Annotated in this window: 201 protein-coding genes, 3 tRNA genes, 3 rRNA genes and 1 riboswitch (2 of these 208 only partly in view); of the genes, 132 read left to right on the plus strand and 75 right to left on the minus strand. The window is 65.4% G+C overall.

What is annotated here, in order from left to right:
• Nucleotides 1–232, plus strand: partial view of a Rieske (2Fe-2S) protein gene (locus tag ISP25_RS15410; RefSeq protein ID WP_404615128.1) — the 3' portion only. Its footprint begins 125 nt before the window's first position; the window shows 232 of its 357 coding nt (coding positions 126–357); its start codon lies beyond the left edge, outside the window; it ends in the stop codon at nucleotides 230–232.
• Between the two features lie 33 nt (nucleotides 233–265).
• On the opposite strand, the gene ISP25_RS15415 is transcribed toward ISP25_RS15410, so the two are convergent.
• The 5 genes from ISP25_RS15415 to ISP25_RS15435 all read right to left on the minus strand — a co-directional run bounded on the left by ISP25_RS15415 (nucleotide 266) and on the right by ISP25_RS15435 (nucleotide 6387).
• Nucleotides 266–2107: an SLC13 family permease gene (locus ISP25_RS15415; protein WP_192158019.1), complete on the minus strand. Its 1842-nt coding sequence runs from the start codon at nucleotides 2105–2107 to the stop codon at nucleotides 266–268.
• 270 nt (nucleotides 2108–2377) lie between these two features.
• The gene (trmB, locus tag ISP25_RS15420; RefSeq protein WP_404615131.1) at nucleotides 2378–3112 is read right to left on the minus strand and encodes a tRNA (guanosine(46)-N7)-methyltransferase TrmB; all 735 of its coding nucleotides are present in this window, start codon (nucleotides 3110–3112) and stop codon (nucleotides 2378–2380) included.
• A 4-nt stretch (nucleotides 3113–3116) separates the two neighbouring features.
• Nucleotides 3117–3917 carry a thiazole synthase gene (locus ISP25_RS15425; protein ID WP_192158023.1) on the minus strand — a complete coding sequence of 267 codons (801 nt, stop codon included), beginning with the start codon at nucleotides 3915–3917 and terminating at the stop codon, nucleotides 3117–3119.
• 50 nt (nucleotides 3918–3967) lie between these two features.
• Nucleotides 3968–4168: a sulfur carrier protein ThiS gene (gene thiS, locus ISP25_RS15430; protein ID WP_404615133.1), complete on the minus strand. Its 201-nt coding sequence runs from the start codon at nucleotides 4166–4168 to the stop codon at nucleotides 3968–3970.
• A gap of 65 nt (nucleotides 4169–4233) precedes the next feature.
• Nucleotides 4234–6387, minus strand: a complete 2154-nt coding sequence (locus ISP25_RS15435; protein ID WP_404615135.1) for a DUF6600 domain-containing protein — start codon at nucleotides 6385–6387, stop codon at nucleotides 4234–4236.
• A gap of 168 nt (nucleotides 6388–6555) precedes the next feature.
• On the opposite strand from ISP25_RS15435, the gene ISP25_RS15440 reads away from it, so the two are divergent.
• The 5 genes from ISP25_RS15440 (at nucleotide 6556) to ISP25_RS15460 (ending at nucleotide 10524) form a co-directional block, all read left to right on the plus strand.
• Nucleotides 6556–6629 (plus strand) — tRNA-Gly (locus tag ISP25_RS15440).
• Nucleotides 6630–6693: 64 nt separating this feature from the next.
• On the plus strand, nucleotides 6694–7161 hold the full coding sequence (locus ISP25_RS15445; protein ID WP_192158029.1) for an ATP-dependent zinc protease family protein: 468 nt from the start codon (nucleotides 6694–6696) through the stop codon (nucleotides 7159–7161).
• On the plus strand, nucleotides 7158–8081 hold the full coding sequence (gene rimK, locus ISP25_RS15450) for a 30S ribosomal protein S6--L-glutamate ligase (protein WP_192158031.1): 924 nt from the start codon (nucleotides 7158–7160) through the stop codon (nucleotides 8079–8081). Before ISP25_RS15445 ends, rimK begins: the two co-directional genes overlap by 4 nt.
• A gap of 473 nt (nucleotides 8082–8554) precedes the next feature.
• Entirely contained in the window at nucleotides 8555–9241 is a 687-nt protein-coding gene (locus ISP25_RS15455) for a response regulator transcription factor (protein ID WP_192104744.1), read from the plus strand.
• On the plus strand, nucleotides 9241–10524 hold the full coding sequence (locus ISP25_RS15460) for a sensor histidine kinase (RefSeq protein WP_192158035.1): 1284 nt from the start codon (nucleotides 9241–9243) through the stop codon (nucleotides 10522–10524). Before ISP25_RS15455 ends, ISP25_RS15460 begins: the two co-directional genes overlap by 1 nt.
• Nucleotides 10525–10612: 88 nt before the next feature.
• Here ISP25_RS15460 and ISP25_RS15465 read toward each other — a convergent pair whose 3' ends face one another.
• The 3 genes from ISP25_RS15465 to ISP25_RS15475 are packed head-to-tail and all read right to left on the minus strand — an operon-like array spanning nucleotide 10613 to nucleotide 12477.
• Nucleotides 10613–11047, minus strand: a complete 435-nt coding sequence (locus tag ISP25_RS15465; RefSeq protein ID WP_404615138.1) for a hypothetical protein — start codon at nucleotides 11045–11047, stop codon at nucleotides 10613–10615.
• Nucleotides 11048–11095: 48 nt separating this feature from the next.
• Nucleotides 11096–12040 carry a serine/threonine protein kinase gene (locus tag ISP25_RS15470; protein WP_404615139.1) on the minus strand — a complete coding sequence of 315 codons (945 nt, stop codon included), beginning with the start codon at nucleotides 12038–12040 and terminating at the stop codon, nucleotides 11096–11098.
• Nucleotides 12037–12477 (minus strand): hotdog fold thioesterase, encoded by a 441-nt coding sequence (locus ISP25_RS15475; protein WP_192158041.1) that lies wholly within the window; start codon nucleotides 12475–12477, stop codon nucleotides 12037–12039. Before ISP25_RS15475 ends, ISP25_RS15470 begins: the two co-directional genes overlap by 4 nt.
• Before the next feature lie 63 nt (nucleotides 12478–12540).
• On the opposite strand from ISP25_RS15475, the gene ISP25_RS15480 reads away from it, so the two are divergent.
• The gene (locus ISP25_RS15480; protein WP_192158043.1) at nucleotides 12541–13590 is read left to right on the plus strand and encodes a 2Fe-2S iron-sulfur cluster-binding protein; all 1050 of its coding nucleotides are present in this window, start codon (nucleotides 12541–12543) and stop codon (nucleotides 13588–13590) included.
• An 82-nt stretch (nucleotides 13591–13672) separates the two neighbouring features.
• On the opposite strand, the gene ISP25_RS15485 is transcribed toward ISP25_RS15480, so the two are convergent.
• The 3 genes from ISP25_RS15485 to ISP25_RS15495 form a co-directional block, all read right to left on the minus strand.
• Nucleotides 13673–14119, minus strand: a complete 447-nt coding sequence (locus tag ISP25_RS15485; RefSeq protein ID WP_192158045.1) for a rhodanese-like domain-containing protein — start codon at nucleotides 14117–14119, stop codon at nucleotides 13673–13675.
• Between the two features lie 86 nt (nucleotides 14120–14205).
• A complete protein-coding gene (locus ISP25_RS15490) occupies nucleotides 14206–14619 on the minus strand; it encodes a hypothetical protein (protein WP_192158047.1) in 414 nt (137 codons plus the stop codon).
• Nucleotides 14620–14669: 50 nt separating this feature from the next.
• The gene (locus ISP25_RS15495) at nucleotides 14670–15125 is read right to left on the minus strand and encodes a YiiD C-terminal domain-containing protein (protein WP_404615142.1); all 456 of its coding nucleotides are present in this window, start codon (nucleotides 15123–15125) and stop codon (nucleotides 14670–14672) included.
• Nucleotides 15126–15700: 575 nt separating this feature from the next.
• Here ISP25_RS15495 and ISP25_RS15500 point away from each other — a divergent pair.
• The gene (locus ISP25_RS15500; RefSeq protein ID WP_225578411.1) at nucleotides 15701–16375 is read left to right on the plus strand and encodes an AraC family transcriptional regulator; all 675 of its coding nucleotides are present in this window, start codon (nucleotides 15701–15703) and stop codon (nucleotides 16373–16375) included.
• Nucleotides 16376–16422: 47 nt separating this feature from the next.
• On the opposite strand, the gene ISP25_RS15505 is transcribed toward ISP25_RS15500, so the two are convergent.
• From ISP25_RS15505 to ISP25_RS15515, 3 genes are all read right to left on the minus strand, one after another.
• On the minus strand, nucleotides 16423–16554 hold the full coding sequence (locus ISP25_RS15505; protein ID WP_404615144.1) for a hypothetical protein: 132 nt from the start codon (nucleotides 16552–16554) through the stop codon (nucleotides 16423–16425).
• A 137-nt stretch (nucleotides 16555–16691) separates the two neighbouring features.
• On the minus strand, nucleotides 16692–19865 hold the full coding sequence (locus ISP25_RS15510; RefSeq protein WP_404615146.1) for a TonB-dependent receptor plug domain-containing protein: 3174 nt from the start codon (nucleotides 19863–19865) through the stop codon (nucleotides 16692–16694).
• Between the two features lie 662 nt (nucleotides 19866–20527).
• Complete coding sequence (locus ISP25_RS15515; RefSeq protein ID WP_404615148.1) at nucleotides 20528–22246, minus strand: S53 family peptidase; 1719 nt, start codon at nucleotides 22244–22246, stop codon at nucleotides 20528–20530.
• Nucleotides 22247–22510: 264 nt separating this feature from the next.
• Between ISP25_RS15515 and ISP25_RS15520 the strand changes: the two genes are divergently transcribed.
• Together ISP25_RS15520 and ISP25_RS15525 are read left to right on the plus strand one after the other, a co-directional pair.
• Nucleotides 22511–23563 carry a proline racemase family protein gene (locus ISP25_RS15520; protein WP_404615150.1) on the plus strand — a complete coding sequence of 351 codons (1053 nt, stop codon included), beginning with the start codon at nucleotides 22511–22513 and terminating at the stop codon, nucleotides 23561–23563.
• The gene (locus ISP25_RS15525; RefSeq protein ID WP_404615152.1) at nucleotides 23560–24594 is read left to right on the plus strand and encodes an Ldh family oxidoreductase; all 1035 of its coding nucleotides are present in this window, start codon (nucleotides 23560–23562) and stop codon (nucleotides 24592–24594) included. The genes ISP25_RS15520 and ISP25_RS15525 overlap by 4 nt, the downstream gene beginning before the upstream one ends.
• 100 nt (nucleotides 24595–24694) lie before the next feature.
• Here the strand turns inward: ISP25_RS15525 and ISP25_RS15530 are convergent, their stop codons facing one another.
• Nucleotides 24695–25882: a glycoside hydrolase family 27 protein gene (locus ISP25_RS15530; RefSeq protein ID WP_404615154.1), complete on the minus strand. Its 1188-nt coding sequence runs from the start codon at nucleotides 25880–25882 to the stop codon at nucleotides 24695–24697.
• 58 nt (nucleotides 25883–25940) lie between these two features.
• Nucleotides 25941–27143, minus strand: a complete 1203-nt coding sequence (locus tag ISP25_RS15535) for an alpha-galactosidase (protein ID WP_404615156.1) — start codon at nucleotides 27141–27143, stop codon at nucleotides 25941–25943.
• 256 nt (nucleotides 27144–27399) lie between these two features.
• On the opposite strand from ISP25_RS15535, the gene ISP25_RS15540 reads away from it, so the two are divergent.
• The 4 genes from ISP25_RS15540 (at nucleotide 27400) to ISP25_RS15555 (ending at nucleotide 31702) form a co-directional block, all read left to right on the plus strand.
• A complete protein-coding gene (locus tag ISP25_RS15540) occupies nucleotides 27400–28155 on the plus strand; it encodes a uroporphyrinogen-III synthase (RefSeq protein WP_404615158.1) in 756 nt (251 codons plus the stop codon).
• 53 nt (nucleotides 28156–28208) lie between these two features.
• Nucleotides 28209–29321, plus strand: a complete 1113-nt coding sequence (locus ISP25_RS15545; RefSeq protein ID WP_404615160.1) for a uroporphyrinogen-III C-methyltransferase — start codon at nucleotides 28209–28211, stop codon at nucleotides 29319–29321.
• Nucleotides 29318–30571: a heme biosynthesis HemY N-terminal domain-containing protein gene (locus tag ISP25_RS15550; protein WP_404615162.1), complete on the plus strand. Its 1254-nt coding sequence runs from the start codon at nucleotides 29318–29320 to the stop codon at nucleotides 30569–30571. The genes ISP25_RS15545 and ISP25_RS15550 overlap by 4 nt, the downstream gene beginning before the upstream one ends.
• Nucleotides 30572–30805: 234 nt before the next feature.
• The gene (locus tag ISP25_RS15555) at nucleotides 30806–31702 is read left to right on the plus strand and encodes a crotonase/enoyl-CoA hydratase family protein (protein ID WP_192158062.1); all 897 of its coding nucleotides are present in this window, start codon (nucleotides 30806–30808) and stop codon (nucleotides 31700–31702) included.
• Here the strand turns inward: ISP25_RS15555 and ISP25_RS15560 are convergent, their stop codons facing one another.
• The 6 genes from ISP25_RS15560 to polA all read right to left on the minus strand — a co-directional run bounded on the left by ISP25_RS15560 (nucleotide 31703) and on the right by polA (nucleotide 41582).
• Nucleotides 31703–33886, minus strand: coding sequence for an ATP-binding protein (locus ISP25_RS15560; protein WP_404616325.1), 2184 nt, complete (start codon nucleotides 33884–33886; stop codon nucleotides 31703–31705). It lies immediately after the preceding gene.
• Between the two features lie 4 nt (nucleotides 33887–33890).
• Nucleotides 33891–34949 (minus strand): HD domain-containing phosphohydrolase, encoded by a 1059-nt coding sequence (locus ISP25_RS15565; RefSeq protein WP_404615164.1) that lies wholly within the window; start codon nucleotides 34947–34949, stop codon nucleotides 33891–33893.
• A 345-nt stretch (nucleotides 34950–35294) separates the two neighbouring features.
• Nucleotides 35295–35732: a GNAT family N-acetyltransferase gene (locus tag ISP25_RS15570; RefSeq protein ID WP_404615166.1), complete on the minus strand. Its 438-nt coding sequence runs from the start codon at nucleotides 35730–35732 to the stop codon at nucleotides 35295–35297.
• A gap of 72 nt (nucleotides 35733–35804) precedes the next feature.
• The gene (locus tag ISP25_RS15575) at nucleotides 35805–38099 is read right to left on the minus strand and encodes a DNA helicase II (RefSeq protein WP_404615168.1); all 2295 of its coding nucleotides are present in this window, start codon (nucleotides 38097–38099) and stop codon (nucleotides 35805–35807) included.
• 26 nt (nucleotides 38100–38125) lie between these two features.
• Nucleotides 38126–38344, minus strand: coding sequence for a hypothetical protein (locus tag ISP25_RS15580; RefSeq protein WP_192158071.1), 219 nt, complete (start codon nucleotides 38342–38344; stop codon nucleotides 38126–38128).
• A gap of 451 nt (nucleotides 38345–38795) precedes the next feature.
• Complete coding sequence (polA, locus tag ISP25_RS15585; RefSeq protein WP_404615170.1) at nucleotides 38796–41582, minus strand: DNA polymerase I; 2787 nt, start codon at nucleotides 41580–41582, stop codon at nucleotides 38796–38798.
• A gap of 93 nt (nucleotides 41583–41675) precedes the next feature.
• Between polA and ISP25_RS15590 the strand changes: the two genes are divergently transcribed.
• Nucleotides 41676–42221 (plus strand): DUF2782 domain-containing protein, encoded by a 546-nt coding sequence (locus tag ISP25_RS15590; RefSeq protein WP_404615172.1) that lies wholly within the window; start codon nucleotides 41676–41678, stop codon nucleotides 42219–42221.
• 212 nt (nucleotides 42222–42433) lie between these two features.
• Here the strand turns inward: ISP25_RS15590 and purH are convergent, their stop codons facing one another.
• The 12 genes from purH to cutA all read right to left on the minus strand — a co-directional run bounded on the left by purH (nucleotide 42434) and on the right by cutA (nucleotide 53740).
• Nucleotides 42434–44044 carry a bifunctional phosphoribosylaminoimidazolecarboxamide formyltransferase/IMP cyclohydrolase gene (purH, locus tag ISP25_RS15595; RefSeq protein ID WP_404615174.1) on the minus strand — a complete coding sequence of 537 codons (1611 nt, stop codon included), beginning with the start codon at nucleotides 44042–44044 and terminating at the stop codon, nucleotides 42434–42436.
• 81 nt (nucleotides 44045–44125) lie between these two features.
• Nucleotides 44126–44413, minus strand: coding sequence for a helix-turn-helix domain-containing protein (locus ISP25_RS15600; protein WP_192158076.1), 288 nt, complete (start codon nucleotides 44411–44413; stop codon nucleotides 44126–44128).
• A gap of 158 nt (nucleotides 44414–44571) precedes the next feature.
• Nucleotides 44572–45426 carry a zinc-ribbon and DUF3426 domain-containing protein gene (locus ISP25_RS15605; protein WP_192158079.1) on the minus strand — a complete coding sequence of 285 codons (855 nt, stop codon included), beginning with the start codon at nucleotides 45424–45426 and terminating at the stop codon, nucleotides 44572–44574.
• Between the two features lie 344 nt (nucleotides 45427–45770).
• On the minus strand, nucleotides 45771–46670 hold the full coding sequence (prmA, locus tag ISP25_RS15610) for a 50S ribosomal protein L11 methyltransferase (protein ID WP_404615176.1): 900 nt from the start codon (nucleotides 46668–46670) through the stop codon (nucleotides 45771–45773).
• Complete coding sequence (locus tag ISP25_RS15615; protein WP_404615178.1) at nucleotides 46671–47105, minus strand: hypothetical protein; 435 nt, start codon at nucleotides 47103–47105, stop codon at nucleotides 46671–46673.
• 20 nt (nucleotides 47106–47125) lie between these two features.
• Nucleotides 47126–48490: an acetyl-CoA carboxylase biotin carboxylase subunit gene (gene accC, locus ISP25_RS15620; RefSeq protein ID WP_404616326.1), complete on the minus strand. Its 1365-nt coding sequence runs from the start codon at nucleotides 48488–48490 to the stop codon at nucleotides 47126–47128.
• Nucleotides 48491–48511: 21 nt separating this feature from the next.
• Nucleotides 48512–48967, minus strand: coding sequence for an acetyl-CoA carboxylase biotin carboxyl carrier protein (gene accB / locus ISP25_RS15625; RefSeq protein WP_404615180.1), 456 nt, complete (start codon nucleotides 48965–48967; stop codon nucleotides 48512–48514).
• Between the two features lie 58 nt (nucleotides 48968–49025).
• Nucleotides 49026–49469, minus strand: a complete 444-nt coding sequence (gene aroQ, locus ISP25_RS15630; protein ID WP_404615182.1) for a type II 3-dehydroquinate dehydratase — start codon at nucleotides 49467–49469, stop codon at nucleotides 49026–49028.
• Nucleotides 49470–49672: 203 nt separating this feature from the next.
• Nucleotides 49673–50200: a TlpA family protein disulfide reductase gene (locus ISP25_RS15635; protein ID WP_404615184.1), complete on the minus strand. Its 528-nt coding sequence runs from the start codon at nucleotides 50198–50200 to the stop codon at nucleotides 49673–49675.
• Nucleotides 50197–52380: a protein-disulfide reductase DsbD family protein gene (locus ISP25_RS15640; RefSeq protein WP_404615186.1), complete on the minus strand. Its 2184-nt coding sequence runs from the start codon at nucleotides 52378–52380 to the stop codon at nucleotides 50197–50199. The genes ISP25_RS15635 and ISP25_RS15640 overlap by 4 nt, the downstream gene beginning before the upstream one ends.
• A 70-nt stretch (nucleotides 52381–52450) precedes the next feature.
• Nucleotides 52451–53347 (minus strand): DMT family transporter, encoded by an 897-nt coding sequence (locus ISP25_RS15645; RefSeq protein WP_404615188.1) that lies wholly within the window; start codon nucleotides 53345–53347, stop codon nucleotides 52451–52453.
• A gap of 63 nt (nucleotides 53348–53410) precedes the next feature.
• Entirely contained in the window at nucleotides 53411–53740 is a 330-nt protein-coding gene (gene cutA, locus ISP25_RS15650) for a divalent-cation tolerance protein CutA (RefSeq protein ID WP_404615190.1), read from the minus strand.
• Between the two features lie 237 nt (nucleotides 53741–53977).
• Here cutA and groES point away from each other — a divergent pair, with 237 nt between their 5' ends.
• Nucleotides 53978–54271, plus strand: coding sequence for a co-chaperone GroES (groES, locus tag ISP25_RS15655; protein WP_049623107.1), 294 nt, complete (start codon nucleotides 53978–53980; stop codon nucleotides 54269–54271).
• 102 nt (nucleotides 54272–54373) lie between these two features.
• A complete protein-coding gene (groL, locus tag ISP25_RS15660; RefSeq protein ID WP_192158097.1) occupies nucleotides 54374–56017 on the plus strand; it encodes a chaperonin GroEL in 1644 nt (547 codons plus the stop codon).
• Nucleotides 56018–56210: 193 nt separating this feature from the next.
• Here groL and ISP25_RS15665 read toward each other — a convergent pair whose 3' ends face one another.
• Complete coding sequence (locus ISP25_RS15665; protein WP_404615192.1) at nucleotides 56211–58118, minus strand: LTA synthase family protein; 1908 nt, start codon at nucleotides 58116–58118, stop codon at nucleotides 56211–56213.
• 198 nt (nucleotides 58119–58316) lie between these two features.
• Between ISP25_RS15665 and glnE the strand changes: the two genes are divergently transcribed.
• Together glnE and ISP25_RS15675 are read left to right on the plus strand one after the other, a co-directional pair.
• On the plus strand, nucleotides 58317–61169 hold the full coding sequence (gene glnE / locus ISP25_RS15670) for a bifunctional [glutamate--ammonia ligase]-adenylyl-L-tyrosine phosphorylase/[glutamate--ammonia-ligase] adenylyltransferase (RefSeq protein ID WP_404615194.1): 2853 nt from the start codon (nucleotides 58317–58319) through the stop codon (nucleotides 61167–61169).
• Between the two features lie 109 nt (nucleotides 61170–61278).
• Nucleotides 61279–64269, plus strand: coding sequence for a diguanylate cyclase (locus ISP25_RS15675; RefSeq protein ID WP_404615196.1), 2991 nt, complete (start codon nucleotides 61279–61281; stop codon nucleotides 64267–64269).
• A 5-nt stretch (nucleotides 64270–64274) separates the two neighbouring features.
• On the opposite strand, the gene ISP25_RS15680 is transcribed toward ISP25_RS15675, so the two are convergent.
• On the minus strand, nucleotides 64275–65258 hold the full coding sequence (locus ISP25_RS15680; RefSeq protein ID WP_404615198.1) for a mitochondrial fission ELM1 family protein: 984 nt from the start codon (nucleotides 65256–65258) through the stop codon (nucleotides 64275–64277).
• A 152-nt stretch (nucleotides 65259–65410) separates the two neighbouring features.
• Here ISP25_RS15680 and ISP25_RS15685 point away from each other — a divergent pair, with 152 nt between their 5' ends.
• The 5 genes from ISP25_RS15685 to ISP25_RS15705 all read left to right on the plus strand — a co-directional run bounded on the left by ISP25_RS15685 (nucleotide 65411) and on the right by ISP25_RS15705 (nucleotide 69738).
• Complete coding sequence (locus ISP25_RS15685; RefSeq protein WP_192158108.1) at nucleotides 65411–65992, plus strand: YceI family protein; 582 nt, start codon at nucleotides 65411–65413, stop codon at nucleotides 65990–65992.
• A gap of 185 nt (nucleotides 65993–66177) precedes the next feature.
• Nucleotides 66178–66384, plus strand: a complete 207-nt coding sequence (locus tag ISP25_RS15690) for a zinc-finger domain-containing protein (RefSeq protein ID WP_192158110.1) — start codon at nucleotides 66178–66180, stop codon at nucleotides 66382–66384.
• Nucleotides 66385–66478: 94 nt separating this feature from the next.
• Complete coding sequence (locus ISP25_RS15695; protein WP_404616327.1) at nucleotides 66479–67606, plus strand: glycosyltransferase; 1128 nt, start codon at nucleotides 66479–66481, stop codon at nucleotides 67604–67606.
• 49 nt (nucleotides 67607–67655) lie between these two features.
• On the plus strand, nucleotides 67656–68981 hold the full coding sequence (locus ISP25_RS15700) for an O-antigen ligase family protein (RefSeq protein ID WP_404615200.1): 1326 nt from the start codon (nucleotides 67656–67658) through the stop codon (nucleotides 68979–68981).
• Complete coding sequence (locus ISP25_RS15705; protein WP_404615202.1) at nucleotides 68971–69738, plus strand: glycosyltransferase family 2 protein; 768 nt, start codon at nucleotides 68971–68973, stop codon at nucleotides 69736–69738. The genes ISP25_RS15700 and ISP25_RS15705 overlap by 11 nt, the downstream gene beginning before the upstream one ends.
• Before the next feature lie 24 nt (nucleotides 69739–69762).
• On the opposite strand, the gene ISP25_RS15710 is transcribed toward ISP25_RS15705, so the two are convergent.
• The 3 genes from ISP25_RS15710 to lpxL are packed head-to-tail and all read right to left on the minus strand — an operon-like array spanning nucleotide 69763 to nucleotide 72534.
• Nucleotides 69763–70845, minus strand: coding sequence for a glycosyltransferase family 4 protein (locus ISP25_RS15710; RefSeq protein WP_404615204.1), 1083 nt, complete (start codon nucleotides 70843–70845; stop codon nucleotides 69763–69765).
• Nucleotides 70842–71561, minus strand: a complete 720-nt coding sequence (locus tag ISP25_RS15715) for a polysaccharide deacetylase family protein (protein ID WP_404616328.1) — start codon at nucleotides 71559–71561, stop codon at nucleotides 70842–70844. The genes ISP25_RS15710 and ISP25_RS15715 overlap by 4 nt, the downstream gene beginning before the upstream one ends.
• Nucleotides 71562–71598: 37 nt before the next feature.
• The gene (lpxL, locus tag ISP25_RS15720) at nucleotides 71599–72534 is read right to left on the minus strand and encodes an LpxL/LpxP family Kdo(2)-lipid IV(A) lauroyl/palmitoleoyl acyltransferase (RefSeq protein WP_404615206.1); all 936 of its coding nucleotides are present in this window, start codon (nucleotides 72532–72534) and stop codon (nucleotides 71599–71601) included.
• A 56-nt stretch (nucleotides 72535–72590) separates the two neighbouring features.
• On the opposite strand from lpxL, the gene waaA reads away from it, so the two are divergent.
• Nucleotides 72591–73865: a lipid IV(A) 3-deoxy-D-manno-octulosonic acid transferase gene (gene waaA, locus ISP25_RS15725; RefSeq protein WP_404615208.1), complete on the plus strand. Its 1275-nt coding sequence runs from the start codon at nucleotides 72591–72593 to the stop codon at nucleotides 73863–73865.
• Nucleotides 73866–73919: 54 nt separating this feature from the next.
• Here the strand turns inward: waaA and ISP25_RS15730 are convergent, their stop codons facing one another.
• Together ISP25_RS15730 and ISP25_RS15735 are read right to left on the minus strand one after the other, a co-directional pair.
• Nucleotides 73920–75269, minus strand: a complete 1350-nt coding sequence (locus tag ISP25_RS15730) for a TolC family outer membrane protein (RefSeq protein WP_192158122.1) — start codon at nucleotides 75267–75269, stop codon at nucleotides 73920–73922.
• Between the two features lie 35 nt (nucleotides 75270–75304).
• The gene (locus ISP25_RS15735) at nucleotides 75305–75949 is read right to left on the minus strand and encodes a protein-L-isoaspartate O-methyltransferase family protein (RefSeq protein WP_404615210.1); all 645 of its coding nucleotides are present in this window, start codon (nucleotides 75947–75949) and stop codon (nucleotides 75305–75307) included.
• A gap of 241 nt (nucleotides 75950–76190) precedes the next feature.
• Here ISP25_RS15735 and ISP25_RS15740 point away from each other — a divergent pair, with 241 nt between their 5' ends.
• From ISP25_RS15740 to ISP25_RS15750, 3 genes are all read left to right on the plus strand, one after another.
• Nucleotides 76191–76841, plus strand: a complete 651-nt coding sequence (locus tag ISP25_RS15740) for a TetR/AcrR family transcriptional regulator (RefSeq protein WP_192158127.1) — start codon at nucleotides 76191–76193, stop codon at nucleotides 76839–76841.
• Nucleotides 76842–76898: 57 nt separating this feature from the next.
• Nucleotides 76899–76995, plus strand: a riboswitch (TPP riboswitch).
• A 161-nt stretch (nucleotides 76996–77156) separates the two neighbouring features.
• The gene (thiC, locus tag ISP25_RS15745) at nucleotides 77157–79034 is read left to right on the plus strand and encodes a phosphomethylpyrimidine synthase ThiC (protein ID WP_404615212.1); all 1878 of its coding nucleotides are present in this window, start codon (nucleotides 77157–77159) and stop codon (nucleotides 79032–79034) included.
• A 113-nt stretch (nucleotides 79035–79147) separates the two neighbouring features.
• The gene (locus ISP25_RS15750) at nucleotides 79148–79765 is read left to right on the plus strand and encodes a ferritin-like domain-containing protein (RefSeq protein WP_404615214.1); all 618 of its coding nucleotides are present in this window, start codon (nucleotides 79148–79150) and stop codon (nucleotides 79763–79765) included.
• Nucleotides 79766–79787: 22 nt separating this feature from the next.
• On the opposite strand, the gene ISP25_RS15755 is transcribed toward ISP25_RS15750, so the two are convergent.
• The 3 genes from ISP25_RS15755 to ISP25_RS15765 are packed head-to-tail and all read right to left on the minus strand — an operon-like array spanning nucleotide 79788 to nucleotide 83083.
• Entirely contained in the window at nucleotides 79788–80804 is a 1017-nt protein-coding gene (locus ISP25_RS15755) for a zinc-binding alcohol dehydrogenase family protein (protein WP_404615216.1), read from the minus strand.
• Entirely contained in the window at nucleotides 80801–81865 is a 1065-nt protein-coding gene (locus ISP25_RS15760) for an aldo/keto reductase (protein WP_404615218.1), read from the minus strand. The genes ISP25_RS15755 and ISP25_RS15760 overlap by 4 nt, the downstream gene beginning before the upstream one ends.
• A 27-nt stretch (nucleotides 81866–81892) precedes the next feature.
• On the minus strand, nucleotides 81893–83083 hold the full coding sequence (locus tag ISP25_RS15765; protein WP_404615220.1) for an MFS transporter: 1191 nt from the start codon (nucleotides 83081–83083) through the stop codon (nucleotides 81893–81895).
• Between the two features lie 101 nt (nucleotides 83084–83184).
• Between ISP25_RS15765 and ISP25_RS15770 the strand changes: the two genes are divergently transcribed.
• A complete protein-coding gene (locus ISP25_RS15770) occupies nucleotides 83185–84123 on the plus strand; it encodes a LysR family transcriptional regulator (RefSeq protein ID WP_404615222.1) in 939 nt (312 codons plus the stop codon).
• Nucleotides 84124–84183: 60 nt separating this feature from the next.
• On the opposite strand, the gene ppa is transcribed toward ISP25_RS15770, so the two are convergent.
• The 6 genes from ppa to ISP25_RS15800 form a co-directional block, all read right to left on the minus strand.
• Nucleotides 84184–84720: an inorganic diphosphatase gene (gene ppa, locus ISP25_RS15775; RefSeq protein WP_404615224.1), complete on the minus strand. Its 537-nt coding sequence runs from the start codon at nucleotides 84718–84720 to the stop codon at nucleotides 84184–84186.
• Between the two features lie 472 nt (nucleotides 84721–85192).
• On the minus strand, nucleotides 85193–86752 hold the full coding sequence (gene pdxR / locus ISP25_RS15780) for a MocR-like pyridoxine biosynthesis transcription factor PdxR (RefSeq protein ID WP_404615226.1): 1560 nt from the start codon (nucleotides 86750–86752) through the stop codon (nucleotides 85193–85195).
• Nucleotides 86752–88326: a tetratricopeptide repeat-containing sulfotransferase family protein gene (locus tag ISP25_RS15785; RefSeq protein WP_404615228.1), complete on the minus strand. Its 1575-nt coding sequence runs from the start codon at nucleotides 88324–88326 to the stop codon at nucleotides 86752–86754. Before ISP25_RS15785 ends, pdxR begins: the two co-directional genes overlap by 1 nt.
• An 88-nt stretch (nucleotides 88327–88414) precedes the next feature.
• On the minus strand, nucleotides 88415–89359 hold the full coding sequence (locus ISP25_RS15790) for a redoxin family protein (RefSeq protein WP_404615230.1): 945 nt from the start codon (nucleotides 89357–89359) through the stop codon (nucleotides 88415–88417).
• A gap of 133 nt (nucleotides 89360–89492) precedes the next feature.
• A complete protein-coding gene (locus tag ISP25_RS15795; protein ID WP_404615232.1) occupies nucleotides 89493–92600 on the minus strand; it encodes a TonB-dependent receptor plug domain-containing protein in 3108 nt (1035 codons plus the stop codon).
• 136 nt (nucleotides 92601–92736) lie between these two features.
• Nucleotides 92737–93351: a helix-turn-helix domain-containing protein gene (locus tag ISP25_RS15800; RefSeq protein WP_404615234.1), complete on the minus strand. Its 615-nt coding sequence runs from the start codon at nucleotides 93349–93351 to the stop codon at nucleotides 92737–92739.
• Nucleotides 93352–93954: 603 nt separating this feature from the next.
• On the opposite strand from ISP25_RS15800, the gene ISP25_RS15805 reads away from it, so the two are divergent.
• Entirely contained in the window at nucleotides 93955–94476 is a 522-nt protein-coding gene (locus ISP25_RS15805) for a hypothetical protein (RefSeq protein WP_404615236.1), read from the plus strand.
• A 77-nt stretch (nucleotides 94477–94553) separates the two neighbouring features.
• Here the strand turns inward: ISP25_RS15805 and ISP25_RS15810 are convergent, their stop codons facing one another.
• Nucleotides 94554–95384, minus strand: coding sequence for a 2OG-Fe(II) oxygenase (locus ISP25_RS15810; protein ID WP_404615238.1), 831 nt, complete (start codon nucleotides 95382–95384; stop codon nucleotides 94554–94556).
• 137 nt (nucleotides 95385–95521) lie between these two features.
• Between ISP25_RS15810 and ISP25_RS15815 the strand changes: the two genes are divergently transcribed.
• Nucleotides 95522–96310 carry an energy transducer TonB gene (locus ISP25_RS15815; RefSeq protein WP_404615240.1) on the plus strand — a complete coding sequence of 263 codons (789 nt, stop codon included), beginning with the start codon at nucleotides 95522–95524 and terminating at the stop codon, nucleotides 96308–96310.
• An 83-nt stretch (nucleotides 96311–96393) separates the two neighbouring features.
• Here the strand turns inward: ISP25_RS15815 and ISP25_RS15820 are convergent, their stop codons facing one another.
• The gene (locus ISP25_RS15820; protein WP_404615242.1) at nucleotides 96394–98520 is read right to left on the minus strand and encodes a prolyl oligopeptidase family serine peptidase; all 2127 of its coding nucleotides are present in this window, start codon (nucleotides 98518–98520) and stop codon (nucleotides 96394–96396) included.
• A gap of 252 nt (nucleotides 98521–98772) precedes the next feature.
• Nucleotides 98773–100803: a sodium-translocating pyrophosphatase gene (locus ISP25_RS15825; protein ID WP_192158159.1), complete on the minus strand. Its 2031-nt coding sequence runs from the start codon at nucleotides 100801–100803 to the stop codon at nucleotides 98773–98775.
• A 318-nt stretch (nucleotides 100804–101121) separates the two neighbouring features.
• On the opposite strand from ISP25_RS15825, the gene ISP25_RS15830 reads away from it, so the two are divergent.
• Nucleotides 101122–101940, plus strand: a complete 819-nt coding sequence (locus tag ISP25_RS15830; protein WP_404615244.1) for an isocitrate lyase/PEP mutase family protein — start codon at nucleotides 101122–101124, stop codon at nucleotides 101938–101940.
• 54 nt (nucleotides 101941–101994) lie between these two features.
• Here ISP25_RS15830 and ISP25_RS15835 read toward each other — a convergent pair whose 3' ends face one another.
• Nucleotides 101995–103683, minus strand: coding sequence for a hypothetical protein (locus ISP25_RS15835; protein WP_404615246.1), 1689 nt, complete (start codon nucleotides 103681–103683; stop codon nucleotides 101995–101997).
• Nucleotides 103684–103757: 74 nt separating this feature from the next.
• Nucleotides 103758–105026, minus strand: coding sequence for a 6-phosphofructokinase (locus ISP25_RS15840; RefSeq protein WP_404615248.1), 1269 nt, complete (start codon nucleotides 105024–105026; stop codon nucleotides 103758–103760).
• A gap of 142 nt (nucleotides 105027–105168) precedes the next feature.
• Here ISP25_RS15840 and ISP25_RS15845 point away from each other — a divergent pair, with 142 nt between their 5' ends.
• Genes ISP25_RS15845 through mpl form a run of 3 tightly spaced genes read left to right on the plus strand, consistent with a single transcriptional unit; the run spans nucleotide 105169 to nucleotide 107828 of the window.
• On the plus strand, nucleotides 105169–105768 hold the full coding sequence (locus tag ISP25_RS15845) for an adenylate kinase (RefSeq protein WP_404615250.1): 600 nt from the start codon (nucleotides 105169–105171) through the stop codon (nucleotides 105766–105768).
• 5 nt (nucleotides 105769–105773) lie between these two features.
• A complete protein-coding gene (locus ISP25_RS15850; RefSeq protein WP_404615252.1) occupies nucleotides 105774–106457 on the plus strand; it encodes a hypothetical protein in 684 nt (227 codons plus the stop codon).
• Nucleotides 106458–106466: 9 nt separating this feature from the next.
• Nucleotides 106467–107828 (plus strand): UDP-N-acetylmuramate:L-alanyl-gamma-D-glutamyl-meso-diaminopimelate ligase, encoded by a 1362-nt coding sequence (gene mpl, locus ISP25_RS15855; RefSeq protein ID WP_404615254.1) that lies wholly within the window; start codon nucleotides 106467–106469, stop codon nucleotides 107826–107828.
• Here mpl and ISP25_RS15860 read toward each other — a convergent pair whose 3' ends face one another.
• Nucleotides 107829–109244, minus strand: coding sequence for a hypothetical protein (locus ISP25_RS15860; RefSeq protein WP_404615256.1), 1416 nt, complete (start codon nucleotides 109242–109244; stop codon nucleotides 107829–107831). It abuts the gene before it with no gap.
• The gene (locus tag ISP25_RS15865) at nucleotides 109241–110155 is read right to left on the minus strand and encodes an ABC transporter ATP-binding protein (protein WP_192158175.1); all 915 of its coding nucleotides are present in this window, start codon (nucleotides 110153–110155) and stop codon (nucleotides 109241–109243) included. The genes ISP25_RS15860 and ISP25_RS15865 overlap by 4 nt, the downstream gene beginning before the upstream one ends.
• Nucleotides 110156–110274: 119 nt before the next feature.
• On the opposite strand from ISP25_RS15865, the gene ISP25_RS15870 reads away from it, so the two are divergent.
• From ISP25_RS15870 to ISP25_RS15890, 5 genes are all read left to right on the plus strand, one after another.
• The gene (locus ISP25_RS15870; protein ID WP_404615260.1) at nucleotides 110275–111093 is read left to right on the plus strand and encodes an SDR family oxidoreductase; all 819 of its coding nucleotides are present in this window, start codon (nucleotides 110275–110277) and stop codon (nucleotides 111091–111093) included.
• 15 nt (nucleotides 111094–111108) lie between these two features.
• Nucleotides 111109–111711, plus strand: coding sequence for an LON peptidase substrate-binding domain-containing protein (locus ISP25_RS15875; RefSeq protein WP_404615262.1), 603 nt, complete (start codon nucleotides 111109–111111; stop codon nucleotides 111709–111711).
• A 251-nt stretch (nucleotides 111712–111962) separates the two neighbouring features.
• Nucleotides 111963–113273, plus strand: a complete 1311-nt coding sequence (locus ISP25_RS15880) for a sigma-54 dependent transcriptional regulator (RefSeq protein ID WP_404615264.1) — start codon at nucleotides 111963–111965, stop codon at nucleotides 113271–113273.
• A 198-nt stretch (nucleotides 113274–113471) separates the two neighbouring features.
• Nucleotides 113472–114704, plus strand: a complete 1233-nt coding sequence (locus tag ISP25_RS15885; protein WP_404615265.1) for an acetylornithine/succinylornithine family transaminase — start codon at nucleotides 113472–113474, stop codon at nucleotides 114702–114704.
• A 480-nt stretch (nucleotides 114705–115184) separates the two neighbouring features.
• On the plus strand, nucleotides 115185–115604 hold the full coding sequence (locus ISP25_RS15890) for a VOC family protein (RefSeq protein ID WP_404615267.1): 420 nt from the start codon (nucleotides 115185–115187) through the stop codon (nucleotides 115602–115604).
• 37 nt (nucleotides 115605–115641) lie between these two features.
• On the opposite strand, the gene hemL is transcribed toward ISP25_RS15890, so the two are convergent.
• Both hemL and thiE read right to left on the minus strand, forming a co-directional pair.
• Complete coding sequence (hemL, locus tag ISP25_RS15895) at nucleotides 115642–116925, minus strand: glutamate-1-semialdehyde 2,1-aminomutase (RefSeq protein ID WP_404615269.1); 1284 nt, start codon at nucleotides 116923–116925, stop codon at nucleotides 115642–115644.
• Between the two features lie 14 nt (nucleotides 116926–116939).
• A complete protein-coding gene (gene thiE / locus ISP25_RS15900; RefSeq protein ID WP_404615271.1) occupies nucleotides 116940–117566 on the minus strand; it encodes a thiamine phosphate synthase in 627 nt (208 codons plus the stop codon).
• 70 nt (nucleotides 117567–117636) lie between these two features.
• Between thiE and ISP25_RS15905 the strand changes: the two genes are divergently transcribed.
• Nucleotides 117637–117834 (plus strand): rubredoxin, encoded by a 198-nt coding sequence (locus ISP25_RS15905; RefSeq protein WP_404615273.1) that lies wholly within the window; start codon nucleotides 117637–117639, stop codon nucleotides 117832–117834.
• A gap of 214 nt (nucleotides 117835–118048) precedes the next feature.
• Here the strand turns inward: ISP25_RS15905 and ISP25_RS15910 are convergent, their stop codons facing one another.
• Nucleotides 118049–118504: a DUF192 domain-containing protein gene (locus ISP25_RS15910; RefSeq protein WP_192158194.1), complete on the minus strand. Its 456-nt coding sequence runs from the start codon at nucleotides 118502–118504 to the stop codon at nucleotides 118049–118051.
• A gap of 437 nt (nucleotides 118505–118941) precedes the next feature.
• On the opposite strand from ISP25_RS15910, the gene ISP25_RS15915 reads away from it, so the two are divergent.
• From ISP25_RS15915 to ISP25_RS15940, 6 genes are all read left to right on the plus strand, one after another.
• Nucleotides 118942–120482: ribosomal RNA gene (locus tag ISP25_RS15915) — 16S ribosomal RNA — on the plus strand.
• Nucleotides 120483–120565: 83 nt separating this feature from the next.
• A tRNA-Ile gene (locus ISP25_RS15920) sits at nucleotides 120566–120642 on the plus strand.
• A 5-nt stretch (nucleotides 120643–120647) separates the two neighbouring features.
• Nucleotides 120648–120723, plus strand: a tRNA-Ala gene (locus ISP25_RS15925).
• A gap of 185 nt (nucleotides 120724–120908) precedes the next feature.
• Nucleotides 120909–123787: ribosomal RNA gene (locus ISP25_RS15930) — 23S ribosomal RNA — on the plus strand.
• Between the two features lie 110 nt (nucleotides 123788–123897).
• A 5S ribosomal RNA gene (rrf, locus tag ISP25_RS15935) occupies nucleotides 123898–124010 on the plus strand.
• Together the 16S, 23S and 5S rRNA genes with 2 tRNA genes alongside form the textbook arrangement of a ribosomal RNA operon.
• A gap of 191 nt (nucleotides 124011–124201) precedes the next feature.
• Nucleotides 124202–125277, plus strand: a protein-coding gene (locus ISP25_RS15940) for an IS3 family transposase (protein WP_404616329.1) whose coding sequence is annotated in 2 segments (ribosomal slippage) — nucleotides 124202–124460 and nucleotides 124460–125277 — 1077 coding nt in all. Because the reading frame shifts where the segments join, the coding sequence is not laid out codon by codon here.
• A 290-nt stretch (nucleotides 125278–125567) separates the two neighbouring features.
• On the opposite strand, the gene ISP25_RS15945 is transcribed toward ISP25_RS15940, so the two are convergent.
• The 5 genes from ISP25_RS15945 to ISP25_RS15965 form a co-directional block, all read right to left on the minus strand.
• Complete coding sequence (locus ISP25_RS15945) at nucleotides 125568–126845, minus strand: EAL and HDOD domain-containing protein (protein ID WP_404615275.1); 1278 nt, start codon at nucleotides 126843–126845, stop codon at nucleotides 125568–125570.
• Nucleotides 126846–126941: 96 nt separating this feature from the next.
• Nucleotides 126942–127385: a flagella synthesis protein FlgN gene (locus tag ISP25_RS15950; RefSeq protein ID WP_192159525.1), complete on the minus strand. Its 444-nt coding sequence runs from the start codon at nucleotides 127383–127385 to the stop codon at nucleotides 126942–126944.
• Nucleotides 127382–127702, minus strand: a complete 321-nt coding sequence (flgM, locus tag ISP25_RS15955) for a flagellar biosynthesis anti-sigma factor FlgM (RefSeq protein ID WP_192159529.1) — start codon at nucleotides 127700–127702, stop codon at nucleotides 127382–127384. The genes ISP25_RS15950 and flgM overlap by 4 nt, the downstream gene beginning before the upstream one ends.
• A 101-nt stretch (nucleotides 127703–127803) precedes the next feature.
• Nucleotides 127804–128511 carry a flagellar basal body P-ring formation chaperone FlgA gene (gene flgA / locus ISP25_RS15960; RefSeq protein ID WP_404615277.1) on the minus strand — a complete coding sequence of 236 codons (708 nt, stop codon included), beginning with the start codon at nucleotides 128509–128511 and terminating at the stop codon, nucleotides 127804–127806.
• Complete coding sequence (locus ISP25_RS15965; RefSeq protein WP_404615279.1) at nucleotides 128508–129812, minus strand: methyl-accepting chemotaxis protein; 1305 nt, start codon at nucleotides 129810–129812, stop codon at nucleotides 128508–128510. Before ISP25_RS15965 ends, flgA begins: the two co-directional genes overlap by 4 nt.
• A 184-nt stretch (nucleotides 129813–129996) precedes the next feature.
• On the opposite strand from ISP25_RS15965, the gene ISP25_RS15970 reads away from it, so the two are divergent.
• The 21 genes from ISP25_RS15970 (at nucleotide 129997) to ISP25_RS16070 (ending at nucleotide 149516) form a co-directional block, all read left to right on the plus strand.
• Nucleotides 129997–130929: a chemotaxis protein gene (locus ISP25_RS15970; protein WP_404615281.1), complete on the plus strand. Its 933-nt coding sequence runs from the start codon at nucleotides 129997–129999 to the stop codon at nucleotides 130927–130929.
• A gap of 168 nt (nucleotides 130930–131097) precedes the next feature.
• Entirely contained in the window at nucleotides 131098–131511 is a 414-nt protein-coding gene (gene flgB / locus ISP25_RS15975) for a flagellar basal body rod protein FlgB (protein WP_404615283.1), read from the plus strand.
• On the plus strand, nucleotides 131511–131960 hold the full coding sequence (flgC, locus tag ISP25_RS15980; RefSeq protein ID WP_404615285.1) for a flagellar basal body rod protein FlgC: 450 nt from the start codon (nucleotides 131511–131513) through the stop codon (nucleotides 131958–131960). Before flgB ends, flgC begins: the two co-directional genes overlap by 1 nt.
• A gap of 10 nt (nucleotides 131961–131970) precedes the next feature.
• The gene (locus ISP25_RS15985) at nucleotides 131971–132705 is read left to right on the plus strand and encodes a flagellar hook assembly protein FlgD (RefSeq protein ID WP_404615287.1); all 735 of its coding nucleotides are present in this window, start codon (nucleotides 131971–131973) and stop codon (nucleotides 132703–132705) included.
• Nucleotides 132706–132742: 37 nt separating this feature from the next.
• Nucleotides 132743–133963: a flagellar hook protein FlgE gene (gene flgE / locus ISP25_RS15990; protein ID WP_404615289.1), complete on the plus strand. Its 1221-nt coding sequence runs from the start codon at nucleotides 132743–132745 to the stop codon at nucleotides 133961–133963.
• A 20-nt stretch (nucleotides 133964–133983) separates the two neighbouring features.
• The gene (gene flgF, locus ISP25_RS15995) at nucleotides 133984–134724 is read left to right on the plus strand and encodes a flagellar basal-body rod protein FlgF (RefSeq protein WP_404615291.1); all 741 of its coding nucleotides are present in this window, start codon (nucleotides 133984–133986) and stop codon (nucleotides 134722–134724) included.
• A gap of 28 nt (nucleotides 134725–134752) precedes the next feature.
• Complete coding sequence (gene flgG, locus ISP25_RS16000) at nucleotides 134753–135538, plus strand: flagellar basal-body rod protein FlgG (RefSeq protein ID WP_192159547.1); 786 nt, start codon at nucleotides 134753–134755, stop codon at nucleotides 135536–135538.
• Nucleotides 135539–135558: 20 nt separating this feature from the next.
• On the plus strand, nucleotides 135559–136227 hold the full coding sequence (gene flgH, locus ISP25_RS16005) for a flagellar basal body L-ring protein FlgH (protein WP_404615293.1): 669 nt from the start codon (nucleotides 135559–135561) through the stop codon (nucleotides 136225–136227).
• Nucleotides 136228–136265: 38 nt separating this feature from the next.
• Nucleotides 136266–137387: a flagellar basal body P-ring protein FlgI gene (locus ISP25_RS16010; RefSeq protein WP_404616330.1), complete on the plus strand. Its 1122-nt coding sequence runs from the start codon at nucleotides 136266–136268 to the stop codon at nucleotides 137385–137387.
• Between the two features lie 12 nt (nucleotides 137388–137399).
• Entirely contained in the window at nucleotides 137400–138395 is a 996-nt protein-coding gene (gene flgJ, locus ISP25_RS16015) for a flagellar assembly peptidoglycan hydrolase FlgJ (protein WP_404615295.1), read from the plus strand.
• A 22-nt stretch (nucleotides 138396–138417) separates the two neighbouring features.
• A complete protein-coding gene (gene flgK, locus ISP25_RS16020; RefSeq protein WP_192159555.1) occupies nucleotides 138418–140310 on the plus strand; it encodes a flagellar hook-associated protein FlgK in 1893 nt (630 codons plus the stop codon).
• A gap of 13 nt (nucleotides 140311–140323) precedes the next feature.
• Nucleotides 140324–141535, plus strand: coding sequence for a flagellar hook-associated protein FlgL (flgL, locus tag ISP25_RS16025; protein WP_404615297.1), 1212 nt, complete (start codon nucleotides 140324–140326; stop codon nucleotides 141533–141535).
• Between the two features lie 274 nt (nucleotides 141536–141809).
• Complete coding sequence (locus tag ISP25_RS16030) at nucleotides 141810–142475, plus strand: class I SAM-dependent methyltransferase (RefSeq protein WP_404615298.1); 666 nt, start codon at nucleotides 141810–141812, stop codon at nucleotides 142473–142475.
• A 397-nt stretch (nucleotides 142476–142872) separates the two neighbouring features.
• Nucleotides 142873–144066, plus strand: coding sequence for a DegT/DnrJ/EryC1/StrS family aminotransferase (locus tag ISP25_RS16035; RefSeq protein ID WP_404615300.1), 1194 nt, complete (start codon nucleotides 142873–142875; stop codon nucleotides 144064–144066).
• A complete protein-coding gene (locus tag ISP25_RS16040) occupies nucleotides 144063–145595 on the plus strand; it encodes an amino acid adenylation domain-containing protein (RefSeq protein WP_404615302.1) in 1533 nt (510 codons plus the stop codon). Before ISP25_RS16035 ends, ISP25_RS16040 begins: the two co-directional genes overlap by 4 nt.
• Nucleotides 145596–145600: 5 nt before the next feature.
• Nucleotides 145601–146419: a GNAT family N-acetyltransferase gene (locus ISP25_RS16045; RefSeq protein ID WP_404615304.1), complete on the plus strand. Its 819-nt coding sequence runs from the start codon at nucleotides 145601–145603 to the stop codon at nucleotides 146417–146419.
• Nucleotides 146416–146646 (plus strand): acyl carrier protein, encoded by a 231-nt coding sequence (locus tag ISP25_RS16050; RefSeq protein ID WP_192159561.1) that lies wholly within the window; start codon nucleotides 146416–146418, stop codon nucleotides 146644–146646. The genes ISP25_RS16045 and ISP25_RS16050 overlap by 4 nt, the downstream gene beginning before the upstream one ends.
• On the plus strand, nucleotides 146643–147719 hold the full coding sequence (locus ISP25_RS16055) for a ketoacyl-ACP synthase III (RefSeq protein WP_404615306.1): 1077 nt from the start codon (nucleotides 146643–146645) through the stop codon (nucleotides 147717–147719). The genes ISP25_RS16050 and ISP25_RS16055 overlap by 4 nt, the downstream gene beginning before the upstream one ends.
• Complete coding sequence (locus ISP25_RS16060) at nucleotides 147719–147943, plus strand: acyl carrier protein (protein WP_192159565.1); 225 nt, start codon at nucleotides 147719–147721, stop codon at nucleotides 147941–147943. The genes ISP25_RS16055 and ISP25_RS16060 overlap by 1 nt, the downstream gene beginning before the upstream one ends.
• A 4-nt stretch (nucleotides 147944–147947) precedes the next feature.
• Nucleotides 147948–148718 (plus strand): SDR family NAD(P)-dependent oxidoreductase, encoded by a 771-nt coding sequence (locus tag ISP25_RS16065; protein ID WP_404615308.1) that lies wholly within the window; start codon nucleotides 147948–147950, stop codon nucleotides 148716–148718.
• Nucleotides 148719–148763: 45 nt separating this feature from the next.
• Entirely contained in the window at nucleotides 148764–149516 is a 753-nt protein-coding gene (locus ISP25_RS16070; RefSeq protein WP_404615310.1) for an SDR family NAD(P)-dependent oxidoreductase, read from the plus strand.
• Nucleotides 149517–149523: 7 nt separating this feature from the next.
• Here the strand turns inward: ISP25_RS16070 and ISP25_RS16075 are convergent, their stop codons facing one another.
• Together ISP25_RS16075 and ISP25_RS16080 are read right to left on the minus strand one after the other, a co-directional pair.
• Nucleotides 149524–150159 carry a NeuD/PglB/VioB family sugar acetyltransferase gene (locus tag ISP25_RS16075; RefSeq protein WP_404615312.1) on the minus strand — a complete coding sequence of 212 codons (636 nt, stop codon included), beginning with the start codon at nucleotides 150157–150159 and terminating at the stop codon, nucleotides 149524–149526.
• A 139-nt stretch (nucleotides 150160–150298) separates the two neighbouring features.
• Nucleotides 150299–153856, minus strand: a complete 3558-nt coding sequence (locus ISP25_RS16080; protein WP_404615314.1) for a glycosyltransferase — start codon at nucleotides 153854–153856, stop codon at nucleotides 150299–150301.
• A gap of 408 nt (nucleotides 153857–154264) precedes the next feature.
• On the opposite strand from ISP25_RS16080, the gene ISP25_RS16085 reads away from it, so the two are divergent.
• The 33 genes from ISP25_RS16085 to ISP25_RS16245 all read left to right on the plus strand — a co-directional run bounded on the left by ISP25_RS16085 (nucleotide 154265) and on the right by ISP25_RS16245 (nucleotide 185843).
• Nucleotides 154265–155512, plus strand: coding sequence for a flagellin N-terminal helical domain-containing protein (locus tag ISP25_RS16085; protein WP_404615316.1), 1248 nt, complete (start codon nucleotides 154265–154267; stop codon nucleotides 155510–155512).
• A 193-nt stretch (nucleotides 155513–155705) separates the two neighbouring features.
• Nucleotides 155706–157211 carry a flagellar filament capping protein FliD gene (gene fliD / locus ISP25_RS16090; protein WP_192159581.1) on the plus strand — a complete coding sequence of 502 codons (1506 nt, stop codon included), beginning with the start codon at nucleotides 155706–155708 and terminating at the stop codon, nucleotides 157209–157211.
• A gap of 28 nt (nucleotides 157212–157239) precedes the next feature.
• The gene (gene fliS, locus ISP25_RS16095; protein ID WP_404616331.1) at nucleotides 157240–157647 is read left to right on the plus strand and encodes a flagellar export chaperone FliS; all 408 of its coding nucleotides are present in this window, start codon (nucleotides 157240–157242) and stop codon (nucleotides 157645–157647) included.
• Nucleotides 157644–157940, plus strand: coding sequence for a flagellar protein FliT (locus tag ISP25_RS16100; RefSeq protein WP_404615318.1), 297 nt, complete (start codon nucleotides 157644–157646; stop codon nucleotides 157938–157940). Before fliS ends, ISP25_RS16100 begins: the two co-directional genes overlap by 4 nt.
• A 96-nt stretch (nucleotides 157941–158036) precedes the next feature.
• Complete coding sequence (locus ISP25_RS16105; protein ID WP_404615320.1) at nucleotides 158037–158597, plus strand: PilZ domain-containing protein; 561 nt, start codon at nucleotides 158037–158039, stop codon at nucleotides 158595–158597.
• Nucleotides 158598–158949: 352 nt separating this feature from the next.
• Entirely contained in the window at nucleotides 158950–160374 is a 1425-nt protein-coding gene (locus ISP25_RS16110) for a sigma-54 dependent transcriptional regulator (protein ID WP_404615322.1), read from the plus strand.
• Between the two features lie 110 nt (nucleotides 160375–160484).
• Nucleotides 160485–160811, plus strand: coding sequence for a flagellar hook-basal body complex protein FliE (gene fliE, locus ISP25_RS16115; RefSeq protein WP_404615324.1), 327 nt, complete (start codon nucleotides 160485–160487; stop codon nucleotides 160809–160811).
• 38 nt (nucleotides 160812–160849) lie between these two features.
• A complete protein-coding gene (gene fliF / locus ISP25_RS16120; RefSeq protein ID WP_404615326.1) occupies nucleotides 160850–162589 on the plus strand; it encodes a flagellar basal-body MS-ring/collar protein FliF in 1740 nt (579 codons plus the stop codon).
• Nucleotides 162579–163598, plus strand: coding sequence for a flagellar motor switch protein FliG (fliG, locus tag ISP25_RS16125; protein WP_192159591.1), 1020 nt, complete (start codon nucleotides 162579–162581; stop codon nucleotides 163596–163598). Before fliF ends, fliG begins: the two co-directional genes overlap by 11 nt.
• Nucleotides 163598–164230: a flagellar assembly protein FliH gene (locus ISP25_RS16130; protein ID WP_404615328.1), complete on the plus strand. Its 633-nt coding sequence runs from the start codon at nucleotides 163598–163600 to the stop codon at nucleotides 164228–164230. Before fliG ends, ISP25_RS16130 begins: the two co-directional genes overlap by 1 nt.
• Complete coding sequence (gene fliI / locus ISP25_RS16135) at nucleotides 164227–165594, plus strand: flagellar protein export ATPase FliI (RefSeq protein WP_404615330.1); 1368 nt, start codon at nucleotides 164227–164229, stop codon at nucleotides 165592–165594. Before ISP25_RS16130 ends, fliI begins: the two co-directional genes overlap by 4 nt.
• Nucleotides 165591–166016, plus strand: a complete 426-nt coding sequence (gene fliJ / locus ISP25_RS16140) for a flagellar export protein FliJ (protein ID WP_404615332.1) — start codon at nucleotides 165591–165593, stop codon at nucleotides 166014–166016. Before fliI ends, fliJ begins: the two co-directional genes overlap by 4 nt.
• A 51-nt stretch (nucleotides 166017–166067) precedes the next feature.
• Nucleotides 166068–167372 (plus strand): flagellar hook-length control protein FliK, encoded by a 1305-nt coding sequence (locus ISP25_RS16145; RefSeq protein ID WP_404615334.1) that lies wholly within the window; start codon nucleotides 166068–166070, stop codon nucleotides 167370–167372.
• Nucleotides 167373–167676: 304 nt separating this feature from the next.
• Nucleotides 167677–168150: a flagellar basal body-associated FliL family protein gene (locus ISP25_RS16150; RefSeq protein WP_404615336.1), complete on the plus strand. Its 474-nt coding sequence runs from the start codon at nucleotides 167677–167679 to the stop codon at nucleotides 168148–168150.
• A gap of 10 nt (nucleotides 168151–168160) precedes the next feature.
• Nucleotides 168161–169177 carry a flagellar motor switch protein FliM gene (gene fliM / locus ISP25_RS16155; protein ID WP_192159603.1) on the plus strand — a complete coding sequence of 339 codons (1017 nt, stop codon included), beginning with the start codon at nucleotides 168161–168163 and terminating at the stop codon, nucleotides 169175–169177.
• Nucleotides 169174–169521 (plus strand): flagellar motor switch protein FliN, encoded by a 348-nt coding sequence (fliN, locus tag ISP25_RS16160; protein ID WP_192159605.1) that lies wholly within the window; start codon nucleotides 169174–169176, stop codon nucleotides 169519–169521. The genes fliM and fliN overlap by 4 nt, the downstream gene beginning before the upstream one ends.
• Before the next feature lie 7 nt (nucleotides 169522–169528).
• The gene (gene fliO / locus ISP25_RS16165) at nucleotides 169529–169930 is read left to right on the plus strand and encodes a flagellar biosynthetic protein FliO (protein WP_404615338.1); all 402 of its coding nucleotides are present in this window, start codon (nucleotides 169529–169531) and stop codon (nucleotides 169928–169930) included.
• On the plus strand, nucleotides 169927–170763 hold the full coding sequence (gene fliP / locus ISP25_RS16170) for a flagellar type III secretion system pore protein FliP (RefSeq protein WP_404615340.1): 837 nt from the start codon (nucleotides 169927–169929) through the stop codon (nucleotides 170761–170763). Before fliO ends, fliP begins: the two co-directional genes overlap by 4 nt.
• 25 nt (nucleotides 170764–170788) lie before the next feature.
• Nucleotides 170789–171058 carry a flagellar biosynthesis protein FliQ gene (fliQ, locus tag ISP25_RS16175; RefSeq protein ID WP_192159607.1) on the plus strand — a complete coding sequence of 90 codons (270 nt, stop codon included), beginning with the start codon at nucleotides 170789–170791 and terminating at the stop codon, nucleotides 171056–171058.
• On the plus strand, nucleotides 171055–171825 hold the full coding sequence (fliR, locus tag ISP25_RS16180; protein ID WP_404615342.1) for a flagellar biosynthetic protein FliR: 771 nt from the start codon (nucleotides 171055–171057) through the stop codon (nucleotides 171823–171825). Before fliQ ends, fliR begins: the two co-directional genes overlap by 4 nt.
• A gap of 14 nt (nucleotides 171826–171839) precedes the next feature.
• Nucleotides 171840–172973 carry a flagellar biosynthesis protein FlhB gene (gene flhB / locus ISP25_RS16185; protein ID WP_404615344.1) on the plus strand — a complete coding sequence of 378 codons (1134 nt, stop codon included), beginning with the start codon at nucleotides 171840–171842 and terminating at the stop codon, nucleotides 172971–172973.
• 18 nt (nucleotides 172974–172991) lie between these two features.
• The gene (flhA, locus tag ISP25_RS16190; protein ID WP_404615346.1) at nucleotides 172992–175082 is read left to right on the plus strand and encodes a flagellar biosynthesis protein FlhA; all 2091 of its coding nucleotides are present in this window, start codon (nucleotides 172992–172994) and stop codon (nucleotides 175080–175082) included.
• A 128-nt stretch (nucleotides 175083–175210) separates the two neighbouring features.
• Complete coding sequence (gene flhF / locus ISP25_RS16195; RefSeq protein WP_404615348.1) at nucleotides 175211–176617, plus strand: flagellar biosynthesis protein FlhF; 1407 nt, start codon at nucleotides 175211–175213, stop codon at nucleotides 176615–176617.
• A gap of 20 nt (nucleotides 176618–176637) precedes the next feature.
• Nucleotides 176638–177579 (plus strand): MinD/ParA family ATP-binding protein, encoded by a 942-nt coding sequence (locus ISP25_RS16200; protein WP_192159618.1) that lies wholly within the window; start codon nucleotides 176638–176640, stop codon nucleotides 177577–177579.
• On the plus strand, nucleotides 177576–178304 hold the full coding sequence (locus tag ISP25_RS16205; RefSeq protein ID WP_192159620.1) for an RNA polymerase sigma factor FliA: 729 nt from the start codon (nucleotides 177576–177578) through the stop codon (nucleotides 178302–178304). Before ISP25_RS16200 ends, ISP25_RS16205 begins: the two co-directional genes overlap by 4 nt.
• A gap of 52 nt (nucleotides 178305–178356) precedes the next feature.
• Entirely contained in the window at nucleotides 178357–178764 is a 408-nt protein-coding gene (cheY, locus tag ISP25_RS16210) for a chemotaxis response regulator CheY (protein WP_192159623.1), read from the plus strand.
• Entirely contained in the window at nucleotides 178761–179402 is a 642-nt protein-coding gene (locus ISP25_RS16215) for a protein phosphatase CheZ (RefSeq protein WP_192159625.1), read from the plus strand. Before cheY ends, ISP25_RS16215 begins: the two co-directional genes overlap by 4 nt.
• Before the next feature lie 12 nt (nucleotides 179403–179414).
• Nucleotides 179415–181319 (plus strand): chemotaxis protein CheA, encoded by a 1905-nt coding sequence (locus ISP25_RS16220; protein WP_404615351.1) that lies wholly within the window; start codon nucleotides 179415–179417, stop codon nucleotides 181317–181319.
• A gap of 5 nt (nucleotides 181320–181324) precedes the next feature.
• On the plus strand, nucleotides 181325–182065 hold the full coding sequence (locus ISP25_RS16225; RefSeq protein ID WP_192159630.1) for a flagellar motor protein: 741 nt from the start codon (nucleotides 181325–181327) through the stop codon (nucleotides 182063–182065).
• A complete protein-coding gene (motD, locus tag ISP25_RS16230) occupies nucleotides 182062–183144 on the plus strand; it encodes a flagellar motor protein MotD (RefSeq protein ID WP_404615353.1) in 1083 nt (360 codons plus the stop codon). Before ISP25_RS16225 ends, motD begins: the two co-directional genes overlap by 4 nt.
• Nucleotides 183145–183172: 28 nt before the next feature.
• A complete protein-coding gene (locus ISP25_RS16235) occupies nucleotides 183173–183652 on the plus strand; it encodes a chemotaxis protein CheW (RefSeq protein WP_192159634.1) in 480 nt (159 codons plus the stop codon).
• Complete coding sequence (locus ISP25_RS16240; RefSeq protein ID WP_192159637.1) at nucleotides 183642–183992, plus strand: DUF2802 domain-containing protein; 351 nt, start codon at nucleotides 183642–183644, stop codon at nucleotides 183990–183992. The genes ISP25_RS16235 and ISP25_RS16240 overlap by 11 nt, the downstream gene beginning before the upstream one ends.
• Nucleotides 183993–184292: 300 nt before the next feature.
• Entirely contained in the window at nucleotides 184293–185843 is a 1551-nt protein-coding gene (locus tag ISP25_RS16245) for a methyl-accepting chemotaxis protein (RefSeq protein ID WP_404615356.1), read from the plus strand.
• A gap of 302 nt (nucleotides 185844–186145) precedes the next feature.
• Here the strand turns inward: ISP25_RS16245 and ISP25_RS16250 are convergent, their stop codons facing one another.
• Nucleotides 186146–186418 carry a flagellar biosynthesis protein gene (locus ISP25_RS16250; protein WP_404615357.1) on the minus strand — a complete coding sequence of 91 codons (273 nt, stop codon included), beginning with the start codon at nucleotides 186416–186418 and terminating at the stop codon, nucleotides 186146–186148.
• Nucleotides 186415–187644, minus strand: a complete 1230-nt coding sequence (gene fliK, locus ISP25_RS16255; protein WP_404615359.1) for a flagellar hook-length control protein FliK — start codon at nucleotides 187642–187644, stop codon at nucleotides 186415–186417. The genes ISP25_RS16250 and fliK overlap by 4 nt, the downstream gene beginning before the upstream one ends.
• Nucleotides 187645–188004: 360 nt before the next feature.
• Between fliK and ISP25_RS16260 the strand changes: the two genes are divergently transcribed.
• From ISP25_RS16260 to glpK, 14 genes are all read left to right on the plus strand, one after another.
• Entirely contained in the window at nucleotides 188005–188334 is a 330-nt protein-coding gene (locus tag ISP25_RS16260; protein WP_404615361.1) for an STAS domain-containing protein, read from the plus strand.
• A gap of 12 nt (nucleotides 188335–188346) precedes the next feature.
• On the plus strand, nucleotides 188347–188709 hold the full coding sequence (locus ISP25_RS16265) for a response regulator (RefSeq protein WP_192159649.1): 363 nt from the start codon (nucleotides 188347–188349) through the stop codon (nucleotides 188707–188709).
• Between the two features lie 10 nt (nucleotides 188710–188719).
• Nucleotides 188720–190735 carry a chemotaxis protein CheA gene (locus ISP25_RS16270; protein WP_404615363.1) on the plus strand — a complete coding sequence of 672 codons (2016 nt, stop codon included), beginning with the start codon at nucleotides 188720–188722 and terminating at the stop codon, nucleotides 190733–190735.
• Nucleotides 190736–190769: 34 nt separating this feature from the next.
• Nucleotides 190770–192500: a methyl-accepting chemotaxis protein gene (locus ISP25_RS16275; RefSeq protein WP_404615365.1), complete on the plus strand. Its 1731-nt coding sequence runs from the start codon at nucleotides 190770–190772 to the stop codon at nucleotides 192498–192500.
• 67 nt (nucleotides 192501–192567) lie between these two features.
• Nucleotides 192568–194298: a methyl-accepting chemotaxis protein gene (locus ISP25_RS16280; RefSeq protein ID WP_404615367.1), complete on the plus strand. Its 1731-nt coding sequence runs from the start codon at nucleotides 192568–192570 to the stop codon at nucleotides 194296–194298.
• Nucleotides 194299–194398: 100 nt separating this feature from the next.
• Nucleotides 194399–194905, plus strand: coding sequence for a chemotaxis protein CheW (locus ISP25_RS16285; RefSeq protein WP_192159653.1), 507 nt, complete (start codon nucleotides 194399–194401; stop codon nucleotides 194903–194905).
• A 13-nt stretch (nucleotides 194906–194918) separates the two neighbouring features.
• Nucleotides 194919–196664, plus strand: coding sequence for a methyl-accepting chemotaxis protein (locus ISP25_RS16290; RefSeq protein WP_404615369.1), 1746 nt, complete (start codon nucleotides 194919–194921; stop codon nucleotides 196662–196664).
• A 2-nt stretch (nucleotides 196665–196666) separates the two neighbouring features.
• Nucleotides 196667–197551, plus strand: coding sequence for a CheR family methyltransferase (locus ISP25_RS16295; RefSeq protein WP_404615371.1), 885 nt, complete (start codon nucleotides 196667–196669; stop codon nucleotides 197549–197551).
• Nucleotides 197551–198213, plus strand: a complete 663-nt coding sequence (gene cheD / locus ISP25_RS16300; RefSeq protein ID WP_192159660.1) for a chemoreceptor glutamine deamidase CheD — start codon at nucleotides 197551–197553, stop codon at nucleotides 198211–198213. Before ISP25_RS16295 ends, cheD begins: the two co-directional genes overlap by 1 nt.
• A gap of 44 nt (nucleotides 198214–198257) precedes the next feature.
• A complete protein-coding gene (locus ISP25_RS16305) occupies nucleotides 198258–199349 on the plus strand; it encodes a protein-glutamate methylesterase/protein-glutamine glutaminase (RefSeq protein WP_404615374.1) in 1092 nt (363 codons plus the stop codon).
• A gap of 15 nt (nucleotides 199350–199364) precedes the next feature.
• Entirely contained in the window at nucleotides 199365–200561 is a 1197-nt protein-coding gene (locus ISP25_RS16310; protein WP_404615376.1) for a methyl-accepting chemotaxis protein, read from the plus strand.
• Nucleotides 200562–200571: 10 nt separating this feature from the next.
• Nucleotides 200572–200871, plus strand: coding sequence for an STAS domain-containing protein (locus tag ISP25_RS16315; protein WP_192159666.1), 300 nt, complete (start codon nucleotides 200572–200574; stop codon nucleotides 200869–200871).
• Between the two features lie 118 nt (nucleotides 200872–200989).
• Complete coding sequence (locus ISP25_RS16320) at nucleotides 200990–201340, plus strand: hypothetical protein (protein ID WP_192159668.1); 351 nt, start codon at nucleotides 200990–200992, stop codon at nucleotides 201338–201340.
• Nucleotides 201341–201930: 590 nt separating this feature from the next.
• Entirely contained in the window at nucleotides 201931–203442 is a 1512-nt protein-coding gene (gene glpK / locus ISP25_RS16325; protein ID WP_404615378.1) for a glycerol kinase GlpK, read from the plus strand.
• Between the two features lie 37 nt (nucleotides 203443–203479).
• Here glpK and ISP25_RS16330 read toward each other — a convergent pair whose 3' ends face one another.
• Nucleotides 203480–204415, minus strand: a complete 936-nt coding sequence (locus ISP25_RS16330; RefSeq protein WP_192159677.1) for a carbohydrate kinase family protein — start codon at nucleotides 204413–204415, stop codon at nucleotides 203480–203482.
• 261 nt (nucleotides 204416–204676) lie between these two features.
• Here ISP25_RS16330 and ISP25_RS16335 point away from each other — a divergent pair, with 261 nt between their 5' ends.
• The 13 genes from ISP25_RS16335 to ISP25_RS16395 all read left to right on the plus strand — a co-directional run bounded on the left by ISP25_RS16335 (nucleotide 204677) and on the right by ISP25_RS16395 (nucleotide 219200).
• A complete protein-coding gene (locus ISP25_RS16335; RefSeq protein WP_192103429.1) occupies nucleotides 204677–205723 on the plus strand; it encodes a rod shape-determining protein in 1047 nt (348 codons plus the stop codon).
• Nucleotides 205724–205735: 12 nt separating this feature from the next.
• Nucleotides 205736–206773 carry a rod shape-determining protein MreC gene (gene mreC / locus ISP25_RS16340; RefSeq protein ID WP_192159679.1) on the plus strand — a complete coding sequence of 346 codons (1038 nt, stop codon included), beginning with the start codon at nucleotides 205736–205738 and terminating at the stop codon, nucleotides 206771–206773.
• Entirely contained in the window at nucleotides 206770–207255 is a 486-nt protein-coding gene (mreD, locus tag ISP25_RS16345) for a rod shape-determining protein MreD (RefSeq protein WP_404615381.1), read from the plus strand. The genes mreC and mreD overlap by 4 nt, the downstream gene beginning before the upstream one ends.
• A 7-nt stretch (nucleotides 207256–207262) precedes the next feature.
• On the plus strand, nucleotides 207263–209296 hold the full coding sequence (mrdA, locus tag ISP25_RS16350; RefSeq protein WP_404615383.1) for a penicillin-binding protein 2: 2034 nt from the start codon (nucleotides 207263–207265) through the stop codon (nucleotides 209294–209296).
• Entirely contained in the window at nucleotides 209293–210420 is a 1128-nt protein-coding gene (rodA, locus tag ISP25_RS16355) for a rod shape-determining protein RodA (RefSeq protein ID WP_192159685.1), read from the plus strand. Before mrdA ends, rodA begins: the two co-directional genes overlap by 4 nt.
• 118 nt (nucleotides 210421–210538) lie before the next feature.
• Nucleotides 210539–211558, plus strand: a complete 1020-nt coding sequence (gene mltB / locus ISP25_RS16360; RefSeq protein ID WP_404615385.1) for a lytic murein transglycosylase B — start codon at nucleotides 210539–210541, stop codon at nucleotides 211556–211558.
• Nucleotides 211555–212475 (plus strand): septal ring lytic transglycosylase RlpA family protein, encoded by a 921-nt coding sequence (locus ISP25_RS16365; protein ID WP_404615387.1) that lies wholly within the window; start codon nucleotides 211555–211557, stop codon nucleotides 212473–212475. Before mltB ends, ISP25_RS16365 begins: the two co-directional genes overlap by 4 nt.
• A gap of 61 nt (nucleotides 212476–212536) precedes the next feature.
• Nucleotides 212537–213820 (plus strand): D-alanyl-D-alanine carboxypeptidase family protein, encoded by a 1284-nt coding sequence (locus tag ISP25_RS16370; RefSeq protein ID WP_192159691.1) that lies wholly within the window; start codon nucleotides 212537–212539, stop codon nucleotides 213818–213820.
• Complete coding sequence (locus tag ISP25_RS16375) at nucleotides 213820–214110, plus strand: YbeD family protein (protein ID WP_404615389.1); 291 nt, start codon at nucleotides 213820–213822, stop codon at nucleotides 214108–214110. Before ISP25_RS16370 ends, ISP25_RS16375 begins: the two co-directional genes overlap by 1 nt.
• Nucleotides 214111–214196: 86 nt before the next feature.
• A complete protein-coding gene (gene lipB, locus ISP25_RS16380; protein WP_192159695.1) occupies nucleotides 214197–214865 on the plus strand; it encodes a lipoyl(octanoyl) transferase LipB in 669 nt (222 codons plus the stop codon).
• Entirely contained in the window at nucleotides 214862–215869 is a 1008-nt protein-coding gene (lipA, locus tag ISP25_RS16385; RefSeq protein WP_192159697.1) for a lipoyl synthase, read from the plus strand. The genes lipB and lipA overlap by 4 nt, the downstream gene beginning before the upstream one ends.
• A 321-nt stretch (nucleotides 215870–216190) precedes the next feature.
• The gene (locus ISP25_RS16390; protein WP_404615392.1) at nucleotides 216191–218470 is read left to right on the plus strand and encodes a carboxy terminal-processing peptidase; all 2280 of its coding nucleotides are present in this window, start codon (nucleotides 216191–216193) and stop codon (nucleotides 218468–218470) included.
• Between the two features lie 121 nt (nucleotides 218471–218591).
• Nucleotides 218592–219200, plus strand: coding sequence for a DUF4126 domain-containing protein (locus ISP25_RS16395; protein ID WP_404615394.1), 609 nt, complete (start codon nucleotides 218592–218594; stop codon nucleotides 219198–219200).
• A 118-nt stretch (nucleotides 219201–219318) separates the two neighbouring features.
• Here ISP25_RS16395 and ISP25_RS16400 read toward each other — a convergent pair whose 3' ends face one another.
• From ISP25_RS16400 to ISP25_RS16420, 5 genes are all read right to left on the minus strand, one after another.
• On the minus strand, nucleotides 219319–221049 hold the full coding sequence (locus ISP25_RS16400; protein WP_404615395.1) for a M1 family metallopeptidase: 1731 nt from the start codon (nucleotides 221047–221049) through the stop codon (nucleotides 219319–219321).
• Nucleotides 221050–221237: 188 nt separating this feature from the next.
• A complete protein-coding gene (locus ISP25_RS16405; RefSeq protein ID WP_404615397.1) occupies nucleotides 221238–222623 on the minus strand; it encodes a leucyl aminopeptidase family protein in 1386 nt (461 codons plus the stop codon).
• A gap of 61 nt (nucleotides 222624–222684) precedes the next feature.
• Nucleotides 222685–223383, minus strand: a complete 699-nt coding sequence (locus tag ISP25_RS16410) for an HAD family hydrolase (protein ID WP_404615399.1) — start codon at nucleotides 223381–223383, stop codon at nucleotides 222685–222687.
• 4 nt (nucleotides 223384–223387) lie between these two features.
• Nucleotides 223388–224647 carry a LysM peptidoglycan-binding domain-containing protein gene (locus tag ISP25_RS16415; protein WP_404615401.1) on the minus strand — a complete coding sequence of 420 codons (1260 nt, stop codon included), beginning with the start codon at nucleotides 224645–224647 and terminating at the stop codon, nucleotides 223388–223390.
• A 215-nt stretch (nucleotides 224648–224862) separates the two neighbouring features.
• Nucleotides 224863–226152, minus strand: coding sequence for a DegQ family serine endoprotease (locus ISP25_RS16420; protein ID WP_404616332.1), 1290 nt, complete (start codon nucleotides 226150–226152; stop codon nucleotides 224863–224865).
• Nucleotides 226153–226580: 428 nt separating this feature from the next.
• Here ISP25_RS16420 and ISP25_RS16425 point away from each other — a divergent pair, with 428 nt between their 5' ends.
• The 4 genes from ISP25_RS16425 to ISP25_RS16440 all read left to right on the plus strand — a co-directional run.
• Nucleotides 226581–228743: an adenosylcobalamin-dependent ribonucleoside-diphosphate reductase gene (locus ISP25_RS16425; protein WP_404615403.1), complete on the plus strand. Its 2163-nt coding sequence runs from the start codon at nucleotides 226581–226583 to the stop codon at nucleotides 228741–228743.
• Nucleotides 228744–228838: 95 nt separating this feature from the next.
• Nucleotides 228839–229375: a hypothetical protein gene (locus ISP25_RS16430; protein ID WP_404616355.1), complete on the plus strand. Its 537-nt coding sequence runs from the start codon at nucleotides 228839–228841 to the stop codon at nucleotides 229373–229375.
• A gap of 162 nt (nucleotides 229376–229537) precedes the next feature.
• The gene (locus ISP25_RS16435; protein ID WP_192159716.1) at nucleotides 229538–230284 is read left to right on the plus strand and encodes a TSCPD domain-containing protein; all 747 of its coding nucleotides are present in this window, start codon (nucleotides 229538–229540) and stop codon (nucleotides 230282–230284) included.
• Between the two features lie 115 nt (nucleotides 230285–230399).
• Nucleotides 230400–230686, plus strand: partial view of a P-loop ATPase, Sll1717 family gene (locus ISP25_RS16440; RefSeq protein ID WP_404615405.1) — the start only. 1210 nt of this gene lie beyond the right edge of the window; only the first 287 of its 1497 coding nucleotides appear in the window; its start codon is at nucleotides 230400–230402; its stop codon lies beyond the right edge, outside the window.

Genomic DNA, 230686 nt, shown 5'->3' on the forward strand with positions numbered 1-230686 from the left:
CGAGTTGCGCGCCTGGCTCAACATCTGCCCGCATGCGGGTCGTCGGCTGGACTACGCACCGGGCATGTTCCTGCTCAAGGACGAACTGTTGATCTGCGCCGTCCACGGCGCGAGCTTCGATCGCAACGATGGCGCCTGCGTGGCCGGCCCGTGCCGCGGCGAGCACTTGCACGCGCTGGGGGTGGAACTGCGCGACGGCGAGGTATGGCTTGTCCTTCGCGACCGCCCTTGATTGCAGAAGCGCGCAGGCTTTTAGCTGCCCTTCTCAGCTGAAAAGCAGGTTGATCGAGACCAGGGTGACAATCAGCATCGCCAGCGTCAGCGGCGCGCCCACGCGCAGGAAATCCTTGCCGCGGTAGCCGCCGGGGCCGGTGACCATCATCAGCGCGGGATGGCCGGAGCTGAGCAGGAACGTGTTGGACGAGGACACCGCCACGATCAGCGCGTAGGCCGACGGATTGCCGCCGGTGGCAACCGCCACCGAGATCGCGATGGGCACCATCATCACCGTGGCGCCCACGTTGGACATCACCTGCGAGAACAGCAGCGTCAGCACGGCGAGGGTGAGCTGCAGCACCCACGGCGAGGCGTGGCCGAGGTAGTGCAGCACGTACTGCGCCAGCCACGCGGCGGTGCCGGTGGCGTCCATCGACCAGCCCAGCGGGATCAGGCAGGCGGTGACGAAGATGGTCTTCCAGTTGATCGCCTTGTAGGCCTCGTCCATGTTCAGCACGCCCGACAGCAGCATGCCCACCGCGCCGCACATCATCGCCACCGAGAGATCGAGGTTGGTGAACAGCGCGAGGCACTTGGCCAGCACGAAGAAGCCCACCGCCTGCCAGACCTTGCCGGGACGCTGCTCATCCTTGGGGATGTCGGTGACCACCACGAGGTCGCGGTCTTCCGCCGCCAGCGAAAGGTCGCGCCAGGTGCTGTGCACCACCACGGTATCGCCCGCGCGCAACGTCACCGCGCGCACGTCGTCGCGCAGCACCTGGTCGCCGCGGTTCACGGCCAGCACCGAGATGCCGAAGCGCTTGCGCAGGCGCAGGTTGCCGACGGTCTGCTTGATGAAGCGCGACACCGGCGGAATCACCACTTCGGAAATGCCCGCGCGCGTCGGGTTGAACAACTCGCTCAACTGGCGCATGCGCGTGGAAAGCTTGCACAGCTGGTTGTTGGCGAAGCGGTTGAGTTGCTCGCGCGGGCCCAGCACGCCGAGTACCGAGCCTACCCAGATCACCAGGTCGGCTGGCGGCGCCATGCGCGACTCGTTGCCGCTCTTGATGGCGAGGATCAACGGCGCGTCGTGCAACTGCTCGGCCTCACCGATGCTCATGCCTACCAGCGGGCTTTCGGCGGTGACGGTAAGTTCGGAGGTCTCGCCGGCGATGCCGTAGGTGTCGGCAAAGTAGCTCTCGGTGCGACCGGGCGTCACCTTCAGCCGTTCGTCCTCATGGCCGGGCAGCAGCTTGCGCCCGAAGAAGTAGAAATAGCCGATGCCTACCAGGGCCAGCGCCAGGCCGGCCGGGGTCACGCTGAACAGGCCGAACTTAGGGATGGTGTGCGCGCCGGGCAGCAGGTTCGCGTTCGCGCTGGCGATCAGGTCGTTCAGCACGATCAACGGGGAGTTTGCGATCAGTGTGGTGTTAGTGGCGGTGAGGATGCAGAACGCCATCGGCAACAGCAGCCGCGACAACGGCACGCCGGTGCGCGCGGAAAGGCGGCTGGATACCGGGATCATCAGCGCGGCCAGCGCCTGGCTGGGGATCACCGCGCTGAACAGGCTGGCCATGATGTTGATGACGAGACCCAGGCGAGACTCCATGCCCTTGGCCAGTTTCATCACCATGTGCGCGGTAAGGTTGAGCACGCCGGCGCGGTCCAGTCCCTCGCCCATGATCATGATCGCGATGATCGCGATCACCGCGTTGCCGGCGAAGCCGTTGAACACCCGTTCGGAAGGGATCACGCCGGTCAGGCCGATCACCACCACCACCAGCAAGGCCACCATGTCGGCGCGGATCCACTCCAGCACCAGCATCAGCATGGTGAAGCCCACCAGCCCGAGCACCAGGATCATTTCGGGGGTGAGCGCGAGTGGCATCAGCGCGCTCCCCGCCGGGGCGTCGAGTCGTGGAGTGGCAGTGGCGAATTCACGCTGCGAAGCTCGTCCCTGGCTGGGTCGGACAAGTATAAGTGGCGAGGCGCAAGGGCTGGTGAATCGTCGCTTTTCCCTTTCCCCGGAGGGCAGGGTGAAGGGCCGTTTTGCGACGATGCTTGCTGTGAGATGGACCGCGCAGCGTAACCCTTCGCGCCCCTTCTTCCCACAGGGGGTAGCGGGGCTGACGAAACCCCGCCGGAGGCTGCATTGCTTTTATTTGATGGGAGTTTGGCGGTAGAGCAGATCCCACACCCCGTGCCCCAGCTTCAGCCCGCGCCGCTCGAAGTGGGTCTCGATGCGCCATGCCGGCTTCTCGGCGTACTGGCCAGGTGCAATGGTGTTGCGCCAGTCGGGCGCGGCCTCCATCACTTCAAGCATGTGCTCGGCGTAGGGCTGCCAGTCGGTGGCGAGGTGCAGGAGGCCGCCGGGTGCCATGCGCGAGGCGAGCAGGGCGACGAACGGAGGCTGGATGATGCGGCGCTTGTTGTGGCGCTTCTTGTGCCAGGGGTCGGGGAACCAGATGCGTGCCTCAGCCAAGGTGCCGGGGGCGATCTCGTTTTCCAGCACTTCCACCGCGTCGTGCTTGTAGAGCCGCACGTTGCGCGCATCGCGCGCGGCCAGGGCGTTCATCAGCCGGCCCACGCCGGGGCCGTGCACCTCGATGCCGAGATAGTCGCGCGCGGAATCGTGCTCGCTGGCCCATGCCAGCGCCTCGCCGTTGCCGAAGCCGATTTCCATCACCAGCGGCGCGTTGCGTTCGAAGCGGGCGGCATAGTCCTGCGCGCCGCCGCTGTAGTCGATGCCGAAGCGCGCCCAGTGTTCGTCGAAGGCACGTTGCTGTGCCGGCGTCATGCGGCCCTCGCGCAGCACGAAGCTGCGGATGCGGCGCATCACATGCGGATGCCCGTCGTGGTCGGGTTCGCCGTCGCGGTCGTGCGTGTCGCTCATGGAATCAACCGATGGTGCCGTCGATCGGGCTGGATGCCGACGCGTAGCGCTTGCGCGGAATGCGGCCGGCCTTGAACGCGGCGCGGCCGGCCTGGATCGCCAGCTTCATCGCGTGCGCCATCAGCACCGGATCCTTCGCGCCGGCGATGGCGGTATTCATCAGCACGCCGTCGCAGCCCAGTTCCATCGCCACCGCGGCATCGGACGCGGTGCCTACGCCGGCATCGACGATGATCGGCACCTTGGCGCTCTCCACGATCTCCAGCAGGTTGTAGCGGTTCTGGATGCCCAGGCCCGAGCCGATCGGCGCGGCCAGCGGCATCACCGCGACGCAGCCGATTTCCTCCAGCTTCTTCGCCAGGATCGGGTCGTCGCTGGTGTACACCATCACGTCGAAGCCGTCGGCGACGAGGATCTCGGCAGCCTTCAGCGTCTCGACCACGTCAGGGAACAAGGTCTTCTGGTCGCCCAGCACTTCCAGCTTTACCAGTTTGTGGCCGTCCAGCAGCTCGCGCGCCAGCTTGCAGGTGCGCACCGCGTCCACCGCGTTGTAGCAGCCGGCGGTATTCGGCAGCAGGGTGAATTCGTTGGGCGGCAGCACATCGAGCAGGCTGGGCGTGTTGGCGTCCTGGCCGATGTTCACGCGGCGGATCGCCACGGTGACGATTTCCGCGCCGGCTGCCTGGGAAGCCGCGCGGGTCTCGTCGAAATCCTTGTACTTGCCGGTGCCGGTGAGCAGGCGCGAGGCGTAAGTGGTGCCGGCGATGACCAGCGGATCGGTGACGTCGAGGGTCTTGAGATTCATGAATGGCCTTCAGCGGCATGGGCCGCGGGGTGGCGAATGGCAGCGCGCGATCAACCGCCGCCGATGGCGTGGACGATCTCGACCTGGTCGCCTTCGGCGAGTGCGTGGCTGGCGTGCTGGCTGCGCGGGATGATTTCGCGGTTCAGCTCCACCGCCACGCGTCGGCCACCGTAACCGGCGACCTCCAGCAACTGGGCAATGGTGATGGAAGGCGCGCAATCGCGCGGCTGGCCGTTGAGCGTGATCTGCATGCGGCCATTGTAGCGGCTGGCGACGCATCGCTCTCCCCCTGAATTCAGGGGGAGAGCCTTGAAGCTCAGTGTTGCTGGTCGGACTTGCTCGGTGGCGGTGCCTTGCCCGACGACTCGGCGTGTTTCTGCGGTTGCGACTGCGGCTGTGCGGCAGGGCGTGGTGCTTCGCGCTGCTGCGGGTAAGGCCGGGCGAAATCGCTCGGTGGCTGGTAGGACGGGCGCGGCTGCTCGTAGCGTTGCGGAGCCTGGTCCTGCGGCTGGTAGGTTGGCTGGCGCGGCTGCACGCTGGCCGGCGCGTTGTTGTTTTGGGGCGGTGCATAGTTTTGTGGCGCACGTTCGAAGCGTGGCGGTTGCGGCAACGTATTGTCGCGATAGGCGGGCTGTGGGCGTGCCTGCTCCGGGCCGGAGATGTAGCTCACACCGGGTCGCGGCTGCGTTTCCGCAGCTGGCGCACGGCGGATCGGTTCGACCGTGGGCAGGTTGCGTCCGTCCGCGTTCGCATCGGGGCGTGCGAAGCGGGCCGAGGGCAAGGCATCCGCCTGCGGCGGAGCAGGTTGCACGTGGCGCACGTTCGGCAATCCGGCAGAAGGATTCGGACCGGGTATCGGGCGTCCCTGCATGGATGCGGCGCGGTTCGTGCCGGTTTGCGTGTCCAGCACGCGCACATTGTTGAATGGCGCAGCCGGACGACTGTTCGTCGGAGCGAAGTTCGCGTGGACCGACGGCAACGCGGCCGGCGGCGGCGTGCGTGCCACCACGCTGCGGCGGAAGTCGGTGGTGAGAAGCGGGCGCATCCGCGGGCTGATCGGTTGCGCCACGCCGCGCGGCGTGGGGCGCAGCGCAGTCACGCCGGCGGTCATCACCGGCGCAGCGGCGAGCCGGCGCGGATCGACGCGCAGCATGTCGCGCTGCACGCGCTGGCCACCGGCGAAGGCCGAGCCGGGCATCGCGGTAAAGCCGCGCGGGGCACTGCGGTTCGCATAGTTGATGCCTTGCGGTGCGCGGCCTTCGCGATAGAAGTTGTACTGGTTGTTGATGTTGTTGATCACCGTGCTGCGGTACGTTGCGTTGTGCACGTAGATGTTGGCGGTATTGATGCGCTGGTAGTACGCACGGTCGCAGCGGTACCAGGGGTTGTAGACCTCGCCCGGGCCCAGCGGGAACCAGCCCACCGGCGCGCCGCCGCCGAGGCCGACGGACACGCTCCAGCCACCGCCGCCCACGAAGGCCACCAGCGCTGGCGCGTACACCGGGCGGGTCGCCCGCGGTCCGGGAATCCAGCCCCATGCGCCACGGATATAAGCCCAGCGCCCGTAGTGGTACGGCGCAAAGCCCCATGGCGAGTCGTCCACCCAGGTCCAGCCCCAGGGCGCGATGTAGGCCCAGTGGCCCCCGCGGTAAGGTGCCCAGCCTGCGGGTACCTGGTTGGGGTACCAGACTGCGCCGTAATCGGGCGAGTCCTGCCAGTTGCCGTACTGGTCGAGATCCTGGTAGCCCACCACGTCGGCGGAAACGTAGCGCGTGGCGTCGGATTGCGCATAGCGCTGGTCGCGTTGGCTGCACCAGGCGTCGAAGGCGTCGCCGCCGCCGTAGTCGGTGATCGAAAACGCCGCCAGCGTCGCGTCGTCGAACTGGTAGCTGCGTCCGGCGAACACGTCGCGTTGTGCGCTGTTCTCGCCGTATACCGTGGCCTGGCCCTCGAATACGACGACGCGCGTGCCGTTGCCGTCGTTGTCCACGTCGATGCGATAGGTGCCGGGCTGGTTCACCACCAGCGCCAGGGTGGGCGTGTCGATCTCGTAGCTCTGCCCTTGATCGAGGTTGCGCACGCTGAGGTTCAACGTGCCCTGCGTGAGCTCCACCTGCGCGAGGTTGTCGTTGAGGTTGAGCATGCCGAAGTCGGTGCCGCTGCCCATGCGCAGGCTGGCACCGCCCAGTTCCAGCTCCGCGCGCGCGCCGTCTCCGGTGGAGAGGCGATCGCCGGTGGCCAGTGGCCGGTTGAGGTCGGCCGCTGCCCAGTCCTGGCTGCCGGCCGGCAGAAAGCCGAGATCGCCGCCGACGTAGGACAGGCGAGCCACGCGATCCGGCGGTGCACCGTTGTCGCCGCCGTTGTCGGTGGATTGCGCCTGGGCCAGCGTGGCTGCGGCGCACAGGAGCAATGCGGCCAGCGACCGCCAGCCGAGGCGCCCAGGGGCACACAAGAAAGCAAGCACACGCATCGAAGTCTCCGGGTTCCATCCGCATTGCGCGGGACGGCACAATTATGCGCACGGCATGGAGCGCGCGTTGTTGGGTTTCCGTGCCGGAGCGCTCATGGTTCAGCCGGCGGATACCCGGGAGCGGCGATTCCCACCGCGCCGCATCCCGGTTACCATCCGCGGGCCGACGCGGGTGTAGCTCAATGGTAGAGCTGTAGCTTCCCAAGCTACTGACGAGGGTTCGATTCCCTTCACCCGCTCCATTGCTCCCCCCAGCAATAATCCTGCTGCTTCCCATCGCCACCCCCAGCGAGCGCGATTGCATCGATGACCGATCCGGCCAATCCGAGTCCGATCGTGCTGGGCTGGCGCGAACGGTTGGCGCTGCCGCGACTCGGCATCGCCCAGCTCAAAGTCAAGCTTGATACCGGTGCACGCAGCAGCGCGCTGCACGTGGAGTCGCTGGAGACTTTCCTGCGCGAAGGCATCATGTGGTTGCGCTTCACCGTGCGCGCCGGCCGGTACCCTTCGGACACCGTGTGTTGCGAGGCGCCGGCGCTGGATCGGCGCATGGTCACCGATACCGGCGGCCGCCGCACCGAGCGCTGGTTCATACGCAGCGAAATCCTGTTGGCCGGGCGGCGCTTCGAAGCTGAGATAAACCTGACCGACCGGCGACACATGCTCTTCCCCATGCTGCTCGGCCGCAGCGCCCTGCACGGGCGTTTCGTGGTCGATCCCGCGCGTGCCTACACCCAACCCAGGCTGCTGCCAGCGGCCACGGATCGTTCATGAAGATCGCCATCCTCTCGCGCAACGCGCGGCTGTACTCGACCCAGCGACTGGTGGACGCGGCGCGCACGCGCGGCCACGTAGTGCGCGTGCTCGATCCCCTGCGTTGCTACGTGCGTATCGCGCCAGGCGACGTGGCGATCCGTTACAAGGGCAAGCCGGTGCGCGACCTGGACGCGACGATTCCGCGCATCGGCACGCAGAGCACGTTCTACGGCACTGCGGTGCTACGCCAACTGGAAATGATGGGTGTGTACACGCCGAATTCTTCCGATGCGGTGCTGCGCGCGCGCGACAAGCTGCGTTGCCTGCAGATCCTCGCTGCACAGGGCATCGCCATGCCGGTCACCGTGTTTGGCGACAATCCCGACGACACCGGGGATCTGCTCGCGATGCTGGGCGAGCCGCCGCACGTCATCAAGCTCAACGAAGGCACCCAGGGCACCGGTGTGGTGCTGGCCGAGAAGCGCAGCGCCTCGCAGAGCGTGATCGAGGCTTTTCGCGGCCTGTATGCGAATTTCCTGGTGCAGGAGTTCATCGCCGAAGCGAAGGGCCGCGACCTGCGCTGCTTCGTGGTCGGCGGCAAGGTGGTGGCGGCGATGCAGCGCGAAGCCAGCGCCGGCGACTTCCGTGCCAACCTGCATCGCGGCGGCAGTGCGAAGCCGGTGAGGTTGAGTGCGGCGGAGCAACGTATCTCCGTGCTGGCCGCCGATGCGCTTGGGCTGGGCGTCGCCGGCGTCGACCTGTTGCGCTCCGAGCGCGGCCCGCTGGTGCTTGAAGTGAATGCCTCGCCGGGGCTGGAAGGGATCGAGGCGGCCACTGGGGTGGACGTGGCCGGCGCAATCATCGGATTGCTCGAGGCACAGGTGCAGGCAGGTGAAACGAAACGTGGCGTGCGTCGCGCCAAGAAAAACGCGACGTGAACGACTATGCGTGCGTTAACCGGGTCCTAACCCCGGGGCTTCTATAACCATTCTGCTGACGCTGCCAGAGACGACCCATGCGGTTCTCAACGGTGGATGGCGGTGACGGGACGAGCCCAATCCGGATGTGGCGGCATTCGCCACATCCGTTTTTTTTGGTTTGTTTGTGCGTTCGTCCTTGAACGCGAAGATCAAACGGGCGTGTTTGTTTCAGCGTTCGTCCATGAACGCGAAGGTCAAACGGGCGGCCATCCATGGCCGCACTCTTCAATAGACGCCGCTTCGGTTCGGGGTTTGCGGTGGGGGCGCGAAGATCCGGCGCGAAGATCGAGCGGACGCCTTTTCCGTGGCCGCTCTTCTCCGAGAAAAGTCATGACATTCAGGCCGCGGCAGGTTTGCGGCGGGTTTCACGCGGCGCGAATGTTAAGCTTGCCACTCGGGCCGGCAACGCCGGCGGCATTGCGGAGCGACGCATGCGCGTACTGGTGATTGAAGACAACAGCGATATCGCGACCAACATCGGCGATTATCTGGAAGACCGTGGCCATGTGGTGGATTTCGCCGGCGACGGCGTCACCGGCCTGCACCTGGCGGTGGTGCACGATTTCGACGTGATCGTGCTCGACCTCACCCTGCCTGGCCTCGATGGCCTGGAAGTGGCGAAGAAGCTGCGCCACGAGGCGCACAAGCAGACGCCGATCCTGATGCTCACCGCGCGCGACGCGCTGGAGCAGAAGCTCACCGGCTTCGAATCGGGTGCCGACGACTACATGACCAAGCCGTTCGCGCTGCAGGAACTCTCCGCGCGCCTGGAGGTGCTGGCGCGTCGCGGCAAGGGCCCGCAGAGCCGGGTGCTCAAGGTGGCCGACCTCACTTTCAACCTCGACACGCTCACCGTGAGCCGTGCGGGCAAGGCCATCCAGCTCAACCCGATCGGCCTCAAGCTGCTGCAGGCGCTGATGGAAGCCAGCCCTTCGGTGGTGACACGACAGGATCTGGAGCAGAAAGTGTGGGGCGAGGAGCTGCCTGATTCCGATTCCCTGCGCGTGCACATCCATGGCCTGCGCGCGGCTATCGACAAGCCCTTCGACAAGCCGCTGATCCACACGCGGCATGGCATCGGCTATCGCATGGTCGAGCCCGACGCTGTTCAAGCTTGATGCAATCCCGGCGCAAACTCCGTTTCCGCCTGATCCTTTCCTTCGCGCTGTTCGGCTTCGGCCTCAGCGCGTTGTTCGCTGTGGCTTCGCTGTACGTGCGCGCCAAAGTGGAGGACCAGCTGGTCAACACCAGCATGCAGAACGACGTGGATCAGGCGGTGGACAACGCTATCTATCATCCCGACCAGGAGTTCCATTCCGAACTGATCGAGGGATGGGTGAAGAGCGACCGCACGCTCTACAAGATGCCCTTGGCATGGCAGAGCCTTGGCAGCGGCGTTCACGACATCTATGAAACCGATGCCAAGGGCCGGGAGCGGCACTACAAATTGGCGGTGCGGCGCAAAGACGGAATCATCGGTTTCACCCGTTACGACATCAGCCGCGAGGATCTGGGAAAGCGCCAGCTGATTACCGCTTTGATCGCAGTGGTAGTGCTGTTCAGTCTGCTTTCTCTGGCCATTGGTCTATGGTTGTCGCGCAAGGTGCTGAAGCCGGTGACTCAGCTCGCGCAGCGCATCCGTGACTTCCGCAAGGCCGGCAAGGCCGAACCGTTGGCGCAGCATTTCGCCGACGACGAAGTAGGTGAACTGGCACGGGCATTGGATGACTACTCGTCACGTCTCACCGCGATGGTGGAGCGCGACCGCGAGTTCAACTCCGACGTAAGCCATGAACTGCGCACGCCGCTGGCGGTGATTTCCAGTACCACCGAACTGCTGCAGGGGTCGCCCGACCTTACGCCAAAATTGGCCGAGCGTCTGAAGCGCATAGAGCGCGCCTCGCGCCAGGCCACCGAACTGATCGAGGCGTTGCTGCTGCTGTCGCGCGCCGAGCGACGCGGCCCAACTCGCGGAGAAACCACCGAGGTGGCCAAGGTCGCTGCCGACGTGATTGAGAGCCAACGCCCGCAGCTGCGCGGCAAGCCAATCGAGATCGAGCTGACGGCGCGCGAGTCGCTCAGCGTCAACGCGCCGGCCTCGGTGCTGTCGGTGGCGCTCACCAACCTGATCGGCAACGCGATCAAGTATACGCTCGAAGGCACGGTGCGCGTGGAAGTGGGCGCGGGCCGCATCGAGGTGATCGACACCGGCCCAGGCATCAAGCCCGAGGACGCCGAGAAGCTTTTCCAGCGCGGCGTACGCGGCGAAGGCGCGGGTGGCAGCGGTGCGGGCCTTGGCCTCGCTATCGTGCGCAGGCTGTGCGAGCTCTACGGCTGGCAGGTGTCCATGCGTCCGCGCACCGACGGCAACGGCGCCATTGCCAGCATCGTGTTCGGCTGACGTCACTGTAGGAGCGCACCCCGTGCGCAAATGCTTTGGCTTCGATTAAACGTCAAAGCATTCGCGCACAGGGTGTGCTCCTACAAGCTCAACGCAACTTCAACGCCAGCCACGACAGCAGTGCAAGCAGATTGATGCCCAGGTGCGCGGCGGCGGGCCCGCCGACGGCGAGCACGAAGCCCTGGCTGGCGAAGTGCGAAGTCAGCCCCAGGTGCGGCGGCAAGTGCAGCGTGGCAAACACGTTGACGTAGCCGCCGCAATGCAGTGCATAGGTGAATACCGGCGTGGCGATCAACGGCAGTTGCAGCAGCTGCGCCCAGCTTGAATAGCGCACGCCGCGTTCGTCGTTTTCCAGCAGCAACACGCCCGCCACCAGCACGAAGGCATACAGCGCCAGCCCGATCAGCGCGACCACGCTGTCGCTTGCGCGGAAAGGCAGCAGGCGGTACAGCATCAGGATCATGCCGTAGTAGCCGCCGGCCACTTCGAGGATGCCGATCAGGCGGAGCAGGATGGTGCGCACGCGAAAGTCCCGTTGGTAAAGCCGCAAGCTTAGGTCATGGGGGCTCGTTCAATCGAGAGCGTCGGCCAATTCGTGCAGGTCGGCGATGTGTTCGTCCCACCAGCGTGCCTCGGCCGCGAACGGGAAGGCCGCCGGGAAGGCGGGATCGTGCCAGCGCTGGGCGATCCACCCCGCGTAGTGCAGCTGGCGCATCGCGCGCAGGGCGGGTACCAGCGCCAGTTCCGCATGGTCGAAGTCGCGCAGTTGGGCATAGCCGTCCAGCAGCGCCTGCATTGCCGCGTCGTCGTTGGCGAGCATCCACAGGTCCTGCACCGCGGGTCCCGTGCGAGCATCGTCGAGGTCGACGAAGTGCGGGCCGGCATCCGTCCACAGGATGTTGCCGGGATGGCAGTCGCCGTGCAGACGCAAGGTGCGGACAGGGCCGACGGTATCGAGGCGCGCGGCGACGGCTTGGTCCAGCCGTTGCGCCGCATTGCGGTAGCCGTCTTGCAGATGGGCCGGAAGCAGCGACGAAGCCAGCACGGCCTGGATTGGCTGCGCGATCATCGTGCGGCGATCCAGCGTGTCGCGATGCGCGAATGGACGCCGTGCACCCACCGCATGCAGGCGCGCGAGCAGGCGACCCAGCCATTCCAGCTGTTCGCGCGATTCCAGCGCCGGTGCGCGGCCGCCATGGCGCGGCGCCAGTGTGTAGCGGAAGCCGCCATGCAGCAGCAGGCTGCGGCCGCCGAACGACAGCGGCGCCACCATCGGCACCTCGTCCCCGGCCAGCTCCTGCGCGAACGCGTGCTCCTCGAGGATGGCCGCGTCGCTCCAGCGGCCGGGGCGATAGAACTTCGCGATCACCGGTGAAGCATCCTCGATGCCAATCTGCCACACCCGGTTCTCGTAGCTGTTGAGCGCGAGCAGGCGGCCGTCCGGCCACAACCCGCAGGCACTCGCGGCGTCGAGCACCAGGTCGGGAGTGAGGCTGGCGTAGGGAGCGGCGTTCAACGTGGCGCCACGGCTTCGGCCGGCACCACTGCCATGGTGATGCGGGAGATGCATACCAGCTTCTGCCGCACGTCTTCGATGCGGATTTCCCATACCTGGGTGCTGCGGCCGAGGTGTAATGCTTTCGCCGTGCCAGTGACGATGCCTTCGCGCACGCCGCGCACGTGGTTGGCATTGATCTCCAGCCCCACCGCGCGGAATTGCACCGGGTCGAGCGTGAGCATGGCGGCAGTGCTGCCCAGGGTTTCGGCCAGCGCCACCGAGGCGCCGCCGTGCAGCAGGCCGTAAGGCTGATGGGTACGGGCATCCACCGGCATGGTGCCCCGCAACCAGTCCTCGCCAATCTCGGTGATGCGTATGCCCAGCGCCTGCATCAGCGTGTTGGCGCTCCATGCGTTGATGCGCGAGAGGTCGGTTGCCTGCTGCCAGATGGCCATGGTCTATCCTCGTGAAACAGGCACGCATTGTCGGCCGGGGAGCATCGCGGCGACAATGTGCGCGTGTTCACCGTCACCCTGAAAAGCACCGGCCGCCGATTCGACGTTGCCGCGGGCGAAACCGTGCTGGAGGCCGCGCAGCGCGCCGGCATCGCGTTGCCGTATTCGTGCCGCGCGGGCGTTTGCGGCAGCTGCAAGGCCACCCTGCTGACCGGCCGCTGCGAGTACCCGCGCAACCCGCCCCTGGCGCTGGATGCGGACGAACGCGCTCATCGAGCGGTGCTGCTGTGCCAGGCGGTGCCGGCCAGCGACCTGCTGCTGGAGGCGCGCGAGGTGGCCTCGGTGGAGGACATCGCATGCCGGCGGCTCACCGTGCACGTGGCCAGCAAGCGACTGCTGGCGCCCGATGTCACTGGCCTCTACCTGCAACCCGCCGACGGCCAACAGCGCCTGCAATGGCTGCCTGGACAGTACCTCGACGTAGTGCTGGAGGGCGGTCGGCGCCGGTCGTTTTCCATCGCCAACGGGCCGCAGGCGGACGGCAGTATCGAATTGCACGTGCGCCATGTTGCCGGCGGTGGCTTCACTTCGCAGGTGGCCGGTGCGTTGGCCGTGGGCGACACGCTGTGCATCGAGGCGCCATTGGGCACCTTCGTGGCGCGCGAGGATTCGGAGCGGCCGATGATCTTCGTTGCCGGCGGCACCGGCATCGCGCCGGTGAAAGCCATTGTTGAGCACTTCATCGAACTCGGCACGCGCCGCGCGATGGACGTGTACTGGGGCGTACGCCATGCGGCGGATCTGTACCTGCTGCCGCAGATCGAGCAATGGCGGCGACAGGCCAAGCAGTTGCGCTTCCACGCGGTGCTGTCGGAAGAGGGGCTGGCTTCCGGCCTGCGCGTGGGGCTGGCGCACGAGGCGGTGCTGGCCGACCATGCCGACCTCTCGGCGCACGATGTCTACATGAGCGGGCCGCCCGCGATGATCGACGTGGCACGCCATCGCTTCGTGGCGGCGGGCTTGCCGGAAGAACGGCTTTACTACGACTCGTTCGAGTACGCGCCGGATGTGCTGGCGCAGATCATCGCCGCGCGGGCAGGTTTTCATCCGTAGGAGCGCACCTTGTGCGCGAAAGCCTTTGCCCTGATCGGGCATCAAAGCCATCGCGCACAGGGTGCGCTCCTGCGGCATTCCGTTATTTGTTGCCCTTGGCCACCGGCAGTTGCGCCTGCTGCCAGGACAGCACGCCGCCGCCCAGGGTATAGACCTTCTGGAAGCCGGCCTTGGCCAGCCGCTGCGCGGCCTTGGCCGCATTGCCGTTGCCGTCCTTGTCCATCACCACCACCGGCAGTTCCTTGGCCTTGGCCAGATCCTTGTTCTCGGGGTCGAACTGGCTCATCAGGACATGGCGTGCACCGGGCACGTGCATCTTCTCGAAGTCGGCGATGGCCGAGAGATCGATCAGCAACGGGTTGTCGCGGTTGATGATGAGGGTGAGCCCGGCCGGCGTCAGCACCTTGATCTTGCTGAACAGTTCGCCGAGTTGCACCACGATCAGGGCGACCAGCAGGATCGCGAACAGCGCAGCCAGCGCTGCATGGTTGCCGATGAACTGGGGCAGCTTGTGCAGGAAATCTTGCATGTGGGTTCCACGGGCGCGGCGATCGCGCCGTTGCGTTCAAACCGGCGATTATAGGCGATCCGGGTGCCGGCCCCGCGCTGGCCGGCTCAGTTCGGATCCAGGTCGGGCGGTCCGCTTTCCAGCCACCAGTGCTTGGCCTTTTCGTCGTAGCGCCAGAGCTGATGCACGATGATGCTGCGCTCGGCCTGGGTGTGATTGTTGATGAAGCTGATGCGTACCGTCTGCTTCACCTCATGGTCGTTCAGCGCCACCGGGCCGGAGCCGTCGTCGTAGTCGCTCACACGCACCTGCTGGTAGCGCGCAAGGTCGAAGTCGGTGGGCGGGTGCGCCTTGAGCACTTCGGGGTCGACGTATTGCAGGCCGCTCTGCAGGCCATCCCAGCGCACCGCGCCGCTGTAGGCATTGAGCGTGGTCACCAGGCTGTCGTTGCGGACGTCCTTCATGCAACCGGTGAGGAGTGCAGCAGCGGCGACGGCAAGTGGAGGCAGGATGTGGCGCATGGACGTTCTCCCCGGTAACCCGTGCATTCTGCGGTGGCGGGCGCGCCGCTTCAATCGCGGCGTTTGGCGACGAAGCGCGCGGACAGCGTGGCGGCCGGCTTGCCGTCCGTGCCGGGTACGCTGCAGTCCACCTCGATGCGCGCCTTGCCGCGTGCCTGCAACGTATCGAAGAAACTGGCCCAGTCCGCGTCCGCAGTGAGTCGCGCCTCGGCATGGAAATCCGCCCATACCGGCTGCAGGTAGCGCACGGTGGACTCGCCCACGAAGACGTCGCAATGCTGGTCGCGCGCGAGCAGGGCGAGTTCCACCAGGCCCCAGCCGGTCAGCGTCATCAGACTCACCAGGCTGCCACCGAAGGCGCAGCCCTTGTCGTTGACGTTCGGCGCCAGCGGTGCACGCAAGGCCAGCCGATCTTCATCGTGCGCCAGCAGTTCGAGGTCCATCGCCCGCGCCAGCGGGATCTTGTCGCGGATGAAGCGGATCAGGTCGTGGGCTGTGTCGGTCATGCAGTCGATTGTAGTGTGGCACGCGCGGCATCCATGTCGTTGCAACGTGCCGTCGCAGTCCACGATGCGCCCCCGTCGCCGGCGAGGAGCGCGCATCACGAGCCCCGAAACCGGCAACGGCACGGCACTCGGCAGGAGGCGAGCACGCTGCCGTGGAAGGCGCGGATGTCGAGGCGTTCGCGCGGCACGCCGGCGTCGATGACCGGCAACGCCGATCCCGAGTCCGGCCAGCGTGGCGTGTTCGCGCAGGTGTTCGCAGGCCTGCCTGTGGCCCCGTCTGTCATGGCGCAGGCCGGCGTCCATCGCCAATCGGCCGGCGCGCCACATTGGAGGTCGGGGCAGTCAAAATGGCCCACGGCATTTCGTGCAAGCCCATCCCCACGCCGGGGCGTTCCGGATACAGCGACCAGCCTTCGCTGTATGCCGAGTTCTGCGCGGTGACCGCTAGGTCGCTCTACCGTTACAAGGTGCGGAATTCGGCATAATGGCCGTTGCCAATGCAGGCTTTTGCTAGCGTGCGTTCCCACTTCCATTCGCCGGAATTTGCCGTGGACGTGAAGCTTTCGGCCGAAGACATGCAGATGCTGTTCGACGCGTTGCCCGACGTCGTGTTTTTCGTGAAGGATCGTTCCGGCCGCTACACGCATGCCAACCTCACCCTGGTGCGTCGATTGCGGTTGAAACGGCGCGAGGAGGTGATCGGCCGCAGCGTCGCCGAGCTGTTCCCCAGCACGTTGGGCAGTTCCTACGCTGCGCAGGACAGGCGCGTGCTGGCTGGCGAGAGCATCGCCAACCAGCTCGAGGTACATTTGCTGCCCAACCGCGCGCCCGGCTGGTGCATCACCTGTAAATACCCGCAGCGGCAGCGTGGAGAGGTGTGCGGCGTGCTCGGCATTTCGCGCGACCTGCGCCATCCCGACGGACGCCATCCGACCTATCCGCGACTCGTGCGTGCGATGGAATACCTGCAAGCGCACTACGCCGAAGGCGTACGCGTGGGCGAACTGGCGGCGCTGGCCGAAGTGTCGGTGGCGCAGTTGGAGCGCCATTTCCGCAACGTGTTCCAGCTCACGCCGCAGCAGGCATTGACCAAGCTGCGCATCGACGCCGGAATGCGCCTGCTGCGTGGCGCGGGCAGCGTGGCCGACATCGGCCTGGCCTGCGGCTTCACCGACCAGAGCGCGTTCGCGCGCCAGTTCAAGGCCACCGTGGGCATGACGCCGCGCGAGTTCCGCAATCTGCACGGTTGAGTCTTGAGGAGTGCGGGCGCGGATGGCCGGCCTCCCGATCGTCGCGATTACCTGTCGCAAAGCCTGCAGCAAAGCGGCTTTTCATGAAGCGTGCGGCCATGGTCGCCATTTGTCTGATCTTCGCGACAGGCCGCCACAAAAACCGCGACGAAGCGGATTTTTCTGAAGAGCGCGGCCATGGATGGTCGCCTGCTTGATCTTGTGTTCATGGAGGAACACACAAAAAAAGCCACCCGTAACGGGTGGCAGATGGGGAAAGGGGTGCCGTGCGGCGGAAGTTCCGTTTCCGCCTGCATCCGGGTTGCGTCGGTTTCGATCAGTAGTCGTAGGTCACGCCCAACTGCACGTAGCGCGGCGCTTCCGTGCTGTACGGCATGAGGTAGTACGGGTAGGGATATCCGGAGGAGTTTTCGGCCATGTACTCCTGCTGCTGGACGGACTTCTGCTCGTTGAACACGTTATGCACCTGCAACTGGAAATCCAGCTTGTGGTCGGCGAAGGCCGGACGGTAGTCCACCTGCAGGTTCAACTGATGCGTCCACGGCGTGTTGCCAACGGAGCCGGGCGGCGAGGGCAGGCCGTTGCACATGTGGTAGCTGGCGCCGTAGCCGCCGGGATCGGAAGCCGTGGTGCCCCAGCCGGAGACCGGGCCGAAGGGGCCGAAGCAGGACAGCGGTGTGCCGGAAGCGACGCGGTAGGTGCCGCCGACGCTCCATTCCGGCGTGATCTGGTATGAGCCGTAGATGCGCAACTGGTGACGCTGGCTGTTGGCTTGCGGCCCGTTGGAGTACGCCATGATCTCCGGGAAATCCCACTGCACGGTGGCCGACTGCGAGCTGCCGCCCTGGCCGCCGGGCGAGAACACCGGACCTTCGTAGTCGCCGTAGCTTTTCGAGAAGGTGTAGTCGATCTTGCCCCACCACTTGCCGTCGAACGGATGCTCCAGATACGTGTCCAGCGAGTAGTAGCGACGCTTGAGCTGCGGCATCAGGAAGTCCGCCCACGGCACCTTCACCTGGCTGTAGCCGCCGCTGCCGTTCGGCACGGTCACGATATTGGTGACGCCCGGGTTGATCAGGGTGCTGCTCTTGAAATCGTTCGGATTGGTGGTTATCGCAACGCCCTGCTGGGCGGCCAACTGCGTCAGGATGGCGAAATCCTCATTCGGGAGAGAGCCACCTTCACTGCCGCTGTCCCAATCATCGATGGCGCGGCCCATTCGGTTGAGCGTGCCGCTCACGCCATATACCCAGCTCTGGTCGAGCATCTTGAATTGCTGCTGCGTGCCCAGCACGAACTGGTCCACGTATTCCGCCTTGAGGTTCTGCGACGCCGCCATCTTGGGGTTGGACGACGTGCCGTTCTCGCCGTTGACGTAATAGATCCCGTTCGGGAAGTTGCCCATGATGGGTTGCGTGCCCTGCGGCAAACCGTTCGCGTCGATGCCGGTGTACGTGTAGTACTGCTCCGTGTACAGCGGTGCGCTGGCTTGGCGCAGCGCCACGGAGGTGGGCATGGCGAGGTAGTAGCGGCCGGCGTTGCCGAACACCTTCATGCTGGAATCACCGAACACGTCCCAACTGAAGCCCAGGCGCGGCGCCCACTGCGGCTTGGTCAGGCGCAGGTAGGGCACGTTGTTCGGCGTGTAGTTGGTGAATTGGTCGTTGCGCAGGCCAAGATTCAGCAGCAGGTTTGGCGTGACCTGCCAGTTGTCCTGCAGGTACTGCGCATGCTGCTTCACGGACACGGTGGCGTTGGTGGCGTACACATATTTGTACACGGAACAGGCGGCGGCTTGACCACCGATGGTGCATGGACTGCCCACGCCCGCAGAGTAGCCGTTGGCCGTTGCGACAGCCTGACCCGGCGACGTTACGTTGTAGATCCAGGCATAGCCGGGGCCGCCAATGATCGATCCGTCGTTCTTGTCGGTATCGTCGTCGTTGTCGATGCCGAACAGGATGTCGTGGTTGCCCAGCCTCCAGTCGAGGTCGATGCGCAGATTGCGCACTTCAGAGGAATGGTCGGGATTGTTTATCGAGCCCAGGCCGTAAGGGTTGTAGATGTTGCTGGCGTAAGCCGGGTTTTCGTTCTGGGTACTCCAGGTCGCCGGCAGGGTTTGGCCATATGCCGCCGCCGCCGAAGCCACCGGCTGGTTGTAGTAATACTCGCCATCCATCTTGCCGTAGGTGGCGTTCAGCGTCAGGTCGTCGGTGATGTACGAGGTGTACTTCAGGATGCCGATGGTGAAGGTGGTCTTGTCACGCTGGCCCAAGTTTTGGAGCGTGGTGCCTTGGGTGTGCGTTGCGTAGTCGTAGAGGTAGCTTTCGTTCGGGTCGTTGCCAACCTGATTGCGAATACCCGTGAGCGACAAGATGTTGCTGGAGTTGATGTTCCAGTCCAGCTTGGCGTAGAACTTCGGGTCGCTGTCCTTCCAGTAATACATGTAATTCGTGCTGCCCGGACCGCCATAGGCGTCGACGCTGTGCCCCTGCGACTTGTTGACCTCAGCCGACACGAACATGAACAGCGTGTCCTTGATCAGCGGGCCGCCGATGTAGGCGTCATAGACCGTGTTCCAACTGCTGTTGTCTTGGCGGTATTCGTAGATCTGTCCCGGCATCTGCCAGGCCAGCAGGTTGTCCGGGTTGGCGTAGTAGTAGTTGTCGGTGCTGCTCTTGGCGAACGCCGGCTGCCATAGCGCCTGGGCGCCGAAGTGCCAGTCATTGGTGCCGCTTTTGCCCACCTGGCTGATCACCCCGCCGGCCGAGCGGCCATACATGGCGCCGTAGCCGCTGGTCAGGGTCTGCTGCTGGTCGATGGAGCCGTAGGGCAGCGTGATGCCGCCGGTGTTGCTGAGCGGATCGGAGGTGTTGAAGCCGTTGATGTAGTACGCGTTCTCCACGATGGACGAGCCGTTGAACGAGATCACCGGTTCGCCCGTGGGGCCGTCGCCCAGCTTTGCGGCGCCGGAGATGGTGCCCGGCGCCAGCAGGGCGATGGAGCCCGAGTTGCGCGCGACCGGCAACTGGGTCAGCTGCTGCGCCGTGATGGTGAGGTTCTGCGTGGTGGAGGTCACGTCGATCGCGGGTAGCGCGTTCGCCGTCACCGTGACCGTGCTCAACGACTTCGCATTCGCATCGCCGCGCTGCAGGAAGTCCGCTTCGGACGCGCCGCCGGCGGCCGGGTTGACGTGGTCGTGCGACTGCACCACGGCGCCGTTCTGGATGAGGCTGACCGTGTAATCGCCGATCGGCACGGTGATCGAGTAGTGGCCGGTGCTGTCCATCGGCACGGCGCGGTTGAAGCCCGAGCCGCCGGTGACCTGCACGGTGGCGCCGGACGCGGGCGCGCTGCCGAAGATGGTGCCGGTGGTGGCCTGCGCCAGTGCCTGGCCGGTCACGCCGATACCGGCGACGATGGCCACAGCCAATGCCGTGCGGCGCAATGCCGAAGCGCGCACGCCCACATCGAATTTCATGACATTCATGAGATTTGAGAACTCCCCGGTGAAAGACTGGTTTCTTCCGAATGCACGAAACATGGCATCCCCATGCCAGCGCAACGTTGGTTGCGGCATTCGGGAGAAAAGGATTATTTGTAGACAGGACGAACTGGATTTTCAGTCGCTGCGACGACTGCAATCGTTTCGGCCAAATCGGGCCGAAAACCTGCGAATTCCGTTTCGCATGTCAGGAACGGTAGATCACGATTCGTGGATTTGTCTCGGCGCGATGCTGCATGTTGAATGCGGGAAATGGCATAAAGTATTTAATAAGACATTTTCCTGTCGAAGTCGGCATAAACGTGCCGCCTGATTGACGGCAACGGCTCGGCGGGACATCCGTCGCCCGCCCTTGGCACAGGCCCGCAGGGCCGAAATCGAAGGACGATTGCGATGAGCGTTCCGACTCCCTCGCTACTCGAAACCGGCGCCATCCATGGCGCTTCCCCGCGTGCGCTTGCCGTCGCAAGCGGCGCTCGGCGCGAGCGGAAGCTTCCGCTTCGTTGCGCCCGGGGCGAAGGGTGTGTGCACCGTGTTTGCGGGTCGGATCTATCTATCGTTGCGGCATCGGGTCGTTGCCTGATGCAAAGCCGCCTCCGTGGCGCCGGCACGCGCCGGCGTCACGAAGGCGACAGACGACCCCGGACTTACCGCTGATACCGCATGGCGTTCGCCACCGAAGCGGCATTCCACGAACCCCAACCGGATGCCTGGTTGTACTGGCCCGGCACCACCGAGTACGCCCCGTTGCTGCCTCCCGTAAGGAAGTTGTAGCAGTCGAGGCAGTCGCCCTTGGTCTTTTTCACTTGCGCCGTGCCGATGTCGTAGAAGGTCTGCGGCCAGAAATACGGCGGGATGCCGCTCTGCAGGATCCTGGCATAGGTGCCGGCCAGCAGCGGCGCGGCAAGGCTGGTGCCGCCATAAACGGCCCATTGCTGCTGGAACGTGCCGCTGCTGTCGACATAGCCGGTCACCACCCACAGGCCGGTGTTGGGATCGCCATCCATCACGAAGTCCGGCGTGCCGCGCATGCTGCCGACGACGTTCGCCACGACATCCTGGTACCAGGGGCGCTGCTCGGTCGCGGCCGGGCCGCTTTCGCTGTCGACCCACAAGGTTTCGTGGTCGTAGGTGCTGTACGAGTCGGCCGTGTTGATGAGGGTGGAAGCGCCCACCGAAACGACATAGGGCGAACTGGCCGGGAAGCCGGTGGAACTCGCGTTGTCGGAACAGTTCGGATAGCCGCCGTCGTCCTGGGTGACGGCGAACACGGTGAGTCCCTTGGCTATCGCCGCGTACAGTTCCTGGTCCCAGCTGTTGCGCAGATCCTGCGGGATATCCGAATCGCACGAGGCCGCAAACGACAGCGAGATGGTGGTGTGGTTGTCGTTGACGGCAGCCGTCACTGCCGTCAGCTCGTCGCTCAGGTCGGTCGAAGGCGCCGAGTAGAACGCGATCTGCTGCAGGCCGCCGCTCATGGCCGTGACGGCATCGATGTCGAGTACCGCTTCGGTTTGCGCCTCGTAATCGCCCGCGGTGTATCCGGTGGGATAGGTGATGGCGAGCGGAATCGGCGTGATGCCGTAGCCATTGGCCCAGGTCTGGTACAGCGCAGGGGTTTCACCCTGGTCGCCCACGCCGATGATCGCCACTGACTGGTTCAACGCGGGAGCCAATCCGCCAGCGTTGTAGAGCTGCGGAAAATCCGTCGGCGCATGCACGCATTCGCGGCAAGCCACGGTGGTGTCGCCAGACGCCGCTTGCGTGCCCGGCGCCTTCTTGCCCTTCGCCGAAACCTTGGCCGTGAGCTTCGGCCCGTTCTTTCCTACCGTGGCCGCTTTCGCGGCCGACAGGCCGCGCTCGCTGTATGAGCGCAAGCCGAGCACCGCGCCGACCACTCCACTCAACGAAGCCGGAATTTGTACCGCATCGACATTGGCTATGCCCGAACCGTTGGCATTGGTCACCTTGTACAGCCGCGTGCCAAACGCCGACTGCACGCCGGATGCCGTGCCTTCGGCCGTGACGATCACATTGTCTTTCGACACGTGGATATTTCCGAAACCGTTTGCGCGGAGGAAGTTGACGACGCGCGCGGCATCGTCGCCGTGCGGCAGGTAGCGGGCCGCCAGGTCGCTGTCCGTCAGCGGCGCGTGCGCATGCGTGCGCACGAGGTCGGCCATCTGCCTGAGTTCGTCCGTGTCGTGCATCTTGAGCACGACGTTGACGCGAACCGGCTCGAACGCCCCCATCATGCTCGCCTTGTCGGTGGATTGAAGCTTGACGCCCTCCGCAAGGGCCACGTTCGTGCCACTTGTTGCGGTGCCGCTTGCCGGCGGACTGCCGGTGGCAAGCGCGATTCCCATTGCACTGGTACACGCCAACCCGCACACGGCAACCCTCATTGCCGTGGACAATGTCGTTTTCCGAATCATTTGCTCTCTCCCCGCATTGGTCATGGGCCAGACCATCGGACGATGGCTGGATATGTCGAGCCGAACATCAGCCAGAGCCCCTCATGCACTGACGGGTTGCAGTATTGAAACCATCGATGGCGGCGTCTTGATCGGATTCGTCCGGGAAGCGTGCGGAATTCGCACGGTAACGGCGCAAGGCGGCCGCACGGTGCCATGCTTGGCATCACCGTATTTGCCGGCACGATCACGCAAATGAGCGACTACGCCCGCCAGCTCCACACCGTCGACCTGCATACCGGCGGCGAGCCGCTGCGCGTGGTGCTTTCCGGATTGCCGCCATTGCCCGCGGGCACGATGCTGCAGAAGCGTGCCTGGTTGCGCGAACACCACGACGACCTGCGCCGCTTCCTGATGTTGGAGCCACGCGGCCACGCGGACATGTACGGCGCCTACCTGTTCCCGCCGGTCTCGCCCGGCGCCGATTTCGGCGTGATCTTCCTGCACAACGAGGGTTACAGCGACATGTGCGGGCACGGCATCATCGCGCTCGGCAGGTTGCTGGTGGAACTGGGCATGGTCGAGCGGCAGTCGCCGCGCACGCGCATCGCCTTCGACGCACCCGCGGGTTTCATCGAGGCCTGGGTGGAATGGGACGGTCGGCACGCCGGACGCACGACGTTCCGCAATGTGCCCGGTTTCATCTACCGTCGCGACGTCGCGGTGCGGACGCGCGACTTCGGCGCGATCACCGGCGACATCGTGTTCGGCGGTGCCTTCTACTACTACCTCACCGCGCCGGACGGGTTGTCCATCGCGCCCGAAAACGTGCGTACGCTGATCGAACTCGGCGCGCAGGCGAAAGCGGCCGTGGTTGCGCAGATACCGATCCGGCATCCGCTGGAGCCGGACTTGGACCAGCTTTACGGCAGCATCATCGACGGGCCGCCGAATGCGGCCTCCGTCGGTGCGGACCAAAGCAACGTCTGCATCTTCGCCGATCGCGAGGTGGATCGTTCGCCCACCGGCACCGGCAGTTCGGGTCGTGCCGCGCAGTTGTTCCTGCGTGGGCGACTCGGATTGAACCAGGCCTATGTCAATGCCAGCATCGTTGGCAGCCGCTTCGAGGTGCGCGTGGTCGAAGCCGTCAAGATCGGCCCGTTCGACGGCGCCATCACCGAAGTGACCGGCGAAGCGCACATCATGGGGTTCAACCATTGGGTGCTGGAACGCGAGGATCCGTTTCCGCAAGGGTTTTTCCTGCGATGAACACCGCATCCTCCGACACCCTGCGCGTGCCGCTCGACGAACTGGGCGAGCAGATCCGTGCCGCCTTGCGTAGCCTCGGCCTGGGCGAAGCGCACGTGCAGGCGATGGCACGCGTGATCGTCGCCGGACAGCGCGACGCCTGCCAGTCGCATGGCATCTATCGCGTGCTGACCTGCGCGCAGACCGTGCACGCAGGCAAGGTCGACTTGCAGGCCGAACCCGTCGTCGAATCCGACGGCAGCGCCGTGGTGCGTGTGGATGCGCGTCGTGCGTTCTCGCCGCTGGCCTTCGAGCGCAGCCTGCCGGTGCTGGCCGAGGCGGCGCACAGACACGGTGTCGCCGCGCTGGCGATACGCCACTGCTTCCATTTTTCCGCCTTGTGGCCGGAAATCGAGGCCGTCGTCGCGCATGGCCTGGCCGCACTCGCGCTTACGCCCAGCCACGCATGGGTCGCGCCCGCCGGCGGTCACCGACCGGTGTTCGGCACCAATCCCGTCGCCTTCGGCTGGCCGCGCCCCGGCCCGTATCCGCTGGTGTTCGACTTCGCCACCAGCGCGATCGCGCGCGGCGACCTAGAGCTGCACCGCCGCACCGGCACGCCGCTGCCGTCAGGGTGTGGCGTGGACGCCGACGGCCATCCATCGATCGATCCCGTCGCGATCGCCGGCGGTGCGATGCACACCTTCGGCGGCCACAAGGGTTCGGCGCTGGCGATGATGGTGGAACTCATGGGCGGCGCGCTGATCGGCGACTGGACCAGCCGCGAATCGCTGGACTTCGACCAGGGCGCCGGCGCCGCACCCTGCCACGGCGAACTGATCCTTGCCTTCGATCCTGCGCGTCTCGGCGGAGCGGACGCCGCCGATGGTGCGCGGCGCGCCGAGGAAATGTTCGGTGCGATCACCGTACAAGGCGCGCGCCTGCCTTCGCAACGCCGTTTCGAAGCGCGCGAACGCAGCCTGCGCGAAGGCGCAACGGTTCCATCGGGGCTTTACCGCGAGATCCTGGCCATGGCAGCGGCCGACGCGTAGCACGACGCGGTCAAAACGGCTCGAACAAAGAGAGTGCGTAGCGGGGCCCTTCGACCCCGCTACGCCGCACTGGATGTCCCGACGTTTCGGGAGCGGGCGCTCACTCCATCCGCAGCATCGCCACGCCATGCGACGGCACGTTGGCCGTGAAGCTGCCGCGTGCGGCCGGCAGATCCTTGTGCGTCCAGAGGTCGCGCACCTTCATGCGCAACGAGGCCGGCAGGTTCAAGTCCGCCCAGTCCACGGTGATCGCGTGGGCGGTGGCGCTGCGGTTGAGCAACAGCACCGCGCGTCCGCCGCCCTTGAGCGGGCGCGCCCAGACCTCGTAGTCGCCCTGCTTGGCGACGCGGCTGGCTTCGATGCCCAGCGGGTCCTGGTCCACCGCGATCACCTCGCGGTTGGTGAGGATGGCCTTGGTCTCCGCGCTCATGTCGGCGAGGTCGTTGCCGGCCATCAGCGGAGCGGCCAGCATGGCCCACAAGCTGAAGTGGGACTGGTACTCCACGTTGCTCATGCCGCCGTTGCCCACTTCCAGCATGTCCGGGTCGTTCCAGTGGCCGGGACCGGCGAAGCCGTCCAATCCCACCTGCAGGTCGAGGATGGCCAGCACGCTGTGCTGGTAGCCGTCCTGGCCCGACCAGTGGTCGTAGATGTCGTCGGTAGTGCGCCAGAGGTTGCCGACGTTCTTCGCCCACAGCCACGGCTTGTTGACGCCCCACTCGCAGATGCTGAACACGATGGGGCGGCCGGTGGCGCGCAGGGCGTCGCTCATCGTCGTGTACGTGGACGGTGCATCCTGCGTATAGGTGGAGCACCAGTCGTATTTCAGGTAATCGACGCCCCACGAGGCATAGGTGCGCGCGTCCTGGTACTCGTGCCCCCAACTGCCTGGGCGCTTGCCGCAGGTGAGTTGGCCGGCGTCGGAGTAGATGCCGAACTTCAGGCCCTTGGCGTGAATGTAGTCGCCCAGCGCCTTCATGCCGGAGGGGAAACGCAGCGGATCGGGCCGGATGTTGCCCTTGGCGTCGCGCTCGCCCTGCCAGCAATCGTCGATGACGATATAGACGTAGCCGGCGTCGCGCATGCCGGAGCTGACCATCGCATCCGCCGCCTGCCGGATCAGCTTCTCGTTGATCTTGCAACCGAACCTGTTCCAGGTGTTCCAGCCCATCGGCGGCGTCAGTGCCAGTTCGTTCGGCGTGCGCGGTGGCGCGGACTCGGCATGCAGCATCGCTGCGACCAGACCGCAAGCCAGCACCATCGTCAACAGCATCCGCAATCGCTTCACCGTCCGTTCCTCGTGCAAAGAATCGTGTGAGCCGCGCACCGGCGGTGCGCGACCCGCGTCAGTTGTCGATACGAACCATCACCACGCCGTGCGAGGGAACCTCGGCGGCGAAGCTGCCGCTTGCGCGCGGCAGGTCCTTGTGTTGCCACAGGTCGCGCACGCGCATGGCCACGCCCCTGGGATAGCCGAGCATGCCCCAGTCCGCGGCGATACGGCTCGCCTGCGCGCCACGGTTGAACAGCACCACCGCTCGGCCGCCACCCTTGAGCGGCTTGGACCAAACTTCGCGGTCGCCATCCTTGAATACGCGCTGCCCCTGCACACCCAGCGCATCCTGATCCACTGCAATCACTTCGCGGTTGGTGAGGATGACCTTGGTCTCCGCGCTCATGTGGGCGAGGTCGTTGCCGGCCATCAGCGGTGCGGCCATCTCTGCCCACAGGCTGAACTGCGATTTGTATTCCTCGTTGCTCATGCCGCCGTTGCCGATTTCCAGCATGTCGGGATCGTTCCAGTGGCCTGGACCCGCGTAGTGCGCCAGCTCGGCCTGCATGTCCACGATGTTGGTCATGCCGTTCTGGCGGCCTGCACGGCTTTCCCAACCGTCATAGATATCGCCGGTAGTGCGCCAGAGGTTGCCGACGTTCTGCGCCCACAACCAATCCTTGTTGCTGCCCCAGTCACACTGGCTGAACACAATGGGGCGGCCGGTGGCGCGCAGTGCATCGCTCATCAGAGTGTAGGAGGACTCGCCGTCCTGCGTCCCCGTGTTGCACCAGTCGTACTTGAGGTAATCCACGCCCCAGGAAGCGTAGGTGCGCGCGTCCTGGTATTCGTGGCCGCGGCTGCCGGGACGGCCGGCGCAGGTTTTCGACCCCGCGTCGGAATAGATGCCGAACTTCAATCCCTTCGAGTGTATGTAGTCGGCCAGTGCCTTGATGCCGGAGGGGAAGCGCCCGGCGTCGGCGGTGATGTTGCCTTCGGCGTCGCGCGGGCCGTGCCAGCAGTCGTCGATCACCACGTACTGGTAGCCGGCGTCCTTCATGCCCGAACTTGCCATCGCATCGGCGGCGGCGCGGATGGTCCGCTCGTCGATGTTGCATCCGAAGTGGTTCCACGAGTTCCAGCCCATCGGTGGCGTGAGCGCCAGCCCGTTCGGTTGCCGTGGCGGTTGGGGTGGCTGTCCCCCAGCGTATGCAGGCGATCCGACGCACACGAACCACGACAGCAGCATGAAACCCGACATTACCAACCAGCGCATCGACTTCTCCCCGGTGTGCGAAACGTGCAATGGAATGCATTCGGCCGACTTCGTGTCACGCGAAGTCGCACACAGCATAATGTCCGACAATAGAACAATTGTCGGATGATTTGGCCGGTCATTCAACATTGCTATGCAGCACGGGTGCCGCTTCCGCGGCACTGGTGGAAGATGGATTGCCAAGCGACGCGAAGCCCCTGGCTATACTCGCGAGCTGTTGCCCGCGCGCGATGCGGGCTGGACCGCCGGGCACCGCATGGGTCGCAATCCGCACATTCCGTCGTTGCATGGCCGCATCGTGGTCATCACCCGTCCGGCCGGCACCGCTGCCGCGATGGCGCGGCGTGTGCGCGCCTGCGGCGGTGTGCCGTTGCTTTTGCCTGGTCTGTCCCTGCGTGCTGTCGACGATCCGCGGTTGCCCGCAGCCATGCGTGCCGCGTTGAAGGACGAGCTGCTGGTGTTCACCAGTCCGGCGGCAGTGCGTTTCGCCGCCGCGCTGCTCCCCTTGCGCAGCAAGGCCATGGTGCTCGCGGTGGGGCAGGGCACGGTGCAGGCGTTGCGCAGGCGTGGCGTGCGGGCGCAGGCGCCTGCACGGCAAGATAGTGAAGGCGTGCTCGATTTGCCGGTGATGCAAAACCTGTCAGGCAAGCGCGTGGTCCTGGTAGGTGCCCCTGGCGGTCGCCGCCTGTTGCACGGGCAACTGGCCGCACGTGGCGCGCAATGCCACGAAGTGCAGGTGTATCGACGCGTACCCCCGCGACTGGACAGGCGGCATGTCGATGCGGTGCTGGCGTTGCCGCGTTCGGCGCGCGTGCTGCTCTCCAGCACCGAGGCGCTGCACAATCTGATGGGCCGGTTGCCCGCGTCGGCCATGGTGCGCTTGCGGAAGGCCATGGCCGTGGTCAGCAGCGAGCGCCTGGCACAAGCGGCGCAGGGCGAGGGTTTCACGCGCATCGTGCTGGCCAGGTCTGCGCTGGCTGCCGATCTGCTTGAGGCCGCCGCATCGCGTTGACGGCTTCACGAGCTTGCAACGAACGCTTGAGGCCTGCCTGTTAGCATGCCGGCATGAACGAACAAGACACCAAGCCATCTCCATCGCCGGTCGCTGCGCCGCGCGCCGACAGACCGCTTCCCATACGCGACGCTGCGCCGCGTGGCGGCAGCATCGCGCTGGCCTTGCTGTTGGCGTTGCTCGCCCTGCTGGCCGTCGGCTACGTGGGCTGGCGCCAGTGGCAACAGCGGGTCGGCATCAATGCCACCGTTGCCAATTCGAAGAACCTGCTCGACCGGGTGGATGCGCTGGAAAAAAGGCTGGATGGTCTGAAGGGTGGCAGCGCCAGCCTCATCCAGCGACTGGATGCGTCCGACCAGCTCGACCGCGGGTTGCAAGCCGCGCAGCAGGCGCAAGGCGATCGCCTGCGCCAGTTGGAGGAGGCCGTGGGCAAGCTTTCCGAGAACACGCTCAGCGCACATGACACCGCCTTGCTGGACGAAACCGAATCGCTGCTGCGCATGGCCAAGGAGCGCTATGACCTGTTCCATGATGCGCAAGGTGCGGCTGCGGCCTATGCACTGGCCGCGCAAACGCTGGCCGCGGTGAACGACGGCGCATTCGCGGACCTGCGGCAGAACGTCGAGGCCGAACACCTCGCCCTGCTCGCCAGCCAGCCGGCTGGCCAGGATGAGGCGCTGGGCAAGCTCACCAGCTTGCGGGATGCCGTACCTGCGTTGCCGCTGAAGCCGCTGGATGCGCCGGCGGGCCCTTCGTCGTCCGGCGCGTGGTCGCGCATAACGCGTGCGCTCGCAAGCGTGGTCAGCGTGCAGCGCGACAACGGCGCGCCGTTGGCGGTGGCCGATGCGCGCTTTGCGCGCGAGCTGGTGGCGTTGGATCTCGCGCAGGCGCAGGCGGCGCTGCTCGCACATGATCCCAAGGCCTACGTCGGTGCACTGCAGCGCGCCGACGCCGGCCTCGCTGGCCAGTTCGACGGCAACGCGGACGCCGTGCAGCAGGCTCGCGCCAGCTTGAAGCAATTGGCCCTGGTCGTGCCCAACGACGCACCGGTGCAGCTTGGTGCCGCTTTGTCGGAACTGCGCAACCTGCGCGCGGTGCACGCGCTGTCGAACAGCCCCGCGCCCGCGGCGTCGGTACCTGCGCAACCCAAAGGGGTGGCGCGATGAGCTTGTGGCGCTGGATCCTGCTGTTGGTCATCGTCGCGGCGCTGGCCGCGTTCGGCTGGCATTGGGTGGCAGTCGATCCCGGCTACGTGCTGGTGCGCATCCGCGGCTGGAGGGTGGAGACCTCGCTGCTCGCCGCCGTGGTCATCCTGCTCGTGGCGTGGGCCGCCCTCGTTGCGGCATGGCGGTTGCTGCGCTGGCCGTTCGGCGCGTTGTCGCGGCGGCACCGCAGGCTCAGCCGCAAGCGTCTGGGCGAGGGCCTGATCGCGCTGATGGAGGGCCGTCATGGCGACGCCGAGCGCGATTTGAACCGCGCGTCGCGGCTGGGCACGTTGCGCGGCGTGGCCTTGCTCGCCTCCGCCGAAGCCGCCTCGCGCCGAGGCGAGCATGGCCGCGGGCTGGAAATCCTGGCCGAAGCCTCGCAGGCTGCGCCACAGGCCGCACGGATATTGCGCGCACGCATGCTGCGCCGAGACGGCAAGGCGGCCGAAGCCGTGGCCCTGCTGGCGCCCGATGCCGACAAGGCCGCATTGCCACCCGGCGGCTGGCGCGAACTGGCACTCTCCGCGCTGGCCGTGGGCGACACGCGGCGTGCCTTGGCTGCATTGGATCCTTTGCAGAAAAGCGGTGCGCTGGGCATGCGCGGGTACACCACGCTGGAAGCCAGGGTACTGACCGCCGCCATCAATGCCGCCCCTGATGGCGCCGCTCTCAACACCTTATGGTCGCAGTTGCCCAAGACCCAGCGCCGTGCCAACGCCGCCGTCGATGCCTACGCACGTCGCGCCGCCGGCTTTGGCCTTGTACTGCCGGCGATGGACGAACTTGAATCGGCGCTGCGCCGCGAATGGTCGCCGGAACTCGTGGAAGCCTATGGCGTGCTCGCCGGCGGCGACCTGGCTGCGCGCCTCGGTCGCGCCGAAAGCTGGTTGTCGGACCATCCCAACGACGCCACCCTGCTGCTCGCTGCCGGCCGTATCTGCGTGCGCTCCGGGCTCTGGGGCAAGGCTCGCCAATACCTCGAGCGCTCGCTGGCGTTGGAGCCGGGCAGCGGCGCATGGGAGGCACTGGGCGACACGCATGCAGGCCAGGGCGACGCCGCGCAGGCGCAACGCTGTTACCGCAATGCGCTGGCCATGGCGCGTGGCGAAACGGTGCAGGTCACGCATTCCGCCACGGCCGGCGTGATCGACACCAGCGCCATCGCGATCGAGGAACGCGACGAGCATGGGGTGCCGAGGTTGCGCCGATAGGCCTTCCGGGTCCTTTCCGGCGAGGAGCACGTGCCGGGCGGAGGATGCTCGTCACTGTGATTGCGTGACCTGATTTGCAGCTTTCCCCTGGTCCGGAGCATGCGGCTCCAGGGGGCGGACTTTTCCTTGCACTTCCGACCGTTTAGGTGCATAGAGGCCTCCGGGCCTCCCTCGATGTACCTTCCGTTCCCCGCCGGTCACGGCCCGGGCTGGCATCAACCGTCTGGAGTGACCATGGCTACCGCGATTCTCGAGAAGCTTGCTTCTGTCCCCCGTTACCCCACCCTGCGCACCACCGAGAGTGCAGATGCGTCCGTGCACTGGTGTCACATGCACGCCGATCTGGCCGCCTCGCCCGGCCGCGCCTGCTTCAAGCCGGCGCTGGTCGCCGACATCCTTCAATACCAGAACGTGCTCGGCGACAGGCTGCGCCGGGAACGCATGTATGGCGAATCAGGACTGCGGCACGTGGTGCTTGCTTCCGACTGCGATGCGTTCAACCTTGGCGGCGACCTCGAATACTTCTGCGAGGCGATCCGTCATCAGAACCGTCCTGCGCTGCTGACTTACGCCCGGCAATGCGTGCGTGGCGTGCATGCTTTCCATGCCGGGCTGGATGCCGACGTGCACAGCATCGCGCTGGTGCAGGGCGATGCATTGGGTGGTGGCTTCGAAGCCGCGTTGAGCTGCCACACCATCGTCGCGGAAGAGGGCGTGGGCATGGGATTGCCGGAGGTGCTGTTCGACCTGTTCCCGGGAATGGGGGCCTACTCCTTCCTGTGCAAACGCATTCCGCCCCAGCAGGCCGAGCGATTGATGCTTGGCGGCGACATCCTGTCCAGCGAAGAGCTCTACAAGATGGGGCTGGTGGACGTGCTGGCTCCCCGTGGGCAAGGCGCGCAGGCGGTCGAGGAAGTCATCCGTGGCAACCGCCGCATCCCGCATGCGCGGATGGCCATGCATCGGGTCCGGGCGCTGGCACAACCGGTGACGCTGGAGGAGATGATGGCGATCACAGAGATCTGGGTGGACACCGCGCTGCAGCTGGGCGAGAAGTCGCTGCGAACCATGGAAAGGCTGGTGCGCGCGCAGTACCGCCGGCACGGCGAACAGGCCGTGGTGCAGGCCTGATCATGGCGACAACGGGCTGTCCTCGCGCGCGGGTGTCCAGCTCCCGCGCGTCTGCAGCGCCTGCTCGCCGTCATGCAGGCGCTGCGTCAGGCTCTCGCAATGGCGCTGCCAGTCGCGCTCCAGTTCGAAGGCGGTCATGCGCATCAGGCCGCCACTCAACCCGGCGCACTGCACCAGGCCGAGATTGCCGGAGATTCCCTTTATGGCGTGGGCCTGGTCGCGGAACCGCTCCCAGTCGCCCTCCGCTCCGGCCTGGCGCATCCTCGCCAGCGCCAGGCGTGCGTCGACAACGCACTGATTGATGAAGTCGGCCTCGAATGTCTTTCCCATCCCAAGCGCGGCGAACTCATCCAGCACCGACATGTCCAGCACCTGCTCGGCGGAGGCGTGTACGCTCGGGCGGGCGCTTTCCACCTCCTCGCCGCTTCCACCGGTCAGGATCGTCGCGATGGCATCGAGCAGCCTTACGGCGGCAAAGGGTTTGGTGATGAAGGCGCGCGCGCCGGCATCGCGGCACACCCGCGCAGACTCGGGAGTGGCATCGGCGCTGATGATCACCACCGGCGTGCGGGTACGCGTGCCCGCCTCCATCACACGCAGCTGACGCAATAGGTCGATGCCGCTCAGTGACGGCATGTGCAGGTCCAGCAACGCCAGGTCGAAGCCTCCGCCCGCCAGCGCATCCAACGCGGCTTCGCCGTCCCCCACTGTCATCACCCGATGCCCGGCCTTCTGCAGTACGCCCTGCAGGAGCAGGCGGTTGGCGGCGTGGTCGTCGGCGACCAGGACGCGTGCCGACTTGATCCGCGCGCGATGGCGCGAGAACGGATCGGCAAACGCAATGATGTTGTGCGCCGTCGATGATGGGGGCGATATGCGCGCGTCCGCGGCTTTCGGTTTGGCGCCGGCGGATGCGGGCGCGGGTTCCACGGCGGAACCGAACGGCAGTTCGACCCAGAAGCGGCTGCCGACGTTTTCGCTGCTTTCGAACCCGATCGATCCCCCCATGGCTTCGGTCAGGCCCTTGGCGATCGTGGTTCCCAGGCCGGTGCCCTGGTGCTTTCGCGCAAGGCTGCTGTCGACCTGCTCGAATGCCTCGAACAGTTTTGCGCGTGCCGATGCGGGAATGCCGATACCTGTATCCGAAACCGTGAAGCGCAGGCGCACCTCTGTACCGACCCAGGCCGATTTCGCCACCGTCATGCGAACTTCGCCCGACGCGGTGAATTTGATCGCATTGCTCAGCAGGTTCACCAGTACCTGCTGCAGGTGATGGGGGTCGCCGCGCAGTTGCTCCGGCACCTCCGGCAATACCGTGACCGTGTATTCCAGCCGTTTCGAGCGGGCCTCGGGGCGCAGCATCAGGTTGATCTGCTCCAGCAAGGCATTCAGGTTGAAGGTTTCCTGCTTCAGCCGCAGCTTGCCGGCCTCGATCGCCGAGATGTCCAGCACATCCTCCACCAGAGCCAGCAGCGAGCGGCTGGCAGCCTGGATGGTTTCAAGATAGCCGCGCTGCTCCGTATCCAGCCTGGTGCTCGCCAGCAGCTCCGACATGCCCGACAGCCCGTTCAATGGCGTGCGGAACTCGTGGCTCATATTGGCGAGGAACCGGCTCTTGGCCAGGTTGGCGCGGCGGGCTTCTTCGATCGCGGCGGTCAGCGCCTTGAGCAGGGAGGCGAAGTACAGCGGTACCGCGATCAGGCCAAGCAGCAATCCCCAGGACAGGTAGCGGTTCTGCAGCCAATAGGGAGTGACCGTCATCATCGCCGCGAACGACAGCGCGGCCAACGCCGTGGAGGCGTACAGGTAGCGCGGTCCGTAGCGCATGCCGTTGCCGATCGAAACCCACAGGTAGGCCGCGTACAGCGGGGAGGCCGACTCCCCCTGCAGGAGCATGACCCCGCCAATCGCCGCGTAGTCGGCCAGCATGCCCAGCCAGCGCCGTACCCACGACGGTTGCGGAGCAACGAGAATGGCGGCCAGCAGGCCGATCGACAGCGCCAACTCCCCGAGCAGGATCAGCCAGGTCGAGAACAATGCCGGGCTGTCGTCGCCCCAGTCGACCTTCCAGCCGAGATAGGTGGAGAACAACATGGTGATCGCGATGCGCACGAATACTTGCGCATGCTCACTGTCCGCGCGCCCGTGCAATCGCCGGCGTACCCAGGCCAGTGCCGGGCGCACGCGGTCAACGCCAGTCGCGATTGAGCGGAACACGGGAGAAACGTTCGCAAATGCCGCGCAGTCGCGGCAGGTTGTCCATGAGCGAGCGCACACAGGCCGGATCCAGCATGGCGCCGCTTTGCGCGCCAATGAATTCGAGCGCTCGCTCGATATCCCAGGCTTCCTTGTAGGGGCGCGGCGACAGCAATGCATCCAGCACGTCGGCTACGGTCGCCACCCGCGCCTCGATCGGGATCGCCTCGCCAGCGAGCCCGTCGGGGTAGCCGTTTCCGTTCCAATGCTCATGGTGGCGCAGCGCGATCTGCGCCCCCGCCTGGATGAAGCGGTTCTGGCTGTCCTGCAGCAGCTGGTAGCCGATGCGCGGGTGCTGTTGCATGTGCAGGCGCTCCTCCGCGTTCAACGGGCCGGGCTTCATCAGGATCGCATCGGGAATGGCGATCTTGCCGATGTCGTGCAATGGCGCAGCCAGCTCGATCGTGCGTACCTGCTCCTCCGGAAGCCCCAGGCCTTCCGCAATCAGTCCGGCTATATGCGACATGCGCTCGAGGTAGGCGCTGGTGCCGGCATCGCGGAGCTCGATGGCCCGTGCGAGCCGTGACAGCGTTTCGCGCTCGCGTTCCTCCACTTCGTGCATGCTGGCCAGGAGTCGCTGCTCCAGCGACAGCGAGCGTTGCTTGATCGACTCCGACTGTTGGCGCAACTGCAGCAGGTTGCGGCAACGCGCGCGCAGCTCGCGGGGATGGACCGGTTTGACCAGGAAGTCGATCACGCCGGCGTCCAGCGCCGCCTGCCGCACCGGTTCGTCGCCCACCACCGTGACAAGCACGATGGGCACGTCCCGATTCCGCAGCGGCTTGCGAAAGGCCATGGCCAACTCCAGCCCGTCCATGTCCGGCATGCGGTAGTCCAGCAGCAGCAGGTCGGGCCGGTTGCCCTCGCACCAATCCAAAGCCGCCTGGGGCACGCCGAAATCATGCACGACGAGTTGCGGGCCGATGCCCTGCACGATATGCCGTAGCATGGTTCGTGCCGAAGGTTGGTCGTCGACGATCACGACATCCATGCAGTCCCCCTTTCAGCCAGAGCGCATGAAGGCGCGATTGTCCGCATCCTCCCCGCAATCCGGCGCCTTGGCAAGGGGCAGTCCAGGGGTCTGGACTGCCAAAAAAATGGTGGAAGACGGCGGGAAGGGAGCCCGCTTTCCCATGTCCGCGGCGAACCCATACAGCCAACGTATCGGGTCAAGGCTGGCGTGACCGACGCCTGCGTCGTTGCGACCTGGGAATGCGACAAGCGAGTGGCGCCAAGGTTGCAGGGACAAGAAGCGAACGCTGCGTGGATTTGACCGGGTAATTGCATCCGTTCGATGCGCGCCGCGTTGCTGGTCGGGTTCGCTGGGCATCGATAATCACGTTGCCGGTTGCAGATCCTTGGTGAGAAAGATGCGGCTGGTGCCCGGCGGATCGCAGGGGATCGTCCCGAACTCGCGCCAGCCATGTTTCTTGTAGAACTCCGGAGCCTGGAAGCTGATCGTGTAGAGCACAGCGGCCCGACAACCGCGCCGCCCGCCTTCCGCTTCGGCCATCTGCAGCATCCGGCTGCCGATGCCCGATCCGCGCAGGGCTTCCGGCAGAAAGAACACGTCGAGGAACAGCAGGCCAAGAGAAGTGCGACCAGTGATTCCGCCCAAGGTTTTGCCTGTCAGGGGATCTCTCGCCAGCACGGCAAGGGGACGCCGGTCGACGATGCCGCTGGCATCGATGTTGAACCGGTCCAGGCTGTCGGAGACCACGGCAAGATCCGCGGCTTCGGGTGCGTCCGTGACGATGATATCGGGTGGGTTCATGGGGTTTGACGGCCTGCTGTCTGGGTCAAGTGCTTGGCGAGGAAGGAGAGGTCTGTCCGATGCCGCACGTGTCTACAGGGGCGTGAGGTTGGCATAGGCCGCCACCAGCCATTTGCTGCCCGCGTCTTCGAAGTTCACCTGCAGCCGCGTGTGCGCGCCGCTGCCCTCGGCGCTGACCACCACGCCTTCGCCGAAGCTGGGATGGTTGACGCGCTGTCCGAGCTTCACCGGCAGGTCTTCCTGCAAGGAAGGAGGATCGACATGGCGGCTGGCTCCGGCGTACAGCGGCCGGCTCACCTGCACGCGTGGGCGCACCTCGTCGATCAGTTCGGCCGGCATCTCGGCGAGGAAGCGCGAGGGGCGCGCCAGCATTTCGGTGCCGTGCATGCGGCGCGATTCGGCGTAGCTGACGACGAGGCGTTCGCGGGCGCGGGTGATGCCCACGTAGGCAAGGCGGCGTTCTTCCTCCAGCCGGCCTTCGTCTTCGGTGGAGCGCTGGCTGGGGAACAGGCCTTCTTCCAGTCCCACCAGGAACACCAGCGGGAATTCCAGGCCCTTGGCGGAGTGCAGGGTCATCAGCTGCACGCAGTCGTCCCACGCTTCGCCCTGGCCTTCGCCGGCTTCCAGCGCGGCGTGCGAAAGGAAGGCGGACAGCTCGTCGAGGCCGGCGTCGATGTCTTCCTGCGTGCGCTCGAAGCGGCTGGCGACGTTGACCAGTTCGTCGAGGTTTTCGATGCGCGCCTCGCCGTTGCCGCGGCTGTCCTTCTCGTAGTGGTCGCGCAGGCCGGTATGGCTGAGCACGTGGTCGATCTGCTCGGCGAGGGGCAGCGTCGAAGCCCTCTCTCCTCCGGAGAGAGGGTTGGCCGAGGCGGCGGTCGAAGCGGAACTTTCCGGCGAATCCCGCCCTTCTGCTCGCTCCTCAAAGCCGGTGCCCCGCAGGGGAGAGGGCGAAAACGTGCGGGCCATCCCTTCGATCAGCGCAAGGAAAGTCTTCACCGCATTCTTCGCACGCCCGGCCAGTTCGCCGCCAGCGAGTTCGGCGAGTGCCGCTTCCCACATCGACGTGGTGTCGTGGCGTGCGCGACGGCGCAGCACGTCCAGCGTGCGGTCGCCGATGCCGCGCGGGGGCGTGTTCACCGCGCGCTCGAACGAGGCGTCGTCGTGGCGATTGGCGGTGAGGCGCAGGTAGGCCAATGCGTCCTTGATTTCGGCCCGCTCGAAGAAGCGCTGGCCGCCGTAGACGCGGTAGGGGATGTTGCGCTGGGTGAGCTGTTCCTCGAAGTTCCGCGATTGCGCGTTGGAACGGTAGAGGATGGCGCAGTCGCGCGCGTTGCCGTGCTCGGCGACGTATTCGCGGATGCGCTCGATGACGAAGCGCGCCTCGTCCTGCTCGTTGTACGCGGCGTAAAGCGCGATGCGTTCGCCCTCGCCGCCGTCCGTCCACAATTCCTTGCCGAGACGGCCGCCATTGCGCGCGATCACGCTGTTGGCGGCCTTGAGGATAGTGGCGGTGGAGCGGTAGTTCTGTTCCAGCTTGATCGTGCGCGCACCGGGAAAGTCACGCAGGAACTGCTGCATGTTCTCCACTTTCGCGCCGCGCCAGCCATAGATGCTCTGGTCGTCGTCGCCCACGGCGAACACCTTGCTGCTGTTGCCGGCGAGCACTCTGATCCAGGCGTATTGCAGCGCGTTGGTGTCCTGGAATTCGTCGATCAGCAGATGCCGCCAGCGGTTCTGGTAATGCTCCAGTACGGCGGGGTTCTTCAGCCACAGTTCGTGCGCACGCAGCAGCAGTTCGGCGAAATCGACCAGGCCGGCGCGGCGGCAGGCGTCTTCGTAGGCCTGATAGATGCGTACCAGGGTGGCGGTGACGGGATGGTCGCGATGTTCGATGGCGTCGGGGCGCTTGCCCTCGTCCTTCCAGCCGTTGATCGTCCATGTGGCCTGCCGCGGCGGGAATCGCGCCTCGTCCAGTCCCAGGCCGGCCACCACGCGCTTCACCAGCCGCTGCTGGTCGTCGGCGTCAAGGATCTGGAAGCCTTCCGGCAGGCCGGCCTCGCGCCAATGCCGTCGCAGCAGGCGATGGGCGATGCCGTGAAAGGTACCTACGGTAAGGCCCTGCGTACCGCCGGGGATCAGGCTTTCCAGCCGCGCGCGCATCTCGCCCGCAGCCTTGTTGGTGAAGGTGACCGCAAGGATCGCCCACGGCGGCACGCGCTCCACCTGGGTGAGCCAGCCAATGCGGCGTGTGAGCACACTGGTCTTGCCGGAGCCGGCGCCAGCGAGTACGAGGTAGTGGCCAGGCGGTGCGCAGACGGCTTCGCGCTGCGCGTCGTTGAGCGAATCGATCAGGTGCGAGACATCCATCGCGCCAATTGTAACGGGTGCCGCGGTCAGCTCTTGCGGAGAATGCCGCCCAGAACCAGCAACGCGCCGACCACGATGCCGGCAATGCCCAGCCATTGCGGGAAAGCTTTGTCGTGCGTGGCGGTGAGCTTGGCCGAGCCGAGCTGGAACAGCGTGTCGGTGGTCTGGTAACTGCCGTGGCCGAATACCACCCACGCGCCAGCAATGAGCAAGGCGAGGCCGATGATGATCAGTGCGAAGCGCATGGCTTTTTCCGGCGATGGAACAGTCTTGAGTATGCCGGGTCGATCCGCGCAGTTGAAGTGAAAGGGCTGGACAGGGCGCAGCGGGTGGAGTGGTCTGCTTGGAGAGTGCGGCCATGGAGGCCGTCGTTTGATCTTGGCGATCATGGGCGAACGCACAATGGTGAGCAGTGCGGCCACGGAGAGTCGCTCCTGGATCTTTGCGTTCGTGGACGAACGTACGACTAAACGCGCATAAAAATGGCCCCGAAGGTCAGGGGTACCTTCGGGGCCGGGGAGGCGGAGGCCCAGGGGAGAGGCTCCGCGTCCGGGTGGCTGTCCAGGGAGGTGACCAGCCGTGGGTGCCGTTGCGTACACCCGATAACTAAGAACGCGCGGCGGCGGAAAAGTTCTACGGCCTGCGCAAAGAAAAGTCAGGCTTCGTTCATTTCACGGGAAAGCAACAAATGGACGTCTAATGCGCCTCGTCCCAGTTTGCGCCAACCCCTACCTCCACCAGCAAGGGCACGGCCAGTTGTGCAGCACCCTGCATGTGCTCGCGCACCGCTTCGCGCACCAAGTCCACCGCATCGTCGCGCACTTCGAACACCAGTTCGTCGTGTACCTGCATCAGCATGTGGGCGTCGTCGCGACCGTTGAGCCATGCCGCCACGGCGATCATCGCGCGCTTGATGATGTCGGCGGCGCTGCCCTGCATCGGGGCATTCACCGCGGCGCGCTCGGCACCGGCGCGGTGGGCCTGGTTGCGTGACTGCAAGTTCTCCAGGTACAGGCGACGGCCGAAGATCGTCTCCACGTAACCGTCGCGGTGCGCCTGCGCCCGGGTGGCCTCCATGAAGGCGTGCACACCGGGGTAGCGCGCGAAGTAGCGCGCCATATAGTCGTTGGCTTCGCCGCGGTCGATGCCGAGCTGGCGGGCGAGGCCGAACGCGCTCATGCCGTACATCAGGCCGAAGTTGATCGCCTTGGCCGCGCGGCGCTGTTCCTTGCTCACTTCCTCCATGGCGACGCCGAACACTTCGGCAGCGGTGGCACGATGCACGTCGCCGCCTTCGTGGAAGGCCTTGAGCAGGCCTTCGTCGCCGGAGAGGTGCGCCATGATGCGCAGCTCGATCTGCGAGTAATCCGCCGCCATCACCTTCCATCCCGGCGGCGCAATGAAGGCCTGGCGGATGCGACGCCCCTCCTCGGTGCGTACCGGAATGTTCTGCAGGTTCGGATCGGTGGAGGAAATGCGACCGGTGGCCACCGCGCCCTGGTGGTAGCTGGTGTGCACGCGGCCGGTGCGCGGGTTCACCGTGCCGGCCAGCTTGTCGGTGTAGGTGGAGCGCAGCTTGGCCAGGCCGCGGTAGTCGAGGATCAGGCGCGGCAGCGCGTGTTCGTCGGCGATGGCTTCCAGCGCCTCTTCGTTCGTCGAAGGCTGGCCGGTAGGTGTCTTGAGTTTCGCCGGAAGGCCCAGCTGGTCGAACAAGATCGCCTGCAACTGCTTGGGCGAGTCGAGGTTGAACTCGCGGCCTGCTTCGGCATAGGCCTGCTGCTGCAGCTCGTGCATGCGTTTGCCGAGCTGCTGGCTCTGCTTACGCAGTTCGTCCACGTCGATCAGCACGCCGCGCTGCTCCATGCCTGCCAGCACGGGCACCAGCGGTATCTCGATCTCTTCATACACCTTGCACAGAGTGGGCACGCGTTCGAGCTGCGGCCACAGCGCGTGGTGCAGGCGCAGGGTGATGTCCGCGTCCTCGGCGGCGTAGCGACAGGCGGTGTCCAGATCCACCTGCGAGAACGAAATCTGCTTCGCGCCCTTGCCGGCCACTTCCTCGTACTTCACGGTGTCGTAGCCGAGGTACTTCTTCGCCAGCGAATCCATGTCGTGACGTGTGGCTGTGGCGTTCCACACGTAGGACTCCAGCATGGTGTCGTGGCGCACGCCCTGCACCACGATGCCGTAGTGCGACAGGATGTTGATGTCGTATTTCGCGTGCTGGCCAAGTTTGGGCCGGCTCGCATCCTCGAACACGGGCTTCAGCGCGGCGAGCACCGCGTCGCGCGGCAACTGCGCGGGGGCGCCGGGATAGTCGTGCGCCAGTGGAATGTAGCAAGCATGGCCCGGCTCCACCGCCAGCGACAGGCCCACGACATCGGCCAGCATCGGATCAAGCGCCGTGGTTTCGGTATCGAAGGCGATCAGCGGCGCATCACGCAGCTTGTCCAGCCAGACGTCGAGTTGTGCCTGGGTAGTGACGAGTTCGTACTCGCCCTCCACGGCAAGATTCGCGGGCGGAAGATGGGAGCCTGGGACCGAGCCGCTCTCTCCGTGGGAGACGGGCGGAGGTGGCGGGGAGGGAGTGTCGTGCGTTCCGGCCGAACCCGCGCTCCCGGCACCTTTCCCGGCGAGAGAGGACAGATCGAGCTCCTTCAGCGCCGCCTTGAAATCGTAGCGCGTATACAGCTGGCGCAGCGCGTCCGTGTCGGCATCGCGCATCGCGAGGTCCGCGGGGCGTTGTTCCAGCACCACGTCGGTCTTGATCGTCACCAGCGCACGCGACAACGGCAGTTGCGGCAGGGCCTCGCGCAGGCTCTCGCCGATCTTGCCGCCGACCTTGGCCGCGTTCGCGACCACGCCATCCAGCGAGCCGTATTCGGCCAGCCATTTGGCGGCGGTCTTGGGGCCGCATTTGGGCACGCCAGGCACGTTGTCCACGCTGTCGCCGACCAGGGTGAGGTAGTCGACGATGCGCTCGGGCGGTACGCCGAATTTTTCCTCGACGCCGGCGCGATCCATCGTGGTGTTGGTCATGGTGTTGACCAGGGTGACGCCGGGGCCGACCAGTTGCGCCATGTCCTTGTCGCCGGTGGATATCTCCACCTCGATACCGGCCTGTTGCGCCTGCACGGCGAGCGTGCCGATCACGTCGTCGGCCTCCACGCCGGGCACGCGCAGGATCGGGAAACCCAGCGCACCCACGATGGCCAGCATCGGTTCGATCTGCGCGCGCAGATCGGCTGGCATCGGTGGGCGGTTCGCCTTGTAGTGCTCGTACATCGCGTCGCGGAAAGTCGGGCCAGAGGCGTCGCTGACGAAGGCGACGTAGTCGGGCCTGGCCTTCAGCGTGGAGCGCAGCATGTTGACCACGCCGAACAATGCCCCGGTGGGCTCGCCTTGAGCATTGGTCAGCGGCGGCAGCGCGTGGAAAGCGCGGTAGAGGTAGGAGGATCCGTCGATCAGGATGAGCTTGGGCATGCGCGCATTCTTGCATGCGACGCGTGCGGGTGCGGTTCACGGGAGGGTGGCTGTCGCGCTGCTATGCTTCGCGCCTCTTTCGAGGTCGCCGCCATGAAAACTGTCGTCTGCATGCTTGCCATCTCCGCTTTTGCCGCGTCGCCGGTCTGGGCGCAATCCAGCAGCCAGTCGCCGCAGTTCGCGCCGCCGCCGCCGCCGCCGGGCATGAACGATCCGGGCGTGCAGGCCGCGGCCCCAGCCCGGCCGGCGTCATCCAGCACCAGCGGCAGTACACCGGCGACGGTCACAGCCACGCAGGTGCCCAGCAAGCCGATTCCGCTGCCAGTGATGCCGGGCGACAACGGTGCACCTAAGACGGTAAAGCGTAATGCGCCAGCGGACGATGTCAGCGTGCATACCGAGGGCGATGCGGTATATCAGGAGTATCGTCGTGGCGGCCGCGTCTATATGGTGGTGGTCACGCAGAAGAACGGCTTGTCCTACACATACATGGTCGACAACAACGGCACGATGAGCGCCACCGACGGCGCGCCGCCGGTGAGGCCGGTGATGTACAAGATCCTGGAATGGGGCAAGAGCAAGCCAGCCGAGTCCGAGGACGATTCGCAGGACAGCGGTTCGCAAGACGGCGCACATTGATGCGTCATTCGAGGAGCGGAGCGAAATCGGCTCCGCATCCCGACCCTCTTCCTGCAGGAAGAGGGTAAAGCGACGCCAGAGTGCCGGCGTGGCCTGCGTCATCTTGGTGGCGAGGTTGGCGGATTGGCTCCGGTCACTTTCAGTGCCGGGATTGCCTGATTGACTTCCGTCACTTTTAGCGACGAGGTTGCTTGACTCAACTTCCGTCACTTTTAGTGACGGAAGTGCCTCATCCCGGTGAATACCATTGCCATGCCGTGTTCGTCGGCGGCGGCGATCACTTCGGCGTCGCGCATCGACCCACCGGGCTGGATCACCGCGCTGATGCCGGCCGCGGCCGCCGCGTCGATGCCGTCCCGGAACGGGAAGAAGGCGTCGCTCGCCATCACCGAACCGCGCACTTCCAGCTTCTCGTCGGCGGCCTTGATGCCGGCAATCTTCGCGCTGTATACGCGGCTCATCTGGCCAGCACCGATGCCGATGGTCTGGCGGTGCCTGGCATAGACGATGGCGTTGGACTTCACGAACTTCGCCACCTTCCAGGCGAAGATCAGGTCGTCGATCTGCTGCGGCGTGGGGGCTACCTTGGTCACGACTTTCAGTCCCTCCGCCTTGACCATGCCGGTGTCGGCGGTCTGGATCAGCAGGCCCGAACCCACCCGTTTGACGTTGTTGCCGGGATGCGCGGCCACCAGGTCGGTACCGGCCGGCACCGGGATCTCCAGCACGCGCACGTTGCCCTTCTTGGCGAATGCCTTGAGTGCGTCGCCGGTATATGCCGGCGCCAGCACCACTTCCACGAACTGCCGCGACACGATGGCCTGCGCGGTGGCGCCATCCACTTCGCGATTGAACGCGATGATTCCGCCAAAGGCCGAGGTGGGATCGGTCTGGTAGGCGAGGTCGTAGGCCTTGCCGATGCCGTCCAGGCTCACCGCCACACCGCATGGGTTGGCGTGCTTGACGATGACACAAGCTGGCTTGGTGAAGCTGCGCGCGCATTCCCAGGCGGCGTCGGCATCGGCGATGTTGTTGAACGAGAGCTCCTTGCCCTGCAGTTGCCTGAAAGTGGCCAGCGTGCCCGCCGCGGGATACAGGTCGCGATAGAACGCGGCGTCCTGGTGCGGGTTCTCGCCATAGCGAAGGTCCATCAGCTTGACGAAGCGGCTGTTGCTTTGCGCCGGGAAGGGCTCGTGGCCGGCGATCGCTTCGTGCGCATCGTCGAGCTTGAGGCCGGAGAGGTAGTCGCTGATCGCACCGTCATAATTGGCCACGTTGTTGAACGCGGCGACCGACAGCATGAAGCGCGTGGCACGCGAAAGGCCACCATGCTGTTCGATTTCGGCGAGCGCCGTCTCGTACTGGCCGGGCGAGGTGAGTACGCCCACGTCGTTCCAGTTCTTCGCCGCCGAACGCAGCATCGCCGGGCCGCCGATGTCGATGTTCTCGATAGCGTCCTCCAGCGTGCAGCCGGGCTTGGCGACGGTGGCCTCGAACGGATAGAGGTTGAGCACCAGCAGGTCGATGGGCTGGATGCCGAGGTCGGCCATGACCGCGTCGTCGATGCCGCGGCGGCCGAGCAGGCCGCCGTGCACCTTGGGATGCAGGGTCTTTACGCGGCCGTCCATGATCTCCGGGAAGCCGGTGAGATCGCTGACGTCCTTCACCGCAATACCGGCATCGCGCAGCGCCTTCGCACTGCCGCCGGTGGAGAGCAGCTCCACGCCCTTCGCGGCGAGGCGGCGCCCCAGCTCGATCAGGCCGGTCTTGTCGGAAACGCTGAGCAGGGCGCGGCGGACGGGGACGACAGCGGGGGCAGGCATGGCGGCTTCCAGACGGGAAAGCCGCGAATTATAGCCCAGTCGAGGAGGCGGCCGGGATTTGGACGGCCAAATGCACGCTGATTACAGCAGCCCGTGCGCGGCCAGTTTCTTGCGCAGCGTGGCGCGGTTGATGCCCAGCGCCACGGCGGCGCGGCTCTGGTTGCCGTCATGGAACGCCAGGACTTCGCGCAGCAGCGGGCCTTCCACCTCGTGGATCACCAGTGCGTGCAGCCCCTCGCCGCAGTCCGCATCGCCGAGGTCGGCGAGATAGCGGCGCACGGTGCGGCTGACGCATTCGCCAAGCGCACTCTGCGAGGCGACCGGACGGGTGGCCTCGGCGGTTGGCAATCTCACGGCGTTCACTGACATTTCCCTCTGTACGTCTCGCGCGGCTGCGTGGGCCGCTGTTCTGATGGCCTTGCACGACCGCGTGGGCGATCGCCCCGTGCATGCCATCGGCAGTGCGCGGGGCGGAGAAGTCTACCCGTCCGGAACGCGGATTTTAAGTGCCGTGTCTGTGCGGTGCGCTATTCGAAATCAAACTGGTAGGCAACCGCTGCGTCGCCGGGATCCTGCACTTCCAATACCAGTGCCGTGGTGGCGCCGGGCGCGAGCCCCTGGCGCAGTACGACCGGGTCATCGAGATAGTCAGTGGGCAGCAAACGGCGCATCGACAGCCGATGGCCCTGCGCATCTGACAGGGTGACCACCACCACCGGCCAAGGTTGGGCGAACGCAGCGTCGTTGCGCAGACTGAGGCTGATCATCAGCGCCTGCGCGGCATTGGGATGCGTTTCGACGTTGCTGGCGAGCAGGTGCAACTGCTTTGGCGCAGCCACGAGCGGCAGGCGGCAGCCGAGCATGTCGCAGGCGCCACGCAGCCAGCTGCCGATGAGCGGGGAGCGAACCAGGTCATTGCGATCGATCCATGCCACTTCCCCCGCGAGCGCAATGGTGAGCGCCGTGCAGACCAGCACCCATGGCCAACGCCGTTGGTGGTCGGCGGTGCGCGGCCCGCGGTGTTTCCTTGCGGCTCGTGACGGTTTGCGTTTGCGCGCCTCCTTCGCGAAACGCGGCGCGAATACCAGCTGCGAGAAGTCTTCCGAGTTCGCGGCGGCAGGAGATGTTGCCTCCGCTACCACGGCAGGTTCCGGCGCAGGGCGCTGCGGGCGATACACCACCAGCTCGATGCGCGGCGGCGCCAGCGCCTGCTCGTTCACCGGCATTTCCTGAAAGGGTTCCGGTGGCAATTGCTCGCTGAGCGTGGCGAGACTGTCGAAACCCGCACCACAGTGTCCGCACAGTACGTAGCCGTGCGCCTGCACCAGCGCCTGCGCGCCGAGCGAGAACACGGACAGGCATTCGGGGCATTGTGCGTACATGTGGTGCGTCGCGCTGAACGAGCCGCAAGCTTAGCAGGGGATGCACGAGAGCCTGTTCACCCTCTCCGCATGTCCCGCGCCGGGAACTGTCTGCGTGCAGGTCAAGGAAGGAACGAGGGCACGCGGGGAGAGTTCATGGAGGGACTCGGCCTTGAGGGGCGGACGCCCGTCCACGACCGGGTGATGACGCAGACATGCGGTCGAACAGGGGCGGCCCGTCGGGTTGCCTTGCCACGGCTGTCGTGAGGCAGCGTGCGGCTTCGCCCGATAGCCAGGCGCCACACGCTATCTCCTGACGGCCACGGCAAGGCTGCACGGGCTGCGTGGAGGCAGTGAACAGGCTTTTAGCCGCGACGATGCCCGCTGATGCGCACCCAGCCTTCGTGCACGTCCACCCGCAACGCATCGAACCATTCGGCGTAGCGTGCCAGCAGTTCGTCCTGTTGCCCGTCGAGGATGCCGGAGATCGCGAACGGTGCGCCGGGCTTTGCCGCCGCCGCGAACGCGGGCGCGAGTTCGCCCAGCGGACCGGCGAGGATGTTCGCCACGAACACATCGGCTGCAGCCCTGGGTTCGTCGCCCGGCAGATAGACGTCCAGATGCTTCGCCACGCCGTTGCGCCCGGCGTTGTCGCGCGAGGCAAGTAGTGCCTGCGGGTCATTGTCCACGCCCATCGCGTGGACGGCGCCCAGCTTGAGCGCGGCGATGGCGAGGATGCCCGAGCCGCAGCCGTAGTCGATCACGGACTTGCCGGCGAGATCGAGCCCGTCCAGCCATTCCAGGCACAGCGCGGTAGTGGGATGCGTACCACTGCCGAAGGCGAGGCCAGGGTCGAGGCGCACCACCACGCGTTCGTCATCGGTCGGCGGCTCGATGTTCCATGGATAAATCCATAGGCGCCGGCCGAAGGACATCGGCTGGTACTGGTCCATCCACACGCGCTCCCAGTCCTGGTCTTCCACCACGCGGAAGTCCAGCTGGTCGGGCTCAAGCCAGGGCAGCAATTCGCCCAGCGCGGCGGCGAGGCCGCGTTTGTCCGAGTGTTCGTCGAACAGTGCGTTCAAGGTGATCGTGGGCCACAGCGGCAATTCGCCCACGCCCGGCTCGAAGATCGCCTGCTCGTCCGGCGTCTCCGCATCGGCATCGCGCAGCGTGATGGACAGCGCGCCGAGGTCCTTCAGCGCCTCCTCCACGCGAGGTTGCTGTTCGAGACGTGCGGTGAGGGAGAGTTCGAGGAAGGGCATTTACGACGCGTCGCTGGATGGTTGGCGATTCATGTGTGCCATGAAGGATGAATCTTCGAGATAGATGTGGTCGGTGATGTGGAACACCTCCTTGATCAAGGGGTGCGCCAATGCTTCATCACGATCGAGCATGCGACCAAGAATGTTCGTTTCGTGCCATGGCGATTCATCCGCATTGCAGACACGGACGCCATCCGCGCGAAGCTCAAGGGCAAACGCCGTGCGTTGCGAGGGCGTGCTGCCTTCTTCCCAATCCCCGAGGCTTACTGCGGCGACGGCAGGCGTTTCCGGGAGGCCTTCGGTGAATCTGACGTAGTAAACGGCATGGGCATCACCATCATTGGACACGAACCTGATCAGATGCACCGTGCGATTGCCGCAGCATTCGCACGGTGCGCCCAGGGAAGGCTCTTCAAATTCAATGCTGAGGGCCATGTCGCCGTTGTCTGATGGTGTTAGTGCGCGGGCGATTTGTCCTTCTGCTCCGCCATCCGCTTCTCGAGGTAGTGGATGTTCTGGCCGCCATGCTGGAAACCCACGTCGGCCATGATGCGCTGCTGCAGCGGGATGTTGCATTTCACGCCCTCGATCACCGTCTCGGCCAATGCCAGGCGCATGCGGGCGATGGCGGTGGCGCGGTCGGGGCCGTAGACGATCAGCTTGCCGATCATCGAGTCGTAGTTCGGCGGGATCGTGTAGCCGTCATACAAATGGGTATCCACGCGCACGCCGGGGCCACCCGGTGCCTCGAAGCGCTTCACCGTGCCGGGGCAGGGCAGGAAGCTGTCCGGGTCTTCGGCGTTGATGCGGCACTCGATGGCGTGGCCGTTGATCTTGATGTCTTCCTGGCGGATCGACAGCTTCTCGCCGCCGGCGATCAGCAACTGTTCGCGCACGAGGTCCACGCCGGTGATGAACTCGGTTACCGGGTGCTCGACCTGGATGCGCGTGTTCATCTCGATGAAGTAGAAGCGGCCGTTCTCGAACAGGAATTCGAAGGTGCCGGCGCCGCGATAGCCGATGCGCAGGCAGGCTTCCACGCAGACCTTGCCGATCTGGGCGCGCAGTTCCGGGGTGATGCCGGGTGCGGGCGCTTCTTCCACTACCTTCTGGTGGCGGCGCTGCATCGAGCAGTCGCGCTCGCCGAGGTGGATGGCGTTGCCCTGGCCGTCAGCCAGCACCTGGATCTCCACGTGGCGCGGGTTCTCCAGGAATTTCTCCATGTAGACCATGTCGTTGCCGAAGGCCGCCTTGGCCTCCTGCTTGGTCATCACGATGGAGTTGCCCAGGTGCGCCTCGGTGCGCACCACGCGCATGCCGCGGCCGCCGCCGCCGCCCGCGGCCTTGATGATGACCGGGTAGCCGATTTCGCGGGCGATGCGCAGGTTTTCATCGATGTCGTCGCCCAGCGGACCGCCCGAGCCGGGCACGCAGGGCACGCCCGCGGCCTTCATCGCCTTGATCGCCTCCACCTTGTCGCCCATCAGGCGGATCACGTCCGCGGTGGGGCCGATGAAGATGAAGCCGGATTTCTCTACCTGTTCGGCGAAGTCGGCGCGCTCGGACAGGAAGCCGTAACCCGGGTGGATGGCCTGGGCGTCGGAGATTTCCGCCGCGGCGATGATGCGCGGGATGTTGAGGTAGCTCTCCGCCGACGGCGCCGGGCCGATGCAGATGGCTTCGTCGGCGAGGCCGACGTGCTTGAGGTTGCGGTCTGCGGTGGAGTGCACCGCCACGGTCTTGATGCCGAGACTGTGGCAGGCGCGCAGCACGCGCAGGGCGATTTCGCCGCGATTGGCGATGATGACTTTTTCGAGCATGGGCATGTTGGCTCAGCCGGCTCAGGCAATCACGAACATCGGCTGGTCGAATTCGACCGACTGGCTGTTCTCGACCAGGATCGCCTGGATCGTGCCGGATACGTCGGCTTCGATCTGGTTGAACATCTTCATCGCCTCGATGATGCCCAGTGTCTCGCCGGCCTTTACCTGCTGGCCGACCTTTGCCAGCGCCGGGGCGCCAGGCGTGGCGGAGGCATAGAAAGTGCCGACCATCGGCGCCTTCACTACGTGGCCGGCCGGCAGACCGCTGGCGGCAGGTGCGGCTTCGGCGGCGGCGACTGGCGCGGCAGCCGCCGGAGCGGCGGCTACCGCGATCGGTGCCGGGGCGGCCAAGGCTACGCCGCCCTTGGGCACGCGCGACAGGCGCACGACCTCTTCGCCTTCCTTGATTTCCAGTTCCGCGAGGTTGGATTCCTCGAGCAGGTCGATCAGCTTTTTGATCTTGCGCAGATCCATGGGATGGCCTTCATGTCATGGGCCGCCCTTGGGCGGCCGGAAAGGAAAAGGGGCAGTTTCAGCGTGGCGCCAGCCGGGCGACGACAGCGTCCAGTGCCAGGCGGTAGCTGTCGGCGCCAAAGCCGCAGATCACGCCGATCGCGATGTCCGCCAGGTACGAGTGGTGCCGGAACCGTTCGCGGGCGTGCACGTTGGACAGGTGCACCTCGATGAATGGGATCGCTACCGCTGCGAACGCATCGCGCAGCGCGATGCTGGTGTGGGTGAATGCGCCGGCGTTGCACAGGATCATCGCCACCCGCTCGTCGCGTGCCTGGTGCACACGGCCGATCAGTTCGTGCTCGGCGTTGGACTGGAACCATGCCAGTTCATGACCGGCGGCCTGCGCCTGCGCGGCCAGCCGGCCGTTGATGTCGGCCAGCGTGTCGCTGCCGTAGATGGTCGGCTCGCGTGCGCCCAGCAGGTTGAGATTGGGTCCGTGCAGGACCAGGATCTTGGCCACGCCATGCCTTCGACGACGTCCGGACGACCCGGAACGGGGCGCAGTGTGCGCGCAGTTGTTGATGTTGTCCAGTTCGGCGCAGATCGGCGATGTTCAATGGAGAAGCGCGTCACTCACCGTGCGTTCGCGTATGCGTGGGAGTGGCTCTTGCGGTCATGCCTGATCGCGAAGGTCAACTGGGTGGCCGTCCATGACCATACTTTTCACATCAGCCATTGATCGAGCGTAGCGGCATCCAGCGGACCGCGATGCATGGCGATCACGCGTCCATTGGCGTCGATCAGTACGCTATATGGGAGCATCTCGTCGTTATCGCCCCATGACAGCGATGTGCTTGGCGATGCCATCCGGCCGAGCAGGACAGGGTAACGCACCGGATGATCGGCCAGAAAGGCACGAACATGCGCGGGATCATCCATGGCGATTCCCAGCACGATGCTACCGTTTTCGCCGAACTTGGCCTGGACGCGATCCAGCGCCGGCAGTTCATCCAGACAGGGCCCGCACCAGCTTGCCCAGAAATTCAGCAGCACGCGGCGGCCGCGGTAATCTGCCAGGGCATGGGGGCGGCCCTGCAGATCCGGTAGTTCAAGCCGGGGTGCTGGCTCGCTGGCCTGCGCCACTGTCACTCCGGCCGGCACATGCGCCAAGCGGCTCTCGTGTTGCAACCAGCCGCCAAGTGCTGCGGCCAGCACCGCCGCGACCAGGATGACGAGGTTGTCGCGGCTCAATGCGCCGCCTCATCCAGTGCCCGCTGCACCAGCGCGGTGGTCAGCACCGTGGGCAGTTGGCGACCCTCGCCGCCGCCCTTCGGGAACACCACGTACAGCGGCACGCCCGGCGAGTGGTAGTGCTGCAGGAAGGCGGTGATCGCCGGGTCCTCGTTGGTCCAGTCGCCCTTCATGTAGACCGCACCGTCACGCTTGAGCGCGTCATGGAATGCAGTGCCATCCAGCACGGTGTGCTCGTTGGCCTTGCAGGTGATGCACCAGTCGGCGGTCATGTCCACGAACACGGGCGTGTTGGCGGCGCGTAGTTCGGCGAGCTTCGCCGAGCTGTACGGCACGGTGCCCTGCTGTGCCGTCGCGGCATTCGTCATGGGTGGCAACTGCGCCAACAGATACAGCGGCGCGGCGGTCAGCACTACCAGCAGTGCGGTCAGCAAGTGATGCAACAGGCCGCGCCCGCGGCTGCGCTCGAACCACCACAGCGCCAGCGCCAGCAGCACCAGGGTCACCAGCAGCAGCCCCACGGCGTCGGCGCCGCGCTGGTTGGCCAGCACCCAAGACAGCCACGCCGCCGTGAGATACATCGGGAAAGCCAGCACCTGCTTCAGCGTTTCCATCCAGCGGCCGGGTTTCGGTAGCCAGCGCGCCAGTGCGGGGATGTAGGCAATGGCGAGGAAGGGCAGGGCCAGGCCCACGCCCAGCATGAGGAAGACCAGCAACGCGTGCGCGGCTGGCGCGGCGAAGGCATAAGCCAACGCGCCACCCATGAAGGGGGCAGTGCAGGGGCTGGCCACCACCACGGCGAGCACGCCGGTGAAGAAGTCGCCGGCCACGCCGCCGCGATTGGCCAACGTGCTGCCCGTGTTGCCGAGCGAAGCGCCGAACTGCACCACGCCGGACATCGACAAGCCCAGCGCGAAGATCACGCAGGCCAGCACCGCCACCAGCAGCGGCTGCTGCAACTGCGTGCCCCAGCCCAGTGCATGGCCAGCCGAGCGCAACACGAGGATGCCGCCGCCCAGCGCAAGGAAGCTCGCCAGTACGCCGACGGTGTAGGCCAGCGCATGACGGCGGCGCAGTGCGGGAGTTTCGCCGCCTTCCAGCAAACTCACCGCCTTGAGCGAGAGCACCGGCAGCACGCAGGGCATCAGGTTGAGGACGAGGCCGCCGCCCAGCGCCAGCAACAGCGCGACGAGCAAACTGCTCTGCAACGGACCAGAGGGTGTGCTTGTGCCGGATGTAGTAACGCCTTCGGCCGCCGCACCGCTGGCGAGGTCGAGGGTGGCGTCGCGCGTCATCAGCGGATAGCAGACGCCGCCGTCCTTGCAGCCGAGGAAGCTTGCTTCCAGCGTCACTTGCTTGTGGCCAGCGGTATCGCCTTCGATGGCTACCGGCAACGCAAGGTCGCCGAAGTACACCGTCACCGTGCCAAGCTGCGCGTCCTGATGCTGCACGCCGCCCGCGGGCCACGCGGGTGTGGCCAACGTCAGGCCATTGGCGTCCTTGAGCTTGAGCGAGATGTGGTTTTGGTAGACGTAGTAATCCTTCGGCATCGTCCAGTGCAGCAGCAGGTGGTGTGCGTCCTGCGCCAGTGCGGAGAACTTGAAGGCTTGCTCTTGCGGCAGCGGATCGGACGAGGTGTCGTTCCCGTTTTCTCCGATCTGCTGCAATGCGTTGCCCAGCGAGGTGCCCGCGGCAGGCGTCGGGGCGGTAGCAGGTAATGGCAGGTCAAGCTGCTCGGTATGCGGGGGATAGCAGATCTTCGGCTCCACCTCGTGGCAACCCTGGTACTGCACGCTGAGCACGAGATGGGTGGTGCCTGGTGCCACCGTGTAGGGAATGCTGGCGTCGACGGCGTGGTGGTAGGTCTCGACCGGGCCGAGATAGGGGTCGACGTGCTTTTCGCCAGGCGGCAGCTGCGCTTCGCCCAGCGTGATGCCCGGGCCGGCGGTGAACTTCATGCGGCCGCGATAGAGGTAGTAGTCCTGCGCGATGACCCAGTGCAGCTTGAGCGTGCCGGGCGTGCTGGCATCGGTGCTGAGCTTGTAGGCCTCGGTCACCGGCAGGATGTTGTCGTCCTGCGTCTGCGCAAACACGGCAGGCGCCAGCATGCACCCCAGGCCAAGCAGCAGGAGGGCCAGAATCGGCAGTCGGGCGGCCATGCGGCCGATGATGAAGCGCATCGTGATTCCAGATGTGCAGCGGGGAAAGCCATTATGGATCATGCAGACCGGGCTTCCGCGCGCTGCGGCTTCATGTCTCCACGGTGGCCAGCGCAGGAGCCTTGCGGCGCGCGCGGACCAGTCCGGTGGTGAGCGCCGTGCCCAGCAGCACCACCGCGCAACCGCCAAGCATGCGGGCACTCACCGGTTCGCCGAGCAGGAGCGCGCCCCAGAGCACGCCAAACGCCGGTATCAGATAAGGAATGACCATGATCCGTACCGCGCCGACCCGCGCCAGCACCCAGAAGAACAGCACATAGGCCAGCGCGGTGCACAGCACGGCCAGCCCGGCTGCCGCGAGCCAGGCCTGCGGCGGCGGAGCCTGCACGGGCCAGAACAGCACCGTTGGCGGGAGCAGCAGGAGTGCGGCGACCATATGGCTGCCGACTGTCACCACCAGCGGCGTCACTTTGGCCAGGCGCAGGTGCGTGTAGTGCACCACGTAGCCGTACAGCGCGGTGGCCGCCACGCCCGCGAGCAGCGCCGCGCCAGCGCCCGGCCCCAGCGCGAGGCTGCCCTCGGCCAGCCAGACCACGCCGGCAAAGCCGACCACCAGGCCGGCGCTGCGCCAGGCGTCCAGCCGTTGGCCCAGCCACAGCCAACCGACCAGGGCGGCGAACATGGGCGTCATGCCGTCGATGATCGAAGCCGTCCCCGCGGGCAGGCTGCGGGTGGCGAAGGTAAACAGCGCGAAGGGCAGTGCCGAATTCGTCAAGCCGACGACGGCGATTGGCCACCAGTGCGCGCGCCATTCCGCCCGGCGCTGGCGCGAGGCCAGCAGGGGCAGGAAGCACAGCGCCGCGCCGATGGCGCGCAGGCCCGCAAGCGGCAGTGCGCCAAAGGCGCTGGCACCCATCCGCATGAACAGGAATGAGCCGCCCCACAGGGCGCCCAGCGACAGCAATACGGCGTAGTCGGTCTTCTTCATCTGGGTTGGGTCGGGATGGCTGGGAGATGGCCGAAGTCTGCCGGGTGCAGCTGACAAGGGCTGTCAGCAGTCTTCGGTCGCGCCACGCACCCAGTCCAGATAGGCCGCGTGGCCACGGTCGACCGGCAGCGCGATCAGTTCGGGCAGCTCGTAGGGATGCAGTTCCAGCAGCCGCGCTTTGAGCGCGTCAAAGCGTGCGACGGTGGTCTTGACGAGCAGCAGCTCCTCGCCGTCGGTGTTCACTTCTCCCTGCCAGCGGTAGGTGGAAAGCACCCCCGGCACGCGGTTGACGCAGGCGGCCAGCCGTTCCCCCACCAGTGCCTCCGCCAGCTTTTGCGCGCTTACAGCGTCGGGGCAGGTGCACAGGCAGAGCAGGATTTCGGGGGCGGTCATGGCGGCGGGCGACGGATCGGACAATGCACGGTAGCAGAGGCCTCTTGAAACCCGTGCCTGTCCGCCCCATTCGCTGTTTCAAGGCTTGAACCTGCCGACCCGGGCCCGCCACCACTTGCGGGTGAGGGGCTTGAATCGCCAGAATTGGCACTCATCTTCGTCGAGTGCTAACAGCAGGCCGCGAGCCAGCCTGTCAGTCCTCAACTCTTTTCATCACCAAAAGCTTGGGAGCCACCCATGAGCAAACTGCGTCCGCTGCACGACCGCGTCATCGTCAAGCGCCTGGAAGAGGAGCGCGTCTCCGCCGGCGGCATCGTCATCCCCGACAGCGCCACCGAGAAGCCCACTCGCGGCAAGGTGATCGCCGCCGGTACGGGCCGCATCCTGGAAGACGGCAACGTCCGCCCGATGAGCCTGAAAGAAGGCGACGTGGTGCTGTTCGGCAAATACGCCGGCCAGGAAATCAAGATCGACGGCGAAGAGCTGGTCTTCCTGAAGGAAGACGACATCGTGGCGGTGATCGAGGGCTGAGCGCGCCCATCGCGCTCGCCCGTTGTCTAGAGCTTGCTTCGGCAACGCTTTCGAAACGACAGACCCTTTCCTTTATTTCAAAATTTTTGAGGCAAAAATTTTATGGCCGCTAAAGAAGTCCGCTTCGGCGAAGACGCCCGCTCGCGCATCCTGAAGGGCGTGAACACGCTCGCCAACGCCGTCAAGGTCACCCTGGGCCCGAAGGGCCGCAACGTCGTGCTCCAGAAGAGCTTCGGCGCCCCCACCGTCACCAAGGACGGCGTGTCCGTGGCGAAGGAAATCGAGCTGGCCGATCCCTACGAGAACATGGGCGCGCAGATCGTCAAGGAAGCCGCTTCCAAGACCTCCGACAATGCCGGTGACGGCACCACCACCGCCACCGTGCTGGCGCAGGCCTTCATCCGCGAAGGCATGAAGGCCGTGGCCGCGGGCATCAACCCGATGGACCTGAAGCGCGGCATCGACAAGGCCGTGACCGCCGCGGTCGGCGAGCTGAAGAACCTCAGCAAGCCCACCGCCGACGACAAGGCGATCGCCCAGGTCGGCACCATTTCCGCCAACTCCGACTCCGCCATCGGCGACATCATCGCCACCGCGATGAAGAAGGTCGGCAAGGAAGGCGTGATCACCGTCGAGGAAGGCTCGGGCCTGGACAACGAGCTGGACGTGGTCGAGGGCATGCAGTTCGACCGCGGCTACCTGTCGCCGTACTTCATCAACAACCAGCAGAGCCAGCAGGTCGAGCTGGACGACCCCTTCATCCTGTTGCACGACAAGAAAGTCTCCAACGTGCGCGAGCTGCTGCCGATCCTCGAAGGCGTGGCCAAGGCCGGCAAGCCGCTGCTGATCGTGGCGGAAGAAGTGGAAGGCGAGGCGCTGGCTACCCTGGTGGTCAACACCATCCGCGGCATCGTCAAGGTCGCCGCCGTCAAGGCGCCGGGCTTCGGTGACCGCCGCAAGGCGATGCTGGAAGACATGGCCATCCTGACCAACGGCCAAGTCATCTCCGAAGAAGTGGGCCTGCAGCTCGAGAAGGCGACCATCGCCGACCTCGGCCGCGCCAAGAAGGTCGTGGTCACCAAGGAAAACACCACGATCATCGACGGCGCCGGCGAAGCCGCGAAGATCCAGGCCCGCATCGGCCAGATCAAGGCGCAGATCGAAGAGACCTCGTCGGACTACGACCGCGAGAAGCTGCAGGAGCGCGTGGCCAAGCTGGCCGGCGGCGTGGCCGTCATCAAGGTCGGCGCGGCGACGGAAGTCGAGATGAAGGAAAAGAAGGCACGCGTTGAAGACGCCCTGCACGCCACCCGTGCGGCGGTGGAAGAAGGCGTGGTGCCGGGCGGCGGCGTGGCGCTGATCCGTGCGCTCAAGGCCGTCGAGAACCTGAAGGGCGACAACGAAGACCAGAACCTCGGCATCGCCATCACCCGTCGTGCGCTGGAAGCCCCGCTGCGCGAGATCGTCTTCAACGCCGGCGGCGAGTCCAGCGTGATCGTCAACCAGGTCAAGGAAGGCAAGGGCAACTACGGCTACAACGCCGCCACCGGCGAGTTCGGCGACATGATCGAATTCGGCATCCTGGACCCGACCAAGGTGACCCGCTCGGCCCTGCAGTACGCCTCCTCCGTGGCTGGCCTCGCCATCACCACCGAAGCGATGGTGGCCGAGCTGCCGAAGAAGGAAGAGCACAACCACGGCGGCGCCCCCGGTGGCATGGGCGGCATGGGCGGCATGGATTTCTGATGCCCTCGTCCGCGCCATCGTCCCCGATGGCGCGGATCAGACAGCGGCCGTCCTGGCTGCACTGCTCAGGAAGGGCAGCGCGATACGAAAAACCCGCCTTCCCGGCGGGTTTTTCTTTGGATTGACTCGATGGCCGGCGCGGGATGGCGACTGCGGCGTAGTTGCGCCGGGCAGGCCTCACGCAGACCGAATCTCAATGCGCAGTCTGCGCTCCGCTGCCAGTCGCCGGCACGGTCGCCACCGGGGTCGGGCTGGTCGCGGCGGCTGGCGTCGGCGCAGGCGATGCTCCCAATGCCTTTGCCAGCAATGGCTGCAGCTTGCGGCTCATCCGCAACTGCTCGACGCTGGCCATGGACTGATCCAATTGCCGGGTCGCGTCGTCTTCGTCGGGTTGCGGGGCGCCGGGAGCGCGGGTGAGTGCGGCGAGTTGCGGGCCGAGTTGCTGGGTAAGTGCGTAGTAGGCGTCATCGTGGATGCCGGCGGCGGTGAGCAACAGGCCGGGCATCAGCCAGGCGGCCGTGTCCTCGTGCACGGGCGGAGCCGTGGTGCTGCGCGGATCGACCAGCAGCCATGTGCCAGGTTGCGCGAGCATGTCGCCGCCGTCGACGAAGCCATCCGTGCGATAGACGTCGGTGAGCGCGGGCAAGTGGTCGCCGTAGAACAGCAGCAAGGCGGGGCGCTGGCGATTGGCGAGCGCCGCCGCGAGACGTCCCAGTTCCTGGTCGGCGTGCTGCATGTGGTAGATGTAGTTCTGCAGCGCGATCTTGTCCTTGCCCTCGATGCCAGCGGGCACCGCGATGGCGTCGCGCTCGGCGATGTTTTTCGGATCCACGTCGTAAGGGCCGTGCGCCTCGATGCTGATGGCGAAGATGAATTGCGGCGGCCCGTTGTCCTTGAGCTGGCTCAGGATCTCGTCGGTCATCGCGCTGTCGGCCATGTACTTGCCGTCGTTCGGCGCGTCGTGCGGAAAGTCGGCCTGCGACACGAAGCGTTGGAAGCCCAATGCCTTGAACGCGGTATTGCGGTTCCAGAAGGTTGGATCGTTGCCGTGCACCGCTACCGTTTCGTAGCCGTGCTCGTCGAGCACATGGACGAGGCTCGGCACCTGCTTGCGGCCCATCTGCAGGTAGGGAAACTGCAGGTTGTCGAAGTAACGCAACGACAGCCCGGTGAGCATCTCGAATTCGGTACGGATGGTGCCGCCGCCGAAGGTGGGCACGTGCAGCGCGCCACTGGTGCCGTGCGCCGCGAGCTGGCGAAGGTTGGGCGTGAGGTCGCTGTGCGCGTAGCCGTTGGTGGTGCTGGGATCGAAGAACGATTCGCTCTGGATCACCACGATGTCGGGCAGCACGGCGGCATTTGGCATGCCGATGCGTTGGCGCAGCGCATGGACGGACTGGCTGATCAGTTGCTCGGCCACCACGCTGTTGGGTTTGGGTTTGTGCAGATTGTACTGCAGGTCGAACATCACCAGTTCGCTGAACAGGCCGGCATGGTCGCGGGTCGATGCGGCCGACCATGGCTCCATCCAGAGCACATGCCCGTTGTAGACCTTCGCCCAGCCGATCCAGCCGGCGAGCAGGCTGCCGAGCAAAAGCGCCAGTGCCCCACCCGCCGCGAGGCGCTTGCCACCGGTACGGCGCTCGAACAATGGCGGTTCCAACCGCCATGCTGCCACCAGCACCAGCACGGCCACGACCATCACCAGGTACGGCCATGGGCTGTGCGGCAGGTAGCCGGCGAGAAGATGCGCGCCACCCTTGCGCAACTGGCCCACCATGCGGAAATCCGCCGGCAGCAGCGGGGTGCCGAGATTCGCCATCTTCAGCCTGTTGATGCCGTAGACCAGCACCTCCAGCAGGTAGGCCAGCCCAAACGACAACAGCAGACGACGCGTCGTCACCAGCAACAGGCCGACAACCAGCAGACCGGGCCACGCATTCGCGAACAAGAAGCGCGGCTGATCCAGGATGCGCAGCGGCAAGACGCCCTGCCCGCCGTCGAGCAGGCCGGTGAGCAGCACGAACAGCAGCGCCATCGCCAGCACCACGGCGATGCGCAGAATCATGCGGCGAAGGACGGGGGCGGCGGATGAGGTCATGGCTGAATCGCGGACTCGGTTGTCATGGAGCGGGTGGTTTGTGAGAGCGAGCGATTTTCGCAGCCAGGGGCAGGACCGCAACAAAAAGGTAATGGGGACGACATGAATCGATTGTTGCCCGGGAACGTCTTTGCGCAACGTGCCGAGGCGGCAGACCGTGTACCGGCACGCTCGCCTTCGCTGCGGCACAATTCAGGGATGCCTCACGAATCTCCCGCCCTGCGCGCCCTGGTCGACGACCGTTATGCTGAACTGGTGGCGCGCTGTCGCGCTGCCGGCGTGCCGTTGCATGACGATGCGGGCGTGGCCGAGCGCATCCGCCGCACGCTGGCGGCCAGCGATTTCGCGTTCGAGGCATGGCGCGCCCAGCCCGCACTACTGTCGCCTGCGGGGCTGGAACGCCTGCGTTCGAATGCCGATGCCGCGACGCGCATCGATGCCCTGAAGTTGCCGGAGGACGAGACACCGACGCTGGCCGCGCTGCGCCGCTTCCGCCACGCCGAGGCGCTGCGACTGGTGTTCCGCGACGTCAACGGCCTGGATGAGCTGCCGGATACCCTCTCCGCCACCAGCGTGCTGTACGAGGTGCTGCTGGACGTCGCGCTGGGCTGGAGCGAACGCGCTCTGGCCGAACGCTACGGCCACGCGCGCAGCAGGCAGGGCGAGCGGCAGCGGCTGGTGGTGGTGGGCTTCGGCAAGCTGGGAGGCGCCGAGCTCAACTTTTCCTCCGATATCGACCTTGTGCTGGCCTATCCGCATGGCGGCGAGAGCGACGGCGCCCGTGTGCTCGACAACGGTGAGTACTTCGTGCGGCTGGGACGGCAATTGGTGCGCCTGCTCAACGAGCCGACCGTGGACGGCATCTGCGCGCGCGTCGACCTGCGCCTGCGGCCGTTCGGCAACGCGGGGCGGCTGGCGTTGTCGTTCGCGGCGATGGAGCAGTACTACCAGCGCGAGGGCCGCGACTGGGAGCGCTACGCTTGGATCAAGGCGCGCCCGGTAGCCGGCGATCGCGCCGCAGGCAAGCAATTGCAGGAGCTGCTGCGGCCTTTCATTTACCGCAAGTACCTCGATTACACCGCCTTCGCCGGCCTGCGCGAGATGAAGGCGTTGATTGATGCGGAAGTGGCGCGCAAGGAGCTTTCCGACAACCTGAAGCTTGGTTCCGGCGGGATTCGCGAGATCGAATTCATCGTGCAGCTCGTGCAGTTGATCCGCGGCGGGCGCGAGCCCAGCCTGCGCGTGCGCGGCTTGCTGTCTGCGCTGGCCGCATGCGAGGCTCGCGGCCACATCCCCGCCGTGCGTGCGAAGTCGCTGCGCGCTGCCTATGTGTTCCTGCGCCGGCTGGAGAACCGCGTGCAGATGCTGCGCGACGCGCAGACCCATGACGTTCCCGATGACGCGTTGAGCCGAGAGCGCATCGCCTTCGGACTGGGTTGGCCCGCGTGGGATCCGCTGGCGGAAGAGTTGGCGAAACATCGCGAGATCGTCGCCAACGAGTTTGCCGCCGTGCTGATGCCGCAGGGCGGCCGCGGTGCGCGCATACCCGAGGCTGACGCCGCATTGTGGCAGGCAGCCTGCGCCGGAACGCTGGAGGCCGGCATGCTCGAAGCCAGTGGTTTCACACCTGGCGCGGAGGTGGCCGATGCGCTCGCCAAGCTGCCGCAGGGCGGCGCGGTGCGTGCCATGTCGGCGCGTTCGCGCGAACGGCTGGATCACCTGATGCCGCAGCTGATCGCCGCCGCGCGCAACAGCGCGGCACCCGTGCCTTGCCTGTTGCGCCTGTGCCGGCTTACGCAGGCGGTGGCACGGCGGTCGTCCTATCTGGCCCTGCTCGAAGAGCAGCCTGCCGCGCGCAAGCGGCTGGTCGCCCTGTTTGCCGACAGCGCTCTGCTTGCCGAGCAGGCCATCGCGCAGCCGTTGCTGCTTGACGATGTGCTCGATCCGCGCATCGACCAGTTGCCGTTCAAGCGCGCCGACATCGCCGCCGAGATCGCACGCGTGCTGGCGACGCTCGAAGAGCGCGAGGCGGAAGCGGAGCTGGAGCGCATCAACGAGTTCCAGTCCTCCACCGCATTTCGCCTTGGCCTTGCCTTCAACGACGGCCGGGCCGACGCGGCGGCCACGGCGCGTCGCCTCGCGGCGCTGGCCGAGTCGGTAGTGGGCGCGGTCACCGCGTTGGCCGAGCGTGAGCTGGTTGCCCAGCATGGACGCCTGCCCGGGGAGGGCTCCGGTTTTGCGGTGCTGGGCTATGGCAGCCTTGGCGGCGAGGAACTGGGCTTCGCCTCCGACCTCGACCTGGTGTTCGTGTACGACGGCAAGCGTGCGCAGGCGACCAGCGACGGCGCACGGCCCATCGAAGGCGCGCGCTGGTACCAGCGGCTCGCCCAGCGCGTGATGAACTGGCTTACGGTGCCTACCCGCGCGGGCCGCCTGTACGAAGTGGACACGCGGCTGCGTCCCGACGGGTCCAAGGGCCTGCTGGTCGGCAGCCTCGACGCCTTCATCGCCTACCAGCAGAGTCGGGCGTGGACATGGGAGCACCAGGCTCTGTTGCGTGCCCGCCCGGTGGCCGGCGATGCCGCGCTGGGCGCGGCCTTGGCTGCGGTGCGCCGCAACATTCTCGGCGTGCCCCGCGAACCGGCCCGCGTGCTGGCCGAGGTGAGCGAGATGCGTCGTCGCTGGCGCGCCGAGCGCGACCGCTCCGACGCGATGAACCTCGACCTCAAGCAGGGGCGCGGTGCGTTGCTCGACATCGAGTTCGTGCTGCAGGGACTGGTGCTGGCACATGCGTCCGACAAACCTGCTTTGCTCGGCGCCACTTCCAGCACGGCCTTGATCGAGGCGTGCCGAGCCGCGGGCTTGCTGGATGCCAACCAGGCTGCGATCCTCGCCGTGGCGCATGCCGAACTGCTGCGTCGTGCATTGGCCTGCACGCTCGATCTGCGCCCGCGCATCGCGCCGCGCGATACGGAGCTGGAGCAGTTGCGTGCCAGCGTTGAGGCGGTCGCCGATGCGCAGGGTTTCGCATTCTCCGGGGCTGCCGGCTAGGTTTGCCGGCCGCTGGAGGCGCTTGTCTGGGGCCGCGCCAGCAGGGCAATATCGCAGCCGGGTCGACAATGTCATCCAAGGGGATGGTTTTGCCGGCCGAAGGGGTTGCATGGCACGGGTGTCGCACGTGGTGCTGTTGGCGGTGCTGGGCTGCATATCCGGTATGCGGCCGGCAGCGGCATTGAGCCCGCATCTGCCGATCCACGCCATGACCACCGACCACTGGAACGTCGAGCAGGGCCTGCCGCAGATCACCGTGACGGGCATCGCCGAGGACCGGGCCGGCTTCCTGTGGGTCAACACCCAGGCCACCGTGGCGCGTTTCGACGGCAAGCAGTTCGTCGCGTTCGACCGTGCCGCCACCGGCATTGATACCAGCATGCTCACCGCGATCTGGGCCGACCCGCAGGGGCAGGTCTGGTTTGGCGGCGCGCGTGGTCTATTGCGCGAACAGCAGGGGCATTTCACCGCGCTGGGCGGAGATGCCGTCAACGCGATCATCGATGCAGGCGATGGCACGCCGCTGCTGGCTACCTCGAACGGCCTGGCCCACCTGCGCGCTGGGCGTATCGTCGCGGTGCCGGGTTACCGCGGGCCGGCTTTCAGCCTGCTGCGCGATGGTGCGACTTTGTGGGTGGGCGGGCTGGGGCGCGTGTGCCGCGTCGTCGCCAAGCCCGATTCGCCCGGTGCAACCTGCATCGCCCTGGACGCGGGCCATGCCCAGATGGAGGTCATGCAGTTGGCTTCCAACCGGGGCCATCTGTGGCTGGGTACGCGCACCGGTTTGCTGCGCTTGGATGGCGACCGCATCGTCGCCGCGGGACTGGGCAACGAGCTCGACACCACGTCGATCGAAAGCCTGCTCGCTGATCGCGACGGCAACCTGTGGATCGGCACGGTGCCGGGACTGTATCGACTGTTGCCTGACGGCGTGCTCGAGGAGGCGGCCGACGATGACATCGCACCCAAGCCCTGGGTGCATGCGTTGCACGAGGACCGCGACGGCAACCTGTGGCTGGGTACGCACACCAACGGTCTGTACCGCATCTGGAACGGCTGGACGCATCGCGTGTCGTCACGCGACGGGCTGGCCGATCCGCTGGTGTGGAGCGTGGCCCGCGCGCCGGACGGAAGGATCGTGCTGGGCACCAATTCCGATGTCGAGATCTATGACGGCCATGGCGTGCACCCTTGGATTGCCGGCAACCGGTTGCCCAACCCTTCCGCCTATGAGCTTTACTACGACCGCCACGGCCGGCTGTGGGTGGGCACTCGCGGCGGCATCGCGGTTTTCGATGGGGCGCGCGACATTACCCCGCCGGCCTTGTCCGCGTTGGCCAGCCTGCAGATTGACGATGTGCGTGAAGTCGCCGACGACGACGTGTGGATCGGCACGACCGGCGGGCTGTATCGCTGGCATGCGGGCCGTCTCGACCGCCTCGATGCCGGATCGTCCGCGCCGGCATCGATCATCCGCTCGATCCTGCCGCTGACGCCCGATCATCTGTACTTCGGCACCGAGGATGGCGTCCGCGAATGGCGCGATGGAAAACTGGTGCAACCTGCGTGGGCCGAGCCGCTGCGCGGACACTTCGTGTCGCGCGTGGCCCTGTTGGGGCCGGGGTTGCTCGGTGTCGCCACTACCGACGCAGGCGTCGGCGTCGTGGCCAACGGTTCGTTGCGCATGACTACCCAGAAGGACGGTTTGCCTGGCGACAACGCATGGTCGCTCGACGTGCTGGGGGGAAACCTCTACGCCGGCACGATCAACGGCGTGTGGCGGTTGCCGATGGCGCAACTGCCGATGCCCGGTTCGCCCGGGGGCAACGTGGTACCGCAGCAGCTCGCCGGTGAGCAACGCCTCACGCGGCTGCGTGGTTCGCATTGCTGCAATGGCGGTGGCGGCGCACGCAGCCTGGTGATTGGCGCCACCGTCTGGTACAGCACCACGGACGGCATGCTCGGCATCGACACGCGTGCCCTGATCGAGCCGCCGAAGCCGCCGGACGCGAGAATCGAATCCGTCGAGCGTGGCGGCCACTTGCTTCCCGCCGGCGCGCTCGATCTGACTGACGGTTCGCGCGACCTGGTCATCCATTACACCGCGCCATATCTGCATGTGGGCGAGCTGCATTTCCGCTATCGGCTGGACGGCTACGACACCGACTGGCAGGAAGTGGGTGCGCGCCGCGCAGCGTTCTATACGCATCTGCCGCCGGGGAAATACCGTTTCCGGGTTGCCGTATCGCTTCCCGGTGCGTCGGGCTTCGGTCGCGAGGCGGACATAGCGATACGGATCGAGCCGCGCTGGCACGAGCGCATCCTGGTGCGTGTCGCCGCGGTACTCCTCGCCGTGTTGGTGATTGCCCTGCTGGTGGTATGGAACCAGCGTGCGCAGCGCCGGCGCAGTGCCCAACTGGAGATGGAGGTCGAACGCCGCACCGCCCAGCTCGCGCGTGCGGTGGAGCGTTTGCGCGTGGCCAACCTGGCGCTGGCCGAAGAGAGCCACACCGACGCGCTGACCAAGCTGCACAATCGGCGCTACCTGCTGCGCCTGCTGCCCGGGCTGCTGGCGAACCACCGTCGCATCGGTGTGCTGCAGATCGATATCGACTACTTCAAGCAGGTCAACGACAACTATGGCCATGCAGCGGGCGACGCCGTGCTGCGTGCGCTGGGCAGCTTGCTGTTGAAGTCGCGGCGCATCGACGACATTGCGGTGCGTTGGGGAGGCGAGGAGTTCCTGCTGCTGCTGCCCGGTGCCGAAGTGGTCGATGCGCAGGAGGTCGCGGGGCGCCTGTGTCGCGAAATCGCCGAACAGGATTTCGCCGATGGCCGCGGTGGCAGGATCCGGTTGACCGGCTCCGTCGGCTTCAGCCAATACCCCCTGGCCGCGCACCCGGACAGCGGCAATTTCGACGCCGTGCTCGAGCTGGCGGACCTTGCGCTGTATCGCGCCAAGCAGGACGGTCGCAACACCTGCGTGGGATTGGTCGCCACCAGTCCACTACTGCCGGAAATCCTGGCTCATCCCATGGCGCCGCAGATCGGCGCACTGGTCGCCGCGGGGCGTTTGCGCTGGGTGCGTGCGGAGCGCTGAACGGGCTATCGGATCGGATTGTCGCGATCGCCCAGCATGCGCGCATGCAGTTCCGCTGCGATGGCGGCAGTCTCGCGCAATGGCAATTGGCGCGAGGGGGCATCCTCATCGAGATCGTGCAGCAGGCCGCGTCCGCGCAGGGCGTAGTGGAATCGCGCCAGCTTGTCCGGCAACGCGGCGACGACGTGGGTGTGCACGGCGCAGCCCACGGCGCAGGACTCGCTGAGCATGTTGACGGAATCGGGCGTGACCACCAGTCGGTCGGCCCAGCCCAGCACGCCTGGATAGGGGTTGCGACCATCGTCTGGCCCGGCCCACACCAGTCCAGGCACGTCGGCCAGCGCCTGGCGGAAGACAGCCAGTGCCTCCGGCGGCGTGCGCCGGGAAGCGAGCGCCAGCAGGCTGCCGCCTTCACGCCGGTGGCGGGCGAGCAGTTGCGCGGCGAGTTCACTCGCGTAGTCCGTACCAAACGCGAACTGCTTGCGCGTGCCGCCCAGCAGCACGCCCACACGGGGCTGCGGCATTTCCTCGAAGGCGGGGCAGGCGTCGCGGCCATCGGCCAGCCACGCATCGTTCACGGGATTCAGTGAGCCGAGCGGCACCAGCACGTTGGGGCCATTCAATTGATCGTGGGACGGTGCGATCACCGTGTCCCAGTGGACGGGGTCGATGCGCGGATCGAGGATCTGCACGGTATGGCATTGCCCGTGCGCGAGTCGCCGCAGCATGCGGGTGAACAGTGCCGTGGCACGCCCGCAGCCGATGGCCAGTCGCGGCCATGGTGGCGCGAACTGCGCGCGCTGGCCGGCCGGCAAGGCCAGCGTGCCCCCCAGCGTGAAGCGCGGCGACAGCCACGACCACGGTGCGCGCGGTTCCAGCACCAGGTGCCGCACCGGCATGCCCATCAACTCGGCCAGCGCCAACGCCTGCCGCTGGTTGCCGGCAGCGGCGTCGGTGATTGCCCAGCACTCGTTTCTCAACAACGACATGCGGCGATTGTTTCCCGTGCGTACACGCTGCGTTGCGCCTGTCTGCGTTTATCGGCAGGCAGCTTGCCCATAAACTGGTGCAGCATAACGGCGAACGGCTGGCTTCCGGCCGACGCCTTCTTTCCCTACTGCTACTGCCGCGGAGAACTCACATGCGCATGTTTCGTTATCTCTTGATCGCGGGCCTGCTTGGCGCCGCGGTTGCTGCCCAGGCCAGCCCGGTCAGCTACAAGATGGATCCTGGCCACACCATGGTGCTGTTCAGCTGGAATCACTTCGGTTACTCCAACCCCACCGCCAACCTCGGCTTGGGCGAGGGCACGCTGGTGTTCGACCAGCAGGATCCGTCGAAGTCCTCGGTGGACGTGACCTTGCCGCTGAGCGGCCTCGACACCCATGTGCCGGCGCTGGACAAGCATCTGAAGGAGGCCGATTTCTTCGATGCCGCCAAGTATCCGGTGGTGACCTTCAAGAGCACCGGCGTGGTGCCGGTGGATGGCACTCACTTCAAGGTGACCGGCAACCTGACCGTACATGGCGTCACCAAGCCGGTAACGCTGGATGCGACGCTGAACAAGATTGGCCCGCATCCGATGATGAAGGTGCAGGCCATCGGTTTCGACGCCACCGCCACGCTGAAGCGCTCGGATTTCGGCATGGGTGCCTATGTGCCTATGGTGAGCGACGAGATCCAGGTGCATATCACCACCGAGGCCGAGGTGCCGAAGCAGTAATTCGCCCAGCGGAAAGACAGGCCCGCGTCGGTGACGGCGCGGGCTTTTTTTTGCTACCGCCATCCATGACGGTCCCATATGGCCACCGTCAGCGCGATCCCGGAAATGCTTCCGGCAAATTTTGCTGCCGGTGCAAGGTGGCCTGTTACCATGCGTGGCATCACAATCCTGCCCGGAACCTCCCCATGCCAGCCTCCGCCGCGGCCGTCGCCCCGATTCCGTCGAATGCCGAAAATCGTTACGAAGTGACGCGCAACGACCTCCCGTTGTCCTGCCCGATGCCGGGCATGGCGCTGTGGAATTCGCATCCCAAGGTGTATTTGCCTGTCGTCGACGACGGTGGCGAGTCGGTTTGTCCTTACTGTGGCGCGCGTTACGTCCTGCGCGATTGAGTAAGGCCGTTGTTCAGGCTTGCGGCGGCATTTTTCTTGCTTGGATAGCAAGATGAAGCTCATGCACCAGGATGCAGGCCCGCAGGCAGGAACCATGTCCGGCAGCGTCGGCACTACACCGCGACTGACCGTCGTCCAGCTGATCCCGACGCTGCAGTCGGGTGGCGCGGAGCGTTCCGCGCTGGAAGTCGCCCGCGCGCTGGTGCAGGCGGGGCACCGTTCGGTCGTGGTTTCGGCCGGCGGCCGGCTGGTGGAGCAGCTGGTAGCCGAAGGCAGCGAGCACATCATGCTGGACATCGGCCGCAAGTCGCTGGCCACCCTTTGGCGGATTGGTGCATTGCGCAAGCATTTGCAGGAACTCCAGCCCGACATCGTGCACGCGCGTTCGCGCCTGCCGGCGTGGCTGGGGTGGTGGGCGCTGAAGGGACTCAAGCAGCGGCCGCACTTCGTCACCACCGTGCACGGGCTCAACTCGCCGGGACGCTACAGCGCGATTCTGCTCCGCGGCGAACGCGTGATCGTGGTTTCGCAGACCCTGCGTGACTACGTGCTTGGCCATTACGGTTGGCTGGAGCCAGGCCGCGTGCGAGTGATTCCGCGCGGCATCGACCCGGACGCCTTCCCGTATGGCCACCGCCCGGATGAATCGTGGAAGCGCGCGTTCTTCTCCGAACACCCCGGACTGGCTGGTGCGCCGCTGCTCACCCTGCCGGGGCGCGGCACGCGGCTCAAGGGGCATCACGACGCCATCGAACTGCTGGCCGACCTCAAGCGCCGCGGCATCGACGCGCGCTTGCTGCTGCTGGGTGTGATCGAGGCAGGCCGCGAGGCCTATGTGGAGGAATTGCGCGCGCTGATCCGCTCACGCGGCCTGGAGTCGCAGGTGGCGTTGACGCCGCCGCGCAACGACGTGCGCGACATCTACGCGATCTCCAGCCTGATCCTGCAGTTGTCGAACAAGCCCGAATCGTTCGGACGCACTGTGATCGAGGCGCTGTCGCTGTGCCGCCCGGTATTGGGTTATGCGCACGGCGGCGTAGGTGAACTGCTGGCCGAGCTGTACCCAGCCGGCCGCGTGCCGCCCGGTGATCGCGAACGGCTGGTGGAGCGCGCCGCCGAATTGCTGCGCGTGGCACCGCCAATCCCGATGCTGCAGTCTTATCGCCTGGCCGACATGCAGCAGGCCACGCTGGCGTTGTACGAAGAAGTGGTCGCCGGCTGACTCGCGCGTCTCACTTACAATGCGGGTTCGTCGTTGCCACGGCACCCGCATGAGTCTCTCGCCCGACTCCCTGAAATCCGCACTGCGTTCGCCGCTGCTGCCATTCTGGCTGGTAGTTGCCTTGTTGCCGTTCGGTCGCAGCAGCGAGTTCGGCACCTTTCTCTGCGCGGTGGGCACGGCCGTGATGCTGGTGCGTGCGCCGCAGGCCTTGCGCGGGCAGGCCGGTGCGCGGCTGCTGCTGTGGTTGCTGGCGGCCTACATCGGTGCAGCGCTGGTCTCGTCTTTCGGTTCGCTGGCGCCAGGCAAGAGCTGGGGCACGGTGGCCGCCTTGCTGCGCTACCTGCCACTGGGCCTGTTCGCCTGTGGCGTGATCCGCGACGAACGCCGCCTGTACGCCTTGTACGTGGCAGTGGCTTGCGTGCTGGCATGGTGGACACTCGATGCCTGGACGCAGGCGCTCACGGGGTGGAGCCTGGGCGGCCACGCCGAAGCCGAACGCATCTCAGGCATCTTCGGCGCACGCAACCTCAAGCTCGGCCCGACCCTGGCAGTGCTGTCGCCGTTCGCGCTATGGGCAGCACGGCGGCGCTGGGGGTTCGCGGGGTTGGCGATTGCCTTTCTCGTAATGCTGGGACCGATCCTGCTGGCCGGTTCGCGCGCGGCATGGCTGTGCTACGGATTGGTGGCGCTGGCCTTTGCCTGGCGCGAGGCGCGTTCGTGGCGGCGCTTCATGCTGTATTGCGCGTTGGGCGCAGTGGCGCTGGCAGCGGTTGGCGGTGTCGCGTGGCGCACCTCGGCACGCTTCGATGCGCGCATGGAGCGCACGCTGGACGCCTTGCACGGCACGCGGCTTGGATTGGACCAGGCGCTCACCGGCCGGCTGGAAATCTGGCGCGACAGCCTCAGGATGATCGCCGCGCATCCGGTCAACGGAGTGGGCGTGCGCGCCTTCCGTTATGCCTATCCGGAGTTCGCGCCGGCGGACGACCACTTCGTGGTGGTGGAGTCCTGCGGCGAAGGCGAAGGCGCCTGCCATGCACACCAGATCGTGCTGGAGATCCTCACCGAAACTGGCGGCATCGGCCTCGTGCTATGGCTGGCTGGCGTGGTCCTGGCGTTGCGCGTTTGGCGACGCGTGGGTGCGGCGGCGCGCGAACGCGCGTTCCCGGTCACCTTGGCGCTGGCCGTGATGCTGTTTCCGTTGAACACCCATCTGGCCTTTTACTCGGCATGGTGGGGCCTGCTGTTCGCCTGGCTGCTGGGGCTGTGGTGTTCAGCATTGTTTGCCGGCATCCCTGCCGGCAAAGCCAAAACCGGCGTCCCTGCCGGACTCCTCAAAGAAGCGCTTCCTTCGGAGTATCGCGATGCAGCGTGAGCCGCTGTCGGTGGTGGTGATCACCTTGAACAATGCGGCCACGCTGGATGCATGCCTGTCCGGCGTGGATTGGGCCGACGAGATCGTGGTGCTGGACTCAGGTTCCACCGACGACACGGTGGCGATCGCGCAACGCCACGGCGCGCGCGTGGCTACGCATCCGTTCGATGAATTCGGCCCGCAGAAGCAGCGCGCCATCGGCATGGCCAGCCACGACTGGATCCTCAATCTCGATGCGGACGAAGTGCTGTCGCCTGCCAGCCGTGCGGTGATCGAGCGTGCGCTGACGCAGCCGAGATACGCGGGCTTCCGCCTGCCGCGCCGCGAACGCATGTTCTGGACAGTGCAGCACCCGTGGAGCTGGCGCAACGCGCATCTGCGCCTGTACGACCGCCGCCGTGGCCGCATGAACGACGTGGAAGTGCATTCGGCGATGGAAGTGGAGGGACCGGTGAAGACGCTGTGGCGCGCCGACTTCATCAACGACAGCGATCCCGACATTGCTGCCCGCATCGATCGCATCAACCGCTACAGCAGTGCGCTGGTGGCGCACAAGCTGCGCCGCCGCCAGCGTTTCACCGGGCTGCGCATGGTGATCTATCCACCGGTGTTCTTCCTGCGCCAGTACCTGTTCAAGCGCTACTTCCTCAGCGGCTGGGCGGGCTTCATCGCCAGCGTGGTAGGCGCGAACTACGTGTTCCTGAAATACGCCAAGTTGCACGAGGCACGCCGGCGGATGCTTCGCGATCAGGGATGATCGCCAGGAACAATGACGGCAGGTTCAGCCGGGTCCCGCAACCAGCTGGCGCACGAACTCCGCAGCGATCACCGGCGTGCTGAAACGCTGCAGTACGAATTCGCGCGATGCGGCGGCCATGGTGCGGCGTTTCGCGTCGTTGCACAGCTCGAGGATGCCGTCGCGCCAGGCCGCGGTATCGCCGGGTGGCAGCAGCAGGCCGGTGACGCCGGGTTGCAGGGTCTCCGGGATCCCGCTGGCGTCGCTGCACAGCACCGGCACGTCGCAGGCCTGCGCTTCCACCGAGGTGCGGCCGAAGGCTTCTGGCGCGATCGAGGGAAAAGCCAGCAGCGACAGCGCGTTGTAGTACGGCGCCACGTCGGCAACCCAGCCGAGCTGGTGGTGGCGCTCCGGGAACGGCGAAGCCGCGATGCTGTCGCGCAACCGCTGGGTATCGATGCCGTCGCCCAGCCACAGGCAGTGCAGGCGAGGCTCCTGCATCATCGCCGCGTTGGCGGCGTCGAGCAGGGTGAAGATGCCCTTGCCCGCGTGCAGGCGGCCAAAGCAACCCAGTACAACGGCGCTCTCGTCCAGTCCCAGTTTCTTCAGCAGTTCGGCACGCTGCGCCGCATCCGGCCGGCACTGCTCCATGTCCACCGGGTTGTACAGAACTTGCACGCGCCCGGCTGGCATGCCGTGCTCGACGTAGTCGCGCCGTGCGTATTGCGACACCGCGAAGAACCGTTGCGCGCAGCGGGCCACCAATCGGGCCGAGACCCGGTTCATTGGCTTCAGGCGATGGCGGAACAGCGCCACGGGAATGCCGAGCAGACGGCCGGTCAGGATCAGCGGCCAGTATTCCTTGCCGAAGTCGCCGACCAGCCAGTCTGGCTTCAACTGGCGCGCCGCGGCGATGGTGGCACGGTAGCCGCGCAGGTCGAAGATGTTGCGGAAGCGACCCGGGTGCAGATGCACCGGCGTGCCTGACAGCGCCTGTGCCATCGGCGCGCCTGGATGCACCACCGCCTCGACGGTGTGGCCGGCCTTGGCCAACGCCTGGGTCAGGGTGACGAAGTGGGCCTCGGCACCGCCGTTCTCGCGGCTGGTGCCGGCAAACAGGAACTTCATCCGTGACGGTCCTCGTAGCCGGTGAACGTCCGCCATGCGAACTGCGGCAGGATATGGCTGCGCGCCACCGCCACGCGTGGCAATCGCCACAGGTCGTTGCCTGGCTGCGCGCGACCACGGTGGATCGTGGTCGCGGCTGCATAGCCGGCTGCACGCGTGGCGTCGACCACGCGGTCGTCGTAGTCGCCATAGGGGTAACAGAATTGCGTCACCGGTGCGCCGATCAGGTCTTCAAGATCGGCCTTGTTGCCGGCGATCTCCTCATGCAACTGTGCGTTGCTGCACTGGCGGAGGCGCGGATGCGTACGCGTATGAGCGCCTACTTCCATGCCGCCAGCGTGCCAGGCGCGCAATTGTGTTGCGTCCATCATCGGCTTGCGCACGCCGAGTTTGGCGTCGTCCCAATCGTTGTAGCGGCCGAGCGCGCCGCTTACCGCGTAGCAGGTCGCGCTGAAGCCATGGCGTTGCAGTACCGGCAGCGCGTTTTCCAGATTGTCGGCATAACCGTCGTCCAGCGTGATCACTGCGACGCGGCCCTGCCGCTCGCCGCGCAGGTATGGCATCGCCGCGCCCATCGAGAGCCCCGCGTAGCCGAATCGCTCCAGCAATGCCATCTGGCGCGCGAACGAGCGCGGGTGCACGTACAGGCTGCGCCAGCGCCGCAACTCGCGCGGTGGTGCGGCGATGTTGTGGTACATCAGGATGGGGATGGGCATGGCAGTCATGGTGCGTGCGTCGCCTTTGCGCGAGCTTTCAGTACACCGGCGGCATGCCGGGCGGGCGGGTCTTGAAGCGCTTGTGCACCCACAGGTATTGCTCGGGAGCCTCGCGCACCATCTGCTCGATGCAAGCGTTGACGCGGGCGGTGTCGGCTTCAGCATCCGTGCCGGGAAAGTCGTCCAGCGGCGCGGCGAGGCGCAGCACGTAGCCGCTGCCGTCGGGCAGCCGCCGATGGAAGAACGGGATCACGGCGGCGCCCGACAGGCGAGCAAGATGATGCGTGGCGGTGATGGTGGCCGCAGGCACGCCGAAGAACGGCACGAACGCGTTGTCCTTGCTGCGCATGTCCTGGTCGGGCGCGTACCACAGCGTGCCGCCGTTGCGCAGGTATTTCACGGTGCCGCGGATGTCGTCCTTGTCGAACATCGCGTCGGCATAGCCGAGGCGCGCGCGCAAAACCACCCATTCGAACACCGCCGAGTCCATCTTGCGGTACATGCCGGAGATGCGGGTGCGCTGCGAGACCAGCCGCGCGCACAATTCGAGATGCGAGAAGTGCCCGCCCACCAGCAGCACGCCGCGCCCTTGGGCGCGGGCGGCTTCGAGGTGCTCGATGCCTTCTATCGTCACCGGTATGCGTTCGATGGCGCGATCCGAACCCAGCCATCCCGACGCGAATTCCATCAGCATCAGGCCGAGGTCGCGCAGGTGGGCATCGACCAGCGTGGCCTGCGCCACGGCATCGAGTTCAGGGAAGCACAGTGCGATGTTGGTCGTCGCCACCGGTCGGCGCGCGTTGGGCACGATCTCGATCAGCTTGCCCAGGGCGCGCCCCAGCGCCATCCGCGCGCGATAGGGCAGCAACGCCACCAGTTTGATGACGCCAATGCCCAGCCAAGCCGGCCAATGGCGTGGTGCGAGCAGGGAACGGTGGAAGTCGGGGCGTGGGGTGCCGGGCATCCGCGGCATTGTAATGGACTGCTCCCTGCGCCCCGTATACTCGGCCACCATCTTTGGAGCCGGCCTTGCGCTTTCTCTACACCCTTGCGATGTACCTGGTGACGCCGCTGATCGTGCTGCGGCTTGCGTTGCGCGGCTTCCGCTCGCGGCCGTACTACTGGCGCTGGGCGGAGCGTTTCGGCTTCTTCAAGGCCCCGCTGAACCTGCGCGACAGCCTGTGGGTGCATGCGGTGTCGGTGGGCGAAGTGAACGCGGCCGAGCCGCTGATCAAGGCATTGAAGCGCGACTATCCCGATGCGCCGCTGGTGGTGACCACGGTGACGCCTACCGGTACTGCGCGCGTGCGGCAGTTGTTCGGCGGCAGCGTGTTCCACGTCTACCTGCCTTACGACTTGCCGTATGCGGTGAATCGTTTCCTCGCCGGCGTGCGACCGCGGCTGGCGCTGATCGTGGAAACCGAGATATGGCCGAACCTGTACTTTGCCTGCCGCCGCCGCGGCATCCCGCTGATGATCGTCAACGCGCGACTGTCGGAGCGCTCGCTGCGCGGCTATCGGCCGCGGCCGCTGCGGGGCATGGTGCGCGCGGCGCTGGGTTGCGTGGACATGGTCGCCGCGCAATCGCGCACCGACGCGGCGCGTTACCGCCTGATCGGCGCGCCGGCCGAGCGCGTCATGGTTTGCGGCAACCTGAAGTACGACATGCCGGTGCCGCAGGATGCACCGGTGGCCGGCGCGCGCCTGCGCGAACATTGGGGCGCAAGCCGGCCGGTCTGGATCGCCGCCAGCACGCATGAGGGCGAGGAGCAGGCGGTGCTGGAAGCGCACCTTGCGGTGCTCAAGGGCCTGCCCGATGCGTTGCTGCTGATTGCGCCGCGCCATCCCGAGCGCTTTCGCCCGCTGGAGAACGCTGTGCGCAGCCTCGGGTTCGCCGCCGGCAGCTACAGCGTCGATGGCATGCCGGCGCCTTCGCACCAGGTATTCGTGATCGATGCGATGGGGCAGCTGATGCCGTTCTATGCAGCTGCAGGCCTGGCCTTCGTGGGCGGCAGCCTGGTGCCGATCGGTGGCCATAACGTGCTGGAACCGGCGTCGTTGGGCACGCCGGTACTGGTGGGACCGCAGACCTTCAATTTCGAGGAAATAACCACAAGCCTGATCGAAGAAGGCGGCGCGCTGCGCGTGCCGGATCGCGAGTCGTTGGGCGAGGCGGTGCAACGCCTGTTGCTCGACGACGAGCGCCGTCACGGCATGGGCCGTGCGGCCAGGGAGGTGTTCGAGCGCGAGCATGGCGCCGTAGGCCGTCTGATGGAACTGATAGCTGCAAAGCTGCGGAACTGAGCCCCAAGAAAAAGGCCGGCAGCGCCGGCCTTTTCGTAGCGGTCTGCAGACGGGTTACTGCAACAGCGAATTGGTGTTCTGCAGATCGTCGAGGCTGGCGGTGCCGGCGCTCTGCTTCAGCAGCAGGCGATCCAGCACCAGCTGGTGGCGCGACTGCGAGTAGGTGCTTTCCGCCTGCGTCAGGGTCTGGATCGCCAGCAGCACGTTGACCATGGTCTGCGTGCCCACGTTGAAGCCCGCACGGGTAGCGTCCAACGCTTTCTGCGCGGAATCGACCGCCGCCTTGCCCGACTGCACCTGGCTGACGCCAGCCAGCACCGAGCGGTAGTAGTTCAGCGTGCTTGCCTTCACCTGGCGGCGCTCGATCTCCATCGAATCCTGCGCGGCGTCGCGGTTGTAGACGGACTGGCGCACCTGCGACTGGGTGAGTCCGCCGGAGAAGATCGGCACGTTGAGAGTGAGGCCGATCGTGGTCTGCGACGGGGTATTGGAGTGGATCGCCGCGTCCTCGTACCAGCTCGCGCTCTTGCCGTAGCTGACGCTGGCCGTGATCGTCGGCAGGTGGCCCGCGCGTGCCGAGGTGACGTTCGCGTCGGCGGCCCGCACGTTCTGCTGCTGCGCCAGCAGGCTCGGGTTGTTGATCAACGCCTGCTTCACCCAGGCATCGGGATCGGCCGGGTCGGGTGCGTTCATCGGCAGGTCGTCGCGCAGCTTCTTCAGGTTGCCGGTGGGCTGGCCAGTGATCTGGCTGAGCGCCTCGCGGTCGTTGTCCAACGTGTTCTGCGCGGCGATGGTCGTCGCCTTGGCGCCTTCGTAGTAGCTCTTGGCCTGGTATTCGTCGGTGATCGCCGACAAGCCTGCCTTGTAGCGCGCGACGGCCTGGTCGTATTGCTGCTTGTACGCGTCCTCGTTGGCCTTGGCGAAGGTGAGCTGGTCTTCGTCGGTAAGCACGGTGAAATAGGCCGTGGCGACACGCACGTAGAGGTTCTGCAGCGCGGCTTCGTAGGTCTCGTCCTGCGCGTTCGCCGAGGCGTGCGCTGCCTTCAGGTTGGCGTACTTGCTGAAGTCGAACACGGTCTGGCTGAGGTCGAGGCCCAGGCTGCGCGTGCGGCTGTGGCCGAACGCGCTGGTGCTGATGAACTGGTTCGGATTGTTCGGATCCTGCACTTCGCCGCCGCTGCCGCCGGTGGTCTGGTTCAACGAGAGCGAACCGCTGATCTGAGGCAGCAGCAGCGCGCGTGCCTGATCCACGCCTTCGCCGGTGGCGAGGCGGGTGGCGTCGGCCTGGGCCAGCGTCGGGTCGTTGGCACGTGCCTGGCGATAGGCGTCGAGCAGGTCTTCGCCATGGCTGGGCAGCGAGACGGTGGCCAAGGCCAGAGCCAGGGTGAGCAGCTTCAAACGCATGATTGCCTCGTGGGGATCAGAGGGGAAGTTGGGCTTCAGAGCACGAAACGCGGCGCAGGCGCGGCGTTGACGAGGTAGGGCAGGTCGGTCTCGAGCAGGCTTTCCTCGCCTTCGCGGGTGATCAGCACGACTTGCTGCACGGGCGACTCGCCGCGGATCGCCAGCAGACGGCCGCCAGGCTTCAGCCAGCCCATCCAGCGCGACGGCACTTCGGCCACGGCGCCAGTGGCGACCACCACGTCGAACTGGCCTTCCGGCTGCCAACCGTTCACGGCTTCGCCGGTATGCAGCTTGGCGTTCGTCACGCCGGTGGCCTGCAGGCGCTGGCTGGCCGTGGCGGTGAAGTCGGCGTGGATGTCCACGCTGACGACTTCGGCGGCGAGGTTGGCGAGGCAGGCGGTGAGGAAGCCCGAGCCGGTGCCGATCTCCAGCACGCGGTCGGCTTCCTGCAGATCCAGCGCCTGCAGCACACGGCCTTCCAGCACCGGCTTCATCATCGTCTCGCCATGGCCCAGCGGCAGGCACAGGTCGGCGAAGGCGAGCTGGCGGTGCTCGGTGGCGACGAATTCCTCGCGCCGCACGCGGCCGAGCGTGTCGAGTACGCGACCGTTCAGCACCTCCCAGGGACGTACCTGGTTCTCCACCATGTTCGTCCGTGCCTGCTCGAAGTTCATCGCCATGTCTGCCGGGTTCCGTAGGAGTCGAAAAAAGACCTGAAAGGATAAGGGCTTGGCCTCGCCTCGACAACGGCTAGACTGCGGCCCGCACGTCGCATCACGAAGTGCCGGAAGTCACCGCGATGTGCTGACGCAAGTCATGCCTTGGACAGTGTCCGCGGACACTTTGGCTGCCATATGGCTGGAAATAAGTGAACCAAGGCGTATAATAAAGTCCTCGCATGACTTTGGGAAGGCGTTGGACATGAGCAGCATTTCGCCGGTCAGATCACAGGGGCCAGGGCGCCCGAAGGATCTGGAAAAGCGTGCGTCGATCCTCGCGGCGGCGAAGGCGCTGTTCATCCGCAACGCCTTCGCCGGCACCAGCATGGACGCGATCGCGGCCGAGGCAGGTGTCTCCAAGCTCACCGTCTATAGCCATTTCGGCGACAAGGACAATCTGTTCCGCGAGGTGATCCGCGCGCGCGTCGAGGACCTGCTGCCGGAAAACACCTATGACTACGACTCGCATGCCAGCGTGGAGCAAAACCTGCTGCGCGTGGCGCTGATCCATGCGCGGCTCGATTGCGACGTCGAGGCAGTGGGTACCTTCCGCGCCATCCTTGGCGATTGTCGGCAGGGCAACCCGCGTTTCGGCCGCTTGTTGTGGGAGGAGGGCCCGCTGCGCACGCAGGGCCTGATGGAACGCCTTTTGCAGCAGATCGTTGATGCTGGCCACCTCGCCATCGACGATGTGTCGCGCGCTAGCGTGCAGTTTCTCGCCCTCATCAAGGGCGACTTGTTCATGCGCCGCATGTTCGGTTGCGTGGATTGCAGCGAGAGCTACGCCGCCGAAATCGAAGCGACCGCACGCGCTGGCGTGGTCACCTTTCTGCGCGCCTACGCGACGCGCTGAACCAAGCGTCGAGTGCGCCGCACTCGCGGCATGTCCCGCTTCGTGCTTGAATAGCCGCTTGAGAAGCGGGGGTGCCGGCGCAACGGTCGGCTGAGAGAGTCCCTTCGAACCTGATCCGGTTAGCACCGGTGGAGGGAGCTTCGACGCACGATGCAGCGTTTCGTCGTGTGCTTGGCGCCGCCGCTTTGATTACTTCATGCGAGTGCATTCGCAAGGGCCCGTGCATTCTGCACGGTCGTATGCGAATCCCTCGCGTAGAACCGCACATCCTCGTGCGGATTTTCAAAGAAGCCTGTCCAAGCCGGAGCCAACCCGATGAATGCCTTGCCGTCCGACCTCGCGCGCGCCGCGCAGGAACTCTCCGCTGCCGTGACGCGACCGATCCCCGGGTCGCGCAAGATCCACGCGCAAGGCGGTCGTGCCGACCTGCGCGTGCCGCTGCGCGAGATCGCGCAGGCCGATACGCCGGCGATGTTCGGCGTGGAGAAGAATCCGGCCATTACCGTCTACGACACGTCCGGTCCGTACACCGATCCGGATTACGCGGTGGATCTGGCCGCCGGCCTGCCGGCGCTGCGCACGGCGTGGATCGCCGAACGCGGTGACACCGAGGCATTGGACGGTCGCAGTTCCGAGTTCGGCCGTCGCCACGCGAATGCGCCGGAGCTGGCCGCGATCCGCTTCCCGCAGCTGCCAACGCCGCGCCGCGCGAAGTCGGGCGCCAACGTCACCCAGATGCATTACGCGCGCCAGGGCATCGTGACGCCGGAAATGGAATACATCGCGATCCGCGAGAACCAGCGCATCGACGCGCTGGGCGACAGCGCGTTGCGCGTGCAGCATCCGGGGCAGTCCTTCGGCGCGGCGATCCCGCGCATCATCACGCCCGAATTCGTGCGCGACGAAGTGGCGCGCGGCCGCGCCATCATCCCTGCCAACATCAACCACCCGGAAAGCGAGCCGATGATCATCGGCCGCAACTTCCTCACCAAGATCAACGCGAACATCGGCAATTCCGCCGTGACCTCGTCGATTGCGGAAGAAGTCGAGAAGATGGTGTGGTCGATCCGCTGGGGCGGCGACACAGTGATGGATCTCTCCACCGGCAAACACATCCACGAGACGCGCGAATGGATCCTGCGCAACTCGCCGGTGCCGATCGGCACCGTGCCGATCTACCAGGCGCTGGAGAAGGTCGGCGGCGTGGCCGAGGAGCTGACCTGGGAGCTGTTCCGCGACACCCTGGTCGAGCAGGCCGAGCAGGGCGTGGACTACTTCACCATCCACGCCGGCGTGCTGCTGCGCTTCGTGCCACTCACTGCCAAGCGCGTCACCGGCATCGTCTCGCGTGGCGGCTCGATCATGGCGAAGTGGTGCCTCGCGCATCACAAGGAAAACTTCCTCTACACGCACTTCGAAGACATCTGCGAGATCATGAAGGCGTACGACGTGTCCTTCAGCCTCGGCGACGGCCTGCGTCCCGGCTGCGTGGCCGATGCCAACGACGCGGCGCAGTTCGGGGAGCTGGACACGCTGGGCGAGCTGACGCAGATCGCGTGGAAGCACGACGTGCAGACCATGATCGAAGGCCCCGGCCACGTGCCGATGCAGCTGATCAAGGAGAACATGGATCGCCAGCTGGAGAAGTGCGGCGAGGCGCCGTTCTACACGCTGGGGCCGCTCACCACCGACATCGCGCCCGGCTACGACCACATCACCAGCGCGATCGGCGCGGCGATGATCGGCTGGTTCGGCACCGCCATGCTCTGCTACGTCACGCCGAAGGAGCACCTGGGCCTGCCGAACAAGCAGGACGTGCGGGACGGCATCATCGCCTACAAGATCGCCGCGCACGCGGCCGATCTCGCGAAGGGACATCCGGGGGCGCAGGTGCGCGACAACGCGCTCTCCAAGGCGCGCTTCGAGTTCCGCTGGGAAGACCAGTTCAACCTCGGCCTCGATCCGGAAAAGGCCAAGGAGTTCCACGACGAGACCCTGCCCAAGGATGCGCACAAGAGCGCGCACTTCTGCTCGATGTGCGGCCCCAAGTTCTGCTCGATGAAGATCACCCAGGACGTCCGCGACTACGCTGCCGAACACGGTACCGGCGAAACCGAGGCATTGTCCGAGGGCATGGCCGAGAAGGCTGCCGAGTTCCGCGCGCAGGGTGCCGAGGTCTATCACAAGGCCTGAGGCATTCCATTGCAGTGATGTCGAAAAGCCAGGTGAATCCTTCACCTGGCTTTTTCATGCGCCTGCCTAGGCTGGTCGACCACGTCCGTTGCAAACAGTCGCAGGAGCCAGTCATGCCCAAAGCCAAGCCCTTCGTCAGCGACATCGAGGCCATCCGCAAGCGCGCGCGCCAGGACATCGACAGGGGTGCGATGACGAAGGGCTACAGGGCTGATCGTGACACCGTGGTGAAGCTGCTCAACCACGCGCTGGCCACCGAGATCGTCTGCGTGTTGCGCTACAAGTACCACTATTACATGGCTTCGGGCATCCACTCACAGTCAATCAAGCAGGAGTTCCTGCAGCATGCGAACGAGGAGCAGGGTCACGCCGACCTGATCGCCGAGCGAATTACCCAGCTCGACGGCAAGCCGAATTTCTCGCCTGAGGGCTTGGCTACTCGCAGCCATGCCGACTATGTGGAAGGCGAGGACATCGTGGACATGATCAAGGAGGATCTGGTGGCCGAGCGCATCGCCATCGACAGCTACCGCGAGATGATCGACTACGTGGGCAAAGACGACTCCACCACCCGACGTGTGCTGGAAGGCATTCTGGCGATGGAGGAGGAGCACGCCGAGGACATGAATACCCTGCTGGAGCAACTGGGCAAGAAAGGCGAGCCTGCCAAGGCTGCCCCCATGCATGGCGGCCACGCAGAGGGGAAGAAGCACGCGCGCAAGCGCGGCTGAGCCCGTACCGGCCGCCTGCGCATCACCAACCCGACAGCACCAGTTTGCCGATGCCGGTGCCCGACTCCAATCGGCGATGTGCCTCGCGCAGGTTCGTCGCATTGATCGGCGCAAGCGTCTCACGCCGAATGCCTTTCAGCTCGCCGGTATCGATCAGTTGCGCCACGCGGGCGAGGATGCGGCCCTGCTCGACCATGTCCGGCGTGCGGAAACGCGGCCTAGCGAACATGAATTCCCAGTGGATGCCGATGCATTTGGCCTTGTAGGGGTCGCCGATCCTGAGTGCGCCCTTCGGCTCTACGATCAGGCCCACGTGGCCTTGCGGTGCCAGCAGCTCGCCCAGCGTGTCCCAGTAGCGATCGGTGTCGGCGAGGTTGAGCGTGGCATCGACCTGCGCGAAGCCCTTCGCGGCAAGTTGTGTGTCCAGCGGTTCGCGGTGGTTGATCACGTGTTGTGCGCCCATCGCGCGACACCAGTCCGCGCTTTCGGGGCGCGAAGCAGTAGCGATTACGGTGAAGCCCGCGCGTCGCGCGAGCTGGACCGCGATCGAGCCCACGCCGCCCGCACCAGCGATCACCAAGAGTGATTTGCCTTCGCCGCCGTGCTCGCTGTCGAACGGCATGCGCTGGAACAGCAGTTCCCACGCGGTGATCGCCACCAACGGCAACGCGGCAGCATCGACGAAATCCAGCGTGCGCGGCATCGTCGCAGCGAGCCGAGCGTCGACCAACTGGAACTCGGCGTTGCTGCCCGCACGCGTGACATCGCCGGCGTAGTAGACGCGATCGCCGGGTTTGAAACCCTGCACCTCGGCACCCACGGCCTCGACCACGCCTGCCGCGTCGTAGCCCAGCACCTTAGGCTGCGCTTCCAATTGTGGCTTGGGTGAGCGCACCTTGGTGTCGACCGGGTTGACCGATACGGCTTCCACGCGCACGAGCAGGTCGGATGCTCCCGGCACGGGTTTAGGCAATTCCACGTCCACCAGCGAGGTGGGATCGTCGATGGGCAGGTAGCGGGTGAGGGCGACGGCTTTCATGCTTTCGACTCCGTGGGGATGGGAGGGGCCGCCACTAGTGGCGGATTGCGTTCGGTGAACATGCCGTTCCAGTAAGGGTAGTGCGGATAGGGCGGCACCACTGCGCTGGCGGCATCGAGCGCGGCGACCTGCACGGGCGTGAGATTCCAGCCGACGGCGCCGAGGTTGTCGATCAGCTGGGCTTCGTTGCGCGCACCGATCAGCACGCTGGACACGGTGGGCCGCTGCAGCAGCCAGTTGATCGCCACCTGCGGCACGCTCTTGCCGGTTTCCGCCGCGACACTTTCCAGCGCGTCGACCACGCGATACAGGCGCTCCTCGTCCACCGGCGGTGCGAAGCCGGCGGTGTCGTGCAGGCGGCTGCCGGCAGGCAACGGCTGGCCGCGGCGGATCTTGCCGGTGAGCCGGCCCCAGCCGAGCGGGCTCCACACGATGGCGCCGAGGCCCTGGTCCTGGCTGGCCGGCATCAGGTCCCATTCGTAGTCGCGGCCGATCAGCGAGTAGTAGCTCTGGTTCGCCACGAAGCGCGCGCTGCCGTAGCGCTCGGCGGCGGCCTGCGATTTCGCGATCTGCCAGCCGGCGTAGTTCGACACGCCGAGATAACGCAGCTTGCCCGCGCGCACCAGGTCGTCCAGCGTGGACATCACTTCGTCCACTGGCGTCATCGCGTCGAAGTGATGCAGTTGCAGCAAGTCGATCCAGTCCGTGCCCAGGCGCTTCAGCGCGCGGTCCACGCCGGCGATCAGGTGATGGCGCGAAGCGCCCACGTCGTTCGGGCCGTCGCCACTGCGCAAGGTGAGCTTGGTGGAAAGGATGGCACGCTCGCGCCGGCCCTTCAGTGCGGCACCGAGGATTTCTTCCGAGGCGCCGTCCGAATAGACGTCCGCGCTGTCGAACAGGTTGGCTCCGGCGTCGAGGCAGATGTCGACCAGCCGCTTCGCTTCGGCAACGTCGGTGCTGCCCCAGGCACTGAACAACGGACCCTTGCCGCCGAAGGTGCCGGTACCGAAGCCGAGTGCGGGCACCTTGAAACCCGAGCGGCCGAGAAAGCGGTATTCCATGACGAAACTCCGATATAGAGAGAGGGATCAAGCCTGCGTGCAGAGCACGGACGCTTGCGAAGCGCGGTGCCCGCGCAGCGCCCAGGCTGCCAAGGCGATGCCGACGACGGTCATCAAGGCCGCGATCCACGGCAGTGTGGCGAGGCCCGCGCCGCGCGCCACCGCTTCGCTGCCCAGCCACGCGCCCAACGCGTTGGCGAGGTTGAAGGCGCCGATGTTGAGGCTGGAGGCGAGGCTCGGGGCAGCGGAGGCGCGGCGCAGTATCCACATCTGCAACGGCGCCACGGTGGCGAACATCGCCATGCCGAGCAGGCCGGTGAACAGCACCATTGTCCAGCGTGCGTGCATCGCGAAGCCGAACACCACCAGCACCACGGCCAGTGCTGCCAGCGTGCCGACCAGGGCGTTGGAAAGGCTGCGGTCGGCCAACTTGCCGCCCAGCGGATTGCCGATGGCCATGCCAAGACCGAACACCAGCAGGACCGGCGACACCATCGCATCGCCGAAGCCGGTGATACGGGTAAGCAGCGGCTGGATGAAGGTATAGACCACGAACACGCCGGCGAAGCCGAACACCGTGGTGGCGAGGCCGACCAGCACCGGCGCGCCCGCGATGGCGCGCAGTTCCGTGCCCAGCGACACCGGTGCGGTGTCGTCGTGCGTGTTCGGCAGCAGCATGGCCAGCGCCGCCATCGCCAGCATGCCGATCGCGGTGATCGCCCAGAACGCTGCGTGCCAGCCAAAGTGCAGGCCCAGCCACGCGCATACCGGCACGCCGATCAGCGTGGCCAGCGCGAGGCCGTTGAACATGGTGGCGATGGCCGAGGCCTTGCGTTGTTCCGGCACCAGCGAGGTGGCGACCACCGAGCCCACGCCGAAGAAGGTGCCGTGCGCCAGCGAAGCGAGCACGCGTGCAGCCATCAGCGCGACGTAGCTGGTCGCCAGTGCGCAGGCGAGGTTGCCCAGGGTGAAGATCGCCATCAGCCCCAGCAGCACGGCCTTGCGTGGCAGCCTGCGCGTGGCCAGCGTGGTCGCCGGCGCACCCACGAACACGCCGAAGGCGTAGCCGGAGATCAGCAGGCCGGCGCTGGCGATGCTCACGCCCAGGCTGGCCGACACCTGCTGCAGCAGGCCCATGATGACGAATTCGGTGGTGCCGATGCCGAAAGCGCCGACGGCCAGCGCATACAGCGCCGGTGGAGTGCGGCTGGGGGTCATGAAGAGGATTCCGCGCGATGGAGTGCGTGCAGTCTGGGTGCTTGCACTGTCAGCAGAAACCACCAAAATGGCGATTCATTTTCAATGAATCATTGAAAGCCATGGATCGCCTCGACGACCTCGTTTTGTTCCTGCGCGTGCTGGACCAGGGCTCGATCAGCGCCGCCGCGCGCAGCCTCGATCTCTCGGTGGCCGTCGCCAGCCAGCGTTTGCAGCGGCTGGAACGCGGGCTGGGCGTACGCCTGCTGCAGCGGACCACGCGCAGCCTGCACCCCACCGCGGAAGGCCGCCTGCTGGCCGAGCAGGGGCGGGCGCTGGTGGAGGATCTCGATGCGCTCACCGCGGGCCTGAGCCAGAGCGCCGGCGATGTGACCGGCACGCTGCGCGTGACCATGTCGGCCGCGTTTGCCCGCGAATACATATCGGCGCTGCTGCCCGAGTTCCTGGCGCGCCACCCGAAGCTGCGCCTGTTCGCCCATCTCAGCGACGAGATGGTGGATGTGGTGGGCGCGGGTTACGACCTCGCCATCCGCATCGGTGCCTTGAACGATTCCAGCCTGGTGGCGCGCAAGCTGGCCGCCAACCGGCGCGTGCTGTGCGCCTCGCCGGATTACCTGCGCCGGTACGGCCGCCCGCGCACGCTCGCCGAGTTGGCGCGGCACGAATGCGTGTTGCTGTCGGGCCAGGACGTATGGCGTTTCACCGACCGCCGCGGGCGCGAACATGCAGTGCGCGTACAGGGGCGCTTCGAGACCACGCTGGGCGAAGCGGTGCGGGACGCGGCACTGGCCGGGCAAGGCATTGCCGTGCATTCGTTGTGGCATGTGCACGAGGCACTGGCTGCGGGCCGGCTGGAAGTGGTGCTGCCGGAGTACACGCTGCCCGAAAGCGGTATCTGGGCGGTGACGCCGCAACGCCGGCTGGTGCCGCCGCGCGTGCGTGCGTTCACCGAGTTCCTGGTCGAAAAGCTGGGCGATCCGCCACCATGGGAGCGTGGCGTGGCGGCGGCGAAACGCAAGGCGCGTGCACGCGGCGGCTGACGACGGGCATGAAAAACGGCGCGCCGCTTCGCAGCGACGCACCGTTCCCGTGCAGGGGGATCAGACCTTGGAAGCCTTGTAGCGCTCGACGCCGGTGCTGATCTCGGCCTTCGCCTCGTCGGCGCCGACCCAGCCGTCGATCTTCACCCACTTGCCCTTCTCCAGATCCTTGTAATGCTCGAAGAAGTGGCCGATGCGCTCCAGCCAGTGCGGCGACACGCCCTTGATGTCGCTGATGTGCGCGTAGCCCGGGAACACCTTGGGCGAGGGAATCACGAGCAACTTCTCGTCGCTGCCGGCCTCGTCGGTCATCTTCAGCATGCCGACCGGATGGCAGCGGATCACCGAGCCCACGGTCAGCGGCAGCGGCAGGATCACCAGCGCGTCCAGCGGATCGCCGTCGCCGCCCAGCGTGCCCGGCACGTAGCCGTAATTGCACGGGTAGCGCATCGGCGTGGACAGGATGCGGTCGACGAAGATCGCACCCGACTCCTTGTCCACTTCGTACTTGACCGGCTCGGCATCCTTGGGGATTTCGATGATGACGTTGATTTCGTCCGGCACGTTGCGGCCAGCGGGAACCAGGTGCAGACCCATGGGGATGTCCTTGCGCGATATAGGAGAAAGTTGGCCCGCAAGGATACGGCAAAACGCTGCTGCGATGCAGCAGCGATGGCTGAACAACAAGCCCGGCAGGCCTGCCGTTTCCCTCCGCGGGAGGGCTTTGCGCTGTTCCGTGCGCTACCTGATTTGTCCTGCGTGCACCAGGACGATAAAGGCAGGCTCTCCATTTCCAATCACGGCATGGCGTTGCCGTGGCACCTAACGCGTAGGTGGGCGCTGTTGGCTAACCCTCGACGCAGACTATCCATGGTTGTGGCGGATTGAGCTTGGGTCTTTCTCTGACCACCGGCATCCTGCCCTTCGCTCTTCAGGTCAGCTTTGCCCTTCGTCACCGTTTCTGTGGTGGCGTGGGCCAGCGAAGAGAAGGAATTCGGGCGCAGGTAGACGATCGAGGCCGTTGGGTAACTGGTGATGGCAAGATCGAAGACGCCAGGAGAGCAAGTTCTCAAACCTGGCGTGCATCCATGTCATCCAGGCACTGCCCGAACAGCTGCATGGCTTCGCGCAATGTGGTGACCGATAGCCCGCAATAGCCCAGTAGCAGCCCAGGGCGCGCCGGAGGGTCGAGGTAGTGCGGGGTCATCGAGTACAGGCCCAGTCCGCGTCCCTGCGCAAGCTCGATAAGGGCCTCGGCGCGGGCGTGGTCGTAGCCGCGCAGCCAGGCAACCACATGCATGCCGGCGGGGGAGCCTCCTATCTCCACGCGATCTCCCGCGTAGCGGTGCAGCCCTTCGATCAAGGCGTCGCGCCGTGCCTGCAGCTCCTTGCGGGCAAGGCGCAGATGGCGTTCAAAGCCGCCGTCCTCCATGAAGTGTGCCAGCGCAGCCTGTTCGATGCCGGGGCTGGCGACGTCGCTCAGGTACTTGGCATTGACGAAGTCATCGACGAGCGCTGCCGGCAGCACCATGTAGGCCATCCGAAGGGTGCCGAACAATACCTTGGAGAAAGTGCCCACATAGATCACGCGGTCGCCTTTGTCGAGCGAGCGCAAGGCTGCCAGCGGATGGGCGGTGTAGCGAAACTCCCCGTCGTAATCGTCCTCGAGGATCCAGCATTGGTGCTTCTCGGCATAGCGCAACAGTTCCAGCCTGCGCGGCAGCGAAAGCACCGCGCCGGTTGGGAACTGGTGCGAGGGCGTCACGCAGACAAGGCTGGGCGATATCTGCGGCAGTTCATTGCAGACCAGCCCTTCGTCATCGGTGCGCACGGGGCATATCCGGGCGCCGTGCGCGATCAGTGCCTGGTGCATGCTGAAATAGTGCGGCTCCTCCAGCACCACCGCATCGCCCTCATCCAGCAGCACGCGTGCAGCGATGGTCACGGCCTGCTGGGTCCCGGCGACAACCATCACCTGCTCTGGCGAAATCCGCACGCCACGGCGGCGCGCGAGGTAGTCGCATATCTGCTTGCGCAAGGCCGGCAGGCCTTGCACATGGGTGATCTGGGGCGGGGTATAGATAGCCGCCCGTGCCAATTCACGCCCCCAGATGCCATTCAGCGCAGGATTGATCTGCGAGTGGCCATACTGCAGCTCGTAGCGAAGCCCGCGGTGCTTCGTCGCGATACCGGGAGTACGCACCGTCCGCGCACGCTGCGCGTAGCGCGAAGGCGATTCGATCGACGGTGTTGCAGGCAGCAGCGGCGGATGGGTCTGCAACGATGCCACATAGCTTCCCGATCCGGTGTGCCCCTCGATGAAGCCTTCCGCCCGCAGTTGCTCGTACGCTGAAAGTACGGTGGTGCGCGACAGTTCCAACTCGCGGGCGAGTTCGCGCGTGGGGGGCAGGCGAGTGCCGGTCCCGAGGCGGCCGTCGAGGACGGCACTCCGGAGCGCCCGGGCCAGCTGCGCGTAGTGCGGGCCATGGCCGTCGAGTTCGAGGAACATGTCAGCGCTTTCGGAGAGCAGCTCCGCAATATCTGTGGCCATGGGGAAGTTGCGCCTGCAGTATACGATTGACCTCATTGGAGCGACGCCGGGAAATGCGCAATCGATCTGCGCGGGCATCACGCGTTGGGCGAGCACTGGCCCGAAAGGCCCAGTTGCCGCAATAAATCGCGCAGCGGATCCAGCAGGGCACCGTAGCGGGCCCCTCGAGCGGTGTTCGATTGCAGTGGCTGCCGCACCTGCGCGGCGCTGGCCGTGCTGCGCACGGCGCGAGCGGTTTTGTGGAATTCCAGGCAGGCCGGTTCGAAGGGCAGGCGGCAGAACTCGAGCAGCTCGCGGATTTTCCCCGCGGGATCCGCCAGCATGTCTTCGTAGACATGATCGTGGCAGTGCCCGGGGAAGCGCTGTTGCCAGAACCGGCTGATGCGGTCGTATCCGGCGTAGTAGTGGGCGATGGACTCGAAGTCGTAGCTGAAGGCGGCGCCATCGCCGAACAACTGGCGATAGCAGGCGAAGCAGGTTTCCAGCGGGTCGCGTCGAGTATTTACGACAAGGGCGCCTGGCAGCATCGCCAGCACCGGTCCGATCAGCGACCAGTTGCCAAGGTTCTTGTCAGTAAACCTGGGCTTGTCCTTGCGCCAATGCGCGGTGCGTTCCAGGTACTCGCAACCGAGGCGGTGCCAGTCTTCGGCCGTGGCCAGGGGGGCCCACTCGGCCAGGGCCTGATGCCTGCGGCCGGATTCACCCCGAAGCACGGCGGACAGATCCGGTATTTCATTGGCCCCCTCCACCTGGGAGTGGGAGGCAAGAATGTGTTCGGTGAGTGTCGAACCCGAGCGCGGCAGGCAGGCGATGAAGATGACTTCGCTGCCGAGGTTCGGGTCCACGACAGGGGGCAGTGGCGCGGAAAATGCCTTGATGAGGCTGTCGACGCGCAACTGCTCGCCCTCGATATCCCACGAGGTGAGGCGACGCTTGATGGCGCTGGCCGCCTGCAGGGCGTGGAAAGAGGCGGCCAGATCATTCTGGTCCTCAAGCGACTTGGCCAGCGCGTAACCAAGCCACACGCGGTCGTCGGCGGAGAGGTTCGGGCGATCCAGCAACTGCCTGATGTGTTGAACCTCGGCGTCGTCGAGCTTCACCGTCTTGAGATTGACCAGGGAGTACCACGCCCTGGCGTGGCTTGGGTGGTCCCTCAGGACATCGCGGTAAAGACCGATGGCTTCCGCAATGTCGCCCAGGCCGTTCAGCACGTTGGCCAAGGTCATGCGTGTCATGACGTGCGATGGATCAAGCGCCATGGCACGTTCCAGCACCGGGCGCGCTTCTTCGGTATGGCGTGCGATGTGCAGGGCGCGGCCGAGGTTGTACCAGGTGGCGCCCGTATCGGGGGCCAGTTCGCAGGCGCGGCGCATGCTCGCAAAGGCGGCATCGGGGTATTGGCACTGGAACAGTGCACTGCCGAGATTCATGTGCGCGTTGAAATCGTCCGGGCGCAATTCAACGGCGCGCCGCAGGAATCCGACGGCCATGCCCGCGTTTCCGCGCATGAGTTGCACAACGCCGGAAAGCCGCTGTGCCTCGGCCGAATCCGGTGCGATCGCCACGGCCCGTCCCAGTGTCTGCTCGGCGGTTGCCAGCTTGTGCGCGGCAATGGCGCGGGATGCGTCGGACAGCAAGTCGTTCACTCGCATGTCGATGGGATCCATAGCGAGTGCGTGGCCGAATCCTCTGCAAACCGGGACGGTGGAGAGTCGCCTTTGCCGGCACGCAAAGGGAAAATCACCCGAAGCTGAAACTATAGATCTGCAAACCTTTCGCAGGGATATGCAGCTTCAGCAGATGGCTGCCGTCGGCGCTGCTCTCGAACAGGGTATAGAGGCGACTGCCTTGTACGGTAACGGGGGGCTGGGGTTTGCCGTCGATCGTCACTTCCAGCGTAACGGGCGTGTTCGCGTTGGCGACCATGTAGAGCTTGGTTGCCTTGAATCGAAGCTCGACATTTCCTTGCGAGCCGGCAAGCTCGGCGCATTCGTCCGTAATCCTCCAGACACCGCCCAGGGCATAGTGATTGGGCGCGGGTTGGCCCGCGGAGAAATGACGCAGGCCCTTGCTGCCGTCCTCGGAGCTGTCCAGGCCAGTCTGGGCTGCGGTGCCCAGCAGCATTTCCGGTGAATCGCCGTCAGCAGGAGGGCTGCTCCCTGCGATATCGGTGCCGGACTGCGCGCTCAGTCCCAGCAGCATGCGTATCGCGCTTTCCATGCGCTGGTAACCGCCCTCGCCGTACTGATGGCCGATCAGCTGGCCGTTCTGGTCGATCAGGTATTCGGCAGGCCAAAACTGGTTCTGCCAGGCACTCCATGTCGCGTGTTCGCTGTCCATGGCGACCGGGTAGGTGATGCCGAGCCGCTGCACGGCGGCAGTGACGTCGGAAGGATTTTTCTCGAAATCGAACTCGGGCGAATGCACGCCGACCACCACTAGTCCCTTGTCCTTGTAGGTTTCGTACAGATGCTCGACGTGCGGCATTTCGCGCACGCAATTGATGCATGAGTAAGCCCAGAAATCGACCAGCACCACCTTGCCGTGCAGGCCGGCCATGGTCAGTGGCGGCGAGTTGATCCAGTGGTCGATGCCGGTGAAGTCCGGGGCGGTCGCGGCCCGCGCCGTGATGGCGCTGCAGGACAGGATCAACATGAAGACGAGTGAGCGCACAGGCTGCTTCACGAGACACCTCCTTTGCGGATGACGTGAGGGTATCGCACAACGCGCCAAAGGATCGCCTGTCGGCGCGCACTTGATGGAGGGCTGCGCCCGCGGCCACCGCGCCCTGCGAAGCAGGGTGCGGGTAGCCGGTCGATCAGTAGTCGTAAGTGATGCCGAACTGCACGTAGCGCGGAGCTTCCATGCCTGCTGGCAATAGATACGTCGGCAGCGGAGCCGCCGTCTTGCCATACGCCGGGATGATCTGCGTGACGCTCTGTTCATTGAATACGTTGTGGATCTGCAACTGGAAGTCCAGTTTGTGCTGGGCAAAGGCCGGACGATAATCCAGCTGCAGATTCAACTGGTGCGTCCACGGCGTGAAGCCGGTGGATCCGGGCGGTGTGGGCACGCCGCCGCACCAGTGGTACGCACCGCCGAACTGGGCATAGTTCTGGTAGTTGCTCTCGCTGGGACCGTAGTAACCCAGGCAGGATTCCGGCGTGCCGGACGCAATGCGGTAAGTGCCGCCGACCGTCCACTCCGGTGTGATGGCGTAGGAGCCGTAGATCCGCAGCTGGTGCTTCTGATCGTTGGCCTGGTCGCCGTTGGCGTACTGCATGATCTGCCAGAAGTCCCATTGCTCGGTGCCCGACTGCGAACTGCCGCCCTGGCCGATGTTCGACTGCACCGGTCCCTCGGTGTCGCCGTAGCTGCGCGAAAACACATAGTCGATCTTGCCGAACCATTTGCCGTCGAACGGATGCTCCAGATACAGCTCCAGCGAGTAGTAGTGGCGCTTGGCCGGCGGATAGTTGAAGACCGATCCGGGCATCTTGACCGTGCTGTAGCCGCCGATGCCGTTGGGGATGGTCAGGATGGCGGTGCTGCCTGGGTTGATCAGTACGCTGCCGCTAAGCAGGGACGGATCGATGGCTTGCCCCTGGGCCGCGGCCAGCGCGGCAATCTGCGGTTCATAGGCCTGCGGGTCGAAGTCGTCGATGATGCGGCCCAGCTTGTTCACGATGCCGGTGGCGCCATACACCCATGAGGGATTGATCTGCTGCTGCATGCCCAGGACGAACTGGTCCTGGTACTCGGCCTTAAGGGTGCCGGACGCTGCCGTCTTGGGGTTGATCAACTCGCCGTTTTCGCCGTTGACGTAATAGGTGTTGTTCGCCTGGACCGGGACCAGACCGGTCGGGATGCCGTCCGAGCCGATGCCCGTGTAGCCGTAGAAGGTCTCCGAGTACAACGGGTAGCTGGCCTCGCGCAGGGCCACGGAGACTGGCATCGCCAGGTAGTAGCGGCCGGCGTTGCCGAACACCTTCATGGTGGAGTCGCCGAACACGTCCCAGCTGAAGCCGATGCGTGGCGCCCATTGCGGCTTGGTCAGGCGCAGGAAGGCCTCGCCCTCCGGGTTGTAGTTGGTGAACTGGTCGTTGCGCAGGCCGAGGTTAAGCAGCAGGTTCGGCGTGACCTGCCAGTTGTCCTGGATGTACTGCGCACGTTGCTGGATGCGCAGCGACGACGTGAATGTCGAGAACACATACCTGCTCACGTAGTACGTGCCGCCGTTCGGCACGGGCCCGATCGAGCCAGGGATGATTTCCTGCCCAGGAGTGCCGGTATTGCCGTACAGCCAGGCATAGCCCGGGCCGGTCATCTGCAGGCCATCGTCGAAATCGGCATCGTCGTCATTGTCGATACCGAACTGGAGGTCGTGGTTGCCCAGCTTCCAGTCGAGGTCGAGACGAAGGTTGCGTACCTCTGACTTGTGCGACGCATTGTTGATATTGGGAAAGAAGTTGCCGCTGTGGGCGGGATTGCCATTGGGCATGTATGCCGGGTTCTCCTGCGACGAACTTATGATGTTGGGCTCGCTAGCGTCGTAGCCCGGATACGGCGGCTGGTTGACGTAGTACTTGCCGTCCATCTTGCCGTACAGGAAATTCAGCGTCAGGTTATCGGTGATGTACGAGGTGTATTTGGCGATCCAGATGTTGAAGCTGTTCTTCGTCTCCTGGCCCAGGCTCTCGAACGCGCCACGCTCGTGCGTGGTGCTGTCGTAGGAATAGAACTCGGCCGGATTGCTGGCGTTCGAGTTGTAGATGTCCGTCAGCGACAGGATGTTGCTGTCGTTGATGTTCCAGTCCAGCTTGAGGTAGTACTTGGGGTTGCTGGTGCGCTGGTCGGCGACGTTGCCCGCGTTGACGTTGCCCACCGTGGTGGTTTGTGTCTTTTCCGCTTCGGCCGCCACGAACAGGAACAGCTTGTCCTTGATCAGCGGCCCACCGAGATAGGCGTCGTAGACCGTGTTCCAACTGCTGTCGCCCTTCCTGTACTGGAAGAGCTGGCCGTCGTTGGCAACGCACTGCCCGGTGCAGCGCGGGTTGCTGTAATAGAAGTTGTCGAAACTGTTCTGCGCGAACTCAGGCGACCACAACACCTGGCCGCCAAAGTGCCAGTCGTTGGTGCCGCTTTTGCCCACCTGGCTGATCACGCCGCCGGCCGAACGGCCGTACATGGCGCCGTAGCCGCTGGTCAGGGTCTGCTGCTGGTCGATGGCACCGTAGGGCAGGGCGATGCCGCCGGTGTTGCTGAGTGGGTCGGAGGTGTTGAAGCCGTTGATGTAGTAAGCGTTCTCGACGATGGATGAGCCGCCGAACGAAATGGGCGAACCACCTGTAGGACCGCTGCCCGCGAACATGGCTGCCCCGGGGGTCGTGCCCGGGGCCAGCAGGGCGATGGCCTCCGCATTGCGCGGGAGCGGCAGCTGGGTCAGTTGCTTCGACGTGATGGTCAGGTTCTGGTTGGTGGAGGTCACGTCGATCGCGGGCAACGCGTTCGCCGTCACGGTCACCGTGCCCAGATTCTGCGCGTTTGCACTGCCGCCGCCTGGTTGCGCGAAGTCGGCCTCGGACGCGCCGCCGGCGCTTGGACTGACGTTGTTGTGCGACTGCACCACCGCGCCGTTCTGCAGCAGGCTGACCGAATAGCTACCGACCGGCACGGTCACCGAGTAGTGGCCCGAGCTGTCGACCGGGATGGTGCGGTTGAAGCCGGCGCCACCGGTGATCTGGATCGTTTCGCCACTGCCTGCCGGGGCGGAGCCGAAAATCGTCCCCGTCGTCGCCTGGGCATGAACGGGAGCGAACGTGGTCGCCCCATAGACGCCCAGGATGGCGGTGATGGTTGCGCTCAAGGCGGAGCGGGCCGCCCGATGGCTTCGGCTGATCTGTTTGATGTGGTTGCTGCTTTGCATGCCACGCCTCTCCTGATGTGATTGCAAATCCGGGCGCCAGGTGTTGCCCGGATGAATTCGTGCTGCCGGTCAAAACCGGTGCATCCACTGCTGCCTGCGCCACTCCACAGCCGGAATGGGAACCGTCGCCGGTGCACTAGCCGATCAACGACTTCCTGCTGCAGAAATAACCGCCGAGCAAGGTATGCAGCGCGATCAGGCGGTCCGCATGGCCGGCGGTGCCCGCATGTCCAAGCACGTGATAAATCTGCGCGATCGCGTCTGCGCGTTGTGTCGGGTTCAACGAGCCGCCGACAAGACCGATATAGGACTGGAGCACCCGGAACGCCGTTGCCAGCAGAACCGGGTCCAAGGTGATCTGTGTTTCGTTGTCGGCCGGCCAGGCATCGTCACCCGTCGGTGCGGGAGTAGCGCGCGATGCGGCCGCGGAAATGACAGGGACATCCCCGGTTCGCATGGAGCCTTCGCCGGCAAGCAGCCAGCGCAGGGAAACCCCTAGCGATCTTGCGATGATGACGCAATGTTCGCGCGAGATATCGCCGCGACCGCTGCACCAGTCGCGCACGGTGTCTTCAGCAAAGCCACTGCGTCGGGCGATGGATGCGGCATTGCCTTCGACCTGGATCAGCAATTGCATGCGTGCGGAAAAGTCGCCAACGCCGGCGTTTGCGAGCGTCTGCGACGCCCGTGCCGGAGCTGCTGCCTGCATGGCAGGCGAATCATTTCCGGGATGCCTTTCCAGTACCAGCATGCCATCGCCGTTGCCAACGAAATCGCGCGAACGGAAATCACGGCCGATGGCTGGCTGGCCCGGGTGCACGTCGAGTTGGGGAATGGCTATCGACATCGAACTGCTCCATGGATCGATCGAGCGATGACGTCGTGTCTGGCGATCGGCTGAAGGAGCAAGCCCGCGGGCCAGGCGTATGTGAGGAACTGCGTGTCGAGATGTCAACGACTCGTTACAAAAGCGTCTGATGGGCAAAGCCTAGGCAGGCCGAATGCTTCGGTACACGACCAATTCATGTGGGAAAATCGAAGCCAATTCACGAACGCGCATGTTCGCGGCGGCTGTTGCGCATGATGTTGCGATGGAAATCCGGCCGCATATTTCCGCGATGAAAGACAACCATTGCGCGCGAAGGAGTTAAATGAGGGCCAGCGCATCCGGCCTTAAAAAAAACGAGGGGATTGGCTATGGATGGAATGCGCGGCACTCTCTAGCCTGCATCCATCGGTGGATGCGCCAGCGCCGCATGGCATTGTGGCAAGGTAGCTTTTCCCCACCCTGCGGACGTGCCTCCCCAAGCGGTCCGCTGGGGTCTTTATGAGGTCATCGGAATCACGGTACGCCATGTCCATCCCGTCGAGACTTCCAGTGGCTACCGTGACCCGTACGGCGACGTTATTGATCGGGGGCGCCGTTTTCGTGGGCACGCTGGACCTGGTCTATGCGTGTGGGTATTGGAGATTGCTGCACGGAGTGCCTCCCGCCCGCATCATCCAGGTCATTGCATCGGGCGTGCTGGGAAGGCATTCCTTCGACGAAGGCGGTATCAGCGTGCTGCTCGGGCTGGTCCTGCAGTACGCGATTTCCTTCGTGATGGTATGGGCCTATTACATGGTCAGCGGTTGGATGCCTGCGCTGATCCGACGTGGCATATGGATTTACGGTGTCCTGTATGGCCTGTGGTTGTATGTGGCGATGAACGACATCGTGGTGCCGCTGTCCCCCGCGATGAAGGGATCGACCGTTCCCAGTTGGGTCGTCGGCAGCATTCTCGAGAGTGCCTTGTTGATCGGTCCGCTCATTGCCTGGATCGCGCGTCGCGCGAGAGTGGGCTCGCCGGGACGCGAAATGCAGCAACCGGCATGAGTCGCTCGCAGACCGGTCGGGGATATCGAGCGCGCGATTGTCATTGAACGCCAATTGGAAGTGGCGACGCGCAGGCTTCAATAGGGCTTTTCGCGGAGCCACTTGGTGGCGATCCACTTTTCTCCGCGCAGCACCGGCAGCCCGGCATGCAGCGAGCTGGCGTCACCGCTCTCGTAAGCGAAATAGACGGCCGAACCGCGCAGGGCGGTCACAGTAAGGCCGACTTCGGGAAACGCGGTGCCGCCACCGGCTTCGGGCGTGTTGAGGTACATCACCACGCTGGCGATGCGCTGCCCGCCGCGTGCGGTGATGGTGGAGTAGCCGGGTTGGCCTGGGTCGAACCAGTCGTAGTGCGGCTGATACTCCTGGCCAGGCAGGTAATGCAAGATCTGCAGGCCTTCGCCATGGCTCATGGGGATGTCGAGAAGTTCCGCGATGCGTTGTTCGAGCTGTGCCACCAGCGGCAATTCGCCCAGCTTGAAGAACATGCCCACGCTGGTGCGACGTTGATCCACCTGTTGCCCGCCGCTCTCGTCCACGGTGAGCGCGCGCGCCAGGCGAGGGCGCGCCAGCGCGATCAGCTCGTCGCATTCCTCGCCCGTCAGCAGACCATCGAGCACGCGCAGCGCGGGCTTGTCCATGCTCAGCGCAATCTTCACCTCGCGGTCGCCGACCTTGGCCAGAGGTGCCTCTGGATGCCTGGTGCGATGCGCGAGCGGCGCCCCGGTATCCGCAAGCAAGGTGGCCAGCGGCACTTTCAGCACTTCGGCCACGCTGCTGCGGCTGTGCCGCGGATCGTAGCCATGCGACAGCATCAGTTCGACCACGGTCTGCGGGGCGTGTCCGGCGCGGCTGGTGGCGAGTATCCATTCGCGCAGTTCGGGGCTGATCGTGGGGCGTGTGTTCATGGGTGCGGGTGGAGCGGGGGAATTGGTCAAGCTTACTTCACCCGGTTTGGGTGGCATGAGCCGTCGGGAGCGCATTGTCCGCTGGCGTTTGTGGCCCTTAGACTGCAGCACCGCTGTACGGCTCGAGGGGAGAGTCCATGCGTCTGCTGTCAGTAGTGATCAGTTGCGTCTTGCTGCTTGCCGGTTGTTCGGGGGAGGCGGTTCAAAGGCCGGTCACGAATGCTGCGCCACCACCGCCACCATCGTCGTGGCCGCCCGCGCCACCGCCACCACCGGGGGCGCCGCCGCCGCCGCAATCGATAACGGCTGTGGCCCCGGTTTATCCGGGATTCGAGGCCGTCTATGGCATACAAGGGACGGTCGTGTTGCTCATCCTGGTCGGCAAGGATGGAGACCCGCTCGATATCAGGGTCGACTACAGTTCCGGGTCACGTGGACTGGACAGGGCCGCCATTGCCGCGGCCACGCAGTGGCGGTTTTCCCCGGAAAGGAAGAACGGCATTGCGGTCGAAGGCTATGCGCGCGTGCCGGTGACGTTCAACGAGCCGATGATCAAGGGCGATCCGGCGTGGACGCCGGCGTACCGCCATGCGCCCATCCAAATGGACGATGCGCCCATTCCCTATGCGACTGTCGTGCAAGCCGTCTCCGACGTGGCTGCGCGGGCCCATGCGCAGGTCTATGACAGCACGCACAAGCAATCCCATGTCTATGCGATTCGCGACAGCCAGAAGATCGTGCGCGAACTGTGGTATTTCACCGATATATCGACGGACCGGGCGATGGTGGTTCGCTACATTTTCGCGGGAACCCCAGACAACCCGATAACGTTGGCGGCCACGCTTTGCAACAACGCCAGCCTGTGCAGGCAGCGTGAGTCATGGGTCAAGGCCGGCCCTTATACGAAGCGCGTGTCCACGGAATAGTCCGGCGCCTTGGACCGGCTGCCGTGGAACAAGACGGCGCGAGCCGCCCCAGAGGCGGCTCGCGTGTTCCATGACGGGACGGCTTACTGCAACTTGTCCCACAGGAAGTCGTACACCATCGCATGCATGTGTGCCGACTGTTTGTTGTCCGCGCCGGCTCCGTGGCCGCCTTCGAGGTTCTCGTAGAACCACACGTTGGGGATGCCCATGCCTTCCATCTTAGCGGCCATCTTGCGCGCCTGTGCCGGGCCTACACGGTCGTCGCTGGTGGTGGTGTAGAACAGCACTGGCGGGTAGTGCGTCTCCTTGTGCAGGTTCTGGTAGGGCGAGAAGGACTTGATGAAGTCCCACTGCTTCGGATCGTCCGGGTTGCCGTATTCGGCGATCCATGACGCGCCGGCATCGAGGTGGATGTAGCGCTTCATGTCGAGCAGCGGCACCTCGCAGGCGATCGCGCCGAACAGCTGCGGGTACTGGGTGAGCATGTTGCCCATAAGCAGGCCGCCGTTGCTGCCACCCTCGGTGCCAAGGTGCTTGGCGGTGGTGACGCCGCGCTTCACCAGGTCTTCCGCCACCGCGGCGAAGTCCTGGTAGGCCTTCGGCCGGTTGGCCTGCAATGCAGCCTGGTGCCACGCCGGGCCGTATTCGCCGCCGCCGCGGATGTTGGCGATGACGTAGACGCCGCCGCGATCCAGCCACGCACGGCCGATGCTGCCGCTGTAGAACGGCTGCAGCGAGACCTCGAAGCCGCCGTAGCCGTACAGCAAGGTGCGGTTCGAGCCGTCGAGTTTCATGTTCTTCGGTGCGATCTCGAAATAGGGCACGCGGGTGCCGTCCTTCGAGATGACGAAGTGCTGGCTCACGTTGAACTTGGACGCGTCGAAGAAGGCAGGCTGATGCTTGATCGTTTCGGCCTTGCCTTGGCCAAGCACGCCGCGTTCCAGCGTAGTCGGGGTAAGGAAGCCGGTGATGGCGAGCCAGTATTCGTCGCTGTGATCGGGGTCGGTATCGACCACTTCCACTGTGCTCATCGCCGGTGCGCCCGGCATGGCCTCGCGCCGCCAGTCGCCGGCGGCCGCGGGATTTTCGGGGGGAGTCAGTACTTCGAGCCGGCTCTTCACGTCGTCCAGTACGTCGAGAATCAGATGGTGCTGCGTCCATGCGTAGTTGGAGAGCGCGGTGTGCGCATCGGGCTTGAACAGCACGGTGAAGGCGCGCTTGCCGGCCATGAAGTCATCGAACTTCGTGGCGACCAGCGAGCCATTGGGATAGGTGGTTCCACCCACCGTCCATGGCGCGCGCAGCGTCACCAGCAGCCATTCGCGATGCGCATCGGCGCTGGCGTCGCTGGGGATGTCGAGCTTCACCAGCTTGCCGTCCTTGCGCAGGAAGGTTTCGCTGTGGAAGAAGTCGGTGGCCACCTGCACGAAGTCGCGTTCGAAGCCGGGCGTGAGGTCGCGGTACGCGCTCACCGCGAGGTCGTCGGGCTTGCCCGCGTATACCTCGGTGGCGCTTGCGAGCGGGGTGCCGCGCGTCCATTCCTTGGCGATGCGAGGATAGCTGGACTTGGTCATCGAGCCGGGGCCGAAGTCGGTGCCGACGTAGATGTGGTTCTGGTCGACCCAGCCCACCTGGGTTTTGGCGATCGGCAGTTCGAAGCCGCCTTTCACGAAGGACTTGGTGGTGGTGTCGAACTCGCGCACCGCCACCGCATCGCCGCCGTCGGGCGACAACGAGAGCAGGCAGCGCGTATACGCGGGCCTCAGGCATTGCGCGCCCTTGAACACCCAGCGCTTGCCTTCGGTCTTGTTGAGCGCATCCACGTCCAGCACGACATCCCACTTGGGATCGGCCTTGCGGTATTCGGCCAATGTGGTGCGGCGCCAGAGGCCGCGCGGGTGATCCTTGTCCTGCCAGAAGTTGTAGAGCCAGTCGCCCATGCGCTCGACCATGGGAATGCGCGCATTGGAATCCAGCACTTCAAGGATCTGGTTGCGGGTGCGGTCGAACTCCGCGGAGCTGGCGAAGGCCTTCTCGGTGATCGCGTTCTGCGCCTTCACCCAATCCATCGCACGTGCATCGTGGGTGGCTTCCAGCCAGAGATAGGGATCGTCGCTGCCGGCGGCCTGGTCGGTAGCCTGGGCTGTGCCCGTGCCGCTCACAGTGATGCCCAGCGCAAGCGCGAGCCAGAGGGATGTCTTGGACGTCATGGAAGCTCCTTGGGGTGCGGCGAAAGACTTGGCGATTGTCGGCGTTTGGTGTGCTTGTCATTTCGGCGCAGGCCGGAATCCAGTGGCCGTATCGCCTGAACGTGCGTGATCGCCACTGGGTCCCGGCCTGCGCCGGGATGACGGGCATTTGCCAAAGTGTGATGGCGCGGTGTTGCGCATGCCTGTGGCTGAAGTCAGGTGTCCGAAATGCGACAGGCCCCGCGAACGGGGCCTGTCGTCGTGCCGGGTGGTTCAATGCAGCAGCGGGATGATCAGCAGCGCCACGATATTGATGATCTTGATCAACGGGTTCACCGCGGGGCCGGCGGTGTCCTTGTAGGGGTCGCCCACGGTGTCGCCGGTCACTGCGGCCTTGTGCGCTTCCGAACCCTTGCCACCGTGGTGGCCGTCCTCGATGTACTTCTTGGCGTTGTCCCACGCGCCGCCGCCGGTGGTCATCGAGATCGCCACGAACAGGCCGGTGACGATGGTGCCGATCAACACGCCGCCCAGTGCCTTCGGCCCCAGCAGCAGGCCCACCACGATAGGCACGACCACCGGCAGCAGCGAAGGCACGATCATCTCCCGGATCGCCGAGCGGGTGAGCATGTCCACCGCCTTGTCGTACTGCGGTTTGCCGGTACCGTCCATGATGCCGATGATGTCGCGGAACTGGCGGCGCACTTCTTCCACCACGGCGCCCGCGGCACGGCCCACTGCTTCCATCGCCATCGCGCCGAACAGGTAGGGGATCAGGCCGCCGATCAGCAGGCCGATGATCACCATGTGATCGGAGAGATCGAAGGTGTAGGTCGTGTCCGGATGGTTTACCGCGAGGTTGTGCGTGTAGTCGGCGAACAGGACGAGCGCGGCAAGAGCTGCCGAGCCGATGGCATAGCCCTTGGTCACCGCCTTGGTGGTGTTGCCCACCGCGTCCAGCGGGTCGGTGACGCCGCGCACCTCCGGCGGCAGATCGGCCATCTCGGCAATACCGCCGGCGTTGTCGGTAATCGGCCCGTAGGCGTCCAGCGCCACAATCATGCCGGCCATCGACAGCATCGAGGTCGCCGCGATGGCGATGCCGTACAGGCCGCCGTGCTCGTAGGCGCCCCAGATGGCAATGCAGATCGCCACTACCGGCAGGCCGGTGGCCTTCATCGACACGCCCAGGCCGGCGATGATGTTGGTGCCGTGCCCGGTGGTGGAGGCCTGCGCGATGTGCTTGACCGGCTTGTAGTTGGTGCCGGTGTAGTACTCGGTGATCCACACGATGGCGCCGGTGAGCACCAGCCCGATCAGCGCGCAGAACCACAGGTTCAGGGCGCCGTAGCTGAAGCCGCCCATCAACTGCATGGTGATCGGGTAGAACGCGATGGCCGCCAGCACGCCCGACACCGCCACACCCTTGTACAGCGCGCCCATGATCGAGCCGCCGGGCTTCACGCGCACGAACAGCGTGCCAATGATCGAGGCGATGATGGACACCGCACCCAGCAGCAGCGGATACAGCACGGCAGTGCTGCCCGCATTGGTCAGCGTGAGGCCGCCCAGCAGCATGGTGGCGATCACTGTCACCGCGTAGGTCTCGAACAGGTCGGCGGCCATGCCCGCGCAGTCGCCCACGTTGTCGCCCACGTTGTCGGCAATCACCGCCGGATTGCGCGGGTCGTCTTCGGGGATGCCGGCCTCCACCTTGCCCACGAGGTCGGCGCCCACGTCCGCACCCTTGGTGAAGATGCCGCCGCCGAGGCGGGCGAAGATCGAGATCAGCGAGCTGCCGAAGGCCAGGCCCACCAGAGCGTGCAATGCGTCTTCGCTGGCCACGCCGCTGCGGTCGAGGATCAACCAGTAACCGGCTACGCCCAGCAACGCCAGGCCCACGACCAGCATGCCGGTGATGGCGCCGCCGCGGAATGCCACGTCCATCGCCGGGCCGAGGCCTTGCCGTGCCGCTTCGGCGGTGCGCACGTTGGCGCGCACCGACACGTTCATGCCGATGTAGCCGGCTGCGCCTGACAGCACCGCGCCAATCAGGAACCCGCCCGCGGTGGCCCAGGAAAGGAAGAAACCGATCAGCAGGAACAACACTGCGCCTACCAGGGCAATCGTGCCGTACTGGCGATTGAGATAAGCGCGTGCGCCTACCTGGATCGCCGTGGCGATTTCCTGCATCCGTGCATTGCCCGGCGAGCGCGCGAGAACCCAGCGTGCCGACAAGGCACCATACAAAACTGCCACCACCGCACACGCGAGCACGATCCACCAGCCAAACTGCTGCAGCATCGGAGCCTCCCCATGGTTGTAATGGCCGTCCGGAACGGGCGGTCGAGGGGAGTATAGGCAGAGCCTTGTGTACAACCCGTTGTGCGGCGCAGCGCGCAGCGAGGCGGTTGCGCGTGGACGGTTTGCGCCAAGGCCATGAAGTCGCGATGTCGGATTGCCCCTACGTGCGGAGTGTGACGCTGCGAGATCGACATGCGCACGTGGCACGACATGCCGCTGACACGATGTCTTAGGCATCAGCCGGTTCGTGATGGCGGTATTGCATGTGCGAGGTCGGTTGATCCACCTATGAAGCGGCAGGCGTAGTAGGCTGCGGAAATGAATTCCGCCAGCTTCGCGGCACGCCGTGCCGCCTTTCGCAAGCTGCACGAAAGCAGCTGCTTCATGCTTCCCAATCCCTGGGACCCTGGTTCCGCCCGGGCCTTGCAGCAGCTTGGCTTCAAGGCGTTGGCGACTACCAGTTCGGGCTTCGCGTGGTCGCGTGCGCACGCGGACAACGCGATGGACGTGGATGCGGTGCTGGCGCACTGCCGCGCGATCGTGGCAGCCACCGACTTGCCGGTAAACGCCGACTTCGAGGACGGGCATGCCCGCGACCTCAAGGAACTGGCGGACAACGTGCGTCGTTGCGTCGATACCGGCGTAGCGGGTCTGTCGATCGAGGATTCCACCGGTGACGCCGGGCAGCCGTTGTATGAGCTCGAGGAAGCGGTGGCGCGCATGCGTGCCGCGCGGGCGGCGATCGACGCCTCCGGCCAGGACGTGATGCTGATCGGCCGCGCCGAATGCTTCCTGGTCGGCCATCCCGACCCGTTGGACGAGTCGTTGAAGCGCCTGCGTGCCTATGCCGAAGCCGGTGCGGATTGCCTGTACGCGCCCGGACTGCGTACCCGCGAACAGATCGAGGCGGTGGTGCGTGCCGTCGCGCCGAAGCCGGTCAACGTGCTGGTGGGTTACGCCACACCGTTCACGCAGGATGATCTTGCAAACCTTGGTGTGCGCCGGATCAGCGTGGGCGGCGCACTGGCGGGCGCCGCGTGGGGCGGTTTCCTGCGCGCTGCGCGCGGCCTGGCCGAGGGCCGTTTCGACGGCTTCTCCGACAACGCCACGCATGCGGAGTTGAACGGCCTTTTTTGAGTGGTCATATCGTGACTGCGTCGGTGCGCCGGTCCTGGCACATGGAAGCTGCCGTCAATACATGCCGGTGCTGGCTTCGGATGCCTGTTGACGCACTCTGAGGTATTGCCGCACGGCGATATGCGGGAACCGTGCCGTTTCGTCCACGCCGATCTCGATCAGGTGGTCGTGAGCCAGCAGCAGGAAGCGCACGTTGTCCGAATACGGCGACTCCGCGCCGATGCATTGCATCAGTACCTGCTTGTAACGCAGCTTGGGATCGAGCGGAGCCAGGGCCTCGCGGGCGTGTTGCCCGTTGATGGCGCCCAGCGCGGTGGTTTCCTGGCCGGCAGGCTGCGGCTTCACCGAGTAGGTGGCGCCCCCGCTGTAGCGTAGCGCGCAGTCGTCGACGTTCCCGAACGGCGCTAAGGCTTCGGCCGGCGTCGCGCGTACGGTCATGTGAAAGTCGCCGGTTCGGTCGCGCGTGATGCGGGCATAACCGTTTGCCGGTTGCAGCGGTTGATCCCAGTCCATCGTCCGGCTTTGCAGCTTCCAGGTGCCGAGCCATGCGCGATCGAGCCGTGCCGTGGTGCTGCGCGTGCCCGCGGGTACCCATTCGTGCAGGCCAACGCGGTGCAGCAGGAATACCGCCCAGCGCGGATCCTGCTTCAGGTACGCGTCAATGGATGTCGAAATGGTTGCCAGCGTGTCGTAGAGCTCGCGCCGGAATAGTCCGTCGCCAGTGCCGGAGAGGGTGATCTCGTGCAGCGATGCGCCGGCCAGGGCACGCTTGAACTGTTCGTAGTTCGTGCCGGTGGCAGCGATCTTCTTCATCGATTCGCTGTCGGGCACGTACACCCTGGTTGGACTCGAGCGCCAGTAGTGCGGGCCGGTGTAGACCGTTCCGCTGCCGGCGAAGTACAGGCGACGCCCCCAGGTAAGGAAGCCGGGCGTCAGCGGCTGGCGGTTGAGCTTCAGCGTGGCGAATGCCGCGGTCTTCCAGCCGGCGCTGAATGTGCCTGGCGTCACCGTGAAGGCGATCGGCGCATCCTGCAGCGCGGCTTCGACCAGCGCGTAGTTCCGGTACCACTGCAGGTCGTCGGCATTCATGGCGGCATTGCCGTTGCTCATGACATGCATCGTGTCGAAGCCAAGCGCGCCATGGCGTATCGCATCCAGTGCACGCTGCTGGTTTTCCAGCCGGGTGACGTGCCTGTCGTGTGCCCGCTGCCAATTGGGAAACTGGATGTCCAGTGCAGGTACGAAACCGATGGCGCGCAGGCGCCCGTTGGCGATGGCCCGTTGTGCGGGATCGTCGTCGCAGGTCGAGGCCATGCCGCGCCGATCCAGTGCGCTGGTTGTCGCGCACTGGCGCAGGATCACCTCGGCCACGGGGTCGCCGTGCGCGACCGCGTTGCGGATCGCCGGCAGCCATGCGGCATTGAAGGCGGCAAACAGCGACCGATATGCCGCGCTGCGGCGACGCAGGGCGGCAATGCAGGCATATTCGGCGCGTTGCCCGGCGGCTGTACTGCCGGTAGCGTCGTCGCGCTTGCAGGCCTGTGCTTCCGCCCGCGGACTGTCGTCCACATAGCTCGCTTCCACGACGGCGACGTCGTGGCGAAGGCGCCACACGTCGATGTAGCTGCGTGCATCAACCTTGGGAGCGAACTTTGGCGCCACTGCCCATGCGCATGCAGGCGTGGCGGCCGCGCAAGCCACGACCAGCAACGCGGCCGACGTTGCGCGCAGACGACTCCTCATGTGTTTCCCCTGGTGTGCGCGACCGGCCGTGGTGGCCGATCGGTGCGTGCATCATGCGGTCGAGCGGCAGCGGGTCAAGGGCGCCATGCGGGCAATTTGCGTTCGACCGCGGCGTTTTTCAGGGTTACGTAGCGCGGCAGGCCGTCCGTGCCATAGGGCGGTACTGCTTCGCCCTGGATCAACGGGGCAAGGTAACGGCGTGCGGCGGCGGTGATGCCGAAGCCGTCACGGGCGATGAAACCCTTCGGCATCTTCTTTTCGCGATTGGCGATCTTCGCCAGCGGCGCGGATTCGACCTTCCAGCGGTAGGGCGCGTCGCTGATGCGCACGATCACCGGCATCACGGCGTTCATGCCGGCCAGCGCGCAGTCCACCGCAGCCTTGCCCACGGCATAGGCCTGCTCGGCATCCACCTTCGATGCGGCATGGCGCGCGGAGCGCTGCAGGTAGTCAGGGAGGGCCCAGTGATACTTGTAGCCGAGCTTCTGCTTCACCAGTGCGGCCAGCGTGGGCGCCACGCCGCCGAGCTGCACGTGGCCGAAGGCGTCGTGTGTGCCGGCGTCGGCGAGGAATTGGCCCGCCGAGTTGCGGATGCCTTCGGAGGCGACCACGGTGCACCAGCCCACGCGTTCCACCGTGGCCTTCACCTTGGCGAGGAAGGCGGCCTCCTCGAACACGTTCTCGGGGAACAGGATGACGTGCGGCGCCTCGTCCGGGCCGTTGCCGGCGAGGCCGGCGGCGGCGGCGATCCAGCCGGCGTGGCGGCCCATCACTTCGAGGATGAACACCTTGGTCGAGGTCTCGGCCATCGAGGCCACGTCGAGGCTGGCTTCCAGCGTGGAGATTGCCGTGTACTTCGCCACCGAGCCGAAGCCGGGGCAGCAGTCGGTGACGGCGAGGTCGTTGTCCACCGTCTTGGGCACGCCGATGCAGCGCAGGTCGTAGCCCATGGCCTTGCCGATCTGCGAGAGCTTGAGCGCGGTGTCGGCGGAATCGTTGCCGCCGTTGTAAAGGAACCAGCGAATGTCGTGCGCGCGGAACACCTCGATCAGGCGCTCGTACTCGGCGCGATTGGCCTCCAGCGATTTCAGCTTGTAGCGGCAGCTGCCGAACGCACCGCCCGGCGTGTGGCGCAACGCCGCGATGGCGGCCTTCGATTCCTTGCCTGTGTCGATCAGGTCTTCGCGCAACGCGCCCAGGATGCCGTTGCGCGCAGCGTAGGCTTTTACGCCCCTGGCCCGGGCTGCCTCGATCACGCCGGCAGCCGTGGCATTGATGACGGCGGTCACGCCGCCGGACTGGGCATAGAGCAGCTTGCCTTGGACGGGGCGACGGATCGGCATGGCGAGTCTCCGGTAATGGGCGCGAAGCGCCGTGTGTCGCGGTTTGTTTGACTATTTTGTTTGACTATAACGGGCCGCAAACGCTAACGTGGAACTCATTTCCAGACGAATCGGCGGCCGCTTGCCGTCATTGTGGAGCGATATGCGACTCGTGCTACTCGGCGCGCCCGGCTCGGGCAAGGGTACCCAGGCCGCCCGGCTGAAGACGGACTTGGCCGTGCCGCACATCTCCACCGGCGACATGCTGCGCGCGGCCGTGGCCGCGGGCACACCCATCGGCCTCAAGGCCAAGGCCGTGATGGATGCCGGCAAACTCGTCTCCGACGATATCCTGCTCGCCATGCTGGAAGAGCGCCTGGCCCAGCCCGATGCGAAGAACGGCTTCATACTCGACGGCTACCCGCGCAACCTCGCACAGGCCGATGCGCTCGACCACCTGTTGACCCGCATCCGGCAGCCGCTGGACGCCGTGGTGAAGCTGGAAGTGCCGAACGAGGCGATCATCGCCCGTTGCGAGATCCGCTACGCCGCCGAGCACCGTAAGGACGACGATCCCGCCGTGGTGCGCGACCGCCTCAAGGTCTACGCCGAGCAGACCGCGCCGGTGGCCGACTTCTATGCCCAGCGTGGCAAGCTGCAGGTGGTCGATGGCGTGGGCGAGCTGGACGAGGTCACGGCACGCGTGAAGCGCGCGCTGAGGGTCGAAGAGGCGGCCACCGCTGTTTCGCAAAACGGCGGCTGAGTCCGATGCGCCTGCGGCGCGTGTATGTCGGTTTCTGGCTGCTCGTAGCCCCTGCGCTCGGATGGGCGCAGGGCATGCGCGCATGTCCTGCACCATCTGCGGCGGACTATTACTTCGCTGCCAATACCTTTGTGAATCCTGATTCCAGCACGCCTGCCGGTTCGGCGAAGACGCAGGAACGGAGTGGTGCCGCGGCGACTGTTCATCCGCGGCACGACGACAGTTTCAAGCGCAAATGGTATGCGAGTCAGTTTGCTGCGTTGGGCCTGGATTCGTGGTCCTGCGGTAGGTTCGGCGTGGGGTACCGTTTTGTCTGGCTCAGGACGTTCCATCATCCCATCAGTGTCAGCATCGTGCGGGATGCAGGCGGCTGGATGCTGCGTGCCGTCGAGTTGAACGGTGCCGGCGGCTATCAGCCTGGTGCGGTTTTGCGAACAGCGCGGATCGTACTCGACGCCAGGCAGATTGAAGGCATCCAGCAACAAATCGATGCGGCGCAAGCCTGGTCGCTGCCGGCCCATGTCGATGCTTTGGGCTTCGATGGTGCGCAGTGGATCATCGAGCTGCGCGACGGCGATCGCTATCATGTCATTGATCGGTTATCCCCCAAAAATGGCCCTACACGTGCGCTGGGGCTGGCCTTCCTTGCGCTGACGGGCTGGCAATTCCCCGTGCGTGAAACGTATTGATTGGACGACATGAAACTGCACATCCTCGGCATCTGCGGCACCTTCATGGGCGGCGTCGCCGCGCTGGCGCGCGAGCTTGGCCTCACGGTCGAAGGTTCCGACGCCAACGTCTACCCGCCGATGAGCACCCAGCTCGAAGCACTGGGTATCCGCCTGATGGACGGTTATGCGGCCGGACATCTGCAACCCGCGCCCGATGAGGTGGTGGTGGGCAATGCGATGACGCGTGGCAATCCGGCGGTCGAATACATGCTCGACGCGCAGCTGCGCTACGTCTCCGGCCCGCAATGGCTGGGCGAGACGGTGCTGGCGGGGCGCGAGGTGCTGGCCGTGGCCGGCACCCACGGCAAGACCACCACCACCAGCCTGCTCGCACACCTGCTGGAAAGCGTAGGCATGGCACCGGGCTTTTTGATCGGCGGCGTGCCGGGCAACTTCGGTGTCTCCGCGCGGCTGGGCAGCCGGCAGGCGCCCTTCGTGATCGAGGCGGACGAATACGACACCGCGTTCTTCGACAAGCGCTCGAAGTTCGTGCACTACCGGCCGCGCATCGCCATCCTCAACAACCTCGAATACGACCACGCGGACATCTTCCCCGACGTCGCGGCCATCCAGCGCCAGTTCCACCATCTGGTGCGCACGGTGCCGGGCAATGGTCGGCTGCTCGTCAACGCGCACGACGAGCGTCTTGCCGAGGTGTTGGCGATGGGCTGCTGGACGCCGGTGGAAACCTTCGGCATCGGACAAGGCGACTGGCGGGCCGAGCTGATCGAGGCCGACGGCAGCGTGTTCCGCGTGATGCGCAAGGACGAATTGCTGGGCAATGTGCGTTGGTCGTTGCTGGGCAACCACAGCGTGATGAACGCGTTGGCCGCACTCGCGGCGGCAACGGCGGCGGGCGCGGATCCGCGTGCCTTGCTGCCTGCCTTCGCCAGCTTCGACAGCGTGAAGCGGCGCATGGAGCTGGTGGGCGAAGTGGGCGGCGTGCGCGTATACGACGATTTCGCACATCACCCCACCGCCATTGCCACCACGCTGGCGGGCCTGCGCGCCAGCGTGGGCAAGGCGCGCATCCTGGTGGCGCTGGAGCCGCGTTCGAACTCGATGCGCCTCGGCGCACACGCCGAGGCGCTGGCGCCTTCGCTGGCCGATGCCGATGGCGTGGTGTTCCTGCACCGGCCCGAGTTGGCGTGGGATGCCCAGCGCGTCACCGATGCATTGCAAGGTCGCGGGAATACTGCGCCCAGCGTGGATGCGCTGCTGGCGGCCTTGCGTGCGAAGACGCAACCGGGCGACCACGTGGTGTTCATGTCCAACGGCGGCTTCGAAGGCGCGCCGCGGCGTTTCGTTGAGTTGCTTGAGCGCGGCTGATCAGGCCAGCGGTGCATCGAAGCTTGGCGGCCGGCGTAGATATTCCCGCCGTGCCGACGTCCAGACGCCGAGCCCGAAACCCAGGGTGACCAGCAGCAGCGCAGTGCTGCCGAAGGCCAGGCCCAGTGCGCCCAGCAACCAGTAACCGCCCCAGTACACCGCCATTCCGCCCAACGTCACGACCAGGTCGACCACGCCGCGTCCCAGGTTGCCCTCGGGGCCGATCAGGTGCACCGCGAGCGCGGTGAGGCTGGTACCGACGCTCACGATGGCTGCGGTGACCAGCATGCGCACCGGCTCCGCGGCATGGGTGAGCACGATGCCCAGGCCGGTATAGGCCATGGTGCTGAGCGCGGTGATCGGCACCAGCACCACCAGCGCGTCGATCAGCGTCTGCTGATAGTCGGCGCGGGTCGGCGGCGCCAGCGTGAGGTAGAGGTCGGCGAGATTCGGTCGCATCTGCCGCATGCCGCGGCCGAGCTGCGGGAAGCGCGACAGGCCCAGCAGGATCGCGTAGGCGCCCACCACCACCGCGTTGAAATGCTGGCGATGCATCACCGCCAGCACGTAGAACGCTACGATGGCTGCCACCAGCACCAGGCGCAGCGCGATCGCCTGCGGATTGTCGTGCGGCAGCAGCAGTCGGCGCACCAGCACCATGCGCAGCCGCCACGTGGGCTTCGCGCGATAGCGCGCCAGCGCCTGTTCCATCGCACGTTGCGAGGTGTTGTCGAAGATCGCGCCGATGCGCTTGGCCAGCTTGCCGCGGCGGACTGGCGTACCGTCGAGGGCGCGTGCGCGCGAACGGCCGAGCTGGGCGTTCTCCAGCGGCGAGGCACCGGGCTCCTGGTCGTCGATGCGCAGCATCGAGCGCAGGCTGAGGCGTGTGATCAGCGTCGCCAGCAACAGCGCCAGCGGCGCGGTCCAGGGCGAGGCGATCATCGCCTTGGCAATCTGGCCAGCCAGCCCCGGTTGCCAGCCGGCCAGCACGAACAGGACCCAGACCAGCAGGTTGACGTAGCGCGCCGAGCTGGCGGCCAGCCCGATGGATGCCAGCAGCAGGATGCATGCGCCGCCCAGCAACGCATGCGGCAGGCCCATCAACAGCGCGGTCACCATGGGCAGGAGCGCCCACTGCGCGACTTGCAAGCCGCCCATCAAGGCAAGCCGCCAGCGGAAGTCCGGCAACAGAAAACTCTCCGGCCGGCATAGCCCGCGCAGGCACATGCCCAGCATGGTGAACCAGAACCAGGTGCCGAAGCCGAGCAGCGTGGCGGCCACGCCGGCAATGCCCGCGCCGACTGCGGGAACGCAGCCAAGCAGGATCGCGGCGACCAGCCATACCAGCTGCAACAGCAGTGCACCGACCAGCAGTTGCCGGCATGGCTGCAGCCACAACTGCCACACCGCCCTCATGCCAGCTCCACGAAAAGGTCTTCCAGGGTGGGCATCTCGATGCGCAGCGTGGCGCCTTCGCGCGTGGCCAATGCTTGCAGGCTTTCAGTGTTTGCATCCTCCACCAGCAACTGCGCTTCGTCGCCCTTGAGCGAAGCCTTCAGCAGGCCGGCGACTACCGGCGCGTGGGACCAGCCGCCGTCGCGCACGAGCACCGCGCGACGCAGGTGTTCGCGCAGCTCCGCCAGCGGACGGGTGAACTGGATCGCGCCGTCGCGCAGCAGGGTGATGTCGGCGTCGGCGCGTTCGAGGTCGGCGGTGATGTGGGTGGAGAAGATCACTGTCTTGCCTGGCGCCTTCATCAGCTCCAGCAGCTCGGCCATGAAGGCACGGCGTGCCTGCGGGTCGAGGCTGGCCACCGGTTCGTCCAGCACCAGCAGGTCGGGTTCGGGCGCGATGGCGCGCACGATGGCCAGCTTCTGCCGCTGGCCCTGCGAGAGTTCGCCGATCTTCTGCTTCGGGTCGAGTTGCCAGTCGCCGAGCAGGCGCTCGGCCAACGCATGGTTCCAGCGCGCGTAGAACGCCGCGGTGAAGTCGAGGTAGGCGCGCACCTTCATCCATGGGAACAGGTCGAAGGTCTGCGGCACGAAACCGATGCGGTGCATGCGCTCGCCGCCGGGCTCGGTCATCAACTCGCCGAACAGTTCCACCGTTCCGGCGTCGATGGGCGAGAGGCCGAGCAGGCAACGCAGCAGGGTAGTCTTGCCCGCGCCGTTCCGGCCGAGCAGGCCGATCACGCGTCCGCAGGGCACTTCCCAGTCGATGCCGCGCAACACTTCGCGCTGTTTGAAGGATTTGCGCAGGCCGCTCACGCGCAGTACGGATTCGGTCCGCGTGTCGGCGAAAGGCGGTGTAGTGATGAGGGTGGACATCCTTGCGCAAACTCCCCGTTGGCGTGGCGGCTAATGTGCCGTTGCGCGGTGGACCCGTCCAGTGGGATGCGGTGCCGGACGCGATATCCTGCCGGAATTCCAATCAGGCCGATTCCGCCATGAGCAACCTCTCCGGCAAAACCCTGTTCATCACCGGCGCCTCGCGCGGCATCGGCTTGGCGATTGCGCTGCGCGCCGCGCGTGACGGAGCCAATGTCGTGATCGCCGCAAAGAGCGGCGTGCCGAATCCCAAGTTGCCCGGCACCATCCACACCGCGGCGGCAGCGATCGAAGAAGCAGGCGGCCAGGCGCTGGCGATCAGGTGCGACATCCGCGAGGAGGCCGAGGTGCACGCCGCGGCGGCCCAGGCGGCCGATCGTTTCGGTGGCATCGACATCGTGGTCAACAACGCCAGCGCGATCTGGCTGGCTGGCGTGGAAGGCACGCCGATGAAGCGCTTCGATCTGATGCACCAGGTCAACACGCGCGGTACCTTCCTGGTCACGCAGGCCTGCCTGCCGTACCTGAAGAAGGCGATCAATCCGCATGTGCTGATGCTGGCGCCGCCGCCTACGCTCGATCAGAAATGGTTCGCTCCGCACACTGCTTACACGATTGCCAAGATGGGGATGAGCCTGTGCGTACTGGGTATGAGTGCGGAACTGGCCCCGCGGGGCATCGCGGTGAACGCCTTGTGGCCGCGCACGGTGATCGCCACCGCCGCCATTGCGATGATCGAAGGCGTGAAGCCCGAGCATTGCCGTACGCCGGAGATCGTGGCCGATGCGGCACATGCCATCCTCACCCGTCCCGCACGCGGATACACGGGCCGGTTCGCCATCGACGAAGACGTGCTGCGCGAGACTGGCCTGAGCGATTTCGACCGTTACGCAGTGCAACCGGGGCAGCCGTTGTTGCCCGATCTTTTCCTGGGCTGAGTTCACGCACCAGACATGGCTGGCCGGTTCTCCAGCGCCGATTTGCCGTTGTTCCCGCTATCCACCGTGCTGTATCCGGGCGGGCGGCTGGAACTGCGCGTCTTCGAGCCGCGCTACCTGGACCTGGTGCGTGAATGCTCGCGCGATGGCAGCGGTTTCGGCGTCTGCCTGATCCTCGCCGGACGCGAGACGGGCGAACCGGCCTTGCCGGCAGCCGTGGGCACGTTGGCGCATATCGTGGATTTCCACTGCGGCGCCGATGGCCTGCTCGGCATCGTGGCCAAGGGCGGCCGGCGCTTCCGGGTGAGGGGCACGCGGATACGTTCGGACGGCCAGTTGCGCGGCGAAGTGGAGTGGTGGCCGGAGGAGGCGCCCGCATCGGTGCCGGTGGAGCTCGCGTTACTGCAGACGATTGCCGAACGCCTGGTCGAAGCGATGGCTCCGCAATGGCGAAGTGCGCCGCGCACCTGCTACGACGACGCGCGCTGGCTGGGTTTCCGGCTGGCCGAACTGTTGCCGCTGGGCGGCGACGAACGTCAACGCCTGCTGGAAATGACCGATCCCTTGCAACGCCTGGCCGAATTGCGCGACATCCTGCCGCGATTCCAGAAGGCCTGAATCCGCCCGGTGACGTTGGGGAAAGCCGTCTTCTGGCAGCGCTCATCAAGCAAGCCCCGTGCCTGACGCCGGAAGCGTCGCTTCGTGGCCGTTGTTACGCCACTGACTTCATCGCGGGTCTACAATCCGCGCCGAATGACAATCAGGCATGGAGCCGCCACACGCGTGTCGCCAGGGGGAAGCGGCACGTGGCGATCGGAATCCGGGGAGTGGGGACAATGGACGCCACGGGCTCGAGGCGTTTGGGGTGCGTGATCTGGTTCGGGCAACCGGAAGCCCAGGAGTGCAGCGGCCTGACTGAAGCCGGATGGAATGTCCGGGTCGCCGGCGGCGACGTCTGCGTCAAGGTGCGCGAAGGCGGCGGCATGGTGGCGCTGGCGGATCTGCGCCAGGGTGATGCCCACCTGTTGCAGGCGATGCAGCAGCTGATGACGGATTGCCCCTCGGTGCCGTGGATTGCCCTGATCCCGCTCGACATGCCGGCACGACGTCCGCAGGTCAAGCGCATCCTGCAGGGGTGCCGGGATTTCTTCAGCGCGCCGCTGGATTTGCCGCGCCTGCTCGTTGCGTTGGAACAGGCGGCCGGCATTCCGTCGCGCGGAGCCGAGGTGGCAACCGACCTGCCTGAACTGGTGGGGCGCAGCGCGCCGGTGGCGGCGGTGGTGGCCAGCCTGCGCAAATACGCGCCGATCGATCTGCCGGTGCTGATCACGGGCGAAACCGGCGTCGGCAAGGAAGTGGCCGCCCGCGTGTTGCACCGGCTTTCGATCCGCGCCATGCAGCCGTTCGTGGCGATCAATTGCGGTGCGTTGCCGCCCAACCTGGTCCAGTCCGAACTGTTCGGCCACGAGCGCGGCGCATTCACCGGCGCCACCGCGCGGCGGATCGGGCACATCGAGAGTGCCGCTGGCGGCACCATTCTGCTGGACGAAGTCGGTGATCTGCCGCTGGACGCGCAGATCAACCTGCTGCGCTTCCTGCAGGAGGGCGTGCTGCAACGCGTGGGCAACAGCCGGTCGGTCGAGGTCGACGTACGCGTGATGGCCGCCACCCACCTGGACCTGGAGCATGCCGTGGCGGCCGGGCGCTTCCGCGAGGACCTCTACTACCGGCTCAACGTCCTGCGACTGCAGATACCGCCACTACGCGAGCGCGGTGACGATGTGGATTTGCTGGCGCATCGTTTTCTCGAGCGCTTCCGCGCGCGGCAGGTCTGCGCCGCCAGCGGCTTCGAAAGCGTGGCATTGCGTGCGATGCATCGATACCCCTGGCCTGGCAACGTGCGTGAGCTGCGGAATCGGGTACAGCGCGCCGCGGTGATGGCGGAAGGTCCGCTCATCAGCGCCACCGACCTGGCGTTGCCGGGCGATACGGAGGAGCGCGACCTCCCGGCGGTCACCAGTCTTGGCGTCTTCCGTGCATCGGCCGAGCGCGAGGTCATCGCTGCCTGTCTGCGCGAGTGCCGGTTCAACATCAGCGAGTGCGCGCGGCGCCTGCAGGTATCCCGGGTCACCATGTATCGCCTGTGCAAGAAATATCAGTTGGAACTGCGCGCGCCCTAGCGCGGCGCGGACAGGCACGCGCGCGTGACGCGATGGCGTCCGGTCGTGGCTTTGCGTCGGGTTCGACTTCTGATTCGGCGACCGCGCGTGGATAATGGCGGCCTGACGCGCATTACCAGGCCGCCCCTGCGATCGCGGGCGTTTCGCGACGCTCCGGATGAGCATGGGCACATGGCCAGGCGCAATCCGGAGTGCCCCATGCAGCAACATGATTCGTCCCCATCCCTGATCGACCTCGGCAAGCGTTACTGGCTGCCGGTGTACAAGCCGCGCGATGTGGTGCTCGACCACGGCAAAGGGGCGCGGGTGTGGGATACCGAAGGGCGCGATTTCGTCGATTTCGGCGCCGGTATTGCGGTGAACGCGCTGGGCCATGGCGATCCCGACCTGCTTGCCGCGCTCACTGCGCAGGCCGGCAAGCTCTGGCATGCCAGCAACGTGTTCTGGACCGAGCCGCCGCTGCGCCTTGCGGAGGAACTGGTGCAGGCGAGCGGCTTCGCCGAACGCGTGTTCCTGTGCAACTCCGGCGCCGAGGCGAACGAGGCAGCGATCAAGCTGGTGCGCAAATGGGCGGCAGCGCAGGGGCGCGCACCGGAGCGGCGCGTGATCGTCACCTTCAAGGGCTCGTTCCACGGCCGCACGCTTGCCACGGTCACTGCCACCGCGCAGCCGAAATACCAGGAAGGCTACGAGCCGCTGCCGGCCGGCTTCCGCTACCTCGATTTCAATGACGTCGTTGCATTGAAGGCCGCCTTTGTTGCCGGTGACGTGGCTGCGGTGATGTTGGAGCCGGTGCAGGGCGAGGGCGGCGTGGTGCCGGCCGCGCCGGGCTTCCTCAAGCGCGTGCGCGAGCTGTGCGATGAGCATGGCGCGCTGCTGGTGCTGGACGAGATCCAGTGCGGCATGGGGCGCACTGGCGCGCTGTTCGCGCACGCGCATGACGATGTGCAGCCGGACATCGTGACCCTGGCAAAGGCGCTGGGTTGCGGCTTCCCGATCGGCGCGATGCTGGCGGGCGCGAAGGTGGCTGAAGTGATGCAGTACGGTGCGCACGGCACCACCTTCGGCGGCAACCCGATGGCGGCCGCTGTGGCTCGCGTGGCGTTGCGCAAGCTGGGATCAGCGGACGTGCTGGCCAACGTGGCGCGGCAGGCGGATGTGCTGCGGGCCGGGTTGGAGAACATCAACCGCGAGCTGCACTTGTTCGACGAAGTACGCGGTCGCGGCCTGATGATCGGAGCGGTGCTGGCGGGGGTGCACAAGGGCAAGGCCGGCGTGATCCTGGATCACGCGGCCGCCCACGGCCTGCTGGTGCTTCAGGCGGGTCCGGACGTGCTGCGCTTCGTGCCGCCGCTGACGATCAATGACGAAGAAATGGCGGAAGGCCTTAGGCGGTTGCATGCCGCGCTCGCCGCGTTCGCGGCAGCATGAGCAGGATGCCTTTTCCGCTCTGAGTGATGGCGGCAGACAAATGGCGGCCAGCATCGTTGCTGAAAACGGCGACATCCTGGCCGTCATGGATCTGCGCCAAGCCAAGCCAAGACGTGCAGTGCCGGGGCAGGTACTGGTGTTGCCGCGTCGTCTACACGTTGACTGCGGAAGACATGGCGGCAGCGTTGCGCAGGGCGCAACGTGTGGCGCGGGCGTTGCGGGAAGAGTTCGAGCTGGTGGGCCTCAATCTGTGGCAATCCAGCGGGTGTACGGAGGTCCAGTAGGTGTTCATCCGACTGCCCGTACAACCACGCCGCACACCTGATGGCTTGCTTCGGCTCAATTCCGGAGATGTGCGAAGCCGGCGCTGGTGGAAGTGCTTGGCGTATGGGCACAGGCCTTGCGGTAAGGCATCCGCGGTTTAGCGGATGTCGATTGGTATGATCGAGACCTCCCTCCGGCGACAATCGGCCGAAAATCATGAAATACCTACACACCATGGTGCGCGTGCGCGACCTCGACGCTTCGCTGCGTTTCTATTGCGAAGGACTTGGCCTCAAGGAGGCTCACCGCAAGGATGTGCCCGAGGGCAAGTACACCCTGGTGTTCCTCGCCGCACCGGACAGCCCCGAGGCCGAGATCGAGCTCACCTACAACTGGGGTTCCACCGAGGACTACGGCAGCGCGCGCAACTTCGGCCACCTGGCCTTCCGCGTGGAAGACATCTACGCTACCTGTGAACGCCTGCAGGCGATGGGGTGCATCATCCACCGCCCGCCGCGCGACGGCCACATGGCTTTCGTGCGTTCGCCCGATATGATTTCCATCGAACTGTTGCAGGATGGCCATCTGCCGCCGCAGGAGCCTTGGGCGTCGATGCCCAACATCGGCAGCTGGTGAGGTCTGGCGCGCCGCTTGTGCGTGGGCGGTGCCCGCTTCAGCCTTTCGCCTCGGCCAGCGCCTCGCGCGCGGCCTGCAAGGTGTCGGCGATGTCCTGGTCCGAATGCGCGCTGGAGAGGAAGCCCGCTTCGAATGCGCTGGGCGCGAGGTATATGCCGCGCTTCAGCACGCCATGGAAGAAACGGTTGAACAGCGCGGTGTCGGCCGTGGTGGCCTGCGCGTAGCTGCTCACCTGCTCAGCGCTGAAGAACAGACCGAACATGCCGCCCACGCGGTTGGTGCTGAATGGCACGCCCGCTTCGTCGGCTACCAACTGGAAGCCATCACACAGCAGGCGTGTCCGTGCGGCGAGCGTGTCATAGAAACCGGCCACCTGGATCAGCTCCAGCATCGCCAGGCCCGCCGCCATCGCTACCGGATTGCCGCTTAGCGTGCCGGCCTGGTAGATCGGACCACTGGGCGCGATTTGTTCCATCAGGTCGCGGCGACCGCCATAGGCGCCCACCGGCATGCCGCCGCCGATGATCTTGCCGAACGTGGTGAGGTCGGGCGTCACGCCATACAGCACCTGCGCGCCGCCCAGCGCCACGCGGAAGCCGGTCATCACTTCGTCGAAGATCAGCAGCGCGCCGTGCCGCGTGCACAGTTCGCGCAGGCCCTGCAGGTAGCCGTCCACCGGCGGGATGCAGTTCATGTTGCCGGCGACGGGCTCGATGATGAGGCCGGCGATGTCGTCGCCCTGTTCGGCGAACAGGGCCTGCGCCGCGGCCAGGTCGTTGTACGGCAGGGTGAGCGTGAGGTCGGCGCTGGCCTTGGGTACGCCGGGCGAGGTGGGCACGCCGAAGGTGAGCGCGCCGGAGCCGGCCTTCACCAGGAAGCTGTCGCCGTGGCCGTGGTAGCAGCCTTCGAACTTCACGATCTTCGCGCGGCCGGTGGCGCCGCGGGCGAGACGGATCGCCGACATAGTGGCCTCGGTGCCGGAGTTCACCATGCGCACCATTTCCACCGACGGAACCAGCTTCGTGATGGTCTCGGCCATGGTCACTTCGGCCGGGCAGGGCGTGCCGAAGGAGAGACCGTCCTTCACCGCGCGTTCCACTGCTTCGCGTACCGCAGGATGGTTGTGACCGACGACCATCGGGCCCCATGAGCCCACATAATCGATATAGCGCGTGCCCTCCACGTCCCACAGGTACGCGCCATCGGCGCGCGCGGTGAAGAACGGTTCGCCGCCCACGGACTTGAATGCGCGCACCGGCGAGTTCACGCCGCCGGGAAGGCGTTGCAGGGCGCGCTGGAACAATTCGTGGTTGGTGCTCATCAGGGAGTTCTCGATCAATCGGGTGGATAGAGGTGGGCGAAGCGCTGCGCGGCAGCGCACACGTCGGGCATGGCGAAAACCGCCGAAATCACGGCGAGGAAATCCGCGCCCGCATCGACCAGCGAAGGCGCATTGTCCGGCGTGATGCCGCCAATCGCCACCCGCGGCACGCCCAGCGTGGCGCTCTGCCGCAGCAGCGCTGGCGATGCGCGCACCGCATGGGGCTTGGTGGGCGACGGAAAGAATGCGCCGAAAGCCACGTAATCGGCGCCGGCCGCAGCGGCGGCACGGGCGAGCTCGAACGAGTCGTAGCACGACACGCCGATGATCGAATGGTCGCCCAGCACGGCACGCGCAGCCGCAACATCGCCGTCGTCACGGCCAAGGTGCACACCGGCGGCGCCTGTCGCAGCGGCAAGCACGACGTCATCATTGATGATGAGCGGTACGGCATGCACGTCGCACAGCTGCTTGAGCGCGACGGCTTCGGCATGGCGCCGTGTGGTATCCGTGGTCTTGTCACGGTATTGCAGCACGCGCGCACCACCGGCCAGTGCCTGTGACGCTACATCGAGCAGGTCGGTTCGGGGCCCGTCGGTGATCGCATACAGGCCGTGATTCGGGAATCGGGTTGTAATCATTGCGCAGCTTCCGCAACGGCAGTCGAGTTGCGAGAATGCACCATTCACCCTTGAACAAAGAAGTCCGACGATGAGCGACAGTGCAAGCGAGATTCCCGGTCAGCGCAAGTGGATGTGTGTGGTTTGCGGCTACATCTACGATGAGGTGCTGGGTGTGCCGGAAGAAGGCATCGAGCCTGGCACGCGCTGGGAAGACGTGCCCGAGACCTGGACTTGCCCGGATTGCGGCGCCACCAAGAGCGACTTCGAGATGATCGAGGTCGACTGATCGCCGATTCCCGTCAGCAGGCGGCCCGATTTCGCCATCTTCCCGCCTGCGAACGGGCCTGCCGATCCGCTGAGATGCTTCCACGCGCATGCCATGCGCGTTTTGCCGGAAGCACCATCATGCAGCAGTTCATTCCGTTTGAAGACGAGTGGGACATGCTCGACGCACTTCGTATGGATGCCTTGACCCCTTATCGCGTCGGTCTTGTCGTCGTTCAGTCCACTGGACCCACGTCGCCTCTGATCGCCAGCATGTCGCCGTCGCGCACGCCTAGCCGTTTGACCGTACCTGCCGATAGCTCCAGCACGTAACGCGCTGGCCCCGTGCTGGGATAGATCGGGCAAGGATCGACCTTGCACGGCGGCACGTCCAATTGCGCAGACACGAGTTTGCGCTCGGCATCGAAGTACAGGATGTCGAGCGGGATCAGCGTGTTCTTCATCCAGAATCCGCGTGGTGCCGTGTCGGGAAACACGAACAGCATGCCGTGATTCGCAGCCAGCGCCGTGCGCATCATCAAGCCATGCTCGCGAGCCGCTTCATCAGTAGCCAGTTCGGCTGTGAATTGCTGCCCGTGCAGGGTTACGGCGACAGGGCCTGTTTCATGCGATGCCACGCAGGCGCTGCAGGCCAGGGCGAGCAGAGATGCGACGGTCAGCGGCTTCAGCATGATGCGCGTGTTTGCTTAGATGACGTGTCTGCGAAGTGTATGTCGATGAAGCGGCGCATCTGCCTAAGAATTTTTTCGCAACCCCTTCACAGCCGTGCAGCGCGGCGCTATGATTCTCGCCCCTTCGACGAACTGCCTTGCTTCGAAGGGTTCGCCACACCACCCGCGCTGAAGAGACTTCGACGAAGGTGTTGACGGACCGAAAAGACGATGTATAGTAGGCGGCTCACCGGGACGAAATGTCCTGTAGCGGAAAGCTCCGCGGTGACGAGATCTTTGACAGTGTGCACAGGTGAATTGTGTGGACGCCTTGCGCTGGCGAGTCGATGACTTGTCCAAGCAATGCAAGCGTCCCACCCAAATGAAAGTCAGTAATGAGTTTCACTGGTTGGGGTCACGCTTCAGAAAGATAGATCGTCTTCGGATGATCGAAAACTTAAGTGAAGAGTTTGATCCTGGCTCAGATTGAACGCTGGCGGCATGCCTAACACATGCAAGTCGAACGGCAGCACAGGTAGCAATACCGGGTGGCGAGTGGCGGACGGGTGAGTAATGCATCGGGATCTACCCAAACGTGGGGGATAACGTAGGGAAACTTACGCTAATACCGCATACGTCCTAAGGGAGAAAGCGGGGGCTCGCAAGACCTCGCGCGGTTGGACGAACCGATGTTCGATTAGCTAGTTGGTAGGGTAATGGCCTACCAAGGCGACGATCGATAGCTGGTCTGAGAGGATGATCAGCCACACTGGGACTGAGACACGGCCCAGACTCCTACGGGAGGCAGCAGTGGGGAATATTGGACAATGGGCGCAAGCCTGATCCAGCAATGCCGCGTGTGTGAAGAAGGCCTTCGGGTTGTAAAGCACTTTTATCAGGAGCGAAATGCCATGGGTTAATACCCCGTGGAGCTGACGGTACCTGAGGAATAAGCACCGGCTAACTTCGTGCCAGCAGCCGCGGTAATACGAAGGGTGCAAGCGTTAATCGGAATTACTGGGCGTAAAGGGTGCGTAGGCGGTTCGTTAAGTCTGTCGTGAAATCCCCGGGCTCAACCTGGGAATGGCGATGGATACTGGCGAGCTAGAGTGTGTCAGAGGATGGTGGAATTCCCGGTGTAGCGGTGAAATGCGTAGAGATCGGGAGGAACATCAGTGGCGAAGGCGGCCATCTGGGACAACACTGACGCTGAAGCACGAAAGCGTGGGGAGCAAACAGGATTAGATACCCTGGTAGTCCACGCCCTAAACGATGCGAACTGGATGTTGGTCTCAACTCGGAGATCAGTGTCGAAGCTAACGCGTTAAGTTCGCCGCCTGGGGAGTACGGTCGCAAGACTGAAACTCAAAGGAATTGACGGGGGCCCGCACAAGCGGTGGAGTATGTGGTTTAATTCGATGCAACGCGAAGAACCTTACCTGGCCTTGACATGTCCGGAATCCTGCAGAGATGCGGGAGTGCCTTCGGGAATCGGAACACAGGTGCTGCATGGCTGTCGTCAGCTCGTGTCGTGAGATGTTGGGTTAAGTCCCGCAACGAGCGCAACCCTTGTCCTTAGTTGCCAGCACGTAATGGTGGGAACTCTAAGGAGACTGCCGGTGACAAACCGGAGGAAGGTGGGGATGACGTCAAGTCCTCATGGCCCTTACGGCCAGGGCTACACACGTACTACAATGGTCGGTACAGAGGGTTGCAATACCGCGAGGTGGAGCCAATCCCAGAAAGCCGATCCCAGTCCGGATCGGAGTCTGCAACTCGACTCCGTGAAGTCGGAATCGCTAGTAATCGCAGATCAGCTATGCTGCGGTGAATACGTTCCCGGGCCTTGTACACACCGCCCGTCACACCATGGGAGTGAGTTGCTCCAGAAGCCGTTAGTCTAACCGCAAGGGGGACGACGACCACGGAGTGGTTCATGACTGGGGTGAAGTCGTAACAAGGTAGCCGTATCGGAAGGTGCGGCTGGATCACCTCCTTTCGAGAACGACAGCGCGATTCGTCGCGCAAGACGTCCACACAAGACACCTGTATTTCACGTAGCGTCCCTAGCAAGAAGCTTCCGGGTCTGTAGCTCAGGTGGTTAGAGCGCACCCCTGATAAGGGTGAGGCCGGTGGTTCGAGTCCTCCCAGACCCACCAACCACGGGGCCATAGCTCAGCTGGGAGAGCACCTGCTTTGCAAGCAGGGGGTCGTCGGTTCGATCCCGACTGGCTCCACCATGGTGACGCGTGAAATCCAAGCACACATAAAGATTTGAAGCGAGGCGGCGTTGAGGCCGTTCTTGTGTTCTTTGAAAACTGGCAAACGAGTGACAAGCGTCTTGGTTCGAACCGAACCGAGACACGTGTTGAGGCACGAACAGGTGGTTTGAAACGTGTAATCCCGAGGCGACTTGGGGTTATATGGTCAAGCGACCAAGCGTATACGGTGGATGCCTTGGCAGTCAGAGGCGATGAAGGACGTGGCAGCCTGCGAAAAGTGTCGGGGAGCTGGCAACAAGCTTTGATCCGGCAATGTCCGAATGGGGAAACCCACCTAGCAATAGGTATCCGTAACTGAATTCATAGGTTGCGGAAGCGAACCCGGGGAACTGAAATATCTAAGTACCCGGAGGAAAAGAAATCAACCGAGATTCCGTCAGTAGCGACGAGCGAACGCGGACTAGCCCAAAAGCATCTAGTGTTTTAGTCGAACGGTTTGGAAAAGCCGGCCATAGCGGGTGATAGCCCCGTAGGCGAAAGGGCATTAGGTGTGAAATTGAGTAGGGCGGGGCACGAGAAACCCTGTCTGAACATGGGGGGACCATCCTCCAAGGCTAAATACTCCTGACTGACCGATAGCGAACAAGTACCGTGAGGGAAAGGCGAAAAGAACCCCGGAGAGGGGAGTGAAATAGACCCTGAAACCGTATACGTACAAGCAGTGGAAGCCCGCAAGGGTGACTGCGTACCTTTTGTATAATGGGTCAGCGACTTACTGTCAGTGGCAAGCTTAACCGTCTAGGGGAGGCGAAGGGAAACCGAGTCTGAATAGGGCGCATAGTCTCTGGCAGTAGACCCGAAACCGAGTGATCTATCCATGGCCAGGTTGAAGGTGCGGTAACACGCACTGGAGGACCGAACCCACATCTGTTGCAATAGATGGGGATGAGCTGTGGATAGGAGTGAAAGGCTAAACAAACTCGGAGATAGCTGGTTCTCCTCGAAAGCTATTTAGGTAGCGCCTCGGACGAATCTTCCTGGGGGTAGAGCACTGTTATGGCTAGCGGGTCATCGCGACTTAGCAAACCATGGCAAACTCCGAATACCAGGACAGACTATCCGGGAGACACACGGCGGGTGCTAACGTCCGTCGTGAAAAGGGAAACAACCCAGACCCGCAGCTAAGGTCCCCAAGTTCTAGCTAAGTGGAAAACGATGTGGAAAGGCATAGACAGCCAGGAGGTTGGCTTAGAAGCAGCCATCCTTTAAAGAAAGCGTAATAGCTCACTGGTCGAGTCGGTCTGCGCGGAAGATTTAACGGGGCTAAGCTAGACACCGAAGCTCGGGGTGCACACTTTGTGTGCGCGGTAGAGGAGCGTTCCGTAAGCCTGTGAAGGTGGATTGTAAAGTCTGCTGGAGGTATCGGAAGTGCGAATGCTGACATGAGTAACGATAATGCGGGTGAAAAGCCCGCACGCCGAAAGCCCAAGGTTTCCTCGCGCAACGTTCATCGGCGCAGGGTGAGTCGGCCCCTAAGGCGAGGCAGAAATGCGTAGTCGATGGGAAGCTGGTTAATATTCCAGCACTTTTCTTAAGTGCGATGTGGGGACGGAGAAGGTTAGGTCTACCGGGCGTTGGTTGTCCCGGGGAAAGGCGGTAGGCATGAGGGTTAGGCAAATCCGGCCCTCTTTATGCCGAGCACCGAGACGAGCCCTTTTGGGCGAAGTGACTGATACCACGCTTCCAGGAAAAGCCACTAAGCTTCAGCTTAAGAAAAACCGTACCGTAAACCGACACTGGTAGGCAGGGTGAGAATCCCAAGGCGCTTGAGAGAACTCGGGTGAAGGAACTAGGCAAAATGGCACCGTAACTTCGGGAGAAGGTGCGCCCTTTTTGGTGGCTACATGCGTAGCTGAGCTGAGAAGGGTCGCAGTAACCTGGCCGCTGCGACTGTTTATCAAAAACACAGCACTCTGCAAACACGAAAGTGGACGTATAGGGTGTGACGCCTGCCCGGTGCTGGAAGGTTAATTGATGGGGTCAGCCGCAAGGCGAAGCTCTTGATCGAAGCCCCAGTAAACGGCGGCCGTAACTATAACGGTCCTAAGGTAGCGAAATTCCTTGTCGGGTAAGTTCCGACCTGCACGAATGGCGTAACGACAGCGGCGCTGTCTCCACCCGAGACTCAGTGAAATTGAAATCGCTGTGAAGATGCAGCGTTCCCGCGGCAAGACGGAAAGACCCCGTGAACCTTTACTATAGCTTTACACTGAACGTTGAGTTCTTCTGTGTAGGATAGGTGGGAGGCTACGAAACCGAGACGCTAGTTTCGGTGGAGCCATCCTTGAAATACCACCCTGAAGTGCTTGACGTTCTAACCTCGGCCCGTAATCCGGGTCAGGGACCGTGTATGGTGGGTAGTTTGACTGGGGCGGTCTCCTCCCAAAGAGTAACGGAGGAGCACGAAGGTACGCTCAGCGCGGTCGGACATCGCGCACTGTGTGCAAAGGCATAAGCGTGCTTGACTGCAAGATCGACGGATCAAGCAGGTACGAAAGTAGGTCTTAGTGATCCGGTGGTTCTGTATGGAAGGGCCATCGCTCAACGGATAAAAGGTACTCCGGGGATAACAGGCTGATACCGCCCAAGAGTTCATATCGACGGCGGTGTTTGGCACCTCGATGTCGGCTCATCACATCCTGGGGCTGTAGCCGGTCCCAAGGGTATGGCTGTTCGCCATTTAAAGTGGTACGCGAGCTGGGTTCAGAACGTCGTGAGACAGTTCGGTCCCTATCTGTCGTGGGCGTTGGAGATTTGAGGGGGGCTGCTCCTAGTACGAGAGGACCGGAGTGGACGTTCCGCTGGTGTTCGGGTTGTCATGCCCATGGCATTGCCCGGTAGCTATGAACGGAAGCGATAACCGCTGAAAGCATCTAAGCGGGAAGCGCGCCCCAAGATGAGATCTCCCGAGAGTTCAACTCTCCTGTAGGCACCATTTAGACTAAGTGGTTGATAGGCGCGGTGTGGAAGTGCAGCAATGCATTGAGCTTACGCGTACTAATGAGCCGTGCGGCTTGACCATATAACCCCAAGTGGCCTTCGCCACGTGCCGGTTCCAACGAATCCGGACGCTTGTCACTCGTTTGCCAACCGAATTGAAGCGGGCGCAATCTGCGCTGCTTCAACCCCTTCCCTGGCGGCCATAGCGCTGTGGTCCCACCCGATCCCATCCCGAACTCGGAAGTGAAACGCAGCCGCGCCGATGGTAGTGTGCACTTGCATGCAAGAGTAGGTCACCGCCAGGGGCTTTATCCCAAACACCCTCACCGATACCGGTGAGGGTGTTTCTTTTTGCGCCCCTCCAGACGAAACCTCTGAAGCGTAGACACCGCTTCCCGCGGGGGACTTTCGCCAGTCCTTTAAGGACGCGACGTCCCCCCGCTTTTGAGTAGCACAGCGATTTGGAGTCCAATCCCCCAACCGACGGAGATTGGACGTGAAGAAGCGTTTTACCGAAGAGCAGATCATCGGCTTCCTGCGCGAGGCGGAAGCCGGCGTGGCGGTGAAGGATCTATGCCGCAAGCACGGCCTCAGCGAAGCCTCGTACTACCTGTGGCGCAGCAAGTTCGGCGGCATGACGGTGCCTGAGGCCAAACGGCTTAAGGAGTTGGAGGCGGAGAACGCCCGGCTGAAGAAGCTCCTGGCCGAGTCAATGCTGGAGAACGAGATCACCCGCGAGGCATTGCGAAAAAAGTGGTGACCGCACCGGCGCGACGGTTGCTGGTGCGGGAGATGACGAGCCAAGGACTCAGCGAGCGCCGCGCGTTGACGGTGCTGCGCATGAGTGCCAGTGCCCTGCGTTACGCGCCGCGCGCGGACCGCAATGTGGAACTTCGACAGCGGATCCTGGCCTTGGCGCAGCGACACAAGCGCTACGGCGTCGGGATGATCTACCTCAAGCTTAGGCAAGAAGGGATGCTCGTGAATTACAAGCGCGTGGAGCGGCTGTATCAGGACGCGAAGCTGCAGGTGCGTCGGCGCAAACGCAAGAAGGTGCCCGCAGGTGAGCGACAACCCTTGTTCCGGCCCGTGGCCCCCAACGAGGTATGGTCGATGGACTTCGTATTCGATCGCACGGCCGAGGGTCGCGTCATCAAGTGCCTGACGGTCGTTGACGACGCCACTCACGAGGCCGTCGTCATCGAGGTCGAACGAGCGATCTCCGGCACGGGCGTCACGCGCGTGCTGGATCGCCTGGCGCTCACTCGCGGCCTGCCCAAGATCATTCGCAGCGACAACGGCAAGGAGTCCTGCGGCAAGGCGATGGTTACCTGGGCCCACGAGCGTGGCGTGCAACTGCGCCTGATCGAACCGGGCAAACCGAACCAGAACGCCTACATCGAATCGTTCAACGGACGTTTGCGCGACGAGTGCCTCAACGAACACTGGTTTCCCAGCTTGCTACACGCACGTACCGAGATCGAAACCTGGCGCCGGGAATACAACGAGGAGCGACCGAAGAAGGCGTTGGGCGGGCTGACACCCGCCGCCTATGCTGAGCAGTTAAAGTAACCCTGGGCTCTAAATTGCCCCGCTACTGAAAGCGGGGGGACGTCGGACGCGCACTCGGAATGTGTTTGGGCAGACACTTCCGTTCCGCATAGGCCTGCCCTGCGCGACTCATAAACTCAGGCACGCGCAGGCTTGCCTTCGGGGAGAGGGGAGGGGGCTCGGAAGTCAGATCCGACCAAAGACAACGCTTCAGCTTCACTTGGAAGTCGGGTCCGGCCAAGAACAACCCACCCGTCGTTGCTGCGACAGATGGGGTTACGGAATGGCAGGCATTTGCGCGAGAGTGGCTGTTACGCGCTCTTTTCGTTGGCGCTGGCGTAGACCTGGTCGGCCCACTGGGTGGCATTGAGGTAAACCGTGGCCAGCCGCTGGATTCGTTGCGGCGGTACCTGCGCGCTGGTCAACTCGTTGGCTTCCCAGGCGAGGATCTGCCGCAGGATCGTGGCAAACGGGCCGCCGCGGCCGGTCAGTGCATCGCTGATCTCTGGCACGAGGCGCAGATGGGTCAGCAGGAATTCCATCGGCGCGCACATCAAGGTGTCCAGCAAGGAGAACAGGCCGACGGTGAAGGCCATCTCGGTACTGCCGTGCGGCATGCCCTGGGCCAGTTCCTCGCACATGTGGGCGCGGATAAGCGCGGCGCGCAGCAGCTCCGGCGGACGATCGTCCATGCTGCACATGGCCATGGTGTCGATCCAGTTGCGCATGCGGGCAACGCCGAAAAAGATCGCAGCCTGCTGCACCGATTTCAGCTGCCGTGGCAATGCGAAATAGGCTGAATTGACGCAGCTCAGGAGCTTGTAGCTGAGCACGGCGTCGTCGCGAATGATGTTGCCGAGTTCGACCGGGCCGGGGTTGCTGTCATGCAGTGCGCCCATCAAGCGCAGCATGCTGAGGCGATTGGCGGTCAACACCGGCACGGCCATTGGCTGCGGTACCAGCAGGTAACGCCCCTGAATCGCTTCCAGCGGCAATGCGAGGCAGCGTTCATAGGTCGCATGGTCGTCCACGTGACCGGCGACGACGCTCAAGTCACGGGTGTGCAGGCTTTTCGCACGCTGCGCGAGCACTTCAGGCGACAACAAGGTAGCGTCCAACCGCACGAGCTGAACCATCCGCAGCAGGGCTTCGAACTCAGGACTGCTGCCAGGCTCCGTGGCACCGATATCCAGCATGAACTGGCAGCCGCGCTGGGCCATCAGTTGCAGGCGTGCCATCAGCGCTTCGTCTTCTGCCACATGGGGCTGCAACACTACGCCGATGCGCGGCTGGTGCAGCAGCACGTCGGCATCTTCCGGCAACAGTTCGGCCGGCAAGTTGAGAAAGGCACGATTGCCGCGAACCAGGCGGGTCAAGGCGCCGTCGGTGATCATTGCAAGCACGCTGCGCAGCAGAGCCTGCTCGTCACCGTTTTCGCGATGGAAAAGGATTTCGTAAGCGTAGAGGTCGCGCTCACGGTTGAGCAGCGGGACGCGCAACACCGGCAATTGCGGCGATGCGCCGTCGTAGGCTTGGGAGTGGGAGGCGGCTGCAGCAGTGGGGGCGGTTGTCGTGCGGGAAGAACTCATGATCGATCCGGTGGCGCGTTTATCGATTGGTCGAGCCGTGGGGCGACTCGCTATTGAAACCACTGCATAGGCTGCAGCGGGAAGTTCAGCCTAGCCTCAAGCCGCCGCCAGCGGGCGAGAACGTCCCGTGGTATGCAACTCCCCGGTGCGGTCGTAAAGCCCGTTGCCACCATCCACTCCGGTCAGCACGGCAAGAGCCTGGCGCACCATCTGCAGCCGCTGGTTGACGATACTGCCATTACGTTGATTCAGCCGATGGCATTGCTGCAGCGATTGGACTATGGAAGGCCACGCTGGATCAGGTGCGTCTTCGGCCCGCGCCTGCTCGTTCGCCAACTGGCGGCGTTCGACGTCCAACTGTTCCAGCTGCTGCATGAGTGCCTGTTTGCGTGTGCCGGCCTGACCGAGCGCCACGGTATCGCCGGCGACGAGCGCGGCGCGCTCGTCTTCAAGCACTTGCTCGAACATGGTCAGCGCCACGCGCATATCGCTCAGCGTGGCGGTGATGGCTTGATCGAACTCATGCTGCAAAGAGGTCATGCCTTGCTCGTACCACCGAGCTGCTGTTCCATGGACACCAGGCGGTCGGCAATGCGGCCGGCATCGATCTTGTAGCTGCCATTTGCCAGCGACTGTCGCACCTGCTCAACCCGCTGCGAATCGACCTCGGTGGCATTGGTGCGCGATGCCTGTTGCAGTGCCTTGGCCGAGTCGGTCAGCTTGAGTTGGTCGTCGGCTTGGGCAGCGGGCGCCCCGGAACTGGTCACGGAGGAAGAGTCCGTTGCCTGACTATTGCCGGTTGGGCTGGCTGGTTGCTGGAGTTTCGGCAAGCCGCTGTTGGAAATGGTCGTATTCATGTGTCCGTACCCGTTTCAGAATGGCCCTGTACCAGTTGGATCGGCCAGCAGCATAGGAACTTTAGAGGGTGGAGTGGGATAGGTGAAGGCATGGCTGGCTCTCAGGGCAGGGCCTGTACCATGCCGGGTCCGCGGACCATGGCATCAAGCACCTTGCCGGAACTCTCGTTTCGAACCCGTAAACGGGCGCCATCGTCGCCGCTGCCCAAGGCCACGCCATCGGCGCGAACCACGATGTCGCCCAACTGGGCCAATACTTGCACATGGTCGCCCGCGCGTACCGTTTGCCGTCCCCCCAGTTCAGCCGGCGTGAGCACGCTGCCGCCCGGCAAGGCGCGGGCGAGGGAGCGTCCGGCCAACTGATCGAATGTGTCGACGTATCCGTAGCCGAGCCGGGTCACGTCGCGCTCTTCGTCGTGCACATCGGCCAGATCGAGTCCGTCGCCGCGCTGCAATGGCCGGTTGGTCACCAGTACGTGGTGGAACAGCTGCAATTGCACCTGCACGCGCACGGCCCAGCTGCCCGGGCATTGCACGGGTACGCTGAGGCGAGGCGCAGGGCGGATGGCGTCGGACAGCTCGGCGTGCAATGGCTGCTCGCAAGGTGCCAGGTGCAGGCGCAAGGCGAGCGGCAGGGCCTGTACCTCCACGCGATTGCCCGGCAGGTCGAATCTGGCGCGCACCGCATGTTCGGCGGCTGCGCGGATGGCGTCGGGTGGTGACGCGGTGGCGAGGCCCGTGCCCGACCACGCCGCCAGGCCCAGCCATGCCGCCGCATGCAGTCCTAAGCTGGCGTGCGACCTGCTCATGCGTCCGTCAGCAGGTTGTCGAGTTGCACAAGCAGAGAGTCGCGCCCGGACTCGATCTGTTGCGAGAGTGCGCTGGCCTGAGCGGTCTCGCCGTCGCAAAGCAGAGCGACGAAACGGGTACCCTGCTCGCACAGCTGCGAGCCGGCGCTGGCAAGGCCGACAACGGCCGGTTTGTGCGGTTCCAGGGCGCCCAGCCGTTCGACGCTGGCGCGAATTGCATGGGTGTCGAACCAGCGACGATCCACTGCGGCTGGATCGAGCAGGGCCAGTTCGGCTGCTTGGCGCAGATTGAGGGAGGCTTCGCGTACGATCAGGCTGAGGCTGCCCGGGTCGTTGCCGCTGCTGGTTTCCAGCCAGTCCAGGCTCAACCGATGGGAGAGCAGCGCGGCGCGCCGCAGCGAATCGGATTGGCGTTTTGCCTCGCCTGAGCGTCGCTGCAGGGAGCCAAGCGCAGCCTGTGCGCTGGTGGCGCGAGCGTGCTGGGTGCCGTTGCTTTGTTGCAGCTTGCGGACGCGCTCGCTGGCTGCCTGCAGCGACTGGTTGCCCGCGCCTAGCGTGGTGCCCGATTGCGCCGCGCCGGTCTGGGCGCGGTCGAGCTGCTGCAGGCTGTGTTGCACGTCGCCGTTCAATTGTGTGGAGAAGTCGCCGATCGAGCTGGTGACGTTCTCGATCTCGGCGGTGGTAAGGGAAGTCTTTTCCGCCAGCTGCTTGACCTCGTCGGCGACCACGGCGAAGCCCCGGCCGGCTTCGCCGGCGCGCGCGGCTTCAATCGCTGCGTTCAGTGCCACCAGATTGGTCTGATGGGCGATTTCCTGCACGGTGGTGGTGAGCTTGCGGATCTGTTCCACTTGCTCGGCCAGCTTGCTCTGATTTCGGTTCATCGCCGCCAATGCGCTGCGCAGCAGGCGCAACTGGCCATCGAGTTCGCTGACCGAGCCGTTGCCGGCGGCGCTGGCCTTGCAGGCCTGCTCCAGTTCGGCGCCTACCTGCTGTAGAGCCGTCGAGATACCGGCGCTGCCGTCCGTCAAGCTATCGACGCCGCTGCGACTGTCGTCGGCGGCCTTGCCCAGCGAGGCCTGCTCGCGAGCGAGCTGCTGTACGGCGGCCAGCACCAGGCTCTGCTGCTCCACGGCTTGCAGCGCCACGGTCGCCGGCGGGCGGCTGGCGGCGCGCGCCAGCAATGGCGCCAGCGTCTGCGCGGCACGGGGGTACTGGCGGCGCAGCGTGGCAAGCCGCGCTTCGTCGCCAGCGGCGGCGGCTTCCACCAGAAGGGCGATGTGCTGGTTCCAGATCAGGCTCATGGGGCGAACGTCACCTTGAATGTCGAGGGGCGGCATACCAATGCCGGGCACTGCATCGGCCAAATCCGCCGGTTCTTGAGAAAGCAAGCCGTGTGCCATGACGGCGGACTCAAGCGGGGGACGGTGCGGTCGATACGGTGCGCGTAGAGCCGCTCTGCGCGGCGGATCAATGCGAGGAGACCGCATGGGCGGCACGCTGCTGGAAAAGGTGGAGCAACACACCCGGCTTGCCGGGCACAACCGTGTGGCCATGTTGCTGTTCCGGCTCGGTGACGCGCAACTGTTCGGCATCAATGTGTTCAAGGTGCGCGAGGTCATGCGCCGCCCTCCGCTGGAACGCATGATGGGCATACACGAATTGCTGGCAGGCAGTTGCGACTATCGCGGGCAGACCATTCCGGTGATCGATCTGGCCGCCGCGCTGGGCTATCCGCCCTTGCGCGACGAGGCTTCGGCGCATCTGATGGTCACCGAATTCAGCCGTTCGGTGCAGGGTTTCCTGGTTGCCGATCTGCAGCGCATGGTGCAGTGCGATGGCGACAAGATGGCCGCGCCACCCGCTGCGCTGGGTTTCGGCAACAAGGTCAATGCGGTGACCCGGCTGGATGGTGCCTTGCTGGCCGTGGTCGACGTGGAGCAGGTGCTGGCCAGCATCGATTCGGCGCCGGCCGATCTTTCCATACAGATGCAACGCCTTGCCGACGCCCGCGTGCTGTCACCGCGACGGGTGCTGGTGGCAGACGATTCACTGATCGCCCGCCGTCGCCTGGTGGCGCTGTTCAAGCAGATGAACATCGAATGCATAGTGGCGAAGGATGGTCGCGAGGCGCTGGACAAGCTGCGCAAGCTGGCCGCGGGCGATCCGGCCGAAGGCGTGAAGCTGGTGGTATCCGACATCGAGATGCCGCGCCTGGACGGTTACGCGCTGACACGCGCTATCCGCGAGACGCCTGAGCTGTGCCGGTTGAAGGTGGTGCTGCACAGCTCGTTGTCAGGCGGTTTCAACGAGGCGATGGTGAAGGAAGTGAAGGCCGACGCGTTCGTCGCCAAGTTCCAGCCTGATCTGCTGGCGCAAGCGGTATTCGAGCTGCTACCGGTGGACGCGACGTCGGCCTGACGCCCTGAAACCGACGCCGGCAGGGTGTCAACAAACCGACTTTCCTAGGACACCGCCCTTGCGGTGTCGCGGCGAAAACCCCGCCAGCCCAGTCGTGGCAAGGGTTCCGGCATAGTGGCATGCAACTTGCATTCTGCTCCATGCGTCAATCGCACGCGGAGCAGACCGATGAGCACGATCCCGCAAGACCTGTTTGGAATCCATACCCGAGCGATGGATCTGTGGCAGCGCCGTGCCGAAGTGCTGGCCAACAATCTGGCCAACGCCGACACGCCGGGCTACCTCGCGCGTGACGTCGATTTTCGCAAGGCGCTGGCGGCGGCAGGCGGTTCTGCCGGCGGCAACCTGCCATTGGAAACCACCTCGGCGGGGCAAATCGGCGACGTGTCCAACACGGGCACGAACGGGACGGCGCTGGCGTATCGCGTGCCGACCCAGCCCAGCATGGACGGCAATACCGTCGATGCCCAGGTCGAACAGGCAGACTTCGCCGCGAACAGTGTGCATTACCAGGCCAGTCTTTCCTTCATCACGGCGCAGATCCACATGCTGCGCACCGCCATCACCGGAGGGCAGAGCTGATGTCACTCGATTCCATCTTCAACGTAGCTGGTTCGGGCATGGCCGCGCAGTCGCTGCGGCTCAACACCGTGGCCAGCAACCTGGCCAACGCCGAAAGCGTGTCGGGCACTCCGGAAGGCGCCTACCACTCGCGCGAGCCCTTGTTCGCCGCCATCCAGAAGCAACAGTTCGCGCAGTTCGGCGACGGCCAGGGCAACAGCAATGCCGATGCCGGTGCCAGCGAGGGCGTACAGGTGCTCGGCATCACCGAAAGCCAGGATGCGGTCCCGCAGCGTTATGAGCCGGGCAACCCGCTGGCCAACGCCGACGGCTACGTCTACGGCAGCAACGTCAATCCGGTGGATGAGCTGGTGAACATGATTTCGGCGTCGCGTTCGTACCAGAACAACGTCGAAGTGATGAATACCGCCAAGCAGTTGATGGTCAAAACCTTGACCCTGGGACAGTGAGTTTTCCGCCATGACCACGATAAACACCACAGCTGCCACGAATACCGCCAATACCGCCGGCGCCACGAGCGGCAGCACGGCGAGCGCTTCCGGCAGTTATTCGGGTTCCGGCAACAGCTCGGGCTCCGTCAGCTCCTCGCTCGGCAGCTCGTTGAGCCAGGCCGATTTCCTGCAACTGCTTACCGCCCAGTTGCAGGCGCAGGATCCCACCAACCCGATGGACAACACGCAATTCGTGTCGCAGCTGGCGCAGTTCAGCCAGCTGGCTTCCACGCAAAACCTCAACACCACCGTCAACACTCTCTCCAGCCAGGTCACCAGCGCCATGCAGACCTCGCAGGTACTCGGCTCGGTGAGCCTGGTGGGACGCAACGTAATGGTGCCGTCGGACAGCCTCAGCTATGCCGGCAGCACGATGAGCGGGGCCGTGGGCGTCACCAATGCATCTTCCGATGTCGAGCTCGTGGTCAAAGACAGCAGCGGCAAAGAGGTGCGCACGATCGATCTTGGCGCCCAGCAGCCCGGGTTGGCGAATTTCAGCTGGGATGGCAAGGACGACAACGGCAACCAGCTGCCGACCGGCACCTACAGCATCACGGCGGCCGATCAAGGCGGCAACGCGCTTTCCACCTATGCCAGCGGCTCTGTCACTGGTGTGGGTTACGGCGGCACCAGTGTGGGCACGTATGTGCAGGTAAGCGGCGTGGGCGGCGTGCCGCTCAGTTCGATCGCGCAGATCAACTGATCGCCGATAACAACCCTTTCAACGAGGTAACGAAGTCATGGCACTCAACCAAGCGCTCAGCGGCCTGAATGGCGCGCAGGCCGATCTCAACGTCATCGCCAACAACATCGCCAACGCCAACACGACGGGCTTCAAGGGCTCGCGCGCGGAATTCGCGGACATCTACGCGGTGAGCGGCGTCAACCTCAGCGCTACCGCAGTGGGCAGCGGTACGCGCATGACCGACGTGGCGCAGCAGTTCGCCCAGGGCGACATCGAAACCACCGGCAACAGCCTGGACATGGCGATCAGCGGCAATGGGTTCTTCGTAGTGAACACCGGCAATGGCTATGCCTACACCCGCGATGGCGCGTTCCAGCAGGATGCCAATGGCAACGTGGTCACGCAGGACGGCTACAAGGTACAGGTCTATCCCTACAGCGCCGCCAGCGGCAGCGTCGACACGAGCACGCTGACCAACCTGAACCTGGTCACCGCGCAGAGCGCGGCCACGCCTACCACCACGGCAACGATCACGTCCAACCTGCCGGCGAACGCCACTGCCCCGACGCTGGCCTTCGACCCCACCAACCCGGCCACCTTCAACAATTCGACCACGTTCACCGTGTACGACAGCCTTGGTTCGTCGCACCAGGCTACGGCGTACTACGTGAAAACCGGCACCAACACCTGGGATGCAAACCTGTATGTGGACGGTCAATCCGCCGGCACGCAGACGCTGACCTTCAGCTCCTCCGGCACGCTGACCACGCCGGCCAACGGCATCGTCACCTACAACTCGCTGAACTACGGCAATGGTGCCAATGCGCAGGCGTTGTCGGTCAATTTCAGCCAGACCACGCAGTACGGTTCCGCCTATGCCGCCGGCACCATCAGCCAGAACGGTTACACCGCGGGCGCGCTGTCTTCGATCAACGTCGACAGCACGGGCGTCGTTACTGCCAACTACTCCAACGGCCAGAGCAGCGAGCTGGGCCAGCTGGCGATGGCCAACTTCCAGAATCTGCAGGGTCTGACCCAGCTCGGCAGCGCCAGCTGGTCGGCCAGCACGGCTTCGGGCACGGCCGTGATGGGCACGGCGGGCAGTGGCCAGTACGGCACCGTCCAGTCCGGTGCGCTGGAGGAATCCAACACCAGCGACACCACCGCGCAGCTGGTGGACATGATCCAGGCGCAGCGCGACTACCAGGCCAATGCGCAGGTGCTGTCCACCGACGACACGCTGGCATCCACGCTGTTCAGCGCCGTCTCGCGGTAAACCCGCTGAGGTAGGTCACCATGGACCGTTCCGTCTACATCGCCATGACCGGGGCCACGCAGATCATGCGGGCCCAGGACATGGTGAGCCACAACCTGGCCAATGCCAGCACCACAGGCTTCAAGAGCGAGATCGATGCGTTCCGCAGCCTGCCGGTGCTGGGGCCGGGCAGCCCCACGCGCATCAACGCCGTGGCGCAGAGCGTAGGGCGGAACGACGGGCAGGGCACCTTGCAGCAGACCGGTCGCCCGCTGGACGTAGCGGTGCGCGGATCGGGCTGGATCGCGGTGCAGGCACCAGACGGAAGCGAGGCTTACACGCGTGCCGGCAGCCTGCAATTGGCTGCCGACGGCACGCTCACCGATGCCGCAGGTAATCCCGTGATCGGCAGCGGTGGCCCGATCACCGTTCCCGCCAGCACGCAAATCGTGATTGGCGGTGACGGCACTATTTCCTCCGTGCCGCTGGGGCAGGCGGCGAGCTCACTCAACCAGGTCGACCAGATCAAGCTGGTCAATCCCGACCCTTCGCAGCTTTCCAAAGGCGCCGACGGCCTGCTGCACATGAGCGACGGCAGCAGTGCCGATGCCGACCCCGGCGTGCAGTTGGTGTCCGGCACCCTGGAAGGCAGCAACGTCAATCCGTCGGAAGAGCTGGTGCGGATGATTTCCCTGTCGCGCCAATACGACATGCAGGTGCGGTCGATCAAGACCGCCGAAGACGACGCCGACGACAGCATCAAGCTGTTGCAGTCGAACTGAATCAAGTCACTTTTAGCGGAGCCACGCCATGTTCTCCTCACTCTGGATCGCCAAGACCGGCCTCGATGCGCAACAGACGAATCTGGATGCCATCTCCAACAATCTGGCCAACGCCAGCACTACCGGCTTCAAGTCTTCGCGCCCGGAATTCCAGGACTTGATGTACCAGAACCTGAGCCAGCCCGGTGCGCAGACCACCCAGCAGACGGAGTCGCCCTCGGGCTTGCTAATGGGTACCGGCGTGCGTGTGGTGGCCAACGAAAAGATGTTCACCGAAGGCGCGATCGCGCAGACCGGCAACGCGCTGGACGTGGCCATCCAGGGGCGCGGCTTCCTGCAGGTGACCATGCCCGACGGCACCACCGATTACACCCGCGACGGCTCGCTGCATACCGATGCCAACGGCCAGATCGTGACCGCCGACGGCTATCCGATCGAGCCGGCCATCACCCTTCCGCAGGGCGCGCAAAGCATCACCATCGGTACCGATGGCACGGTCAGCGCCACCCTGGCGGGGCAGGCCGCGCCGCAGCAGGTGGGCGTGCTGCAGATGGCCGACTTCATCAATCCCGCAGGCCTGCAGTCTGTTGGCCAGAACCTGTATCAGGAGACGGCGTCCAGCGGCACGCCGCAGACCGGGCAGGCCGGCGTGAACGGCATGGGCACCCTGCTGCAGGGCTCGCTGGAGTCCTCCAACGTCAACGTAGTGGAAGCGATGGTGGACATGATCCAGACCCAGCGCACCTACGAGATGAATTCCAAATCCATCAGCGCCGCAGACAGCATGCTGCAGACGCTCACCACCAATATGTGAGGTTGGCCAACGTGCGTACCATGGCCCTTTTCCGGTATTTCGCTCTCGCCTTCGCCCTGCTCTTGCTGTCCGGCTGCGCTGTTCTGCAGCAGCAGAAGCGCGACGATGCGACGTGGGCTGCCACGCCGCCGGAGCCGGCGCAGTCGGCGCCACCTGCCGATGGCTCGATCTACCACGACGAGCAGGGCATGGAGCTGTTCTCCGATTCGCGCGCGCATCGTACCGGCGACGTACTGACCATCGCGCTGGTGGAAAACACGCAGGCCGTCAAGAAAGCCAGCACCAGTACCAGCAAGACCGACAAGACCAGCTTCGGTGCACCCACCATCCTCGGTCGCACGATCAACGGCGCCGCGGTGTCTACCGACGGCGATCGCAGCTTCGACGGCACCGGTTCCAGCAGCCAGAGCAACCAGCTCACCGGCAACATCACCGTCACCGTGGTGAAGCGCCTGGCCAACGGCACCCTGATGGTGCGCGGCGAGAAGTGGCTCACCATCAACCAGGGCCAGGAGCTGATCCGCATCGCCGGTATCGTGCGCCCGCAGGACATCGGGCAGGACAATTCCGTGCCCTCCACGCGCGTCGCCGACGCGCAGATCTCCTATACCGGTCGCGGCACCTTGGCCGATGCGAACACGCAGGGTTGGCTGTCGCGTTTCTTCAACTCCAAGTGGATGCCTTTCTGATGAACGCTCGTGGCTCCGCTGCCGTCGCTGTTGCGCCGATGCGCAAGTGGTTGCAATCCGTTGCGCTTGGGCTCGTCGTCGCGCTGCTCGCATTTCCTGCCGCCCCGGCCCGCGCCGACAAGATCCGCGACCTTGCCTCGGTGGGTGGAGTGCGCAGCAACCAGCTGATCGGCTACGGCCTGGTGGTGGGTCTGGACGGTTCCGGCGACCAGACTACGCAGACGCCGTTCACCACGCAGAGCGTGGAGAACATGCTGCAGCAATTCGGCGTCAACATTCCGGCAGGCGTGACGGCGCCGCAGCTGAAGAATGCGGCGGCGGTGACCATCACCGCCGAACTGCCGCCGTTCGCCAAGCCGGGCCAGGCCATCGACGTCACCGTGGCCTCGATCGGCAACGCAAAGAGCATCCGCGGCGGCGAACTGCTGATGTCGCCGCTGCGCGGCGCCGACGGCAACGTCTATGCGATTGCCCAGGGTAGTGTGGTAGTGGGCGGCATCACCGCAAAGGGCAAGAGTGGCAGCAGCGTGGAGAAGAACATCTCCGCCAGCGGCCGCATTCCCGGCGGCGCCACGGTAGAGCGCAGCGTACCTTCCGCATTCGCGGGTACGGACGACCTGCGGCTGAACCTGAACTCGCCGGACTTCACCACCGTGTCGCGCATCGTGAGCACGATCAACCGCACCTACGGCTCGGGCACCGCGCGCGCGGTGGACGGCGGCACGGTGGACGTGCGCGTGCCGCAGGATCCCACCCAGAAAGTGGCGTGGCTGGGCACCATCCAGAACCTGGACGTGACTCCGGGCGACCCACCCGCGCGGGTGGTGGTGAACTCGCGCACCGGCACCGTGGTGATTGGTTCGGATGTGCGCGTTTCCGCAGCCGCGGTGGCGCATGGCTCCATCCAGGTCACCATCAGCGAGCAACCGCAGGTCAGCCAGCCAGGGGCCTTCAGCAAGGGCCAGACCGTGGTGGTTCCCTCCAGCAACGTGCAGGTCAGCGAGGATGGCGGCCACATGTTCAAGTTCGGCCCGGGTGTGAGCCTGGACACCATCGTGCGCGCGGTGAACCAGGTGGGCGCCTCGCCCAGCGACCTGATCTCGATCTTGCAGGCGCTGAAGCAAGCCGGCGCGCTGCATGCGGATCTGGTGGTCATCTAGCCAGCCACTGCCATGAGCGACGCCGCGCTGCCTTCCAACAATTCGCTGAGCACCTGGACCGATCTGTCCGGGTTCAACCGGCTGCGTGCGCAGGCCCAGAGCGACAGCAAGGCGGTGTTGCCGGCGGTGGCCAAGCAGTTCGAGGCCATGTTCACCCAGATGATGCTGAAGTCCATGCGCGAAGCCAGCGACAGCCTTGGCGACGCGATGGGCGACAGCGACGCCGGCAAGACGTACCGCGACTTGTTCGACCAGCAGCTTTCGGTAAGCCTCTCCCAGAGCGGCAAGGGGCTGGGCATCGCGCAGATGCTGGTTCGCCAGCTGGGTGGACAGAACGCGTCGGCGGCAGGTGCCGCTGGCGGTGCGAGCGGCTCGGCGGACGATCCCGACGGCATCGGCGACCCCACCAAGCTGCCCGCCAATGCCGACCAGTTCCAGCGTCGCCTCGCCAATGTGGTCGAGGCGGGGCGTGAACTGGGCCGCAGCGCGATGAAATGGTTGCCGCAGGACGCGCAGGAGTTCGTGCGCGCGCTGGCGCCCTACGCCGAAGCGGCCGCCCAGAAGCTGGGTGTGTCGGTACGCACCGTGCTGGCCCAGGCGGCACTGGAAACCCAATGGGGCAAGCACATGCCGCGCAGCTCCGACGGCTCCACCAGCTTCAACCTGTTCGGCATGAAAGCCGGCGGCAGCTGGGACGGCCAGAAGGTCAGCGTACCCACACTGGAGTACGAAGATGGCGTGGCGGTGCGCCGGCATGCACAGTTCCGCGCCTACAGCTCGCCGGCGCAGTCATTCCAGGACTACGCCTCGCTGATCGCCTCCAACCCGCGCTACGCGGCGGCGAAGGGTCATGGCGACGACGTGCGAGGCTTTGCCAATGCGCTGGCGCAAGGTGGCTATGCCACCGACCCCGACTACGCCGAGAAGATCAGTGCCATCGCCAACAGTTCGCAGATGCACCAGGCGCTGGCGGCCCTAAAGATCCCGGCTGGCCTGCCGAACCAGTAGTCGAATTCCGGAGGTTTCGGTCATGTCCAGCCTGTTAAACATCGGTGTCACCGGGCTCAATGCGGCCCAGCTCGCCCTGCAGGTCACCGGCAACAACATTGCCAATGCCAGTACCGCGGGCTACAGCGAACAGAGCGTCCAGCAAGTGGACATGGTGGGCCAGAACAATGGTCGCTACACCATGGGCACCGGTGTGGACGTGATCGGCGTGCAGCGCGCCTACAGCCAATACCTCACGCAGGCGCTGTGGAGCAGCAACAGCACCATGCAGGGCGCCACCACCACCGACAACCTCACCACCGCGCTGAACGGCCTGTTGCAGAACAGCGGCAACCTGCAGACCGCGCTGGACAGCTTCTACGGTGGCTTCAACGACGTGGCCAATTCGCCCAGCGACCTTTCCTCGCGACAGGCCTTGCTGGGTGACGCATCCACGCTAACCGCCGCTTTCAATACCTTCGGCCAGCAGCTCGACCAGCAGCGCCAACAGATCAACACGCAGATTTCCAGCACCGTCAACGACATCAACTCGGTGGTGCAGCAGATCGCCACACTCAATACCAGCATCAGCCAGGCCGGCAGCACCCAGCCCAACGCGCTGCTCGACCAGCGCGATCAACTGGTCAACCAGCTGGCTGGAGATACCGGCATCTCTGTCGCCGCGCAGCCCGACGGCACGCTGAGCATCTACAGCACCTCCGGGCAGGTGATGGTGAGCGGCAGCTATTCTTACGGTTTCCAGGTGGGTAGCAGCCCCTACGACACCAGCACCACCGACGTGCTCAATGCCAGCGGCACCGACATCACCTCCAGCCTTTCCGGCGGCACGTTGGGCGCATTGTTGTCGTACCGGACCAACACGCTCGATGCGGCGCAGAACCAACTGGGGCGCACCGCACTGGCGGTGGCGCAGAGCGTCAACACACAGCAGTCGAATGGCCTGACCCTGACCGGGGCCAATGGCCAGCCGATCTTCGTGGTGCCGTATCCGAGTGTGGCCGCGATGAAGGCCAACCTGGGCACCGCCACGGTGAGCGCCAGCGTGAGCGACATTTCGTCGCTCACCAACGACAACTACATACTCACCTATACCGGAAGCAGCACCTCGCCCTCGGTCAACGGCTGGTCGCTGGCGACCACCAGCGGCACCTCGGTGGCGATGACCGCCAATGCCAACGGCACGCTATCGGCCAACGGCCTTACCTTCACGGTGTCCAATGGCGCGCAGGTCGGCGACAGCTTCCAGATCCTGCCGACCCAAAACGCGGCTTCCGGTATCTCGGTGGCTACCAGCGACCCCAATGCCATCGCCGCGGCTGCGGCATTGATCGGCACGCCCGCCAGCGCCAACACCGGCGGTGCCACGGTGAGTTCGGTGAACGTGGCGGACAGCACCAACGCCAACCTGTTCTCCGGCGCCACGGTGACGTTTGGCGCAGGCAACAGCTACACCGTCACCGACGGTGCGGGCAATACCACCACCGGCACCTATACCAGCGGCACGCCGATCCAGTTCGACGGCTGGAGCATGAGTCTCAGCGGCACCCCGGCCAGTGGCGACAGCTTCACCGTGGCCGAGAACAGCAGCGGCCTGAACGACAACTCCAACGCGCTGACCATGGCCGGGCTGGGCAACGTCGGCGTGCTCGATGGCGGCAAGACCACCACGGTCGGGGCCTACGCCAACCTGACTAACCAGATCGGCTTGGCGGGCAGCATGGCCTCCAGCAATCTCACCACCCAGACCGGCCTCTACAACCAGGCGACCAGCGCGCAGCAAAGCCTGGCGGGCGTCAACCTGGATCAGGAGGCGGCCAACCTCATCAAATACCAGCAGGCCTACCAGGCTTCCGCGCAGGTGATCTCCACCTCGCAGACCCTGTTTTCCAGCCTCATCACCGCCATCCAGGCCTAGTGGGAGCGTCCCCATGATCCGAGTTTCCACCAGTTGGATGTACCAGCAGGCGCTGGGTTCCATGCTCAGCCAGCAGGCGTCGATCGCCGACACGCAGAACCAGGTGAGCAGCGGTCAGCGCATCAATCTGGCTTCCGACGATCCGGCCGGTGCCACCGAGGTGGTGTCGCTCAACCACGTGCTGGCCAACAACGCGCAATACACTTCCAACATCAACAACGCCAATGCGCGGCTCTCTACCGAGAGCAGCACGCTCGATTCCTTCAATTCGCTGCTCAACCAAGCGCGCTCGATGGCGATCCAGGGCATCAACGGCACGTTGTCGACGTCCGATCGCCAGGACATGGCCACCCAGCTCGTGCAGATCCGCGCACAACTGGTACAGCTGGCCAACACCTCCGATGCCAACGGCAACGCGCTGTTCGCGGGCACCAGCACCACCACCACGCCGTTCGTGCTCAACAACAATGGCTCGGTGACTTACAACGGCAACGGCTCCAACCAGATGGCGACCATCGGCAGCGGCCTGAACCTTCCCGACAGCGACAATGGCGCTGCCTTGTTCATGAACATTCCGCAGGGCAACGGCTCGTTCGTCGCCAGTGCCGCGGCCGGCAACACGGGCACCCTGCTGGTGGGTGCCAACAGCGTCACCGATGCGAATGCCTGGAATGCGGCCACTGCCGCAGGCCCGGTGAACTACACGATCAGCTTCGACGCCTCGGGCAACTGGACAGCTACGGACGCCGGCGGCAACACGGTGGCCACCGGCGCCTACCAGAACGGCGGCAGCATCAGTTTCAACGGCATGAGCATCGCCCTGAGCGGCACGCCCAGCGCCGGCGACACGGTGAGCGTGCAGTCCGGCCAGACGCAGAACGTGTTCGCCACCATGACGAACATGATCAATGCGCTGAACAGCACCAGCAGTAGCAACACCCAGCTCAGCAACACCCTGAGCGTCCAGATGGCATCGCTCGACCAGGCGCAAAACCAGGTTTCCGCGACCCAGACTGACGTGGGCGGCCGCCTGAATCGCCTGACCCAGCAGCAAAGCTCCTACAGTGGCCTCACGCTGACTTACCAGACCGTGCTCTCCGGCGTGCAAGACACCGACATGGCCAGCGCCATCAGCCAGCTGGAGCTGCAAACCACCGCATTGCAAGCTTCGCAGCAGGTATTTGCGAAGGTGCAGGGGATGAGTCTGTTCAACTACATCCAGTAGCGGACTTCGGTACGGACGGTTGGCGCGGTCCGTGCTTCACATGATCTGGGCCGATATGCGGGGCTGGCGGTTTGACGCCATCGTGCTGCGTGGCTCGATAGATAGGGTCTGAGCCGTCGTTAGTTCGGCTGATCCGCTGCAGATTCATGGTGGCGATCGTTGCCGGTACCGCACATGCCAGCCTGAAGCTGGCCGCGGCCAGGTCCGGCCCCTCCATGATGTCCCCTGAGTTCGATGAGGGAGCTTGCTTGTTATGGCATCAATGATTCCAGCCGTGGATCACACGGCGTTGCGGAACCTGTTTGGCGAGGCCCGGGTGAAGAAGGGCATCGACGACATCTGGGATGTGGTTGGGGCCATATTCGAAAAGGAGCAAAAGGAGCTGCCGTCGTCGCTGGCCATGGCACGCAAGGAATTGTCCTTTCACGATCATGTGAAGTTGCTGGGCTATCTCTGCCTGCTGATTGGCGAGGTACCGGGGGATCTGGTCGAGATCGGCGTGTGGAAGGGCAAGTCGCTTTGCTTCATGAGCCAGATGTGCGGCAGGAAGCGGCGCCTGTTCGGAATCGATCCGATGGAGCTCGAGCGGCAAGCCGATGAGCTTGGGTTTTATCACGGCAAGCTGTTCGCCGAGGCGACGCTGATACGCGGGTACTCGGAGCTGGCGGCGGAGCGCTTTCTAGCGAATTCGCCCAAGGTTGCTTTGCTGCACATCGACGGCGGCCATGCTGGCCGCAACGTGCTGCTCGATTTCCTGCTGTACTCCACCTGTGTGGTGAGCGGCGGTTTCGTCGTATTCGACGATTATGGGGATCACCTTTATTCGCCCGAGGTTGGCCCGGCAGTCGATCTGCTGCGGGCTGGCGGGTACTTCAATGGTTTCCGGGTGATTGGCCCGGTTGCGGGCTTCGAAAACAGCTACCTGCTGCAGCGCCTGTGACATCGTGCGCGGCTAGGATGCGTGCCGACGCTTATGGGTGATGCCGTCGGCACGTGGTTGGGCATGCCGGTCCCGGGGCTGCGCCCAGCAACGACATTGTTATCGATGAGTATCCGGTCGCGATTACCGTTACGCACCGTGGGGTCGTCGTACATTTTCCGCAGAGGCTGCTGCAGATCCTGCAGCGGATGTTTGTGATGGTGCGGAAGACGCGTCCGTTCAACCGCATTCAGTAGTCGGGCTTTGTAAAATCGCTTGGCGCGATCCATGCTTTATGACCTGGGTCGGCATCCTGTGGCGACGGTGATTTGACGCCGCCATTTGGCTCGACAGGCTGGGTTTGTGCTGTCGTTGCCGCACAAGTCCGATACAGACTCGTGCGGGGAGATTGTTGCCGGTGTTGAACAAGCTGACCAAGGCCATACGCAGCAAATCCGACCTCGCCATTCACGATGCGCCACCGGCATTCGCCGAGCCGCTGCACGTAGGGCGTCCCAACATCGGCAACCGCGACGCGTTCCTGCGCCGCATGGAGCAAGTGCTGGACAACCAGTGGCTGACCAACAACGGCCCGATGGTGCAGGAGTTCGAGCAGCGGATTGCCGAGCACTTGGGAGTGAAACACTGTGTGGCGATGTGCAACGGCACCATTGCGCTGGAAATCGCCATCCGCGCGCTGGGCCTGTCGGGTGAAGTGATCGTGCCGTCGTGGACCTTCGTGGCCACCGCGCACGCGCTCTACTGGCAGGACATCATGCCGGTGTTTGCCGATATCGACCCGGTTACCCACAACCTTGATCCGGCTGCCGTGCGCCGAATGATCACGCCACGCACCAGCGGCATCATCGGCGTGCACTTGTGGGGACGGGCGGCGCCGGTGGAGGAATTGCGAGCCATTGCCGACGAGCACGGGTTGAGGTTGATGTTCGACGCAGCGCACGCCTTCGGCAGCACTTATCAGGGACAGAGCATCGGTCGCTTTGGCGAATGCGAGGTCCTCAGTTTTCATGCCACCAAGGCCTTCAACACGATGGAAGGCGGTGCCGTCGTGACGAACAACGACGAATTGGCCGAGGCCATGCGTCTGATGCGCAATTTTGGTTTCAAGGGCTATGACAACGTCATACATCCGGGAACCAATGGCAAGATGATCGAGGCCTGCGCCGCGATGGGTCTTGCCAATCTCGACGGCTTCAGCGAGGTCGTGGCCGCCAACGTGCGCAACCACGCAGCCTATCGCGAGGCGTTGGCCGGCATACCGGGCATCTCGCTGCTGGACTACGACCCTGCCGAGCGCAACAGCCACCATTACGTGGTGATCGAAGTGGACGAGTCCTGTCCGGTCACTCGCGACGACATCATCGTGGCACTGCACGCGGAGAATATCCTCGCCCGCAAGTACTTCTGGCCAGGCTGCCACATGATGAAACCCTATCGGGATCTGTTTCCGCACGCGGGTTTGCTGCTCGAACATACGCGATTCGTCGCCGAGCGCGTGGTCGTGCTGCCCAATGGCGCGGCGCTTACGGAGGAGGTGATCGCCACCGTTGCCGATACATTACGGGTTCTGGCTACGGACATCCGACCATGATGCTCAACGTCGTTGATTTTCTCGAGCAAGGCGCGTTGCGGCGCTTTTCCGACAAGGCTGCGATCGTCGACGGCGGCCGGGTGCTCACGTTCGCCGAATTGGCTGCAGACGCCAGGTGCTGTGCCACGCAACTCGTGCGCCGCCTGGACAAGGTCAATCAGGCAGTCGCAGTCTACCTGCCCAAATGCGCCGAAACGGTGATCGCGAACCTGGGCATCGTCTATAGCGGCAATGCCTACTGCAATCTGGACATCAAGTCGCCGGCGCAGCGCATACGCAATATCCTGGACAAGATCGGACCCGCCTGCGCAATTACCTCGCGTGCTCTTGCCGGCACTCTGCGCGATATCGTCGGCCCGGACCTGGAGATCGCGTGCGTCGAGGATCTCCTGGAAGGCGAGATCAACGATGCCCTGCTTCAGGATCGCTTGCGGCGAGTTATCGATACAGATCCGCTCTGCATCATCAATACATCGGGTTCGACCGGCACTCCGAAGGGTGTGGCACTCAGTCACCGGGGCACCATCGACTTCATGGGGTGGTTGTTCGCCACTTTCGATTTCGACGAAAGCGTGCGCATCGGCAGCCTTTCGCCGCTGTATTTCGATATCTACATCCTTGAGTTGTTCCTCTGCCTGTACAAGGGGGCGACACTCGTTTTCGTGCCCGAGCAAACGGCGACGTTCCCGGCTCGCCTGCTCGAATTTCTGCACGACCAGCGAATCAGCTTCCTGTTCTGGGTGCCCTCGATCATGGTGGCCATCGCGAACCTGGATCTGCTCGGAAAGTACGATCTAGCTGCCCTGGAAAACATCTTCTTCGCCGGCGAGGTATTCCCCACCAAGCAGCTCAACCACTGGCGGCGGACACTGCCGAAGGCGCGCTTCGTCAACCTCTACGGACCCATCGAGATCCACGTCGACTGCACCTATTTCATCGTCGATCGCGAATTCGACGATGACGAGCCGCTACCCATCGGCCGTCCCTGTCGAAACACCGACATCCTCATCCTCGACGACGAAGGGCATTCATGTGCGCCCGGAGAGCGTGGCGAGCTATGCGTGCGCGGCAGTTCGCTTGCGCTCGGGTATTGGAATGACCCGGACAAGACGGCCCGGGCCTTCGCGCAAAACCCGTTGAACACGCGCTATCCGGAACGAATCTATCGCACCGGCGACGTGGCCTGGCGTCGCGAAGACGGCGAGATATTCCTGGTTGGGCGCAAGGATTTCCAGATCAAGCACATGGGATACCGGATCGATCTGCAGGAGATCGAACATCAGGTGCATTGCGTGGAAGGCATCGGTCAGGCCTGTGTGCTTTACAACCAGGCCGTCAAGGAAATCACATTGTTCTACGAGGTGCTTTCCGCGGATGTGGAGCCGGCGCACATTCGGCGCAGACTTGCGGAGATCTTTCCGAAATACATGATACCCACGGCATTCCGCTCCATGGCGTCCCTGCCGAGAAACCCCAACGGCAAGGTCGACCGCAACGGGCTGGCCATTCTGTTGTCCTCGCCGCAATGAAACGCGTGACCGAAGCCGGCGTGCTGCTGGAAGCCATGGACCGGATCGAGCGCAGTGGCGCGGAATTCGCCGTCAGTTTCTTCGCCTCGGCGTCGAAGATCGAGGCGTGGAGCGCGGAGGGGGTGCTCTCGATACTGCCGTGCGAAGGCGCGCTGCTGATATTGCGTCACGATGGTCCGTTGCTGCGGGTCAGCCACCTGGCATCCGATCAGCCGTCATTGTCGGCAGCGCTCGGAAAACTCATCGCGATGATGCCGGACCAGCTCATGGTGGCCGATCTCGTCGGCAAGCCGGGAGATATCGAGCGGGTTGCCCAGGCATATCGACGACATGGGTTCGCGCCATATGCGCAACTGGTGCGCATGCAGCGCATGGGTGTACCGACCATGACAGCGGATGGCGTGATGGGCGTCGAACTGGCTCGAGCGGAGGACGTGCCGACATTGCATGCCTTCATGCAGCGTTGGCTGGATCCCTTGTCGGAGCAGATACAAGGCGTGCGAGAACTGCAGGAGGCCGTGGCCGCGAGTGCCGTGTTCGTGGTGCGGGCGGGTTGCGAGCTGGCGGGCTTCCTGATCCTGGAGGCCACGGGACAGAGTGCGGTGCTGCGCTATTGGCATGTCGCCGGCCATTGTCACGGCCAAGGTATCGGGTCCCGACTCATGCATGCCTTTTTCGGCCGCTGCGCATCGAGTCGACGCGTTACGCTGTGGGTGGTCGCCGACAACGTCGACGCCATTGCCAAATACCATCATTACGGATTCAGCGAAGACGGCATGATTGACAGCATCATGGTGAGGCGAGCGGAGACGGCGACGCGATGAAAAGCATCCTAGATATCCTGTCCGGCATCCGCCCCGAGTTCGATTTTTCGGCGTCGCAGGATTACCTCGCCGACGGCATGCTCGATTCTTTCGACATGCTCGCCCTGGTTTCGGATCTGGACAGCGAGTTCGGTATCCGCATCGAGGGCACGCAGATCGTGCCGGAGAATTTCTGCAACCTGCAGGCGATCCGCCTGCTGCTCGGCAGATACGGTGTCGACGCATGAATCTTGTCTTCCACGGGAAAAGGATCGAGGGGCTGTTGGCGGTGCTGCCAGCCAACGAGCGCCTGTTCGTCGACGAGATGGACCAGTTCGATTTCCCGCGTGCGCGCTCTTTGAAGCTCAAGGAAGTCATGGGCTACGACCGCCATCGGATCGTTGATGGCCCGGTGTGCGTGTCCGACCTCGCGGTTCACGGCCTCGAGCATCTGTTCGCACAGGGTTTGCTGGGTCGCGACGATTTTGATGCGCTCATCCTGGTGACTCAGTCGCCCGACTACTTCATGCCGGCCACCAGCAGCGTGATTCAAGGCCGGCTCGGGCTCAAGCACGACATGTTCTGCATGGACATCAACCAGGGTTGCGCCGGCTTTCTGATCGGCCTGTACCAGGCTTTCATGCTGCTGGAGCAGCCGGCCATCCGTCGCGTGGTGCTGGTGAATGCCGACGTGATGAGCCGGAAGGTGTCCGTGCGCGACCGCAACAGCTATCCCTTGATCGGCGATGCCGGGTCGATCACCGTGATCGGCCGTTGCGGCGACGACGCGCCGATCCATGCCAATCTCAAGATGGACGGCAGCCGGCGCGATGCGTTGATGATACCGGCCGGCGGGATGCGGGAACCGTCGAGCGCGGAGACGCGCGAGCTGCATGCAGACGCGGAAGGCAATCTGCGGGCACGCGACGACCTGGTGATGGATGGCTCGGCGGTCTTCAATTTCGTCCAGACCGAGGTGCCCCCGATGATCGAGGCCTTGCTAGCGGCTGCGCAGACGGAGGCCGCTGCGGTGGACACCTATCTGTTCCATCAGCCCAACCGGTTCATGCTGCAGAAGTTGGCCGACAAGTTGCAGGTACCTTACGCAAAGATGCCGAGCAACGTGGTAGAGCATTTCGGCAATTCCAGCGGTGTCACGATACCGCTTGCACTAGCCCTGAACCTGCGCGAGCAGGTCTTGGACAAGACACTTACGGCGGTACTCGGCGGCTTCGGCGTCGGGCTCACATGGAGCTCGATGCTGCTTCCATTGGGGCCATTGGCATTCTGCGACATCATCGACTATCCAAGGGTGCACTGATGGAAGAGTTTCTGAAGGAAATGGCCGATATCCTCGACGAGGAAACCGTCAAGGAAGATGATCGGCTTGACGGTTTCGAGTCCTGGGATTCGCTCGCCGTTCTCTCGGTGGTTGCGATGGCGGATTCGCGCTACCGCGCCACATTCGCGGCGCGGGAGATTCGCGGCGCCACCACCGTCGGAGACCTCTATCGGCTGCTGTCCGCGGGGGCTAGGGCGGGCTGAGCGCGTGAATACGCCTTTACCCAATCCGCTGGATCTGACCGATTGCCGTTACCTCGTCACGGGGGCCGCATCCGGCATCGGGCGTGCCACTGCGAGTTTGTTCGCGGCGCTCGGTGCACGTGTCAGTCTGATTGATCTCGACGGTGGGTTGCTCGGTGAGCTCGCTGACAGCCTGCCGGGCGGTGGGCATGACTATCATGTTCATGATCTTGCCGACGTTGACGGCATCGATGCCCTCGTGCGCAAGGTCGTGTCCGAAGGCGGGTTGCTGCACGGCATGGTTCACGCGGCGGGAACCCAGGTCGTGATGCCGGCGCGGGACATCAAGCCGGAAACCTGGCGGCATATCCTCGCGGTCAACACCGAGGCAGCATTGGCGCTTGCGCGCAACATGGCTCGCAAGCGCGTGTGCCAGGGAGGCGGGTCGGTGGTGTTCATCTCCAGCATCATGGCCTTGGCCGGCGGCGCCGGTTCGGTGGCGTACTCGATGAGCAAGTCGGCCTTGCACGGACTCGCACGCTCCCTTGCGCTGGAACTGGCCCCGATAGGCGTGCGAGTGAACTGCATTGCACCCGGCTTCGTGCGCACGCCTATGTTCGATCGGCTGGAGCGCGGCTGGGATGCGGCGCAGCGCGATGCCGTCGAAGCCTTGCACCCGCTTGGTTTTGGCGAGGCGGAAGACATCGCCCATGCCGCTGCCTTCCTTGTTGCAGCCACTGGCCGCTGGATCACCGGCACGGTGCTGGTGGTCGACGGTGGCTATCTTGCGAAATGACGGGACACCCGATTACAAGGGAACAACATGACAGAGCCGGAAACCATGCCTCGGAATGAAGGCTGCCTGCTGATTACCGGTGCCTCCTCCGGACTGGGCAGCGAGATGGCGCGGCGGTTTTCCGCAAGCCACCGCCTGATTCTCGCCGGACGCGACGAAGCGCGTCTGCAGCGCACGCGATCGACCTGCCATTCACCGGAGCGCCAGTTGATCTGGCGCCACGATCTGATGGACGTGGAAGGCATCGCCGGCCAGCTTGGCGATTTTCTCGCGATCAACGGCGTACATGTGATCGGGCTGGTCCACAGTGCCGCCCACCTGAGCGTGCTGCCCTTGCGCAGCCTGACGCCGGACATGGTGCTGGACACGTTCCGCGCCAACGTATTTGCCGCGATGGAACTTGTCAGGACATTGACGAAAAAGCGGATCAACCAGCAGCGGTTGGGCGCCGTGGTGTTCGTTTCCAGTATCGCCAGTCAGTTCGGTGCGAAGGGTTTCTCGGCATATAGCGCCAGCAAGGGTGCGCTCGACGCGCTGATGAAATCGCTGGCAGTCGAGTTGGCGCCTGGTGTGCGCGTGAATTCGGTGCTGCCTGGTGCGTTGCGCACCGCGATGACCGAGTCGATGTTCGATGATCCCGGGATGGCCGACCGCCTGGCTGCCGATTACCCGCTGGGTATCGGCGTGCCTGCCGACATCGTCGACGCCGTCGAATTCCTGCTTTCGGAAAAGGCGCGCTGGATCACCGGGCAGCAACTGGTGGTGGATGGCGGACGGACGACCAACATCACGGCTTGAACCGCATTCAGTGCAACGGCTTCGCCGGGTTGCCGAAGACGGTTTGTCCAGCGGCGACATGGCGGAGCACCACGCTGCCCATGCCTACCGTGGCACCAGAGCCAATTTTCTTGCCGGGATGAATGATCGCGCCCGCGCCGACCAGTACGCCTTCGCCGAGGGTCACGCTGCCATTGATGCTGGCCCCGCCCAGCAGCGAGCAATAGGAGGCGATCACGCAATCGTGTCCAATCGCCGTGCCGCCGTTGACCAGCACGTGTTCACCGAGGGTGGCGTCGGACGAGATCGAGCAACGCGGAAAGATCATCGTCCCTTTGCCGATCGTGAGGTTGACGCCGAGCAGGGCGGATTCATGCGTGTACGTGCCGGCTTGCCAGCCCAATGCGTCGAGCTCGGCGGAGAGCCGCTTGCGTTCCATGGGATTGGCGACCGCAATGAGATATTCGACCCGCTGCAGCCGACGGGCCTGCTCACGGCTCATGACGGGAATGCCGTCGTAGCTGTCGAGCGCCGCGTCGTCGACCACGAAGGCCGCCATGCGCGCCCTGGGCCGGCCATCTCTGGCGGTTTTCATCCAGCCCCACAACTCGCGGGCAAGCCCACCCGTGCCGAAAATCACCAGGGGGAGGTCGGCGGCGTGCATGTCGTTTTCCATTCGGAGGTGTGGCCTTTGATGCGTCGGGCGAGGGGATTCTGCACGATGCCAGGTTCCCGGCAACGAGCGGCCTGCACGGAAAGCGGAGCCGCCGGGAATGCCGTGCCCATGGCAGATGCCCCTGTCATCAATCCGGCAGCCAGGCGTCGCGCCAGGCAGTCAGGTTGTGGCCGGTGAGCATCCAGTCGCGCAGCACCACCTCGCGCAGTGCATCGCCCATCCTGGCCGTGCTGTCTCGGTCGGCAATGTGCATGCGAATCGCGTCGACCCACTCCTTGAAGCGGTTGCGCACGCGCGTCACCGGCAGGTCGCCGCGATAGCAGACGATGTCGCTGCATACCACGGGAAAGCCACAGGCGCCGTATTCGAGCAGCCGCAGGTTGCTCTTGCAGACGTTGAACAGGTTGTCTTCCAGCGGAGCCAGCGCAAGGTCGAGATCGAGCGAGGCCAGCTTGGCCGAATACTGGGCGATCGGCACGCCGGTGTGGAACTCGTGCATGTATGGGCGCAGCTTTTCCGGGCACATGCCGAAGAACACCCATTCCACTTCGTCGGCCAGTTCGCGTACCACGTCGGCGATCAGTTCCAGGTCGCCACGGTGGCTGCTGCCACCGCCCCAGCCCACTCGAGGCTTGGTGTCCTTGCGGCGTTCGCCGCGCACTTCGCTCCACCACTCCACTGGCAAGCGGTTCTCCACTACACGGATGTCACTGTGCAGGCCGGCAAACGCCTCGGCCAGCGGCGCGGTGGATACCACGAAGCGATCGGTGAAGCTCACCGCTTTGCGCAGGGATTTCAGGATGTCCTTGGGTATGTCGGCGCGGTGCACGCTTTTCAGCGGGGCGTTCGGCAGGTAGTCGTCCAGTTCGTAGACCTTGAATGCGTGGCTGAACTCCCGGTAGTTGCGCAATATGCGCAGCTGGCTGCTGGTGGTCTGACGTTGCAGCACGATCGCGTCGGGTGCGAAGCGCTCAATCAGCACCGGGCTGAAATGCGTGTTGCTGACCAAGCCTTCGGCCAGGTCTTCGCGCCGCATGGAGTGGAGGGGCTGCATGATGCGGTAGTGACCGCAGCCGGCTTCATCGGCGGCAATGCAGAACAGGTTCGGCAATACGGGCCGTTCGAAGGGTTGCCAGGCCTGGGCGCGCGTCGCATCGAGGTCGAAACCAGAGCCGGTCAGGCTGAGGTTGCGGTTGTAGGCCGGGTCGCGGGCCAGCAGGGGCAGCCACTTGCGATACATCGCTTCCTGTTCGCCCCTGAAGCGAGCGGCCTTGGCATCGTTGTCGGTCTTATCCACCTTGGTCTGGCTGACGCTGCCCTCATGCATCAGGCGTGCATACGGCGTCCACACCGTGAGATAGCCGGCCCGGTGTGTCTTCAGGCAGAGATCGACGTCGTTGTAGGAAACCTTGAAGTCCTGTTCGTCCAGGCCACCGACTTCGTCGTACACCGACTTGCGGATCATCAGACACGCGGCGGTTACCGCGGTGTAGTTCTGGTCCACCAGAAGGCGGTGCATGTAGCCCGGGGCATCCATCGCCTCGCCGATATAGGGATGGTCGGCCGGGCCGCGCAGGCCCAGCACCACGCCGGCATGCTGGATGCGCCCGTCCGGGTAGTGCAGCTTGGCGCCGACGATGCCCACTTCGGGCCGTTGCGCATGGTTGAGCAGCGCTTCGATCCAGTCGTCGTGCAGCACCGCGGTGTCGTTGTTGAGCAGGATCAGGTACTCGCCACGCGCTTGCGCGGCGGCAAAGTTGTTGATGGCGGAATAGTTGAACGGGTACGGCCAGCGCAGCACCCGCAGCTGCGGATTATTCAGGCTTTCAATGCCGTCGAGATAGGCGCAGGTGGCGGTATCGCGGCTGTCGTTGTCGACGATCAGCAGTTCATAGTTCCTGTAGCTGGTCTTGGCCAGCAGGCTGTCGATCAGGCCGTTGAGCATCGGCAACTGGTCGCGTGTGGGGATGATGATGGAGACAGGGGGCTGCCGGTTGTTGAGATAGCGCACGCGATGGATGCCGGTGGAGGCTTCCGACGCGATGTCGTGGGCGACGCCCAGACGGTCGAGATGGTTCGTGACGATGGCGGAGGAATGCTCGCGCACGGATGGCGAGGACAACCATTGTCCGAAAGGCTGGCTGGCGTGGTACAGCACTTCGGCCAGATGTCCAACCGATGCCAGGCCTTGCTGCTCGATGCAGCGGAACACGAAGTCGTAGTGCGCGAGCGGTCCGTGCTGCGCATCCAGTCCACCCAGCGCGAGCAACACTTCCCGGCGCATGGCTAGGACGCGACCCGGATAGGGGTAGCTGCGCAGCATGTCCAGATTCAGATCGGGCTTGAACACCGGTTGCCCGTAACCCTCGTCGCCACGTGCATCTTCATCGACGTAGCAGCAGGCATGCTCCGGATGCAGCCCGGCGTTGTCGGCCAGCAGCAGCAGCGCATGGGGCGCCAGTTCGTCGCCGGCGAACAGCGACAGCAGCCAGTCCGCATCGCTGGTGGCAGCCAGTTCGTTGATACGCGCCGCCCAGTCGCCGTGATGGGGTTGCGTGTCGGCGTGGTCGCCGAGCATGTCGGCGTGGTCCGACAGCACGGTGACATGCAGGGTGCGATGTTGTTGCGCGGCGAGGCTGTCGAGGCTGGTCTGCACCTCGGCAGGGTTGCCGTCGACGTCGATCACGAACACGTCTACCTTGCATGGCGCCTGGCGACCCTCTGCCAGTGCGGCTTGCGCCGGCGACAGGCGTTGTGGCTCCAGCCATTGGCGATACTGTTCACGGGGCGAAGTCGGGTGGTTGGCGATCGACAGCGTGGCATGCGGCTCCAGCACTGATGTGCGGAAGTAGTCGCCATGGTGGATTGCGGTCGTGGCGTTCATGTAGGCATGGGTCACACCCATGGCCAGCAGGCGCTCGTAGGTATCCCAATCGCCTGGGCAGCAATACTTCCAGTTCGTACCGGTGCTGCGGAAGGTCTTGAGGCCGGCGTGGCAGAGGCTGCTGATGCTGGAAATGCCGCCCTGCTGGAGCTCGGCATTGCCGACGACGCCTTGCTCATTGCCATGGTCGTCGAGGAAGCGAACGTTCCCGTGCACCCATTCGACCCGGTTGGCCCGGGCTACGTCCAGCAACGAGGACAGGTGGTTGGGCAAGTATTCGTCGTCGTCGTTGAGCACCGCGATCCACGAGCCACGGGCCACGCGCAGTCCGAAGTTGTAGGGCTTGGTACCGGCGACGTACCACATGGGCGCCTTCATCGTGGGGTATTTGCCGCGATGGCGCAGGTTGTGGAAATGGACGCGCAGATCGGTGGTGGCGGCCTCGCGCAGCAGGGCGGCCTGTTCCTCGGCCATGCAGTCGCCGATGACGAGCAGCTCCCAGTTCGTGTGATCCTGGCGCAGCACGCTGGGCAGCCCGCGCTCGATGAAGATGCGCGCACGCTGGTAGGTGGGCACGATGATCGAGACCAGCGGCTGCTCGCCATAGGCGTCGTCGTAGCGCGGGCTGCTGCGTACGCGCTCCAGCCGTTCCGCGTCGTGGCGCCTGTGCCTGGGCTTTTCGCGCAGGGCGTGCTCCTCGAAAAACTGCTGCATGAAGTCGATGCGCTGCTGCAACGCGTCGATCTGCTGCTGCATGGCCTGCTGGGTCGTGGCGGATATCGTCGCTTCGCTGTTTGACATGGTTCGGGTGTGCTCTGCCTTCTTGGCGCCACGGGGCCGGCGGGCGCATCGCATCTGCCGGTGCCTTGCGAGTCGTGCAGACAGTACCGGCATCGCCGGTTTTCTGTCGGTTGGGAAACAGCCTGAAAGATGCCAGCAAACATGGTGCCAATCCGCGAGACCTCTCCTTACCAATAGGTGGGCGCGAGACGGCTGTCGGGTGTGATCCGTCATCCATGGCCCAGCCGGCTTCTTCTGGCGGACGGTAAAGGCCGGGGTGGCGCACGTTCCGTGCCAACAAAAAATATCGCTCAAGAACCCTGTGCCAGCGCCGAAACGCACCCTGAGGCGGTTGGCACTCCGGTCTGAGGAGCACCGCCGGAGAACGTATCCGACAGCTTCAAGACCGACCTTTTCAGGAGACACCCCATGGCACTGGTTATTAACACCAACATCGCCTCGCTGCAGGCGCAGAACAACCTGGTCAGCTCGCAGAACGCGCTGAACCAGGCCACCGAGCGCCTGTCTTCAGGCCTCAAGATCAACAGCGCCGCCGACAACGCGGCGGGTTACGCGATCGCGAACCGCTACACCACCCAGATCGGCGGCCTGCAGCAGGCCAGCTCCAACGCCTCGGACGCCATCAATCTGGCGCAGACCGCCGGCAGCGCGCTGGACCAGGTCACCTCCAACCTCAACGCCATCCGCGATCTGGCTGTGCAGGCTGCCAACGGCACCTACTCCGCCTCCGACCGCGCTTCGATGAACGTGGAAGTACAGCAGCGTCTGCAGGAAATCAGCCGCATCGCCAACCAGACCACGTTCAACAACTCCAATATCCTGAACGGTGCGCTGGGCAACACCACCTTCCAGGTGGGTGCCAACGTGGGCCAGACCATCAGCGTGGATCTGCAGACCAACGTGCAGGCTTCCGCGATGGGCGGCATCGGCGCCTACGACTCGGGCAACCTGAGCGGCGCGTTCGTCACCAGCGGCTCCAACCCGGTCGCCACTGGCCTGGACATGAGCACGATCACCATCGGCCTGACCGGCTCCAATGGCGCATCCAGCAGCATCACGCTGAGCGGCGTCGCCACCAGCGCGCAGGCACTGGCCGATGCGATCAATGCCCAGACCAGCGGCGCCGTCAATGCGGCGGTGGATGGCAATGGCGGCATCAACATCTTCACCAGCACCACCAGCACCGGCTTCAGCGTTTCGGGCGGCGCGTTTGACGCCAGTTCCGCAGGCGGTGCCAGCGACAGCCTCACCTCGTCCGCAACCACCGGCGGCGTGGCGGGCCTGGCGTCGGGCAGCTACACCGCCGGGACTGCCATCAATTCCGCAACCAGCGGGACGAGTGGCATGCTGGCCAACGGCGACGTGAACAGCGTTCAGGACGCCAATGCGCTGATTGCCCAGGTCGACTCGGCCCTGTCCACGGTCAGCAACTTCGCCACCCAGCTGGGTGCGGTGCAGAACCGCTTCCAGTCCACCATCTCGACGTTGTCGGCGCAGACCACCAACCTGCAGTCTTCGCAGTCCACCATTCAAGACGCGGACTTCGCGGCCGAAACAGCAGCATTGAGTCAGGCGAGCGTGCTGCAGCAGGCGGGTATCTCGGTGCTGGCGCAGGCCAACTCCAATCCGCAGATGGCGCTGAAGCTCCTGCAATAACAGCGAAAGGGAACCACCCGCACCGCATGAGGCGGGCGGTTCCACCTCACAATGGCGACCCGGTCCCGGGTCGCCATTGGCACGAGGCTCCCTGGTAAAGCCCATGTGGTTGGCGTGAGTTTTGCCTGTGAACCTTGATACCGCGTCTGGATACTCCCGCCGGGCGGGATCGGATCGCTAAAGGAACGCCTCCATGACCTACATCTCTAGCGTCGGCTCCAGCACCACAGCGGGCAGCTACACCGGCAGCACCAGCGCCAGCAGCGGCACGAGCAGCAGCGGCTACAGCAACTACAGCGGCAGCACCAGTTCAAGCTCCGGCAGCTACAGCAGTGCAGGCAGCAGCGCCATACTCAGTTCGCTGGGCGTGGGCTCCGGGCTGGACGTGAATTCCATCATCAACGCGCTGGTGAATGCCAAGGCCGCTGGCCCCAAGCAACAGATCAGCAGCCAGACCACGCAGCTGCAATCGCAAGAGGCTGGACTGACCGCGCTCAGCAGCGCGCTCAGTTCCATGCAGGATGCGCTCACCACGCTGGGCAGCGTCACCACCTATACGACCTACGATTCCACGCTCAGCAACACCGCCGTGGGCAGCGTCACCACCCAGTCCAGCGCGCAGCCAGGCACCTACAGCTTGGTAGTGAACAGTCTCGCTACTGCGCAGAAAAGTGTCAGCAATGCCTCCGCCTCGGGTACCCCGGTGGGCGCCGGAACTTTGACGGTGACCGTCGGCGGCAACGCGATGAACATCGCGGTTGGCGCGAGCGACACGCTCAGCACCATCGCCTCGGCGATCAACGGTTCCAGCAGCAACCCCGGCGTGCAGGCCACCGTGGTCAGCGGGACCAATGGCCAGCAGTTGTTGTTGACCTCCACCAGTACCGGTGTGGCCAACGCCTTCACCGTGACCGCCAGCTCCGACAGTAGCAGTGGCCTGAGCAGTCTGGCATCCGCATTGAACACACCGAGCAGCGCAGCGACCGACGCCAGCTTGAGCATCGACGGCATCGCCGTGACCAGCGCCAGCAACACGGTGAGCAGCGCATTGCCTGGCGTTACGCTCAGCCTTGCGGCGACCGGCTCCTCCACCTTGACGATCGCGCAGGATCCCAGTGCGATCACCACGGCGGTCAACAATTTCGTCTCCGCCTACAACAGCTATGCCTCCACCGTGACTTCGCTGGACAGCTATGACCCGACCACCCAGCAGGCGGGCGTATTGCTGGGCGATTCCACGCTGATGTCGATCCAGCGCCAGGTCAACAGCATCCTGAGCGGCGGCGTGGCGGGCAACAGCATCGGTTCGTTGGCGGCGTTGGGCATCACGCGCAATGCCGACGGCACGCTCAGCGTGGACAGCAACCAGTTGAGCAGCCAGATCCAGAGCAACCCAAGCGCGGTGCAGAACCTGTTCGCCGGCAGCAACGGTTACGCCACCACGCTTGGCAATGCGCTGACCAGCTTCAGCGGAAGCGGCGGCATCATTTCGACGCGTATCAGCAGCATCCAGTCGCAGCTCACCAATCTGAGCCAGGAACAGACGGCGCTCACCGCGCGCATGACCGCCTATGCGACCCAGCTGCGCCAGCAATACACCGCGCTGGACACGCTGATGTCCACCTTGAAAAACACCAGCAGCTCCATCACCACATCGCTGAACGCGATGCTGAACAGCAATTCTTCTTCGAGCGGCTGACGGAGGCCGTCCCGTGACGAACGCATACATGCGCCAGGCCAGCGCGTTGTACCAACAGACCGGCCTCGCGGGCCGCGTGGAAAGCGCGGACCCGCACCAGTTGATCGCCCTGCTGCTCGATGGCGCGATCGAGCGCATCGCCCAGGCGCGAGGACACCTGCGCCGCGGCGATGTGGCCGCCAAGGGGGCCGCTGTCACCAAGGCAGTGGCCATCGTGGGCGAGCTACGCGTCAGCCTGGATCACAAGGCCGGTGGCGAGGTGGCCCAACGGCTGGACTCGCTTTATGACTATGTCACTCGCCGCCTGCTGTTCGCGCAGTTGAACAACGACGAGGGAGCGCTGGCCGAGTGCATGGATCTGCTCGATTCTGTGCGCAAGGGCTGGAACGGCATTCGCGACAGCTATCTTGCCAACCGTGCCGGAAACGCCGCATGAGCGAAGGTCACATCTCGCTGGAACGGGCACTGGAGGTCAGCAATAACATGCTGGCCGCCGCACGCGAAGGCCAGTGGGACAGTTTGCCCAAGATGGAAGTGGAGCGCGCGCCCCTGCTGCGCGCCAGCCACCCGCGCGATGATCGCAGCCGCGAACTGCTGGAGCAGTTACTGGCGTGCAACGAGGAAATGTTGAGCCTGGCCGCGCGCGCGCGCGCGCAGATTGCCGACGCCTTGAGCCGGAACGGTTACGCTCATCGGGCCTTGAATACATACGTGGGCCTGGGGCGCTGACCCCGAAACGCATTGAAGAGCTTGATTCGTCGGCGTCCGGCGAGCATCTTGCTGCGTCAAAGTACGGACTGTCGCCCTCACCAATGCGGAGCCGCCATGACTGCCAGCAGCTGGGAAGAATTCGAGCAACGTCTGAGCAGCGAAGAAAACCTGCACGCCGACTGCGAACCGCTGGCCTGGCCACCCTCGCCGGAACGGTTGCAGCGCCTGGCCGAACGCAACGCGAATACCTTGGCGACGTTGGACGCACTGGAAGAACGTCGGCTGGATCTCAGCGACGACGACAATCCGCTGATGCAGGAAATGCTGCGCATGGATGCCAAGCTCACCGCGCTGGTGGAGATCGTGAACCAGATGCTGGCACCCGACGCGTCGCTGCCGCCGCGTCAGACCCTGCGCTTCAATGCCATAGGCGCCGTGTTGCCGTCCGCACTGTTGCCTGCGCCTGCGGAAGAGGGTGTGTTGCTGCGCTTGCGTTTTGACGCTTGCCGCAGCCTTCCGTTGGAATTGGCGGGCCGTCTTTCACATAAGATCGACGAAAGTCAAAGTTATGTGGAATTCGTGAATCACAACGATGCGACGAGTGACGCCATCGAGCGCCTCGTATTTCGTCATCACCGACGCAAAGTGGCAGGTGCGCGTCAGCAACTCGGTTGAGGTGCGACGATTAACGTCACTCGAAATGTGATGCGAATCACAGAACGACGAAGCGTGCGCAAATTTCCCGACGCGCGTTATACGACTTTAGCCGCCCCTGTCGTTCGAATGGCGGTTTGCCTAAATCTTTCCGCATCATGCGTTTGCACCAAACGGTTACGCATGGGGCAGTCGTGCGTGCACATTTTATTGACGCCGCGTGATGATCAATTGTCATACCTATCTGCAGAATTGGCCTTATTGATGCTTTCTGTTCAGTGAGCCAGCGACGGAAAGCTGGCACTGACGAAGTCTGCGTCGCTCCTTCAGGAAGCCAAGCGAGCGCGTGAAGCGGGTTCAAGGATTAGGGGTCATGCAAAAATTTGATTTTCTCGTCATCGAGTCCAATGCGACTCGTGCAGATGCCGTGATGTCGGCACTTCACTTCCTGGGTTATCGCCCGCAACGTGCGGCCGACTGCCAATCGGTTGACGCCGCCACCCACGCTTGGCAAGGCGCGTATGTAGGTAGTGATGCAGACGAGGTAGAGGTCGAGCACCAATTGGCCTTGCTCGGCGACGCGATAAACCGCATTCCCATGCTGGTGGCCGCGGATGCGCCGCTGGCTGCGCGCTATGGGAAGGTGACTCCTGCTTCCCGTGCTGCGCTCGTGGAATTTCCCTTGCGCTACGAACAGATGGCCGAGGCGCTGCGCGGCATTCATGCGCGCCTGCTGGGCGGCCAGTCGGGTTCGTTGCGCTTCGTGGGCCATTCGACGCCGATGCTGCATGTCAATGCGTTGATCCGCCAGGTGGCTCCGTTCGATTCCACCGTGCTGGTGCTGGGCGAGTCCGGCACCGGCAAGGAAATGGTGGCGCGCGCCATCCATGAGCATTCCCAGCGCAGGGACAAGCCGTTCGTCGCGATCAACTGCGGTGCGATCCCGGCCGAATTGCTGGAAAGCGAACTGTTCGGCCACGAAAAGGGCTCCTTCACGGGTGCGATCAGCGCACGCAAGGGCCGTTTCGAGCTGGCGGAAGGTGGCACGCTGTTCCTCGATGAAATCGGCGACATGAGCCTGCCGATGCAGGTGAAATTGCTGCGCGTGCTGCAGGAGCGCGTGTACGAGCGCGTGGGCGGCGCCAAGACCCAGCGCTGCGATGTGCGCGTCATCGCCGCCACCCACCGCGATCTGGAACAGTCCATCACCGATGGACGTTTCCGCGAGGATTTGTTCTACCGCCTGTCCGTGTTCCCGCTGGAACTGCCGGCGCTGCGCGAGCGGCTGGAAGACCTGCCGGTGCTGATCGATGAGTTCAACCAGCGCCTGGCCAGCCGCGGTCTCGGCGTGGCGCGCTTCAGTGCGGGCGCAATGCAGACGCTGCGTGAGCATTCTTGGCCGGGCAACGTGCGCGAGCTGGCCAATCTGGTCGAACGCATGGCGATCCTGTGTCCGCATGCCGAGGTGCGCGCCAGCGAATTGCCGTCGAAATACCGTCACGTGCCCACGGGCGCGGAGGCACATGGTGCTGCCCTGTTGGCGCTGATGGAGGAAAACCTGCCGTCAGCGCCGGTGTTTGGCATGCATGCTGTGGATGAGTCGCAGCGTCTGCTGCCCGAAGACGGCATCGACCTGAAGGATCATCTTGCCGACATCGAGGTGGGGCTGATCCGCCAAGCGCTCGACGCCACCGGCGGTGTGGTGGCGCATGCCGCGCGTCTGCTGCATATGCAGCGCACGACGCTGGTGGAGAAGTTGCGCAAGTACGGGCTGCAGGCCAGCGGCATCGCGGCCTGAGATAGAGCCGCACCGTCGGTGCGGGCCGTGGCACGGCTCGTGCATTTGCCATGTTGGAACCCTGTCTTGCGACGGGATTCCGTCTCCCTCCAGCGGCATGGATCCACGCCATGAGCACGATCGACGTCAACAACCTGCTTGCCCAGATGCGCCAGATGACGGCGCAGGTGCGCATGCCGGAAACAGCGGTGCAGGCTCAGCCTGCGGGCAGCACAGGGGATTTCTCTGCGCTGCTCAAGCAGGGCATCGCCGCCGTGGGCAACACCCAGATGGAGGCGGGGAGCATGGCCGCGAGCTACGAACGCGGCGACCCCGGTGCCGACCTTGGCCGCACCATGGTTGCGCTGCAGAAGGCCGATCTTTCGCTGCGCACCGCCGTGTCGGTGCAGAGCAAACTGGTTTCGGCTTACCAAGACATCATGAACATGACGTTCTGACGCCGACCATCGAATAGCACCGACAGACGAGCAGAAGCATGGCCGATACCGCCATCGCGACGACCGACAGCAACGGCTCCGGCGTGCGCCTGGACTCCCTCAAGCAGATCACCCGCAATCCCGCGGCGCGCCAACTCGTCCTGCTGGTGGCGGTGGCGGCGGCGGTGGCGCTGGGCGTGGCGGTGGTGCTGTGGTCACGCGGACCGAATTACGGCTTGCTGTACGCGGGCTTGGATCAGAAAGACGCCGCTGCGATCACGCAGGAGCTGCAGGCCGCCAATGTCGCGTACAAGGTGAGCGACGATGGCTCCTCGATCATGGCGCCTGCCTCCGACCTCGGCGCAATGCGCTTGCGGCTGGCGGCGAAAGGGTTGCCGCAGGGAAGCGCTGCGATCAATGCGCAGGCGAACAACGACTCGCCATTTGGCATGAGCGATCTTGCCGAGCGTACGCGTTACCAGCAAATGCTGGAAAACGACCTGGGCTCCACCATTGCCTCGTTGCAGTCGGTGCGCGCCGCGCGTGTGCACCTGGCACTGCCGAAACCGTCGCCGTTCATCCGCGACAACCACGAAGCCAGCGCCTCGGTGCTGCTTACGCTGTACCAGGGTCGCTCGCTCGACCCCGGACAGGTGGCGGCGATCGTGCACCTGGTGGCGTCCAGTGTGCCGGGCCTCGATCCCAGCCAGGTTTCTGTGGTCGACCAGCAGGGCCAGTTGCTCACCAGCAATACAGCGGATGCGGCAGGCGCAGCTGGCGACAGCCGCCTGCGCCTGGCCACGCGCATCGAGAACACCTATGCCCAGCGCATCGAGGACCTGCTGACGCCGCTGGTCGGTCCAGGTCGCGTGCATGCGCAGGTCAACGCGGACCTCGATTACAGCCAAAGCGAGAAGGCCACCGAGACCTATAACCCGGAGAATCCGGCGTTGCGCAGCGAACAGGTCAGCAGCGAGCAGCACAGCGGGGGCGATGCCAACAGCGGCATTCCCGGCGCGCTCAGCAACCAACCGCCGGCGACGGTGGCGCAGCCTACCGCCGCGCGGCCCAATGCTGGCACGGCGGCCGCGCCGGGCAGCGCCTCTGCTTCGACCAGCAGCCGCGACAGCTCCAGTTCCAGCAGTGCCACTCGAAATTTTGAACTGGATCGCACCATCAGCCATGTCAGCGACCCGGCAGGCCGACTGGCTCGCCTCACCGTGGCTGTAGTGGTGGACGATAAATTGCTGGGCGGCGGGGTTGGGACGGGAGGTGCCAAGGCCGCGTCGAAGAGCGTGCCGTTCACCGCGCAGGAACTGCAGCACCTCACCGACCTGGTGAAGAACTCCGTGGGCTTCGACGCCACGCGTGGCGACAGCGTCAGCGTGATCAACCAGGCTTTCCACGACATCGCCACGCCGGATGCAGGGCCGTCGATTCCGTTCTGGGATCGCCCCGGCATGCTGGACCTGATCAAGCAGGGCGTTGGCGTGTTGATCGCCTTGCTGGTGGCGTTCGGTCTGCTGCGGCCGCTGCTCAAGGGCTTGTTGCGGGCTGCTCCGGCAAGGATGGAAGCTGCTGCCGCCTTGCCAACGCCGTTGCCGACAGTGTCCGTGCGCGTAGGCGACGACGATCACATCGGGCTGGGTCAACAGCAAAAGGCGGCGCATGCGCGCATCGACGCGACGCCGACGCAGGCTTACGAGCAGCGCGTGGGCCATGCGCGCCGCATGGTGGGCGAAAACTCCAAGCAGGTGGCTCAGGTGGTCCGGAACTGGGTGAACGAAGATGGCACCTAACCGTTCGGAGCCAGCGGTCACTGGCGCGCAGCGCGCAGCGATCCTGTTGCTGACGCTGGGCGAGCAGGACGCGGCGGAAGTGCTGAAGCACCTGAGCGCGCGCGACGTGCAGGCCGTGGGTACCGCGATGGCAGGGCTTTCCAGCGTATCGCGCGAGCAGGTCGAACACGTGCTCGACAAGCTCGATGAAGACATGGGCCGCCAGACCTCGCTCGGCGTGGGTACCGAGGAATACATCCGCAAGATCCTCACCAATGCGCTGGGCGAGACCAAGGCGGGCGGCCTGATTGACCGCATCCTGCTCGGTCGCAGCAGCAAAGGCCTGGAATCGCTGAAATGGATGGAAAGCCGCGCGATCGCGGAGATGATCAGCCAGGAGCACCCGCAGATCATCGCGCTGGTGCTGGCGCATCTGGAGCCTGACCAGGCAGCCGAAGTGATCGGCTACCTGCCGCCACGCACGCGCAGCGACGCGGTGATGCGCATCGCTACGCTCGATGGCGTGCAGCCGCACGCGCTGAACGAACTGGACGAGATCATGGAGCGCCAGTTCAACGGCAACACCAAGAAGCTCAAGTCCGCCAATGTCGGCGGCCTGAAGGCCGCCGCGAACATCCTCAATGCGATGGAAAGCAGCCGCGAAGCCGAGCTGATGACGGCCATCCGCAGCCAGGACAGCGCGTTGGGCGGAAAAATCGAAGACCTAATGTTCGTGTTCGAGGATCTTGCCGACCTGGACGACCGCGGCATGCAGACCCTGCTGCGCGAAGTGCCCTCGGGCATCCTCATCACGGCGCTGAAGGGTGCCGAACCCGCAATACGCGAAAAGATTTTCTCCAACATGTCCAAGCGTGCCGCCGACATGATGCGCGACGACCTCGAAGTGAAGGGTCCGGTGCGCCTGAGCGAAGTCGATGCGGCCCAGAAGGAAGTGCTGGCCGCCGCCAGGAAGCTGGCCGATTCCGGTCAGATCAACCTCGGCAGCGGCGGCGGGGATGATTACGTCTGATGATCGCCACGATCCACGATGCCTCGGCGGAATTCCGGCGCTGGGAGATGCCGAGCTTCGATGCCGCGCCTGAACCGCCGGTGGTCGACGAAGAGGTGCCGGCACAGCCCTCCGTGCACGATCTGGAGGCGCTGGAGCAGCAGGCGCGCGACGAAGGTCGTCTCGCAGGATTGGCCGAAGGGCGCGCCGCGGCAAGACAGGAACTTTGCCAGCGGGTGGCGCAATTCGATGCCGTGTGCGTCGCAGCGTCGCGTCCGTTGCAGGCGCTCGACGAGCAGGTCGTGCAGGAGCTGACGCGGCTGGCGATGGTGGTGGCCAGCCGGGTGGTCGCGCACGAGCTGCAACTTTCGCCCGAGCTTGTCGCGCGCGCTGTGCGCGAAGCGGCCAACGCCCTGCCGGCCGCGACCCGCGAGTTGCGCGTGCATCTGCATCCGCTGGACCTTGCCCTGCTGCAGAGCATGGGTTCGGCCGAAAATCACTGGCGGCTGTTGGCCGATCCCGAACTGTCGCGCGGCGATTGCCGGATGGAAAGCGAGCACTCGCGGCTGGATGCCCGGGTGGAAACGCGTCTCGCCGCGATGGTCGATGCCGTACTTGGCGAAGCCGTGGAGCCGGAAGGTGGCGGTCCATGAACGCCGCCGTCGATCCCGCCGCACGCAATGAAGGCTGGCGCCGGAAAATCGCGCGGCGGACAGCACACGCCGAGGCCACGCGCACTTTGACGGTGGAGGGCAGCCTGCGCCGCGTGGTCGGCCTGACCCTGGAGGCCGAAGGCTGCGAGGCCGCCCTGGGTGCGCGTTGCCTGGTCGATACTGCCGCCGGCGACCAGTTGGAAACCGAGGTGGTCGGCTTTGCCGACGAACGCCTGCTGTTGATGCCGGTGGACGACATGCGTGGCGTACTGCCGAATGCGCGTGTGCGTCCCTTCGCGCACAGCGGCGGCTTGCCGGTAGGCATGCATCTGCTGGGCCGTGTGGTGGGTGCCGACGGCCTGCCGCTGGACGGGCACGGCCCGCTCGACGTCGACGAACACGCCGCGCTCAAGCGCGAACCCATCAACCCGATGGCACGCAAGCCGATCGATGCGCCGCTGGACGTGGGCGTGCGTGCGATCAACGCGCTGCTCACCGTGGGGCGCGGCCAGCGCCTGGGCCTGTTCGCCGGCTCCGGCGTGGGCAAGTCCACCTTGCTCGGCATGATGACCCGTTACACCAACGCCGACGTGGTGGTGGTAGGCCTGATCGGCGAACGCGGCCGCGAGGTGAAGGAGTTCGTCGAGCACACCCTGGGCGAGGAAGGCCGCCGTCGTGCGGTGATCGTGGCCGCGCCGGCGGACGCGCCGCCGCTGAAGCGGCTGCGCGGCGCGCAGTACGCTACCGCCATTGCCGAGTGGTTCCGCGACCGCGGCATGCGCGTGCTGCTGCTGATGGATTCGCTCACCCGTTATGCACAAGCCCAGCGCGAGATCGCGCTGGCCATCGGCGAGCCGCCGGCCACCAAGGGCTACCCGCCCTCCGTATTCGCGATGATGCCGGCGCTGGTCGAGCGCGCGGGCAACGATGCCGAAGGCAAAGGTTCCATCACTGCGTTCTACACGGTACTGACCGAGGGCGACGATTACCGCCACGATCCGATCGCCGATGCCGCGCGCGCGATCCTCGACGGCCATATCGTGCTCTCGCGTGATCTGGCCGAAGCCGGTCATTACCCGGCCATCGACATCGAGGCGTCGATCAGCCGCGTGATGCCTCAAGTTGCGTCGCGTGAACACCTGCAGGCGGCGCAGCGATTCAGACGAGTCTATTCGGCGTACCGCCAGCAGCGGGACCTGATCGCGGTGGGCGCCTACCAGCGAGGTTCCGACCCTCAGGTGGATCTGGCCATCGAAATGTGGCCGCAATTGCGCGAGTTCCTGCAGCAGGAAGTCGATGAGCCGGTGGCGCTTGAGGAAGCCATCGACCGGCTGGCTCTGATTGCCGAGCGGGTGGTCGCATGACGCCGCGTTCCGAACGACTGCAGCCGGCCGCGGACCAGGCCCGCCAGAAAACCGAGGACGCGCTGGCGAAATTCGCCGCGCAGCAACAGGCTCTGGCCAAGGCCGAGCACCAGCTCGGAGAGCTTGAGCGCTATCGCCGCGAATACGCCGACGCAGGTGCAGGAGCGGTCAGCGTCGGCGCGCTGCTCAACCGCCAGCAGTTCGTCGCACGCATCGACCAGGCGATCGCCCAACAGGCCTCCGAAGTGAGCCGCCAGCACCGCCGGCTGGAGCAGATGCGCGAGCACTGGAAGAAGGCGCATGCGCGCGAAAGCGCGCTGGGCAGCGTGATCGCACAGCATCAGGAATACGAGCGCCGCGCCGAGGACAGGCGCGAGCAAGCCGAGATCGACGAACGCATGCAGCACCGGCGGCCGCGATAGCGCGCTTTGCGCGATCCCGCACCCGCCAGCCGGCAGAGGAGACTTTTCACCATGGCAGCACCCGCCACGCTTTCCCCGATACCTGCCGCGAGCAGCCTGCCCAGCACGCTCGCCAGCGCGCCTTCCAGTACGCCGGGCAGCGACGCGCCGGGCAATACGTTCGACCAGCAACTGCAGGCCGCACGCAATTCGCAATCCGGCGAAGGCTCCGCTTCGTCCGCCACGCCGCCCGCACCGACGCCGGACGCGAACAGGCAAGGCGATCCGTCCTCTTCGGGTGCGGCAAAGTCCACCCAGGAATCGAACATGGCAACGGTTGGCACGGCCTCCACAACCTCAGCGGCGGGTGCGGCATCCACAGCATCGGCGAATGCTTCGTCCAAGACGAATGCAGCAACGAACGGGCAGACGGTGGATGCCGCGCTGGCGGCGCTGGCCCAGACTGCGCAAACTGCCACCGGCACGGGATCTGGCGACGCCGCGCCGTCCGCCACGGCGAAAGCGCCTGCGTCGAAAACCGATGCGACCGACGACGAAGGCGCGGCCTCGCTGGCCGGTGCCATGCTGGCCATGCTTGGCCAGGTAAACGGCAACATGGCGGGCGCACAGTCCGACGCGGACGACGGCACCGTTTCGGCGGACGGCTCGTCGTCCGGGCAGGCCAAGGCGGCCATGGCGTTGCAGGGCCTGAACGCGAACGGTCAGGCGTCGGCTGCCGATGGCGCGACAGGCGGAGTCATGACAGGCACCGCCGCAGGCAATGCAGTGTCGCTGGCGAACTTCGCCAGCATGCTTGGCAATACAGCCGGTGCGGCTGCGGACACGGGAACCGACACGCACAAGGCCACCTCCGGTCTGGATGCTTTGGCGTTCGCCGCGACACCCATGCTGCCGCAGACGGCCAATGCACAGGCAGTTGCACTGCCGCAGCTGCAAATGTCGTCGCCGACGGGCAGTGCCGGCTTTGCCGGCGAACTTGGCCAGCAAGTGATGTGGCTGGGCCAGCAAGGCGTCCAGCAGGCGAAGATCCGGCTGAATCCGCAGGACCTGGGTTCGCTGGACGTGCACGTCACCGTCAATCAGAACCGCATCGACGTAGTGTTCAGCGCACAGCATCCGGCGGCCGTCACGGCCGTGCAGCAGAGCCTGCCGCAGCTCGACAACATGCTTAACCGCCATGGCCTTTCGCTGGGCCATGCGGAGGTGGGGCAGCAGCAGAGCGGCAGCGGCCATTCGCGCGGCGAAGGCGGCAGCGGTGCGCAAGCTTCCTCCGGCGACGACGTCGGCGAAGTGCAGGGCGCATCGCTTTCTGCTGCCACGACAAGCCAAATCGGCTTGCTCGACGCCTTCGCCTGACCCGCCCGGCGCTCTCCGCGTGCGGAAGGCGCTCCAGGGCGCGAGGCATCCGTGGGCAGGCTTCCCTCCCGTGCGCATGCCGACATCGGTTTAATGTCGCCTGCTGTTTCATGGCGTGTGTCGTCAACACGACATGTCATGAGTTTGGCGCGCGTCAAGAAAGCGCCATCAATCTCGGTTTTTCGCACGTCACCCGCCATGGATGCGTTCATGGCAAGGTGCGGCGTGCGTGGCACGTGGATTGCATTGACTCGGTAGACGCGCCCGCGCGCATCCCAAAACAACCGAATGCATTGAGGGTTCCATGGCGGACGAAGAACAGGCAAGGGTGGCACCACCGGCGGGCAAGTCGAAGCGCTTGATGGTGATCGGCGCGGCGGTAGTCGTGCTGGCATTGGCCGGTGGCGGCTATTTCTGGCAGGCGCAAAAGTCCGCGCATGCACCTGTCGAGGCGCCCAAGGTCGATCTCTACATGCCGCTGGATCCAGCGTTCGTGGTGAATTTCAAGGATGGCGATTCGCTGCGCTACCTGCAGGTGTCGGTGACGCTGATGTCGTACGACCAGAAGGCGCTCGATGCGGCGAAGGATGCCAACCCGGTGGTGCGCGACGCGCTGGTGTCGCTGTTCAGCAACCAGGAGTACTCGATCATCAGCAACGCCGATGGCCGCCGCAAGCTGCAGGAGCAAGCGTTGGCCGCCGTGCAGAAGATCGTCAAGGAGCGCACCGGCAAGCCCGGGATCGACGCGCTGTACTTCACCAGCTTCGTGATGCAGTAAGGCTGCCGGCATGAGCGATCTGCTTTCACAGGACGAAATCGACGCGCTGCTCGACGGCGTGACCGATGGCGCGGTGGAAACCGGCAGCGACCAGCCGCTGCCGCGCGATGCGGTGCTGTCCTACGACTTCACCCAGCAGGACCGCATCGTGCGCGGTCGTCTGCCCACGCTGGAGATGGTCAACGACCGTTTCGCGCGCTATTTCCGCACCGCGTTGTTCGGCGTGCTGCGCAAGACCTGCGAGGTCTCGGTGCTGGGCGTGAAGATGCTCAAGTTCGCCGAGTACGTGCATGGCCTGGTGGTGCCGACCAACCTGAACCTGGTGAAGATCAAGCCGCTGCGCGGCACCGCGCTGGTGGTATTCGAGCCGCGGCTGGTATTCAGCGTGATCGACAACTTCTTCGGCGGTGACGGGCGTTTCCACGCACGTATCGAGGGCCGCGACTTCACCGCCACCGAGAACCGCGTGATCCAGATCCTGCTGGGCGAGCTGTTCGGCGCGATGGTCGAAGCCTGGGCACCGGTGCTGGGCCTGTCGTTCGAGTACCAGAATTCCGAGATCAACCCGCAGTTCGCCAACATCGTCAGCCCGACCGAGACGGTGGTGGTGTCGCGCTTCCACGTCGAGCTGGACGGCGGCGGTGGGGAGATCCATCTGACCTTGCCGTACGCGATGGTCGAGCCGATCCGCACCTTGCTCGACGCGGGCGTGCAGAGCGACCGCGTGGACCGCGACGACCGCTGGGCCGAGCTGCTGCGCGACGAGGTGCTCGACGCGGAAGTGCCGCTGAGCTCGCAACTGCTCGACTTCGATATCACGGTCGGCGATTTCCTGCGCCTGCGCCCAGGCGACGTGATCCCGATCCAGTTGCCCGACGTGGTCACCGTGTATGCCGAGGACGTGCCGCTGTTCCGTGGCCGTTACGGCCAGGCCAACGGTCGCAATGCCATCCGTTTCCAAACCCAGGTCGGGCGGCGCGAAACGCGCACCACCGGCGATCAGACCAGCAGAGAAGAAATCGCATGAATCAGCCCCATGAAGCCATGATCGACGACGGCGGCGACCGCGTTCAGTTCGACTCGTTGCGCGGCGCCGCCGGCGGCAACAGCGAAGTCAATCTCGACATGATCCTGGACGTACCGGTGACCCTGGCGATGGAAGTCGGGCGCACCCGCATCAGCATCCGCAACCTGCTGCAGCTCAACCAGGGTTCGGTGGTGGAGCTGGATCGCGCCGCCGGCGAGCCGCTGGATGTGTTCGTCAACGGCACCCTGGTCGCGCATGGCGAGGTGGTGGTCATCAACGAAAAGTTCGGCATCCGCCTCACCGACGTGATCAGTCCGGCCGAGCGCGTGCGCAAGTTGCGGTGAGCGGATCGTGGCCGGGAAATCAAAAATAAGCGGCTTCGTCGCGCTGGCACCTGCCGCGTTGCCGGCGGCCGACATCAACGTCGGCGGCGAATTGCTGCGCGTGCTGCTCAGCCTCGTCGCGGTGGTGGCATTGATCTTCGTGGCGGGCTGGCTGAGCCGGCGCCTGCAGGCGCGCAGTCGGCCCGGCGGTCGACGCATCCGCTGCGTGGAGACGATGGCGGTGGGCGCGCGCGACCGTGTGCTCTTGCTCGATGCCGACGGCAAGCGCCTGCTGGTGGGCGTGGGGCCGGGAGGCATGCGCACCTTGCACGTCTACGAGGGCGCGGCGCCGGTCGAGGCCGATCCGCCCGCGCTGCCGGCGGTTCCCGATATCGCGCAGCTGCTGTCGCGCTGGAAGGGGCGGTCGTGAGCGTACATCGAATTTGCTGCGCACGCTGGCTGCTCGCGCTCGTCCTGCTGCTGTTGCCGCTGTTCGCGTCGGCTACGCCCCAGGCGCACGGTGCCGCATCCGCGCCTGCGGTGCCGACGCTGACTATGCCGGCCAGTCCGCCAGGCCTGGGCAATACGGGCCTGCCCGTGTTGAGCGTGCACGACGCGCCGGACGGCACCAAGAACTGGACGCTGTCCTTGCAGATGCTGGCGCTGCTCACCGTGCTGACCATGCTGCCAGCGATCGTGCTGATGATGACGTCGTTCACGCGCATCATCATCGTGCTGAGCTTCCTGCGGCAGGCGCTGGGCACGCAGACCACGCCGCCCAACCAGGTGCTGCTCGGACTGGCGCTGTTTCTCACCCTGTTCGTGATGTCGCCGGTGTTGAACCGCGCCTACGACGACGGCGTCAAGCCGTACATGAGCGGGCAGATGAGCGCGGAGCAGGCGCTGCCCGCAGCCACCGCCCCGTTCAAGCGCTTCATGCTCGACCAGACCCGCGAGGCGGATCTCGCGCTGTTCACCAAGCTGGCCGGCGCGCCACCCTACGCGAGCAAGGCCGATGTGCCGTTCACGGTGGCGATGCCGGCCTTCCTCACGTCGGAGCTCAAGACCGCATTCCAGATGGGTTTCCTGTTGTTCATCCCCTTCCTCATCATCGACCTGGTGGTGGCCAGCGTGCTGATGTCGATGGGCATGATGATGGTGTCGCCGACGATCATCTCGCTGCCCTTCAAGATCATGCTGTTCGTGTTGGTGGATGGTTGGACGTTGCTGCTGGGCACGTTGGCGGGGAGCTTCTACACATGAGCGTGCACGCCTGCGGAGGACGCCCGTGACGCCCGAATCCATCATGGGGCTCGGCCAGCACGCGCTGTACGTGGCGATGCTGGTGGCCGCGCCGCTGCTGCTCACGGCGCTGGTGGTGGGCCTGCTGATCGGCGTGGTGCAGGCGGCCACGCAAATCAACGAGATGACGCTCTCCTTCATTCCCAAGCTGATCGCAATGGCGCTGGTGATGCTGATCGCCGGTCCATGGATGCTGCACTTGCTGGTGCAGTACACCACGCAATTGATTGAGAGCCTGGCGGGAGTGGTGCGGTGACAACGCTGGACGTGGCCCTGCTGCTGCCGTGGCTGGGTCGCTTCCTGTGGGCGCTGGCTCGCGTGGGCGGCTTGTTCCTGCTGGCGCCGGTGTTCAGCTCTTCGGTGATGCTGCCGCGCGTGCGCCTGAGCCTGGCCCTGCTTCTCGCCGTTATCCTGGCGCCGCTCGTGCCCGGTACGGTGGATGTGGTCGGCATTGCCGGTGTGGTCACCCTGGCGGAACAGGTGGTGATCGGTGCAGTGGTGGGTTTCGTGCTGAAGCTGGTATTCGGCGCGGTGCAGTTCGGCGGCGACCTGGTGGGGCAGAGCATGAGCCTGAGTTTCGCCCAGGACGTCGATCCGCAGGCGGGCGGCAGCACCGGGGTGCTGGGCCAGTTCTACCTGACCCTGGTGAGCTTGATATTCCTGGCGATGGACGGCCATCTGCAATTGATCGAGTTGCTCGCTGACAGCTTCCACGGCGCGGCGTCGCATACCGCCGCGATCGACCCGGCAGGCCTGCACGCGGTGTTGGCCTTCGGTGCGCAGCTGTTCGGCGGCGCGGTGCGTGTGGCCTTGCCGGCGATGACGTCGCTGCTGGTGGTGAACATCGGCTTTGCGGCGATCAGCCGGGCGGCACCGGCGATGAACCTGTTCGCGGTGGGTTTTCCGATCACGGTGACGCTGGGCTTTGTCGCCCTGTGGCTTTCGCTGCGTAGCTTGCCCGGCGCCTTCGAGGCCTTGCAGACCCAGGCGTGGGAGCTGATGCGGCAGCTTCTTGGGTCATAAGCGGATTCTGAGAAGTGGCCGACGACAGCGACCAGGAAAAAACCGAACAGCCGACAGAAAAACGGCTGCGCGAGTCGCGCGAAAAGGGCGATATCCCTCGATCGCGCGATCTTTCCGGCGCTGCGGTGGTGATGGCCGGCGTAGCGGTCCTGATGACCAGCGGAGAGCGCGCGTTCGAACACGCGCGGCGCATCTTTTCCTTGGGCCTGGGCTATTCGCGCGAAGCGTTGTTCAGCGACACGCTGCCGCAACGCACGTTGGGTGCGGCGCTGCATGAGGCGTTGTCGCTGTTCTCGCCGGTGGCGCTGGCCACCCTGTTGGCCGCGCTGTTCGCCCCGATCCTGCTAGGCGGCCTCAATTTCAGCGGCAAGGCGCTGGAGCCAAAGTTCGAGCGGCTAAACCCCATCGAGGGGCTGGGCCGCATCTTCGCCATGCGCGGGCTGGTGGAATTGGCCAAGGCGCTGCTCAAGGTCATTTTCATCGGCGGCGTGCTCGCGATGCTGCTGCGCCATTGGCAGGACGCGCTGCAGGCCACCGGGCGCGGTTCGGTGGCGACGGGCATCGCCCAGGCGATGGGCCTGCTGGGCCAATCGGCGCTGTGGTTCGGCGGCATCCTGGCGCTGCTCGGCGGTATCGATGCGGTGTACCAGAAGTACGACCACGGCAAGCGCCTGCGCATGAGCCGGCAAGAGATCAAGGACGAGATGAAAGAGAGCGAGGGCAGCCCCGAGATCAAGGGTCGCATCCGCCAGGTGCAGATGGCGCAGGCGCGGCGGCGCATGATGCAGGAGCTGCCCAAGGCCGACGTGGTGGTGGTCAACCCCACCCACTACGCGGTGGCGCTGCGCTATGACGATGGCCGCATGGGTGCGCCGCGGGTAATCGCCAAGGGCGTGGACGTGCTGGCCATGCAGATCCGCCAGGTGGCGGGCAGCCACCACATCCCGCTGGTCGAGGCGCCGCCGCTGGCACGAGCCTTGTATGCCACCACCAAGTTGGATCAGGAGATCCCCGCCGCGCTCTACGTGGCGGTGGCCCAGGTGCTCGTCTACGTCTACCAGCTCAAGCAGGCTGCGGCGCATGGCGACGCGCCACCGGCCGCACCAAACCCCGAGATCGATCCGGATCTCATGGGGCCTTATCGCTAACAGGCAAGAGTCAAATCCATGACGGGCACGCAGGTACTGGGCAGCTTCAAGCAACTGGCGCGACGGGGCCTTGGCGCACCGGTGATGATGCTGGTGATGCTGGCGATGATGATGTTGCCGCTGCCGCCGTTCCTGCTCGACATCCTCTTCAGCTTCAACATCGCGCTGTCGCTGGTGATCCTGCTCGCGGTGGTCTACGTGATGCGGCCGCTGGAGTTCGCCGCGTTCCCCACCGTGGTGCTGATGGCCACCCTGCTGCGGCTGGCGCTCAACATCGCCTCCACCCGCGTGGTGCTGCTGCACGGCCACGATGGCGCCGCCGCCGCCGGCAAGGTGATCGAGGCCTTCGGCGAGTTCGTCATCGGCGGCAACTTCGCCGTCGGCCTGGTGGTGTTTGCGATCATCACCATCATCAACTTCGTGGTGGTGACCAAGGGCGCTACCCGCGTGTCGGAAGTGACCGCGCGCTTCACCCTGGATTCGATGCCCGGCAAGCAGATGGCAATCGACGCCGACCTCAACGCCGGCCTGATCAACCAAGAGCAGGCGCGCGACCGCCGCCAGGAAGTGCGCGAGGAAGCGGACTTCTACGGCTCGATGGACGGCGCCTCCAAGTTCGTGCGCGGCGACGCCACCGCGGGCATCCTGATCCTGCTCATCAACATCGTGGGCGGCTTCTTCGTGGGCGTGATGCAGCACGGCCTGTCCGCCAGCGAAGCGGCGCAGACCTATACCTTGCTCACCATCGGCGACGGCCTGGTGGCACAGGTGCCGGCGCTGATGCTTTCGGTAGCCACGGCGATCATCGTCACCCGCGTCTCCAAGGCGCAGGACATGGGACGGCAACTGGCCGGCCAAGTATTCGGCCAGCCGCGCGCGCTGGCGGTGGCGGCCGCGGTGCTGGTGGTGATGGGCCTGATCCCCGGCATGCCGAACCTTGCCTTTCTGTTGCTGGGCGGCGTGTGCGGCGGCGCGGCGTGGCTGCTGTTCAAGCGCCAGCGCGAGACGCGCCAGCAACTGGCCGTCGACACGGCGGCGGCGCCGACCCAGGCATCCCCTGCCGAGCGTGTGGAACTGGGCTGGGAGGACGTCACCACGGTCGATCCACTGGGTCTGGAAGTGGGCTACCGCTTGATTCCGCTGGTGGACACGCACCAGGGCGGCGAATTGATGGGGCGCATCAAGTCGGTGCGCCGCAAGCTGTCGCAGGAGCTTGGCTTCCTGGTTCCCGCGGTGCACATCCGCGACAACCTCGACCTCGGTCCCACCGCCTACCGCATCATGCTGATGGGCGTGCCGATGGGCGAGGCCGAAGTGCATACCGACCGCCTGCTGGCGATCAATCCCGGCCAGGTGCATGGCACGGTGCCGGGCATCGCCACCCGCGACCCGGCGTTCGGACTGGAAGCGGTGTGGATCGAATTGGGCCAGCGCGAGCTGGCGCAGGGGTATGGCTACACCGTGGTGGATCCGGCCACGGTGATCGCCACGCACCTGTCGCACATCCTGCAGGGCCATGCGCACGAATTGCTCAGCCATCAGGACGTGCAGCAGCTGCTCGACCGCCTGGCGCAGAGCGCGCCCAAGCTGGTCGAGGACCTGGTACCCAAGCGCCTGACGCTGGGCGTGGTGGTGAAGGTGCTGCAGAATTTGCTGGCCGAGCGCGTGCCGATCCGCAACATGCGCGGCATCGTCGAATCCTTGGCGGAGAACGCCGGCCAGAGTCAGGATCCCGGCGTGCTTACCGCCGCCGTGCGCGTGGCGCTGGGCCGCCAGATCGTGCAGGAAATCGCCGGCTTGGGCACCGAGATCCCGGTGGTCACGTTGGCACCGGAACTGGAGCAGATCCTGCTGGGCTCGATCTCCGGCGGCGGCATGGCGGGAGCGGCGGTCGAACCGGGCCTTGCCGACCGCCTGCAGCAGGGCGTGGCCGAGGCCGCGCGCAAGCAGGAAATGAGCGGAGAACCGGCCGTGCTGCTGGTCGCGCCGCAACTGCGGCCGTGGCTCGCGCGCTTTACCCGTCACGTGGCACAAAACCTGCACGTACTGGCTTACAACGAGGTGCCCGACAATCGTCGGGTGCGCTTGGTGCAGGCGTTGGGGCGTTGAGAACCGGGAATCGGCGGAATGCGGCATAGGCAGTCGGAACGGCAGTGGTCACGGCAAACATCCCGCGGCGACGCTTCAACCGGATTCCTGTTTCCCGTTCGAGAATCCCGCTCCTGGAGCGAACACATATGAAGATCAAACGTTTCGTGGCGCGCGATATGCGTCAGGCGATGCGGGAAGTGCGCGAGGAACAGGGCCCGGATGCGGTGATCCTCTCCACGCGCAGGCTGGACGACGGTATTGAGGTGATCGCTGCGATCGATTACGACGAGGCGCTGGTGCGCGAGGCGGCCAAGCATGGCTTGCCCGAACTCGTGGCTTTGCAGCCGCCAGCAAAGCCGGAGACGAAGGCTTCGCCCGCGCCGCGATCCGTCGTGCAGCAGGTGGCGGCCCGGGTCGTACGGTCCCCCGCGCCGGCGCCGGTTCCGGCTCCAACCCCGGCCCCAACCTCCGCCCCAGCCACCGTGCCGCAACGCGCACACAACGCCATGCCGACTGCCGCCAAACCCACCACTGCGTCCGTCACGGCGTCCAGTGCGCCGGCCGCGACGGTGCGGCCGCCGGTTGCACAGCCGCCGGCAGTGCATCCGCTGGTGGAGCGTGCCGCCCGCGACACCGCACAACTGCGCAGCGACTTCAACGAACTGCGCTCGATGCTGGAAGTGCAGCTGTCCAGCCTCGCCTGGAACGACATGGAGCGGCGCCAGCCGCTGCGCGCGCGCATCCTGCGCGAATTGACCCGGCTCGGCATCGAGGCCGGAGTCGCGCGCACCCTGGTGGACGAACTGCCGGAACAGATCAACGCCGACCAGGCCCGCTATCTGCCGCTGGGCATGCTCAGCCGCAACCTGACGGTGAGCGGCCGCGACCTCTGCGCCGACGAACGCAGCATCACCGCGCTGGTCGGACCCACCGGCGTGGGCAAGACCACCACCATCGCCAAGCTCGCCGCGCGGGCGGTGATGCGCCATGGCGCCCCCCAGGTGGCGCTGGTCAGCACCGATCATTACCGCATCGGCGCCGCCGCGCAGCTGGAACACTACGGCCGCCTGCTCGGCGTGCAGGTTTACCCGGCCTACGATGCGCGCAGCCTGGGCAAGGTGCTGGAGATGCTGCATGGGCGCCATACCGTGTTGATCGACACCGCCGGCATGGCCGGCAGCGATCCGCGGCTGGCGCAGCAGTTGGAGATACTCGCCGATGCCGGCGAGCTGCGTTCCTGCCTGGTGTTGGCGGCCAATGCGCAGGTGGCCTCGCTGGAAGAGGCGGTGGACGCCTATCATGCGCTGAAGCCGCACGCCTGCATCCTCACCAAGCTGGACGAGGCGCCGCGGCTGGGCGGCGCGCTGTCGGTGCTGATTCGCCACCGGCTGCCGTTGGATTATGTTACCGACGGGCAGCGCGTGCCCGAGGACATCGCCACGGCCGACGCGCGCGAGCTGGTATGCCGTGCCGCCCGCTCGGCCAAGGCGAGCGCGAACCCGGACGACGATACGATGGCCGAACGCTTCGGTCTTGCCATGGCTGAAGCATGAATGTGAATGGAGTATCTGTAATGAACCAGGCTTGGGGATTGCAACAGTTGTTGGCCGCGATGGTCGTGCCGCCATCGCCGGCGACGGCGGCTGCATCCGGCGACCAGGCCGACGGCTTGCTCGCGGCGGTACCGTCGGCGCGGCGGCCATGCCGCACGATCGCGGTAGCCGGCGGCAAGGGCGGTGTGGGCAAGAGCACGGTGGCGGTGAACCTCGGCGTGGCGTTGGCCAGCGCCGGCCACGAGACGATCCTGCTGGATGCCGACACCGGGTTGGCGAACGTGGACGTGCTGCTCGGCCTTTCGCCTCCGCAGCACATCGGCCACATGCTCGATGGCGAATGCACGCTGGAGTCGTTGCTGACGCCTGCGCCGGGCGGCCTGCAGATCGTGCCCTCGGGCTCCGGTGCGCGCCGGCTGGCGCAGCTGGACAACAACCAGCTGGCCGCGATCATTCGCGCTTTCGACGATTTGCCGCAGCCCCCCGAATACCTGCTGGTGGACACCGCCGCTGGCCTGTCCGACAGCGTGACAATGTTCGCCGCCGCCGCCGCCGAGGTGATCCTGGTGGTGTGCGACGAGCCCGCCTCCCTGACGGACGCCTACGGGCTGGCCAAGGTGCTCAGCCGCGATTTCGGCGTGCGCCGCCTGCGGATGGTCGCCAACATGGTGCACAACGAGGGCGATGCGCGGCTGTTGCACCAGAAGCTGGCCCGGGTCAGCGACCGTTTCCTCGACGTGGCCATGGAGTTCAGCGGCTGGGTACCCCACGACGAACGTCTACGTCAGGCGATCAAGCGCCAGGCAGCCGTGGTAGAACTGTGGCCGTCGAGTCCGTCGGCCAGGGCATTCAAGAAACTGGCCGAGTCGGTCGATAAGTGGGTCGAGCCCGGTCGCGCGGGTCTCGATCGCATCTCCTTCTTCAGTGGCCGAGAAGCTTCGGCCGGGGAAAAACCGGGATGAGCGCGACTTCGGAATATCTACAACTCTCCCGCGAGAGTGCCGACGAGCTTGTGCGTCGGCATGCGCCGTTGGTTCGGCGGATCGCCTATCACCTGATGGGGCGGTTGCCGGCCAGCGTCGACGTGGGCGACCTGATCCAAGCGGGGATGATCGGTTTGCTCGAAGCGGCACGCCATTTTGCCAACGACAAGGGAGCCAGCTTCGAGACGTTTGCGGGCATCCGCATCCGTGGAGCGATGCTGGACGAGCTGCGTCGCGCCGACTGGACGCCACGCTCGGTGCACCGCAAGACCCGCGAAGTGGCCGAGACCATCCGCCAGATCGAAGCCGAGACCGGTGCCGAGGCGGATGGCGCCGAGGTGATCCGGCGGCTCGGCATCAGCGCGGAGGAGTATCACCAGGTGCTTGCCGATGCCCTTTCGTCACGCCTGCTCAGCCTCACCTCGTCGGACGACGGCGAGGAGACCGGCGTGCTCGACGTGGCCGACGAGAACAGCCTGACACCCGACGAGGGCATCGAGCACAGCGGCATGCGCGAAGCGCTGATCGAGGCCATCACCGCGTTGCCGGAACGCGAGCAGCTGGTGATGTCGCTGTACTACGAGCAGGAATTGAATCTCAAGGAAATCGGCGCCGTGCTCGGCGTGAGCGAGTCGCGCGTATGCCAGATCCACGGCCAGGCCGTGATCCGGCTGCGCGGCAAGCTCTCCGGCTGGCGCACCTGAGCGCAGCCACCCCGCATACCCCCGTACAACGCAACGCACGCGGAGCACACGTTTGGACAAGAACATGAAAATCCTGGTGGTGGACGATTTCTCCACCATGCGGCGCATCGTCAGGAACTTGCTGGTGGAGCTGGGCTTCACCAACACCCTGATCCAGGAGGCCGACGACGGCAACAACGCGCTCACCATGCTGCGCAGCCAGCCGTTCGACCTGGTGGTGACCGACTGGAACATGCCGAACATGACCGGCATCGACCTGTTGCGCGCGATCCGCGCCGAACCCTCGCTGAAGGGCCTGCCGGTGCTGATGGTGACAGCGGAGAACAACCGCGACCAGATCATTGCCGCCGCGCAGGCCGGTGTGAACGGCTATGTCGTCAAGCCATTCACCGCCGTCACCCTCAGGGAAAAACTTACCAAGATCTTCGAGCGGATCGCCGCCAGCGGAGCCAGCGCATGAGCACCATGATCCCCTTCGTTGCCGACGAGAGCCTGCCGGCCGAACTGCGCGACCTGCTGAACAGTCCGGAAGGTCCGGCCTTCGAGCACGCCCTGGACAGCATGGTGCGCCAGCGCGAGCAGCACCTGTTCCGCGCGCTTGGCCACCTGGCCCGTGAACTGCACGATGCCATGCGCCGCCTTGGCGGCGAGCTGGCGCAGGAAGGTGTGCCTGGCATCGTCGCCGATGCGCGCCAGCACCTGCAGGACGTGCTGGAAATGAGTGCCAGTGCCGCCAATCGCAGCATCGACTTCGCCGAGCGCCTGCGGCCGCAGGCCGAATCGCTGGCACAGCGCGCCGACGACGTGCTCAAGCGCGCGCCTGGCGACGAGCTGGCCACCGGGCTGGCGCGCGAGGCGGGGGGCTTCGCCGAAACCTGCCGCGCCGGCCTCGCTGACATGGTGGTGGCGCAGTCCTGGCAGGATCTCACCGGCCAGCGCGTCAAGAAAGTTTCTGCCTTCATCGGCACGGTGGAATCCTCGCTGCTGGAACTGGTGCGCCTTACTGGTGCGCTGGCCGGAGCCGAGGCACCGGTCGACGTGGCGAAGGTGACCAGCCAAGAGGATGCCGACCGGCTGCTCAGCGAATTCGGTTTCTGACGGGTACGCGCGGTGAATGCCGATTTCGACAACGAACTGCGCCAGGATTTTCTGGTCGAGGCCGGCGAACTCGTCGAGCGCCTGGGCGAGCAACTGGTCGGGCTGGAAGCGGCGCCGCAGGATGGCGAGTTGCTGAATGCCGTGTTCCGCGCCTTCCACACGGTGAAGGGCGGTGCCGGCTTCCTCGCGCTGGAGCCGATGGTGCAGTTGTGCCATCACGCCGAGGACCTGCTCAACCTGGCCCGCAATGGCAACCTGATGCTGGACGCCAGCTACATGGATGCCCTGCTGCAGACACTGGACCGGCTGGTCGAGATGATGGCGGCACTCGGCGCGGGTTCGCCGCTGGCGATGCCGTCGCCGGAACTGCTCAAGGCATTGCTGCCGCGCGGTGCCGTCGCGCATGCCCCGGCGCCTGCACCTGTTCCCGCGCCGGCCCCGGCGGCCGTGCCAGCTGGCGGGGCCATCGACGACAGCGAATTCGAGGCCCTGCTCGACAGCCTGTACGGCACCGCGGCACCCGGCACCATTGAGCCGGTTGCGTTGCCAGCGACGGCGGCGCCTGCGCCGGCCGCTGCTGGCACCATCGACGACGACGAATTTGAAGCGCTGCTGGACGCACTGCACGGCGCGAGCGGACAGCCTGGCAAGGACGCGTCCGCGCCTGCGACATCCGCCCCGGCCGCGACGCCAGTAGTACAGGCTGCAGCGCCCGCTGCGCGCCAGGCCGCGGCTCCGGCAGCTGAAACCACCGTGCGCGTTGACACCGCGCGACTGGACGTATTGGTCAACCATGCCGGCGAGCTGGTGCTGGCGCGCAACCGCCTGCTCAGCCTCGCCGCACGTCATGGCAGCGAGGCCCTGGCCGCGGCGGCCGGCGAGCTGGATCGCATCACCGACGAGCTGCAGGGCGCAGTGATGGGCATGCGCATGCAGCCGGTGGGGCGCCTGTTCCAGCGCTTTCCGCGTATCGTGCGCGATCTTGCCCGCCAACTCGGCAAGGAGGTGGAACTGGTGCTGGAAGGCGAGGGTACCGACCTCGACCGCAGCCTGGTCGAAGCCCTGGCCGACCCGTTGATCCATCTGCTTCGCAACGCGCTGGATCACGGCCTGGAACAACCCGTCGACCGCGAACGCGCAGGCAAGGCACGCAAGGGGCGCGTCGTGCTGGCAGCCAGTCAGCGCGGCGAGCGCATCGTCATCACCGTGTCCGACGATGGTCGCGGCATGGATCCGGAGATCCTCAAGCGCAAGGCGGTGGAGAAGGGCGTGATCGACGCGGCCCAGGCCGCGCGGCTCTCCGAGACCGAGTGCTACGAGCTGATCTTCCGCCCCGGGTTCTCCACTGCCGCGACGGTGTCGGACATTTCCGGCCGCGGCGTCGGCATGGACGTAGTCAAGACCCGCATCACCGAACTGGGCGGCACGCTGGCCGTGCATTCGCGCCTCGGCCACGGCAGCGAACTCGAGCTTGCGGTGCCGCTGACGTTGGCCGTGGTGCGCGTGTTGATGGTGCGCGTGGGCAACCGCCTGCTCGGCTTGCCGCTGGGCAACGTGGAAGAGGTTTTCGAACTGGCCACCGGCCAGGATAGCCTGCTCGACGGCCGGCTGGTGGCCCGCCATCGTGGCCGCGCATTGCCGTTGGTCGACATGGTCGATTGGGCCGGTGCGGCGAGCGAATCCGTCCGCCACATCGCGGTGCTGCACATCGGACACCAGCGGTTGGGCTGCCTGGTGCACGAGGTGCTTGGCCGCGAGGACGTCATCGTCAAGCCACTGGGCCACCTGTTCGCCGGCGTGCCCGGCGTGGCTGGCGCCACCGTCACCGGCGACGGCCGGCTGGCGCTGGTGATGGATCTGGCCGGCTTGGCCGACACCGCCGCGCGATCCTTCGCCCCCTTGGCCCAGACCGGCTGAATCTCATGGATTTGATCAGCCTCATCGGGACGATCCTGGGTTTCGTGGTCATCATCGTCGGCACCATCCTCAAGGGTGCCCACGTCAGCGCGCTGGTGAACCCAGCCGCATTCGTGATCGTGTTCGTCGGCACGCTGGCTGCCCTGCTGGTGCAGAACTCCGGGGCGGTGCTCAGGCACGCGCTGAAGGTTGCGGCCATGATCTACAAGCCGCCGCAGCACAGGCCGGAAGACCTCATCAGCCGCATCGTGGGTTGGAGCGAGATTTCACGGCGGCAGGGCCTGCTGGGGCTGGAGCCGCAGATCGACTCTGAGCCCGATCCGTTCATCAAGAAGGGCTTGCAGATGCTGGTCGACGGCGGCGAGCCGGAGGCAATCCGCAACGTGCTTGAAGTGGACATGGAAACCCGCGAGGCCAAGGACCTGGCGGCTTCCAAGGTGTACGAAAGCGCGGGCATCTTCTCTCCCACCATGGGCATCATCGGTGCGGTGATGGGCCTGATGGCGGTGATGGAAAACCTCGCCGACCCCAGCAAGCTCGGCCACGGCATCGCCGCGGCCTTCGTGGCGACCATCTACGGCGTCGCCCTGGCCAACATGTTCATGCTGCCCATGGCCGCGCGGCTGAAAAGCCTGATCGGCAAGCAGACCAGGATGCGCGAAATCCTGATCGAGGGTCTGGTGTCGATCGCCGAAGGCGACAACCCGCGCCTGATCGAGGCGCGCTTGCAGGGTTACGTGTCGTGAGCCGCAGGCACAAGCACGAAGAACACGTCAATCACGAGGCGTGGGCGATTCCGTACGCCGACCTGATGACCCTGCTGCTGGCGTTCTTCGTGGTGATGTACGCCGTCTCGGTAGTCAACCAGGGCAAGTTCCGCGTGCTGTCCGAGGCGATGATCGAGGCGTTCAACGGCTCCAGCCACGTCATCGCGCCGATGCCGCCCACCAGGGTGCCGCCGCACAACGTCGATCCGTCCATCGCCACGCCGGAAGGCCAGGCAGGCGCGATGGTGCCGATCGCCGTGCCGATTCCGCCGCACCCGGTAGCGGAGCAGGGTGGCAACGGACGCAACATCGGCAAAGGGGCCGAAGCAGCGACCCTAGGGCGCATCGAGTCCGAGGTGCGCAAGGCGCTGCAGCCGCTGATCGACAGCAAGCAGGTGGTGGTGCGCAACAATGGGCGTTGGCTGGAAATAGAGATCCGTACCGACATCCTGTTCCCCAGTGGCGTGGCGCAGTTGTCCATGCCGGCGCAGGGCGTGCTGCGCAACCTGGCTACGGTGCTGGCCGGCTTCACCAATTCGCTGCGCGTCGAGGGCTTCACCGACAACATGCCGATCAGCACCACGCTGTTCCCATCGAACTGGGAGCTTTCGGCGGCGCGCGCCGGCAGCGTCGCGCGGCTGTTCGTGGACTCAGGCATCACTCCGGACCGGCTGGGCATCGTCGGTTGGGGTGAGACGCACTCGGTGGGCGACAACAGCACCGCGGACGGCCGCAATGCAAACCGCCGCGTGCTGGTGGTGGTCATGGGCGAGAATTCGGCCCCGCAACGCGAACGCAGCGACCTGGGCGGGCTCGACCGGCAGCCCGGCATCGCCGAAGCGCCATCGTCAGGCAGCTTGCCCACCGTGAAGGTCGTCGAACCGATGCAAGCGGCGCCGTCCGCGCCGACGGGCGAAGCCTCGCCGCAGGGTGCGGCCAAAGGCGATGCGCAACCCGCCAAGAATGCGCCCACGCCATCGGGAGTGCCTGCGCCTCATGCCGGCTCCCCTGCGGGCAATGTGCCCGCGCCAGCTCCGTCGACTGGAGCCGTGTCATGATCCGTTGCATGGCACACGGAGATATCGCATGAATGCCTTGGCCACAGGCCCGGCGTCGGAGGACAGCCACTGGCTGTCCTTCCGCATCGGCACACAGATCTACGCGGCGCGGTTGACCGAAGTCAGCGAGGTGATCCGCGACGACGAACTGACGCCGGTGCCGGGTTCCGCCACCGACCTGCTTGGCGTGCGCCATCTGCGCGGGCATATCGTGCCGGTAATGGACGGGCGTCGCCGGCTCGGCCTGCCGGAACAGCCCGAGGCCGACCCGCAGGCGGTGCGCATCGTGATGATGTCGTATGCTGGCCAGTTGCTCGGCCTCAAGGTCGATGCGGTGGGCGAGTTGCTGAACAGCGAAGGGTTGGACATCGCGCCGCCGCCTCCCGGGCGAGCCAGCCGCGACGACGACCCGGTTTGCGGCGTGATGTCGTGGCAGGACGGTTTCGTGGCACTGCTCGATGCGCGCCGCCTGTACCGGCTGGACAAAGGCGACGGCGATGTTGCTTGAATCCGGCGTGCTCGCCCTGTTGCTGCTGGCGGTGGGTCAGATGGCTCTGCTGGTGAAGCTGTGGCGGCAGTCGCACCGTCTGCAGCAGCGTGTCGATGCGCTGTGGCGGAATGCGGCCGACGCCGGCACCGATGTGCCGACCTCGATGTTGGTGACGGCGTTGGATCGGGTAGAGCGCAAGCTCGGCCAGGTGGAACGTCCCGTGTTGCCTGAGCGCTCCTGGGAATTGGCCAAGCAGCTCGCGCGCGAAGGCGCCGACGTGGAGCAACTGGTCGCATGCTGCGGGCTGTCGCGTGACGAAGCGCAACTGATCCTCGCCATGCGCACTTCGATGGTGTGAGGCAGGCAACATCCGCGTGGTTTTTTCCGTGGGTTTGCGGTGGGGCGTCCATAGGATGAGTGCAGGATCGCCGTGCATGCGAGGCGTGCCGGCGCAGCGACTGCGGGGGTGTCCCGTCCTCGCGATAAATTGCGCAATAGCGCAAATTGTTGCTTGAAAAATCAATGACTTGATGCCTCAAGCCGCCCATTTCCCCGCCGATATCGCCTCTACCGTGATGGGGGCGCGCGATGTCGCGATTGCCTGACGGGTGCTGCTTCAGGAGCGTGCCGCAGCCTGCACAATCACTCAGGGAATCCCATGGGCAGTCTGCTGCAAACGGTTCGGTTCAAGATCATCCTGGCATTGGGTCTCTGCGTCGTGCTGATGGCGGCCATCGGCACGTTCGGCGCCGTGGGCCTGCATGAAGTCGACGGCCTTGCCACGGACATGTATCAAAGCAACACCATGATCATCATCGATCTCGGCGAAGTGCGTTCCGCGCAGAGCGACATCCGCCTGCAGTACCGCTTGGCGCAGGCGAAGCCGGACGAGGCCACGATCGCCGCCGCCGCCGCTTCCATCGGAAAAGACGAGGCGCGTATCCAGAAGGCCTGGAATCACTACTACCCGGCCTGGGTGACCCGCAGCGACGAGCGGGTCATTGCCGACAAGATCAATGCCGCGTTGCCGGTGTTCACGGCGGCCGCGGATCAGACCATGGCGGCCTTCAAGGCCGGCAAGCATGACGATGCGGTCCGGCTCATCGACCAGAGCCTCGATGGCGCCGAGGCGCTGAGCGCGGCCCTCGACGAGGATGTGGCGAACAATCGGGCACAGGCCGCGGACGCGATGATGCAGGTCGGTTCGACCTACCACACGATCCTCACCGTTGCGATCGTCCTCGTCGTCGTCGGCTTGCTCATCGCCATCGTCGCCAGCATATGGTTGCTGCGAGCGGTGCTGCGCCCGCTGGAACGCGCCATCGGCGTGGCTGGCGAAATCGCCAGCGGCCGGCTGGACAACCGTCTGGAGGTCGATGTCGGCGGCGAATTCGGCCAGTTGCTGACGGCGCTGAAAACAATGGACGAGCAGCTCTCCTCGACCGTGCGCCGCATCCAGGCATCGTCCAGTGCGGTGGCGCAAGCCTCGGATGAAATCGCCACCGGCAACCTGGATCTCTCCTCGCGCACCGAAGAGCAGGCTGCGTCGCTGGAAGAAACCGCGGCCAGCATGACCGAGCTGACCGAGACGGTAAAGCACAATGCGCACAACGCCAAGCAGGCCAACAATCTGGCGAATGGTGCCAGCCGCCTGGCGGACAGCGGCAACGACGCGGTGCAGGCGATGGTCACCACCATCGGTGAAATCAGCGGCAACTCGTCCAAGATTTCCGAGATCACCGCCGTGATCGAAGGCATCGCGTTCCAGACCAACATCCTCGCGCTCAACGCGGCGGTGGAGGCGGCGCGCGCGGGCGAGCAGGGCCGCGGCTTCGCGGTGGTGGCGAGCGAGGTGCGCAGCCTCGCGCAACGTTCGGCGGTTTCGGCGAAGGAGATCAAGGAGCTGATCGGCGCGTCGGTGTCGATGGTCGAAGGCGGCGCGAAGCAGGCAGCGGAAGCCGGCGAGGCCATGGGGCAGGTCAGGCAGGCGATCCGCCGTGTGTCCGACATCGTCGCCGAGATCGCCGCGGCGTCCGAGGAGCAGAGCCGCGGCATCGAGCAAGTCGACCAGGCCGTGACGCAGATGGACCGCATGACCCAGCAGAACGCGGCGCTGGTGGAAGAGGCTGCCGCGGCCGCACAGTCGCTCAATGAGCAGGCGCGCGAATTGAGCAGCGCGGTGTCCACGTTCCAACTGTCGGAAGCTTGATGCCGGACGAGCGGTGGCGGAAGCACACCGCTTGGATACCCATCCACGGTCTCCAGTCCGCCCTTTCCGATTTGCGGCGCGGATGTTCTGCGTTATCGCAAGTAGCAAAGCGGTTTCGGTCGCCTGTCGCTGACCGAGCCGCCTTTCTCTGCTGGGCGCCAGCCACCGCAGCAGCGGTAGCGAACAGCGAAGCTGGCTCGAAAGGGCGGGCAGCAAGAGCCCGGAGCAAGGCGGGGCGGCGCAAGGAAAGGCCTGATTCAATCCGACGGAACTATCGTCGCCTGGAGATTTTGAACAGGTTCTCAGCCCTGCGGCTCTTCCGCCGCATCGTAGACCGCGGCCAGCACGGAGGCCGCCGCAGCGTAAAGCAGCACCGGTACGTCGTCGCGCAGGCGCAGGCCGGCCAGCAGGGCGGCGATCTGCGGGTCAGGGTGCAGCGGCAGGCCGAGGGCCTGCGCCCGTGCGCGCATGGCTTCCAGCGATTCGGGCGGTATCGTGCGGGATTCGCTGCTGCCGCCGCCCGACAGGCGCAGGGTGACCTTGCGTGGGGGCGCGGTGAAGGTTGGCGTGTTCATGCGGTGGCCTGCAGCAGCACGGCACTGTAGCGGTTCGGCGGCTCGGGCAAGCCAAGCTGGCAGCTCAATTGGTCGAGCAGCAGGCCGCAGGCGGCCAGCCGATGGCGCAGGGCGGTGAACTGGCGTTCCAATCGCTGCACGGTATCGGACTGGGCGGCCCACAGACGCACCGAAAGGCGCGGTTCGCGCAATTGCAGTTCGCCTTGCACCGCGCCCAGCGCGGGCAGGTCGAGTGCGAAGCCGAGGTTCCAGCCGCGGCTGCCGTCGTTGGCATCGGCGGTGTATTCCAACCGCAACTGCAGCACGTCGCGGCCATGCTCGCCCTGCAACGGGATCTCGATCATCCATGCCGGCAGCGGCCCGTTGCCGGACTCCAGTTGCGCCACCTCGATCCGCGCCAGTGCGCCGCGCACGTCGCCTTGCAGGCGATCCAGCAGGGGTTGCACGTTGTCGTCCAGCAGCGCCGGCGGCAGCTCCGCGCGCGGCTGTGCCTGCAGGCCCCGCTGCAGCAGCGGAGGCGGGGTATCGCTGCGGCTGTCCGGTGCCGCCGCGGCTGTACGCGGGGTGCTGGCATATGCCCCCTCGTATTCAACCTGGGTGTCGCCTGGGTTGTTCGGAGTCTCCGGGGCAGCATCGACCCGGTCGAGCAGTACGCTGGCCAGGCGCAGCAGCGCCGCCTTCCAGTCGTCCTGCATGGGTGCCGCGGTATAGCTTTGCGGATTGGCGAGCAGGGATTCGAGGAACACGCCGCTGCGTTCGATAGCCATACGCAGGCCTTCGCCGCTGGCGATTTCCGCCGGGCTGTGCATGGCCTGTTCCAGCATGGCCAGCGCGCCGCGCAGGTCGGGTGGCAGCAGGCGCAGCACGGGTCGCTCCGCCAATGCATCGAGCGTGGCCAGCAAGGGCGCGTAACCATTCTGCTGCGGCAGGCTTTCGCGCAGGGCGCGCTGCAGGACGGGATCGAAGGACTGCTGCCCGACCACCTCCATTTGCGGCAGGGGGCCAAGGCTCAATACGCGCACCTGGAACTGCGCCGGCAGTTGGCCGCCCGCCACGTCCGTTTCCACCGCGATGTTGCCGATCTGCACCACCTGCAAGCCCTGCGGGCTCAGGCCCAGCGGTCGCGCCAGCAGCACACTGCCAATGCGCCAACTCTGCGCCGCGCTGCCTGCGGCAGCGCCGGCCCAGGTCAGGGCGGCAACACTGGTGATCGGCTGGATGTTCAAAGTGGTTCCTGCAAGTGGATTGCGGACACGGCTAGGGTTGTCCCGTCGGAAATCGGCCAATTGCGCAGAAACTTGAGGTGATTCTACAAGCGGGGGCTGTCCCCAACCGCCAAGCGCCCCGCGGATTGCCTTCCAATCGCAAACAGTCGTCGTCCGCTCGTCTGGTCAGTGCCGTTCAGAGACGGATCCGGGAGATCGGGCGGATCCAGGCGCGCCTGCGCCATCGCCGCATATGGTCCGTATGCCAGTGCGCTCCGGATGCGTGGCGCCTGGGAAACGGGCTCCTGTCCCTAAAGCATGCCCCGTGGCGGTCGATAAGCCCATTTGTCAGCGCCATCGGGCGCGAACGGAGCGCAAGGCATGGCCGGCAAACGGGCGGCAAAGCGGGATGGCGAGCAGCACGACGAAGTGGCGACGGTGGTACTGCCGGCGGACTGCCGCATAGGTGCCCAGGCCGCGCTGCAAGCCGAATTGTCGGAGGCGCTGCGCGGTGGCGCGATCGAGTTCGACGGCAGCCAGGTGGAGCGCGTGGACACGGCCGCGCTGCAATTGCTGGTGCTGTTTCGACGCGCGCTTGATGCGCGCAGCGGCACGCTGTCCTGGCGCTCCGTCAGCACGGCTTTGAACGATGCAGCCAGCCTGTTGGGGCTGGCGCGGATTCTGGAACTGCCGGCCGTTGGGCCGGCCTAACGAGGTGGGAGCATGGCAAAGATCCTGGCGGTAGACGATTCGGCTTCGATGCGCGGCATGGTGGCCTTCACCCTGCGTGGCGCGGGCCACGAGGTGACCGAGGCCGAGAATGGCCAGCTGGCGCTGGACGCGGCCGGCGCGGGTGCGTTCGACCTGGTGCTGGCCGACGTCAACATGCCCGTGATGGACGGCATCAGCATGGTGCGCGCGCTGCGCGCCAAGCCCGAGTACCAGGGCGTCCCCATCCTGATGCTCACCACCGAGTCGAACACCGAGAAGAAGATGGAAGGCAAGGCCGCTGGCGCCACCGGCTGGCTGGTCAAGCCGTTCGATCCCGAACAATTGCTGGCGACCGTCAAGCGCGTGCTGGGCTGAGGAAGAACACATGGGCGCGGTCGACCTGTCACAGTTCCACAAGACCTTCTTCGAAGAAAGCCTGGAAGGCCTCGACGCGATGGAGGCGGCATTGCTGGCACTGGACTCGGGTTCGACCGACCACGAGTTGGTGCACACCATCTTCCGTGCGGCGCACTCCATCAAGGGCGGCGCGGCAACGTTCGGCTTCGCCGACGTGGCCGCGTTCACCCACGTGGCCGAATCGCTGCTGGAAGAGGTGCGCAGCGAGCGTCGTGCAGTGGACACCGGCCTGACCGATCTCCTGCTGCGCTCGGTCGATTGCCTGCGTGCCATGCTCGACCGCACCGCCAAGCACCAGCCCGCGGCCGATGCGACCAGCGAGGCATTGCGCGCTGAATTGACGGAGCTGGTGGAAGGCAAGATCGCGGCCGCGCCTGCGGCCGCAAAGGCCACTGCCGCGCCGGTAGCCGGCTGGGGCATCCGTTTCGTCGCGATGCCCCACCTGCTGCAGACCGGCAACGAGCCGTTGCGCCTGTTCCGGGAGTTGCAACAGCTCGGAACACTTGAAGTGGTGCGCGCCTTCGTCAGCGACGCTGCTCCTGCGGATTTCGCGGCGCTCGACCCAAGCCAGTGCTACATGGGCTGGGAATTGCGCCTGCACGGCGCGGTGGCGCGCGGCGATCTCGATGCGGTGTTCGAATGGCTGGACGGCGATTGCGAGCTCGCCATCGAACCGCTGGCCGCGGCGCCGGCAGAACAGGCCGCACCAGCCGCAGCCCCCGTCTCTTCCGCCCCTTCCGCCGTGGTTCCCGCGGCTGCGCCCGCCCGCGAAGCGGCCGCGGGCGGCGGTGGCGGTGGCGGTGGCGAGGGGGGATCGATCCGCGTGGGTATCGACAAGGTCGATGCCTTGATCGACATGATGGGCGAGCTGGTCATCACGCAGTCCATGCTCAACAACATTGGCGAGAACTTCGATCTGTCGCAGCTGGAGCGGTTGCGCGAAGGCCTGGCCCAGCTCGAACGCAACACGCGCGAATTGCAGGAAAGCGTGATGCGCATCCGCATGCTGCCGATCGGCTCCGTGTTCAACCGCTTCCCGCGGCTGGTGCGCGACCTCGAACGCAAGCTGGGCAAGCAGGTGAGGCTGGAACTGCAAGGCGAGCAAACCGAGCTGGACAAGACGGTGCTGGAGAAGATCGGCGATCCGTTGGTGCACCTGGTGCGCAATGCCATCGACCACGGTCTGGAGATGCCCGCGCAGCGGCGTGCCGCGGGCAAGCCCGAGGCCGGCACGCTCACGCTGGATGCGCATCACGAAGGCGGCAACATCGTGGTACGCATCAGCGACGACGGTGCCGGACTCAACCACGAGCGCATCCTTGCCAAGGGCATCGAGCGCGGCCTGGTCAAGCCAGGCCACCAGCTCAGCGACGACGAAGTGGCCGAGCTGATCTTCCAGCCCGGCTTTTCCACCGCAGCACAGGCCACCGACCTTTCCGGTCGCGGCGTAGGCATGGATGTCGTGCGCCGCAACGTGCGCGACCTCGGCGGCAGCGTGAGCGTGAAGAGCGTGGCCGGCAAGGGCAGTACCTTCACCATCGCCTTGCCGTTGACGCTGGCCATCATCGATGGCCTGGTCACCGAGGTGGGCGAGGAACGCTACATCGTGCCGCTGATCTCCATCGTCGAATCGCTGCGCCTGCCGGCCGATGCCGTGCGCAAGATTGCCGGCGGCGGCGAAGTGTTCCAGTTCCGCGGGGAGTACCTGCCGGTCATCCGGCTGCACCGCGCCTTCGGTTGCGCCAATGCCATCGCGGAGGTCGAGCGCGGCATCGTGGTGGTGGTGGAGGACGAGGGTCAGCGTGTTGGTTTGCTGGTCGATGAACTGGTCGGTCAACAGCAGGCGGTCATCAAGTCGCTGGAAAAGCATTACGAGCGAGTGCAAGGCGTATCGGGCGCCACCATCGTCAGTGACGGTTCGGTGGCGCTGATTGTCGACGTGGGGGGGGTGGCGCGCCTCGGGCGGCGCAGCAAGGCAGCCTGATCGCCGATTGGTGCGCGAAACAGGGGGAAGGCAGATGTCGTCCGCGAACTGGTCGTTCCATCGCCTGAGCGTCAACGCGCGGACGGTGCTGGTGGTCGTGGTGGTGGTGGCCGGCCTGTTCGGCCTCACCTTGATGAACGCCCTGCAAAGCCGCACCAAGCAGATGGATGGATTGCAGAACCTGTTGCGCGGCCATATCGAGTCCGCGGTGTCGGTGGCGCAAGGTTTCCATGATCGCGCGCAGAAAGGCGAGTTCAGCGAGGCGGAAGCCGAGAAGCAGGCATTGGCGCAGCTCCGCGCCATGCGCTGGAACAACGGGGCCGGATACATCTTCGTGTTCGGCGACGACTACACCTTGCTGATGCACCCGGTGTTGCTGAAAAGCGAAGGCAGCAACGTGCGCGACACGGCCGACCAGAACGGCGTGTTGCTCTATCAGGCCATCCACGACGTCGATGCGAAGGATGGCGGCGGCATCACCTATTACGACTGGCCGAAGCCGCCCAGCATGAAAGTCGTGGGCAAGATGGCGTATTCGCAACCGTTCAAGCCGTGGAACGTGCACATCGGCACGGGCGCCTATTTCGACGACATCGACGCGCAGTTCCATCGCGAACTGACCCTGGATTTGCTGTGGGCCAGCGCGGTGGGTGCGCTGGTGATCGCGCTGGTGTGGCTGTCGATGAGCAGCATCCGGCGAAGCATCGGAGGCGAGCCGTCGTTCGCGGTGGAGATGACCGGGCGGATGGCGGACGGCGACCTGTCGCTGGGCGGGGCGGAGAAGCTCGAGCTCCCGCCGGGCAGCATGATGCACGCGATGCAGCGGCTGCACGTGAAGCTGGTGGAGGTGATCGGGCAGGTGCAGCAGGGCTCGCAGGTGGTGAGCGGCGCGGCGCTGGAGATCGCGCGCGGCAACGACGACCTGAGCCAGCGTACCCAGGAGCAGGCGTCGAGCCTGGAAGAGACGGCGGCCTCGATGGAAGAGATGACCGCGACGGTGAAGCAGAACGCGGAAAACGCGAGCCATGCCAACCAGTTGGCGGGCGGCGCGCGGGAGCAGGCCGAGCGCGGCGGCAAGGTGGCGTCGCAGGCGGTATCGGCGATGGCGGAGATCACGGCCTCGAGCCGGAAGATCAGCGACATCGTGGGCCTGATCGACGAGATCGCGTTCCAGACCAACCTGCTCTCGCTGAACGCGGCGGTGGAAGCGGCGCGCGCAGGGGAGCAGGGCCGTGGCTTTGCGGTGGTGGCGAGCGAGGTGCGCAGCCTGTCGCAGCGCAGCGCGGCGGCGGCGAAAGAGATCAAGGCGCTGATTGGCGAGAGCGTGGAGCGGGTGGAAGCCGGCGGTGCGCTGGTGGAGCAGACCGGCACGGCGCTGTCGGAAATCGTGGAGAGCGTGTGCAAGGTCACCGACATCGTGGCGGAGATCGCGGCGGCGAGCCAGGAGCAGTCGTCGGGCATCGACCAGGTGAATCGGGCGGTGATGCAGATGGATGAAGTGACGCAGCAGAACGCGGCGCTGGTGGAACAGGCGGCCGCGGCGGCGCAGGCGATGCAGGAGCAGGCGGCGGCGCTGCGGCGGCAGACGGCGTTCTTCCGGCTGGACGGCGCCATGGCCAAGGCCGAAGCGGTGCAGGAGGTGCAGGCGATCAAGCCGGTGCCGGTGGCGGCACGCAAGGTGTCGGCGTCGCGCGAGCTGGCGCGCCCGGTACGGTCGCCTGCAGCCGCGGCTGCGCGTGCCGATAGCGGTTGGACAGAGTTCTGATTCTGGGTTTCCGGCGCGCCCGATGTCGAGGCATCGCGGCCGGCATCCATGATGTGAGGTTGGTGCGATGGAAAGAAAGAAGTGGTCGCTCGGCAGTTTGAGTCTGCATGCCCGCGTGGTCGTCGTGATCGTGGTAGTGCTGGCCGGCCTGACCGCGCTTACCGTGATGAACGCATGGCAGAGCCGGTCGGTGCAGATGGTGGACCTGGAGCATCGGCTGCAGGGCGAGATCGAATCGGCGGCGGAAATCGCGCAGGGCTACCACGTACGCGCCGGGAAAGGCGAGTTCAGCGAGGCTGAAGCCCGGCGGCGGGCACTGGCGCAGATCGGCAACATCCGCTGGGACAAGGGCAGCGGCTACGTCTTCGTGTTCGGCACGGACCTGGTGATGCGCATGCATCCGTTGCGGCCCGACTGGACCGGCAAGGACATCAGCGCCGAGACCGATGCGAAGGGCATGCCGCACTACCGGATGATGTCGGAGGCCGACGTCAAGGATGGCCAGGACCTGATCCGCTACACGCAGAAAATGCCCGACGGCAGCAGCAAGGACAAAATCACCTATTCGCAGCTGTTCAAGCCGTGGGATCTCAACTTCGCGGCAGGCGCCTATTTCGACGACATCGATGCGAAATTTCGCCACGACCTGTTGGTGAACCTGGCGTGGGCCGGCCTGCTGGGTGCGCTGGTGATCGCGCTGGTGTGGCTGTCGATGAGCAGCATCCGGCGAAGCATCGGAGGCGAGCCGTCGTTCGCGGTGGAGATGACCGGGCGGATGGCGGACGGCGACCTGTCGCTGGGCGGGGCGGAGAAGCTCGAGCTCCCGCCGGGCAGCATGATGCACGCGATGCAGCGGCTGCACGTGAAGCTGGTGGAGGTGATCGGGCAGGTGCAGCAGGGCTCGCAGGTGGTGAGCGGCGCGGCGCTGGAGATCGCGCGCGGCAACGACGACCTGAGCCAGCGTACCCAGGAGCAGGCGTCGAGCCTGGAAGAGACGGCGGCCTCGATGGAAGAGATGACCGCGACGGTGAAGCAGAACGCGGAAAACGCGAGCCATGCCAACCAGTTGGCGGGCGGCGCGCGGGAGCAGGCCGAGCGCGGCGGCAAGGTGGCGTCGCAGGCGGTATCGGCGATGGCGGAGATCACGGCCTCGAGCCGGAAGATCAGCGACATCGTGGGCCTGATCGACGAGATCGCGTTCCAGACCAACCTGCTCTCGCTGAACGCGGCGGTGGAAGCGGCGCGCGCAGGGGAGCAGGGCCGTGGCTTTGCGGTGGTGGCGAGCGAGGTGCGCAGCCTGTCGCAGCGCAGCGCGGCGGCGGCGAAAGAGATCAAGGCGCTGATTGGCGAGAGCGTGGAGCGGGTGGAAGCCGGCGGTGCGCTGGTGGAGCAGACCGGCACGGCGCTGTCGGAAATCGTGGAGAGCGTGTGCAAGGTCACCGACATCGTGGCGGAGATCGCGGCGGCGAGCCAGGAGCAGTCGTCGGGCATCGACCAGGTGAATCGGGCGGTGATGCAGATGGATGAAGTGACGCAGCAGAACGCGGCGCTGGTGGAACAGGCGGCCGCGGCGGCGCAGGCGATGCAGGAGCAGGCGGCGGCGCTGCGGCGGCAGACGGCGTTCTTCCGGCTGGACGGCGCCATGGCCAAGGCCGAAGCGGTGCAGGAGGAGGTGCAGGCGATCAAGCCGGCGCCGGTGGCGGCACGCAAGGTGTCGGCGTCGCGCGAGCTGGCGCGCCCGGTACGGCCGCCTGCAGCCGCGGCTGCGCGTGCCGATAGCGGCTGGACCGAGTTCTGAGACGGGGCGCCGTCGCAAGGGCGCTCAAGAGTTCGCCGGGCAAGCCGATACCGTTTACGCATCCGGTGTCCCGGGATGACTATCACGAGGTAGATGATCCATGTACGAAGACAAGGCGGACACGGCGCCGACCGTGCAGCAGCTGACCTTCAGCCTGGCGGGTGAGGAGTACGGCGTCGAGATCCTGTCGGTGCGCGAAATCCGCGGCTGGTCGCGCGTCACCCGCATCCCGCAAGCCCCCGATTACCTGCTCGGTGTGTTGAATTTGCGTGGTGCAGTGGTGCCGGTGATGGATCTGCGCCTGCGTTTCGGGCTCGAGCGCGAAAGCTACGGCGACAGCACGGTGATGATCGTGGTGGCCGTGGCCGAGCGTCTGTTCGGCATCGTGGTCGATGCGGTGTCCGACGTGGTGGACGTGGACCCGGCCTCGATCAGGCCGGTGCCGGACATGGGCGCCATCGTCGATACCCGCTACCTGAAGGGGCTCGCCACCCATGCGGAGCGCATGGTGATGCTGCTCGACGTGGAAAAGCTGATGCGCCCCGAAGACGTTGAGACGCTGAACACCGTACTGCCGGGAGTTCGCGATGTCGAAGTTGCCGCCTGACACTGGAATGCTGATGAATATCAAGAAATTCGTTTTGGGTCTCCGTTTTTCGAAGCTGCAGAACCTTTCCGTCAAGGGACGCCTGATCGGCATGGTCGGCCTGCTGTCGGGCATGCTGGTGGTGGGTGCGGTTGCGGGTTTGAGCGTCATGGCCTGGCAGAAGGAAGGCATGCGCATGAGCTACGACAACGGCATGGTGCCGGTGAGCCTGATGGCCGAGCTGCGCGTCAAGTCGCTGATGAACTTCATCGTGCTCGGCGAAGCGGCTTCCGTGGTCGGCAAACCCGACCAGGTGAAGCAGAAGCTCGCCGAGTTCGACAAGAACCAGGCGGCCTTCCCGGGACTGGCCAAACAGTTGGCCGCGGTGCAGATGAGTCCGGAAGTCGCCAAGCAGTACAAGGCGTTGACTGCCACTGAAGGCGACTATGTCAGCAGCTTGAACGATGTCCGCAGCGCCTTGGCGCAGGGCGATGACGGCGCGCACGACCTCTTGGAAATGGAAGTGCGTCCGGCCCTGATGATGCGTATAGACCAGCTCAACAAGCTGATCCAGGTGCAACGCGACGAGGTGAAGCAGACGTACGACAACCAGTCGGACCGCTACAACAAGGTGCGCGCGCTGGTGCTGTTCGGCATGGTCGGCGGCCTGCTCCTCGCGGCACTGGTGGCGGTCCTGCTGATCCGCTCGATCACCGGCGCGTTGAAGCGCCTGATGGAGGTGGCCAGCGCCATCGCCGAGGGGCGGCTGGGCCACGACATCAAGGTGGTAAGGCACGACGAGCTGGGCAGCCTGCTTGCAGCCTTCCGCACAATGGATGAACGCCTCAGCGCCATCGTGGGCGAGGTGCGCCAGGGCTCCGACGCGGTCAACAGCGCGGCGCAGGAGATCGCACGCGGCAACGACGACCTCAGCCAGCGCACGCAGGAACAGGCCTCCAGCCTCGAGGAAACCGCTTCGTCGATGGAGGAGATGACCTCCACCGTGAAGCAGAACGCGGAGAACGCCAGCCACGCCAACCAGCTGGCGCGCGGTGCACGCGAGCAGGCCGAGCAGGGTGGCGAAGTGGCCGGCCGGGCCGTTGCCGCGATGGGCGAAATCGATGCCTCCAGCCGCAAGATCGGCGAGATCGTGGGGCTGATCCAGGACATCGCCTTCCAGACCAACCTGCTGGCGCTGAACGCGGCGGTCGAAGCCGCACGGGCTGGCGAGCAGGGCCGCGGCTTCGCCGTGGTGGCCAGCGAGGTGCGCAACCTGGCCCAGCGCAGCGCCGGCGCGGCGAAGGAGATCAAGACCCTGATCGCCGAGAGCGCGGAGAAGGTGCGCAGCGGCTCGGAGCTGGTCAATCAGTCCGGCAAGGCGTTGGCCGACATCGTCGAAAGCGTGAAGAAGGTCACCGACATCGTGGCCGAGATTGCTGCGGCCAGCAACGAGCAGTCCGCTGGCATCGACCAGGTCAACAACGCCGTGATGCAGATGGATGAGATGACCCAGCAGAACGCCGCCCTGGTCGAGCAGGCCTCGGCCGCCGCCCGTGCCATGCAGGAGCAGGCCGAGGATCTGACGGCGCAGGTCGGCTTCTTCCGGCTGGCCGGACGCGCCGCGGCGGCGAAGCCGGGTGCGCCGGCGAATGCGAAGCCGGCACCCGCGAAGGCGGAAGTGGCCAAGGCCACCGAGGCGGTGTTCGCCGCCGTGCGCAAGGCGCCGCCGCCGCGTGCCATCGCCGCCGAGGCTGATTCCGGCGCCTGGAAGGAGTTCTGAGCATGGCTGTCGCCACCGCCAGTGCGTCCAGCAGCAAGGCGCCGTCCGGTGACGACGCGATCCTGCTGGGCGATGCCGAGTTCCGCTTCCTGCGCGATTTCGTGTACGAGCACCTGGGCATCTCGCTGGGCGAGCACAAGCGCCAGCTGGTGCAGGGGCGGCTGGCGCGGCGCCTGCGTGCGCTGCGTCTGCCCGACTACGCCGCTTATTGCGAATTCCTGCGCAGCGACCCGGCCGGCGAGTTGGGCGAGCTGGCCAGCGTCATCAGCACCAACGTCACCTCGTTCTTCCGCGAGCCGCACCATTACGAGCTGATGGAAAAGCAGCTGCTGCCGCAGTGGATCAAGAAGAAGCGGAGCGAGGGTGGCCGGCTGCGCATATGGTCGGCCGGTTGTTCCACCGGCGAAGAGCCCTACGCCATGGCGATGGTGCTGGCCGAGGTGCTGGAGCAATGCGGCGCCAGCGGCATGGATGCAAAGATCCTCGCCACCGACCTGTCGCCGCAAGCGCTGGACCAGGCGCGGAACGGCGTGTACGCGCTGGACAAACTCGGCGGCATCAGCGAAGAACGCCGCCGCCGATGGATGATGCGCGGCGCCGGGGAGTACGAAGGCTACGCCTGCGTGCATCCGCGCCTGCGCGAGCTGGTGACGGTGCAGCCGCTCAATCTGCTGCACGAATGGCCGATGCGCGGGCCGTTCGACGCGATCTTCTGCCGCAACGTGGTGATCTATTTCGATCAGCCCACCAAGCAGAGGCTGTTCAGCCGCTACGCCGCGCTGCTGTCGGCGGGCGGCTATCTGTTCCTTGGCCATTCCGAGTCGCTGCACGGCATCAACGAGGACTTCGAGCTGGTTGGGCGTACCGCCTACAGGAAGCGCGGATGATGAACACGCAGCGCATCGAGCGCCGGATCGACCGGCGCACCGTACCGACAGTGACCGAGGCGCCGCCCGGCTATGAACATCTGCGGCGGTTCTGGGATCCGGTGCAGGGCTGCATGACCGTCAAGGTGCTGCCGGGCGAGTTCTACGTGAGTTCGCAGGAGGAAATGGTGAGCACCGTGCTCGGCTCCTGCGTGTCCGCCTGCATCCACGATCCGGTGCGCGGCATCGGCGGCATGAATCACTTCATGCTGCCCGAATCCAAGGGCGGCAGCGACAGCTGGGCCTCCACCGTGGGTCGCGCGGCGCGCTACGGCTCGGATGCGATGGAACACCTCATCAACGATCTGCTGAAGGCGGGCGCGCAGCGCGCCGACCTCAGCGTCAAGCTCTTCGGCGGCGGCCGCGTGCTGGCCCAGATGAGCGACGTGGGCCAGCGCAACATCGAGTTCGTGCGCCGCTACATCTCCACCGAGAAACTCAAGGTGGTGGCCGAAGACCTGGGCGACATCTATCCGCGCCAGGTGCAGTTTTTCCCGCAGAGTGGCAAGGCACGCGTGCGTCAGCTGCGCCGCAGCGACGACGTGAAGCTGGTGGCCGGCGAGCGCACCTACCTCAAGCAGTTGGCGAACGATCCGATAAAGGGCGAGGTCGAGCTGTTCTGACGCCGGTGTCTCCGGTGCGGCAGCCCGCATAGCCAGGGTGAGCAATGGAAAGAGTGCGCGTACTTGTAGTCGACGATTCCGCATTGGTGCGCAAGCTGATGTCGACCATGCTTACCTGTGATCCGGAGATCGAGGTGGTGGGCACGGCGCCGGATCCCTTCATCGCCCGCGAGAAAATCAAGCAATTGAATCCCGACGTGCTCACGCTGGACGTCGAGATGCCGCGCATGGACGGACTTACCTTCCTGGAAAACCTGATGCGGCTGCGGCCGATGCCGGTGGTGATGGTGTCCACGCTCACCACCGCCGGCGCGGACGTCACCCTGCGCGCACTCGAGTTGGGCGCGGTGGACTTCTACGCCAAGCCGAACGCCGATCTCGCCGCCAGTTTCGGCGACAGCGCGCAGGAGCTGTGCGCCAAGGTCAAGCACGCGGCGCTGACCAGGCCCAAGGCGCGCACCACCGTGCGCCCGCTGGAAGTGGCGCCACGCCTGACAGCCGACGCGGTGCTGCCTCGCTCGCAGGCGCCCGGCAGCCGTGGCGGCAGCCCGATCATCGCCATCGGCGCCTCCACCGGCGGTACCGAAGCGGTGCGCGTGGTGCTGGAAATGATGCCGCCGGATGCGCCGTCGATCCTGGTGACCCAGCACATTCCGGCCGCCTTCAGCGGTCCATTCGCTGCGCGCATGGACCGCTGCTCGGCGATGCGCGTGTGCGAGGCGAGCGACGGTCAGCCGATCCAGCAGGGCACGGCCTACATCGCACCCGGAAGCCACCATCTGCTGGCGATGTGGGACGGTGCCAAGTTCGTGTGCCGCCTGCACGACGGCCCGCCGGTGAATCGGCACCGCCCCAGCGTGGACGTATTGTTCCGCTCGCTGGCGGCCACCGCCGGCGCCTCCACCATCGGTGCCCTGCTCACCGGCATGGGCGACGACGGCGCGCGTGGCCTGCTCGAGCTGCGCCAGGCCGGCGCGGCCACCCTGGTTCAGGACGAAGCCAGTTCGGTGGTATGGGGCATGCCCGGTGCTGCCTGGAAGCTCGGCGCCGCGCCGGAAATGCTGCCGATCGACCACATCGCGGATCGCCTGCTCGCGCTGGCGCACCACCCCCACCACGGCGCCAAGCGCGCCTGACCCGGATCACGGATCATGCCATTCACTCTCGCGCAACTTTTCCGACGCCCGCAGGCCGGCTGGATCGCCAGCGTCGTCGTCCTGCTGCTGACCTTGCTGTGGCACCCGGCGTGGCTGGCGCCGTTGGCGGTGCTGGCCGTTACCGCGGCCTGGTTCATTGCGACGCGCGGCGAACAGTCGCTGGCTGCGCCGGTCGCCGCTCCGGTCGTGGCTGCGTCCAGCGCAAGCGTGGAGCCGGTGCGCGCGGCGATGGAGGACGTGCGCAGCGCGCTGGTCGATGAACTCGGCCACGCCACCCGCGAACTGCACCAAGGCCTGGATTTGCTGCGCGACGCCGTCTCCGAGCTGGGCGGCGGCTTCGACGGCTTGTCCACCAAGACCGCGCTGCAGCAGTCGCTGCTCAAGCAGATCATCGACGTGCAGGACGGTGGCGTGTCAGTGCAGGACTTTGCCGCCCGCACCGGCGATCTGCTGGAACACTTCGTGGGCATGATCGTGCAGATGTCACGCGAAAGCTTGCGCATCGTCTACCGCATCGACGGCATGGCGAAGGAAATGGACGCGGTGTTCGGCCTGCTCAAGAACGTCAACACCATCGCCGAGGAAACCAACCTGCTGGCGCTGAACGCGGCGATCGAGGCGGCACGTGCCGGCGAATCCGGCCGCGGCTTCGCGGTGGTGGCCGGCGAAATCCGCAACCTGGCCAGCAATTCCAACCAGCTCAACGAACGCATCGGCGGCCACGTCGAGCGCGCGCGCACCGCCATGGAGCAGCTGCGCGGCCTGATCGGCGCGATGGCTTCGCAGGATCTCAACGTGGCGCTGTCGGCCAAGGGCGGCATCGACGCCATGACGGCGCATGTCACCGAGAGCGACGCGCGCACCAACAAGGTGGCCGACCAGGTGGTCGAGATCAGCCGTGGCCTCACCAGCGACGTCTCCACCACCGTACGCTCGCTGCAGTTCGAAGACATCCTGCGCCAGCTGATCGGTCAGACCCGCGAGCGCCTGGTGGACCTGCAGGAAATCACCAGCGAGTGCACGCGCGACATCGAGGATCTGGCCTGCACTCCGCTCGAAGCGGAGGCGCTGGAAGAGCGTGCCCAGCGCGTGCGCAGCCGGCTGGCGATCCAGCGCGAGAAAGCGCGCCTGCGCTCGCGCGGCCCGGCGTTGCAGAACTCGATGGACGCCGGCGAGATCGAACTTTTTTGAGGGCTACACCATGATCGTCCAACACGACGCCGAGCTCGATTGCCTCACCCTGCAACTGGGCGAGCGCTTCGACTTCAGTATTCACCGCGATTTCCACGATGCCTGCCTTGGCGAAGGCAAGCGTGCGCGCAGCTACGTGATCGACCTGGGTGAGGTCACCGGCATGGACAGCTCCGCGCTCGGCATGCTGCTGTTGCTGCGCGAACACGCCGGCGCGGACCGCGCCGACATCCGCATCGTCAATGCCTCGGGCGAGTTGCGCAGCACCCTGCGCGTCGCCGGCTTCGACAAGCTGTTCGTGCTGCACTGACCCGGCGAGCGCCCGTGTGTACGAGGCGCGTCCCGCGGTGCGGTCGCTAAAGTTTTCTGCAGCGCGACCGAAAAAAGATGCATCGCGGTTTCCCCTTAGTCCCCCTTTGGAGTCCTTCATGAAAGCTTTTGTTGCCGCCGTCGCCCTGTTGCTGGCCCCGCTGGCTGCCCATGCTGCCTGCTCGGCCACTGACTTCGCGATCAAGGATTTCAAGCCCGTGCCTGCGGGCGCGCGCATGAGCCTGAAGGGCACGCTGGTCAACAATTGCGCCTCGGCCGCGGCCGCGCAGATCCGCATCGACGGCAAGGACGACTCGGGCAAGGTGCTGCAGAGCAAGCAGGTGTGGCCGGCTGGCACCTCCAACATCGCCCCCGGCGATTCGGTGAACTTCGACCTGGGCCGCATGTTTCATCCCGATCCCGGCATGACCACGTTCACGGTCAGCGTGGCCGACGTGCGCGCCTGGTAAATCGCGGCAACCTTCCGTGAAGAGCGGCGGCGCGGCGGGAACGCCACGTCGCCGTTTTGTTGTTGCCGCAAGGCGGACGGCGAGAGCCAGTTCGGGCTCTGCGGCTAGCCGTTTCCAGCCTGCGGCGTGGATGTTTCGCGTTATCGCGAGCAACAAGGCGTTTTCGGTCGCCTGCCGATGCCCGAGTCCTCTCTCTTTGCCGCCTGATTCAATCCATCGGGCCTGCGCGCAGGTTGTGCTGAGTACGCCGGAGCCATTCCCGCCCATGCGATGGGCGGTGCGGTCACGCTGCGCCGTGTCTGGAAACTGACGGCTTTGCTATTCATCATTCCAGTGAAGGTCGGACAAGCGCGGCACTCAGAATGCCGCGGCCGACCTGTGAGGGGCGGGCGCGGTGAGCCATCCAGTAGCGGTCATGTTTGTTCAAGCCATACGGCCACGGATCATCGGCTTCGCTGTCGTGAGCCTCTTCTGGCCTGGGCTGGAATGACAGGCAGGGCCTTTTGGTGCAATCGAATCCCAGCACGGATCGCATGGAGGCTTTGAACAGGCTCTAAGCTGCGTGCGGCTTCCCATGCATGAGGCGCCCCATGGCAAAGCGATACATCCTGGCACTGGACCAGGGCACCACCAGCACGCGGGCGATGCTGGTCGACGCGGACGGGCGGGTGGCGGGCATCGCGCAGCGCGAGTTCACCCAGATCTATCCGCAGCCTGGCTGGGTGGAGCACGATCCACGCGAGGTTCTCGCCAGCGTGCAGGCCACGGTGGCCGAACTGCTCACGCGCATGCAGGTCGAGCCGGGTGATCTGGCGGGCATAGGCATCGCCAACCAGCGCGAAACCACGGTGATATGGGATCGTCGCACTGGCCAGCCGATCCACAACGCCATCGTGTGGCAGTCGCGGCAGAGCGTGGCCATCTGCGAACGGCTGCAGGCGGATGGCTGCACGCCCATGGTGCGGGCAAAGACCGGCCTGCTGATCGACGCGTATTTCTCGGCCAGCAAGATCCGCTGGCTGCTCGACCACGTCGAAGGGGCGCAATCGCGCGCCGAACGCGGCGAGCTGCTGTTCGGCACGATGGAAAGCTGGCTGGTCTGGAACCTCACCGGCGGGCGCCTGCATGTCAGCGACGCCAGCAACGCCGCGCGCACCCTGCTGTACGACATCCATCGCCGTGAATGGGACGACGAGCTGCTGCGCCTGTTAAACGTGCCGCGCGCGATGCTGCCGCGGATCTGTCCGTGCAGCGGGCATGTCGGCGATACCGATCCGGCGCGCTTCTTCGGCGCGGCGGTGCCCATCGGCGGCCTCGCCGGCGACCAGCAGGCGGCCTTGTTCGGCCAGGCCTGCTTCGAGCCCGGCATGGCGAAGAATACCTACGGTACCGGCTGTTTCATGCTGATGCACACGGGCGCCCAGGCGGTGCCGTCGCGCCACGGCCTGCTGACCACCATCGCCTGGGAGATCGGCGGCGAGGTCGAATACGCGCTGGAGGGCAGCATCTTCGTCGCCGGCGCGGTGGTGCAGTGGCTGCGCGACGGCCTGCGCATGCTCGAACGCGCTGCGGATTCGCAGGCGCTGGCCGAAAGCGTGGCTTCCAGCGATGGCGTCTATCTGGTCCCGGCCTTCGTGGGCCTGGGCGCGCCGTACTGGCGCAGCGAGGTGCGTGGCGCGATGTTCGGCATCACGCGCGGCACGCGCCGCGAACATGTCGTGCGCGCGGCGCTGGAATCCATGGCTTACCAGTCGCGCGACGTGCTCGCGGCGATGGAGGCGGACGCGGGCATTCCGCTGAAGGAACTGCGCGCCGACGGCGGCGCCATCGCCAACGATTTCCTGGCGCAGTTCCAGAGCGACATGCTGGATGTGCCGCTGCTGCGGCCCAAGGTGCAGGAAACCACGGCGCTGGGCGCGGCCTATCTCGCCGGATTGGCGCTGGGCTTCTGGGAAAGCCGCACGCAGGTCGCACGATTGTGGCAAGTGGAACGCCGCTTCGAGCCGGGCATGGCCGAGGCGGAGCGCGGGCGGCGCTATCGCGGCTGGCAGGCGGCGGTGCAGGCGGCCTGCGTCTTCACGCCGGATAGAACGCCGATGTAGGAGCGCACTGAGTGCGTTCCTACGCGGCGCGCTTCGGTCAGTCCAGCGCCTGGCCGAACTGGTCCTTGAACTCCGCGGCGAACTCGGCCCAGCTGAAGTGCTGGTTCTGCGTCCCCGGGTGCTCCACCTTGAGCGCGCCCATCAGCGAGGCCATCCGGCCGATGGTGGGCCAATCCTTGCCGCGCATGATGCCGAAGATCAGGCCGGCGCGGTACGCATCGCCACAGCCGGTGGGATCGACCACGCGGCGCTCGCGTGCCGGCGGGATCTCGTGCGTGATGCCGCCGGCGTGGATCAGGGAGCCGCGCGGCCCCAGCGTGACGATGTAGGCCTGCACGCGGCTGGCGATCTCTTCCGCGCTCCAGCCGGTGCGCGTCTGCAGCAGCTGCGACTCGTAATCGTTGACGATCACGTAGGTCGCCTTTTCGATCATCGCCCGGAACTCGTCGCCGCTGAACAGCGGCATCGCCTGGCCCGGGTCGAAGATGAAGGGCACGCCGCGCGCCGCGAATTCCTCGACGTGCTGCAACATCGCCTCGCGGCCGTCGGGCGCGACGATGCCGAATTCGATGTCGGGGATCTCGCGCACGTGATTGTCGTGCGCGCTGGACATCGCGCCGGGATGGAAGGCGGTGATCTGGTTGTTGTCCAGGTCGGTGGTGATGAAGCACTGCGGGGTGAACTGGTCGTCGAACACGCGCACGCGGTCCAGCGCGATGCCGCACTTCTCCATGTGCGCGCGGTAGGGCGCGAAATCCTGGCCGACCGCGGCCACCGGCAACGGATCGCCGCCTAGCAGCTTGAGGTTGTAGGCGATGTTGCCCGCGCAGCCGCCGAACTCGCGGCGCATCCGCGGCACCAGGAAGGACACATTCAGGATGTGCATCTGGTCAGGCAGGATGTGGTTCTTGAATTGGTCCTGGAACACCATGATGGTGTCGTAGGCCAGCGATCCGCAGATGACGGCAGACATGGTTGCGTGATTGCCCCAAGCGTGGTGGAGGCCGCGCTGGGCGCGGCCGACAAACCCGGATCCGTGGATCCGGCCAAAGGGTCGCATCGTATCGTGAACGGGCGTTCATGGCGACTCCGCAAACTTGACACGGAATCTCAGGAATGTGCGGAAAGCAGCGATGCGGAAGGCTTTTTTAACGTCTTTTCAGTTGCGCGCCTGGGTAACGCTGACTAGACTGGTGAGCTTATTTTTTACTCAGGCCGGCGCGCGGCGGACCTCATGTTCAAGAAGTTTCGCGGAATCTTTTCCAACGACGTTTCGATCGACCTCGGCACCGCCAACACGCTGATCTACGTGCGCGGCCAGGGCATCGTGCTGAACGAGCCCTCGGTGGTGGCGGTGCGTCAGGATCGTGGCCCGGGCGGACCGCGCGCGATCGCAGCGGTGGGCGGCGAAGCCAAGCGCATGCTCGGTCGCACGCCCGGCAACATCGCCACCGTGCGCCCGATGAAGGACGGCGTGATCGCCGACTTCACCATGACCGAGGCGATGCTGCAGTACTTCATCAAGCGCGTGCACAAGTCGCGCCTGCTGCGTCCCAGCCCGCGCGTGCTGGTGTGCGTGCCCTGCGGTTCCACCCAGGTGGAGCGCCGCGCCATCAAGGAATCGGCCGAAGGCGCCGGCGCCCGCGACGTGTTCCTGATCGAGGAGCCGATGGCCGCCGCGATCGGCGCCGGCATCCCGGTGCACGAGGCGCGTGGCGCCATGGTGCTGGACATTGGCGGCGGCACCTCGGAAGTGGCCGTGATCTCGCTCAACGGCATCGTCTACTCGCAGTCCGTGCGCGTGGGCGGCGACCGCTTCGACGAGGCCATCATCAACTACGTGCGTCGCAACCACGGCACCCTGATCGGCGAATCCACCGCCGAGCGGATCAAGCTGGAGATCGGCTGCGCCTTCCCGCAGACGAACGTCAAGGAGATCGAGATCTCCGGCCGCAACCTCGCCGAGGGCGTGCCGCGCATGTTCACGATCAACTCCAACGAGATCCTCGAGGCGCTGCACGAGCCGCTGGCCGGCATCGTGGCCGCGGTGAAGTCGGCGCTGGAGCAGACTCCGCCCGAGCTGTGCTCCGACGTGGCCGAGCGCGGCATCGTGCTCACCGGCGGCGGCGCGCTGCTGCGCGACCTGGACCGCCTGATCTCCGAAGAGACCGGCCTGCACGTGCAGGTGGCGGACGATCCGCTCACCTGCGTGGCGCGTGGCGGCGGCAAGGCGCTGGAGCTGATCGACCAGCACGGCAGCGATTTCTTCGCTCCCGAGTAAGCCGCGCGCAACATGGCGCGGCCGCGCGACGAATCCTCGCCCCTGTTCGCCGGCAACGCCGCGGGCACGCTGCGGCTGATCGTCTATCTGGCCCTGGCCCTGGTGTTGATGGTGCTCGACCATCGCAACGGCTGGCTGTGGCGCGTGCGCTACGCGGCTTCGATGGTGGTGGAACCGGTGTACCGCCTGGCCAACCTGCCCAGTGCCGGCATGCGCACGCTCAGCGTGGCGTTCGCCGACCGCAAACTGCTCACCGAACAGAACCAGCGGCTGCGCGAAGACCTGCTGCTGGCCAACGCGCGGCTCAATCGCATGGCTGGCGTGGCCGAGCAGAACCAGCATCTCAAGGAGCTACTGGACACCCAGCGCAGCCTCAACATCAACGTGCAATTGGCGCGCGTCGTCGGCGTGGACCTGGGTGCCTACCAGCAGCGGCTGGTACTGAACCTCGGCACGCGCGACGGCGTGAAGCAGGGCCAGCCGGTGATCGATGCGCATGGCGTGATGGGGCAGGTCGTCGAGGTGCTGCCGAAGACCTCGGTGGTGATGCTGGTGACCGATCCGGCGCACGCGATTCCGGTGGTGGTGGAACGCTCCGGCCTGCGCACGGTGGCCTACGGCGCGCGCGACGGCAGCGGCTTGGTACTGCCGAACATTCCGCTGGCTGCCGACGTGCAGCCGGGCGACAAGTTACTCACTTCCGGCCTCGGCGGGCGTTTCCCGCCGGGCTTCCCGGTGGGCAAGGTGGTGGCGGTGGCGCCAGGCGTTTCCGGCATGTTCCGGGTGGCGGAGGTGCAGCCGGCGGCCGATATCGATCGCAGCGAAGACGTGCTGCTGCTGCATGACCAGGCCGAACCCGAAGGTCCGCCCGCTCCGCTGATTCCGGCCGGGCCGCCCGCCGCGTTGGCGCCTGCGCAGGCTGCGGCGGCCGGCAACACGCCGGCGGCGGCATCGACCGGCGCCGTGCGGACCACCTTGCCGCGTGCCACCGCCAACCTGCCCGCTGCGACCTCCGCCGCAACGCCTGCGGCGGCCGGGAGCGCGCGATGAATCGCCAGCGCCTGTCCTCCTGGTGGTTCGCCGGTACGCTGCTGTTCGCGTTGCTGTCGATGCTGGTGCCGTTGCCGGCGGTGCTGGAGCCGTTCAAGCCGTACTGGCCGGCGCTGGTGCTGCTGTACTGGACGCTGGAGTCGGAGGATCGCGTCAGCCTGGGCCTTGCCTTCCTGCTTGGCCTGGGTGCCGACCTGTTCGACGGCGTGCTGCTGGGCGAACAGGCCCTGCGCCTTTGTGCGCTGGTGTTCATCGTGCTGCGCTTCCGTTCGCGGCTGCGCTTCTTCCCGATGTGGCAGCAGGCGCTGGCGGTGCTGGCGCTGCTGCTGAACGACCGCATTCTGCTGCTGATGGTGCGGCTGCTGTCCGGCGCGGCGATGCCCCCGGCCAGCTGGTGGATCGCCCCGTTCGTGGGCGCCGCGCTTTGGCCGTTCCTGTTCCTGCTGCTGGACGACCTGCGCATGCGTTTGCGCCTGCAGTGAGCATGCGATGAAGCTGCGGCGCGCGATCAAGGATTCACGCAGCGAACTCGAGCTGTTCCGCCGCCGTGCGCTGGCGGGCTTCGCGCTGATCGTGCTGGCCCTCATCGGCCTGGTGGTTCGCTATGCGACCCTGCAGGTGTCGCGCTACGACGAATTCGCCGCGCGCTCGGAGAACAACCGCGTCAAGCCCATTGCGATACCGCCGGCCCGCGGCCTGATCTTCGACCGCAACGGCGTGTTGCTGGCCGACAACGTGCCTGCGTTCCGGCTCGAAGTGGTGCCCGAGCAGGTGACCGACATGAAGGCCCTGCTGGAGCAGCTTGGCCAGGTCATCCCGCTCAGCCAGGACGACCTCGACGCTTTCCATAAGCTGCTCAAGCAAAGCCACCGCTTCGAGAGCGTGCCGCTGAAGATGCGCCTGACCGAGGACGAGATCGACCGCTTCGCGGTGAACCGCTGGCGCTTCCCCGGCGTGGACGTGGTGCCCTACCAGAACCGGCGCTATCCGCTGGGCGAACTGTTCGCGCACGTGATCGGCTACGTGGCGCGCATCGACGCGGACGACCTCGACCGGCTCGATCCCGGAAGCTACAAGGGCACCACCCATGTGGGCCGCATCGGCGTCGAGCGTTCCTACGAGGACATGCTGCACGGCACCCCGGGTTACGAACTGGTGGAAGTGAACGCGGACGGCCGCACGCAACGCGTGTTGCAGACGCATCCGGCCATTGCCGGCAAGAACATCTACCTCAGCATCGACGCGCGCATCCAGAAGGCCGCCGAGCAGGCGCTGGCGGGTCAGGTCGGTTCGGCAGTGGCGATCGATCCGCGCAACGGACAGGTGCTGGCGATGGTCAGCGTGCCGAGCTTCGATCCCAACCTGTTCGTCGATGGCATCAGCCATATCGATTACAGCACCCTGAACACCGCGCCGGACAAGCCGCTGCTCAACCGCGCCCTGCGCGGCGTGTATCCGCCCGGCTCCACGGTGAAGCCCTTCCTGGCGCTGGGCGGCTTGGAACTGGGCCTGCGCACGCCGTCGGACAGCGTGCTTTCCACGGGCACGTTCTGCGTCCCCGGCACCACCTTCTGCCGCCGCGACGACCGCCGTGGCGGCTTTGGCACGGTGAACCTGCGCATGGCCATCATGTGGTCGGTGAACACCTACTTCTACAAGCTCGCGCTGGACATGGGCATCGACCGCTACGACGACTGGATGAGCCGCTTCGGCTTCGGCCAGCCCACCGGCATCGACCTCAATGGCGAATCCAGCGGCATCCTGCCCTCGCGCGAATGGAAGGCCAAGCGCTACAAGACGTCGTGGTTCCCCGGCGAAACCATCATCGCGGGCATCGGGCAGGGCTACTGGACGGTGACACCGATGCAACTGGCGCACGCGTTGTCCATCCTCGCCGGGCACGGCGTGCCGTACGCGCCGCGGCTGGTGATGGCTACGCAGACCGACGTGGATGCGCCGAAGCAGCCGCTGCCCAATCCGCCCAGCGGCCCATCGGTCATCAACAATCCGGCCGACTGGCAAGCCGTGGTGGATGGCATGCAGATGGTGGTGAACGACCCGCGCGGCACCGGCTACGGGCTGGGCAAGGGCTTCCCGTACACCATCGCCGGCAAGAGCGGCACCGCCGAAATCTACTCGCGCCACACCGACGCGTACAACGAGAACACCAGCCTCGCCTACCTCGCCAGCCGCCATCGGGCGTGGTTCGAGATGTTCGCGCCGGCGGAGGAGCCGCGCATCGCGGTGGTGGTGTCGCTGGAAAACGGTGCATGGGGCGCGTCGTCGGCCGGCCCCATCGCGCGCAAGATCCTCGACGCGTGGCTGGCCACCCAGTCGGACGCGCCGCCGGATACGCCGCTGCAACCGGGCAGTCTGTCTTCTCCCGATGTCGTGTCGGGTGCGCCTGCGCCGCCGAACGCGCCGGCATCGAGCGCGTCGACGCCTGGCGCGGCGACGGATGCATCGCAGGACACGCCCCAGGACGAGCCCGCGAACACGTCGTCGCAGGAGAATCCGCCATGATCGAGATGCTGCATGTGCGGATGAAGCGCCTGCTGCGCCGCGTGCTGACGCGGCCGCGCATCGACCTGCCGCTGGCGGGGGCCTTGCTGCTGCTGGCGGTGGCGGGACTTTGCACGCTCTATAGCGCTGCCGCTGGCGATGGCGGCCCAACGAGCGGTCAGGTGGTCGGGCAGGCCCTGCGCTTCGTGCTGGGCTTCGTGCTGATGCTGCTGATCTCGCGCATCCCGCCGTCGGTCCTGCGCAACTGGACGCCGTGGCTCTACGCCGGCAGCACCTTGTTGCTGGTGGTGGTGTCGGTGCTGGGCGAGGGGCGCGGCGCCGACCGCTGGTTGAACCTGGGCGTGATGCGCTTCCAGCCCTCCGAACTGGCCAAGCTCACCATGCCGATGATGGTGGCGTGGTACCTGCATCCGCGCCAATTGCCGCCGCGCTGGAAGGACATCGCGATGGTGGGCGTGCTGATCGCCATTCCCGCCTATCTGATCGGCAAGCAACCGGACCTGGGAACGGCACTGCTGGTGGCGGCGGCGGGCAGCTTCGCGCTGTTCCTCTCGGGCATGGCGTGGTGGCGCATCGGCCTGCTACTGGTCGGAGCGGCCGGCATGGCGCCGATCGCCTGGCATTTCATGCATGGGTACCAGCGCGGCCGCATCCTTACCATGCTCAATCCGGAGTCCGACCCGTTGGGCAACGGCTGGCACATCATCCAGTCGCAGATCGCGGTGGGTTCCGGCGGGGCGTTCGGCAAGGGCTGGATGCACAGCTCGCAGGCGCAGCTGGACTTCCTTCCCGAGCACACCACCGACTTCATCTTCGCGGTGTTCTCCGAGGAGTTCGGCCTGGTCGGCGTGTGCCTGATGATGGTGCTGTACGCCTTCATCATCGGACGCTGCCTGTGGATCGCGATGGAAGCGCGCGAGACCTACTCGCGCCTGCTCGCCGGCGCGATCGGCATGAGCCTGTTCGTCTACGTGTTCGTCAACGGCGGCATGGTCTCCGGCATGCTGCCGGTGGTGGGCGTGCCGATGCCGATGGTGAGCTACGGCGGCACCTCGGCGGTGACCTTGCTGGTGGGCTTCGGCATGCTGATGTCGATCCACGCGCACCGCAAGCGGCACGACTGAATTGAAGAGTGCGGCCATGGATGGACGCCCATGTGATCTTCGCGATCAAGGACGATCGCAAAAGCCATGCGAAGTGCGTGTTACGCTTCGATGCAGCCGTTGCCGAAGTCGACAAGCCATGCCCGTAAATGCCGCGCCGCGCCGTATCTGCAGCCTGTTCTCGCTTGCCTTGCTGTTGATCGTCGCGTCGCTGCCGGTGTTGGCGGACACCCATCCCGGCCAGTCCGCGCTGGTGCAGGAGGTGGCGCGCGACACCGGCAAGGATCCTGCCGCGTTGAATGCGCTGCTCGACCAGGCGCAGATGCAGCAAAGCATCCTCGATGCGATGAACCGCCCGGCGGAATCCAAGCCGTGGAGCGCGTACCGGCCGATCTTCCTCACCCAGAAACGCATCGACGACGGCGTGGCGTTCTATCGCGCGAACCGCGCGTTGCTGGAGCGCATCGGCCAGCAGTACGGCGTGGACTCGCAGTACATCGTGGCGATCATCGGCGTGGAGACGTCCTACGGGCGAGTCACCGGCAAGTACAAGGTGCTCGATGCGCTGGTGACGCTGGGCTTCTACTACCCGAAGCGCGCGCCCTATTTCCGCCAGCAGTTGAAGACCTTGCTGGAATTGCCCGACAGCCAACTCGCCGGTCCGCTGGCCACCCTCACCGGTTCTTATGCCGGCGCGCAGGGCTGGGGCCAGTTCATGCCCGACAGCATCCGCGACTTCGCGGTGGACGAGGATGGCGATGGCCGCATCGATCTGATGAACTCGCTGCCCGACATCCTTGCCAGCGTGGCGAACTACTTCGCCAAGCACGGCTGGGTCGCCGGCGGCCCCGTCGCGGCGCGCGCGCAGGCGGACGGCGCGGCCAAGCCGCTGGGCGACTGGCAGTCGAAGCCGCAATGGCCGCTGGAACAGCTGGAGGCCTGGGGGTATGCGCCGTTCCAGCACCTGAATCCCGGCGAGCCGACCAGTCTGCTGACATTGGCCGGCATGAGCGGATCGGAGCAATGGTTCACCTTCAACAATTTCCAGGTGATCACCACCTACAACCGCAGCCCGATGTACGCGATGGCGGTGCACCAGCTGGCGCAGGCCATCATGGATGGCGTACACGACGCGGACAACGGGGGCGGCGCCCAATGAGGTCGTGGCGCGGCCTGCCGTTGCTGGCGCTGGCGTTGCTGCTGGCTGCCTGCGGCGGCCGACCGGCCACGCGACCTGCGACGCCGACGGCCGGTGCCGCTGCGCCGTCGGAAAGCGCTCATCACGGCTGGTTCCATCGTGGCGACGACACCAGCCTGCCGCAGGACAAGCGCTACGGGGACAGCAGCGACAGCTCACCCACGGGTGCGCCGCCGGCCTTCATCTACAGCCTTCCCGAACCGGTGCCGCAGGCGGAACCGCATTCGCTGTACGGCAACAAGTCGCCCTACACCGTGCTGGGCCAGAGCTACCGCGTGCTGGCCAGTGCGCGCGGCTACGACGAACGCGGCATCGCGTCCTTCTACGGCAACAAGTTCCATGGCTACAAGACATCCAGCCTTGAGGACTATGACATGTACAAGTTCACCGCCGCGAGCAAGGTGTTGCCGCTGCCCAGCTACGCGCGGGTGACCAACCTCTCGAACGGCAAGAGCGTGATCGTACGCATCAACGACCGTGGGCCGTTCCATGAGAACCGCATCATCGACCTGTCGTATGCCGCCGCCGTGCGCATCGGCGTCTGGCCCAAGGGGACCGGGCTGGTCGAAGTGCAGGGCATCGATCCGGGCGCGCCGGAACAGGAACCACCGCCGCCCGCGCCGGTCACAAGCCAAGGCGGGTCGCTAGGCATCTACCTGCAGGTGGGCGCCTTTTCCGATCCGGCCAATGCCGAGCGGGTGGCCGCGCAGTTGCGCCAAGCCAATTTCGCGCCGGTACAGCTTGAACAGGTTCAGATCAACGACCGCACCATCCACCGCGTGCGCGTTGGGCCGCTGGACAGCGTGGATCGCGCTGACGAAGTGACCAACCGCATCGAGGGCATGGGGCTGCCGCGGCCGAAGGTCGCGGTAAACTGACGCACTTTTCCATCGATGGCGCTCGCGGGTGCCGTCCAGCAGATACCGGAACACGATCACGATGAGTTTTATCCGCCGCATCCTGACCCCGCTTGCCGCCGCCGCGCTGGTGGCCGGCGTCGCCGTTGCCCAGACGCCGCCGCACCCGACGACCCCGCCACATCCCAGCGGAGTGCCGAACCCGGTGGTGGCGCCGATGCCGGTACCGCCGCCGCCGGACGTGGATGCGCAGAGCTGGGTGCTGATGGACTACGCCACCGGCCAGATCCTCGCCTCGAAGGCTCCGGACGACCGGCGGCCGCCGGCCTCGCTGACCAAGGTGATGACCGACTACGTGGTGTCCGCCGAGATCGCCAACGGCCGCCTCCACAACAACGACCAGGTCACCATCAGCGAGCACGCGTGGCGCAGCGGCGGCGGCGGCACCGACGGCTCCACCAGCTTCCTCAAGTTGGGCAGCCAGGTGGAGTTGGACGATCTGCTGAAGGGCATGATCATCCAGTCCGGCAACGACGCGGCGATCGCGCTGGCCGAGCACGCCGCCGGGTCCGAGGACGCGTTCGCCAACCTGATGAACGCCTATGCCAAGCAGCTCGGCATGGTGAATTCGCATTTCGTCAATGCATCGGGCTATCCGGTGGACGACCACTACTCCACCGCGCACGACATCGCGATCCTGTCGCGCGCGCTGATCCATGACTTCCCCGAGGACTACGCGATCTCCAAGATCAAGGAGTTCGAGTGGAACGGCATCAAGCAGCAGAACCGCAATGCGCTGCTGTGGCGCGACCCTTCCGTGGACGGCATCAAGACCGGCCACACCGCCGCTGCCGGTTTCTGCCTCGACGCCTCGGCCAAGCATGGCGACGAGCGCATGATCGCCGTGGTGATGGGCGCCAGCACCGACAAGGCCCGTGCCGATGCGGCGATGGCGTTGCTCAACTACGGCTTCCGCTTCTACGAAACCCACAAGCTGTATGACGCCAGCAAGCCGCTGGCTACCCCGCGTTTGTGGAAGGGCGAGGCGAACGCCTTGCCGATCGGCGTGGCCGAGGATGTCCTGGTGACGGTGAAGACCGGCCAGTACGACCAGCTCAAGGCTGCGATGGACATCCCCGCCACCCTGATCGCGCCGTTCAAGAAGGGCCAGCAGGTAGGTACGCTGCATATCACGCTGGACGGCCAACCAATCAAGGACGTGCCGCTGGTTGCGTTGAACGAGGCGCCGCAGGGCGGTTTCTTCTCGCGCCTGTGGGACTCGATCCTGCTCTGGTTCCACGGCAACAAGAAGGCCGACGCGGATGCGCCCGCACCTGCACCGGCCGCCCCGGCGAGCGCGAAGTGATGCAAGAGATCGATTTCAGCCAGGCGAAGCGGGAAGGCAAGGGCTTTCGCTTTCCCGGCGAATTCGAGATCACCGCGGTGGGCAAGGCCGACGCCGACCTGCCCGCGCGCGTGCCGCAGCTGCTGGAACGCGGCGGCCTGCACGTGCTGCACGAAACCGTGCGGCATCGCCACTCCGGCGGCGGCAACTATGTTTCCGTCACCGTGAGTTTCCGTTGCGACAGCCGGGAGCAGTACGACAGTGCGCATGCCGCGCTGCGTGCCGACCCGGATATCCGCTACACGCTGTAACCGGCCGAGGACGGCCACCACTGCGCCCTTGGCTTTGCGGTGGCTGACCGCATCTTATGTTCCTTCCTGCTCTGCCTGGTCCTGCCATGTCACTGCCGCTCAAGATCCGTCGCCTAGGCCGTCAACCCTATGCGACGACATGGAAGGCGATGAGCGCGTTCACCGACAACCGCACCGCCGACACGGTGGACGAGTTCTGGCTGCTGGAGCACGACCCGGTGTTCACCCTGGGCCAGGCCGGCAAGATGGAGCACGTGCTGGCACCCGGCGAGATCCCGGTGGTTCCGGTGGACCGCGGCGGGCAGGTGACGTATCACGGCCCCGGCCAGATCGTGGGTTATCCGCTGATCGACCTGCGCCGTGCCGGGGTGGGCGTGCGCGAACTGGTCAACAGGATCGAGCAGGCCATCATCGAGACGCTGGCGCACTGGAACATCGTCGCCGAGCGCCGCGAGGGAGCGCCCGGTGTCTACGTGGCCGAGGCCAAGGTGGCCGCCTTGGGCCTGCGTGTGCGCCGCGGCTGCAGCTTCCATGGCCTCGCCTTCAACGTGAACATGAACCTCGAACCCTTCCATCGCATCAATCCTTGCGGCTACAAGGGTTTGGCGGTGACGCAGGTGCTAGACTTGGGCGGCCCGTCGCGTTTGGCGGACGTGGAAGATGTGCTGGCGGAAGAGTTCTGCCGCCAGTTCGGTTTCCGCGCCGAACCGGCCACCCCCGTCATCCCCGAACTCCCCGCACGCGAATCCGCATGAGCGAAGTCTCCGCTTCACCCGCCAAGTCCATCCCGATCAGCGTCGTCAGCGGCGCGCCCGCGGGCGAAAAGCAACTCGGCAACGACAAGATCGCGCTGAACCGCGCCGGCTTCGACACCGGCACGCCGGTGCTGCGCAAGCCGAGCTGGATCCGCGTACGCCTGCCGCCAGGCAATGCCGTACAACAGCTGAAGTCGCGCCTGCGCGAGAACTCGCTGGTGACGGTGTGCGAGGAAGCCTCGTGCCCGAACATCCACGAGTGCTTCAGCAAGGGCACCGCCACCTTCATGATCCTCGGCGAGGTGTGCACGCGCCGCTGCTCGTTCTGCGACGTGGCGCATGGCCGCCCGGCCGCACCCGATCCGCTGGAGCCGGCGCGCCTGGCCGAGACCATCCGCGACATGCGCCTGAAGTACGTGGTGATCACCTCGGTGGACCGCGACGACCTGCGCGACGGCGGCGCTGAGCATTTCGCCGCGTGCATCCGCGCCACGCGCCACGCCAGCCCGAACATCCGCATCGAGATCCTCACGCCCGACTTCCGCGGCAAGGGCCGCATGGAGCGCGCGCTGGAGGTGCTGAAGGACTTCCCGCCGGACGTGTTCAACCACAATCTGGAAACCGTGCCGCACCTGTACCGCGAAGTGCGTCCGGGCGCCGACTACCAGTGGTCGCTGGACCTGCTCAAGCGCTTCAAGGCGCAGCATCCCGACGTACCCACCAAGTCCGGCATCATGCTGGGCCTGGGCGAGACGCGCGAGCAGGTGCTCGAAACCATGCGCGACCTGCGTGCGCACGACGTCGAGATGATCACCATCGGCCAGTACCTGCAGCCCACGCCGCACCATCATCCGGTGGTGCGCTACTGGACACCCGAGGAATTCGACGAACTGCGCGAGGAAGGCGAGGCGATGGGCTTCCATCACGTCGCCTCCGGCCCGCTGGTGCGCTCTTCCTACCACGCCGACCTGCAGGCCCACGCGGCCGGTGTCGCCGACCTTTGAGATGAGAGCCTATCGCATGCCTTCCCATGGCTCGCGTAGCGTTGTCGTAGCCGCCGGTTGGTGGCGCGCGGCGCGGCGCTTGCGTGGTTGGCAGGCCGGGCCGCGCGCTATCGCATGGCAGCTACGGCAGGGCGGCTCTTCCCCGCTCCTCAAAGCCGAGTCCATCCATGGACTCTCCCCGTGTGTGGACCGGATCTGTTTGCCCGCATCCCTGCGTCATCACTTAGTCGTGGACGGACGTCCACCCTCCCGCTCTTCCTTGGTCTGCGCGCAAACGGTTTCCGGCGCGGGCGATGCGAAGGCATTGAACAGGCTCCAACCATGACCTTTCGTCCCGCGCTGGCCCTGCTGCTGGGCTTGACCGTCACCTGTGCCTTTGCGCAATCCGCCGCCGACCTCGGCGCAGGCAGCCAACGCAAGGCGGCCACGTGGCCACTCAAACCCGATGCGACGCAGGCGCAGGCAGCGCAGCTTTCCGCGCGCTTCCTCACCCGCTTCCACTACGACGCGCAGCCGCTGGACGATGCGATGTCGCAGAAGATCTACAAGGCTTACATCAAGCTGCTGGATCCGGACAAGGTGTTCTTCACCCAGCAGGACATGGACCAGTTCGCGCCGGACCAGACTCAGCTGGACGACGCGATCTGGAACCAGGACCTCACGGTCCCGTTCGGCATCTACAACAAGTTCCTGCAGCGCGCCGTGCAGCGCATGAGCTATGCGCGCGACCTGCTCAAGGGCGGCTTCGATTTCAACGGCGACGAGAGCTACCAGTACGACCGCAAGGACGCCACCTGGGCGAAGGACGACGCGGCGCTGAACGATCTGTGGCGCAAGCGCACCATGAACGACTGGTTGCGCCTCAAGCTCGCCGGCAAGGGCGACGACGACATCCGCAAGACGCTCACCAAGCGCTACAGCAACTACATCGAGCGTGTGAAGCAGCTGGACGGCGAAGACGCCTTCCAGACCTTCATGACCGCTTACGCCAACACCACCGACCCGCACACCGACTACCTCAGCCCGCGCGCGGCCGAGGACTTCGCGATCCAGATGAAGCTGTCGCTGGAAGGCATCGGCGCGCAGCTGCAGTCGCGCGACGACTACACCATCGTCTTCAGCCTGGTGCCCGGCGGCCCGGCGGAGAAGTCCGGCAAGCTCAAGCCCGGCGACCGCATCCTGGGTGTGGGCCAGGGCGACAGCGGCCCGTTCACCGACGTGATCGGCTGGCGCATCGACGACGTGGTGAACCTGATCCGCGGCAAGAAGGACACCACGGTGCGGCTGGAGATCCTGCCCGCCGACGCCGGTCCCGACGGCAAGCACGAGGTCATCAGCCTCGTGCGCAAGAAGGTCAACATCGAAGAGAGCGCGGCCAAGAAGAAGATCATCGAGATCAAGGACGGCAGTGGCGTCCGCAAGATCGGTGTGATCGACCTGCCGAGCTTCTACTCCGACTTCGGTGCACGCAGCGAAGGCGACAAGGACTTCCGCAGCGCCACCCGCGACGTGGCGAAGCTGATTGGCGAGCTGAAGACAGCCGGCGTGCAGGGCATCATCGTAGATCTGCGCGGCAACGGCGGCGGTTCGCTGGCCGAGGCCGATTCGATGACCGGGCTGTTCACCGGCAAGGGCCCCGTGGTGCAGGTGCGCGATGCGCGCGGCCAGGTGGACGTGCAGGGCGCGGACAACACCACGCCGCTGTGGGACGGTCCGCTGGCAGTGATGGTGAACCGCGGCACGGCCTCGGCTTCGGAGATCTTCTCCGCGGCGATCCAGGACTACGGCCGCGGCATCATCATCGGCACGCCCACCTTCGGCAAGGGCACGGTGCAGACCCTGATCGACCTCGACCACTACAGCCAGAACCCCGACGGCAAGCCGCAGTACGGCGAGCTGAAGATGACGGTGCAGGAGTTCTTCCGCATCAATGGCGGTTCCACCCAGATCAAGGGCGTGACGCCGGACATCGCCTTCCCGAGCAATGGCGACGCCAAGGACTTCGGCGAATCCACCTACGACAACGCCTTGCCGTGGACGCACATCGCGCCGGCCGACTACAAGGTCGAGGGCGACGTGAAGGCCTACGTGCAGCAGCTGGACGGCGAGCACGATGCGCGCGTGGCGACCTCGCCTGCGTGGAAGCTGATGCTGGACCAGCTGGCGCAGTACAAGACCATGCGAGACCAGACCTCGGTGTCGCTGAACTTCGCCAAGCGCGAGGCCGAGCGCAAGCAGCAGGATGCGCTGCAGGCCAGCTTCCGCGATCGCCAGAAGGCGATCGACGGCAGCGATGCCTATCTCAAGGACCAGGACGGTGCGCTCGACGACGGCCTCGACCCCGGCGAACGCAGCCTCAAGACCGAACTGCAGCAGCAGAAGGACGCCAAGGATGCGCCCGACGCCCAACTGCGCGAGGCCGCGCACATCGTGTCCGACGAAGTCGACATGCTGAAGACCGATCCCAAGGCTGCCACCGTGATCCTGCCTCCCGGCAGCGATTACCTTGCCCAACTGGTTGTGGCCGCTGCGCAGAAGCCGGCCGCCGCAGTCACGTCGGCCAAGCCCGCCGCAGCGGCATCCGCCACCGCGGCGCACTGAGGCCACCTGCAATACGGAAACGACCAGGGGCGCTGCGGCGCCCCTGGTCGTTTCCGTGCCGCTGACTTGACCTCGCGGCGGTGCTGCGCGAGCGTGTCGCCATCCGCGCCGGGAGGTTGCCATGGATCCGCTGTCGAACATCGCGCTGGCCGGCGGCCTGGCATGGGCCAGCGGGTTCCGCCTCTACGCCACCGTGTTCGTCGCCGGCATGCTCGGACGGCTAGGCTGGGTACACCTGCCGCCAGGACTGGCGATGCTCACCGATACCTGGGTGCTGGCGGTTTCCGGAGTGCTCGCGTTGGGCGAATTCCTTGCCGACAAGGTCCCCGCATTCGACAGCGTCTGGGACGCGATCCACACCTTCGTCCGCATCCCGGTGGGCATGCTGCTGGCATGGGGCGTGTTCAAGGATTCGGGTGCGGGCACGCAGGTGGCTGCTGCACTGCTGGGCGGGGCGCTCACCGCCGGCACGCACCTGGCCAAGACTGGCGGCCGCGCGCTGATCAACACCTCGCCCGAGCCGTTGAGCAACTGGACGGCCAGCGCCGGCGAGGACCTCACCTGGGTGGGCGGCCTCTACCTGATGTGGCGCCACCCGTTGGCCTTGCTAGTGTTGCTGGCGCTGTTCGTATTACTGCTGTGCTGGTTGCTGCCCAGGCTGCTGCGCGGCTTGCGCACGTTGGGGCAGCGGCTGCGCCGGATCGGCGGCTTCCTCTCCGGCGCGGGTTGACCGTCCCGCCACCGGCGATCACTTCGGTAGGAGCACACCCTGCGCGCGATTGCCCTGCGCTTCGATCAAGGCACAAGGCAATTCGCGCCCAGGGTGCGCTCCTACACGAGTTCCGGCGTCAGGGTTTCGCGCTCTTGCGCTGCTGTTTCATCCACTGCACGAACTCGGTGAGGCGCGGCTCGTCGCGCAGCAGTTTTGAATGCGGGTCTATCGTCACCAGCGCGCCGGCCGGCACCGCAAGGCTGCCGTGGCCGTCGGTCATCGGCACGGTTTGCACGGTGTCGTTCACCTGCACGTCCACCGGCATCGGGAAGGGCAGGTTGTTCGGTGCCTGCCAGGCGAGATCCAGCGTGTCGCCATGGCGCTTTGCATCCAGCTTGGGGAGCGCGGCCTGGTACAGGTAGACCTTGAAGAACCAGTCGTAGTCCTTGCCGGTGACCTGGTTCACGATGCGCATGAAGTCGGCGCTGGTGCGGTACTGCGGCGCGAAGTTGCCCGGCTTGGGATCGGGACGGCCGTACACCAGCAGGCGGATGCTGTCGTAGAACGCGCGCTCGCCGATCAGACGATGCAGCGATTCGAGCATCAAGGCGCCCTTGTTGTAGATGTCCTGCCCGGGGCCGCCACGCGCGTCTTCGTACACGGCTTCCTCGGTGCGCGGCGTGCCGGACACCACCGGGTGGTGATTCTCGACCATGATGCGCAGACGGTTGAGCCAGCCGTAGTACGTGGAGTCGCCGTCGAGGTACTGCGCATACAGCGGCTGCATCAGGGTGGCGAAACCCTCGTGCAGCCACATGTCGTCCCAATTCGCGTTGGTCATCTGGTTGCCGAACCATTCGTGCGCGAACTCGTGCTGCAGCAGGTCGTCGAAGCCGCCGCCGTTTTTCGCGTACTGGTTGCCGTAGGCGTTGATGGTCTGGTGCTCCATGCCCTTGTACGGGGTTTCCACCACGCCCATCTTCTCGTCACCCCAGGGGTAGGGGCCGATCTTCGCCTCGAAGAAATCCAGCATGCGCGGGAACTCGGCGAACAGCGCCTTCGCCTGTGCGTCCTCGCCGGCCAGGTACCAGTACTGCAACGGAATCGTGTTGCCGTAGCGGCTCTTGTATTCGCCGGCGAGCTCCTTGTACGGGCCCACGTTGATCGAGATGGCGTAGGTGGTGGGATGCTTGGCGCGCCAGTGGTAGGTCCGCGTCTTGCCCTCGTCGCTGACGCCGACCAGCACGCCGTTGCCGGGCGCCACCAGCGGCTTGGGCACGTTCACATAGAGATCGACGAGATCGGGCTTGCCGTCGGGCTGGTCGATGCAGGGCCAGAACAGGTCGCAGCCTTCGCCTTCCACCGCGCTGCCCACCCAGGGCTGGCCGTCCTTGGTGTGGCTCCAGACGAAGCCGCCGTCCCACGGCGCCATCTTCGCCACGTGCGGTTTGCCGCCGTAGGCGATGGTGACGCTGACCTTGCCGCCCTTGGCCACCGCGTGCGGCAACTGGATACGCAGACGACCTTCCGGATTGCTCCATGCACTGGCGGGCAGCGGTTGGCCGTCCACGCTGATCGCACTCACCGGCAGGTTGCGATCCAGATCCACCATCAGGACGTCGGTGGCTTCCAGTGCGCCGAAGGTGAGCGTGGCACTGGCGGCTATGCTCCGCGTATCCGGTGTCACCGCGATGTGCAGTTCGGCGTGGTCGAAGTGCACGCGCTTCTGCTCGGCCGGCATCGGTGTGCCGGAATCCTTGGTCAACGCGGTGAGCGGTGGCTGGCTGGGGGCAGCGGTCTGGGCCAGCGTGGGACCAGCGATGCCCAGACCGAGGGCCAGGCTGAGTGTGAGCAGGGTGGGGCGCATGGGCGATCTCTCTGCGGGAGTCCAATCCCGCACCATGCCACTTTGCCGGGTGGCGTGACATCGCCGAAAGTCATGTATGGCGCCGTCTCGCGGTTGTCGCGATTAACAGAGCGGTTTCGACCACCTGCCGCAGGCGACCGAAACCGATCGGTTACTTGTCCAGGCAATGGACAAAGGAGGGGAAGAGCTCACCCCTTCTTGCCATAGCGTTGCTGCAACAGTGCGAACACTGCGCGCAACCCCATTGCCTCACCCCCACGGGGCCTGCCAGGCCGATCCCCATCGTTCCACGCATACGTGTCGAGGTGCAGCCAAGGCAATCCCGCCGGTACAAAGCGTTCGAGATAGAGCGCCGCGGTGATCGCACCGGCATGTCGCGAAGGCCCGGCATTGGCGAAGTCGGCGAGGTAGGAATCCAGCATCCTGCGATACGGGCGCCACAGCGGCAGCCGCCACAGCGGATCGTCCACCGCGCGACCGGCCGCCAGCGCGGCATCGGCCAGCGCATCGTCGTTGCCGAACAACGCGGGGAGATCCGGACCCAGCGCCACGCGGGCGGCGCCGGTGAGGGTGGCGAAGTCGATCAGCAGCTCGGGCTGCTGCTCGGCGCCGTAGGCCATCGCGTCGCACAGCACCAGACGGCCTTCGGCGTCGGTATTGTCGATCTCCACGCTGTGGCCGGCGCGGGTGACGACGACCTCGCCGGGACGCAGCGCATTGCCGCTCACCGCGTTTTCGACCGCAGGCACCAGCAGGGTGAGGCGCACCGGCAGCTTCGCCTGCATCACCAGTTGCGCCAGTGCGATGGCATGCGCGGCGCCACCCATGTCCTTCTTCATCCAGCGCATGCCGTCGGAGGGCTTGAGGTCGAGGCCGCCGGTGTCGAAGCACACGCCCTTGCCCACGATCACCAGCTTCGGGTGTTGTTCCTTGCCCCAGGTGAGTTCCACCAGTCGCGGCGCGCGATGGCTGGCGCGGCCCACGGCGTGGATGGTGGGGAAATTCGCTTTCAGGAGTTCGTCGCCGATCCAGTCGCGCACCTTGGCCTTGTACGTCTTGCCGAGGCGCTCGATGGCCTCGCCCAGTTGCTTGGGCCCCATGTCCTCTGTCGGCGTGTTGACGAGATCGCGCACCAGCGTCGTGGCTTCGGCCAGCGGTTGCACGGCGGCGAGCGTGGCAGTGTCCACCGCCAGGGTGGCCGGCGCGCGTTTCGCTTTGCGGTAGCGCGTGAACTGGTAGGCACCCAACGCCCAGCCCAGCGCGGCTTGCACGGGAGCCAGCGCAACGCCTTCGGCAGCGAGCCGATAGGCGCCCTCCGGCAATGTCATCGGCAACGCGGCGAGTGCGGCCAGCGGGTCGCTCGCGTCCACGCCTACCAGCACGCGCGCGAGCTTGCCGTGCGTGTCGGCAAGCAGGATCGAACTGCCTGGCTTCGCGTCGAAACCGCTCGTGTCCAGCCAGCGGCGCTGCGCGGCATCCAGCCGTTTTTTCGCGGCGGCGAGATGGCGCACATCGGTGGCTTCGATGGCGATGCAATGGCGGGGGGCGGTGGAATGGTCGAGCAGGGCGGACATGGATGGCCTCGTGGCGTGCGTGTTTCGCAACCGCGGATGATGCGCCGATGTCGTCGCGCGGTCACGCCGTGGCGTGGGTTTCCAGCCAGTCGGCGAGTTCGCGCAGATCGGCGAAGCTGAGCTCCGGCGCTTCACCCAGCTCGGCGGGCCATGTTTCGCCGTGGCGGTTGATCCATGCGGCGCGCAAGCCGGCCCGGCGCGCACCGACCACGTCGAGTTCGGGATCGTCGCCGACATGCAGCACCTCGTGCGAGGCCACGCCGAAGCGCGAGGCGGCGGCAAGGAAGATGCGCGGGTCGGGCTTGGCCGCACCAACGTCGCGCGAGCAGACATGGTGGGCGAAATGTGCCTGCACACCGGTACGCACGAGATCGGCGTTGCCGTTGGTAAGGCTGGCCAGTGGCCAGCGCGCCGCCAGGTACTGCAGCGCCGGCAGGCTGTCGGGCCACAGCTGCACCGTGTTGCGGGCGGCGTAGTAGACCTCCCATAGCGCGTCCAGCGGCGCGTCGGCGATGCCGCAGGAGGCGAAGACGTGCTGTTGGGTGAGCTTGCGCTGGGCGGTGAAATCGTGGGCGAGGTCGGGCCGCGCCTCGGCCATCCGGGCACGCAGCTCGCGCATGGCCGGGATGGGCCATGCGCGGGCCACGTCGGGCCAGTGTTCGCGCAGGTAGTCGTCCACCGCCCGGTCTGCGAGTTCGAGGGCCGGCATCACTGGCCACAGGGTGTCGTCGAGATCGAGCGTGATGGCGCGAATCGGCACGACGTCAGTTGCGGCTGAGCTGCAGCGACTGGCCGAGCTTGATGTTGTCGCTCTTGAGATGGTTCCAGTCGCGCAGGTCGGTCACGGTCACGCCGGTCTTCTGGGCGATGCCGGACAGGGTGTCGCCCTTGACCACGGTATAGGTCTTGTCGGTGCCGCCCGCGGACTTGCTGGCGTTGCCGGCGGAAGTGCCAGCAGTGCTTGCCGTCTTCGTGGCATCGGCGTTCGGCGGCGACACCGGCGCTTGCGCCGCGTCAGGCGCGAGCGCCGGAACCACGGCGTAGCTGGGCACAGGTGCCTTGGCATGGCTCGCGGTGGATTCGGCGTAGACCTTGTCGCGGCGATCCTGGTCTTTCGCCACCAGCGCGGCGCCGTCCTGGTAAGGCAGCACAGCGTGGCTGCGCAGCACGGCCTTGGCCTTGTCGCCCTGCAGGAAGTCGATGAACTCCTTCACGGCAGCGGCCTTGGTGCTGTTCGGATTGGTCACCAGGTACAGCGGGGTGTACAGCGGATAGCTGCCGTCGACGACGTTCGCCTCGGTCGGCGCAACGCCGTCGATCGGGATGGTGCGCAGCTTGGGGTTGCTGCTGACGTTGGCCAGCGTGGAAAGACCCAGTCCGTTCGGGTTGAGCGCGATGCCGTCTTCCAGCGCCTTGGTGTTGAGGTACAGGCGCGGTGCGGAGATCTGCTGGTCGCCGTGGCCGAACAGCAGGGTGCGCAGGCTGTATTCCACGCCGTCGTTGGGGCTGATCACCGCGTACAGGTCGATGGGTGCGTCCTTGCCGCCCACGTCCTTCCAGTTGGTGATCTTGCCGAAATAGATGTCGTGCAGCTGGCGCACGGTGAGGTTGCGCACGGGATTGGACGGATTGGCGATCATCACCAGCGCGTCCCAGGCCACCGGCGTGAAGGTGAGGTGGCCGTCCTCGGGGGTGCCGTCGCTGTTGCGTGCGCTACCGGCGAGATCGGCCGTGCCGGCCGCCACCGCATCGATGCCCGAGGCGGTGTTGAACGGCTCCAGCTTGATCGGCGTATGGCCGGTGCGCTGCCATTCCTTCGCCATGTCGATCACCACGGCGCGCGCGGTGGTGACGTCGCCGCGCCAGATCAACGCGGGTGCCTTGCTGCTCCTGCTTTTGCTGCTGCTGGTCTTGTGGTGGACGGTGGTGGATTTCGTCGTTGCCGTCGTGGCGGCGAAAGCGGGGGCGGCGAGGCAGGCGCCGAGCAGGAGGACGGGTAACAGGCGGACAGCACGAACGGTCATGTGACGGAATACCCCGACAGGAATGGAAGGCGAAGGAGGCGGAGGGTGGCGGCGCGTGATCCCGGCCGGCGCACAGGGTGGACGAACACCGGATATTTCAACGGCCTGGGCCAAAAACATCAAGCATGCAGCCGCGCTTGTGCGACGCAGGCACGTCTGTCGGCATGCTCCCGTTCACGCATGTGTGCCATGCGTCAGCGCATGGCACACCGCCATTACTGAACGATCACATAGTGCGTGCCATCGTCGTCGGCCACCACCAGCGCGAGTTGCCGCGGGCGCACGCCAGCGAGTTCGCGCAGCATGCGCAGGCCGGTGATGCGCACATTGCCCACGCCGATCACCACGTCGCCTGCTTGCAGGCCTGCGGCGGCGGCGCGGCTGTTCGGCTGCACCGCGCCCACCGCGACGCCGTACATGCCCTGGCCGCGCTGGTTCTGGTCGAGATCGGTGAAGGTGACGCCGGCGAGGCGCGGGTCCAGCTTGGCGCCGTCGATGCTGGCGAGCTGCTCCGGACGCAGCGTGGCGCTGACTTCGCGCACCTTGCCGTTGTGCAGCACGCCCAGCTTCACCGTGCTGCCCACCGGCAGCAGGCCTTCGGCGTTGCGCAGGTCGTTCACGCTGCGCAGCGGCTTGTCGTCGAGCGAGGTCAGTACGTCGCCGGGTTGCAGGCCAGCCTGCTCCGCGGGCGAGCCCGCATCGACACCGGTGACCACCACGCCCTTGTCCTGGGCGATGCCGAGCAGTTGCGCGATGCGCGGAGTGATGTCCTGCGACTGCACGCCCAGCGTGCCGCGCGCAACCTTGCCGTGCGCGATCAGTTGCCGCATCACCTCGGCGGCGAGGTTGCTGGGGATGGCGAAGCCGATGCCCACGTTGCCGCCGGAGGGCGAGAAGATCATGGTGTTGATGCCGACCAGTTCGCCGCGCAGGTTCACCAGGGCGCCCCCGGAGTTGCCGGGATTGATCGAGGCATCGGTCTGGATGAAGTTCTGGTAGCCCGACTTGCTCAACCCCGAGCGCCCCAGCGCGGAGACGATGCCCGACGTCACCGTTTCGCTGAGCCCGAACGGCTCGCCGACCGCCACCACGAAGTCGCCCACGCGCAGGCCCGAGGAGTCGGCCAGCGGCAGCGCATGCAGGTTCGGTGCATTGATGCGGATCACCGCCACGTCGGTGTCGGGGTCGGTGCCGACCAGGGTGGCCTTGTACGTGTGGCCGCCCTGCAGGGTCACCGTGATGTCGTCGGCGCCGCCCACCACGTGGTTGTTGGTGAGGATGTAGCCCTTGGCTGCGTCCACGATCACGCCCGAGCCCAGGCTCTGTTCCACACGCTCGCGCGGCGTGGCCGGCAGGCCGAAGAACTGGCGGAACACCGGATCGTCGAAATACGGATTGCGCACCTGCACGTGTGTCGTGGTGGAAATGTTCACCACCGCCGGCGTCACCTTTTCCAGCATCGGTGCCAGCGAAGGCATGGGTTGGCCGTCTACCGCGGGCGGCATCGTGGCATGGCTGGTGCCGGGCACGGTGGCGCCGAGCAGCAGTGCGCAGGCGCCGGCAAACCAGAGCAGGAAATGCGGGTGACGGGATGACATGCGGACTCCTCGTGCGGGATGCGGAAGCGGCGCGCCTTCGACTGCTGACGATGGGCCATGGTTCCCCGTGTCGATGCGTTTACGGGGGCCAAAACCACTTTACATCGGCCGCTCTCAGCAGTACCTTGCGAAGAGTTCGCAATCACAACATCTTGTGCCTCCCTGCGATCGAGCGGACAAGCACTGGTGTGGTTATCGCTTCACGGGGGGGCTGGTCCGGCATCCGGACGGCAAGGCGGCGCAGCGGCATCAGGACGCCGCAGGCGATGTGATCGACAGCGACGACGGCAATCAAAACAACAAGGCCGCAAGGCCGCAGAGAGGTCAGGGAGCCGATGAGCACAGCGCGCGCGCCAGTCACGGGTTCAGAATTGCAACGCGACGCCGCCGCGGCCATTCCGCTGCAGCCTGCTTCCCAGGACATCTGGGACAAGAAGTACCGTCTGCGCAGCAAGGCCGGCGTGCCGGTGGACGCCGATGTCGATGGCACCTGGCAGCGCGTCGCGCGCGCACTGTCCGAGGTGGAAGCCACACCCGAGCTGCGCGAGCACTGGAACGAACGGTTCCTGTGGGCGCTGCGCCGTGGCGCGATCCCGGCCGGCCGCATCACCTCCAATGCCGGCGCGCTGGAGCACAAGCCCGCCACGTCCACTATCAACTGCACCGTGTCCGGCACCGTGCGCGATTCGATGGACGACATCTTGGAGAAGGTGCACGAGGCGGGTCTCACGCTGAAGGCCGGCTGCGGCATCGGCTACGAGTTCTCGACGCTGCGTCCGCGCGGCGCGTACGTGTCGGGTGCGGGTGCCTACACCAGCGGCCCGCTGTCCTTCATGGATATCTACGACAAGATGTGTTTCACCGTGTCGTCCGCCGGTGGCCGCCGCGGCGCACAGATGGGCACGTTCGACGTCAGCCATCCCGACGTCAAGGAATTCATCCGCGCCAAGCGCGAAGACGGCCGCCTGCGCCAGTTCAACCTCAGCCTGCTGGTGACCGACGGTTTCATGCAGGCGGTGGAGCATGACCAGGACTGGCCGCTGGTGTTCCCCATCCACGTGAAGGAGCGCGACGAGCTCGACCTCGACGACGCCGCCACGGTGGTGTGGCGCGAATGGCCCACGCACGAGAACTACGTCGACCGCGAGGACGGCCTGGTTGCCTGCAAGATCTACGGTCACATCCGCGCGCGGCACCTGTGGGACATGATCATGGTCTCCACGTACGACTACGCGGAGCCCGGTTTCATCCTGATCGACAAGGTCAACGAGATGAACAACAACTGGTGGTGCGAGCACATCCGCGCCACCAACCCCTGCGGCGAGCAGCCGCTGCCGCCGTACGGCTCCTGCCTGCTCGGCTCGATCAACCTCACGACCTTCGTGCGCGATCCGTTCGGGCCCAAGGCACGCTTCGACTGGGACGAATACCGCGAAGTGGTGAAGGTGTTCACCCGCATGCTCGACAACGTGGTGGAGATCAACGGCCTGCCGCTGCAGCAGCAGCGCGACGAGATCACCAGCAAGCGCCGCCACGGCATGGGCTACCTCGGCCTCGGCTCCACCATCGCCATGCTCAAGATGCGCTACGGCAGCGCCGAGGCGGTGTCCTTCACCGAGGACGTCTCGCGCGAAATGGCCGTGGCCGGCTGGGAAGTGGCGCTGGACCTGGCGAAGGAAAAGGGCACCGCGCCCGTGCTCGCCAAGGACTACACCGTCACCGGCGACATGCTGCGCCGCCGTCCGGAAATGCTGCGCGACGGCTGGAAGATCGGCCAGAGCATTCCCGGCCGCGTGCTGCACGCCAAGTACAGCCGCTACATGCAGCGCATCGCCGAAGTGGCGCCCAACCTGGTGAAGGAACTGGCCGAAACCGGCGCGCGCTTCACGCACCACAGCTCCATCGCGCCCACCGGCACCATCTCGCTGTCGCTGGCCAACAACGCCAGCAACGGCATCGAGCCCAGCTTCGCCCACCACTACTCGCGCAACGTGATCCGCGAGGGCAAGAAGTCGAAGGAAAAGGTCGAGGTCTACAGCTACGAGCTGCTGGCCTACCGCGCGCTGATCAACGCCAACGCCATGCCGTTCAGCGACGACCCGCAGGCCAAGCTGCCCGACTACTTCGTGGCCGCCGACGACATCAGCCCGAAGCAGCACGTGGACATCCAGGCCGCCGCGCAGAAGTGGGTCGATTCGTCGATCTCCAAGACCGCGAACGTACCCACGGACTACCCGTACGAAGACTTCAAGGACATCTACTTCTACGCCTACAAGCAGGGGCTGAAAGGTTGCACCACCTTCCGCTTCAATCCCGCCGCTTTCCAGGGTGTGCTGGTGAAGGAAGCCGACCTTGCCAGCACCCTCTACCACTTCGAGCTGGAGGACGGTAGTGTTGTCGAACTTCGCGGCAACGAAGAAGTGGAATACGACGGCGAGATGCATACCGCCGCCAACCTGTTCGATGCCTTGAAGGAAGGCTATTACGGCAAGTTCTGACACGCAGTCCACGACGCAACGATCACCGAGGGGTACACCGCATGTCCAACGATCCTGAAATCGAAGTGCAAGACAGTGTGACGCCGGCTGCTCCCGTGGAGCCGGTGATCGAAGCTCCGGCCGCCGCCGTGCCTGCGCCGGCCGCTCCGGCTGCGGCACCGAAGAAGGCGGCAGCCAAGAAGAAGGCTGCGCCAAAGAAGGCTGCTGCGAAGAAGGCTGCGCCGAAGAAGGCGGCAAAGAAGAAAGCCGCGCCGAAAAAGGCGGCTGCGAAGAAGGCTCCGGCCAAGAAGGCTGCCGCGAAGAAGGCAGTCAAGAAGGCCGTGAAGAAGTCGGCGGCGAAGAAGGCCGCCCCCAAGAAAGCCGCCAAGAAGAAAGTCGCGAAGAAGGCCGCCGCCAAGAAAGCGGTGAAGAAGGTCGCGAAGAAGGTTGCCGGCAAGGCGAAGAAGCCCGCCAAGGCCGCAAAGAAGGTCAGCAGCAAGAAGACGGCGAAGAAAGCCGCTCCGAAGAAGACAGCCAAGAAGGCTGCCGTGAAGAAGGCCGCCAAGGCGGTCAAGAGGTCCACTGCCAGCAAGAAGGCGAGCGTCAAGTCGGCGAAGAAACCCGCCGCCAAGAAGGCCGCCCGCAAGAAGTAAGTCCCGAAACGGCCGGCCCGGCCTCGCGCCGGGCCGGCCGTTTTTCTCTTGGAGGCGATGCGCTTTCGCCCGCCATCCCTCCAGCCTGCATCGGAACGACGAGTTCCGCAAAACCCGCAAGTCCGTTTCCCCGCGCCGCCGTCCACTCAGGTAAAGAACATCATGGCGATCAAGATCGAAAAGAAGATCAAGGGCTACAACGTCGTCAAGCCCGAGGACAAGGCCGCGCCCGCCGCAGCATCCGCCTCCGATACCGCCAAGGCCGAGCCGCGTCAGGCCGAAGTCATCCAGATGCACGAGAGCCTGGAGCGTCCCGAGACGCTGATCGGCTCCACCTTCAAGATCAAGTCGCCGCTGTTCGAGCACGCGCTGTACGTCACCATCAACGACATCGTGCTCAACGCCGGCACCAAGCACGAGCAGCGCCGCCCCTTCGAGATCTTCATCAACTCGAAGAACATGGACCACTTCCAGTGGATCGTGGCGCTCACCCGCATCCTCTCCGCCGTGTTCCGCAAGGGCGGCGACGTCACCTTCCTGGTGGAGGAGATGAAGGCCGTGTTCGACCCGCGCGGCGGCTACTTCAAGGCCGGCGGCGTCTACATGCCCAGCATCGTCGCCGAGATCGGCGCGGTGATCGAGCAGCACATGAAGAACATCGGGCTCATCCACGACCCCGAGATGAGCGACAGCCAGCGTGCGCTGATCGCGGAGAAGCGCGCTGCCTACGAGGCGGCCAGCGCAAAAAAAAACTCTGACGTGAGCGCAGCTGCGGCTGCTGAAAGCACCGAATCCAACGGCAGCTTCCCGCCCGGCGCCACGTTGTGCCAGAAGTGCAACACGCAGGCGCTGGTGCTGATGGATGGGTGCCAGACTTGCTTGAATTGCGGGTATTCGAAGTGTGGGTAAGTAATTTGAATATAAATACGACAGAAGGCGGCAAATGTGCCGCCTTCTGTCGTATTGGGGGTGCAAAGTTGATTAGGATCAATGCAATTTATTCTTGCTGATTTAAGGGGGGCGTATGTCAAAGCAAGAAATACTTGCTGAGGTTGACTTCGGGCAGCGAATTGCGGAGGAGGAGGGGGATAACCTAGCCTCGTATTTTGTTGAAACCGATAATTGGCGGCGTGTTTTCGGCGGAGACATAGATGTGATCTATGGGCCGAAGGGTTCGGGTAAAAGTGCTCTTTACTCGCTCTTGGTCGCCAGGGCGGGTCAGTTATTAGATCGGCAGGTTGTTCTCGTTCCTGGCGAAAATCCTCGAGGAACTCCTGCTTTTAGAGACCTTATGACGGACCCTCCCGTTTC

The sequence above is a fragment of the Rhodanobacter hydrolyticus genome (genome assembly GCF_044904645.1).

Coding starts and splice junctions, on each gene's coding strand:
- ISP25_RS15415 (WP_192158019.1), bottom strand. CDS start 2,107: ATGCCACTCGCGCTCACCCCCGAAATGATCCTGGTGCTCGGGCTGGTG.
- trmB (WP_404615131.1), bottom strand. CDS start 3,112: ATGAGCGACACGCACGACCGCGACGGCGAACCCGACCACGACGGGCAT.
- ISP25_RS15425 (WP_192158023.1), bottom strand. CDS start 3,917: ATGAATCTCAAGACCCTCGACGTCACCGATCCGCTGGTCATCGCCGGC.
- thiS (WP_404615133.1), bottom strand. CDS start 4,168: ATGCAGATCACGCTCAACGGCCAGCCGCGCGATTGCGCGCCTTCCATC.
- ISP25_RS15435 (WP_404615135.1), bottom strand. CDS start 6,387: ATGCGTGTGCTTGCTTTCTTGTGTGCCCCTGGGCGCCTCGGCTGGCGG.
- ISP25_RS15445 (WP_192158029.1), top strand. CDS start 6,694: ATGACCGATCCGGCCAATCCGAGTCCGATCGTGCTGGGCTGGCGCGAA.
- rimK (WP_192158031.1), top strand. CDS start 7,158: ATGAAGATCGCCATCCTCTCGCGCAACGCGCGGCTGTACTCGACCCAG.
- ISP25_RS15455 (WP_192104744.1), top strand. CDS start 8,555: ATGCGCGTACTGGTGATTGAAGACAACAGCGATATCGCGACCAACATC.
- ISP25_RS15460 (WP_192158035.1), top strand. CDS start 9,241: ATGCAATCCCGGCGCAAACTCCGTTTCCGCCTGATCCTTTCCTTCGCG.
- ISP25_RS15475 (WP_192158041.1), bottom strand. CDS start 12,477: ATGGCCATCTGGCAGCAGGCAACCGACCTCTCGCGCATCAACGCATGG.
- ISP25_RS15485 (WP_192158045.1), bottom strand. CDS start 14,119: ATGCAAGATTTCCTGCACAAGCTGCCCCAGTTCATCGGCAACCATGCA.
- ISP25_RS15490 (WP_192158047.1), bottom strand. CDS start 14,619: ATGCGCCACATCCTGCCTCCACTTGCCGTCGCCGCTGCTGCACTCCTC.
- ISP25_RS15495 (WP_404615142.1), bottom strand. CDS start 15,125: ATGACCGACACAGCCCACGACCTGATCCGCTTCATCCGCGACAAGATC.
- ISP25_RS15500 (WP_225578411.1), top strand. CDS start 15,701: ATGCAGATGCTGTTCGACGCGTTGCCCGACGTCGTGTTTTTCGTGAAG.
- ISP25_RS15505 (WP_404615144.1), bottom strand. CDS start 16,554: ATGGCCGCGCTCTTCAGAAAAATCCGCTTCGTCGCGGTTTTTGTGGCG.
- ISP25_RS15510 (WP_404615146.1), bottom strand. CDS start 19,865: ATGAATGTCATGAAATTCGATGTGGGCGTGCGCGCTTCGGCATTGCGC.
- ISP25_RS15515 (WP_404615148.1), bottom strand. CDS start 22,246: ATGGGAATCGCGCTTGCCACCGGCAGTCCGCCGGCAAGCGGCACCGCA.
- ISP25_RS15520 (WP_404615150.1), top strand. CDS start 22,511: ATGCTTGGCATCACCGTATTTGCCGGCACGATCACGCAAATGAGCGAC.
- ISP25_RS15525 (WP_404615152.1), top strand. CDS start 23,560: ATGAACACCGCATCCTCCGACACCCTGCGCGTGCCGCTCGACGAACTG.
- ISP25_RS15535 (WP_404615156.1), bottom strand. CDS start 27,143: ATGCGCTGGTTGGTAATGTCGGGTTTCATGCTGCTGTCGTGGTTCGTG.
- ISP25_RS15540 (WP_404615158.1), top strand. CDS start 27,400: ATGGGTCGCAATCCGCACATTCCGTCGTTGCATGGCCGCATCGTGGTC.
- ISP25_RS15545 (WP_404615160.1), top strand. CDS start 28,209: ATGAACGAACAAGACACCAAGCCATCTCCATCGCCGGTCGCTGCGCCG.
- ISP25_RS15550 (WP_404615162.1), top strand. CDS start 29,318: ATGAGCTTGTGGCGCTGGATCCTGCTGTTGGTCATCGTCGCGGCGCTG.
- ISP25_RS15555 (WP_192158062.1), top strand. CDS start 30,806: ATGGCTACCGCGATTCTCGAGAAGCTTGCTTCTGTCCCCCGTTACCCC.
- ISP25_RS15565 (WP_404615164.1), bottom strand. CDS start 34,949: ATGGATGTCGTGATCGTCGACGACCAACCTTCGGCACGAACCATGCTA.
- ISP25_RS15570 (WP_404615166.1), bottom strand. CDS start 35,732: ATGAACCCACCCGATATCATCGTCACGGACGCACCCGAAGCCGCGGAT.
- ISP25_RS15575 (WP_404615168.1), bottom strand. CDS start 38,099: ATGGATGTCTCGCACCTGATCGATTCGCTCAACGACGCGCAGCGCGAA.
- ISP25_RS15580 (WP_192158071.1), bottom strand. CDS start 38,344: ATGCGCTTCGCACTGATCATCATCGGCCTCGCCTTGCTCATTGCTGGC.
- polA (WP_404615170.1), bottom strand. CDS start 41,582: ATGCCCAAGCTCATCCTGATCGACGGATCCTCCTACCTCTACCGCGCT.
- ISP25_RS15590 (WP_404615172.1), top strand. CDS start 41,676: ATGAAAACTGTCGTCTGCATGCTTGCCATCTCCGCTTTTGCCGCGTCG.
- purH (WP_404615174.1), bottom strand. CDS start 44,044: ATGCCTGCCCCCGCTGTCGTCCCCGTCCGCCGCGCCCTGCTCAGCGTT.
- ISP25_RS15600 (WP_192158076.1), bottom strand. CDS start 44,413: ATGTCAGTGAACGCCGTGAGATTGCCAACCGCCGAGGCCACCCGTCCG.
- ISP25_RS15605 (WP_192158079.1), bottom strand. CDS start 45,426: ATGTACGCACAATGCCCCGAATGCCTGTCCGTGTTCTCGCTCGGCGCG.
- prmA (WP_404615176.1), bottom strand. CDS start 46,670: ATGCCCTTCCTCGAACTCTCCCTCACCGCACGTCTCGAACAGCAACCT.
- ISP25_RS15615 (WP_404615178.1), bottom strand. CDS start 47,105: ATGGCCCTCAGCATTGAATTTGAAGAGCCTTCCCTGGGCGCACCGTGC.
- accC (WP_404616326.1), bottom strand. CDS start 48,490: ATGCTCGAAAAAGTCATCATCGCCAATCGCGGCGAAATCGCCCTGCGC.
- accB (WP_404615180.1), bottom strand. CDS start 48,967: ATGGATCTGCGCAAGATCAAAAAGCTGATCGACCTGCTCGAGGAATCC.
- ISP25_RS15640 (WP_404615186.1), bottom strand. CDS start 52,380: ATGCGCTTCATCATCGGCCGCATGGCCGCCCGACTGCCGATTCTGGCC.
- ISP25_RS15645 (WP_404615188.1), bottom strand. CDS start 53,347: ATGAAGAAGACCGACTACGCCGTATTGCTGTCGCTGGGCGCCCTGTGG.
- cutA (WP_404615190.1), bottom strand. CDS start 53,740: ATGACCGCCCCCGAAATCCTGCTCTGCCTGTGCACCTGCCCCGACGCT.
- groES (WP_049623107.1), top strand. CDS start 53,978: ATGAGCAAACTGCGTCCGCTGCACGACCGCGTCATCGTCAAGCGCCTG.
- groL (WP_192158097.1), top strand. CDS start 54,374: ATGGCCGCTAAAGAAGTCCGCTTCGGCGAAGACGCCCGCTCGCGCATC.
- ISP25_RS15665 (WP_404615192.1), bottom strand. CDS start 58,118: ATGACCTCATCCGCCGCCCCCGTCCTTCGCCGCATGATTCTGCGCATC.
- glnE (WP_404615194.1), top strand. CDS start 58,317: ATGCCTCACGAATCTCCCGCCCTGCGCGCCCTGGTCGACGACCGTTAT.
- ISP25_RS15675 (WP_404615196.1), top strand. CDS start 61,279: ATGGCACGGGTGTCGCACGTGGTGCTGTTGGCGGTGCTGGGCTGCATA.
- ISP25_RS15680 (WP_404615198.1), bottom strand. CDS start 65,258: ATGTCGTTGTTGAGAAACGAGTGCTGGGCAATCACCGACGCCGCTGCC.
- ISP25_RS15685 (WP_192158108.1), top strand. CDS start 65,411: ATGCGCATGTTTCGTTATCTCTTGATCGCGGGCCTGCTTGGCGCCGCG.
- ISP25_RS15690 (WP_192158110.1), top strand. CDS start 66,178: ATGCCAGCCTCCGCCGCGGCCGTCGCCCCGATTCCGTCGAATGCCGAA.
- ISP25_RS15695 (WP_404616327.1), top strand. CDS start 66,479: ATGTCCGGCAGCGTCGGCACTACACCGCGACTGACCGTCGTCCAGCTG.
- ISP25_RS15700 (WP_404615200.1), top strand. CDS start 67,656: ATGAGTCTCTCGCCCGACTCCCTGAAATCCGCACTGCGTTCGCCGCTG.
- ISP25_RS15705 (WP_404615202.1), top strand. CDS start 68,971: ATGCAGCGTGAGCCGCTGTCGGTGGTGGTGATCACCTTGAACAATGCG.
- ISP25_RS15710 (WP_404615204.1), bottom strand. CDS start 70,845: ATGAAGTTCCTGTTTGCCGGCACCAGCCGCGAGAACGGCGGTGCCGAG.
- ISP25_RS15715 (WP_404616328.1), bottom strand. CDS start 71,561: ATGCCCATCCCCATCCTGATGTACCACAACATCGCCGCACCACCGCGC.
- lpxL (WP_404615206.1), bottom strand. CDS start 72,534: ATGCCGCGGATGCCCGGCACCCCACGCCCCGACTTCCACCGTTCCCTG.
- ISP25_RS15730 (WP_192158122.1), bottom strand. CDS start 75,269: ATGCGTTTGAAGCTGCTCACCCTGGCTCTGGCCTTGGCCACCGTCTCG.
- ISP25_RS15735 (WP_404615210.1), bottom strand. CDS start 75,949: ATGGCGATGAACTTCGAGCAGGCACGGACGAACATGGTGGAGAACCAG.
- ISP25_RS15740 (WP_192158127.1), top strand. CDS start 76,191: ATGAGCAGCATTTCGCCGGTCAGATCACAGGGGCCAGGGCGCCCGAAG.
- thiC (WP_404615212.1), top strand. CDS start 77,157: ATGAATGCCTTGCCGTCCGACCTCGCGCGCGCCGCGCAGGAACTCTCC.
- ISP25_RS15750 (WP_404615214.1), top strand. CDS start 79,148: ATGCCCAAAGCCAAGCCCTTCGTCAGCGACATCGAGGCCATCCGCAAG.
- ISP25_RS15755 (WP_404615216.1), bottom strand. CDS start 80,804: ATGAAAGCCGTCGCCCTCACCCGCTACCTGCCCATCGACGATCCCACC.
- ISP25_RS15760 (WP_404615218.1), bottom strand. CDS start 81,865: ATGGAATACCGCTTTCTCGGCCGCTCGGGTTTCAAGGTGCCCGCACTC.
- ISP25_RS15765 (WP_404615220.1), bottom strand. CDS start 83,083: ATGACCCCCAGCCGCACTCCACCGGCGCTGTATGCGCTGGCCGTCGGC.
- ISP25_RS15770 (WP_404615222.1), top strand. CDS start 83,185: ATGGATCGCCTCGACGACCTCGTTTTGTTCCTGCGCGTGCTGGACCAG.
- ppa (WP_404615224.1), bottom strand. CDS start 84,720: ATGGGTCTGCACCTGGTTCCCGCTGGCCGCAACGTGCCGGACGAAATC.
- pdxR (WP_404615226.1), bottom strand. CDS start 86,752: ATGCCCGCGCAGATCGATTGCGCATTTCCCGGCGTCGCTCCAATGAGG.
- ISP25_RS15785 (WP_404615228.1), bottom strand. CDS start 88,326: ATGCGAGTGAACGACTTGCTGTCCGACGCATCCCGCGCCATTGCCGCG.
- ISP25_RS15795 (WP_404615232.1), bottom strand. CDS start 92,600: ATGCAAAGCAGCAACCACATCAAACAGATCAGCCGAAGCCATCGGGCG.
- ISP25_RS15800 (WP_404615234.1), bottom strand. CDS start 93,351: ATGCTGGTACTGGAAAGGCATCCCGGAAATGATTCGCCTGCCATGCAG.
- ISP25_RS15805 (WP_404615236.1), top strand. CDS start 93,955: ATGTCCATCCCGTCGAGACTTCCAGTGGCTACCGTGACCCGTACGGCG.
- ISP25_RS15810 (WP_404615238.1), bottom strand. CDS start 95,384: ATGAACACACGCCCCACGATCAGCCCCGAACTGCGCGAATGGATACTC.
- ISP25_RS15815 (WP_404615240.1), top strand. CDS start 95,522: ATGCGTCTGCTGTCAGTAGTGATCAGTTGCGTCTTGCTGCTTGCCGGT.
- ISP25_RS15820 (WP_404615242.1), bottom strand. CDS start 98,520: ATGACGTCCAAGACATCCCTCTGGCTCGCGCTTGCGCTGGGCATCACT.
- ISP25_RS15825 (WP_192158159.1), bottom strand. CDS start 100,803: ATGCTGCAGCAGTTTGGCTGGTGGATCGTGCTCGCGTGTGCGGTGGTG.
- ISP25_RS15830 (WP_404615244.1), top strand. CDS start 101,122: ATGAATTCCGCCAGCTTCGCGGCACGCCGTGCCGCCTTTCGCAAGCTG.
- ISP25_RS15835 (WP_404615246.1), bottom strand. CDS start 103,683: ATGAGGAGTCGTCTGCGCGCAACGTCGGCCGCGTTGCTGGTCGTGGCT.
- ISP25_RS15840 (WP_404615248.1), bottom strand. CDS start 105,026: ATGCCGATCCGTCGCCCCGTCCAAGGCAAGCTGCTCTATGCCCAGTCC.
- ISP25_RS15845 (WP_404615250.1), top strand. CDS start 105,169: ATGCGACTCGTGCTACTCGGCGCGCCCGGCTCGGGCAAGGGTACCCAG.
- ISP25_RS15850 (WP_404615252.1), top strand. CDS start 105,774: ATGCGCCTGCGGCGCGTGTATGTCGGTTTCTGGCTGCTCGTAGCCCCT.
- mpl (WP_404615254.1), top strand. CDS start 106,467: ATGAAACTGCACATCCTCGGCATCTGCGGCACCTTCATGGGCGGCGTC.
- ISP25_RS15860 (WP_404615256.1), bottom strand. CDS start 109,244: ATGAGGGCGGTGTGGCAGTTGTGGCTGCAGCCATGCCGGCAACTGCTG.
- ISP25_RS15865 (WP_192158175.1), bottom strand. CDS start 110,155: ATGTCCACCCTCATCACTACACCGCCTTTCGCCGACACGCGGACCGAA.
- ISP25_RS15870 (WP_404615260.1), top strand. CDS start 110,275: ATGAGCAACCTCTCCGGCAAAACCCTGTTCATCACCGGCGCCTCGCGC.
- ISP25_RS15875 (WP_404615262.1), top strand. CDS start 111,109: ATGGCTGGCCGGTTCTCCAGCGCCGATTTGCCGTTGTTCCCGCTATCC.
- ISP25_RS15885 (WP_404615265.1), top strand. CDS start 113,472: ATGCAGCAACATGATTCGTCCCCATCCCTGATCGACCTCGGCAAGCGT.
- ISP25_RS15890 (WP_404615267.1), top strand. CDS start 115,185: ATGAAATACCTACACACCATGGTGCGCGTGCGCGACCTCGACGCTTCG.
- hemL (WP_404615269.1), bottom strand. CDS start 116,925: ATGAGCACCAACCACGAATTGTTCCAGCGCGCCCTGCAACGCCTTCCC.
- thiE (WP_404615271.1), bottom strand. CDS start 117,566: ATGATTACAACCCGATTCCCGAATCACGGCCTGTATGCGATCACCGAC.
- ISP25_RS15905 (WP_404615273.1), top strand. CDS start 117,637: ATGAGCGACAGTGCAAGCGAGATTCCCGGTCAGCGCAAGTGGATGTGT.
- ISP25_RS15910 (WP_192158194.1), bottom strand. CDS start 118,504: ATGCTGAAGCCGCTGACCGTCGCATCTCTGCTCGCCCTGGCCTGCAGC.
- ISP25_RS15945 (WP_404615275.1), bottom strand. CDS start 126,845: ATGAGTTCTTCCCGCACGACAACCGCCCCCACTGCTGCAGCCGCCTCC.
- ISP25_RS15950 (WP_192159525.1), bottom strand. CDS start 127,385: ATGACCTCTTTGCAGCATGAGTTCGATCAAGCCATCACCGCCACGCTG.
- flgM (WP_192159529.1), bottom strand. CDS start 127,702: ATGAATACGACCATTTCCAACAGCGGCTTGCCGAAACTCCAGCAACCA.
- flgA (WP_404615277.1), bottom strand. CDS start 128,511: ATGAGCAGGTCGCACGCCAGCTTAGGACTGCATGCGGCGGCATGGCTG.
- ISP25_RS15965 (WP_404615279.1), bottom strand. CDS start 129,812: ATGAGCCTGATCTGGAACCAGCACATCGCCCTTCTGGTGGAAGCCGCC.
- ISP25_RS15970 (WP_404615281.1), top strand. CDS start 129,997: ATGGGCGGCACGCTGCTGGAAAAGGTGGAGCAACACACCCGGCTTGCC.
- flgB (WP_404615283.1), top strand. CDS start 131,098: ATGAGCACGATCCCGCAAGACCTGTTTGGAATCCATACCCGAGCGATG.
- flgC (WP_404615285.1), top strand. CDS start 131,511: ATGTCACTCGATTCCATCTTCAACGTAGCTGGTTCGGGCATGGCCGCG.
- ISP25_RS15985 (WP_404615287.1), top strand. CDS start 131,971: ATGACCACGATAAACACCACAGCTGCCACGAATACCGCCAATACCGCC.
- flgE (WP_404615289.1), top strand. CDS start 132,743: ATGGCACTCAACCAAGCGCTCAGCGGCCTGAATGGCGCGCAGGCCGAT.
- flgF (WP_404615291.1), top strand. CDS start 133,984: ATGGACCGTTCCGTCTACATCGCCATGACCGGGGCCACGCAGATCATG.
- flgG (WP_192159547.1), top strand. CDS start 134,753: ATGTTCTCCTCACTCTGGATCGCCAAGACCGGCCTCGATGCGCAACAG.
- flgH (WP_404615293.1), top strand. CDS start 135,559: ATGGCCCTTTTCCGGTATTTCGCTCTCGCCTTCGCCCTGCTCTTGCTG.
- ISP25_RS16010 (WP_404616330.1), top strand. CDS start 136,266: ATGCGCAAGTGGTTGCAATCCGTTGCGCTTGGGCTCGTCGTCGCGCTG.
- flgJ (WP_404615295.1), top strand. CDS start 137,400: ATGAGCGACGCCGCGCTGCCTTCCAACAATTCGCTGAGCACCTGGACC.
- flgK (WP_192159555.1), top strand. CDS start 138,418: ATGTCCAGCCTGTTAAACATCGGTGTCACCGGGCTCAATGCGGCCCAG.
- flgL (WP_404615297.1), top strand. CDS start 140,324: ATGATCCGAGTTTCCACCAGTTGGATGTACCAGCAGGCGCTGGGTTCC.
- ISP25_RS16040 (WP_404615302.1), top strand. CDS start 144,063: ATGATGCTCAACGTCGTTGATTTTCTCGAGCAAGGCGCGTTGCGGCGC.
- ISP25_RS16050 (WP_192159561.1), top strand. CDS start 146,416: ATGAAAAGCATCCTAGATATCCTGTCCGGCATCCGCCCCGAGTTCGAT.
- ISP25_RS16055 (WP_404615306.1), top strand. CDS start 146,643: ATGAATCTTGTCTTCCACGGGAAAAGGATCGAGGGGCTGTTGGCGGTG.
- ISP25_RS16060 (WP_192159565.1), top strand. CDS start 147,719: ATGGAAGAGTTTCTGAAGGAAATGGCCGATATCCTCGACGAGGAAACC.
- ISP25_RS16070 (WP_404615310.1), top strand. CDS start 148,764: ATGCCTCGGAATGAAGGCTGCCTGCTGATTACCGGTGCCTCCTCCGGA.
- ISP25_RS16075 (WP_404615312.1), bottom strand. CDS start 150,159: ATGCACGCCGCCGACCTCCCCCTGGTGATTTTCGGCACGGGTGGGCTT.
- ISP25_RS16080 (WP_404615314.1), bottom strand. CDS start 153,856: ATGTCAAACAGCGAAGCGACGATATCCGCCACGACCCAGCAGGCCATG.
- ISP25_RS16085 (WP_404615316.1), top strand. CDS start 154,265: ATGGCACTGGTTATTAACACCAACATCGCCTCGCTGCAGGCGCAGAAC.
- fliD (WP_192159581.1), top strand. CDS start 155,706: ATGACCTACATCTCTAGCGTCGGCTCCAGCACCACAGCGGGCAGCTAC.
- fliS (WP_404616331.1), top strand. CDS start 157,240: ATGCGCCAGGCCAGCGCGTTGTACCAACAGACCGGCCTCGCGGGCCGC.
- ISP25_RS16100 (WP_404615318.1), top strand. CDS start 157,644: ATGAGCGAAGGTCACATCTCGCTGGAACGGGCACTGGAGGTCAGCAAT.
- ISP25_RS16105 (WP_404615320.1), top strand. CDS start 158,037: ATGACTGCCAGCAGCTGGGAAGAATTCGAGCAACGTCTGAGCAGCGAA.
- ISP25_RS16110 (WP_404615322.1), top strand. CDS start 158,950: ATGCAAAAATTTGATTTTCTCGTCATCGAGTCCAATGCGACTCGTGCA.
- fliE (WP_404615324.1), top strand. CDS start 160,485: ATGAGCACGATCGACGTCAACAACCTGCTTGCCCAGATGCGCCAGATG.
- fliF (WP_404615326.1), top strand. CDS start 160,850: ATGGCCGATACCGCCATCGCGACGACCGACAGCAACGGCTCCGGCGTG.
- fliG (WP_192159591.1), top strand. CDS start 162,579: ATGGCACCTAACCGTTCGGAGCCAGCGGTCACTGGCGCGCAGCGCGCA.
- ISP25_RS16130 (WP_404615328.1), top strand. CDS start 163,598: ATGATCGCCACGATCCACGATGCCTCGGCGGAATTCCGGCGCTGGGAG.
- fliI (WP_404615330.1), top strand. CDS start 164,227: ATGAACGCCGCCGTCGATCCCGCCGCACGCAATGAAGGCTGGCGCCGG.
- fliJ (WP_404615332.1), top strand. CDS start 165,591: ATGACGCCGCGTTCCGAACGACTGCAGCCGGCCGCGGACCAGGCCCGC.
- ISP25_RS16145 (WP_404615334.1), top strand. CDS start 166,068: ATGGCAGCACCCGCCACGCTTTCCCCGATACCTGCCGCGAGCAGCCTG.
- ISP25_RS16150 (WP_404615336.1), top strand. CDS start 167,677: ATGGCGGACGAAGAACAGGCAAGGGTGGCACCACCGGCGGGCAAGTCG.
- fliM (WP_192159603.1), top strand. CDS start 168,161: ATGAGCGATCTGCTTTCACAGGACGAAATCGACGCGCTGCTCGACGGC.
- fliN (WP_192159605.1), top strand. CDS start 169,174: ATGAATCAGCCCCATGAAGCCATGATCGACGACGGCGGCGACCGCGTT.
- flhA (WP_404615346.1), top strand. CDS start 172,992: ATGACGGGCACGCAGGTACTGGGCAGCTTCAAGCAACTGGCGCGACGG.
- flhF (WP_404615348.1), top strand. CDS start 175,211: ATGAAGATCAAACGTTTCGTGGCGCGCGATATGCGTCAGGCGATGCGG.
- ISP25_RS16200 (WP_192159618.1), top strand. CDS start 176,638: ATGAACCAGGCTTGGGGATTGCAACAGTTGTTGGCCGCGATGGTCGTG.
- ISP25_RS16205 (WP_192159620.1), top strand. CDS start 177,576: ATGAGCGCGACTTCGGAATATCTACAACTCTCCCGCGAGAGTGCCGAC.
- ISP25_RS16215 (WP_192159625.1), top strand. CDS start 178,761: ATGAGCACCATGATCCCCTTCGTTGCCGACGAGAGCCTGCCGGCCGAA.
- ISP25_RS16225 (WP_192159630.1), top strand. CDS start 181,325: ATGGATTTGATCAGCCTCATCGGGACGATCCTGGGTTTCGTGGTCATC.
- ISP25_RS16235 (WP_192159634.1), top strand. CDS start 183,173: ATGAATGCCTTGGCCACAGGCCCGGCGTCGGAGGACAGCCACTGGCTG.
- ISP25_RS16240 (WP_192159637.1), top strand. CDS start 183,642: ATGTTGCTTGAATCCGGCGTGCTCGCCCTGTTGCTGCTGGCGGTGGGT.
- ISP25_RS16245 (WP_404615356.1), top strand. CDS start 184,293: ATGGGCAGTCTGCTGCAAACGGTTCGGTTCAAGATCATCCTGGCATTG.
- ISP25_RS16250 (WP_404615357.1), bottom strand. CDS start 186,418: ATGAACACGCCAACCTTCACCGCGCCCCCACGCAAGGTCACCCTGCGC.
- ISP25_RS16260 (WP_404615361.1), top strand. CDS start 188,005: ATGGCCGGCAAACGGGCGGCAAAGCGGGATGGCGAGCAGCACGACGAA.
- ISP25_RS16265 (WP_192159649.1), top strand. CDS start 188,347: ATGGCAAAGATCCTGGCGGTAGACGATTCGGCTTCGATGCGCGGCATG.
- ISP25_RS16270 (WP_404615363.1), top strand. CDS start 188,720: ATGGGCGCGGTCGACCTGTCACAGTTCCACAAGACCTTCTTCGAAGAA.
- ISP25_RS16275 (WP_404615365.1), top strand. CDS start 190,770: ATGTCGTCCGCGAACTGGTCGTTCCATCGCCTGAGCGTCAACGCGCGG.
- ISP25_RS16280 (WP_404615367.1), top strand. CDS start 192,568: ATGGAAAGAAAGAAGTGGTCGCTCGGCAGTTTGAGTCTGCATGCCCGC.
- ISP25_RS16285 (WP_192159653.1), top strand. CDS start 194,399: ATGTACGAAGACAAGGCGGACACGGCGCCGACCGTGCAGCAGCTGACC.
- ISP25_RS16290 (WP_404615369.1), top strand. CDS start 194,919: ATGAATATCAAGAAATTCGTTTTGGGTCTCCGTTTTTCGAAGCTGCAG.
- ISP25_RS16295 (WP_404615371.1), top strand. CDS start 196,667: ATGGCTGTCGCCACCGCCAGTGCGTCCAGCAGCAAGGCGCCGTCCGGT.
- cheD (WP_192159660.1), top strand. CDS start 197,551: ATGAACACGCAGCGCATCGAGCGCCGGATCGACCGGCGCACCGTACCG.
- ISP25_RS16305 (WP_404615374.1), top strand. CDS start 198,258: ATGGAAAGAGTGCGCGTACTTGTAGTCGACGATTCCGCATTGGTGCGC.
- ISP25_RS16310 (WP_404615376.1), top strand. CDS start 199,365: ATGCCATTCACTCTCGCGCAACTTTTCCGACGCCCGCAGGCCGGCTGG.
- ISP25_RS16315 (WP_192159666.1), top strand. CDS start 200,572: ATGATCGTCCAACACGACGCCGAGCTCGATTGCCTCACCCTGCAACTG.
- ISP25_RS16320 (WP_192159668.1), top strand. CDS start 200,990: ATGAAAGCTTTTGTTGCCGCCGTCGCCCTGTTGCTGGCCCCGCTGGCT.
- glpK (WP_404615378.1), top strand. CDS start 201,931: ATGGCAAAGCGATACATCCTGGCACTGGACCAGGGCACCACCAGCACG.
- ISP25_RS16330 (WP_192159677.1), bottom strand. CDS start 204,415: ATGTCTGCCGTCATCTGCGGATCGCTGGCCTACGACACCATCATGGTG.
- ISP25_RS16335 (WP_192103429.1), top strand. CDS start 204,677: ATGTTCAAGAAGTTTCGCGGAATCTTTTCCAACGACGTTTCGATCGAC.
- mreC (WP_192159679.1), top strand. CDS start 205,736: ATGGCGCGGCCGCGCGACGAATCCTCGCCCCTGTTCGCCGGCAACGCC.
- mreD (WP_404615381.1), top strand. CDS start 206,770: ATGAATCGCCAGCGCCTGTCCTCCTGGTGGTTCGCCGGTACGCTGCTG.
- mrdA (WP_404615383.1), top strand. CDS start 207,263: ATGAAGCTGCGGCGCGCGATCAAGGATTCACGCAGCGAACTCGAGCTG.
- rodA (WP_192159685.1), top strand. CDS start 209,293: ATGATCGAGATGCTGCATGTGCGGATGAAGCGCCTGCTGCGCCGCGTG.
- mltB (WP_404615385.1), top strand. CDS start 210,539: ATGCCCGTAAATGCCGCGCCGCGCCGTATCTGCAGCCTGTTCTCGCTT.
- ISP25_RS16365 (WP_404615387.1), top strand. CDS start 211,555: ATGAGGTCGTGGCGCGGCCTGCCGTTGCTGGCGCTGGCGTTGCTGCTG.
- ISP25_RS16370 (WP_192159691.1), top strand. CDS start 212,537: ATGAGTTTTATCCGCCGCATCCTGACCCCGCTTGCCGCCGCCGCGCTG.
- ISP25_RS16375 (WP_404615389.1), top strand. CDS start 213,820: ATGCAAGAGATCGATTTCAGCCAGGCGAAGCGGGAAGGCAAGGGCTTT.
- lipB (WP_192159695.1), top strand. CDS start 214,197: ATGTCACTGCCGCTCAAGATCCGTCGCCTAGGCCGTCAACCCTATGCG.
- lipA (WP_192159697.1), top strand. CDS start 214,862: ATGAGCGAAGTCTCCGCTTCACCCGCCAAGTCCATCCCGATCAGCGTC.
- ISP25_RS16390 (WP_404615392.1), top strand. CDS start 216,191: ATGACCTTTCGTCCCGCGCTGGCCCTGCTGCTGGGCTTGACCGTCACC.
- ISP25_RS16395 (WP_404615394.1), top strand. CDS start 218,592: ATGGATCCGCTGTCGAACATCGCGCTGGCCGGCGGCCTGGCATGGGCC.
- ISP25_RS16400 (WP_404615395.1), bottom strand. CDS start 221,049: ATGCGCCCCACCCTGCTCACACTCAGCCTGGCCCTCGGTCTGGGCATC.
- ISP25_RS16405 (WP_404615397.1), bottom strand. CDS start 222,623: ATGTCCGCCCTGCTCGACCATTCCACCGCCCCCCGCCATTGCATCGCC.
- ISP25_RS16415 (WP_404615401.1), bottom strand. CDS start 224,647: ATGACCGTTCGTGCTGTCCGCCTGTTACCCGTCCTCCTGCTCGGCGCC.
- ISP25_RS16420 (WP_404616332.1), bottom strand. CDS start 226,152: ATGCCGCCCGCGGTAGACGGCCAACCCATGCCTTCGCTGGCACCGATG.
- ISP25_RS16425 (WP_404615403.1), top strand. CDS start 226,581: ATGAGCACAGCGCGCGCGCCAGTCACGGGTTCAGAATTGCAACGCGAC.
- ISP25_RS16435 (WP_192159716.1), top strand. CDS start 229,538: ATGGCGATCAAGATCGAAAAGAAGATCAAGGGCTACAACGTCGTCAAG.